168 protein-coding genes, 1 tRNA gene and 2 pseudogenes (1 of these 171 only partly in view) are annotated in these 181,479 nt (G+C 60.5%); 78 read left to right on the top strand and 93 right to left on the bottom strand.

Going from position 1 to position 181,479, the window contains the following annotated elements; all coding sequences use genetic code 11:
- Window positions 1–160 precede the first annotated feature (160 nt).
- The 6 genes and pseudogenes from AQS8620_RS11880 to AQS8620_RS11855 form a co-directional block, all read right to left on the bottom strand.
- Window positions 161–400 (bottom strand): annotated as a pseudogene (locus tag AQS8620_RS11880) (transposase); the annotation flags it as partial.
- Window positions 401–430: 30 nt separating this feature from the next.
- Window positions 431–1,366 (bottom strand): nuclear transport factor 2 family protein, encoded by a 936-nt coding sequence (locus AQS8620_RS11875; protein WP_085837106.1) that lies wholly within the window; start codon window positions 1,364–1,366, stop codon window positions 431–433.
- Window positions 1,366–2,319 carry a TIGR03571 family LLM class oxidoreductase gene (locus AQS8620_RS11870; protein ID WP_200809623.1) on the bottom strand — a complete coding sequence of 318 codons (954 nt, stop codon included), beginning with the start codon at window positions 2,317–2,319 and terminating at the stop codon, window positions 1,366–1,368. The genes AQS8620_RS11875 and AQS8620_RS11870 overlap by 1 nt, the downstream gene beginning before the upstream one ends.
- A gap of 4 nt (window positions 2,320–2,323) precedes the next feature.
- Complete coding sequence (locus AQS8620_RS11865; protein ID WP_085837104.1) at window positions 2,324–2,815, bottom strand: nuclear transport factor 2 family protein; 492 nt, start codon at window positions 2,813–2,815, stop codon at window positions 2,324–2,326.
- Window positions 2,808–3,926 carry an alkene reductase gene (locus AQS8620_RS11860; RefSeq protein ID WP_085837103.1) on the bottom strand — a complete coding sequence of 373 codons (1,119 nt, stop codon included), beginning with the start codon at window positions 3,924–3,926 and terminating at the stop codon, window positions 2,808–2,810. Before AQS8620_RS11860 ends, AQS8620_RS11865 begins: the two co-directional genes overlap by 8 nt.
- A 1-nt stretch (window position 3,927) precedes the next feature.
- Window positions 3,928–4,920, bottom strand: a complete 993-nt coding sequence (locus tag AQS8620_RS11855) for a TIGR03571 family LLM class oxidoreductase (RefSeq protein ID WP_085837102.1) — start codon at window positions 4,918–4,920, stop codon at window positions 3,928–3,930.
- 90 nt (window positions 4,921–5,010) lie between these two features.
- On the opposite strand from AQS8620_RS11855, the gene AQS8620_RS11850 reads away from it, so the two are divergent.
- Window positions 5,011–5,937, top strand: a complete 927-nt coding sequence (locus AQS8620_RS11850; protein ID WP_085837101.1) for a LysR family transcriptional regulator — start codon at window positions 5,011–5,013, stop codon at window positions 5,935–5,937.
- Between the two features lie 67 nt (window positions 5,938–6,004).
- On the opposite strand, the gene AQS8620_RS11845 is transcribed toward AQS8620_RS11850, so the two are convergent.
- From AQS8620_RS11845 to AQS8620_RS11825, 5 genes are all read right to left on the bottom strand, one after another.
- Window positions 6,005–6,991, bottom strand: a complete 987-nt coding sequence (locus AQS8620_RS11845) for an LLM class flavin-dependent oxidoreductase (RefSeq protein WP_085837100.1) — start codon at window positions 6,989–6,991, stop codon at window positions 6,005–6,007.
- 46 nt (window positions 6,992–7,037) lie between these two features.
- Window positions 7,038–7,805: a sulfite exporter TauE/SafE family protein gene (locus AQS8620_RS11840; RefSeq protein ID WP_085837099.1), complete on the bottom strand. Its 768-nt coding sequence runs from the start codon at window positions 7,803–7,805 to the stop codon at window positions 7,038–7,040.
- A gap of 27 nt (window positions 7,806–7,832) precedes the next feature.
- Window positions 7,833–8,510 carry an EthD family reductase gene (locus AQS8620_RS11835; protein WP_085837098.1) on the bottom strand — a complete coding sequence of 226 codons (678 nt, stop codon included), beginning with the start codon at window positions 8,508–8,510 and terminating at the stop codon, window positions 7,833–7,835.
- A 142-nt stretch (window positions 8,511–8,652) separates the two neighbouring features.
- Window positions 8,653–9,654, bottom strand: coding sequence for an ABC transporter permease (locus AQS8620_RS11830; protein WP_085837097.1), 1,002 nt, complete (start codon window positions 9,652–9,654; stop codon window positions 8,653–8,655).
- Entirely contained in the window at window positions 9,651–12,125 is a 2,475-nt protein-coding gene (locus AQS8620_RS11825; protein WP_234990464.1) for an ATP-binding cassette domain-containing protein, read from the bottom strand. The genes AQS8620_RS11830 and AQS8620_RS11825 overlap by 4 nt, the downstream gene beginning before the upstream one ends.
- Before the next feature lie 440 nt (window positions 12,126–12,565).
- On the opposite strand from AQS8620_RS11825, the gene AQS8620_RS11820 reads away from it, so the two are divergent.
- Together AQS8620_RS11820 and AQS8620_RS11815 are read left to right on the top strand one after the other, a co-directional pair.
- Window positions 12,566–13,321, top strand: coding sequence for an SDR family NAD(P)-dependent oxidoreductase (locus tag AQS8620_RS11820; RefSeq protein WP_085837133.1), 756 nt, complete (start codon window positions 12,566–12,568; stop codon window positions 13,319–13,321).
- Window positions 13,322–13,328: 7 nt separating this feature from the next.
- Window positions 13,329–15,050 (top strand): FAD-dependent oxidoreductase, encoded by a 1,722-nt coding sequence (locus AQS8620_RS11815; protein ID WP_268805464.1) that lies wholly within the window; start codon window positions 13,329–13,331, stop codon window positions 15,048–15,050.
- Window positions 15,051–15,186: 136 nt separating this feature from the next.
- Here the strand turns inward: AQS8620_RS11815 and AQS8620_RS11810 are convergent, their stop codons facing one another.
- The 6 genes from AQS8620_RS11810 to hmgA form a co-directional block, all read right to left on the bottom strand.
- Entirely contained in the window at window positions 15,187–15,732 is a 546-nt protein-coding gene (locus tag AQS8620_RS11810; RefSeq protein WP_085837096.1) for a VOC family protein, read from the bottom strand.
- 159 nt (window positions 15,733–15,891) lie between these two features.
- Entirely contained in the window at window positions 15,892–16,521 is a 630-nt protein-coding gene (locus AQS8620_RS11805) for a 3-oxoacid CoA-transferase subunit B (protein ID WP_085837095.1), read from the bottom strand.
- Window positions 16,521–17,225, bottom strand: coding sequence for a CoA transferase subunit A (locus AQS8620_RS11800; RefSeq protein WP_085837094.1), 705 nt, complete (start codon window positions 17,223–17,225; stop codon window positions 16,521–16,523). Before AQS8620_RS11800 ends, AQS8620_RS11805 begins: the two co-directional genes overlap by 1 nt.
- 7 nt (window positions 17,226–17,232) lie before the next feature.
- The gene (locus tag AQS8620_RS11795) at window positions 17,233–18,183 is read right to left on the bottom strand and encodes an MBL fold metallo-hydrolase (RefSeq protein WP_085837093.1); all 951 of its coding nucleotides are present in this window, start codon (window positions 18,181–18,183) and stop codon (window positions 17,233–17,235) included.
- Between the two features lie 2 nt (window positions 18,184–18,185).
- Window positions 18,186–19,454: a fumarylacetoacetase gene (fahA, locus tag AQS8620_RS11790; protein ID WP_085837092.1), complete on the bottom strand. Its 1,269-nt coding sequence runs from the start codon at window positions 19,452–19,454 to the stop codon at window positions 18,186–18,188.
- Between the two features lie 81 nt (window positions 19,455–19,535).
- A complete protein-coding gene (hmgA, locus tag AQS8620_RS11785; protein WP_085837091.1) occupies window positions 19,536–20,918 on the bottom strand; it encodes a homogentisate 1,2-dioxygenase in 1,383 nt (460 codons plus the stop codon).
- A 137-nt stretch (window positions 20,919–21,055) separates the two neighbouring features.
- On the opposite strand from hmgA, the gene maiA reads away from it, so the two are divergent.
- Together maiA and AQS8620_RS11775 are read left to right on the top strand one after the other, a co-directional pair.
- Window positions 21,056–21,676, top strand: a complete 621-nt coding sequence (maiA, locus tag AQS8620_RS11780; RefSeq protein ID WP_085837090.1) for a maleylacetoacetate isomerase — start codon at window positions 21,056–21,058, stop codon at window positions 21,674–21,676.
- Between the two features lie 83 nt (window positions 21,677–21,759).
- The gene (locus AQS8620_RS11775) at window positions 21,760–22,236 is read left to right on the top strand and encodes a MarR family winged helix-turn-helix transcriptional regulator (RefSeq protein ID WP_085837089.1); all 477 of its coding nucleotides are present in this window, start codon (window positions 21,760–21,762) and stop codon (window positions 22,234–22,236) included.
- Between the two features lie 71 nt (window positions 22,237–22,307).
- Here the strand turns inward: AQS8620_RS11775 and AQS8620_RS11770 are convergent, their stop codons facing one another.
- From AQS8620_RS11770 to AQS8620_RS11760, 3 genes are all read right to left on the bottom strand, one after another.
- Window positions 22,308–23,816: an aldehyde dehydrogenase family protein gene (locus tag AQS8620_RS11770; RefSeq protein WP_085837088.1), complete on the bottom strand. Its 1,509-nt coding sequence runs from the start codon at window positions 23,814–23,816 to the stop codon at window positions 22,308–22,310.
- Between the two features lie 72 nt (window positions 23,817–23,888).
- On the bottom strand, window positions 23,889–24,983 hold the full coding sequence (locus tag AQS8620_RS11765; protein WP_085837087.1) for a substrate-binding domain-containing protein: 1,095 nt from the start codon (window positions 24,981–24,983) through the stop codon (window positions 23,889–23,891).
- A gap of 89 nt (window positions 24,984–25,072) precedes the next feature.
- Window positions 25,073–26,659 (bottom strand): GMC family oxidoreductase, encoded by a 1,587-nt coding sequence (locus AQS8620_RS11760; RefSeq protein ID WP_085837131.1) that lies wholly within the window; start codon window positions 26,657–26,659, stop codon window positions 25,073–25,075.
- A gap of 336 nt (window positions 26,660–26,995) precedes the next feature.
- Here AQS8620_RS11760 and AQS8620_RS11755 point away from each other — a divergent pair, with 336 nt between their 5' ends.
- Window positions 26,996–27,805, top strand: a complete 810-nt coding sequence (locus tag AQS8620_RS11755) for an IclR family transcriptional regulator (RefSeq protein ID WP_085837086.1) — start codon at window positions 26,996–26,998, stop codon at window positions 27,803–27,805.
- Window positions 27,806–27,819: 14 nt separating this feature from the next.
- Window positions 27,820–28,638: an IclR family transcriptional regulator gene (locus AQS8620_RS11750; protein ID WP_234990463.1), complete on the top strand. Its 819-nt coding sequence runs from the start codon at window positions 27,820–27,822 to the stop codon at window positions 28,636–28,638.
- Between the two features lie 46 nt (window positions 28,639–28,684).
- On the opposite strand, the gene AQS8620_RS11745 is transcribed toward AQS8620_RS11750, so the two are convergent.
- The 15 genes and pseudogenes from AQS8620_RS11745 to AQS8620_RS11675 form a co-directional block, all read right to left on the bottom strand.
- Entirely contained in the window at window positions 28,685–29,854 is a 1,170-nt protein-coding gene (locus AQS8620_RS11745) for an NADH:flavin oxidoreductase/NADH oxidase (RefSeq protein WP_085837085.1), read from the bottom strand.
- Between the two features lie 28 nt (window positions 29,855–29,882).
- Window positions 29,883–31,220: a TRAP transporter large permease gene (locus tag AQS8620_RS11740; RefSeq protein WP_085837084.1), complete on the bottom strand. Its 1,338-nt coding sequence runs from the start codon at window positions 31,218–31,220 to the stop codon at window positions 29,883–29,885.
- A gap of 2 nt (window positions 31,221–31,222) precedes the next feature.
- Complete coding sequence (locus tag AQS8620_RS11735) at window positions 31,223–31,807, bottom strand: TRAP transporter small permease subunit (protein ID WP_085837083.1); 585 nt, start codon at window positions 31,805–31,807, stop codon at window positions 31,223–31,225.
- A gap of 90 nt (window positions 31,808–31,897) precedes the next feature.
- Window positions 31,898–32,929 carry a TRAP transporter substrate-binding protein gene (locus tag AQS8620_RS11730; RefSeq protein WP_085837082.1) on the bottom strand — a complete coding sequence of 344 codons (1,032 nt, stop codon included), beginning with the start codon at window positions 32,927–32,929 and terminating at the stop codon, window positions 31,898–31,900.
- A gap of 313 nt (window positions 32,930–33,242) precedes the next feature.
- Window positions 33,243–33,701, bottom strand: a complete 459-nt coding sequence (locus AQS8620_RS11725; protein WP_085837081.1) for a nuclear transport factor 2 family protein — start codon at window positions 33,699–33,701, stop codon at window positions 33,243–33,245.
- Window positions 33,702–33,770: 69 nt separating this feature from the next.
- Window positions 33,771–34,898 carry an alkene reductase gene (locus tag AQS8620_RS11720; RefSeq protein WP_085837080.1) on the bottom strand — a complete coding sequence of 376 codons (1,128 nt, stop codon included), beginning with the start codon at window positions 34,896–34,898 and terminating at the stop codon, window positions 33,771–33,773.
- Window positions 34,899–34,968: 70 nt separating this feature from the next.
- Window positions 34,969–35,733 (bottom strand): SDR family NAD(P)-dependent oxidoreductase, encoded by a 765-nt coding sequence (locus tag AQS8620_RS11715; protein ID WP_159453237.1) that lies wholly within the window; start codon window positions 35,731–35,733, stop codon window positions 34,969–34,971.
- Window positions 35,734–35,765: 32 nt separating this feature from the next.
- A complete protein-coding gene (locus tag AQS8620_RS11710) occupies window positions 35,766–38,306 on the bottom strand; it encodes an ATP-binding cassette domain-containing protein (protein WP_200809622.1) in 2,541 nt (846 codons plus the stop codon).
- An 88-nt stretch (window positions 38,307–38,394) separates the two neighbouring features.
- A complete protein-coding gene (locus tag AQS8620_RS11705) occupies window positions 38,395–39,453 on the bottom strand; it encodes a substrate-binding domain-containing protein (protein ID WP_085837078.1) in 1,059 nt (352 codons plus the stop codon).
- 54 nt (window positions 39,454–39,507) lie between these two features.
- Window positions 39,508–40,485 carry an ABC transporter permease gene (locus tag AQS8620_RS11700; protein WP_200809621.1) on the bottom strand — a complete coding sequence of 326 codons (978 nt, stop codon included), beginning with the start codon at window positions 40,483–40,485 and terminating at the stop codon, window positions 39,508–39,510.
- Between the two features lie 682 nt (window positions 40,486–41,167).
- Window positions 41,168–41,863: an EthD domain-containing protein gene (locus tag AQS8620_RS11695; protein WP_085837127.1), complete on the bottom strand. Its 696-nt coding sequence runs from the start codon at window positions 41,861–41,863 to the stop codon at window positions 41,168–41,170.
- Window positions 41,864–42,180: 317 nt separating this feature from the next.
- On the bottom strand, window positions 42,181–43,806 hold the full coding sequence (locus AQS8620_RS11690; protein ID WP_085837077.1) for an IclR family transcriptional regulator: 1,626 nt from the start codon (window positions 43,804–43,806) through the stop codon (window positions 42,181–42,183).
- A gap of 201 nt (window positions 43,807–44,007) precedes the next feature.
- Window positions 44,008–45,096: a substrate-binding domain-containing protein gene (locus AQS8620_RS11685; RefSeq protein ID WP_085837076.1), complete on the bottom strand. Its 1,089-nt coding sequence runs from the start codon at window positions 45,094–45,096 to the stop codon at window positions 44,008–44,010.
- Window positions 45,097–45,208: 112 nt separating this feature from the next.
- Window positions 45,209–45,946, bottom strand: coding sequence for an SDR family oxidoreductase (locus AQS8620_RS11680; RefSeq protein ID WP_085837075.1), 738 nt, complete (start codon window positions 45,944–45,946; stop codon window positions 45,209–45,211).
- Window positions 45,947–46,252: 306 nt separating this feature from the next.
- Window positions 46,253–46,492: pseudogene (locus AQS8620_RS11675) on the bottom strand (ATP-binding protein); the annotation flags it as partial.
- Window positions 46,493–46,631: 139 nt separating this feature from the next.
- Between AQS8620_RS11675 and AQS8620_RS11670 the strand changes: the two are divergent.
- On the top strand, window positions 46,632–47,561 hold the full coding sequence (locus tag AQS8620_RS11670; protein WP_159453236.1) for a hypothetical protein: 930 nt from the start codon (window positions 46,632–46,634) through the stop codon (window positions 47,559–47,561).
- A gap of 230 nt (window positions 47,562–47,791) precedes the next feature.
- Here AQS8620_RS11670 and AQS8620_RS11665 read toward each other — a convergent pair whose 3' ends face one another.
- On the bottom strand, window positions 47,792–50,068 hold the full coding sequence (locus AQS8620_RS11665) for an adenosylcobalamin-dependent ribonucleoside-diphosphate reductase (protein ID WP_085837073.1): 2,277 nt from the start codon (window positions 50,066–50,068) through the stop codon (window positions 47,792–47,794).
- Between the two features lie 111 nt (window positions 50,069–50,179).
- On the opposite strand from AQS8620_RS11665, the gene AQS8620_RS11660 reads away from it, so the two are divergent.
- Window positions 50,180–50,599 carry a DUF1489 family protein gene (locus AQS8620_RS11660; protein ID WP_085837072.1) on the top strand — a complete coding sequence of 140 codons (420 nt, stop codon included), beginning with the start codon at window positions 50,180–50,182 and terminating at the stop codon, window positions 50,597–50,599.
- Window positions 50,600–50,655: 56 nt separating this feature from the next.
- Here AQS8620_RS11660 and hisG read toward each other — a convergent pair whose 3' ends face one another.
- The 3 genes from hisG to hisS are packed head-to-tail and all read right to left on the bottom strand — an operon-like array spanning window position 50,656 to window position 53,966.
- Window positions 50,656–51,348, bottom strand: coding sequence for an ATP phosphoribosyltransferase (hisG, locus tag AQS8620_RS11655; RefSeq protein ID WP_085837071.1), 693 nt, complete (start codon window positions 51,346–51,348; stop codon window positions 50,656–50,658).
- Entirely contained in the window at window positions 51,345–52,448 is a 1,104-nt protein-coding gene (locus AQS8620_RS11650; RefSeq protein ID WP_085837070.1) for an ATP phosphoribosyltransferase regulatory subunit, read from the bottom strand. Before AQS8620_RS11650 ends, hisG begins: the two co-directional genes overlap by 4 nt.
- 3 nt (window positions 52,449–52,451) lie before the next feature.
- On the bottom strand, window positions 52,452–53,966 hold the full coding sequence (gene hisS, locus AQS8620_RS11645) for a histidine--tRNA ligase (protein WP_085837069.1): 1,515 nt from the start codon (window positions 53,964–53,966) through the stop codon (window positions 52,452–52,454).
- A gap of 114 nt (window positions 53,967–54,080) precedes the next feature.
- Here hisS and AQS8620_RS11640 point away from each other — a divergent pair, with 114 nt between their 5' ends.
- Window positions 54,081–54,293 (top strand): SlyX family protein, encoded by a 213-nt coding sequence (locus AQS8620_RS11640; protein ID WP_085837068.1) that lies wholly within the window; start codon window positions 54,081–54,083, stop codon window positions 54,291–54,293.
- A gap of 17 nt (window positions 54,294–54,310) precedes the next feature.
- On the opposite strand, the gene dnaE is transcribed toward AQS8620_RS11640, so the two are convergent.
- Window positions 54,311–57,841, bottom strand: coding sequence for a DNA polymerase III subunit alpha (gene dnaE, locus AQS8620_RS11635; protein ID WP_085837067.1), 3,531 nt, complete (start codon window positions 57,839–57,841; stop codon window positions 54,311–54,313).
- Window positions 57,842–58,071: 230 nt separating this feature from the next.
- On the opposite strand from dnaE, the gene xdhA reads away from it, so the two are divergent.
- The 7 genes from xdhA (at window position 58,072) to AQS8620_RS11600 (ending at window position 67,469) form a co-directional block, all read left to right on the top strand.
- Window positions 58,072–59,439 carry a xanthine dehydrogenase small subunit gene (gene xdhA, locus AQS8620_RS11630; RefSeq protein WP_085837126.1) on the top strand — a complete coding sequence of 456 codons (1,368 nt, stop codon included), beginning with the start codon at window positions 58,072–58,074 and terminating at the stop codon, window positions 59,437–59,439.
- Window positions 59,436–61,823, top strand: a complete 2,388-nt coding sequence (xdhB, locus tag AQS8620_RS11625; RefSeq protein ID WP_085837066.1) for a xanthine dehydrogenase molybdopterin binding subunit — start codon at window positions 59,436–59,438, stop codon at window positions 61,821–61,823. Before xdhA ends, xdhB begins: the two co-directional genes overlap by 4 nt.
- 8 nt (window positions 61,824–61,831) lie before the next feature.
- Window positions 61,832–62,761: a xanthine dehydrogenase accessory protein XdhC gene (gene xdhC / locus AQS8620_RS11620; RefSeq protein ID WP_085837065.1), complete on the top strand. Its 930-nt coding sequence runs from the start codon at window positions 61,832–61,834 to the stop codon at window positions 62,759–62,761.
- Entirely contained in the window at window positions 62,758–64,302 is a 1,545-nt protein-coding gene (locus AQS8620_RS11615; RefSeq protein ID WP_085837064.1) for an ABC transporter ATP-binding protein, read from the top strand. The genes xdhC and AQS8620_RS11615 overlap by 4 nt, the downstream gene beginning before the upstream one ends.
- On the top strand, window positions 64,299–65,384 hold the full coding sequence (locus AQS8620_RS11610; protein WP_085837063.1) for an ABC transporter permease: 1,086 nt from the start codon (window positions 64,299–64,301) through the stop codon (window positions 65,382–65,384). The genes AQS8620_RS11615 and AQS8620_RS11610 overlap by 4 nt, the downstream gene beginning before the upstream one ends.
- Window positions 65,384–66,307: an ABC transporter permease gene (locus AQS8620_RS11605; RefSeq protein WP_200809620.1), complete on the top strand. Its 924-nt coding sequence runs from the start codon at window positions 65,384–65,386 to the stop codon at window positions 66,305–66,307. Before AQS8620_RS11610 ends, AQS8620_RS11605 begins: the two co-directional genes overlap by 1 nt.
- Window positions 66,308–66,395: 88 nt before the next feature.
- On the top strand, window positions 66,396–67,469 hold the full coding sequence (locus AQS8620_RS11600) for a BMP family ABC transporter substrate-binding protein (RefSeq protein WP_085837062.1): 1,074 nt from the start codon (window positions 66,396–66,398) through the stop codon (window positions 67,467–67,469).
- Between the two features lie 98 nt (window positions 67,470–67,567).
- On the opposite strand, the gene AQS8620_RS11595 is transcribed toward AQS8620_RS11600, so the two are convergent.
- On the bottom strand, window positions 67,568–67,984 hold the full coding sequence (locus tag AQS8620_RS11595; RefSeq protein ID WP_085837061.1) for a hypothetical protein: 417 nt from the start codon (window positions 67,982–67,984) through the stop codon (window positions 67,568–67,570).
- Window positions 67,985–68,158: 174 nt separating this feature from the next.
- On the opposite strand from AQS8620_RS11595, the gene panC reads away from it, so the two are divergent.
- Together panC and panB are read left to right on the top strand one after the other, a co-directional pair.
- Complete coding sequence (gene panC, locus AQS8620_RS11590; protein ID WP_085837060.1) at window positions 68,159–69,007, top strand: pantoate--beta-alanine ligase; 849 nt, start codon at window positions 68,159–68,161, stop codon at window positions 69,005–69,007.
- A gap of 22 nt (window positions 69,008–69,029) precedes the next feature.
- Window positions 69,030–69,851: a 3-methyl-2-oxobutanoate hydroxymethyltransferase gene (panB, locus tag AQS8620_RS11585; protein WP_085837059.1), complete on the top strand. Its 822-nt coding sequence runs from the start codon at window positions 69,030–69,032 to the stop codon at window positions 69,849–69,851.
- A 59-nt stretch (window positions 69,852–69,910) separates the two neighbouring features.
- Here panB and AQS8620_RS11580 read toward each other — a convergent pair whose 3' ends face one another.
- On the bottom strand, window positions 69,911–70,423 hold the full coding sequence (locus AQS8620_RS11580; RefSeq protein WP_085837058.1) for a pyridoxamine 5'-phosphate oxidase family protein: 513 nt from the start codon (window positions 70,421–70,423) through the stop codon (window positions 69,911–69,913).
- A gap of 3 nt (window positions 70,424–70,426) precedes the next feature.
- Window positions 70,427–70,624, bottom strand: a complete 198-nt coding sequence (locus tag AQS8620_RS11575) for a CsbD family protein (RefSeq protein WP_085837124.1) — start codon at window positions 70,622–70,624, stop codon at window positions 70,427–70,429.
- A gap of 275 nt (window positions 70,625–70,899) precedes the next feature.
- Between AQS8620_RS11575 and AQS8620_RS11570 the strand changes: the two genes are divergently transcribed.
- Window positions 70,900–71,373 carry a hypothetical protein gene (locus AQS8620_RS11570; RefSeq protein ID WP_085837057.1) on the top strand — a complete coding sequence of 158 codons (474 nt, stop codon included), beginning with the start codon at window positions 70,900–70,902 and terminating at the stop codon, window positions 71,371–71,373.
- 52 nt (window positions 71,374–71,425) lie between these two features.
- Here AQS8620_RS11570 and AQS8620_RS11565 read toward each other — a convergent pair whose 3' ends face one another.
- Complete coding sequence (locus tag AQS8620_RS11565) at window positions 71,426–72,412, bottom strand: 2-hydroxyacid dehydrogenase (protein ID WP_085837056.1); 987 nt, start codon at window positions 72,410–72,412, stop codon at window positions 71,426–71,428.
- A gap of 334 nt (window positions 72,413–72,746) precedes the next feature.
- On the opposite strand from AQS8620_RS11565, the gene AQS8620_RS11560 reads away from it, so the two are divergent.
- The 3 genes from AQS8620_RS11560 to AQS8620_RS11550 all read left to right on the top strand — a co-directional run bounded on the left by AQS8620_RS11560 (window position 72,747) and on the right by AQS8620_RS11550 (window position 75,288).
- Window positions 72,747–73,214 (top strand): SH3 domain-containing protein, encoded by a 468-nt coding sequence (locus AQS8620_RS11560; RefSeq protein WP_234990470.1) that lies wholly within the window; start codon window positions 72,747–72,749, stop codon window positions 73,212–73,214.
- An 88-nt stretch (window positions 73,215–73,302) separates the two neighbouring features.
- Window positions 73,303–74,292 carry a capsular polysaccharide export protein, LipB/KpsS family gene (locus AQS8620_RS11555; RefSeq protein WP_085837054.1) on the top strand — a complete coding sequence of 330 codons (990 nt, stop codon included), beginning with the start codon at window positions 73,303–73,305 and terminating at the stop codon, window positions 74,290–74,292.
- 72 nt (window positions 74,293–74,364) lie between these two features.
- Window positions 74,365–75,288 carry a cation diffusion facilitator family transporter gene (locus AQS8620_RS11550; protein WP_085837053.1) on the top strand — a complete coding sequence of 308 codons (924 nt, stop codon included), beginning with the start codon at window positions 74,365–74,367 and terminating at the stop codon, window positions 75,286–75,288.
- 15 nt (window positions 75,289–75,303) lie between these two features.
- On the opposite strand, the gene AQS8620_RS11545 is transcribed toward AQS8620_RS11550, so the two are convergent.
- The 5 genes from AQS8620_RS11545 to AQS8620_RS11525 all read right to left on the bottom strand — a co-directional run bounded on the left by AQS8620_RS11545 (window position 75,304) and on the right by AQS8620_RS11525 (window position 81,153).
- The gene (locus tag AQS8620_RS11545; RefSeq protein WP_085837052.1) at window positions 75,304–77,328 is read right to left on the bottom strand and encodes a M3 family metallopeptidase; all 2,025 of its coding nucleotides are present in this window, start codon (window positions 77,326–77,328) and stop codon (window positions 75,304–75,306) included.
- Window positions 77,329–77,383: 55 nt separating this feature from the next.
- The gene (locus AQS8620_RS11540; RefSeq protein WP_085837051.1) at window positions 77,384–78,418 is read right to left on the bottom strand and encodes a HesA/MoeB/ThiF family protein; all 1,035 of its coding nucleotides are present in this window, start codon (window positions 78,416–78,418) and stop codon (window positions 77,384–77,386) included.
- Window position 78,419: 1 nt separating this feature from the next.
- Window positions 78,420–78,878 (bottom strand): dUTP diphosphatase, encoded by a 459-nt coding sequence (dut, locus tag AQS8620_RS11535; RefSeq protein ID WP_085837050.1) that lies wholly within the window; start codon window positions 78,876–78,878, stop codon window positions 78,420–78,422.
- 31 nt (window positions 78,879–78,909) lie between these two features.
- On the bottom strand, window positions 78,910–80,133 hold the full coding sequence (gene coaBC / locus AQS8620_RS11530) for a bifunctional phosphopantothenoylcysteine decarboxylase/phosphopantothenate--cysteine ligase CoaBC (protein ID WP_085837049.1): 1,224 nt from the start codon (window positions 80,131–80,133) through the stop codon (window positions 78,910–78,912).
- Window positions 80,134–80,259: 126 nt separating this feature from the next.
- Complete coding sequence (locus AQS8620_RS11525; RefSeq protein WP_085837048.1) at window positions 80,260–81,153, bottom strand: RNA polymerase factor sigma-32; 894 nt, start codon at window positions 81,151–81,153, stop codon at window positions 80,260–80,262.
- Here AQS8620_RS11525 and cobU point away from each other — a divergent pair.
- From cobU to AQS8620_RS11505, 4 genes are all read left to right on the top strand, one after another.
- Window positions 81,058–81,792 (top strand): bifunctional adenosylcobinamide kinase/adenosylcobinamide-phosphate guanylyltransferase, encoded by a 735-nt coding sequence (cobU, locus tag AQS8620_RS11520; protein ID WP_306345909.1) that lies wholly within the window; start codon window positions 81,058–81,060, stop codon window positions 81,790–81,792. The two genes, AQS8620_RS11525 and cobU, sit on opposite strands and share 96 nt — an antisense overlap.
- Window positions 81,789–82,379, top strand: coding sequence for a histidine phosphatase family protein (locus AQS8620_RS11515; protein WP_085837046.1), 591 nt, complete (start codon window positions 81,789–81,791; stop codon window positions 82,377–82,379). The genes cobU and AQS8620_RS11515 overlap by 4 nt, the downstream gene beginning before the upstream one ends.
- A gap of 84 nt (window positions 82,380–82,463) precedes the next feature.
- Window positions 82,464–83,147, top strand: a complete 684-nt coding sequence (locus tag AQS8620_RS11510) for a glutathione S-transferase C-terminal domain-containing protein (RefSeq protein ID WP_085837045.1) — start codon at window positions 82,464–82,466, stop codon at window positions 83,145–83,147.
- Window positions 83,148–83,289: 142 nt separating this feature from the next.
- On the top strand, window positions 83,290–84,801 hold the full coding sequence (locus AQS8620_RS11505) for a YifB family Mg chelatase-like AAA ATPase (RefSeq protein ID WP_085837044.1): 1,512 nt from the start codon (window positions 83,290–83,292) through the stop codon (window positions 84,799–84,801).
- Here AQS8620_RS11505 and AQS8620_RS11500 read toward each other — a convergent pair.
- The 4 genes from AQS8620_RS11500 to rsmI all read right to left on the bottom strand — a co-directional run bounded on the left by AQS8620_RS11500 (window position 84,771) and on the right by rsmI (window position 87,968).
- Window positions 84,771–85,688 (bottom strand): alpha/beta hydrolase, encoded by a 918-nt coding sequence (locus AQS8620_RS11500; RefSeq protein WP_085837043.1) that lies wholly within the window; start codon window positions 85,686–85,688, stop codon window positions 84,771–84,773. The two genes, AQS8620_RS11505 and AQS8620_RS11500, sit on opposite strands and share 31 nt — an antisense overlap.
- Window positions 85,689–85,691: 3 nt before the next feature.
- On the bottom strand, window positions 85,692–86,636 hold the full coding sequence (gene gshB, locus AQS8620_RS11495; RefSeq protein ID WP_085837042.1) for a glutathione synthase: 945 nt from the start codon (window positions 86,634–86,636) through the stop codon (window positions 85,692–85,694).
- A 78-nt stretch (window positions 86,637–86,714) separates the two neighbouring features.
- Window positions 86,715–87,095 carry a YraN family protein gene (locus AQS8620_RS11490; protein ID WP_085837041.1) on the bottom strand — a complete coding sequence of 127 codons (381 nt, stop codon included), beginning with the start codon at window positions 87,093–87,095 and terminating at the stop codon, window positions 86,715–86,717.
- A gap of 6 nt (window positions 87,096–87,101) precedes the next feature.
- Window positions 87,102–87,968 carry a 16S rRNA (cytidine(1402)-2'-O)-methyltransferase gene (gene rsmI / locus AQS8620_RS11485; protein WP_085837040.1) on the bottom strand — a complete coding sequence of 289 codons (867 nt, stop codon included), beginning with the start codon at window positions 87,966–87,968 and terminating at the stop codon, window positions 87,102–87,104.
- A 94-nt stretch (window positions 87,969–88,062) separates the two neighbouring features.
- On the opposite strand from rsmI, the gene AQS8620_RS11480 reads away from it, so the two are divergent.
- Genes AQS8620_RS11480 through murJ form a run of 3 tightly spaced genes read left to right on the top strand, consistent with a single transcriptional unit; the run spans window position 88,063 to window position 93,606 of the window.
- The gene (locus tag AQS8620_RS11480) at window positions 88,063–89,289 is read left to right on the top strand and encodes a penicillin-binding protein activator (protein WP_085837039.1); all 1,227 of its coding nucleotides are present in this window, start codon (window positions 88,063–88,065) and stop codon (window positions 89,287–89,289) included.
- Window positions 89,249–92,068: a [protein-PII] uridylyltransferase gene (locus AQS8620_RS11475; protein WP_085837038.1), complete on the top strand. Its 2,820-nt coding sequence runs from the start codon at window positions 89,249–89,251 to the stop codon at window positions 92,066–92,068. Before AQS8620_RS11480 ends, AQS8620_RS11475 begins: the two co-directional genes overlap by 41 nt.
- Window positions 92,065–93,606, top strand: a complete 1,542-nt coding sequence (murJ, locus tag AQS8620_RS11470; RefSeq protein WP_085837037.1) for a murein biosynthesis integral membrane protein MurJ — start codon at window positions 92,065–92,067, stop codon at window positions 93,604–93,606. Before AQS8620_RS11475 ends, murJ begins: the two co-directional genes overlap by 4 nt.
- A 9-nt stretch (window positions 93,607–93,615) precedes the next feature.
- Here the strand turns inward: murJ and AQS8620_RS11465 are convergent, their stop codons facing one another.
- Complete coding sequence (locus tag AQS8620_RS11465) at window positions 93,616–94,329, bottom strand: rhomboid family intramembrane serine protease (RefSeq protein ID WP_085837123.1); 714 nt, start codon at window positions 94,327–94,329, stop codon at window positions 93,616–93,618.
- 76 nt (window positions 94,330–94,405) lie between these two features.
- On the opposite strand from AQS8620_RS11465, the gene trpS reads away from it, so the two are divergent.
- Window positions 94,406–95,422 (top strand): tryptophan--tRNA ligase, encoded by a 1,017-nt coding sequence (trpS, locus tag AQS8620_RS11460; RefSeq protein ID WP_085837122.1) that lies wholly within the window; start codon window positions 94,406–94,408, stop codon window positions 95,420–95,422.
- Between the two features lie 94 nt (window positions 95,423–95,516).
- On the opposite strand, the gene AQS8620_RS11455 is transcribed toward trpS, so the two are convergent.
- Complete coding sequence (locus tag AQS8620_RS11455) at window positions 95,517–96,113, bottom strand: L,D-transpeptidase (protein WP_085837036.1); 597 nt, start codon at window positions 96,111–96,113, stop codon at window positions 95,517–95,519.
- A gap of 568 nt (window positions 96,114–96,681) precedes the next feature.
- Here AQS8620_RS11455 and AQS8620_RS11445 point away from each other — a divergent pair.
- From AQS8620_RS11445 to AQS8620_RS11400, 10 genes are all read left to right on the top strand, one after another.
- Window positions 96,682–97,137, top strand: coding sequence for a universal stress protein (locus AQS8620_RS11445; RefSeq protein ID WP_085837121.1), 456 nt, complete (start codon window positions 96,682–96,684; stop codon window positions 97,135–97,137).
- Window positions 97,138–97,228: 91 nt separating this feature from the next.
- Window positions 97,229–97,792, top strand: a complete 564-nt coding sequence (locus AQS8620_RS11440) for a NifU family protein (RefSeq protein WP_085837034.1) — start codon at window positions 97,229–97,231, stop codon at window positions 97,790–97,792.
- 11 nt (window positions 97,793–97,803) lie between these two features.
- A complete protein-coding gene (gene tsaB, locus AQS8620_RS11435) occupies window positions 97,804–98,394 on the top strand; it encodes a tRNA (adenosine(37)-N6)-threonylcarbamoyltransferase complex dimerization subunit type 1 TsaB (protein ID WP_234990462.1) in 591 nt (196 codons plus the stop codon).
- A gap of 3 nt (window positions 98,395–98,397) precedes the next feature.
- Window positions 98,398–98,811, top strand: coding sequence for a GNAT family N-acetyltransferase (locus AQS8620_RS11430; protein WP_085837033.1), 414 nt, complete (start codon window positions 98,398–98,400; stop codon window positions 98,809–98,811).
- Window positions 98,812–98,998: 187 nt separating this feature from the next.
- Window positions 98,999–99,988, top strand: a complete 990-nt coding sequence (locus AQS8620_RS11425; RefSeq protein WP_085837032.1) for a BMP family lipoprotein — start codon at window positions 98,999–99,001, stop codon at window positions 99,986–99,988.
- A 12-nt stretch (window positions 99,989–100,000) separates the two neighbouring features.
- The gene (locus AQS8620_RS11420) at window positions 100,001–101,599 is read left to right on the top strand and encodes an ABC transporter ATP-binding protein (RefSeq protein ID WP_085837031.1); all 1,599 of its coding nucleotides are present in this window, start codon (window positions 100,001–100,003) and stop codon (window positions 101,597–101,599) included.
- 1 nt (window position 101,600) lies between these two features.
- Window positions 101,601–102,695 carry an ABC transporter permease gene (locus AQS8620_RS11415; RefSeq protein ID WP_085837030.1) on the top strand — a complete coding sequence of 365 codons (1,095 nt, stop codon included), beginning with the start codon at window positions 101,601–101,603 and terminating at the stop codon, window positions 102,693–102,695.
- A gap of 3 nt (window positions 102,696–102,698) precedes the next feature.
- Window positions 102,699–103,661, top strand: coding sequence for an ABC transporter permease (locus AQS8620_RS11410; RefSeq protein ID WP_085837029.1), 963 nt, complete (start codon window positions 102,699–102,701; stop codon window positions 103,659–103,661).
- Window positions 103,662–103,758: 97 nt separating this feature from the next.
- Entirely contained in the window at window positions 103,759–104,670 is a 912-nt protein-coding gene (locus AQS8620_RS11405) for a sulfite exporter TauE/SafE family protein (RefSeq protein WP_085837028.1), read from the top strand.
- Window positions 104,670–105,419, top strand: coding sequence for a TIGR02186 family protein (locus tag AQS8620_RS11400; protein ID WP_306345907.1), 750 nt, complete (start codon window positions 104,670–104,672; stop codon window positions 105,417–105,419). Before AQS8620_RS11405 ends, AQS8620_RS11400 begins: the two co-directional genes overlap by 1 nt.
- Here the strand turns inward: AQS8620_RS11400 and AQS8620_RS11395 are convergent.
- The 4 genes from AQS8620_RS11395 to ccrA form a co-directional block, all read right to left on the bottom strand.
- Window positions 105,404–106,951 carry an ATP-dependent DNA helicase gene (locus AQS8620_RS11395; protein ID WP_085837026.1) on the bottom strand — a complete coding sequence of 516 codons (1,548 nt, stop codon included), beginning with the start codon at window positions 106,949–106,951 and terminating at the stop codon, window positions 105,404–105,406. The genes AQS8620_RS11400 and AQS8620_RS11395 overlap by 16 nt on opposite strands.
- 45 nt (window positions 106,952–106,996) lie before the next feature.
- The gene (locus tag AQS8620_RS11390; protein ID WP_085837025.1) at window positions 106,997–107,632 is read right to left on the bottom strand and encodes an acyl-homoserine-lactone synthase; all 636 of its coding nucleotides are present in this window, start codon (window positions 107,630–107,632) and stop codon (window positions 106,997–106,999) included.
- Window positions 107,633–107,787: 155 nt separating this feature from the next.
- Window positions 107,788–108,501 (bottom strand): helix-turn-helix transcriptional regulator, encoded by a 714-nt coding sequence (locus AQS8620_RS11385; protein ID WP_085837024.1) that lies wholly within the window; start codon window positions 108,499–108,501, stop codon window positions 107,788–107,790.
- 493 nt (window positions 108,502–108,994) lie between these two features.
- A complete protein-coding gene (ccrA, locus tag AQS8620_RS11375) occupies window positions 108,995–110,269 on the bottom strand; it encodes a crotonyl-CoA carboxylase/reductase (protein ID WP_085837022.1) in 1,275 nt (424 codons plus the stop codon).
- A 339-nt stretch (window positions 110,270–110,608) separates the two neighbouring features.
- Between ccrA and AQS8620_RS11370 the strand changes: the two genes are divergently transcribed.
- Window positions 110,609–112,591, top strand: a complete 1,983-nt coding sequence (locus AQS8620_RS11370) for an ethylmalonyl-CoA mutase (RefSeq protein ID WP_085837021.1) — start codon at window positions 110,609–110,611, stop codon at window positions 112,589–112,591.
- Window positions 112,592–112,690: 99 nt separating this feature from the next.
- A complete protein-coding gene (locus AQS8620_RS11365) occupies window positions 112,691–114,862 on the top strand; it encodes an esterase-like activity of phytase family protein (protein WP_085837020.1) in 2,172 nt (723 codons plus the stop codon).
- A gap of 83 nt (window positions 114,863–114,945) precedes the next feature.
- Here AQS8620_RS11365 and AQS8620_RS11360 read toward each other — a convergent pair whose 3' ends face one another.
- Together AQS8620_RS11360 and AQS8620_RS11355 are read right to left on the bottom strand one after the other, a co-directional pair.
- Entirely contained in the window at window positions 114,946–115,422 is a 477-nt protein-coding gene (locus tag AQS8620_RS11360) for an Hsp20 family protein (RefSeq protein ID WP_085837019.1), read from the bottom strand.
- Window positions 115,423–115,608: 186 nt separating this feature from the next.
- Window positions 115,609–116,430, bottom strand: a complete 822-nt coding sequence (locus tag AQS8620_RS11355) for a trypsin-like serine peptidase (protein ID WP_085837119.1) — start codon at window positions 116,428–116,430, stop codon at window positions 115,609–115,611.
- 379 nt (window positions 116,431–116,809) lie between these two features.
- Here AQS8620_RS11355 and AQS8620_RS11350 point away from each other — a divergent pair, with 379 nt between their 5' ends.
- The gene (locus AQS8620_RS11350; RefSeq protein WP_085837018.1) at window positions 116,810–117,532 is read left to right on the top strand and encodes a DUF599 domain-containing protein; all 723 of its coding nucleotides are present in this window, start codon (window positions 116,810–116,812) and stop codon (window positions 117,530–117,532) included.
- Window positions 117,533–117,537: 5 nt separating this feature from the next.
- Here AQS8620_RS11350 and AQS8620_RS11345 read toward each other — a convergent pair whose 3' ends face one another.
- The 4 genes from AQS8620_RS11345 to AQS8620_RS11330 are packed head-to-tail and all read right to left on the bottom strand — an operon-like array spanning window position 117,538 to window position 124,246.
- Window positions 117,538–119,607: a hypothetical protein gene (locus AQS8620_RS11345; protein WP_085837017.1), complete on the bottom strand. Its 2,070-nt coding sequence runs from the start codon at window positions 119,605–119,607 to the stop codon at window positions 117,538–117,540.
- The gene (locus AQS8620_RS11340; RefSeq protein WP_085837016.1) at window positions 119,604–122,369 is read right to left on the bottom strand and encodes a DUF4159 domain-containing protein; all 2,766 of its coding nucleotides are present in this window, start codon (window positions 122,367–122,369) and stop codon (window positions 119,604–119,606) included. Before AQS8620_RS11340 ends, AQS8620_RS11345 begins: the two co-directional genes overlap by 4 nt.
- Window positions 122,370–123,242 (bottom strand): DUF58 domain-containing protein, encoded by an 873-nt coding sequence (locus AQS8620_RS11335; RefSeq protein WP_085837015.1) that lies wholly within the window; start codon window positions 123,240–123,242, stop codon window positions 122,370–122,372.
- Window positions 123,239–124,246 (bottom strand): AAA family ATPase, encoded by a 1,008-nt coding sequence (locus tag AQS8620_RS11330; protein WP_085837014.1) that lies wholly within the window; start codon window positions 124,244–124,246, stop codon window positions 123,239–123,241. The genes AQS8620_RS11335 and AQS8620_RS11330 overlap by 4 nt, the downstream gene beginning before the upstream one ends.
- 93 nt (window positions 124,247–124,339) lie before the next feature.
- On the opposite strand from AQS8620_RS11330, the gene AQS8620_RS11325 reads away from it, so the two are divergent.
- Both AQS8620_RS11325 and AQS8620_RS11320 read left to right on the top strand, forming a co-directional pair.
- Window positions 124,340–124,945 (top strand): DUF1285 domain-containing protein, encoded by a 606-nt coding sequence (locus AQS8620_RS11325; RefSeq protein WP_085837013.1) that lies wholly within the window; start codon window positions 124,340–124,342, stop codon window positions 124,943–124,945.
- On the top strand, window positions 124,942–125,694 hold the full coding sequence (locus tag AQS8620_RS11320; protein WP_085837012.1) for a hydroxypyruvate isomerase family protein: 753 nt from the start codon (window positions 124,942–124,944) through the stop codon (window positions 125,692–125,694). The genes AQS8620_RS11325 and AQS8620_RS11320 overlap by 4 nt, the downstream gene beginning before the upstream one ends.
- Before the next feature lie 4 nt (window positions 125,695–125,698).
- Here AQS8620_RS11320 and AQS8620_RS11315 read toward each other — a convergent pair whose 3' ends face one another.
- The gene (locus tag AQS8620_RS11315; RefSeq protein WP_085837011.1) at window positions 125,699–126,598 is read right to left on the bottom strand and encodes a cation diffusion facilitator family transporter; all 900 of its coding nucleotides are present in this window, start codon (window positions 126,596–126,598) and stop codon (window positions 125,699–125,701) included.
- A gap of 86 nt (window positions 126,599–126,684) precedes the next feature.
- Between AQS8620_RS11315 and AQS8620_RS11310 the strand changes: the two genes are divergently transcribed.
- The gene (locus AQS8620_RS11310) at window positions 126,685–127,314 is read left to right on the top strand and encodes a TetR/AcrR family transcriptional regulator (RefSeq protein ID WP_085837010.1); all 630 of its coding nucleotides are present in this window, start codon (window positions 126,685–126,687) and stop codon (window positions 127,312–127,314) included.
- Window positions 127,315–127,380: 66 nt separating this feature from the next.
- Here AQS8620_RS11310 and AQS8620_RS11305 read toward each other — a convergent pair whose 3' ends face one another.
- Window positions 127,381–128,199, bottom strand: a complete 819-nt coding sequence (locus AQS8620_RS11305) for a sulfotransferase family protein (protein ID WP_085837009.1) — start codon at window positions 128,197–128,199, stop codon at window positions 127,381–127,383.
- Window positions 128,200–128,345: 146 nt separating this feature from the next.
- Between AQS8620_RS11305 and AQS8620_RS11300 the strand changes: the two genes are divergently transcribed.
- Window positions 128,346–129,923, top strand: a complete 1,578-nt coding sequence (locus AQS8620_RS11300; RefSeq protein ID WP_085837008.1) for a DUF5928 domain-containing protein — start codon at window positions 128,346–128,348, stop codon at window positions 129,921–129,923.
- Between the two features lie 11 nt (window positions 129,924–129,934).
- On the top strand, window positions 129,935–130,312 hold the full coding sequence (locus AQS8620_RS11295; protein ID WP_085837007.1) for an HIT domain-containing protein: 378 nt from the start codon (window positions 129,935–129,937) through the stop codon (window positions 130,310–130,312).
- A gap of 87 nt (window positions 130,313–130,399) precedes the next feature.
- On the opposite strand, the gene AQS8620_RS11290 is transcribed toward AQS8620_RS11295, so the two are convergent.
- Window positions 130,400–131,335, bottom strand: a complete 936-nt coding sequence (locus AQS8620_RS11290) for an ABC transporter ATP-binding protein (protein ID WP_085837006.1) — start codon at window positions 131,333–131,335, stop codon at window positions 130,400–130,402.
- 172 nt (window positions 131,336–131,507) lie between these two features.
- On the opposite strand from AQS8620_RS11290, the gene AQS8620_RS11285 reads away from it, so the two are divergent.
- From AQS8620_RS11285 to polA, 3 genes are all read left to right on the top strand, one after another.
- Window positions 131,508–131,702 carry a zinc-finger domain-containing protein gene (locus AQS8620_RS11285; RefSeq protein ID WP_085837005.1) on the top strand — a complete coding sequence of 65 codons (195 nt, stop codon included), beginning with the start codon at window positions 131,508–131,510 and terminating at the stop codon, window positions 131,700–131,702.
- 68 nt (window positions 131,703–131,770) lie between these two features.
- Window positions 131,771–132,196: a globin domain-containing protein gene (locus tag AQS8620_RS11280; protein WP_159453235.1), complete on the top strand. Its 426-nt coding sequence runs from the start codon at window positions 131,771–131,773 to the stop codon at window positions 132,194–132,196.
- Between the two features lie 66 nt (window positions 132,197–132,262).
- Entirely contained in the window at window positions 132,263–135,082 is a 2,820-nt protein-coding gene (gene polA / locus AQS8620_RS11275) for a DNA polymerase I (RefSeq protein ID WP_085837118.1), read from the top strand.
- A 78-nt stretch (window positions 135,083–135,160) separates the two neighbouring features.
- On the opposite strand, the gene AQS8620_RS11270 is transcribed toward polA, so the two are convergent.
- Window positions 135,161–136,147 carry an adenosine kinase gene (locus AQS8620_RS11270; protein WP_234990460.1) on the bottom strand — a complete coding sequence of 329 codons (987 nt, stop codon included), beginning with the start codon at window positions 136,145–136,147 and terminating at the stop codon, window positions 135,161–135,163.
- Complete coding sequence (gene nth, locus AQS8620_RS11265) at window positions 136,144–136,788, bottom strand: endonuclease III (protein ID WP_085837003.1); 645 nt, start codon at window positions 136,786–136,788, stop codon at window positions 136,144–136,146. Before nth ends, AQS8620_RS11270 begins: the two co-directional genes overlap by 4 nt.
- A 185-nt stretch (window positions 136,789–136,973) precedes the next feature.
- Here nth and AQS8620_RS11260 point away from each other — a divergent pair, with 185 nt between their 5' ends.
- From AQS8620_RS11260 to AQS8620_RS11250, 3 genes are all read left to right on the top strand, one after another.
- Window positions 136,974–137,612: a Hint domain-containing protein gene (locus AQS8620_RS11260; RefSeq protein WP_085837002.1), complete on the top strand. Its 639-nt coding sequence runs from the start codon at window positions 136,974–136,976 to the stop codon at window positions 137,610–137,612.
- A gap of 137 nt (window positions 137,613–137,749) precedes the next feature.
- Entirely contained in the window at window positions 137,750–138,616 is an 867-nt protein-coding gene (locus AQS8620_RS11255) for a methylated-DNA--[protein]-cysteine S-methyltransferase (protein ID WP_085837001.1), read from the top strand.
- Between the two features lie 104 nt (window positions 138,617–138,720).
- Window positions 138,721–139,401, top strand: a complete 681-nt coding sequence (locus tag AQS8620_RS11250; protein ID WP_085837000.1) for a YiaD family glycine zipper/OmpA-like lipoprotein — start codon at window positions 138,721–138,723, stop codon at window positions 139,399–139,401.
- Between the two features lie 182 nt (window positions 139,402–139,583).
- On the opposite strand, the gene AQS8620_RS11245 is transcribed toward AQS8620_RS11250, so the two are convergent.
- From AQS8620_RS11245 to AQS8620_RS11225, 5 genes are all read right to left on the bottom strand, one after another.
- On the bottom strand, window positions 139,584–140,138 hold the full coding sequence (locus tag AQS8620_RS11245) for a F0F1 ATP synthase subunit B (protein ID WP_085836999.1): 555 nt from the start codon (window positions 140,136–140,138) through the stop codon (window positions 139,584–139,586).
- Window positions 140,139–140,141: 3 nt separating this feature from the next.
- Window positions 140,142–140,711 carry a F0F1 ATP synthase subunit B' gene (locus AQS8620_RS11240; RefSeq protein ID WP_085836998.1) on the bottom strand — a complete coding sequence of 190 codons (570 nt, stop codon included), beginning with the start codon at window positions 140,709–140,711 and terminating at the stop codon, window positions 140,142–140,144.
- Between the two features lie 117 nt (window positions 140,712–140,828).
- Window positions 140,829–141,065 carry a F0F1 ATP synthase subunit C gene (locus AQS8620_RS11235; protein WP_085836997.1) on the bottom strand — a complete coding sequence of 79 codons (237 nt, stop codon included), beginning with the start codon at window positions 141,063–141,065 and terminating at the stop codon, window positions 140,829–140,831.
- Window positions 141,066–141,108: 43 nt separating this feature from the next.
- On the bottom strand, window positions 141,109–141,864 hold the full coding sequence (locus tag AQS8620_RS11230; RefSeq protein ID WP_268805454.1) for a F0F1 ATP synthase subunit A: 756 nt from the start codon (window positions 141,862–141,864) through the stop codon (window positions 141,109–141,111).
- Between the two features lie 2 nt (window positions 141,865–141,866).
- Window positions 141,867–142,238 carry an AtpZ/AtpI family protein gene (locus AQS8620_RS11225; RefSeq protein WP_085836996.1) on the bottom strand — a complete coding sequence of 124 codons (372 nt, stop codon included), beginning with the start codon at window positions 142,236–142,238 and terminating at the stop codon, window positions 141,867–141,869.
- A gap of 229 nt (window positions 142,239–142,467) precedes the next feature.
- Here AQS8620_RS11225 and AQS8620_RS11220 point away from each other — a divergent pair, with 229 nt between their 5' ends.
- Window positions 142,468–142,851: an ArsR/SmtB family transcription factor gene (locus AQS8620_RS11220; RefSeq protein WP_085836995.1), complete on the top strand. Its 384-nt coding sequence runs from the start codon at window positions 142,468–142,470 to the stop codon at window positions 142,849–142,851.
- Between the two features lie 14 nt (window positions 142,852–142,865).
- Here the strand turns inward: AQS8620_RS11220 and AQS8620_RS11215 are convergent, their stop codons facing one another.
- On the bottom strand, window positions 142,866–143,753 hold the full coding sequence (locus tag AQS8620_RS11215) for a LysR family transcriptional regulator (protein WP_085837115.1): 888 nt from the start codon (window positions 143,751–143,753) through the stop codon (window positions 142,866–142,868).
- A gap of 76 nt (window positions 143,754–143,829) precedes the next feature.
- The gene (locus AQS8620_RS11210) at window positions 143,830–144,594 is read right to left on the bottom strand and encodes a glycosyltransferase family protein (RefSeq protein WP_085836994.1); all 765 of its coding nucleotides are present in this window, start codon (window positions 144,592–144,594) and stop codon (window positions 143,830–143,832) included.
- Between the two features lie 262 nt (window positions 144,595–144,856).
- On the opposite strand from AQS8620_RS11210, the gene ffh reads away from it, so the two are divergent.
- The 7 genes from ffh (at window position 144,857) to trmD (ending at window position 150,008) form a co-directional block, all read left to right on the top strand.
- On the top strand, window positions 144,857–146,377 hold the full coding sequence (gene ffh / locus AQS8620_RS11205) for a signal recognition particle protein (protein ID WP_085836993.1): 1,521 nt from the start codon (window positions 144,857–144,859) through the stop codon (window positions 146,375–146,377).
- Window positions 146,378–146,938, top strand: a complete 561-nt coding sequence (locus AQS8620_RS11200; protein WP_085836992.1) for a GNAT family N-acetyltransferase — start codon at window positions 146,378–146,380, stop codon at window positions 146,936–146,938. It begins immediately after the preceding gene.
- Window positions 146,939–146,948: 10 nt separating this feature from the next.
- Complete coding sequence (locus tag AQS8620_RS11195; RefSeq protein WP_143267506.1) at window positions 146,949–147,254, top strand: chorismate mutase; 306 nt, start codon at window positions 146,949–146,951, stop codon at window positions 147,252–147,254.
- Between the two features lie 44 nt (window positions 147,255–147,298).
- Entirely contained in the window at window positions 147,299–147,685 is a 387-nt protein-coding gene (rpsP, locus tag AQS8620_RS11190; protein ID WP_085836990.1) for a 30S ribosomal protein S16, read from the top strand.
- A gap of 138 nt (window positions 147,686–147,823) precedes the next feature.
- Window positions 147,824–148,333: a ribosome maturation factor RimM gene (gene rimM / locus AQS8620_RS11185; RefSeq protein ID WP_085836989.1), complete on the top strand. Its 510-nt coding sequence runs from the start codon at window positions 147,824–147,826 to the stop codon at window positions 148,331–148,333.
- The gene (locus AQS8620_RS11180) at window positions 148,330–149,142 is read left to right on the top strand and encodes a hypothetical protein (RefSeq protein WP_085836988.1); all 813 of its coding nucleotides are present in this window, start codon (window positions 148,330–148,332) and stop codon (window positions 149,140–149,142) included. The genes rimM and AQS8620_RS11180 overlap by 4 nt, the downstream gene beginning before the upstream one ends.
- Window positions 149,139–150,008: a tRNA (guanosine(37)-N1)-methyltransferase TrmD gene (gene trmD / locus AQS8620_RS11175; RefSeq protein WP_085836987.1), complete on the top strand. Its 870-nt coding sequence runs from the start codon at window positions 149,139–149,141 to the stop codon at window positions 150,006–150,008. Before AQS8620_RS11180 ends, trmD begins: the two co-directional genes overlap by 4 nt.
- A 6-nt stretch (window positions 150,009–150,014) precedes the next feature.
- On the opposite strand, the gene AQS8620_RS11170 is transcribed toward trmD, so the two are convergent.
- On the bottom strand, window positions 150,015–150,260 hold the full coding sequence (locus AQS8620_RS11170) for a peptidase (protein ID WP_200809619.1): 246 nt from the start codon (window positions 150,258–150,260) through the stop codon (window positions 150,015–150,017).
- Window positions 150,261–150,616: 356 nt separating this feature from the next.
- Here AQS8620_RS11170 and rplS point away from each other — a divergent pair, with 356 nt between their 5' ends.
- A complete protein-coding gene (gene rplS / locus AQS8620_RS11165; protein ID WP_085836986.1) occupies window positions 150,617–151,000 on the top strand; it encodes a 50S ribosomal protein L19 in 384 nt (127 codons plus the stop codon).
- An 11-nt stretch (window positions 151,001–151,011) separates the two neighbouring features.
- The gene (rpmE, locus tag AQS8620_RS11160; protein ID WP_085836985.1) at window positions 151,012–151,233 is read left to right on the top strand and encodes a 50S ribosomal protein L31; all 222 of its coding nucleotides are present in this window, start codon (window positions 151,012–151,014) and stop codon (window positions 151,231–151,233) included.
- Window positions 151,234–151,431: 198 nt separating this feature from the next.
- Here the strand turns inward: rpmE and AQS8620_RS11155 are convergent, their stop codons facing one another.
- Window positions 151,432–153,489 (bottom strand): OmpA family protein, encoded by a 2,058-nt coding sequence (locus AQS8620_RS11155; RefSeq protein WP_085836984.1) that lies wholly within the window; start codon window positions 153,487–153,489, stop codon window positions 151,432–151,434.
- Between the two features lie 235 nt (window positions 153,490–153,724).
- On the opposite strand from AQS8620_RS11155, the gene AQS8620_RS11150 reads away from it, so the two are divergent.
- Complete coding sequence (locus AQS8620_RS11150; RefSeq protein ID WP_085836983.1) at window positions 153,725–154,537, top strand: division plane positioning ATPase MipZ; 813 nt, start codon at window positions 153,725–153,727, stop codon at window positions 154,535–154,537.
- Between the two features lie 167 nt (window positions 154,538–154,704).
- Here AQS8620_RS11150 and AQS8620_RS11145 read toward each other — a convergent pair whose 3' ends face one another.
- The 3 genes from AQS8620_RS11145 to AQS8620_RS11135 all read right to left on the bottom strand — a co-directional run bounded on the left by AQS8620_RS11145 (window position 154,705) and on the right by AQS8620_RS11135 (window position 156,522).
- Window positions 154,705–155,022, bottom strand: coding sequence for a hypothetical protein (locus AQS8620_RS11145; protein ID WP_085836982.1), 318 nt, complete (start codon window positions 155,020–155,022; stop codon window positions 154,705–154,707).
- Window positions 155,023–155,318: 296 nt separating this feature from the next.
- Complete coding sequence (locus AQS8620_RS11140; RefSeq protein ID WP_085836981.1) at window positions 155,319–155,828, bottom strand: DUF1697 domain-containing protein; 510 nt, start codon at window positions 155,826–155,828, stop codon at window positions 155,319–155,321.
- A gap of 313 nt (window positions 155,829–156,141) precedes the next feature.
- Window positions 156,142–156,522, bottom strand: coding sequence for a VOC family protein (locus tag AQS8620_RS11135; protein WP_085836980.1), 381 nt, complete (start codon window positions 156,520–156,522; stop codon window positions 156,142–156,144).
- 39 nt (window positions 156,523–156,561) lie between these two features.
- Between AQS8620_RS11135 and AQS8620_RS11130 the strand changes: the two genes are divergently transcribed.
- Window positions 156,562–157,104: a winged helix-turn-helix transcriptional regulator gene (locus AQS8620_RS11130; RefSeq protein WP_085836979.1), complete on the top strand. Its 543-nt coding sequence runs from the start codon at window positions 156,562–156,564 to the stop codon at window positions 157,102–157,104.
- A gap of 800 nt (window positions 157,105–157,904) precedes the next feature.
- Here the strand turns inward: AQS8620_RS11130 and AQS8620_RS11125 are convergent.
- The 6 genes from AQS8620_RS11125 to AQS8620_RS11100 form a co-directional block, all read right to left on the bottom strand.
- Window positions 157,905–158,489, bottom strand: coding sequence for a hypothetical protein (locus AQS8620_RS11125; protein WP_085836978.1), 585 nt, complete (start codon window positions 158,487–158,489; stop codon window positions 157,905–157,907).
- Window positions 158,490–158,647: 158 nt separating this feature from the next.
- Window positions 158,648–160,723, bottom strand: a complete 2,076-nt coding sequence (locus AQS8620_RS11120) for an AIPR family protein (RefSeq protein ID WP_159453234.1) — start codon at window positions 160,721–160,723, stop codon at window positions 158,648–158,650.
- 4 nt (window positions 160,724–160,727) lie between these two features.
- The gene (locus AQS8620_RS11115; RefSeq protein ID WP_085836976.1) at window positions 160,728–161,747 is read right to left on the bottom strand and encodes a PD-(D/E)XK motif protein; all 1,020 of its coding nucleotides are present in this window, start codon (window positions 161,745–161,747) and stop codon (window positions 160,728–160,730) included.
- The gene (locus AQS8620_RS11110) at window positions 161,710–164,418 is read right to left on the bottom strand and encodes a Z1 domain-containing protein (RefSeq protein WP_085836975.1); all 2,709 of its coding nucleotides are present in this window, start codon (window positions 164,416–164,418) and stop codon (window positions 161,710–161,712) included. Before AQS8620_RS11110 ends, AQS8620_RS11115 begins: the two co-directional genes overlap by 38 nt.
- Window positions 164,415–165,902, bottom strand: a complete 1,488-nt coding sequence (locus AQS8620_RS11105; RefSeq protein WP_085836974.1) for an ATP-binding protein — start codon at window positions 165,900–165,902, stop codon at window positions 164,415–164,417. The genes AQS8620_RS11110 and AQS8620_RS11105 overlap by 4 nt, the downstream gene beginning before the upstream one ends.
- Window positions 165,899–167,515, bottom strand: a complete 1,617-nt coding sequence (locus AQS8620_RS11100) for a DNA cytosine methyltransferase (protein WP_234990459.1) — start codon at window positions 167,513–167,515, stop codon at window positions 165,899–165,901. Before AQS8620_RS11100 ends, AQS8620_RS11105 begins: the two co-directional genes overlap by 4 nt.
- A gap of 33 nt (window positions 167,516–167,548) precedes the next feature.
- Here AQS8620_RS11100 and AQS8620_RS11095 point away from each other — a divergent pair, with 33 nt between their 5' ends.
- Window positions 167,549–168,004: a very short patch repair endonuclease gene (locus tag AQS8620_RS11095; protein ID WP_085836973.1), complete on the top strand. Its 456-nt coding sequence runs from the start codon at window positions 167,549–167,551 to the stop codon at window positions 168,002–168,004.
- Between the two features lie 145 nt (window positions 168,005–168,149).
- Here AQS8620_RS11095 and AQS8620_RS11090 read toward each other — a convergent pair whose 3' ends face one another.
- Window positions 168,150–168,458 carry a hypothetical protein gene (locus AQS8620_RS11090; RefSeq protein ID WP_085836972.1) on the bottom strand — a complete coding sequence of 103 codons (309 nt, stop codon included), beginning with the start codon at window positions 168,456–168,458 and terminating at the stop codon, window positions 168,150–168,152.
- A gap of 111 nt (window positions 168,459–168,569) precedes the next feature.
- Entirely contained in the window at window positions 168,570–168,932 is a 363-nt protein-coding gene (locus AQS8620_RS11085; RefSeq protein ID WP_085836971.1) for a hypothetical protein, read from the bottom strand.
- A gap of 810 nt (window positions 168,933–169,742) precedes the next feature.
- Between AQS8620_RS11085 and AQS8620_RS11080 the strand changes: the two genes are divergently transcribed.
- On the top strand, window positions 169,743–171,275 hold the full coding sequence (locus AQS8620_RS11080) for a recombinase family protein (RefSeq protein WP_085836970.1): 1,533 nt from the start codon (window positions 169,743–169,745) through the stop codon (window positions 171,273–171,275).
- On the opposite strand, the gene AQS8620_RS11075 is transcribed toward AQS8620_RS11080, so the two are convergent.
- Window positions 171,238–171,314 (bottom strand) — tRNA-Arg (locus AQS8620_RS11075). The genes AQS8620_RS11080 and AQS8620_RS11075 overlap by 38 nt on opposite strands.
- 58 nt (window positions 171,315–171,372) lie before the next feature.
- The gene (locus AQS8620_RS11070) at window positions 171,373–172,791 is read right to left on the bottom strand and encodes a sensor histidine kinase (protein ID WP_234990458.1); all 1,419 of its coding nucleotides are present in this window, start codon (window positions 172,789–172,791) and stop codon (window positions 171,373–171,375) included.
- Between the two features lie 392 nt (window positions 172,792–173,183).
- On the opposite strand from AQS8620_RS11070, the gene rpmH reads away from it, so the two are divergent.
- From rpmH to AQS8620_RS11025, 9 genes are all read left to right on the top strand, one after another.
- Window positions 173,184–173,318 carry a 50S ribosomal protein L34 gene (gene rpmH / locus AQS8620_RS11065; protein ID WP_037911188.1) on the top strand — a complete coding sequence of 45 codons (135 nt, stop codon included), beginning with the start codon at window positions 173,184–173,186 and terminating at the stop codon, window positions 173,316–173,318.
- A gap of 36 nt (window positions 173,319–173,354) precedes the next feature.
- On the top strand, window positions 173,355–173,846 hold the full coding sequence (gene rnpA, locus AQS8620_RS11060) for a ribonuclease P protein component (protein WP_085836968.1): 492 nt from the start codon (window positions 173,355–173,357) through the stop codon (window positions 173,844–173,846).
- Window positions 173,843–174,121, top strand: coding sequence for a membrane protein insertion efficiency factor YidD (gene yidD / locus AQS8620_RS11055; protein WP_085836967.1), 279 nt, complete (start codon window positions 173,843–173,845; stop codon window positions 174,119–174,121). Before rnpA ends, yidD begins: the two co-directional genes overlap by 4 nt.
- Before the next feature lie 4 nt (window positions 174,122–174,125).
- A complete protein-coding gene (ttcA, locus tag AQS8620_RS11050) occupies window positions 174,126–175,031 on the top strand; it encodes a tRNA 2-thiocytidine(32) synthetase TtcA (RefSeq protein ID WP_085836966.1) in 906 nt (301 codons plus the stop codon).
- A gap of 130 nt (window positions 175,032–175,161) precedes the next feature.
- The gene (locus tag AQS8620_RS11045) at window positions 175,162–176,634 is read left to right on the top strand and encodes a putative bifunctional diguanylate cyclase/phosphodiesterase (RefSeq protein ID WP_234990457.1); all 1,473 of its coding nucleotides are present in this window, start codon (window positions 175,162–175,164) and stop codon (window positions 176,632–176,634) included.
- Window positions 176,635–176,825: 191 nt separating this feature from the next.
- On the top strand, window positions 176,826–178,625 hold the full coding sequence (gene yidC / locus AQS8620_RS11040) for a membrane protein insertase YidC (protein ID WP_085836965.1): 1,800 nt from the start codon (window positions 176,826–176,828) through the stop codon (window positions 178,623–178,625).
- A gap of 20 nt (window positions 178,626–178,645) precedes the next feature.
- Window positions 178,646–179,293: a ribosome biogenesis GTP-binding protein YihA/YsxC gene (yihA, locus tag AQS8620_RS11035; protein ID WP_085836964.1), complete on the top strand. Its 648-nt coding sequence runs from the start codon at window positions 178,646–178,648 to the stop codon at window positions 179,291–179,293.
- Window positions 179,294–179,384: 91 nt separating this feature from the next.
- Window positions 179,385–180,275: an acetylglutamate kinase gene (argB, locus tag AQS8620_RS11030; RefSeq protein WP_200809618.1), complete on the top strand. Its 891-nt coding sequence runs from the start codon at window positions 179,385–179,387 to the stop codon at window positions 180,273–180,275.
- A gap of 3 nt (window positions 180,276–180,278) precedes the next feature.
- Window positions 180,279–180,773 carry a SixA phosphatase family protein gene (locus AQS8620_RS11025; protein ID WP_234990456.1) on the top strand — a complete coding sequence of 165 codons (495 nt, stop codon included), beginning with the start codon at window positions 180,279–180,281 and terminating at the stop codon, window positions 180,771–180,773.
- A gap of 53 nt (window positions 180,774–180,826) precedes the next feature.
- On the opposite strand, the gene AQS8620_RS11020 is transcribed toward AQS8620_RS11025, so the two are convergent.
- Window positions 180,827–181,479 carry the 3' portion of an amino acid ABC transporter ATP-binding protein gene (locus AQS8620_RS11020; RefSeq protein ID WP_085836962.1) on the bottom strand. It continues 133 nt past the right edge of the window, so 653 of the gene's 786 nt are visible here — the last part of the coding sequence; its start codon lies off the right edge, out of view — the gene reads right to left on this strand; its stop codon occupies window positions 180,827–180,829.

Raw genomic sequence — 181,479 nt, 5'->3', positions numbered from 1 at the left:
CACAACCGCGACGTCACCACTCTCAAGTGCGCATCAGCCCATGTGCCACGTTTTTTAACGGGGTCCAGCCCACCAATAAGCCATCGGCAACTGCCCTTCGGCGTCAGTGTAGCACAGGCTGTTTCTAGCGCGCACAGGCGGGCGTCGGCCCAGAATAGTTTTTTAGGATGTCGCGCGCCTCCTTGAGGATACGGTTCTCGCGCCGCAGCCGTTCGTTCTCCAGCGCAAGCTCGCGTTCCTCGGGGGATACCACATCCGTATCACGGTGCGCGTTCACCCAATTGTTCAGCGTCGAAAGCCCAACACCCAGATCATCCGCAACTTGTCGCCGTGTCAGCCCGCTCGTCAGCGCAATTCGCACTGCATCTTTGCGGAATTCATCCGTTCTTCCCATGCCCATAGTTCGTCTCCTTTGCTGCACAGTATGCTATCAAAGGAGCGGCACCAAACCGCGACAGGTCCAATCTGATGTGAACCATCCGGGGCGATAGTCACTCCAACAGATGCGCCAGCGGCGGCCGTCGCGTCGGACACGCAACTGGCAGTGCGCGCCATAGAGGGGAGCGCCGGTGCGGTCGACCGGCCTTTCTGGGATGATGCGACCGACGATCATCCGGGCATGTTGGCCGTCCTCTTCGTCCTCAATGGCCACCACCTCTGCGAAATGTTGCCAGAACGGGGCCAGATGGCGAAAGCTTTTCAGCTGTCCAATCACAGTGTCTCGCCCTTCGAAATTGCCCAGGGGCGCAAAGCCGCCGGAGACATCCTCGGCATAGGCGCTGACCAGCAGACCGATATCGTTCTGATCAACGGCGAAGGCGTAGCGGGCGTAAAGTTCGGGCAGGGCGTCTTCCAAAGCATCGGGCACTGGCGCATCGGGCAGGATGTGCCAAGGCGCGTGCAATTCACTGACAATCACCGGCGACGGATCGCCCGGTTGCCAGCCACGATCCCCCGGCACTTGCAGCCAGTGCGGCACAAGGCGCGGGCTGCCTTTGCTCCACATGGCCTCCATGCGCAGTTCGGTGATCTGCCAACCCGCAGGACTGCGGCGCAGCCGGAGGATCAATGTCATGCCGAAGAGAAACAGCGGCGCGCCACCATCCTCCATCAGGCCAAAGAGATAGAGACTGGTCGCAGCGTCGTCTCTCTGGATACCGATGTAATGGTTGCTGACCCGATGCGCGAAGCGATCTTGGCGCAGGGCATCGACAATCTCACCGGCCCCGGAGCGCGCGCCATGCTGGGCGCTGATCAATCGGGCATCCGGGGCGAAATCCGGGCGCAATGCACCCCATGCGCCGCAGGCCCAAGCCGTTGTCAGATCGTCGAGCAGACTGCGGATGTGACCGCGATCCGAGATCATCACGCAGCTTCCAGCGCAGGCAGAACATGGCTGCCCATCTCGTCAATCACCGATTGCGCCGCTCGTTGCGAGGGCTTCAGGTTCAGCGCGACGTGACGCACGCCCAGATCGCGGTGGTGCAACAGCCGCTCAATCAATGCCTTCCGACCGATCCGCACTACATTGTAGAACCGCTGGTAGGGCGCGTCCGGGTTCGGATCAAGATCGAAGAACGTCGAATAGCCATAGGCCGGCGGCATCCCCTCTCCTGCCGCATCCTTGAGCGCGGTCAGGATTTCGCGGATTGCAGTGTCGTCATCCACCGCCCAGATCCACGCATCGACGTTTTTCGCCAGCCATTCGATCGGTTGCCGGGCTCGCCCCACGGCCATGATCGGCAAGCGGCCATGCACCGGCTTTGGATGCATGTCGAGATTGCCGGAGAAGGTGCCGAAACGCAGCGTCTCTGCCTTAGGGAAGCGAGTTTCCGACAGGATGCGGATGACCTCCACCGCCTCGCGATACCGCTCTCCCCTGTCCTCGAAATCGATGTTGAAGGCCGGATATTCCACGGGGCGATCACCGGTCGACAGCCCGAGGATGAACCGCCCCTCGGTCAGCCGATCCACGGACAAGGCCTGTTTCGCGACCGACACAGGCTCGCGCAGCGGCAAGACGATGCCGGTGGTGCCGATGGTGATCCGCTCAGTCACCGCAGCGAGGTAACCCGCGTACACGAAAGGATCGAGCATCTGCGCGGCATCGCCGAAGTTCGGATCATAAAACGGCACATCACGGACCCAGATGCTGCCAAAGCCAGCGTCTTCGGCCTGTTTGGAGACCTGTTGATGATCCTTCAGCGTCGGAAACGGGCTGTCGGGATAGGCTTCCAGCGGAGTGATCAGGCCAACAGACAGTCGGCCCTCACAGAACACCCGCGAGAAGCTTTGGGGCATAGCAGTTGTGTCCAGCATGAAATTAGTCTTCCTCTGCGCCGTCATTCGGCCAAAGCACATCAAGTTCTGACCGGGAGATGCGCCATTCTCCGTTCACGCGGACATAGTCGTCCACATAGCGACCGAGCAGCAGGAAAGGGTGCTGTGGGCCGGGGCGATCCGTGACGAAATCCAGCAGATAGCAGCTGCCCGTCGCAGTATCCGGGCCGGTCAGGGTGATCTCATGGTTGGCGATGGCGTGCACAAAGGGGAAGTGCCCCGCCTTGCGACTGTCGAACATCCGATAGGCGCCTCTGAGGCTCGTCTTGATCTCCTCCAACCCCTTCATCGACCCGACGGTTACGACCACTTCGGCGTCATCGGTGAAGACCTCGGCCATGCGGTCGGCTTCGTTGCCGTCCAAAAGGGCGCTGTAATGTTGGCGCAGGGTGCGGATATCCTCGCGATCGAGCATCGTTGTGATGCGGTCCTCACGGGTGGTGTCCATCACGGACAGGGGGGTCATGTCATTCATTGGTTTCGTCTCTCTCTTGGTCCCATGTCGGGAAATCTGTGTAACCGGCGGTCCCTGTGCCACCGTAGAAGGCGTCGCGCGGGGCAATGTTGATCGGCCAGCCGTTCTGCATCCGCTCCACCAGATCGGGATTGGCGATAAAGGGTTTGCCAAAGGCGATGAGGTCGAGAGCGCCGTCCTTCAGTGCCTGTTCGCCGGTTTCTTGCGTAAAGCCGCCTGCCGCGATCAACGTGCCGGTGAAGGTCTTGCAGAACTGCGAAGGAAAGCCTGCGGGCATTGCTTCGCCCCCGATGCTCAACTGATCGCTCAGGTGGACATAGGCCGGTTGGCGATCTTCCAGCGCCTCGGCCACGGCGAGCCACGTCTCTGCCTCGCCCTCAAAGGCCGACATCCCGGACAATCGCCCGAACGGAGAAATGCGAACGCCGGTGCGGTTCATACCGATCTCGGCGGCCACGGCGTCGATGGTCTCTAGCAGAAATCGCATCCGGTTCTCGATGCTGCCGCCGTAACGGTCCTCGCGCTGGTTGGAGCCTGCGTTCAAGAACTGTTCGAACAGGTAGCTGTTGGCGCCGTGAATTTCGACGCCGTCAAAGCCCGCGCGGATTGCGCGTTTGGCGGCGGCCACGAAATCGGCAGTGACACGCGCGACCTCTTCGGTCTCCAGCGCGCGGGGTGTGGAGGCGGGCTGCTGCCCCGGCGCGCCGTCTGGGCCGATGGCAAAGGAGAACGCCCCTTCGCCACGCTGCGCGCTGGCCGATACCGGCGCGGCCGCGCCCGGCTGCAGGGAAACATGCGACACACGGCCGACATGCCAAAGCTGCACAAAGATACGCCCGCCACGATCATGCACCGCCTTGGTGACTTTGGCCCAACCGGCCTCTTGCTCATCCGTGTAGATGCCAGGGGTGTAGAGATAGCCGTTACCTTCTTGGCTGACGGGTGCGCCTTCGGTGATCAATAGCCCGGCACTGGCGCGTTGCGCATAGTAGAGCGCTGTTTGCTCATCCGGCACGCCGGTCATCGCGCGGGAGCGGGTCATCGGCGCCATGACGACGCGGTTCGGCAGGGTCAGCCCCGCGAGATCGTAAGGGGTAAAAAGTTGGGACATCTCAGGTCCTTTCCATCAGGGAGGGGAAGCGTGGCAGCACGTCGCGTTCAAGATCGGCCAGCACGTCGGTCATGGGGCGGGTGGTGAAGCGCGGGTTGAGCGCGATGTGGTTCACACCGGCGTCGCGGGCGCGCTCCATGAAATCAGCGAGACCCTTACTGCCGGTCTTGAACCCGGCACGGACCCGCTCGAAGGGACGGTCCCGATCAGAGGACAGGTGCAGGAACCCCGCGATGCCATAGGGTTTGAACGCATCACCGCTGGCCGCGCGCCAATCGGCGACCGCCTGTGGCAAATCCGGCTCAGAAGGGCTCGGCACGATGAGACCTTCCATCTGGGCGCCGATCCAATCGACGCCCTGCCCGGCGCGGCCAATGGCGAGGGCTGGCGTCCGCCCCAGCGGGGGTTTCGGCAACACGTCGAACCCACCGGGAGAAGCGCCAAAACGCTCTGTCTCATAGGCTGGCGCAGGGGTTTCGGTGAACTGGCGGTACAAATCATAGGCCTCGCGGAACCGCTCTGCCCGCCTGTCAAAGTCGATGTCGAAGAGCGGGTACTCCTTTGGCCGGTCACCGGAGGACAGCCCGGCCAGCATCCGCCCGCCCGACAGCTGATCGAGGCTCGCGACCTGACGCGCCAGCAGATTCGGGTCCCGAAACGGCAGGACGATCCCGGCGGTGCCAAGCGCGATCTTTCGGGTCACGCTGAGCAGCACGGCGATATAGGTCAAGGGCTCGAACACCTGCCCCGCGTCGCCATATTGTGGATCGAAAAAGGGAATGTCGCGCATCCAAAGTGCGGAAATCCCGATGTCTTCCGCATGGCGGGCGAGATCGAGATGCGCCGCCATTGTCGGAACTCCGACGGTCGGATAGGTCTCAAGCGGCATGATCAGGCCGAGCGTCATCTCGCCAGGCGCAAACAGGCGCTGGAACCCGGCGTGGCGGGCCGTCGCGGTGGCAGTGTCTGCGGTGTGCAGGCTGTGGTGTGTCATCGGGCCTTCCTTTCAGACCCGCAATCTATTGATCTCTTCGCGAATGATAATATGCTTTTAATTTCATTCATTCCGTCCTGAGATTCCATAATGCGTGATGCTGATGATCCCTTTGCCGGGGTGCGCGAGTTTGTAGAAGTCGTGCGCAGCGGCTCCTTTACCGCCGCAGGCCTCGTGCTGGGCCTCACCGGGTCGGCCGTGGGCAAAAGCGTCTCGCGGCTGGAGGCGCGGCTCGGCACGCAACTGTTGCATCGCACCACGCGGCGGCTGTCCCTGACGACGGAGGGGCAGCGCTATTTCGATGGCTGGGAGACAATTCTATCCGACGTCGAGGGACTGGAGCATTCGGTCACAGAGGGCAGCGGGCGGATTTCTGGCCGGCTGAACATCCACTTGCCTGCGGCCTTCGGACGGCGGCATGTGATGCCTGTCCTCATGCAACTGGCGCAGGCGCATCCCGCGCTCGACCTCGCGGTCAGCTTTACCGAGCGGCGGATCAATCTGATCGACGCGGGCGTGGACCTCGTGGTGCGGATCGGGGCGCTAAGCGATGACGCCGACCTCGTGGCGCGTCGACTGGGGCGGCAACGGCTGGTGATCTGTGCCAGCCCAGCCTACCTCGCCCGGCACGGAGCGCCGCAAACCGCCGCCGAGCTGACGGAGCGGGATTGCATCATCGGCACCCGGCGCAAAGCCGTGCCCGCGTCGTGGCTGCTGCGTCAGCCCGATGGCACATTGACCGCCCAGCTGATCCGGGCACGTCATGAATTCAGCGATGGTGACGCGATGCTGGAGGCAACGCTGGCGGGTGCAGGCCTGTCGCAACTGCCAACCTGGCTGGTCAGCAGCGCACTCAGCACCGGCGCTCTGGTTCCGGTGCTGGAAACATTTTCAGGGGCGGAAATGCCGATCCACGTCGTCTGGCCAGGCTCACGCTATCTCAAACCCGCTCAGCGTGCTCTGATTGATGCGTTGGTTGCCGATGCCGCGCGGACGGATGCAGGATATTGGTTGTAGCGGACCCTTCACTGATCCTCCATCTACGGGTATCCTATCCCTCTTCATGGACCAGTGTCAGGGGCCATCAAAGCCCGCGCATGACCTCCGCCGCGATCTCGAAAGAGCGGATGCGCGCGGTCTGGTCGTGGATCATCCCCGTCACCATCAGCTCATCGGGCTGATACCGGGCGATCAGTGCCGAGATCTGCGTCGCAAGCGTCTCAGGCCCACCGACGGCGGCACAGCTCAGCATGCGGTCCACCTGCGCGCGCACCGGATAGGGCATCTTGGCCACGGCTTCGAGCGAAGGTTTTGGCAATTTGCCCCGGTTGTTGGTCACGATATTGGCGAAGGCCTGAAGCTGTGAGGTGCGCAGATAGGCCGCCTCCTCATCGCTCTCGGCGGCACAGACGCTGGCGGCCATCACCGCATAGGGTTCGGCCAAACTGTCTGACGGCTGGAAGGCGGTCCGATAGACGTGCAGCGCCTCCTCCAACATATCCGGCGCGAAATGCGACGCAAACGCGTAAGGCAGGCCGAAATGCGCCGCAAGCTGCGCGCCATAAAGGCTCGATCCCAAAATCCACACCGGCACATGGGTGCCCATGCCGGGAATGGCCCGCACCGGCGCGCCCTCGGGCACATCGCCGAGATAGGCGATCAACTCCTGCACATCATGCGGAAACGTGTCGCCCTGTTGCATGTTCCGGCGCAGCGCGCGGGCGGTCGACATATCCGTGCCCGGCGCCCGGCCAAGGCCCAAATCGATCCGACCCTTGTGCATCAAAGACAGCGTGCCGAACTGTTCGGCCACCATCAAGGGCGCGTGGTTGGGCAACATGATGCCGCCTGCGCCGACCCGCATCTCTTTGGTCGCCGCCGCGATCTGGCCGATCAAGACGGCGGTGGCGGAGCTGGCGATGCCGATCATATTGTGATGCTCGGCCACCCAATAACGGTGATACCCGGCCTGTTCCGCCGCCACCGCCAGAGAGACACAATTGGCTAGCGCCTCATCGACACCATGGCCTTCGGCAACGGGGGCAAGATCGAGGAGCGAGTAGCGTTTCATAATGGATGTCCTAAAGTTTGTAGACTCTCTATGCAATCTGCCTGGATCAGGCGACGGCGTCGATATAGGCCTGCCAGATCAGCACAAAACTGACGAAGAACAGGATCAGAGTGATGATCAGATTGAAGGCACGCGGATCGACATAGCGCACCAGCCGCGATCCGGCCCAGCTTGAGACGACGGCCAGCGGGATGAAGAACAGGCTGAGATGCACGGTCTCGCGGTTGTAGAACCCAAGTGCGGCAAAACTCGGCAGTTTCATCAAATTGAGCGCGGCAAAGAACATCACGCTGGTGCCGACATAGATCTCTTTGCGCAGGTGTTTGGGCATGACGTAGATCTGAAACGGCGGCGAACCGACGTGGGCGATGGCGCTGGCAAACCCGCCTGCAGCGCCTGCCGCCACACCCAGCAGAGTGTCGTGACGCGGCTTGGCCGGAATCTCAGGCATTCCCCGCGCCATCAGCACCGCTTGCCAGATCGAGAACAACAGGGAAACCCCGCCCAAGGCCGCCTTGATCACCCATTCCGGCACGCTCGAGGCCAAAAGATAGGCTGCAAAAACCCCGAGGACACCGCCGGGGATCATCTTGATCAGCAGCGATTTGTCGAATTCGAAGCGGTAGAGATAGACCGCCACAACATCCTGCACGATCATGATCGGCAGCATGAGCGCCACCGCCGTCAAAGGATCGCTAAAGGCCGCGACCAAGGGCGTGCTGACCATGCCGATACCGGCAAAACCGCCCTTGGACAGGCCAAGGATGGTGACGGAGATCGTCAGCACGATCAGGAAAGTCAGATCAGGAGTCATGTTTTTAACATCCTCACGCGAACCGCGTCAGGACAGGCCTCTCACACAGTGTGGCTCAACGAGGAAGGTCGAGATTTCCGCAATGAATTCCTTGGCATGCATCATCGTCGTATTGCCGATGTCGGACCCGAAAGCCGCATCAATGGCCGCCCCGTCCTCGAACCACAGTTCCACCATGCCATCGACCATCATCTCGCCTTGCGCGTTGCGCGGACCGTCCAGCACGAGGTTCTGACGATATCCTTTCAGCCCCGGCAGGCGTTTGACCAGAATGGCATGCAACTCGAACCATTGCTCCTGAAAGAACTCCGCAGACACATCCGGGCGTTTGCGCAGGATCGACATGCGCTTGAGGCACGACCCGTCCTTGGGCGGCTCGACGACGGTATTCTGAAGGCAGAGGATGAGATCGACCGCATCCACAACATCGCCGGGCACGCCCATGGTCATATCCAGGACACCTTCGCCCGCGGCCGTCATGCCGGAGGAAATGTCACGGCAGAAAAACTGTCCAATCGCATCGAATTCAATATCGCTGCGCGCGTAGGTGATGCCCTTTTGAGACCGATCCGACACCCGGTTGAACACACGCCCAAGCACGGGGCCGTTCGGGTCGATGGGCTGCGCCATATCCGGCGCGGCTTCGGTCATAATATCATCCGTAAGTTCGGAATTGGTTTTCATCAAGGTCATGATGGAAATCATGGCAAAAAGCTCCTTTTAGGATCGGTCACTGGCGACATGTCTCGCCTGAAACCACGGGAGACACAGCGTTCACGCCTTGCCTCAACCGCATCAAAAATAAAAACCGCGCCCACAGACCAAGTGTCTTCGGGCGCGGAAAATTTTAGCGGCGCAGGGCCTGGAACAGCTCCGGAAGGTAGCGCACGCTAACGGCCACGATGATGGCCAAGGCCTGCACCAGAAGCTGGACAGAGGTGCCTGCTCCAAGCGCCAGAACCATCTGCCCCAGAAGCGTGATGAACAGCGCCGCGACGCCGCTTGCGATCACGCTGCCGCGCCCACCCGAGAAGGGCGTGCCGCCGACAACCACCGCCGCAATCGCGGGCAGGAGATAGTCATTGCCTGCCGTTTGCGAGGCCGAGCCGATGAAGCCGGTGTAGAGCATCCCCGCGACCGCGAAACACATAGTGGCCAGCGCATAGGTCGCGACCTGATAGCGCAGCACCGGGATGCCCGCCGCCGTCGCCGCCGCCGGATTGGCGCCGACCGCGACAAAGCGGCGCCCGGCAATCGTGCGCTTGGTGATCACGCTGATCGCCACGATGAACAGAACGGCCAAAACGAGGGTCATCGGCACGCCCAACAGAGTGCTGTGCGAGAACGCCTCAAGCTCTTTCGGCGCCGACATCGGGCTGCCGCCCGACACGCTGCGCACCGCGCCCAACAGGATCGCATTGGTCGCCAGCGTCACCACGATGGGGGTGATGTTGACCTTTGCCACCAAAAGCCCGTTGACGATGCCGATGCCAATCGCGATGGCCAGCGTCAAAGGCACCGCCAAAAGCGTCGATCCGGTCATGAAACCGATCTTGGCAAACAACAGCCCGGCGATGGTCATGGCGCCCGGAAGCGACATATCGAGACCCCGCATCTGGATCACGATGGTCATCCCGACCGCCGTGATCGCGAGGATCGCGGCGAAGGGCAGCATCGAACTGATCGCCGCCGGACGCACCACGCCTGGCGCGACAATGGCACAAATGATGAAGAGTGCAGTTGTCCCGCCCCAAATCCAGGAGAACTCGTTGAACAGGGTGGATTTCAGCCGCGAACCGGCACGCTCGGAGGTCATGTTCTTTTGTCCCATAAAACTTGTGTCGGTCATGACTGCACCACCTTCATCCGGCTCTTAGAATAGAGCGCCACGGCGGCGAGGATGAGAAAGCCCAGAAGATATTGCTGCCATTCCTGGCTCAGACGCAGGAAGACGGTCACGGAATTCACCTGAACGATAAAGATCGCCCCGAGCAGCGCCCCGATAAAGGAGCCGCGTCCGCCAAAGAGGCTCGCGCCGCCGATGACGATGGCCGCGATGGACCCCAGCGTGTAGCTCAGGCCGGCACGCGGATCGCCAATGCCGATCTGGCCCATCATGGTGATGGCCGCGAGCGCAGCAAAGACGGAGCACCCCATATAGGCCAGAAGCCGCACGCGTTTCGGGTGGATGCCCGCGGTGCGCGCCGCCTCCTGTTGCGAGCCGAGGCCGCGTAAAGAGACGCCAACCCGCCGCCGATAGAGCATGTATTCGAGCACGAAGGCCACGATGACCGCCGCGATGAAGGTGACGGGGAAAATGCCGACCTTGGCCGAAAGCGCCATCATGATGTCGCCGTCGATCATGCCGCCCGGTGTCGGACGCAGGATCAGCGAAATCGCCTGAACCGCCATGAAGGTCGCGAGGGTGGCCACCATCGGGTGCATCCGCAGACCTTCGACCAAGAGCCAGTTCACAAAGCCGACGACCAGCGCGACCGCGATCATCAGGACCCAGCCGGGAAGCTGACTCATTGTCCCGAGGTCGGAAAGCAGGAAGAATGAGGCCACGACCTGTGACAGGCCCATGACCGGGCCGACAGAGAGATCGATCCCCCTGACCAGCATCAATATCTGCTGTCCGTAGCCCACCAGCGCCAATGTGGCGGCGAAGGTCATCATCCCGGTCAAGGACCGCGGTGAGACATAGAACGGGTTCCAAATCCCCGCGACAGTGCCCAGCAACAGGATCGCCGCCGCCACCATGATCAGCGGTGCGGCATTACCCGCCGCCCATTTCCAGAACGCGCCCACAGCTGTGTGGTGTTTGTCCCGCTCTTGCGTAGATTTCAGCACGGCGGAGGTGATGTTGTCCTCGGTCACGCGATCGCCGGAGAGCATATCCACGACACGGCCCCGTGAGAAAATCGCCACGTGATCGCTGAGCCCCGCGACCTCTTGCTGGTCGGAAGACACAAGGATCACGGCCACGCCTGCGGCGGCGGTTTCGCGGATCACCTTATAAATTTCGGCCCGCGCGCCAACGTCGACACCCTGCGTCGGTTCATCGACCAAAAGCACCTTTGGTTTGGCGGCCAGAACACTGGAAAGCACAACCTTTTGCTGGTTGCCGCCCGACAGGGATTGAATCGGCGTCTCACCATCGGGCGTTTTCACCGCGAACTGACGGATCGCCTCGACCGTGCGGCCATGCTCCGCGCGGTTGCTGATCAACCCGCCACGCACGTCTTCATGCGGGCTGCGGATCGAGAAATTCTCGCGCACGGTGAGTTCGGGAAAAATCCCTTCGCGGTGACGATCCCCGGGCACATAAGAGATGCCCAGACGTTTTGCCCCCTTGCTCGACCGAATGGACACGTCTTCGCCGGTCAGCGTCACATGCCCTTCGCTGCGGTAGATGCCCGCCAGGGCCCGCATGAATTCGCGCTGGCCGTTCGCGTCAATCCCGGCGAGGCCGAGAATTTCGCCCGCCCGCACCTGAAGCGAGACCTGAGAGAAGCCTGGACCGGAGAAATCCTGTGTCGCCAGCACGGTCGGCTTGTGGCCCGGGGCGGCCTTTGGCGGGAAGGTGCGATCAAGATCACCACCGACGATCAGGGACACGATCTGGTCTTCGGACAGCTCTCGGGCGTCGAAGGTCCCCTGCCCCTCACCATCGCGCAGCACGGTCAGGCGATCCGCGATCTCCTGCACCTCGCGGATGCGGTGGGAAATATAGACAACGGAGGCTCCGCGTGCAGTGACAGCCCGGACGCGTTCGAACAAACGCGCCACATCTTCGGCGGCGAGGTGTTCAGTCGGCTCGTCGAGCACGAGAACCTTTGGCTTACACTCCAGCGCCTTGACGATCTCAACGATGAACCGTTGTTCGGGGTTGAGCATGGTCACATGATCGCGCGGGTCGATGGAGACATCGTTGCTCCAGTGCTTCAAAAGCTCACGCGCCCAGTCATTCAACCCGGACAGAGACGGCCGCAGTTTTTCGGGCAGGCCGAGGTAGAGGTTTTCCGCCACCGACAGATCCGGCATCAGTGCGGGTTCCTGCCGCACGATGGCAAGACCCAGATCGCGCGCCAGCTCGGGGTCGCCGTCCATGTGCTGACCTGAGAGGGTCACACGACCTTCCGTGGCCTTCAGCGCACCTGAAGCGACGCCCATTAGCGTCGATTTCCCGGCACCGTTCTCGCCCACAAGCCCGTGAACTTCACCGGCCCGGACATCAAAAGTGATGTCGCTCAAAGCACGCACACCGGGGAACAGCTTGGTCACCCCATGCATTTCCAGCAAACGTTCAGTGCTCATGATGATCACCGATCACGCCTGCAGCCTTGATGCTCCGCGCAGCCATAAAGGAAACAGCAAGCCGGAACGGCTCGTTCGAAATGTTCATTATGATCCTCCCAAAACACGGGCGCGGCGCGCCCTGTGATATCTGTGCAGCCAGCGTGGCGCTTTTTTTAGCGCCTACGCGTCCTCCTCCTTAAAATTTCTCAATGACGAACCAATTTGTCAATAATATAGATGCGACATGCATCAGAATAGAGGCGTATCATCTATTTTATAATAAAAATATATACTTAACAAAGTTAATGCCGCAGAAGTCGTTCTCGCGATGCTGCCAAAATTCAATTTCAGCCTTGGCAAGTAAATAAGTTTGCTATAATCAAATCAATTATTCACTGCCAAATATTATGGCAGAAAAGGAACAAAGGAGGCGGCCCGAGGGCCGCAAGGGAGGACGCATGAACGGGATCAAAGGCGCTGTCGCCATCGTGACAGGAGCCGCCCAAGGCAATGGCAAAGCCATCGCTTTCGGCCTTGCCGCGGAAGGTGCAAAAGTCGTCGCATGTGACATTCAAGCCGAAGAAGCACTTAAAGTTGCAGAAGAAATTCGCGCCCAAGGCGGCGAAGCGATTGGCGCGGGCGTGGACGTCACGGACCGCGAAGGATGCGCGAAACTCGCGAGCGAAGCGCAGGCGGCCTTTGGTGGCCCCGCGGCGATTCTCGTGAACAACGCGGGCATCATCCGCCGTACCGCGCCGGATTCGGAAACCTTTGATGGCGACTGGGATGCCGTCATGACGGTGAACGCGACCGGCTCCATGAACATGGTGCGCGCTTTCCTCGGCCAACTCAAAGAGAGCAACGGGCGGATCATCAACCTCGCATCGATCATGTCTGTTGCCACGGGCCCCGGCCTTGTGGCCTATGCCGCCTCGAAAGGTGCCGTGCTTCAGATGACCCGCGCACTGGCCCAGGACCTCGCGGAACATGGCGTCCGCGTCAATGCCATCGCCCCCGGCGTGATCGAAACCCCAATGACCGTCGCGACACGCGAAAACCCCGAGGCCATCGGCCGCTTCATGGCGCACACGCCGATGAAACGCCCCGGCAAACCCGAAGAGCTGGTCGGCCCCGTGCTGTTCCTGGCCTCCGAGGCCTCAAGCTACATGACCGGGGCGCTGCTTCCGGTCGATGGCGGCTATTTGACCGCTTAACCGCAAATTGGAGGACATGATGAAAAGAGAAGAAGTAGACGTTCTAGTCGTCGGCTCCGGTGCGGGCGGCCTGTCGAGCGCAGTCTCCGCCGCGCACCGTGGCCTGAAAGTGATCGTCGCCGAGAAAGAACCGGTCTTTGGCGGCACCACGGCACGTTCCGGCGGTTGGAGTTGGATTCCCAACAACGGCCCGGCGAAACGCGCGGGGGTCGAGGACAGTGTGGAAAAAGCGCGCACCTATCTCAAACACGAGACCGGTGAGCATTACGACGAAGCCCGCGTCGAGGCCTTCCTCGAAGCCGGCCCGAAAGCGGTGGAGTTTTTCGAAACCAAAACCTCCCTGCAATTCGATCTTGGCCCGACGTTTTCGGATTATCACCCGACGGCCCCCGGCGGGCTGGACGGCGGGCGCTCGATCGTCGCACGCCCCTTTGACGGTCGTGAATTGGGCAAAGAAATCAAACGCCTGCGTCCGCCACTTTGGGAAATCACCGTGCTCGGCATGATGATCGGCTCGGGCAAGGAATTGCTGCACTTCTTCAACGCCACCAAATCGCCGATCTCGGCAGCTTATGTGACCGGGCTTGTGGCAAAATTCGCCCGTGACGTGACCTTTCACGGTCGTGCTATGCGTCTGATGAACGGCAACGCGCTTGTTGCGCGTCTGGCGAAATCCTGTTTCGATAAGAACGTGCCGATCTGGACCTCGTCTCCGGTGAAATCCCTGATCAAAACCGAAAACGGTGACATCCTTGGCGCCATCGTCAATCGTCCCGACGGTCCGGTCGAAGTCATCGCCCGCAAAGGCGTCGTTCTGGCCGCTGGCGGTTTCCCACAGGATCCGGTGCGCCGCAAGGAACTGATGCCGCACGCCCCCACGGGCTACGAGCATGTTTCCCCCGCCCCTCCGGGCAACACCGGCGATGGCCTGCGTCTTGGCGAAGCGGTTGGTGCAACGGTGAACACCGAGCTGCCGCATTCCGCCGCTTGGGTGCCGATCTCTCGCCCGCCGCGTGGCGATGGCACGACTGGCACCTTCCCGCATTTCGTCGACCGTTCCAAACCCGGTGTGATTGCCGTGACACGCTCCGGCAAACGCTTTGTCAACGAAGCGCAGAGCTACCACGACTTCTGTCAGGCCATGGTCAAACGCAATCGCGAGGAAAATGGCGAAGACGGCGAGATTGCCGCATGGTTCGTGGCGGATCACCGCACCTTCCGCAAATATGGCCTTGGCTACGCGAAACCCTCGCCGGTGCCCTATAAGGGCCTGATCAAGGCCGGCTACCTTTTGCAGGGCAAGACCGTTCGCGAGCTGGCGCGTGAGATTGGCTGCGATGCAGACCAACTCGAGCGCACCGTGAACGAATTCAACAAACACGCGGTCAAAGGCGAAGATCCTGAGTTCGGCAAAGGCTCCACCGCCTACAATCGCTCTCTCGGCGATCCGAAGCACAAACCGAACCCCTGCGTCGCCCCCGTCAAGAAAGGCCCGTTCTACGCGGTGCGTCTCTATGTCGGCGATCTGGGCACCTTCGCGGGCCTCAAGACCAACGAATATGCCCAGGTACTCAACGAGCAAGGCACCCCGATCAATGGCCTCTATTCCGCAGGCAACGACGCGGCCTCTATCATGGGTGGCAACTACCCCGGCGGCGGCATCACCCTCGGGCCTGCGATCACCTTTGGCTACATCGCGGCGCGACACATGTCCGGCGCCAACACATAAGGCAAGCTGTTCCCAACCACTGCCTTGTGGAAAGCCCCGCGTGCGCTGCGGGGCTTTCTTTTTTCCTGGACGTCCCGGACACGAAAAAGCCGCGCCCTTCTCTCGAAGGACGCGGCTCCATCGAATCCTTTACGGCTCACTCCGCCGTGTCGAATTCCTTCGCGTGCAGCCAATCGGCATGTTTCGGCGCGCGTTTGGTTTTGCTCCATTCCTCAAGCATATCCCATTTCACCGCGTCCAGCCGCTCAAGCGCTTTCTCCTGTTCCGGGTCGGGCGCCGCCAGTTCAACACGGTGGCCATTGGGATCAAAGAAATAGATTGAATGGAAAATCGTGTGATCCGTCACACCCAACACCTCGATGCCATTGGCCTCAAGATGATCGCGGTATTCCAAGAGAGCGTCACGATCCTTCACCTGAAACGCGATATGCTGCACCCAAGGCGGGGTGTTTTCATCCCGGCCCATCTCGGGCTTGGTCGGCAGCTCGAAAAACGCAAGGATATTGCCGCCCCCCGCATCGAGGAACAGGTGCATATACGGGTCCGGCTCATGGGTCGAAGGCACTTGGTCTTCGGCGATGGCCAGCACGAAATCCATGTTCAGCATCTTGGTGTAAAACTCCACCGTCTCCTTCGCGTCTTTGCAGCGATATGCGACGTGGTGAATGCGTTCGATCTTCATGTCGTTCTCCAATTTGGTTACATATGCAACTATATTGAAGGGCTAGATAGCCGCATTTGACATAGATCAAATTTACGAATTCATTCTCAATAAATAAAACGCGGCCCATCTCTGAGCCGCGTTCTGTCTTCATTGCAGTGAAAATACTCAGGCAGGCGCTTAGCCCACAATCGTCGCCTCGGTCGCTTTGCGAAGCTCGTCTTCCGTGACCCCATCGGCCAGTTCGACAATCTTGAGACCGCCCTCGACCACATCCAGCACACCCAGATTGGTGATCACCCGATCCACCACACCCTGACCGGTCAGCGGCAGGGTGCAGGCCTTCAAAAGCTTGCTCTCACCATGTTTGTTGGTGTGATCCATCACCACCACCACACGGCCCACGCCCGCGACCAAATCCATCGCGCCGCCCATGCCTTTCACCAGCTTGCCGGGGATCATCCAGTTCGCCAGATCGCCCTTCTCGTCGACCTCCATCGCGCCGAGGATCGCCATGGCGATTTTGCCACCGCGGATCATGCCGAAGCTGAAAGAACTGTCGAAATAGGCGGTGTTCGGAAGCTCCGTGATGGTTTGCTTGCCCGCGTTGATCAGGTCCGGGTCCTCGTCGCCTTCATAGGGGAACGGCCCCATGCCGAGCATACCGTTCTCTGACTGAAGCGTCACGGAAACGCCCTCCGGGATGAAGTTCGGCACCAAGGTCGGGATGCCGATCCCAAGGTTCACATAGGTGCCGTCTTCCAGCTCCTGCGCCGCGCGCGCGGCCATTTGATTGCGGTCCCACATAATTACGCCTCCGCTTTCTGCCGCGTGGTGCGCTGCTCAATACGTTTTTCATGCTCGCCCTGAATGAGCCGATGCACATAGACGCCGGGCATGTGGATGTGGTCCGGGTCGAGCGAGCCGGTGGGCACAATCTCTTCGACCTCCATGATGCAAATCTTGCCGCACATCGCCGCCGGCGGATTGAAATTGCGCGCGGTCTTGCGAAAAATCGCGTTGCCGGTCTCATCGGCTTTCCACGCCTTCACGATAGAAATATCGGCGAAAATGCCCTCTTCCATGATGTAGGTCTCGCCGCCAAAGTCGCGATGATCCTTGCCCTCGGCGATCACGGTGCCGACGCCGGTTTTGGTGTAAAACCCCGGAATGCCCGCCCCGCCGGCACGCATGCGCTCGGCCAACGTGCCCTGCGGATTGAATTCCAACTCCAGCTCACCCGACAGGTATTGGCGCATGAATTCGGCGTTCTCGCCCACGTAGGAGGACATCATTTTCCGGATCTGGCGGGTCTCCAACAGCTTGCCGAGGCCAAACCCATCGACACCTGCGTTGTTGGAGGCCACGGTCAGATCCTTGACGCCGCTCTCGACAATGGCGTCGATCAGTAGTTCAGGGATGCCGCAGAGGCCGAACCCGCCCGAGGCGATTAGCATATTGTCAAACAGGAGGCCCTCGAGGGCCTCCTGAGCAGAAGAATAAACCTTGTTCATCTGTGGCTTACCCCTGAAGGGCCTCCCACATCTGCTGATCGCGCTCGGCGGTCCAGACGCGCGGCGTATCGATTCCACGGGCTTCGTCATAGGCACGCGCCACGTTAAACGGCAGGCAATGTTCGTAGATCGCGTAATCTGCGAATTTCGGATCGCATTCGGCACGCACCGCATCCCATGCTTCTTTCAAAGACCCACCACGCGCCACGATGCGGGCAACGGGCTTGTAGGTGCTTTCGACAAAATCGGCAGTGTTGGCGATGGCGGCTGCCACCATTTCTTCGCCCACAAGCGCGTCACCGCGACCCGGCGCGATGGATTTCGGTTCGAAGGCGGCGATGTTGGCCAGCGTCTCAGGCCAGTCGCCGAAGTGGCCGTCGCCACAGTAGCAGGCGGAGTGGTATTCCACGATGTCGCCCGTGAACATCACCTCCTGATCCGGCACCCAGATCACCGCATCACCTGCGGTATGCGCACGGCCCAGCGTCATGATGTCAACGCGGCGCTTGCCGAGATAAACCGTCATGCGGTCGGAAAAGGTCGTGGTCGGGCGGGTCAGACCGGGGATTTCTTCATGGCCTTGAAACAGGCGCGGGAAGCGACCGAATTCGCTGTCCCAGTCTTCTTGACCGCGCTCTTCGACCATGGCGGCGGCGGTGTCGGACATGATGATCTCGCGCGCACCGTAAGCGGAGGCTCCGAGCACGCGGACGGCGTGATAGTGGGTCAGAACGACATGGGAAATCGGCTTGTCCGTCACGGAACGCACGCATTCGATCACCTTGCGCGCCAGACGCGGGGTGGCCTGTGCTTCGACGATCATGACGCTCTCGTCGCCGATGATCACGCCTGTGTTCGGATCCCCCTCGGCGGTGAAGGCGTAAAGCCCTTCCCCCACTTCGGTGAAGCTGATGTTCTTTTCTTCCATGTCGCCTTGCGATGCGAATGCTTTTGCCATGATTAGTTCTCCTCCTGTGCCCATGCGGGCAGATCAATTGCGGGCTGGATTTGCCCTGTGCAGTCCCCGAAGCCGATGCGATAGCCATCGCCCTTGGCCGCGCCACGAAGCGTGAGGCGGTCCCCATCTTCGAGGAAACTGCGGGTGCCTCCGGTGTCGAGTGTGAGCGGCTCCTTGCCGCCCCAGCTCAGCTCCAAAAGCGAACCACGGCTGTCTTTCGTCGGGCCAGAAATCGTACCGGAGCCCAACAGATCGCCAGTGCGCATGGAACAGCCGGACGTGGTGTGGTGACAGAGCTGCTGCGCCGCGGAATAATACATTTCCGCGTAATTCGTGCGCGTGATGATGGTCTCGCCCTTGCCCTCAGGCGCCAGCCCAACCTCAAGCGCGATGTCATAAAGCATCGGACCGGGTTCGGTGAGATAGGCCAAGAGCGGACGCTCGCGCTCCGGCGTCGAGGTGCGGAACGGCTCGAGTGCCGCCTTGGCAACGATCCAGGGGCTGATCGTGGTGGCGGTCGCCTTGGCCTGAAACGGGCCAAGCGGCTGATATTCCCAGGCCTGGATGTCGCGCGCGGACCAGTCGTTCAACAGGACATAGCCAAAGATCATATCATCGGCCTCTTGCACCGACACCATGCCTTTGGACGGCGTGCCGACGATGGCGCCGAACTCCAGCTCGAGATCAAAGCGTTTCGACGTATCGAACCGCGGCAACGCGTCATTCGGCCCCTTCAGCTGACCCCATGGCCGCGTCACGGGGGTGCCGGAGACCACCACAGACGACGCGCGCCCGTTGTAGCCGATTGGGATCGACAACCAATTGGCAGGCAAAGCATTTTCCGCGCCGCGGAACATGGTGCCGACGTTGAACGCGTGGTTCTTGCCGGCATAGAAATCGGTGTATTCGGACACCGTGAACGGCATATGCAGCTCGGCATCCGCCATCGGCACCAGATGGCCTGCCAGCGCGGCCTGATCGGCGGCGCCTTCGGCCAAAAGCTCGGTCAGGCGCGCACGCAGCGCGCTCCAGACAGGGGCGCCCGCCTCCATCACCGGGTTCCACACACCGGATTGCAGCAAAGGCCCACCTTCGAGCGTGATCAGCCCGGCCTCTTCGCAGGCGGCGACATCGAGGATCATATCCCCGATGGCCACACCACAGCGCGGCGTCGATGCAGTGAGGGAGAACACGCCGTAAGGCAGGTTGTTCAGCGGAAAGTCGGTCGTCGCGCTGTTCGCGCTCGCGACCCAACTCATCTTCAGGGTCATAGTCATTCCAATCCTGACTGTATGTCTGAGCGCGCCCCTCGGGGCGACGCTCGCTATCTGATCAGCCGAAATGCCGGGAGATCACTTGTCCCATTTGCCTTCAGGCGTGCCGTCGAAATGGCTTTCGAGGCTGTCCCAACAGTCGATGTATTCGTCCTGGATCGGCGCCTCATTGGCGGCGAAGCCAGTCAAATGCTGCGGGAAACGGGTCTCGAACATGAAGGACATGGTGTTATCGAGTTTCTGGGGCGTCAGCTCGGAGAGGGTCGCCTTTTCGAACGCATCATTGTCCGGCCCGTGCGGCAGCATCATGTTGTGAAGACTCATCCCGCCCGGCACGAAGCCCTGCGATTTGGCGTCATACTCGCCGTAAATATTGCCCATCAGTTCGGACATCACGTTCTTGTGGTACCACGGCGGACGGAAGGTATCCTCCATCGTCATCCAGCGCTCGCGGAACAGAACAAAGTCGATGTTCGCGGTGCCCGGCACGCCCGAGGGCGCGGTCAGAACGGTGAAGATCGACGGATCCGGGTGATCGAACAGGACCGCCCCGATCGGACAATAGTTGCGCAGGTCGTATTTCACCGGCGCATAGTTGCCGTGCCAGGCCACTACGTCGAGCGGGCTGTGATCGATAAAGGTCTCATGGAACTGACCCTGCCATTTGATCACGACACGCGAGCGCGCCGTGCGATCTTCAAAGGCGGCGACGGGCGATTTGAAATCGCGGCTGTTCGCCATGCAGTTCGCGCCGATGGGACCACGCCCCGGCAGTTCGAATTTCTGACCGTAGTTCTCGCAGACAAAGCCCCGCGCCGGGCCATCGAGCAATTCGACACGGTAAACGAGACCGCGCGGCAGGATGGCGATCTCTTTCGGCTCAAGCTCGATCACACCGAGTTCGGTCGAAAAGCGCAAACGCCCCTCTTGCGGCACCACCAAAAGCTCACTGTCGGCAGAGTAGAAATACTCGTCTTCCATGGAGGCCGTGACGAGATAGACATGGGCGGCCATCCCAACCTGCGTGTAGACATCGCCCGCCGTGGTCATCGTGCGCATGCCGGTGACCCAGGTCAGCTCCTCCTCGGAATGCGGGATCGGGTCCCAACGATACTGACCCAGCGAGGCCACGTCCGGGTCCACATGCGGTGCGGATTTCCAATAGGGCATGTCGATTCGGGAGAATCGGCCCGTGTGTTTGACCGACGGGCGGATGCGGTAGCACCAGGTGCGTTCGTTCTGATGCGCTGGCGCCGTGAATGCCGTGCCCGACAGCTGTTCGCCATAGAGGCCATAGGCGCATTTCTGCGGGCTGTTCATGCCCTGCGGCAGCGCGCCCGGTAGAGCTTCGGTTTCAAAATCATTGCCAAAACCCGGCATGTAGCCGGCATTCGGGTCATTGTGCAGCCCATGCAGACCGGCAGCACTTTTCAATCCATTCGGATGTTCGAACGTGCTCATTAGGTCGATCCTCCAACAGTGCGTTTTTATTGCGGGCAGCAAAACACGAATTAGTTGCTGGCGCAACGAAAAATGATAATCTGTTCGCAATTATCAAATAACAATACCGCAGAATAGACAAACCGGAAGGGCACACCATGACCACGCTTTACGACTACTGGAGATCTTCAGCGAGCTATCGGGTGAGGATCGCCCTCGGACTAGCGGGGATGCCTTGGGACAGCGTGCCGATCAACCTTGTGGAGGGGCAACAGCGCAGCGCAGCGCATCTCGCGCGCAATCCTCAGGGCCTCGTTCCGGCGCTTGAGCTCGACGGGCTGAACCTCACTCAATCTCTCGCGATCATCGAATATCTCGACGAGACGCGCGATTGCGGCTTTCTTCCAAAAGATCCCGCTGAGCGGGCGCGTGTGCGGGCATTGGCCTATTCCATCGCCATGGAGGTGCATCCGGTGTGCAACCTGCGCGTTGCGAAACAGGCCGTAACAGCCTCTGGCGGCACCATCACAATGGAGGGCTGGATGCAGCATTTCATTGAAGCAGGTCTGAAAGATTTCGAGGCGATGTTGGGTGAAGACACCTATTGCTTTGGCGACACCGTCACGCTCGCCGATCTGTGCCTTGTCCCACAGGTCTACAATGCGCGGCGCTGGGGCGTCGATTTGACACCTTTCCCGCGTCTTTCCGGTATCATGGAACGCCTTGAGGCGCTGCCCGCCGTTCAGGCCGCACACCCGGATGTCACACCCAAGGACTGATCGCACATCAGATCGCGCAGGCGGGATGACAATCGTCGCGCGGCTTGGCATTCTCCGTGAACCTTACAGTCACATCGAGCCCCATGACCCAGACACCTCCCTCCCCGCAGAAAAACAAGACACCCTATGATTTCGATCTGGAGGATTTTCTGCCCTTTCTCCTCAACCAGACAGCGGAGGTGACCGGGAGGGCTTTTCAATCCATCTATCGTGCCCGCTACGGGCTGACCCGCACGCAATGGCGGGTGCTGGCGATCATCGGACGCTATGGCGGGCTCACGGGGCGTGCGATTTGCGACATTGCCCATGAAGAAAAGACCCGCGTGAGCCGCGCGGTGGCCGCATTGGAACAAGAGGGGCTTTTGTCTCGTACGGAAAGCCCCGAGGACAAGCGCGCGGAAATCCTCAGCCTGACCGAAAAGGGGCAGACGGTGTTTGCGGATCTGGGGCGCGAGGCCAACGCATTTGACGCACGTCTGAAAGCGGCGCTCGGCCCCGAAAAAGATCGGCAACTGCGCGCGATCATAGCCACGCTGCGCGAGATCGAACCGGACCGCTGACCAAATTCTGACGACCAAATGAAAAGGGCGCCCCCAACGGAGCGCCCTTTCTTTTTGAGTTGGCGACCGGATCAACCGATCTTCATCGCAACGGTTTTCTGCTCGGTATAGATATCCATCGCAGAACGGCCCATTTCGCGACCCCAACCGGATTGCTTGAAGCCACCCCAGCCCATCGACGGGTCGATCATGTTGTGGGCGTTGAGCCAGATCGTACCCGCGCGCACTTTGGCAGCGAGCTTGTGCGCCAGCGACAGATCCTTGGTCCAGATTGACGCGGCAAGACCGTATTCGGTGTTGTTCCCCTCGCGGGCCAGCTCGTCGATGTTGCGGGTGTTGAGCTTCATCGCGCTGATCACCGGACCAAAGATTTCTTCTTTGTAGACCGTCATCTCCGGCGTCACATCGCGCAGAAGTGTCGGGCGCACAAAGTAGCCTTCCATGCCCGCGTCACCGCCAGCCACCATGCTGGCACCTTGTTTGACGCCGGTTTCCAGAAGTCCGTTCACACGCTCATATTGCTTTTGCGAAATGATCGGCCCCATGTTGGTCGCCGGATCGAGACCGTGACCAAGTTTCAAACCTTCGGAATAGGCTGCAACGCCTTCGATCACGCGGTCGTAGACATCCTCATGGATGTAGAGACGCGAACCTGCGGAACAGGCCTGACCGCTGTTCAGATACACCGCTTCGGCGACCTGCGGGATCAGCCCGTCGATATCCGCATCGGGGAAGACGAAGACCGGGCTCTTGCCGCCAAGCTCAAGGCTGACGCGCTTGAGGTTGCCGGAGGCGGCACGCACGATGGCCTGGCCGGTGGCGGTGGAGCCGGTGAAACCGATCTTGTCGATGTCTTGGTGATCAACCAGAGCCGCACCGATTTTGCCATCGCCAGTCACGATATTCACGACACCTTCCGGCACACCTGCCTCGCGGCAAATGTCAGCAAAGAGCATCGCGGAGAGCGGCGTGTCTTCGGCCGGTTTCACAACGACGGTACAACCCGCCGCGAGAGCCGGGGCAAGCTTCCACGCTATCATCAAGAAAGGCACGTTCCACGGCAGAATTTGACCCACGACACCCACGGGCTCGCGAGTGGTGTAGACATGCCAATCGCCGGGCAGGCTGACCGGAAGTGTGTCGCCCGTGATCTTGTTGGCCCAGCCGGAGAAATAGCGGAAATGCTCGGCGGCGCCTACGATATAGCCGTTCTTCACGACGCCGTAGGGCGAGCCTTCGTCGAGCGTGTCCAACTCGGCCAGTTGCTCGGAGTATTTGTCGATCAGCTCGCCGATGCGCCAAAGGAGTTTCACGCGTTCGAGCGGCTTCGTCTCGGCCCACACCCCGCCATCAAAGGCTTTGCGGGCGGCGGCCACGGCGCGGTTCACGTCCTCGGGGCTGGCGTCGGCGACATTGGCAATCACCTTGCCGGTCGCGGGGTCAACCACATCGCGACGAGCGCCGTCGGCGGCGTCGACGGAGTCACCGCCGATGAACAGTTTGTGCTTTTGACCGAGGAAAGCGCGCGTTTCGGCGCTGACTGAGGCGAGCGGGTCGGAAATTGTGAATGCTTTCGTCATGTGTGCGCTCCAAAGTTTTCTGTGGAAAGACCGCGCCATTCCTCTGGCACGGTCTGTTTTTAGTGATCCAACTTATTGCTGGAACAGGGCGTTCAGCTTGTCCTCGGGCAAAAGCGAGGACAGGTCAGCATCCGGCGGCGCCGTGTCGGAACATTTCGGCACGACGCCGGAGGTGCTGTCGGCATAGGTATAGGGCACCACGCCGAGCGGTTCGTTGAATTCGATGCCGTTATGCGCAGCAACAGCTTGACGCAGAGCAAAGCGAATGTCGGCGGTCGAACCATCGAGGGCGAGGTACGGCCATGCTTCATCGTTCTCGATGGCTTCGAGATACATGCAGTTCATCTCGTTGCTGGTGGCGATGGTTGCCAGCGCCGGCACTTCGACATCGGACTGAAGGAAGGCTTTGAGCGTCGCGAGCGTGCTCACGCCGTAGTCAGACGCAATACCGTCAATGCTATCGCCATATTTGGCGATAAGACCCGCGGCCGCCTTTTGCGCATCCGCCGGGTTCCAGTTGGTGGCGATGAAGTTCTCATCGAGAAGCGTCAGCCCCGGATGATCCGCAAGGCCTTCCTTGAAACCGTTCAGGAAGTTGGTCGACGAGGAAGCGCCCGCAGGCCCGCCCAGCATCAACACATTGCCTTCCCCGTCCAGCGCCTTAGCCATCCATTCGGCGTATTGTTTGCCGATGGCCACGGAATCCTGATAGGGGTTCACCGCATAGTCAAAGCCCACACGACCGGGGATCTGGTTGAAATAGGGCACCATCGTCGTGCCGTCGCCATTGGCCATACGGTAGGTCGGAAGCGCCGCTTCGCCGAAGTCGGTGAAGGCGATGATGACCTCATAGCCCTGCGTCGCATAGCCGTTGATGGCCGCACTGTAGGTCTGTTGATCGCCGCCCGCGTCGGAGTGGTCCTCTGCGGTGATGTTCGGGCATTTCGAGGCTTCGTCCTGAAGCTCGGCAAAGGTGATCTTGCGCCAGGTGTCGCCACCCCAGCCATCGACAAGCGCCACACGGATCGGGTCGGAGCCGCAAAGCTCCGTGATGTCCGCGCCCTGATCGACGCGCACGGTCTCCGCCGTCGCAGCCGTCGCAGCCAAAGTCAGCGCCGCGCAGCTCGTACCGAGCTTTGCAACCGTCTTGAAGTTTAGTCGTGTCATGGTCTCCTCCTCTGACCGATGAGCGGGAGAGGGCCGCGCCCCCTTCCCTACAACGCTTTGATCTTCTTGGGTCTTGTGCCCTGCCGCCCTTAGGCCGCAGCGCGCACCATATCGGCGGCTTTTTCGCCGATCATGATCGTCGGCGCGTTGGTGTTGCCGCTGGTCAGGGTCGGCATCACGGATGCATCCACGACCCGCAGCCCCTCCACACCACGCACGCGCAGCTCGTCATCCACAACAGCCATCGTGTCACTGCCCATCTTGCAAGTGCCGACCGGGTGATAGACGCTGTTACAATCGTCCTTGATGTATTCATCAAGGTCGGCATCCGAAACGACACCCTTACCTGGCAGGTACTCGTCGCCACGGATCGCATCAAAGGCCGGCTGCGCCAGAATTTCGCGCGTCACTTTCAAAGCGTCCCGCAGCACCCGCAGATCGTCCGGCACCGACAGGAAGTTCGGATCGAGCTCGGGCAGTTTGAACGGATCGTTCGAACGTGCCATCACCGTGCCACGGCTTTGCGGGCGGGAAATGTTGAAATAGGGCATGCAGCCTTCAACATTGATGATTTCGCGACCGTGGTCCTTATACATGATGTTGTTGAAGTGCGTCTGCACATCCGGGGCGATCAGGTCGGGACGAGTTTTGATGAAGGACATGACCTCCACCCCGTGACCGGCGACCGGGCCGCTGCCCGAAGTGTAATATTGCAAGAGGGCAAGAGCCGCCGCGTAGGGTTTTGTTTGCCCCAGAAGCGACACGGGTTTCGACAGGCCCTGTTTGACGGAGCTTGCAAGGTGGTCCTGAAGGTTCTGGCCCACGCCCGGCAGATCGTGCACGACATCCACATCGATGCTGCGCAGATGCTCTGGATCACCAATGCCCGAGAGTTGCAGCAAATGCGGCGAATTGAACGTGCCACCGCAGAGCAGCACTTCTTTGTCCGCCCAGACCGTCTTTTTCTGGCGGCCCTGAATGAATTCGACACCCACGGCGCGACCGTTCTTGACGATGATCTTCGAGGCCATCGCCTTGGTGTGCACGGTCAGGTTCTTGCGATGTTTGATCGGCGTGATGTAGCAACGCGAGACGCTAGAACGGATGCCGTCACGCACAGTGCCGTCACAGGGGCCGACGCCGTATTGGTCGCCACCGTTCAGGTCTTCGTTATAAGGAATGCCGGCCTGGATACAGGCGTCGCGATAGGCAACACAGGGCTCCGCCTCGATCGGGTTACGGGTGGTTTTGAGTGGCCCGTCGAAACCGTGGACCTCCTCGTCGCCACCGCCGCCCCAGTTCTCAGCGCGCTTCATGTAGGGCAGGATGCTGTCGTAGTCCCAGCCCTTGTTGCCGAGCTGCGCCCAGTGGTCATAATCCGTGCGGTGACCGCGTGTGTAGATCATGCCGTTCACGGTCGTACAGCCGCCGACGCTTTTCGCGCGCGGCACGAACATGGTGCGGTTGTTCACATGTTTCTGCGGAACGGTGTAATAGCCCCAGTCGAGCTTCAGCGTCTGCATCAGACGGAAATAGCCCATCGGCATGTGAATCCACGGGCTGGTGTCCCAGCCGCCCGCTTCGATCACCTCAACGGTCGCGTTGGGATCTTCACTCAATCTGTTGATAAGAACCGCTCCGCCGGAGCCTGCTCCGACGATTACATAATCAGCCATAATGTCCTCCCTCGGGCCTTCTGTGCGTTCGACCCACTCCTTGGCGTCGGCGCGTTCCTCCACGCCCCTTCGACTATTGTGCATTTGTTTGCCATAAACAAATTAATTGGTCAATGGATAACGTTAAGCCAACTCGTAGCCACCAAAGACACCGGGATACTGTACCCAAGACAGTGTATAAGCGAGGATTAACGCCCTACGGTTCCGCAAAGGACATTCTGCGCCACTTCATTTTGGGGAAGACGGAACGAATCATTCTGTATATAAATAACAGACCCAAGTCAGAGCAGCGGGACAGGCGCTGCACCGGAAGAGTCCGAAGGTTATAAAGGCGAAATGGAACCAAAAAAAACAAAAACTCGCTCCGGCGCCCGCGGCATCCAATCCATCGAAGTGAGCGGTCGCATCCTCAAAACACTGATCAAAGCCGGTGCCCCGATGATGCTCAAAGACCTCGCACATGCCGCCGAATTGGCGCCCGCACAGTGCCACGCTTATCTCACCAGCCTACGCCACGTCGGCCTGGTCCATCAGGAATTCACCTCAGGCCACTACAACATAGGCCCCATGGCCATGAGCCTCGGGTTTGGCTGGCTTAAGACCTCGCCTATCGCCTCGGCGTCTGTCGAGGCCCTTATGAAGTTGACTGAAGAACTGGGTCCCATTTCTGCCCTGATCGCATGGAGCGACTTTGGCCCGACAGTGATCCACGTCAACACCGGCCTGCGCCCTGCGACCGTGAACGTCAAACCGGGCACCTTGTTTTCCGTCACCGGCACCGCAACCGGCAGCGTCTTTGCCGCCTTTGGGGAGCCCGAGGCCATCGAGAAACAAATCGCGATTGAGCTGTCCAGAAAGACGTCCTACGCCTCGCTCGGGCTTGAACCCATCCATGGCGACTACGCCGACAATCTGGACAAAGTGCGTGACGCTGGGTGCGCCGTCGCAGAGGGCGCGCCGATCCCCGGCATCAACGCCATCGCACACCCGATCTTTGACCAAGACGGCAAGCTGGCGCTGGTCGCGACATTGATCGGCCCCTCCGGTGAATTCGATGTCAGCGAAACATCTCACGCCATGAGCCGCCTCAAGGCGGTCGCACAAGATCTGTCAACGGGCGCTCAAGCCTCGGCAGCAGCCGAATAAAGGGAGGGGGTATCATGATGGACATAGCATCGCCCAGCGTCCGCACCAAAGAAACCAAAAGCGAAGGCCGCGGCGTCCAGTCAATTGAACAGGGCGCCAAGCTTTTGGCCGCTCTGGCGGACGAAGCCGAGCCGATGATGCTCAAAGACCTTGCAAAGGTCGCGGGCTTTGCCCCGGCACAGGCCCACGCCTATTTGGTCAGCTACCGCAAAATCGGCATGATCGAGCAGGACGAAGACACGGGGCGCTATCGCCTCGGGCATTTTGCAATTGATCTGGGCATGACGCGAATGCGCGCTTCAGACCCCATCGAGATGGCCTGCGACGCGGCCAAAGAGCTGTCGAAGAGCACCTCGCTAAACGTCGCGCTGGTGGTCTGGGGCTCGTTTGGTCCGACCGTCATTCACGTCTATGAAAGCGGCAGTCAAATCAACATGAACACCCGCCCCGGCACCGTCTATTCGATGACAGGCACGGCCAGCGGGCAAATTTTTTCAGCCTTTCTCCCGGAGACCGCCGTCAAGGAAGCGATCAACAAGGAAAAACGCGAAGGCGCCTTGAGTGGCCGCGTCGGACAGGCGCGTTTTGTGTCCAAGAAGGAAATGGATCACATCCGCGATGTCGGCTTTGCCACGGTCGAAGACCCGCCCGTGCCCGGCATTTCGGCCTATTCCGCACCAATTTTCGACTATTCCGACCAGATCATTTTGGCGATGACGATCATTGGCGAGGACCAATATCTCCAGAGCGCGCTTGAAGACACATTCATCCCTGCGCTTCTTGCGACAACGCAGAAACTCTCTGCGGAGTTGGGATACCGGCCCTCTCGCTAAGAGATCCTGGCCGTGCCTAGCCTGGTTCACCTCAATCGACGTCGCCTCAGTCAGAGGCCGCGTCGCGCTCCGCCGTAAGTTTGCGCAGCACAGGCTCGCGTTTCTCCAACCATGCGCCGTGGCGCTCGTGCCAGCCCTCGAAGGACTGCCCAGCCTCCAGCTCCCGCTGCGCCAGCGCTGGCCAGTAAGGGTTTTCAAGCGCTGCACGCCCGATGGCGACCAAATCCGCCCGACCATTTGCGATGATCTCTTCGGCCTGTTCAGGCTCAACGATCAGGCCGACCGCCTGCGTCTTGACATCGACCTCGCGGCGGACACGTTCGGCAAAAGGCACCTGAAATCCGAAGCCCCGCGGCACATTTGCGCGCCGCGTTTCCTCTGACAGCCCGCCGGACGAACAGTCGATGACATCGACCCCGACGGCTTTCAGACGTTCGGCCAAGACGACCGTCTCATCCATATTCCATCCACCCTCGGCCCCATCGACACAAGAGAGCCGCGCGAAGAGGGGTTTGTCTTCGGGCCAAACCGCCCGCACGGCCTCCGCGATCTCGACAGCGATGCGCATGCGATTCTCAAGGCTCCCGCCGTACGCGTCCTCACGCTTGTTTGCGATAGGGGAGAGGAAACTCGCCACGAGGTAACCGTGACCGTAGTGCAGCTCGACCACATCCATGCCCGCAGCTTCCGCCCGACGCGCCGCCTCGACGTGCTGCGCGACGATCTGGGTGATCTCTTCGGCCTCCAGAGCCTCCGGCGTGCTCCATTCGGTGCTGGCCGGGAGGGCGCTTGGCCCCACCCGACGCCATGGCACATCTGCCGCGTCGATCTCATCCGGCGTCATCGCCTGTCCGCCATGCCAGAGCGGCCGCGAATAGGCTTTACGCCCGGAATGCGCGAGCTGCACGCCCATCAAAGCCCCGTTGTCATGGGCAAAATCTGCCAGACGTTTGAGGCCCGGGATATGATCGTCGGACCAGATGCCGAGATCATCAACCCCCACCCGACTGTCCGAGGCGACCGCCGTGCTTTCGGTCAACACAAGCGCCGCGCCGCCCAAAACGAACTTGCCGTAATGCACCACATGCCAGTCGGTCACATAACCGTCCGAGCCTGCATGCTGACACATCGGAGAAATAGTCACCCGGTTCTTGAAGGTCCGCCCCCGGATGCTCAGGGGCTGAAACAGGGGAGACGATTGACGGTCTTGGGACATAGCGGGACCTTTCTTTTCGACTGGCGCTTTAGCGCAGAGCAAGCGGCAAGGAGAGCACCAGTTGCGGCATGGCAAGAATGAGAATGAGTGCCGAGATTTGAATCAACACAAAGGGCATCACGCCTTTGTAGATCGTGCTGATCGGGATCGAGCGATCTATCCCCCGCAGATAGAACAAGGCATATCCGAAGGGCGGCGTCAGGAACGAGGTCTGGAGATTCACCGCCAAGGCAATCGCGAACCAGAGGATCACGTCGCTGCTCGGCAGGCCGAAATCGAGACCGCCAACGATGGGCGCCACGATCGGGATGACCACGAGCGAAATCTCAACCCAGTCGAGAAAGAACCCCAGAATGAAGATGAGGAACATGATCGCCCCGAGGGTGACATAGGGGCTCACGTCGCCAAAGGAGAAGAGATCCGCCACCATCGCGTCCCCGCCCAAGCGGCGAAAAACAAGGCTAAAGACAGTCGCCCCGATCATCACGAAGGCAATCATCGCCGTAGTTTTCGTAGTCTCGAACACCGCCCGTTTGAGCGTATTGAAAGACAAACCACCTGTAAACAAAGCAAGCAACGTCGCACCGACCGCACCGATTGCGGCAGATTCCGTTGGCGTCGCCACACCTGTGATGATCGTCCCGAGAACAGCGAGGATCAGAACCATCGGCGCCAGAAGATCTTTGATCAGTGCAAACACGGCTTTGCCCAAAGGCACCCCGTCTCGGCGCTCAGGTGCCGGCATGCGATGCGGCGAAAAGATCGCCACGAGCAGGATATAGGCAAAATAAAGCCCGGCGAGGATCAGCCCCGGATAGATCGCCCCCATGAAGAGATCGCCAATCGGCACACGCAGCTGATCGCCCAGAATGATGAGCATGATCGAGGGTGGGATCAGAATGCCGAGCGTCCCGGAGGCGGCGACCACACCCGTGGCAAGCCGCATGTCATAGCCGGCCGATTTCATCGCCGGCAAAGACATCATGCCCATCAACACGACAGATGCGCCAATGATACCCGTCGAGGCGGCCATCACGACGCCGATCACGACGACCGCAACGGCATAGCCGCCGGGCAGCCCGCCCGCGAGCGCGGCCAGCGACCGCATCAGACGCTCGGCGATGCCCGAACTTTCCAGCATCAGCCCCATGAAAACAAAGAGCGGGATCGCGGCAAGCAACCAATTGGTCAAAGTGCCCGAATAGATGCGTTGCACCCCCATCGAGAGAAAGACCATCGGCACATCCGCGACGACAGCAAAAAGGATGCCGACACCCGCCAAGACAAACGCCACGGCAAAGCCGCTGAAGAGCAGAGCCACCAGCGAGCACAGCATCAAAATGGGCCAAAAATACTCAGCGATCATGATCAGTCTCCGGAGGTAGGCGTGGCGTCATGGATGTCGCCATATTGTTTTGTGATGAGCTGGCGCAGGGCCTGCGCGGCCCTGAGCAAAGCGGCCAATCCCAGCAGACCGAAGGATACCGGCAGGGCGCCCTTGATCAGCCAATGCGCCGTCAAGCCGCCCTGAATAGAGCCCTCGCCCGTGGCAAAGGCCGTCATCGCGAATTTCGATCCGAACCACATGACGAGCAGGCACAGGGGCAGCAACAGGAAGAGATTGCCGAACAGCGAGATCAGCGTTCGGGTGCGTGCGGAAAACCCGAGCGCCACGAAATCGACCGTCACATGACGATCTTCAAGATGTGCCCAAATCCCGCCAAATAGGACGATAGCGGAAAAGATATACCATTGCAGATCGACAAGACTGTTGACGGTCAAGGCCTCGCCGAACAGGGGCACGGAACCTTCCCAATCAATCAGCACCGACCAGCCCTGACGTGCCGCAATGACGGACAGGACAATCGACAGGGCCAGCGGGATCACCAGCCACGACACGAGTTTACCAGGGAAACACAGGAATTTTTGCACCACGGATGTCGGCTTGGTCATCGCCCCTCCTTTCGGTGTGATCAGAATGGTCAGACACAAACATGACGACGGCGGCCTTCGTCACCGCGTCACGTTGCGTTCTGTCCGGATTTACTCGGCAGCTGGCAGCATCTGGAGCGACGTCCACTCGCCAACGCCGTCCATATAGACCCGCAGGGAGGCGAGCGCCTCGGCAAAGATCGGGTCTTTTGCGGCTTGCTCGTCCAGCACCACATTTGCGGTCTCGCGCAGATCGGCAAGGACCTCATCCGGGAAGCGACGGATTTCCGTGCCTGCTTCGCGGATTTGAGCGATCGCCGGCCCTTGGGCATTGATCTGATCCGCGAGGTTGAAGGTGACGTTGGCGCGGCAGGCGTCTTCGATGATGCTCTGGTTCTCTTCACCGAGATCTTCCCACACCGCCTTGTTCACGATGATCGAGTCCCAGGACATCGGCTGATGCCAACCCGGAAAATAGTAATACTCGGAAACGCGCTGGAACCCCATGCCCACATCGAGCGAAGGGGCGGAGAATTCGGCGGCATCGAGACGCCCGGTTTCGAGGCTCAGGTAAATCTCGCCCGCCGGAACGGTCTGGGTGTTTGCGCCGAGTTTGGCCAGCGTCAGGCCACCGAGACCCGCGATGCGCATGTTCAGGCCTTGGAAATCCTCGACTGTGTTGATCTCCTTATTGAACCAGCCGCCCGCTTCGGACACCACGAGGTGGCAGGGCACGAATTGGACATTAAAGGGATCATAGGCCTTTTGGATGATCTCCTTGCCGCCGCCGTGGAACATCCACCCCATGGCCACGTCGGGCGAAGGGCCGAAGGGCATTGAGCCGACGAGGTTTGCAACCGGGATTTGCTGGCTCCAGTAGCCAGCCCAGTCGAACCCCATGTCGAGCGCGCCGGAGCTGACGGCGCCGAAGACCTCATAGGGCGGCACGAAATCGCCCGCACCATGCACGTTGATTTTGACTTCGCCGCCGGTCATTTCCGACACCATGCGCGCGAAATTCTTCGGACTTTCGCCCAGCGACGGCACGTTCAGACCGAAAGTGCTCTGAAGCTCATAGGCGTCGGCCGGCGTCGTTGCCGCAAATGCGGCCGTCGCCGCAGCAATCATTGCGAAGTGTTTCATCTCTGGTCTCCTCCTCCTAGAGAATGGGCGGCGGTATCGTGTGCGTTTCTTCCACCAGGTCCGCGACCCCCTGGTTAGTTGTATTATTGCAAATTGATTATCCATAAACCAACGTTTCGTCAAGAATATAGTTTCAACCGCAAGCATAAACGCCGCCCAAACGGCTCCCAAAACGCCAGAGAGAACGCGCAAAAACTTCTCCCCAACAAAGCCCCAACAAAAAGATGCCCGCCGTCGTGGAGGACACGGACGGCGGGCCAAGACAGACCTTCGGAGTTTCGCGGCTAGAAAGTCTGCCTTACCAGGGCCGCTCTTAGCGGAACTGTTGCTTCACCCAGCCCTGATCCCAGTTCGAGACCTGATGGGTGCTGCCACGCAGCTCTTTGAAGAACCACTTGCCATCCTGTTTCACGAACTGGTTGGTGTAGTTCAACGTCAACACCACGGCGTCCTCGCCGATGGTGCAGAAGCACAGCAGATAGGAATGCGAGGTGGCGCTTTTGCCGTCCTCATGCACATCGACACGCGTGTTGGTCACGATGTGGATCGCCCAAGAGATGTGCTTGGACAGTTGACGGAAATGCTCGCGGATTTCCTCGCGACCATTGTTCGAGCCGCCTTCGCCGTCAACGACCCAGACGCCATCCTCCGTGAAACAGCTCGCGATTCCGTCTGGGTTGTAGTTGTCGTCGCAATAGGCGGCGTATTGGAATGTCAGCTTCTCGATGTCCTGAATGTCCTCAAGACGCTGGATGCGCTGTTCGATATCCATGGTGTTCTCCTCCGATTTATATGGAATTCTGTGACGGACGCGCGAGGACCTCGCGCCCGGTTTGGGTGTTTAAGCTTCGGGATAGTCGATGTAGCCCGCGCGGCCCGGGATATAGAGCGTGTCGCGGTTGAGCTGAGCCAGTTCCGTGCCCGCTTTCATCCGCGAAATCAGGTCGGGGTTCGACACGAAGGGCCGCCCGAAGGCCACGATATCCGCACGCCCCGATGCGATCTCCTGTTCGGCGGTTTCGCGCGTGTATTGACCCGCCGCGATGATGACACCGGAATAGAGATCGCGCGCCACACCGATCACGTCGGCATGATCGAAGGCCTCCGCTACATCATTGTCGCCCGTGACTTCGGGACGAATGACATGGACATAGCCCACGCCGGAGGCCTCGGACTGTTTGACCTGTGCCGTAAAGAGCGCGAGCGGGTCCTCCTCATGCACGTCATTGAACGTACCGTAGGGCGAGAAGCGCACGCCGATGTTGCCCTTGTCATAGACGGTGGCCACCGTCTCGATGATCTCACGCAGGAAACGCAGGCGGTTCTCATAGGAGCCTCCATATTCATCCGTGCGCTTGTTGATGTTCGAGGCACAGAACTGGTCAATCAGATAGCCGTTGGCGGCGTGAATCTCGATCCCGTCAAACCCTGCCGCTTTGGCGTTGCGCGCAGTCTCGGCGTACATGTCCACGACGTACTTGATGTCGTCCTTGGTCATTTCACGCGGCGTCGGGATTTCCACCATGCCGTGTTCGTCGGTGATCATCTCAGTGACGGGTTTGATCGGCGACGGCCCCATCGGATGCGGGTTGTCGGTCGGACGGTTGTAAGCGTGCGAAATGCGCCCCGTGTGCCAAAGCTGAACGACCGCCTTGGCGCCACCCGCGTGGATTGCGTCGACGATGCCCTTCCAGACCTCGGTCTGTTCGGCATTGTAGAGCCCCGGCGAGCGCGGGTAGCCGACAGCGTCCGGCGACATCTGGGTCGCTTCGGTGATCAGCATGCCGCAGGTGTTGCGCTGACCGTAGTATTCAGCGGTGTAATCCGCAGGCACCCAGGTTTTTGGATCGGCCCGAAAGCGCGACATCGGCGCCATGGCAACGCGATTGGTCAGGTCCCAGCTGCCCAGTTGGGCGGGTTCGAACAGCGTGTTTGTCTTGGTCTCTTGATTTGCTTCTGCAACAGTCATGGTTTCCTCCTGTTTTGACTGTGATATTTTCGACTGTGGATTTCAAAAGTTGCGAAAGGGGGCGCGGCGCTCAGGCCGGTCGATAGCCCCCGTCCACGGATAGCGTTGTGGCGGTCACGCCGCTGGCCAGATCGGACAGCAAAAACGCAACGCCGTTGGCGATCTCCGCCGGTTCCAAAAGGCGTCCGATTGGAACCTGCGACAGCCAATTGGCCATCATCTCAGGGTCGCTCTCTTGTGCCTTTTTCAGAATTTGCGTGGCGGTGTAGCCGGGGGCCAATGCGTTTACGCGGATGCCGTGCGGTGCCCATTCCACCCCCAAAAGCGAGGCGAGATGCGCCACCGCGGCTTTGCTTGTGCCATAGGCGGCGTGACGCTCCGGCTTGACGACACGAAACCCCGCAATCGACGAAATCATCACGATGCTGCCGGGCCGCCCCGCCGCCTTCATCCGCTTGGCAAAGCTCTGCGCGGTGAAGAATACGCCATCGACATTGACGCCCATGGTGCGCCGCCAAGACTGCGCGTCGTAGTCGAACGCATCGGTCGGCGGCGCGATGCCGGCGTTCGCAACGACACCGTCGATGGGACCGAGACGCTCCTCAGCTTCGGCGGCGGCGCGTTCGACATCGTCTGCGTCGGAGACATCCATCTCGACGAAAATAGCGCGCCCCTTGTCTTGTGGCAGAGCGGCAAGTGCGCCCTCCCCATCGGCCCCCGGCAGATCTGCAAGCACGACATTCGCACCCGACGTCATCAGCCGTTCGGCGATTGCAAACCCAAGCCCGCCCGTGCCGCCGGTGATCACGATGTTCTTTACTTCGAGCGTATCCAAAATTTTTTCTCCTCTTGAAATCTATCGCGCGATCACGCCTGAGGCCGTCCGCGCAGGGTGGTGTAGATCACCGCCGCGAATACGATCAGCGCGCCCTGGAAGACGTATTGATAGGTTTGCGAGAGCCCCAAAAAGGCGATGGCGGTGAAGATTTCCGTCAACAAAACCGCACCCAGTGCCGTGCCGATAAAAGTGCCGCGTCCGCCACGCAGGGACGTGCCGCCCAGAACCACTGCAGTGATACTTGCGAGCGTGTAGCTGGTGCCTTGCTGCGGATCGCCAACACCGATCTGCGCCATGAGCATCAGCGCACCGACGAAGACGAACAGAGCCGTGGCAACATAGCCCATGATGTTGAGACGATTGACGTTAAGCCCGATCCGGCGCGCGGCCTCCTCATCGGAGCCAACGGCCCGGATTTGCCAGCCGATGCGGGTTTTGCGCAGCACATATTCCCCGACGATCACACAGACGATGAGCGCGACGAAGGCCCAGGGCAGCGGCCCGATCTGTGCGCCGAGGATCGCGGTGACATCGTAGCTGATGTAGCCGCCCGGTCCCTCGCGCATCAGAAAGCTGATGCCCTGAAGCCCCATATACATGGCCAGCGTCGCGGCAATCGGGGTGAATTTGGCGTAGCGCACGAGACTGCCGTTGGCGAGGCCGACGACAACCGCCACGGCCAGCATGAGCCCGAAGCCCGTCAGCATCCTCGGCAGAGACGCGCCATCATTGACAAAGAAAGACGCGATCACCACCGACAACCCGGCCAGTGGCCCAACGGAGAGATCCACGCCGCGCAGCATTAAGACGATGGTTTGCCCCATCGAGATAAAGCACAGCGTCGTGGCCAACATCAGAGTGTTGTAGACATTGAAGGACGACAGGAAGTTGGCGTTCTGGCTATAGCCATAGAGCGCCAGAGCAACCATGATCGCCAAAAGAGGAACCGCCGGCGCATTGTCCGATTGCAGGAAATGCCGAAGCGCGCCGCCCCGCGATCTGTCCGCACGACGCTCTGCCCCTGTCTCGGCATGGTGATCCGCACTGACCGCCGCCGCGACGATCTTGGCCTCGACCACATCTTCGCCGGTCAGCGTGGCGACCACTCTGCCCTTCGACAGCACGATCACACGATCACAAAGGCCCTCAAGTTCGGCGGCATCCGACGAATTGACGACCACCGGCGTCCCCGCGCCGCTGATCTCGCGCAGGATGCGATACATTTCGAAACGTGCGCCGACATCGACGCCCTGCGTCGGCTCATCGGCCACAATCAGCCCCGGCTGTTCCAAAAGCGCGCGTGCCAGAACGACCTTTTGCTGGTTGCCACCTGAAAGCGCCGTGATCTTGGCTTCAAGCCCCGGTGTTTTCACCGACAGCTCGCGGAATGTGTCGACGACGGCCTGATGTTCCTTGCGACGGCTCATGAACCCGAAAGAGGCGAATTTCTCCAAGGCGCCCAAAGCCGCGTTTTCCCGCACGGAAAAAGACTTGGCGACGCCTTCGACCAGACGGTCGGCGGGCATGAAGGCCGCTGCGTGGATCAGATCTTTATGGTTGAGACGCTGCCCGGCCAGTTTCACCTCGCCACGCGCCGCATCCAGCCCCGCAAGCGCGCGCATCAGCTCGGTCTGGCCGTTGCCCGCGACGCCTGCGATGCCGACGATCTCACCGGGCCGCGCCTCGAAAGAAACGTCGGAAAACCCGTGCCCGCCCAAGCTTTTGACGGTCAGATTGGCCTGACCCAGCATCGGCTTGGCCTTTGGCGGAAAGGTGGAATCGAGCTTGCGCCCGACGATCATGTCCAAAAGTTCGCTATCGGAGAGATCGCGCACCAGACCCGTGCCCGCCACATGACCATCGCGCAAAACGGTGACGCGATGCCCGATTTGCCGGATTTCGGCCAAACGGTGGGTGATATAGATGACCGCCGTGCCCTGAGCCGCCGCCGCACGCACGCGTTCGAACAGCATGTCCGAGGCGTCTTTGTCGAGAGAGGCCGTCGGTTCGTCGAGGATCAGCACTTTCGGCTTCGTGGCCAATGCCTTGGCGATCTCAAGCAGGAGTTTTTGCCCGATGCTCAGCCCCTCTGCCCGCATCTTGAGCGGCACGTCCAGCCCAACGGCAGACATGACCTCGCGCGCGACATCCGAAACCTTGCGCCCTTCGAACAGTGCGGGCGGCAAGGAGACCTGTAGGTTTTCCAGAATCGACAGATCTTCGACGATGGCAGGGTGCTGATAAGAAATAGAAATCCCCAGGTCCGCAGCCTTCTCCGGCGTTAGCGGAGAGGCGGTACTTCCCTCAAAGGTGATCTCGCCTCGATCCGGCTGAAGCACGCCGGAGATGATGCTCATAAGCGTCGATTTGCCCGCGCCATTCTCCCCCAGAACGGCATGAACCTCTCCGGCACGAAACGCGACCGTCACATCGGTCAGGGCGTAGACGCCGGAAAAGGATTTTGTAATTCCCGCCATCCCGATGGTGATGGGCGCCTCTGCCAAAGAATGCACGTTGGTCTCCATATGCGACCCTGTGTTTGCCGCGTCGATATTGCTTGCGATAGACATGACCTACCCCCTCCTCCAGAGCAGTTGGACAATGCGTTTGCGTCTCCCGGACCCCGGTCGCCGTGACGACCGGGGTCGCGGATGTGTCTTATTGGTTGATCGCCTCGAGCTGTTTCTCCGGGCTCAATTTCGCCGAGAGGTAAATCTCACCCGGCAAATCGCGGCGGCATTGCACCTCGCTGGGCTCGCCCGTGACGGAGTCCTCGAAAATCTCGGAGGTGTAGACGCTGGTCTCTGGCGGCGTGCCGCCGGTCGCCAGTGCGATCGCCCATTGTGCGGCCAAGCGCCCGTTTTCATTGCCACCGCCGCGTGTCAGCAATTTGAAGTCCGGGTTGTTGGCCTGTTTGTCATGCCAGAAGCAGCCCAGAAGATTGACGGATTCCGTTGTGATCGCGGGGATCGACCGCCCGTTGCGCTCAAAGGCGGGCAGACCGCCGATCAGAGACGCGCCGTAGTCGGAGATGATCACATCAATCTGCGGATGTTTGGCGATCTCGGCGGTCAGCACCTGTTGCGTCAGCGCCGGGTCCCAGTTGGTCACATGGAAAGGCGCGGGGTTGAGGTATTCGTAGCGCTCATCGAGGACCGAGTTCAGCCCTTCGAGCATCTCAAGCCCGACGCTGTTGCCCGCCGGTCCGCTGAGGAACAGCATTTTCGCACCATCAGGGAATTCGCGCTTGATGAAGTTGCCGAAATTCACGCCGTCGCTCACGAAGGAGGCCGATACGAATTTGGCGTAGTTCACCCCCTCTTCGCCGCCGACCTGTTGACGATAAGGTACGACCGTCACACCTGCGCGATGCGCAGCGGTGAGCGCCGGAAGCACAGCAGGACCGGCATCGCCAAAGACCACCATGGCGTCCACTCCTCGGGCCGCAAAGCTCTTGATGTCAGAAATGGATTTCTGCGTGTCACCCTGGCCATCGGCGTAGAAGAAGTCGGTGATGCTTGAGCATTTCTCCGCCTCTTCGCGGGCCGAGGCACTGGTGATCTGGCGCCAGCTGTTGCCACCACTGCCATCAAGCAGGGCCAGCGTTGCGTTGTCCGGCCCGCACCAGGACGGGATGTCCTCTGCGAAGGCCGCGGTGGCGGCGAGGCTCAGGGCCGCTGTGGCGGCGAAAGCGATCTTTCTGGATGTAAGTGTCACGGTGTCTCCTCCTCTAAAGTCCGTGTCGGTGAAAATGTCGGCGAAAATCGGGGATCAGCTGCGGCGGAACGAATAGACCGCGATGCCAAGACCCAGCGCGAGCGCCTGGATGATGGTCTGGGCTGAGAACGGTACGCCGATGGTGATCGAGAACTGGCCCAGTTGGGTCAGGAAGAAAGCTGCGAGAGCCGTCGGCACCGGAAAGCCACGTCCGCCCATCAAGGACGTCCCGCCAAGGACGACGATGGCGACGGAGGGCAGCAGGTAGCTGTTGCCGAGAAAGGCGGTCGGCTGACTCGTCAGACCGGCCAGCAGAATGCCGGCGAGGCAGTAGAGCAGCTGTGCGCTGACATAGGCGGACAGCTCGTAGGAACGCACGCGCAGGCCGACCGTGCGCGCCATGGCCGGGTTGGCACCGATGCCTTCGAACCTACGTCCGGCGACGGTCTTTTTCAGGACAACGGCCACGATCAAGAGGATGACAAGCGCGTACCAGACGGTATAACCGAGGCCCAGAAACTCGCCGCCTGCGATGCGCGACAAAAGCGGCGTGGTCGTGCGCGGCACACCGCCGGAAATCGCGATGACACCGCCGTAAAGAAGCGCGTTCGTGCCGATGGTGGCCACGATGGCATTGAGGCGCACGACACCGATCAAGATGCCATTGAACAGACCTGCGCCAAGCGCAAAGGCCAGCGCCAGCAGCACGGCGGGCAAAAGTTCCGCGTCATTGCCCGCAGGGTAATGTGTCGAGATCACCACCGAGAGGCTGATGGCACCGGGGACGGACAGGTCGAAGCCCCCCTGTTGAACCACAAGCATCTGACCAAGGCTGACGATCACTGCCACAGCTGCGAAGGGTAGACTTCCCGCAAGCGCGCCGGAGCTGATGCTTGAGGGCGCGAAGATCATGCAAAGCACGATCAGCGCCAGCGTTGACAGCACGACTGTCCCAAGCTCGAACGACGGTCGACCGCGGCCAAATAGACCGGGCGGCATGGTGCCATAGGTTGCATTGTTTGCAGTGTTCATCACGCGTCCTCCTCAGATACACGCACAGACCGGCGACCCGCCCGCCAGCCGCAAGCCAGCAGAATTCGGGGCACAGCCCGCTCTCGCGGACCACGCCAGGCGGTCTGTCGCCATGATCTGAATTTCCTCCCTTTGAGGGGTGTGCGCCCCTCCTCGTTATGGTTAGCACAATATTTGCAATGCGCAAATGAATTTGCTCTTATCGTATAATTTTTTAATTTTTCAGATTTTCACCCCCCCAGGACACGCCAGAAATACAGCCTTAGAATTTCCAAAAGATGCCTCAGAAAGATGCAAAAGAAGATTTCTCGAAAAGGCAAAAACGTATTTTCAATTTAGTATTGAGATTATATTTTTATTTTAAAATCAACATTATGAAAGAAAATCCACCCTAGAACCACCTCGCCAGTACGATCAAGAAGTCACGCCCCCGACTGGATGCATGAGTGCGCAAGAGGAGACCAGACCACGTGAGCTTACGCGCCATAGATCTGGTCTAGAAAATTGAATATGCGATCAAAAAATTGATGATCTCATGACTAATTTTTTGCCCGCCCCCTCCAACACCACCCCAATACAGAAAAATGGCGACCGAATGCCCGGTCGCCAAACTTATCAATTCTCCAATGTCGAATCATTTTTGTCGCGAATTTCATGCGCCGATTCTGAAATCAACGCAGGATCAAACCAGCCGGCGACTATCCACGAAGTAAGGCGTGATCGTATCGAGAAAGACCTTCGCGTGCTCCTGCGTTTCCGTCACGATGTCTTTGGCATAAAGCTCCGCAGCCGCTTCTTTGTCCCGGAACCAGAACTCGACAATACCATCAACCGGCACCTCATCATGACTGGCCTGCTCTGTGCGCGATCCGCAATACCGGCTCACCACCAAGTTTTGATGATACCCCAACACCCCCGGCCAGCGGCGCACGAAATTTGCGTGCGTCTCAAGCCACTCCTGACGAAAGCGCTCAGGGCTTATCCCCGGCAAGCGCTTCAAAAGCGTCATCCGCTTGATGTAAGGACCATCATCCAGATTCATCTCGACAACCTTGTGCTTTTCACAAGCGACAATCTTAACATCTTGCAAAAAATCAGTTTCATCCGTCAAAGCAGGCGTAAAGGAGTCATCATTTACCGCGCCAAGCATCGCCCCTTCATCATCAAAATGAAGTTCCGAGAACCCGTCCAAATCCCAATCCACGCCCCGAGCATGACTGATACCGAACTGCTCTTTGTCAGTCACCGCATGCTGCCAATACCCGCGCAAGCCCGGAAATCTGGACGCCATAGGTCCGTGAACAGCCTCCCAATGCTGATTGAAATCCTGTGGCGGCATTCCTTGCTTTTTCGTCAGCAAACCAAACCTTGTCATCATGCGTGAACTCCTCCTCGAAAGTTTAAAGACGGGCTCATCACCCAGCCCTCCGCTCAGGCGCCGATCTGCACTCATGTCGAGAAACACACGCATCCAAATGACTCTAATCAGTCACCCCGAGAGTCTTTAGACCCCCCACTTGGCGGCAGGCATTTATGATATTTGCAAAATAGTTTGCTTAAAGCAAATTATTTAAATGATAAAATGCACATCCATGCTGTTCAAAAGTGCTTCAGACAGCCGCAATTCGCAGCTGACGGGTATCAGATGGAAATAAGGAAGAAATTGGAGGATCGCGCAGACGTCCGAGAGCATCCTTACAAGGGCGCGGCATACCCCAAATCGGCAGAGATCGACGCAACACCCAACAAGAGTTGCGCCAGCAAGACCTGCTCCTCAGCGCGCACTCTATCTATGGCGCCGGTCAAGGTCACAGCAAACCACATCTCTCCCACATGATTACGGACCGGCGCCACCAGAGAGCGAAGCCCTACAACAGGGCCGGTCTCGAACGTTGCATACCCCGCCTGCCGGATGTCTTCCAAAATCACCGAGAGATCCTCAGGACTGGGGGCACGCGCTCTCAACTGCGGGTAAACCGCCATTTCGGCTGCCACCGCAGGCGCCAGGACCTGCTGGCTGAGATTGGCCTGAAACAATCGCCCCGTGCCTGTACTGCTCAACGACATACCCCGGCCCAGATAGATATCGGAATGACGCGTCAACTGCCCACGCTCGATATGCACAACGACCGGGCCATAACTCCCCCAAGTCGTCAGAAAACACATCAGATCCGTTTGCCGCGACAACCGCCGCACGAGGGCACGGGCCGCAGCAAAGACATCGTAACCATGCAAACGCACAAGCAACATCTCCGCCGTCAAAGGCCCAAGGCGATATTGCGTCGAACCCGGCGCCTTTTCCACCAGACCGGCGTGTCGCAGACTGACCATGTAGCTGTGCGCCTTGCCGGCGGCGAGCCCCGCCTGATCGCAGATTTCCTTGAGCCGCATAGGCCCCGCTCGGCCCGTCATCGCGCGCAGAATCTGCACCGCGGTCTCCGCCGAACCAACCCCACGACGCTCATCCGCCGCAGCATCGACAGGCTCAAAAAGCTCTTTGCGCACCGGATCAATCCGCGTCACCTCGGGCGCCGAGAGCGTTGATGGATTGGCCGCGATCCGCTCTGCTAGTTCGACTCTAATGCGCTCCGCAAGACGACGTGCAATGTCCTTTGGAAAGACATTCGCGGTCCCGGAGACGACGATCGCACAGACCAGCTCCCCATCTTCATCCATGACCGGAACGGCCATACCATTGTAGCCCGGAAAATAAGCATCGCGAATGAAGCAAAATCCATCCCGACGCACCTCTGCAACCGCCTCCGGGAAATTGTCATCCTCACGCAACTCGCCGACCCCACGCGGACAGGCCGTGCCCGACAACTCTGCCTCGGCACGCACCGCAACGCGTGGATCAGACGAGAACGCCATGAACACCCGGCCCGATGCGGTGCCGGTGACACTGTAAACCGTGCCCGGCATCACATTGTTATCGGAGGCTATGCGCGACGGGATCACACTGGCCACGGTCGGCCCGTTTCCGGCCCAGAACACCACGCCCGCAAACAGATCGCGTTCGCGCGCGATACCACGCGCCGCGTCCAAAAACCCGTAGCGTCGCGCCAACGCCTCGATACGACGCTGACCCAGCAGCGCGGCGAGCGGGCCAAAGGAATATTGCCGCGACACAGGATCGTAGCCCCCCAGGCCCGTTCGCTGGAGACTGTTCAGATAGGGCCGCACTTTCGCGGTCGACAGCCCGGCCGCATCAGCCACGCCGTCGAGTGTCCTGCGTTCCCCTGCATGGATCATCCCCGCAAGAATATCCCCAAACACCTCGACGGATTTGATGCCCCGAACAGCGCCATTTTCCTTTGTCATTTCGTGTCGCCACCCAAGTTCCAGCTCATCATTGATGTCACGCGACCATATCCTGCGCGCAAGGCTCTCCTTGATAACAGCTTTGTCCTCTGTAGGACATTGGCTGAACTTAAAAATCGCGAGATGCGTTCAGACAGAAACAGAAAACCCGGACCGCCCAAAAGGCGATCCGGCGATGTCAGAACAACGAGGCATGTCGCCTCACTGCTCAAAAAGCGACACCATTTTGTCCATCGGCAAAGAAGAGGACAGATCTGCATCCGGCGGCAGCTCGGGATCACAGAGCGGATCAACGCCGGCTGCGCTATCGGCAAACGGGAAGGCAACCAGCGCTCTTGGCTCGGGCGCGTCCAAACCATTGCGCGCCGCCAGCCCCGCGCGCAAAGCAAACCGCACATCGGCGGTGGTCCCGCTCAGCGCGAGTTGCGGCCAGACGTCACCGCTTTCCTTGGCCTCCATCCACTTGCAGCTGTATTCATTATTGGTCGCAATGAACGCCATCGCGGGAACTGGCAGACCTGCCGCCTGATAGGCTTTGACAGCGGCAAGGCTGGTCACACCGTAGTCTGTCGCAATCGCATCAATCTCGGGATATTTTGCAATCAGGCCCGCCACCGCTTTTTGTGCATCGGCGGGATTCCAGTTCGTCACGATGAAATTGTCATCCAAAAGCTCGACTTCAGGATAGGCTTTCAACCCCTCTTTGTAGCCTTCGAGGAACGTCACAGACGAGGCGGACCCAGCCAGACCGCCAAGAAAGACAGTTTTTCCCTCGCCAATGGTTTCTCCGACCCATTCGCCAAAAATCGAGCCTGCGCGAAACGCATCCTCAAACGGATTCGCGGCATAATCGACCCCGATCTGACCGCTCAGATCGGAGAAATACGGCACCATCGTCGTTCCAGCCATCTGGGCCGCCCGATAGGCCGGGATCGCTGCATCTCCGAAGTCGGTGTAGGCTAGGATGATTTCATAGCCTTGGGCGACGAAGCCATTGATCGCGGCACTATAGGCCTGCAAATCCCCGCCGGCTTCGGCGTAGGTCACCTCGACGATATTCTCACATTTCGAAGCCTCGTCTTCGATTTCGGCAATGGCCGTCCGGCGCCATGAATTGCCGCCATAGCCATCGACGAGCGCCACGCGGATCGGTTCCTCACCGCACAATGGCGCGATGTCGATATGTTCGTTGACATATACGAAGCCCTCCGCAAGCGCGCCCTGCGCCCAAACGGCCGCGACTGTGGCAGCCGCAACTCCAAGCCCGGTCGCCCGATACGTTTTCTGCATGTCTCTTTCCTCCCTTAGATGAAAGCCGCAGCGTCGCTCCTCTTTCGACACCTAGCCCATTGATTGAACTTCTTAAGTTCAATATTTGCGAATTAATTCAGCAAAAATTTGCTTAGAATAAATTCGGCATCCCGCTGGTTTCCCCGCCATCCGCAACAAATTCCGCGCCCGTGGAAAACGAACTGTCCTCGCTGGCCAGGAACATCACCAACTTGCTGATTTCGCCCGGCTCTCCGACACGGTTCATCGGCACATGCCGGTAATCTGCGTAGAGCCCGTCAACCATGTCGGTGTTGATATTTCCGGGATGAACCGAATTCACACGAATGCCCTTTGACGCAAGTTCGACAGCCGCTGCTTTCGTCAGGCCGCGAATGCCGAATTTCGATGCGATATAAGCCGGAACGCCGGAAAACCCCTTGAGCCCAGACGTCGAAGAGATGTTGACGATGGACCCGCCGCCTCCGGCCTCCATGAGCGGAACGACGGCACGTATACCTTTGAAAGTACCACTTAGATTGATGCCAATCACCTGTTCCCACTCTTCATCCGAACAGCTGAGAATATCGGAAAACCGCAAAATTCCCGCATTGTTCACAAGCACATCGAGACGTCCAAAACGCGCCTGCGCTGCATCCACAGCCGCCTGCCAATCCGCCGCTTTTGTCACATCGAGACGCACCGCAACCGCTGCATCTGTCCCGATTTCGGCGACCAGAGTCCGCACCTCATCCTCAAGTACGTCTCCCAATACGAGCCTTGCCCCAGCAGCTGCGAAGTCGCGCGCTTCTGTCGCGCCCATCCCACGGGCCGCCCCACTGATCAAGACGACCTTACCTTCAACATTCATGACCACTCCTCCTCAAATATCTTCGCCACACCAACACGCCTCCAAACGCAAGCTGTGACACGAATCTAACCGCCCACATGGAGCCTGTTGTCAGATATGAACGTCTCATAAATTTAACATTAGAAAACATAATAGCAAATGTTTAATATTTATATATGCAGAATTGATTTGCCTATCGCAAACAAGACAGCAACCCCTGACACAGTGCATTTTTCCGCATTCGAGAATTGAACGTGTTGATTGTCACTGAGAACTGACCCGGTATTTTCACTGAGATTTGACCCACCCTCAGTTATGTGCCGCGGTCTATGACGGGGTCAACGTTTTGGTCTCCTTTCGTGTTTTCTTTGCAGACTCGGAGTTGGCCTTGAAGCGGTAGCTGTCGTTGCCAGTTTCGAGGATGTGGCAGCGGTGGGTAAGCCGATCCAAGAGAGCCGTGGTCATCTTTGCGTCTCCGAATAGCTGCGCCCATTCTGAGAAGCTGAGGTTTGTGGTGATGATGACGCTGGTGCGCTCGTAGAGCTTGCTGAGCAGATGGAAGAGCACCTTTGATGCCCTTCAGCGCAAACCGGGATCTCCCCACGACGGCCCCAAAGCCATCTTTCCACAGCCTTACGACCGTTTGGCGCATGATTACCGGGACAACCCTGACTATGCGGCGTTCCGGGACATCCTGCGGGACCATATGCTGGCGACCTGGCCGCTTGGCCCGGGCGATGATCTGCTGGGGGAGCCGGTCCTGTCTCGTCGGCTACATTCCGTCCGGACAGCCGCGCAAGCCTGTGGCGTTGACCAGAGACGGCTGAGGAAGGCGCTGGCTGCCGAACAAATCGTCCCTGAGGCCGATCAAGGCGTGCCGGATGCATGGGAGGTCTTTGATGCCGAAACCGCTGCTCCCATCCTCGAACGATTGACCAACTACGTCACGTCGAAGGACATGGCGGCACTAATCAATGCAACGCGTTCCCAGTTCGATCTGCTCGTCGCCGACGGCGTTCTCGTACCAGCATTGGACGCACCCAACGTCAAAGCCGTCTGGCATCCGGATCAGGGGCGCGCCTTTCTGGACAGCGTCCTGACGGGCGCTCAGCAACTTCGGCAGGCGCAGCATGGGTGGGAACACATCTCGAAGTCCGCACAGCGTCTGAAGGTCGGTCCCGGCGAGATCATTGCCGCCATCCGCGATGGGCGCATCAAGCGTGTCGGAAACGGGATGGAACGCGAAGGATATGCCGCCATCCATGTCTACCATGAGGACGTCGTCGCTGCTCTACAGCCCGACCCGATCAATGCGAAGAGCATCGAAGTCTTCGCGAAGACCGTCGGCATCGGTCAGCCGTCGAACCTGAAGCGCATGATCGACAGCGGGCACGTTCAGACGACGACCTTGAAGAACCCCATCACGAAGGCAGATCAGGTGTACTTCACCTCGGAGGACGAAACCGCCTTCCGATCACGCTACATGACCCCGAAGCTTTTGGCAGAGACCTATGCAGCACCGTGGCAGAAGTTGGTTCGCCAACTGCGCGATGCCGATATTGAGCCGCTGGGCGGCAGCAGCCGTCCGTTCGGAAACGTCTACCTACGGACAGAAACCGACCGGGTCCTTTCTTAACCATCTGAAACGGTGGAACGAAGGAGGCGCAGGACGTGAATCCTGCGCCTCTTCTAGTTCGGGCTTATGGTGCCAGACACCAACGTTTCACGAGCAATACGTCTGTATCAGATCGAAGCGTGGAAATCTGCACGAAGGGTGCCATTTCTACCTTGACACACCGTGCGCAGCCTTTTGGTTTCCTTTGCGCATTCATCTGCTTTCTCTGACTACTGCTCAAGCCGCGCACATTATCCGCACTTCGAGAAGCCGCAGGAGGCGCAGGTCATGCAGCCTTCTACCATGCGCATTTCGTAGCCGCCGCAGGAGGAGCAGGCTTTGCCTTTGGGTTTGCCGCCTGAAGCCCCGAGTTGCGAGACCTCGGCTTGCGGGTCGGTTTTCAGGCCAAGGCCTTCACCCGCGATGAAGCCGGTCTGGATGAGGTGGGTTTCGATCACACCGCCAATCGCCGCAAGGATCGAGGGGATGTATTTGCCCTTGATCCATGCGCCGCCGCGCGGGTCGAACACGGCTTTGAGTTCCTCCACCACGAAGGACACATCCCCACCGCGCCGGAACACGGCCGAGATCATGCGTGTGAGCGCCACGGTCCAGGCGAAATGCTCCATGTTTTTGGAGTTGATAAAGACCTCGAAGGGGCGGCGATGCCCGCCGATCAGAATGTCGTTGATCGTGATGTAGATCGCGTGCTCGGAATCGGGCCATTTGAGCTTGTAGGTATTGCCTTCGAGGGCCTGCGGGCGATCCAGCGGATCGGACAGATACACCACTTCCGCGCCTTCGTCCGTTTCCGGCGTTGCTTCGGAGGTTTGCGAGACCGACAGGACCGAGCCGGTCACATCGTTGGGGCGGTAGGTGGTGCAGCCTTTGCAGCCGCTCTCGTAGGCTTCCATATAGACCTCTTTGAAGTCGTCAAAGGAAATATCCTCGGGGCAGTTGATGGTTTTCGAGATCGAGCTGTCGACCCATTTCTGGGCCGCCGCCTGCATGCGCACATGGGCGAGCGGCGCCAGCGTCTGCGCGTTCACGAAATGGCCCGGCAGTTCGGCATCGGCGCCGAATTTGTCGCGGTAGAGTTTTACGGCGTAGTCCACCACTTCTTCCTCGGTGCGCGAGCCGTCTTTTTGCAGCACTTTTCGGGTGTAGGCATAGGCGAACACCGGCTCGATGCCGCTCGACACGTTGCCGGCGTAAAGCGAAATGGTTCCGGTGGGCGCGATGGAGGTCAGCAGGGCGTTGCGGATGCCATATTCGCCAATCGCGTCACGCACATCCTGATCCATATGGGCCAAGGACCCGGAGGCAAGGTATTTTCCCTTGTCAAACAAGGGGAAAGCGCCTTTTTCCTTCGCAAGTTCCGCCGAGGCCATATAGGAGGCACGGGCAATGGCATGCAGCCATTTTTCGCACATCGCTGCCGCCTGCGGCGTGCCGTATTCCTCCCCCACCATCAGCAAGGCATCGGCAAGGCCGGTGACGCCAAGCCCGATGCGGCGCTTGGCCTCGGCTTCGCGCGCTTGGGCCTCAAGCGGGAAACGCGAGGCATCCACCACGTTGTCCATCATGCGAATGGCCGTGCGCACCAGATCGTCGAGCGCGTCAAGATCAAGGGATGCGCCCTTTTCGAACGGCTCTGCGACAAGCCGCGCAAGGTTGATCGAACCGAGCAGGCAGGCGCCATAGGGCGGCAGGGGTTGCTCGCCGCAGGGGTTGGTCGCCGCGATGTCCTCGCAATAGGACAGGTTGTTCATCTTGTTGATGCGGTCGATGAAAATCACGCCCGGCTCGGCGTATTCATAGGTGCCCTTCATGATCTTGTTCCACAGATCGCGGGCCTGGACGGTGTGATACACCTTGCCGTCGAACTTCAGATCCCACGAACCGTCTGCTTTCACGGCCTCCATGAAGGGATCGGTGACCAACACGGAGAGGTTGAACATGCGCAGGCGGGCTGCATCCTGTTTGGCCTCGATAAACTGTTCGATATCGGGGTGGTCGCAGCGCATCGTTGCCATCATCGCCCCGCGGCGCGAGCCTGCCGACATGATGGTGCGGCACATCGCGTCCCAGACATCCATGAAGGACAGCGGACCCGAGGCATCTGCGGCCACGCCTTTGACATCCGCGCCCTTGGGACGGATGGTCGAGAAATCATAGCCGATGCCCCCGCCCTGCTGCATGGTGAGCGCGGCCTCTTTGAGCATGTCGAAAATGCCGCCCATGGAGTCGGGGATCGTGCCCATGACAAAGCAGTTGAACAGGGTCACGGTACGACCGGTGCCCGCACCCGCCAGAATACGGCCCGCTGGCAGGAATTTGAAATCTTCCAAAGCCGAATAGAATTTCGGCTCCCAATGGGCTGCGTCTTTTTCGACCGAAGCCAAGGCGGTCGCAACGCGGCGCCAGCTGTCTTCGACGCTTTTGTCCTGCACCGTGCCATCCCCGTCTTTCAGACGATATTTCATATCCCAGATCTGTTCGGCGATGGGGGCAGCAAAGCGGGTCATAATGAGTCTCTCTTCGAGGGGATTCTTTTCGGGAAGCTGGGATTTACCGCTCTGACCCTAGCAGATCAACGGGCAAAATCCTATATCAACACCAGCAGTAGGGGTGGCACGATGTCAGATCACATAAATCTTGTGAAATTATGCGTGGGAATCGAGACGGTTGAGCAATTGGCGGCCCGACTCGCGGCGCAAAGCGGCAACACCATTCGCCACGTCACCCGCATGCGTCCCAAGGAGGAGGCCCGGGTGCTCGCCGGAGGGTCGCTTTTCTGGGTCATCAAGGGGGTGATTCAGGCGCGTCAGGAGGTTGTGGGACTTGAGGCTGTCGAGGGCGCGGACGGGATCAAGCGCTGCGCTATTGTTCTGGCGAAACCGCTGATCCGCACACAGCCCGCCCCGCGCCGCGCCTTTCAGGGATGGCGGTATCTCAAGGTGGACGATAGCCCGCCCGATTTGCCAAAGGGGCGCGAAACCGAAGAGCCTTTGCCCGCAGAGCTTGCGGCGGCCTTGGCCGAACTCGGCTTGAGATAGGAAGGCCAGCGCCGCTGGTGAGCCGCGCTGGGTATTTTTATCCGAAAGAAGGCAGATCAGAGCGCGATCTTCAGCCGTTCGGAGAGATCCGCCTTGGCCGCGTCGCAGCCCGCCCAATCCGCCGTTTTCGACGCGAACAGCGTTGCCTGGCTTTTGTGGATCAACCCGTCGCTGAGGATTTTCAGGTGGTTGGCGCGCAGCGTTTCGCCCGAGGAGGTGATGTCGGCGATTGCCTCGGCCGTCAGATTGGCCACGGTGCCTTCGGTTGCGCCCTGGCTATCCACGAGCTGATAGTCCGCCACGCCCTGATCGCGCAGGAACTCGCGCACGAGGCGGTGGTATTTCGTCGCGATCCGCAGGCGAAAGCCGTGTTCTGCGCGAAAGGCGCTGGCGGCCGCGTCGAGGTCTTCGATCGTGTCGACATCAGGCCAGCACATGGGCACGGCAATGATCAGATCGGCATGGCCAAATCCCATCAGCGCCTGTTCGGTCACGCTATTTTGCCAATCGGCCAGTTTGTCGCGCACCAGATCAGAGCCGGTCACGCCCAAATGGATGCGCCCTGCGGCCAGTTCGCGCGGGATTTCTCCCGCCGACAGCAGCACGAGGTTCACGCCCTCGACACCTTCCACAGCGCCCGCATATTCGCGCTCGGAGCCGGTGCGTTTGAGGGTGATGCCTGCTTGCGCGAACCACTCGAAGGTTTTTTCCATCAGTCGCCCTTTGGAGGGCACGCCGAGTTTGATCATGCTTTTGCCTCCAATTGCGCCACGAGGGCGGGGCGGATCACGCCGCCGACCGCCGGAATTTCGCGCCCCTGCCCCAAGACCCGCGTGAGCGCATCGTAGCGCCCGCCGCTGGCGACGGGCGGCAAGCCTGCGTCGGATGCGTCGTAAAACCCGAACACAAAGCCATCGTAATATTCGAGCGTCGTACGCCCGTAGGTGGCTTCGAAATCCAGCCCGCCCAGGTCGATCCCCTTGGCATCAAGCGCGTTGAAGCGCGTTTCAAGCATCGCGACGCGCCCGGCGATGGCGGGCATGGTCAGGGCCAGTTCCTGCAAGGTTTCCAGCGATTTTGGAGCCTTGTCGGCGATTGCGAACAATGTCTCGAGCCCCGCCACATCGTTTGGCGAAAGCGGCGCAGTTGCCGCGTCTTCTTGCAGGGCCGTCAGGCGTTTGGCGATTTCGCTTTGCGAACGCAGGCCGATCATCGGCGCTTGCGTCAGCGGCGCGTCACTGTCCAACGCGGCCAACAAGGCCTGGCGGCTGGCAGGCACAGCGCTGCGCCCCGCAAAGCGGTCCAGCAGGGCGCGAAAGCGTTTGGGATGCCAGATGTGGCGCTTGAGGGCAGCCTTGCGTTTGTCGGTTGTGTCCAGCCCGTCAATCGCCGCCAGCAGCAGGCCGATGTCGCCCACCGCGGCACGCAAGCCGAGCGGCGCAAGCAGGCTGTGAAAAAGGGCAAAGACCTCGGCATCGGCGTCGAGCGTGTTGACGCGGTCGAACACCTCATAGCCCACCTGGAAGAATTCGGCCTCGCGCGGGCCGGCGTGTTCCTGGGCACGAAACACCTCGCCCATGTAGCAATAGCGCGCGGGTTCTGCGCCGCCTGCCATGTGCTCTTGCACAACGGGCACGGTGAAATCGGGGCGCAGCATCATTTCGCCGCGCAGCGGGTCGTGGGTCACGAAAGCGCGCGCGCGGATGTCTTCGCCGTAGAGGTCCAACAGCACCTCGGCGGGTTGCAAGATATCGGCTTCGATGGCCTGCGCGCCCAGTTCGGCAAAAGCGGCCAGAAAGCGCGCTCCGGTCAGGCGAGCGGTGGCTTTGGCGTCAAAGGTCCCGTCCATCCCTTAGCCCTCGTTCTGGCTGGCGATGATGTCGCGCACTTTGGTCACAAGATCGCCGCGCGCGATTTCATACTGCGAAGGGCGATCTTTCCATTCCTCGAGCGTGGCGTTCTGGGCGATTTTCGCACCGAGCACGAGGTCTTTGACCTGCACCACGCCGCGCGCCTGTTCGTCGCCGCCCTGGATCACCGCAACCGGAGAGGCGCGTTTATCGGCGTATTTCAACTGGTTGCCGAAGTTTTTGGGATTGCCCAGATAGACTTCTGCGCGGATGCCCGCTGCGCGTAATTCGGTGACCATCCCCATGTAATCGGCCATGCGGTCGCGGTCCATGACGGTCACGACGACGGGGCCAGCTTCGGCTTGCCCGCCGCGCCCCTTGGCCCGCAGAGCGGCCAAAAGGCGATCAACGCCGATGGACACCCCCGTGGCCGGCACTTCCTGGCCCGTGAAGCGTTTGACCAGGTCGTCGTAGCGCCCGCCCCCCGCCACCGAGCCAAAGTTGCGCGGACGGCCCTTTTCGTCGAGCACCTCAAAGGTGAGTTCGGCCTCATAGACAGGGCCGGTGTAATAGCCAAGGCCACGCACGACCGACGGGTCGATTTCCACGCGATCGGGGCCATAGCCGCCTGCCGCCATGAGGTCGGCGATGGTTTCCAATTCCTTGACGCCCTCGGCGCCCACCGCCGATCCCTGCACCAGCTCATACAGCCGCGCCACCGTTTGGGCCCCCGTGTCGCGTTTGGCAGACATAAAGCCCATGACGATGTCGGCCTGCGCCTCTGTCAGGCCCGCGCCTTTGGTGAAATCACCGCTTTCATCCTTGCGACCTTCCCCGATCAGCGCGCGTACGCCCGCCTCGCCCAGACGGTCAAGTTTATCGATGGCGCGCAAGACGATGCCGCGCTCGGCTTCGAATTTTTCAGGGTCGGCGGGATCGAGAACCCCCGCCACTTCCATCACGCCGTTCAGCACCTTGCGGTTGTTCACCCGCACGATGTAGTCGCCGCGCGGAATGCCAACGGCTTCCAGCGTGTCCGACAGCATCGCACAGATTTCGGCGTCAGCGGCGACGGAAGGCGCCCCGACCGTATCCGCATCGCATTGATAAAACTGGCGAAACCGCCCAGGCCCGGCCTTTTCGTTGCGCCAGACAGGGCCCATCGCGTAGCGGCGGTAGGGCGCGGGCAAATCATTGCGATACTGCGCGGCAACCCGCGCGAGCGGCGCGGTCATATCATAGCGCAGCGCCATCCAATCCCCCAGCTTGCCCGCCTCGGATTCTTCCTGCCAGCTGAACACACCCGCATTCGGGCGATCCACATCGGGCAGGAACTTGCCCAGCGCCTCGACGGTTTCCACCGCAGAGGTTTCCAGTGCCTCAAAGCCGTACAGATGATAGACCTCGGCGATTTTATCGAGCATCGCCTTGCGCTCGGTCACTTCCGTCCCGAAATAATCGCGAAAGCCCTTGGGCGTTTCGGCCTTGGGACGGGGGGTCTTCTTGATCTTGGCCATCTCGATCGGCTCCTTTGAACTTACGCGCGGGATACCGGATGCAGCCCCAAGGAGCAAGCATCTGGCGCGCCCGCCCCCTTGTGCGTATAGGAAACCGGTAACAGAGGGATCAATATGACCGACGCAGACCGCCTGATGGCACTCGAAGAACAAGTGGCCCATTTGACCCGCACCGTCGAGGACCTGTCGGATGTGATCGCGCGCCAGGAACGCAGCCTTGACGCCGCGACCCGCCGCCTGGCGCTGCTTTTGGAGCGCGCAGCATCGGCCGAACTTGACATGGGCGGCTCTGTGCCGCTGGCCGATCAGCGCCCGCCCCACTGGTAGGACGCGACCCTGCCGGGCTAGTAGTCCTCGACCATTACCACGCCGGGCAGGTGTTTTGCCGCTGCCTTGATCTGCGGGTTGATGGCAAAGGGGCGATCCAGTTCCATTTCAACCTCCCCCGGTAAATCCGGCGACATCAAACAGAGGCAAATCGGCCCCTTTTTGGCGTCCTGCGGCGCGGTCCCGTCAAGCAAAGTGACCAGCGATTGCACCGCGTCCGAGGTTTCCACCCAGACTTTCATGCCCGCTGACCCCGCATCCGCAATGATGGTGTCAAGCGCAGCAACCGCGCGGATCATAGGGTCAAACTGGCCCTCGTTGAATTTGGCCTCCAGTGTCACGACGACTTTGTCGGTCTTTTCGAACACATCGCGCGCAGCATTCAGTTCCTTTTCGTCGCGCGAGAACATCGCGATGCCAGACAATTGCCCCGTCGGGTCGGACAGGTTCATGCGAAAATATCGCGTGCCCTTGGAGGATTTCATTTCGCGAAAGCCGCTGACCATCGCGCCCACGCGCACCACCGCAGCGCCCGACATTTCCGCCTTTTCCTGCGCCTCGGCAATCGTGCCGATCCGCTTGCGCTTGAGCGCCACCGCGTAGTCGTCGAGCGGGTGACCGGAGAGGAAAAAACCGATGGCTTTTTGTTCTTCCATCAGGCGTTCGGCCGGCATCCAGTCGTTGACCGGCGCAAGGCGTGGCTCGGGAAGGTCGTCGCCCGCCTCGCCAAACAGCGACACCTGGTTGGAATTCTTCTGCTCGTGGATTGCGGCAGAATAGCCCACCAGCGCATCGAGGCTGTCAAGCACGCGCCGCCGGTTCTGATCAAGCTGATCAAAGCCCCCCGCACGCGCCAGCATTTCCAGCGGGCGTTTGCCCAGCCGTTTCAAATCCACCCGACGCGCGAAATCATAAACTGTGGCAAAAGGTTTTCCCCCTGCCTTGTCGCTGGCCGCCTCACGCGCCGCGACGATCATCTGCATCGCCTCAAGCCCGACATTCTTGAGCGCGCCCAGCGCATAAACCAGTTTCTGATCGACCACATCAAAGGTCGCAAGCGAGCGGTTCACACAGGGCGGCACAATTTCGATTTTAAGTCCCCGTTTGACCTCTTCGGCATAAACAGCAAGCTTTTCAGTGAGGTGAATATCGCAATTCATGACCCCTGCCATGAATTCGACGGGATGGTTCGCTTTGAGCCAGCCGGTTTGATAGGACACAACGGCATAGGCCGCCGCGTGGGATTTGTTGAACCCGTAGTTGGCGAATTTTTCGAGCAGATCGAAAACCTCGGACGCCTTTTTCGCAGGAACACCGTTCTTGGCCGCGCCCGCCTCGAATTTCGGACGTTCGGCGTCCATCGCCTCTTTGATCTTTTTGCCCATCGCACGGCGCAGCAAATCCGCGCCCCCAAGCGAATAGCCCGCCATGACCTGCGCGATCTGCATCACCTGTTCCTGATAGACGATGATGCCTTGGGTTTCCTCGAGAATATGGTCAATCGTGGGATGCACCGAAGTGATCTCGCGCTTGCCGTTTTTCACCTCGCAATAGACGGGGATGTTTTCCATCGGGCCGGGACGATAGAGCGCCACAAGCGCCACGATATCCTCGATACAGGTGGGCTTCATCTGGGTGAGCGCGGACATCATGCCCGAGCTTTCCACCTGAAACACCGCAACCGTTTTGGCGTGGGAATAGAGATCGTAGGTCTTGGGGTCATCCAGCGGAATAAGGTTGATTTGATTTTCCGCCCCCGCAGGCGGGTCATAAAGCGTGTTGCCGGCAGCATCGACATGCAGCGGACGGCCCGATTTGAAAATCAGGTTCATCGCGGATTGGATCACGGTCAGGGTTTTGAGGCCCAGAAAGTCGAACTTCACCAGCCCCGCCTGCTCGACCCATTTCATGTTGAACTGGGTGGCGGGCATGTCGGAACGCGGGTCCTGATAGAGCGGCACCAGCGCATCAAGCGGGCGGTCCCCGATCACCACACCCGCCGCGTGGGTGGAGGCGTTTCTAAGCAGGCCCTCGACCTGCATCCCGTAATCGAGCAGGCGTTTGACCACCGGTTCGTTGCGGCTTTCGGTGCGCAGGCGTTCTTCCTGATCCAGCGCCTCGCGGATCGACACGGGTTTGACGCCCTCAACGGGGATCAATTTGGACAGGCGATCCACCTGCCCGTATGACATCTGCAGCACCCGCCCGATGTCACGCACCGCCGCCTTGGACAAAAGCGCGCCGAAGGTGATGATCTGCCCCACCTTGTCGCGCCCGTATTTCTGCTGCACGTAGCGGATGGTTTCTTCGCGACGATCCATGCAAAAGTCGATATCGAAATCCGGCATCGATACACGTTCGGGGTTCAAAAACCGCTCGAACAGCAGCGAATAGCGCAAGGGATCAAGGTCGGTGATGGTCAGCGCATAGGCCACCAGCGACCCCGCGCCAGAGCCCCGACCGGGGCCGACCGGAATGCCGTTATCCTTGGACCATTTGATAAAGTCGGCCACGATCAGGAAATAGCCCGGAAAGCCCATGCCCTCGATGATGCCAAGTTCGAAATCAAGGCGCGCCTGGTAGTCTTCGACAGAGACGGCATGGGGGATCACGGCGAGGCGCGCCTGCAGGCCCTCATTGGCCTGACGGCGCAGCTCCTCGACCTCGTCATCGGCAAATTTCGGCAGAATCGGGTCGCGTTTATAGGCTTTGAAGGCACAGCGGCGCGCGATTTCGACCGTGTTCTCGACGGCTTCGGGAAGATCGGCAAAAAGAGCCGCCATTTCCGCCGGTGATTTGAAATAATGCTGCGGTGTCAGCCGTCTGCGCGGCTGCGACTGATCGACATAGGCGCCTTCCTTGATGCAGATCAGCGCATCATGGGCCTCGTACATTTCGGCTTTCGGGAAATAGACATCGTTGGTCGCGACCAGCGGCAAGTCCATGGCATAGGCCATTTCGACAAAGGCGCGCTCGGTGGCTTTTTCGCCCGCCATCAGCTCGCCGCCCTCATCGGCGTGGCGCTGCAATTCGACATACAGACGGTCGCCAAAGATGCGCTTGAGCGTGCTCATCAGCTCTTGCGCTTTGGGTCCCTGCCCCTGCTGGATCAGCTTGCCCACAGGGCCCTCCGCCCCGCCGCTCAGACAAATCAGCCCCCCCGAAAACTGTTCAAGCTCGGCCAGTGTCACCTGCGGAATCGCACTGCCCGTGTCGATGTAGAGACACGAGTTGAACTTCATCAGATGCTCATAGCCGGTTTCGTTTTGCGCGAGCAGCACGAGGGGCGCGGGAAACTTGGGCCGCTCCCCCGGGGCGGTGTCCTCAAAGGTCACATCGACCTGCATCCCGATGATCGGCTGCACGCCTGCCCCGCTGGCATATTCGGAAAACTCCAGCGCACAGAACAGATTGCCGCTGTCGGTCACGGCCACGGCAGGCATGCCGTGCGCCTCGGCCATGCCGGCAAGTTTCTTAACCCGAACCGCCCCTTCGAGAAGCGAATATTCGGTATGGAGTCGGAGGTGGATAAAGGAGGGCGTGCTCATGCGCCCAAGCTACGCCAAGCCGCGCGCCAAGACCAGAGCGAGACCGCGCACCGCCGCGCCACCAAGCGCACAGGAATTGACCTTTTGGTGAATTATTGCGCGCGCGTCTTGCGGTGCCTCTTGCAAAACGGGCGCAGCTTGGTTTTTCTAAGGACGCTCCCCTGCTTTCCGCCGCATCGGGCGGGGGACGGTCTTTTTGACAGTTGCACATGAAAGCGGCAGGCGATCCGATGGAGACGAGCTTCCGCCTCAATGGCACCCCTGTCACGATCCACGACGATATCCCCCACACCCGCACCCTGCTGGATTATCTGCGCGAAACCAGAGGCATGACTGGCACCAAAGAGGGGTGCAACGAAGGCGACTGCGGCGCGTGCACAGTGATGGTTCGCGACGAAAACGGGGCCAGACCGCTGAACGCCTGCATCCTGTTTCTGCCGCAGCTGCATGGCAAAGACGTGGTGACGGTCGAAGGGCTGAGCAGCGGCGCGGCCCTGCATCCGGTGCAAGAGGCGATGGTCGATCATCACGCAAGCCAATGCGGTTTCTGCACGCCGGGCATCGCGGTGTCGCTGGCCACGGCCCATCTGAACAAACAGAATAACGCGCGGGACGCGCTGGCGGGCAACCTGTGTCGCTGCACGGGCTACGCCCCGATCCTGACGGCGGCCGACGCGGCCGCAAGCGCCTGCGTGCCCGACCACCTTGCAGCGCCCTTTATCCCCTTTGAAACCGCGCCCCTCACGCTGCGCCCGACCAGCGCCGATGACCTTGCCGCGCTCTACCTTGCACACCCTCAGGCCACGCTGATCGCGGGGGCCACGGATGTGGGGCTCTGGGTCACCAAACAGCTGCGCAGCCTGAAAGATGTGATCTTTCTGAACGGCGTTGCCGACCTGCGCGGCCTGCGCGACACCCAAGAGGCCTTTGTCATTGGCGCGATGACGCCGATTGGCGACCTCTTGCCGCTCTTTGCACAAACCGCGCCGTCCCTGGCCGAACTGTATCGCCGTTTTGCATCGCCGCAGATTCGCGCAGCCGCCACTTTGGGCGGGAATATCGCCAATGGCTCGCCCATCGGGGACAGCCCGCCCCCGCTGATCGCCGCGGGTGCCAGCCTGACCCTGCGCAAAGGCGACAGCCGCCGCACGCTGGCGATGGAGGATTTCTTTCTCGCCTATGGCAAACAGGACCGCGCAGAGGGCGAATTTGTCGAAAGCATTACGATCCCCAAAGCAGGGCTTGCGGATCTGCGGGTCTACAAGCTGTCCAAGCGGTTCGATCAGGATATTTCCGCCGTCTGCGGCGCGTTCAACCTGACGCGCGACGGCGATGTGATCACCCATGCCCGCGTGGCCTTTGGCGGCATGGCGGCCACCCCGAAACGCGCGACAGCCACCGAGGCCGCGCTTACCGGTCAACCGTTTACCCCCGACACGGTCAACGCCGCCTGCGCCGCACTGGCCACGGATTTCTCCCCGCTCAGCGACATGCGCGCCTCCGCCGCATACCGCGAACTTGCCGCGCAAAACATGCTGCGCCGACTGCTGGCCGAAACCACGGGCAGCGCGACATCCGTGCTGGAGGTGCAGCCATGAGCGTGCGTGCCCCCCTGCCCCACGATGCCGCCCGCCTGCATGTGACGGGGCAGGCCCGCTACATCGACGACATTCCCACGCCCGCTGGCACGCTGCATCTGGCGTTCGGCCTGTCCACCGTGGCCCATGGCGACATCACCGCGCTGGACCTCAGCGATGTGCAGGCCGCCGAGGGCGTGGTCGCGGTGCTTTCGGCGGACACGCTGGCCGAGATGCCCGATTGCTCGCCCTCCAACCACGACGAGCCGCTGTTGGCCACGGGCAGGGTTCACTACCGCGGCCAGCCGGTGTTTCTGGTCATTGCCACCTCCCATCTCGCGGCGCGCAAAGCTGCACGTCTGGGAAAGGTGGACTACGCCGAGCGGCCCGCGATCCTGAGCTATGAAGACGCGCTCGCGGCCGACAGCCGTTTTGAAAACGGGCCTGTGGTCTGGGCCAAAGGGGATAGCGCGGCGGCGATAAAGACCGCACCGCATCGCCTTTCGGGCCGCATCGACATGGGCGGGCAGGAGCATTTCTATCTTGAAGGGCAAGCGGCCCTCGCCCTGCCCCAAGAGGGCGGTGACATGCATGTTCACAGCTCCACCCAGCACCCGTCGGAAATCCAGCACAAGGTCGCCCATGCGCTGCATCTTCCCATGCACAGCGTGCGCGTGGAAACCCGGCGGATGGGCGGTGGTTTTGGAGGAAAAGAAAGTCAGGGCAATGCCTTGGCGATTGCTTGCGCCCTCGCGGCCCGGCTCACGGGGCACCCGTGCAAGATGCGCTACGACCGCGATGACGATATGATCATCACCGGCAAACGACATGATTTTCGCATCGACTACACCTGCGGCTTTGACGATCGCGGGCGCATCCTTGGCCTCGATTTCGTGCAAATGACCCGCTGTGGCTGGGCGCAGGACCTCAGCCTTGCGGTAGCGGACCGTGCCATGCTGCATGCCGATAATACCTATCTGCTTGATCATGTGCGCATCGAAAGCCATCGCTTGAAAACCAACACCCAAAGCGCCACGGCCTATCGCGGCTTTGGCGGGCCGCAGGGGATTTTGGGGATCGAGCGGGTGATCGACCACATCGCCCACAGCCTCGGCCTTGATCCGGTCGCGGTGCGCAAAGCCAATTATTACAGCGAAATGGTCGTGCCGCTCGCAGGGGACGGTGTGCCCGAAGATCACGTCAACGCCGTCACAGGCGACCCCCTGACCCGTGGCGCATCCGAGGCAGCACTTGCCGATGACACCCCCGCGCCGACGGGCGAGAACACCACCCCCTACGGCCAATTGGTCGAGGACAGCATTTCCAAGGCGATCACCGCCAGCCTGTGCGAAAGCGCCAACTACAAAGCGCGGCGCGCGGCGGTCGATCGGTGGAACGCTGAAAACCCGATCCTGAAAAAGGGGCTGGGCTTTACGCCGGTGAAATTCGGCATCTCGTTCACGCTGACCCATCTCAATCAGGCGGGCGCGCTGGTGCATGTCTATCAGGACGGCTCGATTCACCTCAATCACGGCGGCACCGAAATGGGTCAGGGCCTGTTCCAAAAGGTCGCGCAGGTCGCCGCATCGCGCTTTGGCGTCTCGGTGGATGCGGTCAAAATCACCGCGACCGACACCGCCAAAGTCCCCAACACCTCGGCCACCGCCGCCTCCTCCGGCTCGGATCTGAACGGCATGGCGGTGCAGATCGCCTGTGATGAAATCCGGCTCAGAATGGAGATGTTTCTTGTCGAACGCTTCGGCTCGAATGACGTGCGCTTTGCGGACGGGACGGTGCAGGTCGCCGGGCAGGAACTGACCTTCGCCCAGGCCGCCCAACTGGCCTATGAAAACCGCGTCTCGCTGTCGGCGACGGGGTTTTACAAAACGCCCAAGATCGAGTGGGACCGCGTCGCCGGCAAGGGGCGTCCGTTCTTCTATTTCGCTTACGGCGCCGCTTTGGTGGAATGCGTCATTGATACGCTCACCGGCGAGAACCGCATGTTGCGCGCCGACATTTTGCACGATTGCGGCGCCTCGCTGAACCCCGCGCTCGATGTCGGGCAGATCGAGGGCGGCTTTATTCAGGGCGCTGGATGGCTTACCACCGAAGACCTTGTGTGGGACGAGACGGGCAACCTGCGCACCCATGCGCCCTCGACCTATAAAATCCCCGTTGCCTCCGACGCGCCGCCCATCTTCAACGTGGCTCTTTGGGACGGGCCGAACCGCGAGGATACAGTCTATCGCTCCAAAGCGGTCGGAGAACCACCTTTTAACCTTGGAATCGCGACATTTCTGGCACTCTCGGACGCGGTCTCTGCCTGCGGTCCGGCCTATCCCGCGCTGAATGCCCCCGCGACGGGCGAAGAAATCCTGCGCGCCATCGCCAGAGCGCAGGCGTGAACAGGGGCGTGAGTTTCGACAAGGCAGAGCTTGCCCGCACCATCGCGAGACACGGGCGCGTGGCGCGCATCGTCGTCGCCAAAGTCGAAGGCTCGACGCCGCGCGAAGTCGGTGCGGCGATGCTGGTGTGGCGCGACGGCGACGGGATCGCGCAATCGGGCACCATCGGCGGCGGCACGCTGGAATTCGAAGCCGCAAAAGCCGCTTTCAGCGCCCCGCGTCTCACCCGCCACGCTCTGGGCCCCGCCTTGGGGCAATGCTGCGGCGGGGCGGTGACGCTGCTGACCGAACGTTTTGACACTGTCGAGGACCTGCCCGACGATGTGTTCGCCCGCGGACCGTCGCCCGAGCCGCTGGGCGTCAGGGCCGCGCTGCGCGAGCGGCGTCGTTCGGGTCAGGTCACCGCACAACTGGTCGGCCAATGGATGGTCGAACCCGTTGCGCCAGCACGCGCGCCGCTGTGGATTTGGGGCGCAGGTCACGTCGGGCGGGCCCTCGTACACACGCTTGCCCCGCTGCCGCATTTTAGCATCACATGGATCGACACAGCCCCCGAGCGCTTTCCACACACGCCCCCCCAAGGGGTCACCCTGCTTCCCGTGCCCCAGCCGCAAAATGCCATGGCGCTCGCCCCGGCAGGTGCCGCGCATTTGATCGTGACCTATTCCCATGCGCTGGATCTGGAACTGTGTCACCAAGCGCTCGCGCATGGGTTTATGAGCTGCGGGGTGATTGGTTCAGCGACGAAATGGGCGCGGTTTCGATCCCGCCTTGCCGCGCTAGGCCACAGTGACGCCTCTATTTCGCGCATCTGCTGTCCAATTGGGCAACCTGCCTTGGGAAAACACCCGCAAGCCATTGCAGTCGGCGTCGCCGCCCAGCTACTCTTGGACCAAGAAGTCAAAGATTCCCGCACGAAAACGCAGGAACAACGATGAGGGACAGGGACGGCGTGACGGCGCTTTTGACAATCGACGGGCTGACCAAAGCCTACCCCGGAGTCGTGGCCAATGACTCCGTGTCGTTTTCGGTGCGCGCAGGCGAGGTCCATGCGCTTTTGGGCGAAAACGGTGCGGGCAAATCCACGCTGGTCAAAATGATCTACGGGTTGGTCAAGCCTGACAGCGGTGCGATGCGTTTGGGCGATGCAGCCTACACGCCCGCCAATCCCCAAGCCGCCCGCAGCGCGGGCGTTGCGATGGTGTTTCAGCATTTTTCCCTGTTCGACGCGCTCAGCGTGGCGGAAAACGTCGCGCTCGGGATGGAAAGCCCCCCCAAAATGCGCGCGCTATCCGCGCAAATCCGCAAGGTGTCCGAAGCCTACGGGCTGCCGCTTGATCCCGCCCGCACCGTGGGCGATTTATCAGCGGGCGAGCGTCAGCGCGTGGAAATCATCCGCTGCCTGCTGCAAGACCCCAAGATCCTGATCATGGATGAACCGACATCGGTGCTGACCCCGCAAGAGGTTGAAATCCTGTTCAAAACCCTGCGAAAATTGCAATCCGAAGGCACAGCGATCCTGTATATTTCGCACAAGCTCGAGGAAATCCGCAGCCTGTGTGACGGGGCGACCATCCTGCGCCTGGGCAAAGTCGTGGGCACCTGCGATCCCAAAACCACCTCGGCGCGCGACATGGCCGAAGCGATGGTGGGCAGCGCCCTGCACGTCCCCCAAGCCAGCCCCTCCCCCAAAGGCGCGATCAAGCTGGAAGTCACCACGCTCGACCTGCCGGCCAAGGCCGAATTCGGAACCTCGCTGCGCGACATTTCCTTTCGCGTCAAAGCCGGCGAAGTGCTGGGCATCGGCGGCGTGGCGGGCAACGGGCAGGACGAACTTCTGGCGGCACTTTCGGGTGAGGCCCTCAGCGCGCCACATGCGGTAAAACTGGGCGGCACGCCGGTCGGCCAGCTTGGCCCGAATGCGCGGCGCAAGATCGGCATTCTTGCCGCCCCCGAAGAACGGCTTGGCCATGCGGCTGCCCCCGATATGAGCCTGACGGAAAACGCCCTTCTCACAGGGGCGATCCGCGAGAAGCTGACCCGCAACGGCTTTCTCAAATGGCGCGACACCGAAGCCTTCGCCCGCCGGATCATCGCCGGTTTCGATGTGCGCACCCCCGGCCCCGACAATGCCGCGCGCGCGCTTTCGGGGGGGAATTTGCAGAAATTCGTCATCGGGCGCGAAGTGCTGCAAAACCCCGAGGTGTTGATCGTCAACCAGCCCACATGGGGGGTGGATGCTTCGGCAGCCGCCGCGATCCGGCAGGCTTTGCTGGATTTGGCGGCGTCAGGCGCGGCGATTGTGTGCATTTCTCAGGACCTGGACGAGCTGATGGAAATTTCCGACCGTTTCGCCGCGCTCAACGAAGGCCGCCTCTCGGTGCCGCGCCCCACCCGGGAGCTGACCATCGACGAAATCGGCCTGATGATGGGCGGTGCCGGTGACATGGATGTGGCCGCGCCGGAGGTCTTGGCATGATCACCCTCGTCAAACGTCCGACCCCGTCCAGACTGTGGATCGTGCTGACGCCGCTGGTGGCTGTTTTGCTGACCATGGTCGCGGGGGCCGCGCTTTTTGCCATGCTGGGAAAAGACCCGATCGAGGCGATCCGCACCATTTTCTGGGATCCCCTGTTCAACCCGCAGTTCGCCGCCTATTCGCGCCCGCAACTGCTGGTTAAAGCCGGTCCGCTCATCCTGATTGCCATCGGCCTGTCATTGGGCTTTCGCGCTGGAATCTGGAACATTGGCGCCGAGGGCCAGTATATCATGGGCGCCATCTGCGGCGCGGCTGTCGGGCTTGCCGCCTATCCCATCGACGCGTGGTGGGTGTTTGCGGCCATGGTTCTGGGCGGGCTTGCGGGCGGCACGGCATGGGCCATGATCCCGGCCGTCTTGCGTGTGGCCTTCAAGACCAACGAAATTCTTGTGTCGCTGATGCTGGTCTATGTCGCGGAAAACCTGCTGGCCTCGATGGCTGTCGGGGCACTGCGCAACCCCGAGGGCGGTGGCTTTCCCGGGTCGCGCAACCTTAGCCAGTATCCGGCCGCCGCGAACCCCGAGCTGATCGCGGGCACGGGGATGCATTGGGGCGTGGTTGCGGCCTTTATCGCCGTGATTTTCGCCTATGTGATCCTGTCGCGCCACATGCTGGGCTTTCAAATCCGCCTCACGGGTCAAAGTCCGCGCGCGGCGCGCTTTGCCGGCGTGAATGCCGCGCGGCTGATCCTGATCTGCCTCGGGATTTCGGGCGGGCTGGCCGGGCTGGCGGGTCTGTTCGAAGTCTCCGGCCCGGCAGGGCAGATTTCCATCGATTTTGGATCGGGCTACGGGTTCACCGCCATCATCGTCGCCTTCCTGGGCCGGTTGAACCCCATCGGCATCCTGCTGGCGGGGCTGTTGATGGCGCTGACCTATATCGGCGGGGAACTGGCGCAATTCATGCTCGGCCTTCCCGCCTCGGCCATTCAGGTGTTCCAAGGCATGCTTTTGATGTTCCTTTTGGCGCTGGATGTGCTGACCAACTACAGCCTGCGCTGGCGCAAACGGGAGACCGCGTGATGGGTTCGATTGATCCGCTTGTCCTTTTGGCCGCCATTATGATGGCCTCGACCCCGATCCTGCTGGCCGCTTTGGGCGAAATGGTGGTCGAGCGGGCGGGCGTGTTGAACCTTGGCGTCGAGGGAATGATGATCACCGGCGCGATTGTCGGCTTTGTGGCGGCCTATGAATCCGGCTCGCCTACCCTCGGCTTTGTGACGGCGGCACTTGGCGGGGCGTTGATTTCGCTTTTGTTTGGCGTGTTGACGCAATTCCTGATGTCCAATCAGGTGGCAACCGGCCTTGCGCTGACCCTGTTCGGGCTGGGCCTGTCCTCGCTGATCGGGCAGAGCTATTCGGGCCTGCGTGCGCCGCTTACCCCCGATCTGCACATCCCGGTGCTGTCGGACCTTCCCGTGGTGGGGCGCGTGCTGTTTCAACATGACGCCATGGTTTACGTGGCACTGGCGCTGGTCGTTGGTGTTTGGGCCTTTCTCAAATTCACCCGCGCAGGGCTGATCCTGCGCGCCGTCGGCGAAAGCCATGACGCCGCTCACGCCCTTGGCTACCGCGTCAAGCTGGTGCGCCTGTGCGCCATTGCATTCGGGGGGGCGCTTGCGGGACTGGGAGGCGCCTACCTGAGCCTTGTGCGCGTCCCGAGCTGGACCGATGGCATGACTGCCGGGGCGGGCTGGATTGCGCTGGCGCTGGTCGTCTTTGCCTCGTGGAAAGCCTTTCGCGTACTGGCGGGCGCATATTTGTTTGGCGGCATTTCGGTCTTGCAATTGAACCTGCAGGCGGCAGGATCGAAAGTCCCTGCGGACCTGCTGTCCATGTCGCCGTTTCTTGCCACGATCCTTGTGCTCGTGATCATCTCGGCCCGCAAGAAAGGTGCCACAGCCGCGCCTGCCATGCTGGGTCGCGTTTTCCACGCCTCGCAATGAGGCGGGACTGCCCCTGCCCCGCACGCAACGCGTGAAGGGCAAAGACCAACGGGCCGCAGAGCCCATTTTCAAACTTCGGGAGACCCCAATGTCGATCAAGACCATCCTTGCCAGCGCCACCGTGGCACTGAGCCTCTCTACCGCCGCTTTCGCGCAAGACCCCACCAAAGTGGGCTTTGTCTACGTTGGCCCCGTCAATGATGGCGGCTGGTCCCAGCACCACCACGAATCCGTGATGGAAATGAAAGAACACTTTGGCGATGCCATCGAACTGGTCGAACAGGCCTCTGTTCCCGAAGGGGCTGACGCCGAGCGTGTGTTCACCCAGATGGCCCTCTCGGGCGCGGATGTGATTTTTGCGACCTCCTTTGGCTACATGGATCCCATCATCAACGTGGCTGCGAAATTCCCGGATGTGAAATTCGAACATGCCACCGGCTATAAAACCGCCGAGAACGTGGGCGTCTATTCTGCGCGTTTCTACGAAGGCCGCGCCGTCGAGGGTCTGCTTGCGGGCGAGATGACCAAATCCAACAAGATCGGCTATATCGGGTCTTTCCCGATCCCCGAAGTGATCCGCGGCATCAACGCGTCCTATCTGGAAGCGAAAAAAGTGAACCCCGACGTGGAAATGTCCGTCGTCTGGCTCAACACCTGGTTTGATCCGGCCAAAGAAGCCGATGCGGCCCAGGCGCTGATCGACAATGGCGTTGACGTGGTGTTGCAACACACCGATTCCACCGCACCGCAAATCACCGCGCAAAAGGCAGGCGATGTGTACACCTTTGGCCAGGCCGCAGACATGGCGGAATTTGCGCCCATGCCACGGATTTCGTCGATCATCGACGTCTGGGCGCCCTACTACATCGAGCGCGTGCAAGCGGTGATCGATGGCACCTGGGAAAGCGACAACACATGGGACGGCATCGGCGCGGGCATGGTCGGAATCGGTGAAATTACGGACGCGGTCCCCGCTGACGTGAAAGCTGACGCCGAGGCACTGCGCGATGCGATTGCGGCGGGCGACTACCACCCGTTCACCGGCCCGATCAACAAGCAGGACGGCTCTGTCTGGCTGGCGGAGGGCGAAGTGGCCGACGATGGCGCGCTGGCGGGTCTGAATTTTTACGTTGAAGGTCTGACGGGCGACATCCCCCAATAAGGGAGGCCTCTGTACGACAGCAAAAAGCCCGGGCGGTTGCTCGGGCTTTTTTGTTGGTATTTTTGGGTATTTTCGTCCGAAAGAAGCCGCAGGTCCGGTTATTCACCCTCGGTGGCGGCGACCTCTTGGCGGGTCACCTTGCAGGTTTTGCCCATTTTCCCTCTCTCGCAGGTCATCGCAAAGGTGACTTCGGGTTCAGGGCTGGCGGGTTCAAGTGTTTGGGGCAGCGGCGCGGGTTGCGAGTTTTGCGCGGCGATCGGCGTCGCTGGCACGGTGGGCGTCGCTGGCACGGTGGACTTTTGTTGATCCTTCGGAACGGTGATGGTTTTGCGATCTGCAGCGGCCATCACCGTGTCGGCTTTGCCGCTTATGACCGCGCGCGCCTCAGCCACGCGGCTTTTGGTGTAATCGGTGAAACTCAGGCCCGGCCGGGCGGCTTCTCGCGCGGTGTAGTCAAAGGCGGCAACCCCCAAACCCACGACAAAGAGAACAAAAACAACAATCGCATATTTCATGAGTAAACCCGTACACTGCTTGGCTCTGTTTCCAAATTCGTGACAGTCGGATGCGGCTGAAATGGGGCAAAGCGGTGGAAAGAACGGGGAATTCGACCTTGGTGGCGCGCCGTTTCCCTTGCCGCAGCCGGTCTGACTGGCTAATCCTTCTGGGACAAGAACGGGGGGCGTTTCGTGGAGATTTTGCGGCTGAAATCCGAGGTGCGCGCGCAGGTTGCGGCGTGGAAAGCTGCGGGTTTGCGCGTGGGCCTTGTGCCGACCATGGGCTTTTTGCACGAGGGGCATTTGACGCTTGTGCGCGCGGCATTGGCAGACTGTGACCGCGTTGTGGTGTCGATTTTCGTGAATCCGACCCAGTTTGGCGAGGCCAGCGATCTGGAAGCCTACCCACGTGATGAAGCGCGCGATGCGGATTTGTTGCGCGGCGAAGGCGTCGATCTTTTGTTTGCGCCCGAGGTCGGGGAAATCTATGCCGAGGGCGCCCAAACCACGGTGGAAACCGAAGATCTGGCGCAGGTTTTGATGGGGGCTTTGCGCCCGGGCCATTACAAGGGTGTTTGCACCATCGTGTGCAAATTGTTCAACATCACCGGCGCGGATGCGGCCTTTTTCGGCGAAAAGGATTACCAGCAATTGCGGGTGATCCGCACGATGGTGCGCGACCTGGATATCCCTGTCGAGGTCGTGGGTGTGGCAACCGTGCGCGCCCCTGACGGTCTGGCACTGTCGAGCCGTAACAGCCGCCTCGCCCCTGAGGATCGCGACGCCGCGCTGGTGTTGAACCGTGCGCTGGCGCTGGCGGAATATCGTCTTGCGGATGGTGTTGATGCGGATGACCTCGCCCATGAGATTACCAATTTCATCGCCGCCCAGCCGCGTGCGCAGGTGGAAAGCGTCGATATCCGCGATGCCGAGACCCTTGCCGAGGTGCATGGCGACATCGTTGCCCCCGTTGTCATTCTGCTGGCGGCGCGGTTTGGCCCTGTCTTGCTGATCGACCAGCGCGTCGCCAGCCCTGATTAAATCCGTTTCGAGGAGAAACCCCATGTCCGTTCAAGCCGAAACCATCCGCCGCATGACTGTCCCGCAACTTGCCGCGCGCAAGGGGGGCGTTCCGATTGTGTCGTTGACCTCCTATCACGCGCATACGGCCGCTTTGGTGGATACGGTCGCGGATTTCATCCTTGTGGGGGATAGTCTCGGGATGGTGATGCACGGGATGGAAAGCACCGTCGGCGTGCCTATGGATCTGATGATCATGCACGGGCGCGCGGTTGTGCGCGGCACCAAACGGGCGCTGATCGTGGTCGACATGCCTTTTGGCAGCTACGAGGAAAGTCCCAATGTTGCGTTTCGCAACGCCGCGACCATCATGAAGGAAACCCAATGCGGGGCGGTCAAACTGGAGGGCGGCAAGCGCATGGCCGAGACCATCAAGTTTCTGGTCGAGCGTGGCATTCCGGTGATGGCCCATATCGGGCTGACGCCGCAATCGACGCATGTGATGGGCGGGTTCAAGACCCAAGGTCGTGACGAGGACGCATGGCCGCTGCTGATCGAGGATGCGCGCGCGGTGGCCAAGGCCGGTGCCTTTGCGGTCGTCGTCGAGGGGGTCGTTGAACCGCTGGCACAAAAGATCACCGAATCTGTCGGCATTCCCACCATCGGGATCGGAGCGTCGGCGCAATGCGACGGGCAGATTCTGGTGCTTGAGGATATGCTGGGTCTCAGCCCTTGGACCCCCAAGTTCGTCAAGAAATACGCCGATATGAGCGGGTTGATGAAAGAGGCGGTCGAGGCCTATGCCGATGAGGTCAAATCCCGCGCCTTCCCCGGCCCCGAGCATGTCTACACCAACAAGAAATAGACCAAAAGAAACGCCGCGCAGGGGCTGCGCGGCGTTTCAGGTTTAACAGCGCTTGAAGGTCACGCGGCCTTGTCAAACTTTACGACAAGGTGCTCGCCCACGTCCGGCGTGTGGGTTTCATCGCGGTTCGCGCGGGCAATCTCGAGGCCGAAAACCAGCGGGTTGCGGGTCGAGGCCCAAAGGGCGGCGTCGATCAGATCCAGTTCCAGCAAGCAGACATCGGGGTCTTGCTTGCCGCCGTCGAACCAGGCGGCAACAACGGAGGACCACAGCTCGTCAAGTTTCGCGGCATCCTTACTGATGCGCAAAGACCCTTTGAGGCATGCGTAGAAATCCTGCTTCGTCGATGTCACACAGTAATGTGCCACATCCCCCTCACCGACCGCTTTCACCAGATCGGTGTCTTTGGAAGTAATGAAGTAGACCTTGCGCGCGCCCCGATCCACGAAATGGGTCATGGGCTGCATGTGCTGGCCGGACCCCATGACCCCGAGCATCCCTGCGCGGGTGTCATCCATCTGTTCGAACAGCTCATGGATCGGGTCAGCGTGGATTTTTTTCAGGTCAGCCATGGCTCACACGTCTTCCATGAATTTATCGACTTCCTGCTTGGCTTCCTCTTTGGTCTTGCCATATTTTTCTTGCAGCACACCTTCGAGGTTCTCACGTTTGCCAGCCGCACGATCCAGATCGTCGTCGGTCAGATCGCCCCATTTTTCCTGGGCTTTGCCCTTGAGTTGCTTCCAATTGCCTTCGATTTGGTCCCAGTTCATGACAGGTCTCCAATGTTGATTGCGTTTCATCCAGACAACCCCGGAGCCGCCGTGCAGGTTCCCAGTCACGGCGCATAGATCGGCAAAGAAATGCTGGAACCAAAGCGCGCTGCGCGGGTTTGCGCCGCAGCTCATTTGCTCACGCAGGCGTCGGTTGTCGCCGCGCGCGACACCGCATAGGCCCGCAAAACGCGCCAGACTGGCGCAGCGATTCTGCGCTTTGGCGCAGCGTCTCACCTATTTTGTCGTCTGACACATTTTTCCGGAGGCCCCACATGCTGCCCGTTGCCCGCATTTCGCACGGCGTTGTCGCACTCGTTCTGGTCGTGACCCTCGCCGCCTGTTCCCCGATCTCGACAGCCGCGACCGTGACCCGCATGGCCCTCAGCCCGGCCTTGGCGCGCAGCATCGCCTTTTCCTCGGTAGAGGTCCGCACGACGGGCAATGCTTTCGTAGCAGGATCGCAAGAGCCGGTAAAATCCGGCCTGACCAGCGCCCTCAAACGCCGCTTGTCGTCGCGGTTTCGCACCGCATCGGCGGCCAGTCTGGTGGTGGATATCGCCCAGACAAGCCTTGTGGGATCGGCGGTGAAACTGGCGGGAACCGCGCGGATTTTTGCGCCCGACGGGAGCGAACTTGGCACCTATCCGGTCGAGGCGCTGGTGCCTGCCGACCAGCCCGATGTCTACGGCCCGCTGGTCGAAGCCTTCGCGGCACAATTTGCCGCCGAACTGGAGAGCGGCGTCTGAGCCAACGCGCCCGCGGTTGCACCCTGCGGCCCGTTCGAACAATCCGGGCCGCTCACACCATGGAGGGCACAACAAGATCCGGCGGGCGGTGGCCATCCGCAAAGGTATGGGCGTTGAGGATCACCTTTTCGCCCATCTCCACCCGTCCCTCGACGGTCGCAGAGCCCATATGCGGCAAAAGCACCACGTTGCTGAGCGCCCGCAGACGCGGGTTGATTTCCGCGCCGCGCTCGAACACATCCAAACCCGCGCCGGCGATTTCGCCCGCCCGCAGCCCCCGCGTGAGGGCAGCTTCGTCAATGACTTCGCCGCGCGAGGTGTTCACGATCACCGCCGTAGGTTTCATCAATTTCAGACGCCGCGCATTCAGCAGATGGAAAGTCGAGGGCGTGTGCGGGCAATTTACCGACAAAATATCGACCCGCGCCACCATCTGGTCCAGACTGTCCCAATAGGTCGCTTCCAGAGGTTCGGCAATTTCGGGGCGCAGCGGCTTGCGGTTGTGGTAATGCACCGACATCCCGAAGGCGCGCGCGCGGCGCGCCAAGGCCTGCCCGATGCGGCCCATGCCCAGAACGCCCAGACGTTTGCCGCCCAACCGCGCCCCCAGCATGGAGGTAGGGGCCCAGCCTTCCCATTCGCCCGCCTGCATCTGGTGCAGGCCTTCGGGGATCCGCCGCGACACCGCCAGAATCAGCGCCATGGCCATATCGGCCGTGTCTTCGGTCATCACGCCGGGCGTATTGGACACCAGAACGCCGCGCTGGCGCGCGGAATGGACATCGATGTGATCCACCCCCGCGCCGTAATTGGCGATCAGTTTCAACCGTTCGCCGGCAGCGGCCAGCATATTGGCGTCGATCTGATCGGTGACGCAAGGCACCAGCACATCGGCCCGTTTCATCGCCTCGACCAACTCGTCGCGGGTGAGCTTGCGGTCATCGCTGCTGAGTTCGGTGTCGAACAATTCCTTCAGCCGCATCTCGACCACATCGGGAAGCCTGCGCGTGACAACGATTTTCAAACGGCCTGTCGGCATGTGGTCTCTCTCCCCTGCTTCCCTTTTCTCCCCCATACTGGCAAACTGCGCGAAAGGGGCAAGCAAGAACGACACCCCGACAGGCATGTCCGACAGGCAAACCGGCCAAAAAGCCGGATCAACGGGCATCGCAATGGTATAATTTCGAGTGTGGCATCTGAACGTGAGCAGGACGACCGGCATGGGACCAAAAAGGCGGGCAGCACGCAGGCTGGCCCAAAGCGCTGTGCTTTGCGTGGTTTTGGGGTGGCTCCCGCAGGGGCTGACCGCCCAAAGCACCTCCAACGAGGAGGCCAGCACCGCCACGCAGGAGACGGCGCAAGAGCCCTCTGTCATGCCCGAACCCAGTTTCGAGCCGATCGAACCGATCCGTGATCGCGGTCCCGTCACCAACCTGCCGCTGCCGCGCTTTGTCTCGCTCAAGGCATCCGAAGCGAATGTGCGGCGCGGGCCGTCGCTGACGCACCGGATCGACTGGGTGTTCCAGCGGCGCAACATGCCGCTCGAAGTCACAGAAGAATACGAAAACTGGCGCCGCGTGCGCGACCGCGATGGCGCGGGAGGCTGGGTCTATCACACGCTGATCTCCGGCGTGCGCTATGCTTTGGTTACCGATGCCCATATCGCCCTGCGCACACGCGCCTCGGAGCAGGCCGCAGCCGTGGCAGATCTGGAACAGAATGTGGTCGCGCGCATCCTCGAATGCTCCGAGGACTGGTGCCGGCTCAATGCCGATGGCTACAAGGGCTGGGTCCCCAAGACCGCCATTTGGGGCGTCAGCGACGCCGAAGTGATCGACTAGTCGTGCGGGTCGCCCCGCGCAAAGAAACAGGTGTTACTCTTGGCAGGCCCGCGCAATCGGGTTGCCCCTGCAAAAAGGACCATCGTTGATGGACGTGCTCAAATCGCCCCTTTCCGCCCGCAATCTTACGCCCGGATACAAATCCTGCGTCTTGCACGCGCAGGATTCCTGGGAAGAGGCCATTGCGCAGGGGCGGCATGATTTCTTCAACAAGCTCGAACATAAATTGCAGTCCGAAGGCATCAAAACCTACCTCGTCGCGGATGGCAGCCGCACCGCCAAGGGTCTGTTGCCGGACCGTCACCTGCACATCATGGTGCGCGACGAGCCGCTGTTTGCGCCCTCGGTGCTTCATGCGATGCCCAGTTACATCTGGGGTTTTTGGTATTTCGACGAGGTTGGCGTGCGCTGGAATTCCTCGCTGCGCTTTGCCCAGTTTTGCGCCCATGACGTGGACGCGCAAGCGGCGGAATATTTCTTTAACGGTGTCAGCGGCTGGATGCTGCGCGAAAACGTGTCCAAAATCAGCCAGGGCGCGCGCAACGATGCACCGCTGACCCCCGCCACGGCGGTGATTTTCCTGCAAGATATCGAAGGCTACCAGCAGCGGTCGTGGTATTTGACCACCGAAGAGATGATCACCACCACGGCGCAGGCAGCCGGGGCGGGGATGGTCTATGTGAAATTCCACCCCCAACAGACCAAAGCCAGCCGCAAGCGCCTGACCGAGCTGTGCGCGCGCCACCCCAACCTGCGCCTGAGTGACGCCTCCCTGCACGATCTGATCGAAGCGAGCCAGATGGTGGTGACCCAGAACTCGGCCGCCGGGTTCGAGGCGCTCATGCAGCGCAAAACCGTGATTACCTGCGCCAAAACCGATTTCTGGCACGCAACCCTCACCCCGCGCTCGACCGAAGACCTCAAGGCGGCAATCGAATTTGGCCCCGAAGCCATGGCCGACTTCCCCTTTGAGAAGTACTTTTACTGGTTTTTGGACCGCATGTGCCTTGAGCCGTCGAAAGACAATTTCGAGGATCGGCTCTGGGCGCGGATTCGCGAAAAATTAATGGTGATTTAGGGCAAACGGGGGTGTCAAATCCCCGCCTGCACGCTACCTACGCGACACACGACATAGCAGAGCAGGTGGCACATGACATCTCCGTCCCCCCTTCATGGCAAACTGAACCTGACGGCGGGGCTTGCCTCGGTCGCGGTCGCCTTCACGCTGGTCATTGCCAAACTCTGGGCGCTCTATGTCACCGGCTCTCTTGCGGTCGGGGCCTCGCTGGCCGATAGCGGGCTGGACCTGATGATCTCCCTCGCCGGTCTGGCCGCGATTTCCTATGCCGCGCGCCCGCCCGATGAAGATCACGCCTACGGGCACACCTCGGCGGAGGATCTTACCGCGCTCGGCCAGTCGTTTTTCATCCTGATTTCCGGCATCGCCATCATTTACACCGCGATTGGCCGCTACGCCGATCCAACCCCGCCCGAACTAAGCGCGGAAGCCGCAGGGATCGCCGTGATGGTCCTCTCTATTGCGCTGACCCTTGTGCTGATCACGTTTCAACGCTCGGTAGCCAAGCGCACCGGCAACAAAGTGGTCGCCGCCGATAGCCTGCACTACGTGGGCGACCTGATCCCCAACATCGGTGCCATCGTGTCACTGATCGCGGCAAAAATGTTCGGATTTGACTTTATCGACAGTTTGGTCGCGATTGGCGCGGCGCTTTTGATGATCTCGGGCGCGCTCAAGATCGGCAAAACCGCGCTTGATGCGCTGATGGATCGGAAAGCGCCCGACGCCGAAATCGAAGGGATCGCGGCGATTACCGCAAATTTCGACGGGGTTTTGGGCTTTCACGACCTCAAAACCCGCACCGCAGGATCGCGCACCTTCGTCACGCTGCATATTGAACTCGACGGGCGGCAATCGCTGTATGAGGCGCATGAAATCGGGGCCGATTTGCGCCGCGCCATCATGGAGGCCTATCCCAACGCGGATGTGATCATTCACAAGGATGTCTGGTTTCCCACGCCCAAACCCGATGAAACGGACGCGCCCTCTGCATAAAGGGCGCGCCTTGCTTTAGGTGGTTTCAACCAAACCACGGCCTTTCAGCAAAGCCTCGACACCGGGCATACGGCCGCGAAACGCCGTATAAAGTGCTTCGGCATCGCGCGAGCCACCGGCAGAAAGAATATTGTCTTCAAGCTTTTGCGCGGTCGCACGGTCGAACGCATCGGTTTCCATGAAGGCCTCGAACGCATCTGCATCCATTACCTCGGACCACATGTAGCTGTAATAGCCCGACGAATAGCCATCGCCCGAAAAAATATGGGCGAAATGCGGTGTGGCATGGCGCATCGGGATCGCATGCGGCAGGCCGATCCGTTCAAGCGTGGCGGCCTGTGCGACCATCGGATCGGCGGGGGCATCCCCGTCGTGGAAATCCAGATCCACCAGGGCCGACGCCACATATTCCACCGTGGCAAAGCCCTGATCGTAGGTCTGCGCAGCAAGAAGCCGCGCCAAAAGCGCTTCCGGCATGGCGTTTCCGGTTTTGGCATGGGTCGCAAATTCGGCCAGAACCTCGGGCACTTCGAGCCAATGCTCATAAAGCTGGCTGGGCAGTTCGACGAAATCGCGCGCCACGGAGGTGCCCGAAATCGACCCGTAGGTCACATTCGACAGCATCTGGTGCAACGCATGGCCAAATTCGTGAAACAAGGTGCGCGCATCATCGTAGGACAGCAACGCGGGGGCACCATCGCTCGGTTTGGCAAAGTTGCACACATTGACCACGATGGGTTTGACGTCGCCACCCAGCTTTTTCTGGCTGCGCATCGCCGAGCACCACGCCCCCGAGCGTTTCGAGCCGCGGGCAAAATAATCGCCCATGAAGATCGCGACCAACTCGCCGCCGCGGATCACTTTCCACGCGCGCACATCCGCGTGGTACATCGGGGCCAACAGCACCTCGAATTCCAAGCCGAACAAGCGGTTGGCGCAGGCAAAAGCCGCTTCGATCATGCGGTCCAGTTGCAGGTAGGGCTTGAGTTCGGCCTCGTCCAGATCGTGCTCTTCCTTGCGCCGGATCGCGGAATAATAGCGCCAGTCCCACGGCTCGAGCGGACCGTTCACGCCCTCGCCGTGCATCATGGCCTCCAGAACCTGCGCATCCGCTTGCGCGGCAGCTTTCGCCGGAGCCCAGACCCGCATCAACAAATCGCGCACCTTGGCCGGTTCCTTGGCCATTTCCGTTTCCAGCTTGTAGGCCGCAAAGGACGGATAGCCCAACAATTTGGCGCGTTCTTCGCGCAGGCGCAGGATCTCGGCGGCAACGGCCCGGTTGTCGGTTTCCCCGCCGTTTGCGCCACGCGCGCCCCAAGCGGCAAAGGCTTTTTCGCGCAGATCACGGCGCGGGGAAAATTGCAAAAACGGCACGATCAGCGAACGCGACAGCGTGATCGCCGGACCGTTTGCACCTTTTTCCGCCCCCGCCGCGCGCGCGCTGTCCTTGACGAAGTCTGGCAGACCCTCAAGATCACCCTCTGACAGGGGCATGAACCAGCTGCGCTCGTCGGCCAGAAGGTTCTGCGTGAACTGCGTGCCCAAGACCGCCAAGCGTTCCTTGATCGCCGCCATACGCGCCTTGTCCGCCCCCGACAGCAGCGCGCCCGAGCGCACAAAGCTGCGCCGCGTGAGCATCAAAACCCGCTGTTGCTCGTCGCTGAGGTCCAAGGTCTCGCGCTGATCCCAAAGCGCCTCGATGCGCGCAAACAGAGCGCTGTTGGCGGTAATCTCGCTGGAATAGGCGGCAAGTTTGGGGGAAAACTCCCGCTGCAAGGCCTCGCGCGCGGGCGTGCTATCAGCGCCCGCGACATTGTAAAACACGCCCAGCACCCGATCCAGCGATACATCCGCCAGTTCAAGCGCGTCGATGGTATTGGCGAATGTCGGCGCCTCCAACTCATCGGCGATGGCGGCAATCGCGGCGCGGCTCTGGGCAAGTGCCGCCTCGAAGGCCGGTTCGAAATCCTTGTCCTCGATCGCGTCGAAGGGCGGCAAGGCGTAGGGCGTGTCCCAGCGGGACAAAAGCGGATTGGTCATGGGGATCTCCTTTAGAGATCAAGCTAGGCTGCGGGCGCAGAAAGGAAAAGAGGTGTCAGGCCGCGCGCGCGCCGCAACAGGCACAATCTGCCCGCCGCGCAATCTTGATCACGCGGTTTTCGGCATAGAGCCCGTCCCAGATCAACAACCGGCCCGCCAAAGTGTCCCCCGCTCCTGTCAGGTGCTTGACCGCTTCCAGCGCCATCATCGTTCCGATCACACCGGGAAGCGGGCCGACAACGCCCCCCTCGGCGCAGCTGGGAGCAAGTCCTGCGGCGGGCGCTTGCGGGAACAGACATTGGTAACACGGCCCCCCGCTGGCGGGGTGAAACAGGCTGACCTGCCCTTCCCATTGGCCAATTGCCCCCGATATCAACGCCACACCACCAGCAACACAGGCAGCATTCACCGCATAGCGCGTTTCGAACGTATCGGTGCCGTCGATCACCAGATCATAGTCCTGCACCAACGCCGCGGTGCTGGCATCAAAACGGCGATTGTAGGGTTTGACCACAACGGACGGGTTCTGCGCGGCCACGGATCTGGTGGCGGAAAATACTTTGGGCAGGTCGATATCGGCCGGTGTATGGATCACCTGGCGTTGCAGGTTCGACCCTTCGACCACATCGTCGTCAATCACCCCGAGCGTGCCAACCCCCGCGGCGGCAAGATACTGGATCACCGGACTGCCAAGTCCCCCTGCCCCCACGACCAGCACCCGCGCCTCTTGCAGACGCTTTTGCCCCATGCCACCGATTTCTCTCAGCAGAATATGGCGTGCGTAGCGCGTCAGATCCGCCGCCTCCAAGGGCGCACGCGCAACCTCGGCGGGCGGGGCAACGCGCGCGCGAATACGGCGCAGCAGGCGACGATACCCCCAGACAAGCGCGGCCAGAACGCCAAGCATCGCCCATTCGGCGAAACTTTCCCCAAGACCGGCGCGCAAATTCGATCCCTGCGGCAAGACCGCCATCGCCAGCAGCACGCCCAGATACAACACCCCGATCAAGGCCCAGCGCAAACGGCGCGGCAGGCGCATCTGTGCCCCCACGGCCCAGATTGCAACGGAAAGGACGATAAAAATCAGCATCCTAGCCCTGCCCTGTCGATCCAAACCCACCGCTGCCGCGCGCGGTCTGACCCAAGTCATCCGTCATGGAAAACAGACCCTGCACCACAGGCGCGATCACAAATTGCGCAATCCGGTCCCCGTGGCTGACGACAAAGGGCGCGGTCCCGTGGTTGATCAAAATCACCCCGACAGGCCCGCGATAATCGGCATCAATCGTGCCCGGTGCATTCACCAAAGTGACCCCGTGCTTGAGCGCAAGCCCAGAACGGGGTCGCACCTGCACCTCATATCCTTGCGGGATTTCCATCGCAAAGCCAAGGGGCACAAGCGCCCGCGCGCCGCTGTCCAGCACCAGCTCACCGCGATCGGGCAAGTTGGCGCGCACATCACATCCCGCGGCTTGAGCGGTTTCATAGGACGGCAAAGCGATGGTGCGATCGACGCCGTCCAGCCACTTCAGCTTGAGTTCTACACGCATCGGGATGCTTTCTGTTCGGGACGCCAAACGGTCATGTCGACAGGGCCTGCGCGATGCGTGCGGCCAGTTTGCGCGCCACCGCGTCCTTGCTCATGCGCGGCCAGCTGTCCGCGCCCTCGGCCGAGAGCACCGTCACCGCGTTTTCATCGCCGCCCATGATGCCGGTTTCGGGGCGCACGTCATTGGCCACGATCCAGTCGCACCCCTTGCGCGCCAGTTTTGCCCGCGCGTGCGCCACGACATCATCCGTTTCAGCGGCAAATCCCACGACCAGCGCGGGACGCCCTGCGCCCATCTGCGCCACCTCCGCCAAAATATCGGGATTCTCGGTAAATTCGAGCACCGGCAGCGTGCCGGCCGCATCCTTCTTGATCTTCGAGGTGACCTCGCGCGCGACCCGCCAATCGGCCACGGCAGCGGCAAAAACAGCCGCATCGGCGGGCAGGGCCTGCGTCACCGCCTCTTGCATCTGGCGCGCGGTTTGCACCCGCACCACCTGCACCCCGTCGGGCGGGGGGACTTGCGCAGGGCCGGTGACAAAAGTGACACGCGCGCCCAGCGCCACAAGGGCGCGCGCAATGGCGCTGCCCTGCGCGCCCGAAGACCGGTTGGCAATGTAGCGCACCGGATCAATCGGCTCATGGGTGGGACCGGAGGTCACCAGAATGTGCTGCCCGCTCAACGGTCCCGCGGCCAGCGCCGCTGCGATGCTGTCCACGATGTCCAGCGCCTCGACCATCCGGCCGAACCCGAATTCACCGCAAGCCATTTTGCCCTCGACCGGTCCGGCAAACAGCACGCCGTCCTTGCGCAGGGTCGCGACATTGCGCCGGGTCGCGGGATGCTCCCACATCCGCACATTCATCGCAGGCGCAATCAGCACGCGCTTGTCGGTGGCCATCAAAAGGGTCGAAGCCAGATCATTGGCCAGCCCTGCCGCCATCTTGGCGATCAGATCAGCCGTTGCCGGTGCGACGACCACCAGATCCGCGTCGCGCGACAGTTCGATGTGGCCCATTTCGGCCTCTTCGGTCAGGTCGAATAAATCGCGGTAAACCTTGTTCCCCGCCAGAACCGAAACGGTGAGCGGCGTGACGAATTCCTCCGCCGCGCGGGTGAGAACGGGCACGACTCTTGCCCCGCGCTCGCGCAGGAACCGGATGACATCATGGGATTTAAAGGCCGCCGCGCCGCCGCCGATCACCAGCAGGATACGTTTGCCCGAAAGGCTCTGTGCCGCAGCATCGGAGGACATTGGGGAAAAGGACATGGGGGGAATTGTGTCAGCCATCTGGACCTTGCGCAACAGTTGAGCAAAGGTGTAAGCGCGCCGCCCGAGAAACTCAAGCGACGCGCTTTGCGATCCATGGCTTGCGCGGGATCAGTGCAGCAATTCGTGAAGCTCGGCCCCGTGGGTTTCAAGCTGTTTGCGCATTTTGTGAAAGGCTGCGGCTTCCAGCTGGCGCACCCGTTCCTTGGACAGCTTCAATTCTTCGCCAAGGCTTTCCAGAGTGCGCGGCTCGTCAATCAGCTTGCGCTCGCGCACGATGAACTGCTCGCGGTCGGACAGGGATGTCATCGCATCGACCAGCCAGACCCGCAGCGTGGTTGCATCGTGATCTGCGGCCACTTTTTCCGCCGAAGTGTCATCGTCATCCGCCAGTGTCTCGATCCACTCGCGGCCTTCATCATCGGTAGCCTGCGTTGCATTGAGCGAGAAATCGGAGCCCGACAGGCGCCCTTCCATCATCTGGACATCGCGCAGCGGCACACCGACCTCAACCGCAATCGCCTCATGCAGCTGGTGACGATCAAGACTGTCACCGCGCCCCTGCGCCTCGCGTTCCAGACGGGCCTGAACGCGGCGCATATTGAAAAACAACGACTTTTGCGACGAGGTAGAGCCTGTGCGAACCAGCGACCAGTTGCGCATCACATAGTCCTGGATCGAGGCCTTGATCCACCACACGGCATATGTCGAAAACCGCACGCCGCGATCGGGGTCGAATTTTTCTGCCGCCTTCATCAGGCCCAGCCCCGCCTCCTGGATCAGGTCGGGCATCGGCGCGCCGTAGCGGCGGAATTTGGAGGCCATGGAAATCGCAAGCCGCATGTAGGCATTCACCAAACGGTGCAGAGCCGCCTCGTCGCGTTCGTCGCGCCAGGCAACTGCCAAAGCGTGCTCGGTATCTGCGTCGAGCATTTCCGCTTTCATTGCGCGGCGGGGCAACGCCTGATCTGCATAGGAAGTTGTTGTGCTTGCGTTCAGCGCCATATCCGATCCCCCGGAGTGTACCGTCACGAGGCTTGCTCGCTCTGGCCGTTAAATCCTGTTATTGGTCATTTAACGCAGTCCGATGACAGAAAGTTTCACGCCGTGTTGACGAAATTCACCCTTGTGCTAGGCGGCTGCGCCTCGGGGAAATCTTATTTCTCTGAAAAACTTATACTTTCCAGCAGTTTATCGCGCATCTACATCGCCACCGCACAAGCCTTTGATGCGGAAATGGATGCCAAAATTTTACGCCACCAGAAGATGCGCGGGCCGCACTGGCGTACTTGTGAAGCGCCTTTTGACATTCCTTCGGCCCTCAAAGGGGTCAAAACCGGCGAGATCGTGCTGATCGACTGCGCGACCATGTGGCTGACCAACCATATTCTTGCCGAACACGACATTGACGCACAGACGGACGCGCTGATTTTGGCGATTCACGCCTGCCCCGCGCCGGTGGTGATCGTGTCCAACGAGGTGGGCGCAGGGATCGTCCCCGAGAATGCGCTGGCCCGCCGGTTTCGCAACGCACAAGGGCGCCTGAACCAGCAACTTGCGGCCGAGGCCGCTTGCGTGATCGGGGTGATGGCGGGGCTGCCTTTTGCCCTCAAGGGCGCGCTCCCTGACGGGGTGACCCCGTGACGCTGTGGCTGGTGCGCCACGGGCCGACCCATGCCCGACAGTTTGTCGGCTGGACGGATGTGCCCGCCGACCTGTCGGACACCGCCGCTCTGGCGCGGCTGGAAGCGGCCCTGCCGCAAGCGCCCGTTGTGTCCTCGGACCTGATGCGCGCCGTGACAACGGCTGACGCGATTGCCGCCCGCCGCCGCCGACTTCCCCATAGCGCCGATTTGCGCGAAACCCATTTCGGGGTTTGGGAAAATAAAACGTGGGCCGAGGTCCAAGCCCTCGATCCCGATCTGCCCCGCGCCTATTTCGAGACCCCCGGCGACATCGCCCCGCCGCAGGGCGAAAGCTGGAACAGGCTGTGCGCGCGCACCTTTGCCGCCGCCGATGCCCTGCTTGCCAGCCACGGCGAGGTGGTGATCGTCGCCCATATGGGGGTGATCATGAGCTTTATCCAGCGCGCACGCGCCTGTTCAGCCTATGAGGCCTTTGCCCAGACCATCGACCCCTTGTCACTGACCGTGATCGACACAAACGGTGCCCAAGGCGCAGGACGCGATCTGGGCAGATGGCAGCTGCGCGCGGTCAATCAGACCCTGTGATTGCCGGCACCACAAAATTGCGATTGTCACATTGCGCGTGACTGTGACAGCCTGTGCCTAAATGCCGAAACGGAGCCTGAAGCGATGAGTTACACCCTTGTGATTGCTGACAAAGCCTTTTCCAGCTGGTCCCTGCGCGCGGGCATGATGTTTGCCCATTTTAACCTGCCCCACCGCGAAGTTCTGGCGCGCCTCTACACGGGTGACAAAAAGGCCGAGCTTGCAGCCTATGCCCCGGCGCATTTCGTGCCGATCATCGTGACGCCGGAGGGCGAATTGCTGGGGGAAACGCTGGCGATTGCCGAAACCCTGGCCGAGCGGCACCCCGAAAAACAGATGTGGCCCAAAGACAGCGCTGCGCGGATGTTTGCGCGCTGGCTGTGCTGCGAAATTTCCACAGGCTTCAAGGCGCTGCGCGACTGCGATGTGCAATTGTTGCGGGTCTGGGAGGGAACGGAAATCACCCCCGCGCTTAGCGCTGATCTGGCGCGCCTTGATGCGATGCTGGGCCGCGCCTGGGACCGTTGGGGCCGCGACGATAGCCCGTGGTTGTTTGGCGAATTCTCGATTGCCGATGCCTTCTATGCGCCCGTTTGCGCGCGGATTGTCGGCTACGACCTGCCGGTGACGCCGCGCGTGCAGGCCTATGTGGCGGCATGGATGCGCGATCCGGCGTTTCGGGCGTGGCGCGCGCAGGCGCTGACCTTCAGCTATGATCCCCTGCCCTATGCCCGTGACTTGCCCGCGCACGACTGGCCTGAAGTTTAATTGGCCTGAAGTCTAACGGGCCGACCTCTAACGGGCCAAAGATATAGCGGTCGAATTTCGACCATTCCCCCGCATGTTAACCATTCGCTAACCCTCCCGGCGCTACACCGTTAACCAAGGTTAAGGAAACGTCGGAGGGCCTATGCTTGCGCGCACCTACACAGTCGCCTTTGAGGGCGTGGACGCGCGCCGCGTCGAGGTGCAATGCGCCGTGTCCCCCGGCATGCCCGCCGTCTCCATCGTCGGCCTCCCCGACAAAGCAGTGTCCGAAGCCAAAGAACGCGTGCGCGCCGCATTTTCGGCCCTTTCGATCGCGCTTCCGGCCAAGAAAGTCACGCTGAACCTCTCGCCTGCGAACCTGCCCAAAGAGGGGTCGCATTACGATCTTCCCATCGCGCTGGCGCTTTTGTCGGCCATTGGCATCTTGCCGCCCGAAACCATTGAAACCGTGTTCTCCCTGGGCGAGCTGTCTTTGGACGGGACGGTTGTTGCGGTCTCGGGCGCGCTGCCGGCGGCCGTTGCTGCGGCCGAGGCCGACTGCGCGCTGCTGTGCCCCACGGCCTGCGGGCCTGAAGCGGCGTGGGTGGGGGCGACCACTGTGACCGGCGTTGCCGATTTGGGGCAAGTGATCAAACATCTCAGCGGCGAGCGGCCATTGCCTCCCGCTGAACCCGGCCTTGCGCCTGAACCGCCGCGCGGCAAGGACATGGCCGATGTGAAGGGTCAGGAACGCGCCAAACGCGCGCTGGAAATTGCCGCGGCTGGCCGACACCACACGTTTCTGGTCGGCACTCCCGGCTCGGGCAAGTCGATGCTGGCCGCGCGCCTGCCCTCGATCCTGCCGCAGATGTCCGCGCAGGAGGCGCTGGAAACCTCGATGATCCATTCCGTGGCAGGCACCCTGCTTGAAGGCGGGATTTCGCGTGTCCGCCCCTACTGCGACCCCCATCACACTGCTTCGATGGCGGCGCTCACCGGCGGTGGGAAAGGGGCAAAACCGGGTCAGATTTCGCTCGCGCATAACGGGGTTTTGTTCATGGACGAGTTCCCCGAATTCAACCGTACCGTGCTTGAAACCCTGCGCCAGCCGATCGAGACCGGCAGTGTGGTGATCGCGCGCGCCAATGCCCATGTGCGCTACCCCTGCCGGTTTCTGCTTTTGGCGGCCGCAAACCCCTGCAAATGCGGCTATCTCAGCGATCCTGCGCGGGCCTGCGCCAAAGTTCCCCACTGTGGAACCGACTATCTGGGGCGCATTTCCGGCCCGCTGATGGATCGCTTCGATTTGCGTGTCGAAGTGCCGCCCGTCGCCTTCAGCGATCTCGACCTGCCCGCACAAGGCGAAAGTTCGGCACAAATTGCCGCGCGGGTCGCGCGCGCACGGGCGCTTCAAAGCGCGCGGTTCGAAGGCACCCCCGCGCGCACCAACGCCGATCTGGAGGGCGATCTGCTGGACGCCGTGGCCAGCCCCGATGCCGAGGGGCGCGCGCTGATCGGCAGGGTCGCGGAAAAATTCGGCCTGTCGGCGCGCGGCTACCACCGTGTGCTCAGGGTCGCGCGCACCATTGCCGATCTTGCGGGCAGCGAGAAGGTGCGCAGCCCCCATGTCGCGGAGGCCGTGAGCTATCGCTTGGCGCTGTCCAAAGAGGTCTGAACAAAGGTGGCAACCGCACAAAGCGCCTCGCGTGCTTCGGGCACGACCCCGTAAAACATCTGCCAGACATGCGGCGCGGCCTCAAAAGTTTGCACGGTGACCTCACCGCCCGCACGGGTCAGTTTCGCGGCCATGCGATAGGTGTCATCGGCCAGAACTTCGCCACCGCCCACCTGCATCAACACCGGCGGCGGGGCGCAAAACTCGGCAAACAGAGGCGAGGCGCGCGCATCATCGGCAGGCGTGTCGCCCAGATAGAGTTTCGCAAGCTCGCCCATCCGCCCGGTCGGGATCAGACAGTCGGTTTTGGCATTCTGCGTGATGCTCTGCCCTGAATAGGTGAGGTCGGTCCAAGGCGAGAAGGCAAACAGGCCCGCAGGGCGCTCGCCGCGCGCAAGCACCTGAGAAAGCAGGGAAAAAGCCAATCCGCCGCCCGCGCTATCGCCTGCCAGCATGATCTGGTGCGCACCATAGCCCAGGGCGCGCAGGTGGTCCCATGCGGCCAAAGCGTCCTCCAGCGGCGCGGGAAACCCCGCTTGCGGCAATTGCCGATAATCCGGCGCGCAGACCTCGAGACCGCAGTGGCGCGACAGGTGGGACAAGAGCGACAAATGCGTGCGCGCCGATCCGCAGATGAAAGCACCGCCGTGCAGGTACAAAATAACGCGGTCCATCGGCACGCGCCCGACATGCACCCAGTTCAGCGGCACGCCCCCTTGGGTTTTGCGCCGCAGCCGGTGAGTGAAGGGTGGCACGCGAAACGCCAGCCGCGCCGAGCGCTCGAAGTCGCGCGTTGCCTGCGCCGGATCGCTGAGCCGCGCAAATTGCCGCTTTGGCCCCAAGGCGAGGAGGCGCGACAAAATCCGCAGGCGCAGCGAGGCAGGCACAGCCTAGACTCCGCGTTTCGCTTCGATGGCTTCCCAGATTTTCGCAGTCACATTCGTCCCGTCGAAGCGCTCCAGTTCCTGAAGCCCCGTCGGCGATGTCACATTGATTTCGGTCAGATAGTCGCCGATCACGTCGATGCCGACGAAAATCTGGCCCTTTTCGCGCAGCACCGGCCCGATGGCGGCGCAGATTTCCAGATCGCGCGCGGTCAGGTCCACTTTTTCGGGCCGCCCGCCAACATGCATGTTCGAACGGGTTTCGCCCTTTTGCGGGACGCGGTTGATCGCGCCGACCGGCACCCCGTCCACAAGGATGACGCGCTTGTCGCCTGCCGCAACCGCGGGAAGGAATTTCTGCACGATCAGCGGTTCGCGCGAATAGCCGGTGAACAGCTCGTGCAGCGAGGCCAGATTGCGGTCGTTGGGATCAAGGCGGAACACACCCGCGCCGCCGTTGCCATAGAGCGGTTTCAGAATGATATCGCCGTGCTTTTCCTTGAAGGCGCGAATGGTGGCGAGGTCGCGCGCAATCGTGGTGGGCGGGATCAGATCGGGGAAACGCAGCACCAGAAGTTTTTCGGGGCTGTTGCGCACCCAGAACGGGTCGTTGACCACCAGCGTTTCGGGCATCAGATGCTCAAGAATATGGGTGGTGGTGATATAGCCCATGTCAAAAGGCGGATCCTGACGCAGCCAGACCACATCGAAGTCGGACAGATCGACAACCGTTTCCGCCCCTGCGGTGTAGTGATCGCCCTTGACGCGCTGCACCGTGACGGGCCAGCCGCGTGCGGTCACGCGCCCCTCGTCAAAGGCCAGCTTGTCGGGCGTGTAGTAGAACAGGGAATGGCTGCGCGCCTGGGCCTCTTCCATGATGCGGAACGTGCTGTCGGCGTCGATGTTGATCGGCCCGATCGGGTCCATCTGAATGGCAATTTTGAGGGACATGTGGTTTTCGCTCCGCTTGTTGTGCCTCATAGATGGACCAGAGGCGGGCGGCGTTCAATGGCCCAGGGCAAATCGCCCCTACATGAAAGCATTCTCGAGGATCTGCACCGCGCCGATGCCATCCACCAGCGCCAGATCGAAACGGCAGTCGGTCAGCAGGCCCTGCGGCCGCGTGCCCAGAAATTCTTCGCCCGCCGCAAAGAGGCGCGCGATCTGGCGCGCGGTGAGATGGGTCGCGGCGCTGTCAAAGCTGCGGCTTTGCTTGACCTCGACAAAGACCACCACGCCGTCCAGCGTCACGATAAGATCGATTTCGCCCCCCTGCCCGCGCCAGCGCCGTTCAAGCACGACACCCCCGCGTGCCGCATAGTCGCGCGCCACGATATCCTCGGCGGCCCATCCGGCCGCATGGGCCATCGCGCCGCGTGCGGCGTTGGGGCTATCTGGACCTTTGACCATCCCGCCTCATGCCTCGCGCGCAGCTTTACCCCGCGCCAGCGCGGATTGGTAAATCTGGCGGCGCGGCAGGTTGAATTTCTCGGCCACAAGAGTTGCGGCATCTTTCACCGACATCTGCAAAAGCGCCGCGTCCAACGCAGCCTCGATGTCTTCCTCGGCGGCTTCGTCGCTGCCGCGATCGACCAGCAACACGATTTCCCCCTTCACCGGATTGGCCGCCAAATCGTCGCACAGCGCGCGCAATGTGCCGCGCCGGACCTCTTCGAATCGTTTGGTGATCTCACGACACAGGGCGGCAGGGCGCGCCTCGCCCAGCACCTCGCACATACTGGCCAAAGTTTTGGCGATCCGCTTGGGGCTTTCGTAAAAACACAGCGTTGCCGGGATGTCGCGCAATTCGCTCAACACTTTTTTCGCAGCGCCCGAGGTGCTGGGCAAAAACCCCGCAAACAAGAAGCGATCCGATGGCAGGCCGGAAATCGACAGCGCCGCGACCACCGCCGAAGGTCCCGGCGCAGAGGTCACCGCGATCCCTTGGGCAATCGCCTCGCGGGCCAGCGCAAATCCCGGGTCCGCGACCAGCGGCGTGCCCGCTTCCGAGGCATAGGCAACCGATTTGCCCTCTTTCATCGCGGCAATCAGATGCGGGCGCACCTGCGCCCCGTTGTGATCGTGATAGGCGTAGACGTGGCGATCCCCCAAAGGCACGCCGTGGATTTCCATCAGATGCTTGAGCGTGCGCGTGTCCTCTGCGGCCAGCACATCGGCGCTCGCCAGCGTGTCGAGCCCGCGCAGGGTGATGTCGCGGGCGGTGCCGATCGGGGTCGCCACAAAATGGAGACCGGCGGGAAGCGGCTTGATCTGGTAACTCATGGCATTTCCTCGGCTTGGCGGCGTTTACTCTCGCGCACCTGTGACCTATCTTGAAGCTCAACTGCTGTCAGCCCCGTTGCCAAGAGGTTTTATCATGTTCGCCCTTCTCAGCCGCGCCCGCATGTCGCTTGCCCGACTTGCGTCCTCCCGCTCCGTATCGGCCCGCATGGGACGCCGCGCCGCACTTGTCCTGGCCCTGCCGCTTCTGGCCGCGTGCGATCCGTCGATGATGCCGGCAAGTGGCGGCGCGTCGGGCACTGTCGATACCACCAAACCCGTTCAGGTCGCCCTGCTGGTGCCCTATGGCTCTGCACAGGCCGCCGATGAGGCGCTGGCGAAATCCATTGAAAACGCAGCCCGTCTGGCGATTCGCGACCTGGCGGGCGTGCAGATCGACTTGCGCGTCTACAACACCGGCGGCCAGCCCGAGCGCGCCAATGCCGTGACCGTTCAGGCGGCCAACGAAGGGGCGCAGATCATCCTCGGACCGGTCTACGGCGGCTCGGCCAAACTGGCCGGCATCGCTGCGGCCAATGCGGGGCTGAACGTGCTGTCGCTGTCCAACAACCCCAGCGTGGCCGGGGGGAACGTCTTTATCCTTGGACCGACCTTTGAAAACACCGCCAACCGGCTGGTGCGCTTTGGCGTGTCCAAGGGCAAGCGCAACGTGATGGTCGTCAGCGGGCAAGGCCCCGCCGAAGCCGCGGGCCGCACGGCGATCATCCAGGCCATCGGCGGCAATGGCGCCACGTTGGCGGGCGATCAGACGTTCGAATTGTCGCAAAACGGGGTCACCGCCGCCATCCCGCGCATCGCGGCGGCCGCGAAATCGGCCGGTGCCGATGCGGTGTTTTTCACCTCCGGCACCGATGGCGCGCTGCCCTTCCTCGCCGATGGCTTGCCCCAGAACGGCATTTCTTCGCCCGCACAGCAATTCATGGGGCTGACGCGCTGGGACATTCCGGCGACCGCAACCGCAGAGCCCGGCCTACAGAACGGCTGGTTTGCCTTGCCCGATCAACGCCTCGCCAATAATTTCGCCGGTCGCTATTCCGCCGCCTATGGCAGCGCCCCGCACCCGCTGGCAGGTCTGGCCTATGACGGGATCGCGGCCATCGGTGCGCTGGTGAAAACCGGCAACCCGAATGCCTTCTCCGCGCAGGCGCTGACCCGCTCTTCCGGCTTTGTCGGCGTTAACGGTATCTTCCGGCTTATGGCGGATGGTACGAACCAACGCGGCCTTGCCATCGCAACAATTCAGAACAATCAGGTAATCGAGATTGACCCTGCCCCACGCTCCTTCGGTGGCGCTGGCTTCTGAGCCAGCCCTCACCACCACCATCCTGCCTCCTCCCGAGGATCTGATCTGTGACGCCGCTGCGATTTTTGACATCGCGGCGGCGTCCGCCGACTTGGAGACCGCGATCGACGCGGCGCAAACACCCGCCGATGTGCGCAAAGTCACCGTTCAGATCCTGAGCGAGGCGAATACGCGCGGGCGCGCCGCCATTGCCGCCGGTATCGCCAAGCGACCGCTTGATGCGCGCCCTGCGGTTCTGGCCTATGCCTGGCTCACGGATTGCCTTGTGGGAGCCGTGCTCTGGGTGGCCAGCGTCAAATTGCACCCGATTGTCGAACCCTCCGACAAGGACAATATCGCGGTGCTGGCGGTGGGTGGCTACGGGCGGCGCGAAATGTCGCCCTTTTCCGATGTGGACCTGTTGTTTCTATCGCCCGCGAAAATCACGGGGCGGATGGAAAACCTGATCGAGAGCATGCTCTACATGTTCTGGGATCTGCATCTCAAAGTGGGACATGCCAGCCGCACCGTCAAAGAATGCCTGACGCTGGGCCGCGAGGATTTCACCATCCGCACCGCGATGCTGGAACTGCGGTTTCTTGCCGGCGACCTCGCGCTGAAAGAAAAATTGCTGACGCGGCTGCGCACCGAATTGTTCCGCAGCACAGGCCCCGAGTTTGTCACAGCCAAACTGGAAGAACGCACCGAGCGGCTGAAAAAACAGGGCAACCAGCGCTACGTTGTCGAGCCGAATGTCAAAGAGGGCAAAGGCGGCCTGCGCGACCTGCAATCGCTGTACTGGATTGCAAAATACGTGAATGACGTGCGTGTCGCGGCGGATCTGGTGGATTTGGGCGTCTTTACCCGCGAGGAATATGCCCAATTCCGCCAAGCCGAGAATTTCTTGATGGCCACGCGCAACGCCCTGCATCTTGCGGCCAATCGCGGTATGGACCAGCTGACATTCGACATGCAGCCCGAGGTCGCCGAACGGTTGGGCTATGTCGACATTCGCGGGCGGCGCGCCGTCGAAGTGTTCATGCAGGACTACTTTCGCCACGCCACCCGCGTAGGCGAGCTGACCCGCATTCTGCTGGCCGCCCTCGAAGCACAGCACCTCAAACCGGCCCCCTCGCTTCAACGGATGCTGAGCCGCACGAAAAAGGTCGGCACCCTTTACAAGATCGTGCACAACCGCCTTGCGCTGGTCGATCCGCAGGCTTTCCTTGCCGACAAGTTGAATATGATCCGCATTTTCAACGAAACCCTGCGCACGGGGTATCTGATCCATCCCGACGCGATGCGCCTGATCGCCGCGAACCTGCGTCTGATCGATGACGATATGCGGCGCAATCCCGAAGCCAACCGCATCTTTTTCGACATCATGCTCAAGCATGGCAACCCCGAACGCGGCCTGCGCCGGATGAACGAAATCGGCGTGCTCGGGGCCTTCATTCCCGAATTCCAGAACATTGTCGCGATGATGCAATTCAACATGTATCACAGCTACACCGTTGACGAGCACACGATCCAATGCATCAAAACCCTTGCCGAGATCGAAAAGGCCGAACTGGTCGAGGAGCTGCCGATTGCCTCGGGAATCCTCAAGGATGGGGTCAATCGCAAGGTGATTTATGTCGCCCTGCTGCTTCATGACATCGGCAAGGGGCGGCCCGAGGATCATTCGATCATCGGCGCGCAAATCGCCCGGCGCATTTGCCCGCGTCTGGGCCTGAAACCGGCGGAATGCGAGACGGTCGAATGGCTGGTGCGCTATCACCTGTTGATGTCGGACATCGCGCAGAAACGCGATATTTCCGATCCGCGCACCGTGCGCGATTTCGCCAAAGCGGTGCGGTCGCGCTCGCGGCTCGATTTGCTGACGGTTCTGACCGTCTGTGACATTCGCGGCGTCGGGCCCAACACCTGGAACAACTGGAAGGCGCAGCTTTTGCGCAACCTGCACCGCCAGACCGCGCTTGCGCTGGAAGGCGGCATGGAGGCGCTGAACCGCGAGGCCCGCGAAGGCGAGGCCAAGCGCCATCTGCGCGAAGCACTCACCGATTGGGAACCGGCCGCAATCAAGCGCGAGACCCAGCGCCACTACGGCCCCTACTGGCAGGGCTTGCCGACCTCGGCGCATGTCATTTTCGCAAATCTTCTCAAGGACATGCGCGACGATGAAATCCATGTCGACCTGATGCCCGACGAGGACCGCGATGCGACCCGCGCCTGTTTTGCGCTGGTCGACCATCCGGGGATTTTCTCGCGTTTGGCGGGTGCGATTGCACTGGTGGGCGCCAATGTCGTCGATGCGCGGACCTTTACGTCCAAGGACGGCTATGCCACCGCGATTTTCTGGATTCAGGACGGCGATGAATCCCCCTATGACACCGCCCGCCTGCCCCGCCTCAAGCAGATGATTTCCAAAACCCTGCGCGGCGAAGTAGTGGCGCGCGACGCGCTGAAAGATCGCGACAAGATCAAAAAGCGCGAAAGCAAATTTAACGTGCCGACCTCGATCAGTTTCGATAATGAGGGCTCCGAGATCTTCACCATCGTCGAAGTCGATACCCGTGATCGGCCCGGCTTGTTGTATGATCTCACGCGGGCCCTTGCGGCCAATAACATCACAATTTCCACCGCCCAGATCGCCACATATGGCGCGCAAGTCGTGGATAGTTTCTACGTCAAGGACATGTTCGGCATGAAGCTTCATTCGGAAACGCGCCTCAAGGCGCTTGAAAAGAAACTGCGCGAGGCGATCACGCGCGGCGCAGAGCGTGCGCGCGCGAAATGAAGCCGGTGCGCTTGATGCGCGGGTTCTTGACGGTCGGGGGATGGACATTGGGCAGCCGCGTGCTGGGCTTTGTCCGTGACGCGCTGATCGCCGCTTACCTTGGTGCAGGTCCCGCCGCCGAAGCCTTTGTTGTGGCCTTTTCTCTGCCCAATATGTTTCGCCGTTTCTTTGCCGAAGGCACGTTGAACGTCGCTTTTGTGCCGCTGTTTTCCAAAAAGGTCGAAGCGGGCGAGGATGCGCGCGGCTTTGCACAGGACGCCGCCAATGCGCTCGCCTCCTTGCTGATCGTTTTGACGGTTTTGGGGACGGTTTTCATGCCCTTCCTCGTCTCGGCGATGGCGGCCGGATTCATCGGGGACGCCCGCTTTGATCTCGCGACCGACTATGGCCGCGTGATTTTTCCCTATATTCTGTTCATCTCGCTCGCGGCCCTATGCTCGGGCGTTTTGAACGCCACGGGGCGTTTTGCCGCCGCCGCCGCCGCGCCGGTGTTTTTGAACATCATCCTCTCGCTGGCGATGTGGGGAGCGCATAAGCTGGGCTTTGACGTGGCGCAGGCGCTTGTCTGGGGCGTGCCGGTTGCGGGCCTCGTACAGCTTGCCATCGTCTGGGAAGCCGCGCGGCGGGCGGGCTACAGGCTTGTGCCGCGCCTTCCAAAGTTCACCCCCGAAATCAAACGCTTGCTGGTTCTGGCGGGCCCTGCGGCCCTGGCGGGCGGTGTTGTGCAGATCAACCTGCTGGTCGGGCGTCAGGTCGCCTCCTTCAGTCAGGACGGCGCGCTGCAATATCTCAACCTTGCGGATCGTTTGTACCAACTGCCCCTTGGGGTGGTCGCCATTGCCATCGGCGTGGTGCTTTTGCCGGATCTGTCGCGCCGCCTCTCTGCAGGCGATAGCCTTGGCGGGCGTGACGCATTCAACCGCGCCACGGAATTTGCCCTGCTGCTGACCGTGCCAGCGGCCGTTGCCTTGATGGTCATCCCTTACGAGTTGATCGCGACCCTGTTCCAGCGGGGGCGGTTCAGCGTGGAGGATGCCCATACAACGGCGCTTGCGGTGGCGATCTATGGTCTCGGCCTGCCCGCTTTCGTGCTCCAAAAAGTGCTGCAACCGCTCTATTTCGCGCGCGAGGACACCAAAACCCCGTTTCGCTTTGCCGTGGTGGCCATGGTAGTGAACGCGGCTTTGGCGGTCGGGCTGTCCTTTGTCATCGGCTTTTATGCGGCCGCCGTCGCCACGACCCTGGCGGCCTGGGTGATGGTGGGCCAGCTTTGGTCGGGGAGCCGCAGGTTCGGCGATGCCGCGCTATTTGACGCGCGGCTCACCAAACGGGCACCGCGTATTCTCGTGGCGGCGGTGATCATGGGCGGTGCGCTTTGGGCGGTGAACGGCGCGCTTGCGCCGCTCTTTGCCTTCTCGCGGCCCCTGTGCGTTCTGGTGCTGGTCGCGGTGTCGGCTGTGGTCTATTTCGGCATAGGCCATGTGATCGGTGCGACCAATTTGGGGCAGTTGAAACGCAGTCTCAAGCGGGGCGGGTGACGCCCTGCCTTAGCGTTTGCGGATGCGTTCCAGAATGCGCCGGAACGCTCCGGGCACCATCAGGGTCGCGGTGATCAAACCGGCGGTAAATCCGGCAAGATCCGCGACCCAATCGGCTGTGCCCCCGAAAATCACCCCGAACAAAAGCTGGATGCCCATCAGCATCCCGATCAGGGAAAATGCGCGCATCTGGTTTTGGTGCAGCTGCCCAAGCCCCACGTACAGCATGAACGTATAGCCCCCGATCAACCCGTACACCCCGGGGTAGCCCCCGATCAGCGGGTACTCGGAATTGACAAGGAACCCGTAGGCCAGCGAACCGGCAACGGTCGAAATCGCGAAAATCGCCACGACAGCGATCTGGCCGAAATGCCGCCCCACCATATTGCCCAGTGCCAGCAGAAAGACGATGACAAACACCGTCTGGGTCATCGCGCCACCGACGAACGCATAGGTGAAAAAGCGCATCACATGAGACAGCGGCCACTGCCCTTGCAGGCGCATCGCCTCGAACACCGTGTCGAAAAAGCCGAAATCCTGAATGGCATTGACCCGCGCACCGATGCCGTTTTGGCCCAAAAGCCCGTAAGACCCCGCCTGAAAATACAGCTCGATCCCCGCCAGCAGCAACGCCAGCGCCACGACCACCGGCGGCAAGGGGTTTACGGGGCCGCCGTGACCCGAAGGATCGGAGGGCGGAATAAAGGGGCTGCGGTTGCTCATATCGGGGCTTTCCTTGACGCTTGTGCCTCGCATGGGTAAGCGAATGACAAGCATAATTCCAGTGACGGAGAGCATGATGGCCCAGCCTGTCTTTACCCCACGCGTTTTCTCGGGGATCAAACCCTCGGGCGGCCTCACCCTTGGTAACTATCTGGGCGCGATCAAGCGCTTTGTCGATATGCAAGGCAGTGATTTCGAAACCATTTACTGCGTGGTGGACATGCATGCCGTCACCGTCTGGCAGGACCCGGCGGATCTGCGCCATGCGACACGCGAAGTGGCCGCAGGCTATCTGGCCGCAGGCATCGATCCCGAAAAGAGCATTCTGTTCAATCAGGCGCGCGTCTCGGCCCATGCCGAACTTGGCTGGTTGTTCAACTGCGTGGCCCGTGTGGGCTGGATGAACCGCATGACCCAGTTCAAGGACAAAGCGGGCGAGAATGCCGAAGGCGTATCGCTGGGGCTTTATGCCTACCCCTCGCTGATGGCCGCCGATATTTTGCTCTATCACGCCACCCATGTGCCGGTGGGCGAGGATCAGAAACAACATGTGGAATTGACCCGCGACATCGCCAACAAATTCAACCACGACTACAAAACCGATTTCTTCCCCCAGACCGAGCCGGTCATCGAGGGTCCGGCCATGCGGGTGATGAACCTGCGTGACGGCACGAAAAAGATGTCCAAGTCCGGCGAAAGCGACATGGAACGCATCAACATGACCGATGATGCCGACACCATCGCCAAGAAGTTCAAAAAGGCAAAGTCGGATGCCGAACCGCTGCCTGAAACGCTTGAGGGTCTGACGGATCGCCCCGAGGCGCGCAACCTCGTCAACATCTACGCCGCCCTGTCGGACATGACGAACGCGCAGGTGATCGCGGAGTATGCGGGCGCCGGTTGGGGCCGCTTCAAACCCGCGCTGGCCGATCTGGCGGTGGAAAAACTTGCGCCCGTCTCGGGTGAGATGGCCCGTTTGATGGCCGATCCGGCGGAAATCGACCGGCTGATGGCACGCGGTGCCGAGCGGGCCAATGAAATCGCCCAGCCGATCCTTGCCAAAACCTTCGACATTATGGGCTTCGTGCGCTAGGGCGCAGGTGCACACCAAAGACACAAAAGGGGCCTCACCCATCGGGAGGCCCCTTTTTGCTGTTTGTCCGTAAGGGAGGCGCGAACGCCGTGCCCTAGACCAGTTTCACCTGCGCGCCGACCGACACACGGCTGTAAAGATCCGCGATCTGTTCGTTGTACAGGCCGATGCAGCCATCCGAAGACCTCCGCCCGATCTTACGCGTGTCATGCGTGCCGTGGATGCGGTAATACTGCCAGCTCAGGTAAAGCGCATGGGTGCCCAGCGGGTTTTGCGGCCCGGCGGGCACGACAGCAGGCAGGCTGGGATCGCGTTCGCGCATCGAAGGCGTCGGCGTCCAGGTCGGACCGTCGACCTTTTTGACCACTTCGGTGTAGCCGCGCCGCGTCAACTCGTCGGTGACAGGCACCGAGGTCGGGTACAGTTTATAGGTGCCGCCATCGCCGCTCCAGAAATGCAGCGCGCGGCTGACCGTATCCGCGACAATCGTGCCATTGGCATTCAGACTGTCGAAATGGTCACGCCAGTCAATGCGGCGAAACCCCGACACGTTGTTGCGCACGCCATCGGGGTTGGCGAGGTCATCGGGCAGAGTCAGCCCGATTTCTTGCGCCTGCGCCATGCCAGCAAGGGAAAGAAACGGTGTGCTCAACGCCATGCGCAGGGCGGTGCGTCTGGAAATAATGCTCATTTTATGCCTGTTTTTTGGACCCGATGCTGTCATTCGCGGCGACGGCGGGGGTCATGTTGGTCAAAGTCGGGCAAAGCCCGAGGCGGCGCGGCGGGGCACGATGCAAGCGATGCGGAAAAAACCATCGCGCGCGCCCCCTGTATTTTAGCGCAATCTCCCCCAGATCGCCCGCTCTGCGCAATTCACAATAATTTGCAGCCCCCGACCGGTATCATTCCCGCATCTGCGCCCTTTCAAGAACGCTTGTTGTCGTATTTTGGAAACAATGCTGCGCTAGAGAGAACTGGACCGAAGAGCCTCGGTGTGTCCCGTCCGAGATGTCTTCCCAAGAGATGGCTTTTCGCGTCCATTGCAGCGCTGCGGTTCGTCCCCGACCCCGCTGCTTGCCGTCTCCGGTCTTTTCCTGCCGGAGGCGGCACTCCGACCACTTGCACCGCGCCGACGCAATCGCCGCCCCGTGCCGGGTCAGGCCGTGCCCCCCGCGCAACCAAGGTTGCACGGCGCGGCGCGCTGTATCATGATCCCCGAAAGCGGCGGGCCAACGGGCACGCCCGACGGGAGAGACCTCATGCGCAAATTCCTTGTTGTGCTCGACGATAGTCGCGAATGCCTGAATGCCATGCGATTTGCAGCGATGCGCGCGGCCCATACCGGAGCCGGCGTTACGATTCTGTCGGTCATTCCACCGGATGAATTCAATCACTGGATCGGCGTTGCCGACATTATGCGCGCGGAAAGCCGCGAAAGGATCGAGGTCCATTTCGAAGTGTTCGCCAAATGGATGCGTGACCGCCAAGGGGTCGATCCGGTGCTGGTGATCCGCGAAGGCGAACCGGTGGTCGAAATTCTGGCGCAGATTACCGAAGACCCCGAAATCGGCGTGCTTGTTTTGGGCGCATCCAGTGAAAAAGGCGGTCCCGGCCCGCTGATCACCGCCATGACCAAACAGGCCGGAAGCCTGCCGATCCCCATGACCATCGTTCCGGGTGAGATGTCCAAAGAGCGGCTTGAAGCGACGACGTAAACGCGGCGCACCCACAATTTAGAACGGTTCTAAATCTTGACTCTGGCGCTGCAAAGGCGCATATCGCACGCAAGCAGTAGGAAAGCATGCCATGTTCATCCAGACCGAATCCACGCCGAACCCCGCAACGCTGAAGTTTTTGCCCGGCCAGACCGTGCTTGACGCCGGAACCGCGGATTTCACAACGCCAGAAGCGGCCGAGAAATCGCCCCTCGCCAAACGCGTCTTCGCGGTTGGGGGTGTGACGGCTGTGTTCTTTGGCGGGGATTTTGTCACGGTGACAAAGGACGACGCGACCGATTGGGATCACATCAAACCCGCGATCCTGGGCGCAATCATGGAACACTTCCAATCCGGCGCGGCCGTGATGGAAGGGGAAGCGAACACGCAGGCCGGTCACGCGGCGCACGATGGTCCGGACGGCGATATAGTGGACCAGATCAAGGAACTGCTCGATACGCGCGTGCGCCCTGCAGTTGCCCAGGATGGCGGCGACATCACGTTTTACGGCTTCGACAAGGGCGTGGTTTATCTCCACATGCAGGGCGCTTGCGCGGGCTGCCCCTCCTCGACGCTGACCCTGAAAATGGGGATCGAGAACCTGCTGCGCCACTATATTCCCGAAGTGCTGGAAGTCCGGCCTGTCGCCGCCTGAGCGATCAGACGGTGAGCGTTCCAACCATTCTCGCATTCGACACATCGGCCGCGCATTGCGCGGCCGCTTTGCTGCGCGCGGGCACGATCGTCGCCTCTGCGCGCGAAGAAATGGCCAAGGGCCAAGCCGAGCGGCTGATGCCGCTGCTCGAAGAAATCCTTGCCGCTGGCGGCGTGGCGTGGCGCGACCTTGACGCGCTCGCGGTCGGCATCGGCCCGGGAAATTTTACCGGCATCCGTATTTCGGTTGCCTGTGCAAGAGGGCTGGCACTTGGCCTTGGGAAACCCGCGATTGGCGTTTCGACGCTTGAGGCGCAGGCCTTTGGCCGGATCGGGGACACCCTGAGCTTGGTCGATGCGCGGCGCGATCAGGCCTATGCGCAGCGCTTTCACGACGGCAGCGCGCAGTCCGCGCCCGTGGTGGGGGATCGTGCCAGCTTCGCAAACGGGATCGAGAGTTGCATCGCGCCACTGGCCGATACGCTTGCACGGATCGCCGCCACGCGGCTTGGCACTGCGCAACCGCGCCCTGCCCCGCTCTATATCCGCGCCGCCGATGCCGCCCCGCCGCGCGACCCTGCCCCAGTGATCCTTGAGGAATAGAGGATGCAACCAGCCGCCCTCGCCGCTTTGCATGCCGTTTGTTTCACCACGCCGCGCCCGTGGTCCGAGACGGAATTCAGCGGGATGCTGGCGCTCAAGGGCGTGTTCTTGCACTGCGCAGCGCAGGGGTTTGTGATGGGGCGGGTGATCGGGGATGAGGCCGAACTGCTGACCATCGCGGTCCACCCCGAGGCGCGCCTGCGCGGACAGGGGCGCGCGCTGCTGGGTGCCTTCGAGGACCAGGCCCGCACTCAGGCGGCAAGCAAAGCCTTTCTTGAAGTGGCCGATGACAACACCCCCGCACGGGCGCTCTACGAGACAAACGGATGGAGCGAATCCGGCAAACGGCGCCGCTACTACCGTCATCTCGACGGGCGGTTTAGCGACGCTTTGCTTCTGACTAAGCCTTTGAAATAGGCGTGACTTCACGTCACCCTGCCCTCATGAGGGCAAAGGTCGGGCAATTTACGACCATTCGGTAAAATTTGTATTGACCCTGCCAAGGCGCTCCGGCCTAAAATATGCGTGAACCATGATCAAATGCCTGACTTTCAGGCAAGACCATTGCATAGTTCCAACATAGAAATCGAACCGGGAGACATCCATGACCCTGATGCAGAAATTCCTCGGCACCGCCGGTGCCCTCGTCCTGTCCGCAGGCGCTGCCCTTGCCGAGCCTGCCGTGATTTACGACCTTGGCGGAAAATTCGACAAATCCTTCAACGAGTCGTCCTACATGGGTGCCCAGCGGTGGGCCGATGAGACCGGCGAAGAGTTTGCCGAAGTCGAGTTGCAATCCGACGCCCAGCGCGAGCAGTTCCTGCGCTCCTTTGCAGATAAGGGCATGAACCCCATCGTCATGGCCGGCTTTTCCTTTGCCACCGCACTCGACATTGTCGCGCCCGATTTCCCCGACACGAAATTCGTCATCATCGACGGCGTTGTGGACCAGCCCAACGTGAAATCGGTGATCTTTTCCGAACAGGAAGGGTCCTACCTTGTGGGTGTGATGGCCGCGATGGCCGCGACCGGCGACACCGTGTCCTTTGTGGGCGGGATGGACATCCCCTCGATCCACAAATTCGCCTGCGGTTACGCCGAGGGCTTTAAATCCGTCAAACCCGACGGCAAGGTCATCGTCAACATGACCGGCACCACGCCGACCGCCTGGAACGATCCCGTCAAAGGCGGCGAGCTGACCAAGGCGCAAAAAGCCGACGGTTCAGAGGTGGTCTTTGCTGCCGCTGGTGGCACCGGCATCGGCGTGCTGCAAACGGCCGCCGATGAAGGCATGCTGGCCATCGGTGTGGACAGCAACCAGAACTACATGCAGCCCGGCACGATGCTGACGTCCATGGTCAAACGCGTCGACAACGTGGTCTATGATGCCTTTACTGCGGGCACCGATGTCGAGCCCGGCCTGATCGTTCTGGGTCTTGGCGAGGATGGCGTGTCGGCGGCGATGGATGACTATAACGCCGATCTCGTCACCCCTGAAATGATGGCCGCTGTCGAAGATGCAAAAGCCAAAATCATTGCCGGTGAGATCGTGGTTCACGACTACACCACCGACGTTTCCTGCCCCGCTTACTAAGGCAACATGAGAATGGTCACTCGGACCGCAGAGGGGCGGCAGGAAACTGCCGCCTCTTTCGCACCCGCCCCCACCGTCCCTTATGCGATTGAACTGAAAGGCATTTCCAAGTCCTTCGGCCCTGTTCAGGCGAACAAGAATATCGCGATCAAGGTCGCCAAAGGCACGATTCACGGCATTATCGGGGAAAACGGTGCAGGGAAATCGACCCTGATGTCGATCCTTTACGGCTTTTACAAAGCCGATAGCGGCGTGATCGAAATTGACGGTAAGCGGGTCAATATCACCGATAGCTCTTCGGCAATCGCCGCAGGCATCGGCATGGTGTTCCAGCACTTTAAACTGGTGGAAAATTTCACCGTTCTGGAAAATATCATTCTTGGCGCGGAAGACGGCCCCTTGTTGCGGCCCTCCCTGTCAAAAGCGCGCAAACTGCTGCGCGAGCTCTCGGATGAATACGAATTGTCGGTCGATCCCGATGCGCTGGTCGAAAACCTGTCTGTGGGCCACCAGCAACGGGTCGAGATCCTCAAGGCGCTCTATCGTCAGGCTGACATTCTGATCCTCGACGAGCCGACCGGTGTGCTGACACCAGCCGAAGCCGACCACCTGTTTCGCATTCTTGAGGGGTTGAAGACGCAGGGCAAGACCATCATCCTGATCACTCACAAGCTGCGCGAAATCATGGAGGTGACCGACAATGTCTCTGTCATGCGGCGCGGCGAAATGGTCGCAACCGTCAAAACCGCCGATAGCTCTGCCGAGGAACTGGCCGAACTGATGGTCGGGCGCAAAGTCTTGCTCCAAGTTGAAAAAACACCCGCTGTTCCTCAGGACGTTGTTCTGGATATCAAAGGGTTGCGGGTCGTGGACGGGCATGGCGTCGAACGCCTGCGCGGCATTGACCTGCATCTGCGCGCCGGTGAAATCCTTGGCATTGCGGGGGTTGCGGGCAACGGGCAGACCGAATTGCTTGAAGTTCTGGGCGGCTATATGGCCGCGAGCGGCGAAATTCTGATGCAGGGGGCGCCGCTCGATCTGTCGGGCGATGCTTCCGACGGGCAGACACGGCGCGCGCGTGGCATCGCCCATGTTCCCGAAGACCGCCACGACGAGGGGCTCATCCTTGACTTTCCGGCTTGGGAAAACGTCTGTTTCGGCTATCACGGCGACCCGAAATATCAAAAAAACGCACTTTTCATGGATCACAAGGCGATCCGCGACGATGCCAAGGGCAAGATCGAGCGCTTCGATATCCGCCCCGCCAATTGCGACACGCCCGCCAAAAGCTTTTCGGGGGGCAACCAGCAAAAGATCGTGCTGGCGCGCGAAATCGAACGCGAACCGGCGCTGTTGCTGATTGGCCAGCCGACACGCGGCGTTGATATCGGCGCAATCGAATTCATCCATCAACAAATTGTCGCCCTGCGCGATCGCGGCGCGGCCATCCTGCTTGTGTCGGTCGAGCTGGACGAAATCATGTCGCTCTCGGACCGCATTGCGGTGATGTTTGACGGGCGGATCATGGGCGAGAAGCTTCCCCAAGAGACCAACGAGCGCGAACTCGGGCTGATGATGGCCGGAATGAGCACCCCGCAGAAAGACGCCTGATATGTCGAAAATGCCGAAATGGGCGGATACGATCCTGATCCCCCTCTTCTCGATCCTCCTTGCCTTTTTCTTTTCGGGGCTGGTGATTTTTGCCATCGGGAAAGACCCGTTCAACGCCATCATGGTGATGATCGACGGGGCCTTCGGATCAACCGGCGGTTTGGGCTACACGCTCTACTACGCGACGAATTTCATCTTTACGGGCCTGTCGGTTGCGGTCGCCTATCACGCGGGCCTGTTCAACATCGGCTCGGAAGGGCAGGCAATGCTGGGAGGCTTGGGCGTGGCACTTGTGTGCCTGTTCATCCCCTTTGGCCACTGGACGATTGCCCTGCCTGTGGCGGTCATCGGCGCGGCGCTGTTTGGCGGCTTGTGGGCGCTGATCCCTGCCTATCTACAGGCAAAACGCGGCTCGCATATCGTCATCACCACGATCATGTTCAACTTCATCGCCTCGGCGCTGATCGGCTATCTGCTGACACGGGTGTTGAAGGTGCCCGGGGCCATGTCGTCGGAAACCGCGCGCTTTCCCGAAAGCACCCACCTGCCGACCTTTCACGAAATGCTTGCGCCCTTGGGCATCATGTTCAACAAGAACGCGCCCGCCAACCTTGCCTTCGTGGTCGCGCTCGTGGCCTGCGTCTTTTTCTGGTGGCTGATCTGGCGCACCCGCTTGGGCTACCAGATCCGTGCCTATGGCCAGTCGGAATCGGCGGCCAAATACGCAGGTATTTCCCCCAGTCGCATCATCATCATCACCATGATGATTTCCGGCGCGCTCGCGGGTCTGATGGCGATCAACAACGTCATGGGCGAAGCCGAACGGCTGATCGACAACGCCGTTGAAGGCGCAGGATTCATCGGCATCGCCGTGGCGCTGATGGGGCGCAACCACCCCGTGGGCATCATCCTTGCCTCGATCCTGTTCGGATTTCTCTATCAGGGCGGCGCGGAACTGGCGCTTTGGGAAGGCATCCCGCGCGAATTGGTCGTGGTGATCCAGGCCCTTGTGATCCTGTTCACCGGCGCGCTCGACAATATGGTGCGTATGCCACTGGAGCGGCTGTTCGTCGCCCTCAAACGCAAGGAAGGATAAGTCATGGATTATCTCACCATCCTGCAAATCCTTGATTCCACGGTCAGATTGGCAACGCCCTTGCTTTTGACCTGCCTCGCGGGGCTGTTTTCCGAACGTGCGGGCATTGTCGATATCGGCCTTGAAGGCAAGCTGTTGGGCGCTGCCTTTCTTGCGGGGGCCGTGGCCTATGTGACGGGCAATATCTGGCTTGGGACGCTGGCGGGGATTGGCGCATCTGTCCTGCTCTCTCTGCTGCACGGTGTCGCCTCGATCACCTTTCGCGGCGACCAGTTGATTTCCGGCGTCGCGATCAACTTTCTCGCCGCCGGGCTGACAGTGGTCATCGGCCAGGCCTGGTTCAAACTGGGCGGGCGCACGCCCTCCCTGCCGCGCGAGGCGCGGTTTGGCGATATTACCCTGCCCTTTGCCGATCAGATCGCGGATGTGCCCCTCATCGGCCCGCTCTATGCCGAACTTTTGTCGGGGCACACGGCGCTGACCTATGTGGCGCTGGCCGCTGTTCCCCTGTCGTGGTGGGTGCTCTATCGCACCCGCTTTGGCCTGCGTCTGCGGGCCGTGGGCGAGAACCCCGGTGCGGTGGATACGGCCGGGATTTCGGTGGTCAAACTGCGCTACCAAGCCATCCTGATTGCGGGTGTGCTTTGCGGTTTGGGCGGCTCTTTCCTTGCCTCTCTGGCGGCCGGCTTTGTCAAAGACATGAGCGCCGGACGCGGCTATATCGCGCTGGCCGCCCTGATTTTCGCCAAATGGAAACCCTATCCCGCCCTCGGCGCGACGTTATTGTTCGGCCTGCTGGAGGCGATCGGAAACCGGTACCAGTCGATCAAACTGGGCGATATCACCATCCCTGTGCAGCTTATGCAGGCGCTCCCCTATATTTTGACGGTCGTCATTCTGGCGGGCTTCATCGGCAAAGCCATTCCGCCGCGCGCGGGCGGGCAAGCCTATGTGAAAGAGCGCTAAACTTATGTTAGATTTTGCCTGCTAGCTTGCCAGTTGCGCCGATCCGCAAAACCATGCAGACAGGAGTAGCCCCGCCAGCCAGAAAGCGGAAATAGAGATGCAAGTTTACCTGCCCATCGCCGAGATTTCAGTGAATGCCTTTCTCTTGCTGGGGCTTGGCGGTCTTGTTGGCATCTTGTCCGGTATGTTTGGCGTAGGTGGCGGTTTTCTGATCACGCCGCTGCTGTTTTTTGTGGGTATTCCCCCCGCGGTGGCCGTTGCAACCTCGGTCAACCAGATCGTTGCCTCCTCTGTATCCGCCGTTCTGGCGCACCTCAAACGCAAGACAGTCGACCTCAAGATGGGGCTGGTTTTGCTGATCGGCGGAATGATCGGTGCGGGGATCGGCGTGCAGGTTTTCAACGCTTTGCGCGAAATCGGGCAGGTCGACCTGCTCGTCACGCTCTCTTATGTCATCTTTCTCGGCCTGATCGGCGCGCTGATGTTTGTCGAAAGCCTTGGCGCAATCCGGCGCGCGCGCGGGGCGACTCCCAAACGGCGCGAGCGCAAAAAGCACAATTGGGTGCACAACCTTCCGTTCAAAGTCAAATTCCGCACATCCGGCCTGTATATTTCAGCGATCCCGCCGCTTCTCGTCGGCGTATTCGTCGGTATTTTATCAGCCATTATGGGGGTTGGTGGCGGCTTTATCATGGTCCCTGCCATGATCTATCTGCTGGGAATGCCGACCAAGGTGGTGATCGGAACCTCGCTGTTCCAGATCATTTTTACCTCCGGTTTCACCACGATGATGCATGCCTATACCTCGCAAACGGTCGACATCGTCCTGGCGGTGCTGTTGCTGATCGGTGGCGTGATTGGCGCGCAAATCGGGGCGCAGATCGGCCTGAAACTCAAGGCAGAACAGTTGCGCATCCTGCTGGCGCTTCTGGTGCTCGCCGTCTGCCTGAAGCTGGCACTTGATCTGCTGATCCAGCCGTCGGAACTCTTTTCGATCGGGGAAGCATGATGCGCGCGCTTGTAGCAGTTGCGCTTTGGCTTTTGGCTTTGGTTGCCCCCGCTCTGGGCGAAGAAAAAGTTGTCGCCTCCCTAAGCCAGAACCGTGTGCAGATCACATCGGATTTCGCCGGCTCGGAAATCCTGATTTTTGGCGCGATTAAGCGGGATCGGCCCGTTACCTCGGATGAAAACCTGGCCGTGATCGTGACCGTTAGCGGCCCGCTGCGCCATGAGGTCATCCGGCGCAAGGAACGGCGGCTTGGCATTTGGATCAACGTCGACGCCACGCCGCTGCCGCGCACGCCGTCGTTTTATGTCATGACCAGCACGGCCCCGCTTGCGGATATTCTGCCGCCCGAACTGGACGAGGAATGGGGCATTTCGATTGACCGCGCCATCGCACCGACCGCTGCGGGGACCAAAGAACGCGCGGCCTTGCTGCGCCTTCGCGAACAAGCGGACCTGTACCGCGCCCGCGAAGGGGCCATTCAACTGGTCGATGACACGCTGTTTCGGGTCTCGGTTGAACTGCCGGCAAATTTGATCGAAGGCGGGTATCAGACTCGCATCTTTTTGCTGCGCGACGGGGCGTTGATCGACGAGCAAACCGCCAATATCAACGTGCAAAAAGTGGGTTTGGAGCGGCTGCTGTACAATATGGCCCAGCAACAAGCGCTGCTTTACGGGGCTCTGTCACTGTTCATTGCTATCGCTGCAGGCTGGGGCGCCTCTGCCCTTTTTCGCTACATAAGATCCTGATTTTCTTGCACTTCGAGGGTCAGGGTCGCTTTGGGGGCCTTCAAGTCCGAGGCCGATAGCGGCGCTGTCGGCTTGCCAAGGCGCGCGCGCGTCACCCAAAGAAGCCGCTTTTCCGCCCGCGTGATCGCAACATAGGCCAGACGTTTCCACAAGGGTATCCCTGCCTCCATCCGACCCGCCTGCGCGGCGGCGAAAATATCAGGGGCAAAGACCTGCACATTCGCCCATTGCGAGCCCTGCGCCTTGTGGATCGTCACAGCCGCCCCGTGCAAAAATGTCGCCCCCATGCGCGCGGCATAGGGGATAAAGGGTTCTTCCTCGCCCGGCATTTCGATTTTTACAATCGACGCGGCCGCGAATTGCGGATCGGGCGCGCCCACGACGTGAAGCCGCGAGAAACCGGGACGGGTGCCAGGCCCGAGGTAGATCACCTGCGCCCCCTTGATCAACCCGCGCGCCTCGAGGTCGATGCGTTTCTTGCGATGCTTGAGCGGCAATTCAATCCCGTCGCAAATCAACGGCTCCCCGGGCAAGAGCGCATCGGCAGGCGCATCGAAAGCCCCGCGAAAGGCCTGGATCAACCGGATGCGGGTGGCATTGCGCCAGACCAGAACCGGCGAGCGCGCCATCAGATCCGCTTCGACCCGCTGGGCCATCACCACGCGCTCGTCGCGCGCGGCCGCTTCTTCAATCATGCGCTCGAAGCTGGAAAAGGACAGCTGCGGATCGGCCAGCGCATGGGCAAGATCAAGGATCGGGCTATCATCCGCTTGGCGGTGAATGCGGCTGAGAATCTGCTGTTTGTCTTCGGGAAGCGTTTCAAACACCATTGCGCCGGACTGGTTGACCGGCGCGAGCTGGGCGGGATCGCCAAACAGCACAAGGGTGGAAAAAATTTCCTTCAAATCGTCGAACTGTTTGGCGTCCAGCATCGAGGATTCATCGACAAATCCGATGTCGAGCGGCTCGTCGCGCCGCTTCCAGCCGGTGATAAAATCCGAGCCACGCAACCCCGCCGCAGCCAGCGCTCCGGGCAGGCTTTTGTGGAGTTGGAAGAACGCATAGGCGCGATCCAGCGCCTCATCGGTCATGGCCTCGATGTCGGGGCGTTCGCCATTTCCGGCCAGCCATTCGCCCAGCCCCTCGAACTCGGGGGCATAGACCGGCGTGTAGATAATGCGGTGGATCGTGGTGGCTGGCACACCGCGGTTGCGCAGGACAGAGGCGGCTTTGTTGGTCGGCGCAAGGATCGCCAGCGTGCGGCGGTCCTTGTTTTTGCGGCTTTCCCAATCGCCGGACACAATGTCGACGCCCGCCGCCTCCAGCGCCTTGTAAAGTTCCGCCAGAAGCAGCGTTTTGCCCGAGCCCGCCTTGCCGATCACGGCCATGACGCTGGATTTTCCGTTGCCCATCGGCTGCAGCAATTCGGTATCAAGATTGACACCCGCCGCGCGCAACGCCTGCGTGACGGCATCATAGGCCTCGGCCTGATCATCGGAAAACGTGACGGGTTTTGCAGCGGGGACAGTCATGGCGCGACCCTACAGCCGCACCGTGACCGGCACCAGAGCACAAAGTCAGGCGATGGCGCGGATCAGGTCGCGGACCGGTGAAAACGAGTTGTGATACCAGCGTTTCGAGGTCGCGCGGTCAATGCCAACCTTGGCAAGCACCGGCGCAAAGGCCGCCTCTTTCATTTCCCAAAGACCGACGCCGATTTCCGCCGCCCCCGTCCCGTGCCGCCCGATAACATCCGGCGACAGGCCCATCAGGCGATAGATGCGTTCCATACGCGGATCAAAAACACCAACGAAATGTTCCAGATGGTTTTGGGCCATCAATTCGCCCGCCCCCAAAGTCAGCGCCGCCGACACGCGGCGATCCGCGCGCGGCGACAGGCACCAGCGCGTGCATTCCCAGATCAGGGGGCTTTCGATCCGCACGCCGTCCGTCAGATGCGAAAAATGGTCGTTTACCATGGTGTCGCCGGTCGTCGGCAAAAACCGCATCGAGCCGCCGTGGCTGCCATCTTCCAGTTCCCAGATCACGTAAAGCGGGTTGAGGTCGTCGTATTCGTCGCGCTCCTCGCCTCTGTCGGTGACCCGCACCTCCCAGCCGAGGCGGGTCTTGAACTGCTCGGCGCGGTCACGAAACATCGTGTCGCGCAGCTTGGGGAATTGGGGAAGGTCGGTGGCGTAGATGTAGCGCAGCATGGTGAGGGTCCTTATCCGTCTGACGCTTGCGACGGTAGAACCCGCTGATTACCAACCGCTATTGGCACCGTGACGGGGGGATTATCGCCGCCTTGCCCTGCCGTTCGTTGCTACGGCCTGCTGCGCAACGCCTTCGCTCCCGCCTGCGTGCACGATCAAACGATGATCAGACCGCTTGAAAGCGCGCGCGCAACGGCATGTGTCGTGTTCAAGGCGCCTAATTTGTGTCGTGCCGCCTCGATATAGACGCGCAACGTATGCTCGGAAATCCCCAGATCGGCCGCCGCTTGCGCGCGGCTGTACCCTTTGGCCATCGCCGTCATGGCCGCCTGTTCGCGCGGCGACAGGGTCGGTGCGGCCACGGTTTCCTTCCCCTGCTCGAATTCAAGCGCCTTACGGTTGAATTCATGCCCAAGCAGCACCAATTCGCGCCCGTGCTTGTCGATAAAGGCATCCCATTTGTCGTCATCCATATCCGCGTTCAAGGTGAAAAGCGCGAATTGCCCGTTGGGGCCGCGAATGGGAATCGTGTAGCCCTGATTGCCAAGCCCGTAGTCGAGCGCATCGAGGAACATTGCCTTTGCTCCCTTGGACGACCAGTCGAGCTGCTTCCAGTTTACGGGGGTAAACCGTTGGAAACAGCCAAAAATAACCGGATCAAGGCGCAGGTAGTCCTTTTCAAGATAGCGGTCCACCCAGTCGGATGAATAGGTACCCGCGCCGAAGCGCTCGCCGATGCTGTTTACCCAGTGGTAAACCACATGTTTGACCGCCAGCGCATCGCGCAGGTCCTCGGTCGCCGTCTGGAACGCTTCAAGCGTTTCCGCAGCCTGAATGGAGTCGAGTAAGCTCTCGGTTTGGAGCGTCATTCCTATTTGCCCGTTGCGACAGATCCGCAGCGACATTTGCAAGTTCGGTGGCAACGATCAGACGGGCGTCGTCCAGTTGGTCGGCGGTGGCCGGCAGTCCGTTTTTCTCGGCAAATGCTCTGAGATCGGTCAGTACATCAATGATCCATTCGTTCGGCATTTGAACCTCATTTTGTCAGGCGTTTCAGTGAATAGAACAACCCTAACATGTGCCGACATAAGCGGATATTCGCAGATATACCCTCCCCAAAAATAGCGAGGCTGGCAACTGTAAACTCCTGAATTGACGTAAACTGATCCAGAATCGTGCTCAGTTGATCCTATTTGACGTCACCCGACGCAGGCACGACCCATCCTCCCTGCCACAGAGATTCGCAACATAAGATCAACCTAAGGGCGATTTACGACACCCCTGCCCTGCACCAAGCTGTCCCAACCACAAAAAAAGCCCGCACAAGCGGCGGGCTTTTGAGCAGTACAGCGATCAGGTGGATCAGGCGTGCAGCACATCCTCAAGAGTGCGCAAGCCCGTCGCGGGGGACTGGACAAGCACCGCCATATTTCCCGGCTTATGCTCGTTGTTCATCATTTTCACATGCGCATCGGGGATCTCGTCCCAGCCGAAGACTTCCGACATACAGGGATCAATGCGCCGCTCGATCATCAGCCGGTTGGCCGACGCCGCCTGTTTGAGATGGGCAAAGTGGCTGCCCTGCACGCGCTTTTGGTGCATCCACAGGTAGCGCACGTCAAAGGTGCAATTGAACCCGCTGGTCCCCGCACAAATCACCACCATGCCCCCTTTTTTGCACACAAGGGTGGAGACGGGGAAAGTCGCCTCGCCGGGGTGCTCGAACACGATATCGACGTTATTGCCCTTGCCCGTGATGTCCCAGATCGCCTTGCCGAACTTGCGCGCCTCTGTGAACCATTCCTTATATTCCGGTGTGTTGACCGTGGGCAGCTGCCCCCAGCAGTTGAATTCCTTGCGGTTGATGACGCCTTTTGCGCCCAGCCCCATGACAAAGTCGCGCTTGTCCTCGCCGGAAATCACGCCGATGGCATTGCCCCCTGCCGCGTTGATCAACTGGATTGCAAAGGACCCAAGCCCCCCCGACGCCCCCCAGACCAGAACGTTCTGGCCGGGCTTCAATTCATGCGGATGGTGGCCGAACAACATGCGATAGGCCGTGGCCAGCGTCAGCGTGTAGCAGGCACTTTCTTCCCATGTCAGATGCTTGGGGCGGGGCAAAAGCTGCTGCGCCTGGACGCGGGTGAACTGCGCAAAGGAACCATCGGGGGTCTCGTAGCCCCAGATCCGCTGCGTGGGCGAAAACATCGGATCGCCGCCGTTACATTCCTCGTCGTCCCCGTCGTCCTGATTGCAGTGGATGACCACCTCATCCCCGACTTTCCAGCTTTTGACCTTATCGCCCACGGCCCAAACGATACCCGAGGCATCCGAGCCCGCGATATGGTAGTCGGCGCCATGGCTGTCAAAGGGCGAAATCGGCACGCCGAGCCCCGCCCAGACGCCATTATAATTCACGCCAGCGGCCATCACGAGCACCAGCACCTCATGCGAACCGATCTCGGGGGTATCTACCACCTCGACCTGAAAGCTTTTGTCCGGTTCGCCGTGGCGCTCGCGCCGGATCGCCCATGCGTACATCTTTGCGGGCACATAGCCCATCGGCGGGATTTCCCCGATTTCATAGAGATCTTTTTGTGCCGCCGTGTAGGACGGTTGGTTCGTATCAAGCGCCATGACAAGTCTCCTCTCTCGTCGTCACCTTGCGGTGCTGCATCCCCTTCAGGATCAAAATGTGCCGCAACGCAGAATCGCAGCGTTCCACCCTTAATTACGGATCAGTGCGCAACATTTCAACTACTACGTTAGTCTTTTTGAAATTTTATAACCGAGCGGATGCAGAAAATTTGGAAAATGCCCTGAGAATACGCCAAGGGCATCAGAAGAAAGCGGGGGAGGTGCGGCGAAAGTGCTGTCCCCCGCCGCAGTGCGGCGAATTGACAAAGCCACTTTATTTCCTATAACTGCGTTTAACTGAAATTATATTTCTTATCGCCGCGAGGTTCTATGACACAGATGAACGCGACCACCGCTGCCCCCGAACCCGCCACAAAGGACCGGCCCTGGCTGTTTCGCACCTATGCGGGCCATTCCACCGCCGCCGCCTCCAATGCGCTCTATCGGGGCAACCTTGCCAAGGGGCAAACCGGCCTGTCCGTCGCTTTCGACCTGCCGACCCAGACCGGCTATGACAGCGACCACGAACTCGCGCGCGGCGAAGTGGGCAAGGTGGGTGTCCCCGTGGCGCATCTTGGGGACATGCGGGCGCTGTTTGCCGATATCCCGCTTGAACAGATGAACACCTCGATGACGATCAATGCGACCGCCCCCTGGTTGCTCGCCCTCTATATCGCGGTGGCAGAGGAACAGGGCGCGGATATCAGCGCCCTGCAAGGCACGGTGCAAAACGACATCATCAAGGAATATCTGAGCCGCGGCACCTATGTCTGCCCGCCCGAGCCGTCTTTGCGCATGATCACCGATGTCGCGGCCTACACCCGCGCACATCTGCCCAAATGGAACCCGATGAACGTCTGTTCCTACCACCTGCAAGAGGCGGGGGCGACGCCGCAGCAGGAACTGGCCTATGCGCTGGCCACCGCCATCGCCGTGCTCGACGATCTGAAAAACAAGGTGCCGCCCGAGGCTTTCCCCGCGATGGTGGGCCGCATCAGCTTTTTCGTGAATGCCGGTATCCGCTTTGTCACCGAGCTGTGCAAAATGCGCGCCTTTGTCGAATTATGGGATGAAATCACCCGTGAACGCTACGGCATCACCGACGCCAAATTCCGCCGGTTCCGCTACGGGGTGCAGGTCAACTCGCTGGGGCTGACCGAACAACAGCCCGAAAACAACGTCTACCGCATCCTGATCGAAATGCTCGCGGTGACGTTGTCGAAAAACGCCCGCGCGCGCGCGGTGCAACTGCCCGCATGGAACGAAGCCCTCGGCCTGCCGCGTCCCTTTGACCAGCAATGGTCGCTTCGGATGCAGCAAATCCTCGCCTATGAGACCGATCTGCTGGAATATGGCGATCTGTTCGACGGCAACCCCGCCATCGAGGCCAAGGTCGAGGCCCTCAAACAGGGCGCGCGCGACGAACTGGCCACGCTCGACAGCATGGGCGGCGCGATTGCCTGCATCGAGTACATGAAATCGCGCCTCGTCGAGGCCAACGCCGAGCGCATCACCAAGATTGAGGATGGCGAAACCACGGTCGTGGGCGTGAACCGCTGGACCGAAGCCGAACCCTCGCCGCTGACCACCGGCGATGGCGCCATCATGAAAGCCGACCCGCAGGCCGAGGCCGATCAAATCGCCCGCCTTGCGCAGTGGCGCGCCACACGCAATGAACCTGCCGTTCAGGCTGCGCTGGAAGAATTGCGCGCAGCTGCCCAATCGGGCGCCAACATCATGCCGCCCTCCATCAAAGCCGCCAAGGCGGGCGCAACGACAGGTGAATGGGGCAATATGGTCCGTGCCGCTTTCGGACAGTATCGTGGCCCGACGGGCGTTGCGGCCAATCCCTCCAACCGCACCGAGGGCTTGGATGATATCCGCGAAGAGGTCGCGCGGGTGTCCTCCAAACTGGGGCGCAAACTGAAATTTGTTGTTGGCAAGCCGGGGCTTGATGGTCACTCGAACGGGGCCGAACAGATCGCGGCGCGCGCGCGCGATGCGGGAATGGATATCACTTATGAGGGCATCCGCCTCACGCCCGCCGAAATCGTCCAAGCCGCAAGGCGCGATGATGCCCATGTCGTCGGCCTGTCCATCCTGTCCGGCTCGCACCTGCCGCTGATCGAGGATCTGATCGGCCAAATGAAAGCGGCTGATCTGGGCCATATCCCCGTCATCGTCGGCGGCATCATTCCAGAAGCCGATGCGCTGGCCCTGCGCGCACTGGGGGTCGCGCGGGTCTATACCCCCAAGGATTTCGAGTTGAACCGCATCATGTTCGACATCGCCGCCCTTGTTGATCCTGATCCGCTGACCTGACCAAATCGACAGGCGTGTTTCACATTTCTGAAACACGCCTGTCACATGGCGGTTAACCAACAGGTCCATGTCCGTCGGAAACAAAACCGAGGGACCCCCATGCTCAAGCATCTTCTTCTTGCAACCTGCGCGACAGCGCTGCTTAGCGGCGCAGCGCAGGCCGAAATGAATTTCAACCGCCTGTCCAGCTTTGCCGTGCCGTCCAATATGGCCCAGGGCGAGGATCAGTCGCGCGAGACCTCCGCAGAAATCATCGCCGCCTCCGAGGATGGCATGACGCTGATCTACACCGACAGCCCCTTGGGCGTCGTGGGCCTGATCGACATCACCGATGCCGCCAATCCCAAGCCGCTAGGCAATATCGAGATGCCCGGAGAACCCACATCGGTCGCCGTGATCGGTCAGCGCGCCTATGTTGCGGTGAATACCTCAAAGGATTACGTCAACACCTCCGGCCAGCTGGTCGAGGTGAACCTCGAAACCCGCGAGATCGTCGAAAGCTGCGCCATCGGGGGTCAGCCCGACTCCATTGCGCTGTCCAAGGACGGTTCTTTCCTTGTGATCGCCGTTGAAAACGAGCGCGACGAAGACCTTGGCGATGGCCGCACCGGCCAGATGCCCGCAGGCTTTGTGTCGATGTTCAACGTCACCGATGGCGTTGTCGATTGCGCGACGCTCAAAGACGTGGACGTCACCGGACTGGCCGAGGTCAGCCCCGAAGATCCCGAGCCCGAATTCGTGAAAGTGAACGATCTGGGCGAAACCGTCGTCACGATGCAGGAAAACAACCACATCGTTATCATCGACAAAGACGGCAATGTGACCGCCAGTTTCTCCGCCGGGTCGGTTGATCTGGAAGGCATCGATGCCGACGACAACGGCGCGCTCAGCTTCACCGACAGCCAAATGGGCCGCAAGCGCGAACCCGATGCTGTGGGCTGGATCGACGACACGCATTTCGCCACCGCCAACGAGGGCGACATGGACGGCGGCGCGCGCGGTTGGACGATTTTTGCCAAGGATGGCACCGTTGTCTATGAATCCGGCGCCTCCTTTGAGCATGAATTGATCAAGATCGGCCATTACCCCGACAAACGCTCGGATGCCAAAGGCGTTGAGCCGGAGTCCATTGAAGTGGCCCGTTTCGACGGCACGCCGATGGTCTTTGTCGGCTCCGAACGCGGCTCGGCGGTGGGCGTTTACGATGTCACCGATCCCAGCGCCCCCGTGCTGAAACAGATCCTGCCCTCGGGCGTCGGTCCCGAAGGCTATGTCGCGATCCCGTCGCGCAACCTGCTGATCTCGGCCAACGAAAGCGACCTGATCGAGGACGGCGGCGCGCGCGCCCATGTCATGATCTTTGAATATGGCGAAGGCGAAGCGCAATATCCCACGATCACCACCGAGGGCATGGACGAGCTGACCGGTTTTGGCGCGCTCTCGGGTCTTGTCGCAGATGCCCAGACCCCCGGCCTGCTCTATGCGGTCAACGACAGCTTCTACAAAAACCAACCCACGATCTTTACCATCGATGCAACGGCGAAGCCGGCGAAAATCACCAAGGCGATGCGCGTCACCCGTGATGGCGCAACGGCGACGGGCCTCGATATGGAGGGCATCACGCTTGACGGTCAGGGCGGGTTTTGGGTCGCCTCCGAAGGCAACACCGAAAAGGACATCCCCCACGCCCTCTACCACCTCGACGCCACCGGCGCGATCACCCAAGAGGTGACGCTGCCCGAGGCATTGCTGGCCAATGAAGTCCGCTTCGGGTTCGAAGGCGTCACGATGATTGGCGACACCCTGTGGATGGCGGTTCAGCGCGAGTGGAAAGACGACGCACAAAACCACGTCAAACTGGTCGCCTATACGCCTTCGTCGGGTGAATGGGGCGCAGTGGCCTATGAAAAAGCGGCGGTAGACACCGGCTGGACCGGACTGTCGGAAATCACGGCACATGGCGACTGGGTTTACATCGTCGAGCGCGACAACCAGATCGGTGACGCGGCAGCGATCAAGAAACTCTACCGCCTCAAAGCCGCCGACATGGTGCCTGCCCCCCTCGGGTCCGAGTTGCCGGTCATTGCCAAGGAAGAGGTCCGCGACCTGATCCCCGACCTCAAAGCCTTCGGCGGCTATGTGGTGGATAAGGTCGAAGGCTTTGCCATCGATGTCGACGGCGAAATGTTCGCGGTCACCGACAACGACGGTGTGGATGACAGCTCGGGCGAGACCTTCTTTCTCGACCTTGGCCAAGCCGGCACCATGTAACGCTGCGCAGATCAGAACCTGACAAAAACGAACGCCCGGGGAGTGATCCCCGGGCGTTTTATCATGTCAGCTTCGCCGCTGTCTCAGGCGTCCTGCGTCTCTTGAGTAGCTTTCGCCTCGATCTCGTGAGTGGGCGCATTGCGCTCGATTTCGATGCGGCGCGGTTTGAGCGCCTCAGGCACCTCACGCACCAGATCGATGTCGAGCAACCCGTTGGCATGGCGCGCGCCGGTCACCCGTACATGATCGGCAAGGTGAAAGCGGCGCTCGAAAGCGCGGTTCGCGATGCCGCGGTGCAGGTAGCTGCGCTTTGGCTCCTCTTGTGCTTTGCGCGCGGAGACAAAAAGAGCGTTCTCACGCTGCTCCAGCGTGATGTCCTCGGGGGCGAACCCCGCGACGGCAATCGAGATGCGCCAGCTATCTTCGGCGGTTTTTTCGATGTTGTAGGGGGGGTAGCTCGGCTGTGCGACCTCATTGGTCATCACGCGGTCCATCAGATCGGCAACCTGATCAAAACCGACAGTGGCACGGTACAGCGGAGCAAGGTCAAACGTACGCATAGGGGTATCCTCTCTTGAGCGATTCCGTTGCGGCTTTCCACACGGGACAAGCCAAAAGCCGAACCCGTTGTGGCGTCCGGCTTTAGTCAGGTAGGCATCGCAATTTCGGGGTTCAAGAGGCTGCGCAGCGACTGGAGATGATGATCGGCTTGGCCAGATCGGTTCGACCAGATCGGTTCGACCAGATCAGTTCGGCAAAACGGCTTGAAGAAAGCGGGTGTTGGAGAATTCCGCCAGCACATCTGACGCATCCGCTTTTTTAAAGGTTTTCCGCCCAGAGGCTGCATAGGCAAGGAGATCATCGAGGGAGCCGTCAACCGCCGTGCCCACAGACACTTTTTGCCCTTTGAATTCCGCCATTGCCGAGACAATCGAAACAATTTGGGCTCGCCCCCCCCGCATCGAAAAGATCGGCGCCCCCGACGAGCCGTAATCGACTTCGCAGCTTGTGACGAGAACACCGCCCTGACGTGCCAGGATGTGGCAGGATTCCTGCAACGACGGGGCGTTCGCGCGGTCATGGGCGTAGGACACAACGCCGACGGTGTCGCCTTTTTCGGGGCGCAGGCTGGTAGGAAAAGGAACAACCGAGCGGTCCGTCACGGCGGTATCCAGTTCGATCAGGGCAATGTCGTTGGTCAGGCGGTCCGATTTCGAGCCACCTGTGTGGCGGTATCCGGGATGTGCGACAAGGCGGCGGACACTGCGGAGCGCTTGGGAATGGCCATCGCGCAATCCGGCGCGAAAGGTAACGTCCTGAGGTCTATGTGCGCGCCCGCTGTCGATGTCGTAAAGGCAATGGGCGGCGGTCAGAACCAGCGTCGGGGTGATCATCGCGCCGGTGCAAAAACTGCGCCCCGCAAAGTCCAGGCGCCCGACCGCTTCCCAGCCTGCGCTGTCCACTCCGGTGCGGAATTGTTTCAGCGCGGTGTCTGCCTGAGCAGGAGTAGAGATCCCCTGAGCACCCGTAAGTCCGATAAGAAAGAGTGCTGTTAGTAAGCGTCGCATCATGTCCTGCCATTAACCTTTTCGACATCTAAATCGTTAATTTCTGCTTTGGGCAGGAATGTGGCCTGCTCGAGAACAATTGCGGCGCTTTCGGGTCATTTGCGCCGATGTCGCCCCCAAATATCCATCTGCGATACGATTTTGCGACGAATCGTCCGCGATACCCCAAGAGTAACGGGAATCGGCTGAAGGAGTCGTGAAAATGCGCATCAAAATGGGTTCCGGTTCTGCAATGTTGAATTCTCAATATGCAAATTAACGTGAACCCGATCACGGTCAGTTGAAAATTGAACGCATGTTTCAAACATGCGTGTTTGTAAAAATGTCGGGTTGATTAACAGCCGCTGGTTTGCCGCCCCGTTGCGCGGTATCAGGGGCTATGGAACTCATCGAACGCCTCGGCCTGTTTTCAGGCCTCGATCTCTTTGCCGTCGCATTGTTTCTGATCTCTTGGGTCGGGATCAGTTGGCATATCGAAAATCCCCCCAGGTCCCGCCCCTCTGTTTCGCGAATTATGTCGCAATATCGCAGGGATTGGATGATTCAGATGATTACACGCACACCGCGAATCTTTGATGCAAACATCCTCTCGACGTTGCGTGATTCAACCACGTTTTTTGCCTCTGCCTGCCTCATTGCCATCGGCGGCGCGGTGGCCATGATCGGCAACGCAGAGCGAATCTCCGGCGTTGCAGAAGAGTTCACCATCGACATGCCCGTGGTGATTTGGGAGATCAAAACACTGCTGATTGTGTTGCTGATTACCAACGCTTTGCTCAAATTTATCTGGTCCACGCGGCTCTTTGGCTACTGCGCGGTCGTCATGGCCTCGACTCCGAACGAACCGGATCACCCCGAATCGCTCTGGCGGGCGCGCCAGGCGGCGGATTTGAACATCACGGCAGCGCGCGCCTTCAACCGCGGTTTGCGCTCGATCTATTTCGGTCTTGGGGCGCTTACGTGGTTTTTGGGACCCGAGGCCCTGATTCTCGGCACGCTGTTTACGCTTTGGGTTTTGTGGCGGCGCGAATTTGCCTCCGGCTCGCGCAAAGCCCTTCTGGATCGCCCCGCCCCGATTCCCGACGACAGCCGCAAGCTCTAGGCCGGTCAGTGGCGGCCTTCGCGCAGCCATCCGGCGACAAACAGCCCCGCGCCCAAAAGCAACCACAGCCATGCAGGCAGCAATGCGCCTGAACGCACATCCGTGGCGACGAACGCGTTGCGCGGCGTGATGCCGATCCAACCGCGCCCTGCTGCGACCCGCCCCTGCGAAACACGCCGGATGTCGGGAAGCCCCGCCGCAACCGACAACACCCCCCCACGCGTCTCTTCGACGCGCGGCGCCAGCTTGTCGCCCGTGGCAATCGTTTCCTCAAATTCGACCGGAACATCGGGGCCAAGCACAACGACCGCCTCAAGGTCGTCCTGTTGCAAACGATACAGCCCCATTTCCGGCCCCTCAAACTCCGCTTCGAACCGGCCGGGGGCCACTTCGACCATCGGCAAGGTCACCAATGACCCGTCCGGCGCTTCGATCACCACATCCCGCGCGCCCTCCTGCAAGCTGCGCCGCGTGACGGTCATCCGCGTGCCGCTCGCGGTCGCGCTCAACGCTTCTTCTTCAAGTTCGGGTTCTTTCATCATCCAATGGGCAAGCCGACGCAGCAGTTCCAGTTGCGGGCCGCCCCCGTCGTAGCCGCGCGACCAAAGCCACGCCTGATCCGAGGCCAGCACAGCAACGCGCCCCTCCCCCACGCGGTCCAGAACCAACAGCGGCTTGTCCTGCGCGCCGCTCATCACCACCTCACCGCCCTGTGTCGTGAGATCGATCTGGCGCAGCCACCGGCCCCATTCGGGCAAACCGGCCTCGGTGGTGCCAAAGGCCTGCGCAAGCCCCTGCGTCACCGGATGGCGATCCCCCAGATCGGTGATCTGCGGCGTGAAGGCTTCGCTCACCACCTGCCCCGTGGGACGTGCGTCGATCACCGCGCCCAAGGGGCTGCGATAGATACTGTCGGCAGTGGCGTAGTCAGGCCCTGTGGCAAAGAGGACCGCACCGCCCTCCTCGACGTAGCGGGCGATATTGGCAAAGTAATCGGCCGGCAAAATGCCGCGCCGTTTGTAGCGGTCGAAAATGATCAGATCGAAATCATCGACTTTTTCCATGAACAATTCGCGCGTGGGAAAGGCGATCAACGCCAGTTCCGTCACCGGCACCCCGTCCTGTTTTTCGGGCGGGCGCAGAATGGTGAAATGAACCAGATCCACAGAGCTGTCGGATTTCAACAGGTTGCGCCAGGTGCGCTCGCCCGCATGGGGTTCGCCCGACACCAAAAGCACCCGCAGGCGGTCACGCACCGCGTTGATCTGCACCACGGCGCTATTGTTGCGGTCGGTCAATTCACCCGCGCCCGTCGGCACCGTGATCTGCAGCACATTCATCCCCCCGTGCGGTAGCACAAACGGCAGATCAAGGTCCTCCCCCACGGGCACGGTAAAGCGTTGCGGCGCGCCGCCATCGACGGAAATATCGACCGTTGTGCGCGCGCCATCGGCAAAAGGTGTCGCCCCTTGATCCTCGATGCGCAGCACCATCGACACTTCTTCCTCGACGATCCCGAAGGCAGGAGCGTTTTTCACGATCAGACGCCGATCCCAATCGGTGTCATGTCCCGTCAGCAGAACATGCAGCGGTGCGGGCAAATCGGGCGCGGCCGCAACGTCGTGCAATTGCCCATCCGTCAACAAGATCGCGCCCGCCAGCCGCGCGCGCGGCTCTTGGGCCACCGCCTGCGCGAGGCGGGTCATCAACTGTGTGCCGGTGTTCTCCTCGCCATCGCCCAGGGTGACGACGCGCAATTGGGTGTTGGGCATCGCCGCGATTTCCGCCTCGACAGCCGCGCGCGCCTGCGCAATCTGCGCCGCACGATCCGATAGCGCCTGAGAGGCGCTTTGATCCACCACCAGCACGACAATGTCGCTTAGCGGTGTGCGATCCTCCCGCTGCACGCCCGGCCCTGCCAAAGCGGCCAGCACCGCCAAAGCGCCCAGACCCCGCAGCCACCAGCCCCGCAAGCCCCGCCACAGCCCCAGCGCCACGACGCCCGCCATGACCAAAGCGGCAACGGCCAAAAGGCTCCACGGAACCAGCGGCGCAAAGACCAGATCCGCTGTCATTGCCCGATCCTTTGCAAAAGCGCAGGTACATGGACCTGATCCGATTTGTAATTTCCCGTCAGCACATACATCACCAGATTCACGCCAAAGCGTGCGGCCAGTTCGCGCTGCTGTTCCCCGGCATAGCCGCGCCCCACCGGCAAGAGCGGCAGGCCCGCTGCGGTCATCGCCCAGGCGCCGGCCCAGTCGTTGCCGCCGATTACCACGGGCGTCACATTGTCATTGAGGTTGCGAAACGGCATGCCTTCGACCTGCGTGGCCCCCGCTGGCGCGGCCTCGACCCAGACATCGAGACTGTCAAAACGGCCCGGAAACCGTTGCAGCAGGTAAAAAGCCCGCGTCAAAACATGATCTTGCGGAATGGTTTCGAGAGCAGGAATATCAAGCGGCGCTGCAATTTCGCGCAGCTTCAGCGCCTCGGGGCTGGTGCCGGCCAACCCCGCAATGCCGCCATCGCGTGTGTCGAAAACGATCATCCCGCCGCCGCGCAGATAGCGGTTCAATTTGGCATAGGCCGCTGGCGACGGCAGTGGCTGCGCCGTTGAAATCGGCCAGTAGAGCATTGGAAAAAAGGACAGCTCGTCGGTTTCCAGATCGACCGACATCGCCTCTGCGGGCTCGACCGAGGTACGTTGATACAGCGTCACCCCAAGCCCGCGCATCCCTGCCAAGGCGACCTCGTCCACCCGCGCATCGCCCGTGATCACATGGGCAAAAACCACATCCTGCGTGGCCTCCAGGGCAAAGGCATCCGCGGCGGCGCTGTCTTGCGCGTGCAGCGGGGCGCTTGGCACAAGGATCATGATCCCCAAAATCGCCACCAGCGCGCGCAGGCCGCGCAAGCGCCCCGTCAACGCGAGCGAGGCAAGGGCATCGCAGGCCATCAGCGCCAAAGCCAGCAGCAACAGCGGCGGCATCAAAGACCGCTCGACCCGCGCCTGCAGCCCCTCGACGGGCACAGAGGCGGGCCAGTCGGCCGCCCCCAAGGATCTCTCTGCGTCGAACACATTCATCGCCACCCGCCGTTCCAGCCCTGCATAAAGCCCCGGCGGTACAGCGCGCGACGCCCCTGCCAGCAGGTCTTCTCCCGCCACAGCCGCCATCGCGCCCGCATCGCGCAACCGGCCTTGGGCGTCGAGCACCTGATCGGGCGTAAACATCCGCCCCTCGAAGACGGCTGCATCCGGCGTGCCACTGGCCGAGGTCACGGTCAGGCGCTCCAGCATCTGCACGAACAGACCCGAGAGCGGCAAGCTGGACCATTCGGCGCTGGCCGTGACGTGGAACAACACAACCTGCCCCTCGCCCAGCGCCTTGCGGGTCACCAAAGGCGTCCCGTCGCTCAGCGCCGCAATCGTGCGCTGGGGCAGATCGGGGTCGGGTTGCGCCAGAACTTGTGCGTTGATGCTGACATCCACCGGCACCGGCAGCCCAAAGAAGGGCGAGGCAGAGGCGAAAGGCGCAAGCTGCTTGGGCTCGCCCCAGCTCATCGCGCCGCCCACAGATCGCCCGCCCGCACGCAGGCGCACGGGCATCAGGCTATCTTCGCTGTCGCGGCTGACATCCGAAGCGGCAAGCTGGGCACCGGCAAAGCGCAACAGCGTGCCCCCCGCGCTCACCCAATCGGTGATCTCGTCGCGCTCGGCCCCCGAAAGCTGCGCAATATCGGCCAGAACCAGCACATCGGGATGGGCAGCGACCACGTCTTCCAGCGGGCCTTCCACCAGATCGGCGGTCCCCTCGAACGCCGCGCGCAGGTAGTGATATTGCGACAAAAGTTCCAGCCCTTCGCGCCCCTCGCGCGCGGTGACAAGCCCCACTTCGCGCCGCTTGAGACTGTCGTCCGCAAGGGTCACCGCCGCCGCAGAGCGCGCGCCCTGCACCTCGAACCGCGTGATCCGGTTGCGCAATTCGGCCGGAAGTTCCAATTGCAACAATGCCTCTGCACTCCCTACCTCGAAGGTCACCTCCCCTGCGGCCAGATCACGCTCGATCCCCGCCGGATCAGGGCCTTTGGCCAACACCGTGACGCTCTGGGCCTCACCCGCGCGCAGTCGCACCACGGGCACCTCAAGGCGCCCTTCACTGACACGTGCGGGCCGCAGCGCCGACAGCCTGCGACCGGTTTCAAACACCCGCACCGTGCCGCGCGCGCCAAGCGCCGCAAGCAAGGGGGCGCGCGCCTCCCGCGCCACACCGTCAGAGAGCCAGAAGGTGTCAAACGCGCCCGACAGCGCAGCGACCCAATCGTCGACCTCCTCCCGCGAGGGTTCGAAAGCGGCAGGGGCAAGCCCGGCCAAGCGCAAACGCCAATCCGAGGGCGCAAGGAACTGCGGACCACCCGCGGGCAAATCCGTCGTAAGCGCAACCGCCACCACGCGCCCGTCCAGATCCGCCTCATCCAAAGCGGCGTCCACCCGTGACATCCGTGCTTCCCAATCGGGCGCATCGGCCCAAGTCCCATCGAGCAAAACCAGCAAAGGCCCGCTGCCGCCGGTGCGCGGCTGGGGGTTCAAAATCGGCCCCGCAAATCCGATGATCAGCGCACCAATCGCCAGCATCCGCAGCAGCAAAAGCCACCACGGCGTGCGATCACTTTCGGAATCGCGGTCCGTAAGGCCCAGCAAAAGCACCACCCCCGGAAAGCGGCGGCGCAGCGGCGCCGGTGGCACCGCGCGCAGCACGACCCAGAGCAGCGGCAGGCCCAAAAGCCCAAGCAAAAGCCAGGGGGCTGTGAACCCGAGAAGGCCGAATACCACCATTCAGCGGCCTCCCTGCAGGGCTTCGAACAACCACAAAAGCGCCGATTGCGCGGGGGTGTCGGTGTGATGCGTGGTGAATTGCCATCCCCCCGCACGGGCGAGGCGCGACAGGTGATCGCGCCGCTCGGCGAGCCGCTCGAGATAGCGCTGGCGCAAATCGCCCGCGCGCAGGGTTTCGTGTCGCAGGCTACCGCCGAGGCTTTCGAACACCGTGCGCCCCGTGAAAGGAAAGGCCTCTTCGAGCGGATCAAGCACCTGCATCAGCGCGCCTTTCACGCCGCGATCCGCCGCTTTGGCCATTTCGTGTTCGATGGCGGCGAGGTCACCCATAAAATCCGAAATGAACACAGCGCGCGAATGGGGCAACAGGCCCTTGATTTCGGGACGTGCGTAATCGGCCTCATCCGGGTCGAGCAGTCCCTCAGCGATACGGGTGAGCTGCAACGAGCCGATGCGCGGCGGCGTCCCGAGCGAGGCCAGCGCCACACGCTCGCCCCCCTTCATCAACAAAATCGCCAGCGCCAGCGACAGGTTGGCCGCACGGCGGGCCTTTTGAGGCAGGGTTTTGTCAGAGGCAAACCGCATCGAGGCCGAACGATCGACCCACATCATCACCGACTGCGCGCCCTGCCATTCCTTTTCCCGCACGTAATGGGCGTCCGACCGTCCCGAGCGACGCCAATCGATCGTCTTGGCCTCATCGCCCGCTTGGGCGGTGCGATATTGCCAGAACTCGTCGCCCATGCCCGACTGCCGCCGCCCGTGCGCGCCCAAAAGCATGGTGCGCGCAAGCTGTTCGGCCTCTGCCATCAGAGGCGGAAGCGGCGCGGCAAGCGCCTCGGCGCGCGAGCGGAGGGCGGCAGGCGTGGTCACGCAGCGCGCACCGTGCGGGTGACATCCGCCACGACACTGTCGATCACATCGGTCAGTTTTTCGCCCCGCGCCCGCGCGGCAAAGGTCAGCGCCATGCGGTGGCTCAGCACCGGGCGCGCCATGGCAACCACGTCTTCGCGCGAGGGGGCGAGGCGCCCGTCAAGCAAAGCGCGCGCCCGCACGGTCAACATCAATGCCTGCGCGGCGCGCGGTCCCGGCCCCCAAGCCACGGAGGCGTTCACCGGATCGGTGGCTTCGGCTTCCTCGGGGCGGCAGGCGCGCACAAGATCAAGGATCAGATCGACGACCCCCTCGCCCACAGGCATCCGACGCAGCAATTTTTGCGCAGCAATCAATTCGGCGGCGGTGAACACTTCATGCACCTCGCCGTCCTCGGCACCGGTGGTGGCAAGCAAGATGTCGCGTTCGGTCGCGCGGTCGGGATAGTCGACATCGACCTGCACGATAAAGCGGTCGAGCTGCGCCTCGGGCAAGGGATAGGTGCCCTCCTGCTCCAGCGGGTTCTGGGTGGCGAGCACGTGGAACGGCGCCTCCAGGTCATGGGCCTTGCCTGCGATTGTCACGGATTTTTCCTGCATCGCCTGCAAGAGCGCGGATTGGGTGCGCGGGCTGGCACGGTTGATTTCATCAGCCATCAACATCTGGCAAAAGATCGGCCCCTCGATAAAGCGAAACGCCCGACTGCCGTCCGGCGCTGTTTCCAGAACCTCCGATCCCAGAATGTCGGCGGGCATGAGGTCGGGGGTGAATTGCACCCGCGCGCCCTTCAACCCCATCACCGTGGACAGCGTGTCGACCAGCCGCGTTTTGCCCAGGCCCGGCAAGCCGATCAAAAGCGCATGACCGCCGCACAGCATCGAGGACAGCACAAGGTCGACGACCCTTTCCTGCCCGATGAAGCGTTTGGTGATCGAGGCCTTCGCCGCCGCCAGCTTTTCGCCCAGGGCTTCGATCTCGACGACGAGGTCTTCGGGTCCGCTCATCACGCGCTCTCCTGCTCACACTATTCGCGCCCCATTAAATGAGGTTATGCTGCAGATGCCAAACAGCAAACGCATCTTGGGGATGAAAACATCGTGACAGTTTCGCCAAGCGACATCGCCGACAGCCTGCGCGCCGCAAAAACCCAAAGCGACGCCGGTCGCGGCCTGCCCCCCGTTCACCTGTGGAACCCGCCGTTTTGCGGGGATCTGGACATGGAAATCGCGCGCGACGGCACTTGGCGCTATCTTGGCAGCCCCTTTACCCGCCCCGAACTGGTGCGGCTGTTTTCCACGATCTTGAAACGCGAAGGGGACGCCTACTTTCTGGTCACGCCCGCCGAAAAGGTCGGGATTCGCGTGGTCGATGTCCCGTTTCTGGCCATCGACATCGAGGCAAGCGGTCAGGGCCGCGACCAGACACTGCGCTTCCTCACCTCCGTGGGGGATCACGCGCTTGCGGGGCCAAAGCACCCGATCCGCGTCACACTGGCCGAAGACGGGACCCCCGCGCCCTATGTCGAAATCCGCGCAGGGCTTGAGGCCCGCATTGATCGCAAAAGCTTTTATCGCATGGTCGATCTGGGTGTCGTGCAACCGCATCGGGGCGCCGACTGGTTCGGTGTCTGGTCGGGTGGCGCATTCTTTCCCATCGCCCCCGATCCGACATCGCCCGAACAGGCGCAAGGCAACAGCGAATGAAAATTGCCGCCAACCTGTCGTTCCTGTTCCGGGAGCTTCCCTTTATCGAACGCTTTGCTGACGCCAAAGCCGCAGGTTTCGACGCTGTCGAGGTGCTGTTCCCCTATGCTCAAAACGCGGCCGATATTGCCCGCCAGCTGCACGACCTGAGTTTGGAAATGGTGATGCTCAACAGCCCGCCGCCCAATTACGCCGGCGGCATGCGCGGCTTTGCCGCCCTTCCCGAAGCCGAAGCACGATTCGCCCAGGATATCCGCCGCGTGCTGCGCTACGCCCGCGTACTTGGCGCTCACCACATTCATATCATGGCCGGAAACGCGCGCGGCGCGCAGGCACGGGACTGTTTTGTGCGCAACCTCGTACTGGCCTGCGCCAGCGCGCCGCAGCAAAGCTTTGTCATCGAGCCGGTGACCCCGATCGAACAACCGGACTATTTCCTCGACAGTCTCGATCTGGCGGCCGACATCATCGCCGAGGTCGCGGCCCCCAACCTTGGCCTGCTGTTTGACACCTATCACATTCACCACCTCACCGGCGATGTGCCCGCAGCCTGGACCAAACACAGCGCGATCATCCGCCACGTCCAGATCGCGAGCGCCGCGCGCAGTGAGCCCGACACAGGTGCCTTCGACGCCGCCGGCTTTTGCGCCATGGTGGCAAGCAGCGGCTACACCGGCTGGATCAGCGCCGAATACACCCCCCGAACGCGCACCATCGACGGATTGAGCTGGCTGAAAGCGCGAGGCTAACACCTTATGCCTGTGCGCAGCCCTGCCCCGGCGCTTCGACTTCGAAGGTCGAATGGGTGATGTTAAACTCCGCGCGCAGAACGGTTTTCAAGGCGCGCAATACCGGCGCAGCATCGCCCGCGACGACCACATGCGCCTCGACAGAACTGCGCCGCTCGTCAATTTGCCACAGATGGACATGATGAAGGTCCGACACCCCGTCAATTTGCGCAAGACGCGCGGTGACAGCCGTTGCGTCCTGCCCTGCGGGCGCGCCGAGCATGAGGATGGAAATCACCGGTTTTACCTCGCCAAAGGCATGCCACAAAATATACAGCGCGATGCCGATGGTGACGATCGGATCTACCAGCCGCCAATCGTAGAGCAGGATCAAAATCCCCGCGACGATCACCGCCACAGAGGAGAGCGCGTCGGCAAGGTTGTGCAGGAAAGCGGCCCGAATATTCACGCTGTCTTTCGCCATTTTCCACGTCAAAAGCGCCGTCGCCGCATCAATTACCAAGGCCACTGCCGCCAGCCAGACCACGGGCCAGCCGTCGACACCGGGCGGATCGATCAACCGCGCAACGCCCTCATAGAGCAGGTAAATCGAGACCGTCACAAGGGTGGTGTAGTTGATCAGCGCCGCGATCACCTCGGCGCGCGCATAGCCAAAGGTCATCTGCCCGTCACGCGGCTTGCGCGCGATCTTGCGCGCCCAAAAGGCGATCACGAGGGACACGGCATCGCTTAGATTGTGGATCGCATCGGCAATCAGCGCCATCGATCCGGACACAATGCCGCCGATGATCTGGGCAACCGTCAGCAACAGGTTCACACCAATGGCCGCAGCCACACGCAAATCTCCCGCATTCGGGTCGATATGGGCGTGGCTATGCCCCGCGTGGGAATGGTCGTGTGGCATGGGACCTCCTTTTCAACTCTGGTCACAACAGCAAGTCCCGCTATAATGTGAGCAATTCCTCACATTTGAAACTCGCATATCCCTCCATGCCCAGCGCCCCTATCAGCCCCCGCAAAACCCCGCGCCAAGCCCGCGCCCGCGCCACCGTTGCCGCCATCGAAGAGGCCGCGGCTCACATTTTGACCCATGGGGGTGTCGATGCGCTGACCACCAACCTCGTCGCTGCGCGCGCAGGCGTCTCCATCGGTTCGCTTTATCAATATTTTCCGACCAAAGAGGCCATTCTGGCAGAACTGCTGCGCAAGTTGCGCCGCGAGCATCTGCACGATCTGGAACGGGCCGCGCAACAGGGCGGTGACGATTTGCGCAGTACGACAACGCGCATGATCCGCGCCTCGATTGCCCATCACACCGAAGCGCCCGAGCTTGCGCGTGCGCTCGAAGCCGCCGAAAGCCACCTGCCGCTAGATGCCGAAAGCGAGGCCTTGAAAACCCAAATCAGCGCCATCTGGACCGCGACCTTAAGCACCCATGCGCTTCCCGATCCGTCCCAAGCCGCCTTTGATCTGGCGGCCCTGACCCATGGGATGGTGACGCGGGCGGTGCAGGCCGGTGAACGCGATTGGGATAATCTCGCCGCGCGCGTCACCCGTGCGGCCCTGGGCTATCTGCATCTGTGCACCCAGGACGACCACCAGCCCACGCAACAGCCCTGAAATGGAAAAAAGGGCGCAGTCTTGCCCTGCGCCCCGTTCCAAAACCGGTCGTTTTCCGACCGACCCCTATTCGCCTAGCTTGGCGTGCACCTCATCCAGATCGACTTCGCTGAGCGGCATTTTGTTGCCGGGATTGTCGAAGTCGTATTTGAACAGCTGGAAGTCCTTTTTGTAGATTTCCCAAACCAGATGTTTGGACAAATCATCAAAATAGTCCTCGACCGGATGCAACCGCTTGGGCCCATGCCCTTCGCTTTCGTTAAAGCGCGGGATGGCGGCAAGATCGACCGCATGTTTGGTCTCGATGTTGTCGAGCACGGATTGCATGCCCTCGTTGAACTTCTCGGTGAAAAAGATGTTGTCGTAGCGCCCGCCGTTGACGATGAACGTACTGACATGACCGGCCATTGCCGACCAGTGGATATCGGGCTCCATCGGGCGACGCCAGCGCATGGTGTCACGCGCGAACAGCAAAAAGCGGCGGAAGGAGGCGATCTGGTCGAACTCCTGTTTGCCATCTTCGCCACCGACTTCGATGCCGTATTTCTGGATCAACAGCGGCACAAGATTGCCGCGATAGCGACGACCATTGCGCTGGATGCCGCAAATCTTGTCAAAGAAGGACGACAAAATGCGCGTGTAGGGATTGCGCACGCAAGTGAAGGCGTAAGAGGCATGCGCTTTGACATTTGCCTCGATCAAAGGCTGGCTGTCCTCTTGCGCCCATTTGTGCAGCCCTGCGGTGCTATCATGGATGTCGCCGTCGAAAAACGCGCCGTGATCCGAATAATACATGATCTGCCCGATGGTCGAGCAGGCACATTTAGGGACGACACGGTAAACGACACTTTCGCTCTCCGTCATCCAGGTTCCAGGAAAACCCATGTTCGACTTTACTCCTTGGCCTCGACGCATCACGTTTATCCACGGTGCGCTTTAGACCCTAAAGACCAAATTGCCCCCGTGTATTCAATGGTTGGTTAGGCTATCTATGCGAACAATGCGGCAAAAATTGGGTTAAGGTTTCCAAAATGGCACGAATTGCGTTCATCCTTCTCTGTCACAAGGACCCGGACGCAATTATTGAACAAGCCCAGCGCCTCACCGCGGTGGGCGACTACATCGCCATCCATTTTGACGCGCGCGCCCCCAAAGCGGCCTATTCCCGGATGACAAAGGCCCTGGACGACAACCCCAATGTCACTTTTGCCAAAAAGCGAATCAAATGCGGCTGGGGCGCGTGGTCGCTGGTCCAGGCAACGCTCTACGCCGTTGAGGCCGCAGAAGCCGCCTTTCCGCGCGCGACGCATTTCTACATGCTATCGGGCGACTGCATGTCGATCAAATCGGCCAAATACATGCATGATTTCCTCGACGAAACCGACATCGACTATGTCGAAAGCTTCGATTTCTTTGAAAGCGACTGGATCAAAACCGGCATCAAGGAAGACCGGTTGATTTACCGGCATTTTTTCAACGAACGCACGCAAAAATGGCTGTTCTATGCCTCGCTCAACCTGCAACGCCGCTTTGGGCTGACCCGCGCGATCCCTGCCGATCTACAGATCCAGATCGGGTCGCAATGGTGGTGTCTGCGCCGCCGCACCATCGAGGCGATTCTGGAGTTTTGCCGCACGCGGCGCGATGTGATGAAATTTTTTGCGACCACGTGGATTCCGGATGAAACCTTTTTCCAGACCTTGGTGCGACACCTGATTCCCGAAAAGGAAATCCAGACCCGCACGCTGACCTTCCTGATGTTTTCCGACTACGGGATGCCCGTCAGTTTTTACAACGACAGCTACGATTTGCTGCTGAGTCAGGATTTCCTGTTCGCCCGCAAAATCAGCCCCGAAGCCAAGGCGCTTAAATCGCGCCTGGGCGAGCTTTACGCCGATGATGCGGCGCAATTCTCGATCTCGGGCGAAGGGGCGTCGCTGTTCAAGTTCATCACCAACCGTGGCCGTGTGGGACGGCGATTCGCGCCCCGGTTCTGGGAAACCGAAAGTTCGCTGGGGCGCGAGCGCGAACTGCTGATCGTTGTCTGCAAGAAATGGCACGTTGCCAAACGCTTGCTCGCGCAGATCAAGCATCACACGGATATCCCCTGTGTCGAATATCTGTTCGACGAGGAAAGCACGCCGCTGCCTCCTTTGGGGGGGATCGAAAAGGGCTTGGGCAAGCGCACCCGCCACCGCCGTGCGCTGGTACGGATGTTGTTTGACTACAACAACACCGACCGGATGCTCATCTGCCTCGACAGTGCCAATATCGACTTGGTGCGCGATTTCCACTCGGATCGCTCGCGCACACAAATCCTTGAAATCGAATGTGATTTTACTGACGAATATCTGATCGGACACGCCAAACGCGTCGGCCTTGCGGGGGATCATACCACGCCCGACACGATGGCGCGCCTCTTGCCGACCATTCGCGGCGATGTCACCTTTGAAAGCGACCGCCTGCGTGACGAGGGGCTGGAAAACCTGCACCGCATTCGCCAAAGCGCCAGCGTTGACGAGAACACGGGGCCGCTGGCGCGTTTTCTGGACATCGACGACGACACCGCGCGGCGCATCGCCCAAACCGATTACCTGTTTTCCGATTAAGGATACCTACCGTGAGCTACACCTACGACGAGCAGAATATTTTTGCCAAAATCCTACGCGGCGAGATTCCGTCCAAGCCGGTTTTCGACGATCGGTTCGCCTATGCGTTTCCCGATATCACGCCCCAACGCCCCACGCATATTCTCGTGATCCCCAAAGGCCCTTACCGCTGCTACGACCATTTTATGACAGCCGCATCCGACGCGGAGATCGTCGGCTTTTTCAAAGCGGTGGCCGAGGTGGCCAAGCAGCAGGGCTTGTCGGAGGCCCATGATGGCAAAGGCTATCGCCTGATCACCAATTCGGGGGCGCACAGTCACCAGGAAGTGCCACATTTTCACGTGCATCTCCTGGGGGGGGCGCCTGTGGGGCCGTTGGTGAGCGCCTGATCCCGCACAGCCTGTGTCTGGCGTGGTCGGGTATTTTTATCCGAAAGAAACAGCATCGGTGTGCGGGGGCCTGCGCGCCGATGTCTTTTATTTACCCGATGTCAGGGCGACAAAGACGTCTTCGAGATCGGGCTCCACGCTGGCGACATCGCCAATCGTCACACCGGCAGCACGCACTGCATCAAGCACGACACCTGCGTTCGTCTGACCGCGCGCATAGGAAAATGCCAGTGCGCCATCGGTGCGGCGGTCCAGCGTCACCCCTGCAGGCAGGTCGAATGTGTCGGGCGTGGCGCCTTCGGGGGTTACCACAAGCGTTTTGGCGTCCATGCGCCCGATCAGCGCCTGCGTGCGATCACGCACCACCACTTCGCCATGGTTGATAATGGCGATTTCATCGCACATTTCCTGCGCTTCTTCGAGGTAGTGCGTGGTTAGGATGATCGTCATGCCGCGCTCTTTGTTGAGGCGGCGCACGTTATGCCACAGCATTTGGCGCAATTCGATATCCACGCCAGCGGTGGGTTCATCGAGCACGAGGATTTGGGGTTGGTGAACCAGCGCCTTGCCCAGCAGAAGGCGGCGTCGCATGCCCCCCGACAGCGTCCGCGCATAGGCTTCGCCTTTGTCGGTGAGGCCGATCAAGTCGAGAATTTCGGAGGTTTTCCGGTCGCGTTTGGGCACGCCGTAGAGGCCAGCCTGCACTTCCAGCGCAGCGCGGGGGGTGAAAAACGGATCCAGGTTCAATTCCTGGGGCATGACGCCGATGGCCGCGCGGCTTTGACGCGGGTTTACGTCCTGATCAAAGCCCCAGATCGACACATTGCCTGCCGATTTGATCACCAGCCCGGCCAGAATGTTGATCAGGGTGGATTTTCCGGCGCCGTTGGGGCCGAGAAGGCCAAAGATCGACCCCGCCGGAATCGTCAAATCAATCCCCTTCAACGCCTCTTTGGGCGGTTGCCCTGCACGTCCTGCATAGGTTTTGCGCAGGCCTTTGATCTCGATTGCGTGTTGTGTCATCCGCTTCCCCTGCGACCTGCAAAACGCGCCCCCTTGTCGCGCCCTTGCAGATCGTTATCATATGGCCCTGACTTACGCCGCGATTTGACCAAAAGCAAATGCGCGACGCCAAACGATCCGGTCGCTTGCTGCAATTGCGCCTGCACCGCCCAATGACGAGAGAGAACATTCCATGACGATGGATGCGCCCGAAACCGAAGTGGTTAACAGCTGGAAAGTCGCCTGCGATGGCGGTGAGGGCGCGTTGGGGCACCCGCGGGTGTGGCTGGTGATTCCCCATGCCAGCGGCTTTGTCGAATGTGGCTATTGCGACAAGAAATACATCCACGCCTCCTCGACGCTGGATTCGGCAAAACCCGCAAGCTAAGCACGGTTTCAGAGGTTCTTAAGGGTTTGGCGATAGGCATGTCTCAGGACGCCAATCGGGAGCTGCCCATGTTGACCGCTGACAAAACCGCGCTTGTGCGGACCAGTTTTCAGGCCGTGTTTTCGACCTGCCCCGAGCTTCTTGAGGAATTCTACACGCGCCTGTTCGTGGTCGAACCCAGTGTGCGCCAGTTGTTTCCCAAAGACATTTCCACCCAAGCCCTCAAGCTTGAGGCGACGATGCAGCTTGCACTTTCAGCGCTGGAAGCGCCCGAAAGCCTTATCGAGCCGCTGCGGCAAATGGGGGCGGACCATCGCGCCTATGGCGTCTCGGACGGACAGTATCACATCGTTTGCGAGGTGCTGATGGACACGCTGGCGGCACATGCGGGCGATACCTGGACCCGTGACACCTCTGCCGCTTGGGGCGAAGTGCTCTCCTTTATTTCGAACACGATGATCGAGGGCGCGCGGATTGCCCCGCCAAGCGCCTGACCTACTGGAAGACACCGTCGGAACGTGGCACAAGATGCCAAACGCATTTCCGAGGGAGACGAGGCCATGTCCGAGGGCAAAACCGACAGCTTTGGCAAAGGCTGCCATCTGCATCTGATCGACGGCTCCGCGTTTATTTTTCGGGCCTTTCACGCCCTGCCCCCCCTCACGCGCAAATCCGACGGTCTGCCCGTGGGCGCCGTTTCGGGGTTTTGCAACATGCTGTTCAAATACATCGAGGACAGCGCAGGGCCTGACGCCCCCACGCACGCTGCCGTCGTGTTCGACAAGGGCAGCCACACGTTTCGCAACGACATGTACGACCTCTACAAGGCCAACCGCGATGCCATGCCCGAGGACTTGCGTCCCCAGATGCCGCTCACGCGCGCGGCGACCCGCGCCTTCAACATCGCCTGCCTTGAACAAGAGGGCTTTGAAGCCGACGACATCATCGCGACACTGGCCTGCCGTGCGCGCGAGGCGGGGGGGCGGGTAACGATCATTTCGTCGGACAAGGATTTGATGCAGCTCGTGGGCGATGGCGTCGAGATGCTTGATGCCATGAAGAACAAGCGCATCGACCGCGATGGTGTTTTCGAGAAATTCGGCGTCTTTCCCGAACGTGTGGTGGATGTGCAGGCCCTTGCGGGCGATTCTGTCGATAACGTGCCCGGCGCACCGGGGATCGGGATCAAAACCGCTGCTTTGCTGATCAACGAATACGGCGACCTCGACGCTTTGCTGGCGCGCGCGGGCGAGATTAAACAACCCAAACGCCGCGAGACCTTGCAAAACAACGTCGACCAGATCCGCCTCTCGCGCGATCTGGTCAAACTCGATTGCGACATGGTCCTCGACTACACACTCGACAGCCTTGAGGTGAAAGACCCCGATCTGGACGCGCTCTTGAAATTCCTGTCGGAAATGGAATTTCGCACCATCGTCAAACGGGCAGCCGAGCGGTTTGGCGTCGAGGCACCTGCCCTGCCCGAGGCGGGCAACGCCGCGCAGCCCGATGCCCCCGCCGCGCCACAGGCCCTGCCCTTTGATCACGACACCTATGAATGGGTCCGCGATCTGGGCGCGCTGGAACGCTGGGTCGATCTGATCCGCGCGCGCGGCCATGTGGCGCTGGATACCGAGACCACAGGTCTGGACGAAATGCAGGTCGATCTGGTCGGCATTTCGCTCTGTGTCGAGGCGGGCGTGGCCTGCTATATCCCGCTGGCCCATACTGCGGGGGACGACGATCTCTTCGGCGCGGGTGCAAAGGTCGAGGGGCAGTTGCCGCTCGAGATGGTGCTCGACACCTTGCGTCCCGTTTTGCAGGACGCAGCCGTGATGAAAATCGGCCAGAACATGAAATACGATGCCAAAATTCTGGCGCGCTACGGGGTGCAAGTCGCCCCCTATGATGACACGATGCTCATGTCCTATGCGCTGCACGCGGGTCTGCACGGCCACGGCATGGACGCGCTCAGCGAACGCTACCTGTCACATAATCCCATTGCGATCAAAGAGTTGATCGGATCAGGCAAAAGCCAGATCACCTTTGACAAGGTCGATATCGCCACCGCCGTCAAATATGCTGCCGAAGACGCCGACATCACGCTGCGCCTCTGGCAGGTCTTCAAACCCAAACTGCATGCCACCCGCGTGACCACGGTCTACGAAACGCTCGAACGTCCCCTCTCGCCGGTTCTGGCGCGCATGGAAATGCACGGCGTTCTGGTGAACAAAGACACGCTATCGCGCATGTCCAACGCGTTTGCGCAGAAAATGGCAGGGCTTGAGGCGGAAATCCACACGCTGGCGGGCGAAAGCTTCAACGTCGGCTCACCCAAGCAACTGGGCGAAATCCTGTTTGACAAAATGGGACTACAGGGCGGCAAAAAGGGCAAAACCGGTGCCTATGCGACCGGCGCGGATATCCTTGAGGACCTCGCCGCCGAAGGGCACGACCTGCCGGCGCGGGTGATGGATTGGCGGCAATTGTCCAAGCTGAAATCGACCTATACCGATGCGCTGCAAACCTTCATCAATCCCGAAACGGGCCGCGTCCACACCTCCTATCTGCAAACGGGGGCTGTGACCGGGCGCCTCTCCTCATCGGACCCGAACCTGCAAAACATCCCGATCCGCTCGGAAGAAGGCCGCCGCATCCGCGAAGCCTTCATCGCGCCGCAAGGACGCAAACTGGTCTCGCTCGATTATTCTCAGATCGAATTGCGGATTCTGGCCCATGTCGCGGGCATCGACTCGCTGAAACAGGCCTTTCGCGATGGTCTGGACATTCACGCGCTCACCGCGTCGGAAATGTTCAACGTGCCGCTCGAAAACATGGACCCGATGGTGCGCCGTCAGGCCAAAGCGATCAACTTTGGCGTCATTTACGGCATCTCCGGCTTTGGCCTTGCGCGCAACCTGCGCATCCCTCGCGCCGAAGCCCAAGGCTTCATCGACCGCTATTTCGAACGTTTTCCCGGCATCAAAGCCTATATGGACACCACGATTGCCTTTGCAAAAGAACACGAGCGGGTGGAAACCCTGTTCGGACGCAAAATCCATACGCCCGAAATCAATGCCAAAGGGCCCACGGCCGGCTTTGCCAAACGGGCCGCCATCAACGCCCCGATCCAAGGCACCGCCGCCGACATCATCCGCCGCGCCATGGTGCGCATGGACAGCGCGATCGCCCAGCTGGACGCCAAAATGCTGCTGCAAGTCCACGATGAACTGATTTTCGAAGTGGCCGAGGACCAATGCGACGCGCTGATCAAGATCGCACGCGAGGTCATGGAAACCGCCGCCAGCCCCGCCGTCCATCTCGATGTCCCCATCGAAGTAGACGGTGGCATTGGCGACAGCTGGGCGCAGGCCCACTGATCACCTTTGCAACGAAAAGCGGCGCAAGGACCTAACCTGCGCCGCTTCTTTCGGATTTAAATACCCAAATCCGACGGGTCAGATCAGCCCTGCCGCCTGGAACAGCGCCTTGATATCGGCCTCGGGACGCGGACCGACGTGGCCAATAACTTCCGCCGCCGCAACGCAGCCCATGCGCCCGCTTACCTCCAGGGATTGCCCCGTCGCATAGCCATAGAGGAAACCGGCGGCGAATTGATCGCCCGCGCCCGTTGCATCAACCGGCACAACTTTGGTCACCGGCACATGCACCACCTCGTCGCCGCGCAACAGGATCACTTCCTCGCCCGAACGGGTGCAGACCACCAAACCAACCTCGCGCGCGGCCTGTTCCAGCGCGCTTGACAGGTCGGTCTCATACAGGCTTTCCCATTCGTGCTGGTTCCCGATCACGAAATCCAACTCTTTGACAAGTTTTCGAAAATCGTCGCGGTGACGGTTCACGCAGAACGGATCGGACAGGGCGATGCCCGCTTTCCCACCCGCAGCACGACAGACCTGAGCGGCGCGGTCAAACGCCTCCTTGCCCTTGGGCTTGTCGTACAGATACCCCTCAAGGAACAAAATCTCGGCCTGCCCCGCAACGTCATCACTGACATCGTCAGGACCGATTTCCGAAGAAATCCCGAGGTAGGTATTCATCGAACGCTCCCCGTCAGGCGAAACGAAAATCATCGAGCGCGACGTGGGCAACTCCCCCCCCGACACCGGCGCATTCACAAACCGCGAGCCCTCGGCCTCGAAACTTTGAGCATAGAATTTACCCAAAGCATCGTCGCGCACGCGCCCGATAAATCCGGCCCTTAGCCCCAGCGATCCAAGCCCTGCAACCGTATTGGCCACCGAACCGCCCGCCGCCTGCACGCGGTCTTCCATCGCGCTGTACAGCACCTCGCCGCGCTCGCGCTCAACAAGCTGCATAATGCCTTTTTCGATCCCCATGAGGTCGAGAAAACTGTCGTCGGATTGGGTGATCACATCCACGATGGCGTTGCCGATACCGACAATCTGATAGGTCTTGCTCACAGGTTTTTCTCCTCGAAGTCACAGAGATCGCGGATCAAACAGGCCGCGCATTTGGGTTTTCGGGCAACGCAGGTATAGCGCCCGTGCAAAATCATCCAGTGGTGTGCATGGCGCTGGAATTCCGCCGGAATATTGTCCTCTATGGCACGCTCTACCGCGACCACATCCTTGCCCACAGCGACACCGGAACGATTCCCGAACCGGAAAATATGGGTATCCACAGCTTGCGCGGGCATCCCCCACCACATGTTCAACACCACATTGGCGGTCTTGCGCCCCACCCCGGGCAGGCTTTCCAGCGCCGCGCGCGATGACGGCACAACGCCGCCGTACTCCTCGACCAGAATGCGGCTCATCTTGATCACATTCTTGGCCTTGTTGCGAAACAAGCCGATGGTTTTGATATGCTCGATCAACGCCTCTTCGCCCAGATCCAGCATCTTTTGCGGCGTGTCCGCGATGGGAAACAACGCAGCGGTCGCTTTGTTGACGCCTGCGTCCGTGGCCTGCGCCGACAGCGCAACCGCCACGACCAAAGTGTAGGCATTGACATGATCAAGCTCTCCCTTGGGTTCGGCCTCGGCCGCCTCAAAGCGCGTGAAAATCTCGTGTATCTTGTGGTAATCGAGCTGGCGTATCATGGCGCTATCCTATGCCCTCTCCTCACGCTTTCGTCCAGAACGCAGGCAGCCTTTGCAGGGCGCGCCCCGCCAATCACGACATATTTTCCTAAAACCTTCGACAAATCCGGCACAAATAAGCAGGTGCGATTAATCCTGTGGTCAGACTGTCACGCCACAGTCAGGGCGTGACTAGAGATGGTGTGATGATGGATATGGATTGGGCGCCCCCCTGTGGCAGCACCTCTATAACGCCGGGCTTCGGACCGGGCGTGATGGTTGAAACCACCGAAGGGCCGCTCCCGGCGGAATGGCTGCGGGCGGGCGACCGCGTGCTGACGCGCGACCACGGATACCGCCCGCTGGCCTGGGTCGGGCGCACGCCCGTCGGACCGGACGATCTGCCTGTGTGCATTCCCGCAGGCACGCTGGGCAAAGGCCTTCCCGAACATGATCTCATTCTTTCCCCGGGACACCATCTGCTGCTGCGCTCCCCGCTTGTCGAACTGTATTTCGCCACGCCGGAGGCCCTTGCGCGCGTGACCGACATCGCTTCCGAGGCCGAACATAGCGCCCCGACGGACCCGCTTCCTGACGGGTTCGCCTATACCCAGCTTGCCTTGAGCGACCATGAGGTCCTGCTGGCCGAGGGGGTCTGGCTCGAAAGCTACCTGCCCCTCGACAGTGCACTGGCCCGGCTCGACAGCGCTCAGGTTGCCGCGCTCGGGCGCGCCCTCGGGCCAGGCCTTGAGCAGATGCAATCTGCACGCCTGTGTCTGCGCTCCGAGGAAACCCCGCTCCTGCGCCCGCGCTCCGCAGTCGCCGCACGCCGCATGGCCGCCTGACCAAGCCCCGCCCGACCAAGCCCCGCCCGACCAAGCCCCGCCCGACCAAGCCCCGCGCGAAACCCGCATGTTTCGGGTCGCCACCGCGCAGAGGCCCCGCTAGCCTAAGGGACGTTCCCAACCAGCAGGCCAGCGCAATGCCCATCCCTTCTCCTTGGTCCCAGCCCGCCCCCCAAATCGAACAACCGCAGGGCTATCATTTCGACATCGTGCGCCGCGCCATCACACTGATTTGCGACGCGGATAGGCCGCTTTCCCTGGCGCAACTGGCCCAGCAGGTCGGCCTCAGTCCCGCGCATTTTCAACGTGTCTTTTCCGATTGGGCAGGCATTTCTCCCAAACGCCTCCAGCAATTTCTGGCGCTTGATCACGCAAAGCATCTGCTCGCCACCGCCCACTCCACGCTGGACACAAGCCTGCAAAGCGGCCTCTCGGGCAGCGGACGGCTCCACGACCTCTTCATCACTTGGGAAGGGCTAAGCCCGGGCGAATATGCCCGCGCAGCACGCGGAACGACCCTGCGCCATGCGCTGGTCCAAACCCCCCTCGGCCCGATGCAGGCCATCGCCAGCGACAAAGGCCTGTGCGGTCTGGCCTTCGCCGCCGATACCCCGCAAGCCGCGCTCACCGATCTGATGCAACGCTGGCCAAAAGCAGATTTCACCCCGAACATCGAAGCCGTTGCACCGCTCGTGGCGCGCGCCTTTGCGGGGCAAGGCAGGCTGCACATCCGTGGCGCCCCGTTCCAGATCAAAGTCTGGGAAGCCCTGCTCCACATCCCCGAAGGCGCGGTCGCAACCTACGCTGACATCGCACGCGCCATCGACCACCCCAACGCCCATCGCGCGGTCGGAACTGCGGTCGGTCGCAACCCGATCGCCTACCTCATCCCCTGCCACCGCGTTCTGCGCGCGGGCGGCGCGCTGGGCGGCTACCACTGGGGCTTGCCAACCAAACGCACGCTTCTGGCGCTGGAAGCCGCAAAATCAGCGCCAAAGACCTAGGCCAACTCCGGCGCATTTCCGCCGTCTCACAGAAACTTTTCTCGCGCAGGGAACACATCCGCGTTACGCAAGTTTATTGAGCAAGAAGACCACAAGAGGACAGTATGATCGCTCGTAAAACAACACTGCTCGCCGCAGGGGCCGCGCTCGCGCTTGCCGCCTGTACCACGCCCTACGCCTATGAAACCGGCGCAAATGCTGGTGTTTCAGGCGCGACCAACACCCAAAAAGGCGCCGTTGCCGGCGCATTGCTGGGCGGTTTGGCCGGCATCACCTCCGGTGGCGACACCAAGGACAAAGTTTTGAAAACAGCCGTGGGCGCCGCAATCGGTGGCGCTGTGGGCGGGGCCATCGGCCAGCAACTCGACAAACAGGCCGCCGACCTGCGCGCGTCGATGGGCAACAACAACGTCTCGATCGTGAACACCGGTTCCGAACTCGTCGTGACCCTGCCCCAGGATATCACCTTTGCAACCGATAGCGCCGTTGTGCGCTCCGATCTGCAAGGCGATCTGCGCTCGCTCGCCTACAACCTGCAAGATTACAGCAACACAACCGTCGACATCATCGGCCACACCGACAACACCGGCTCGGCGTCCTACAATCAGGACCTCTCGGCGCGCCGCGCGGCTGCCGTGTCGACGATCCTGACCGCCAACGGCGTGACGCCCAACCGTATCCGCTCCTATGGCCGCGGCGAGGACCAGCCTGTCGCGACAAACCTGACCGAAGAAGGCAAAGCCCAAAACCGCCGCGTCGAGATCGTCATCACCCCGATCCAGTAACCACCGCGTGCGAAAACCACAAAAGGCCGGACCCGAGCGTCCGGCCTTTTTCATACGCCGCCATCGGTTTCTTTCGGACAAAAATACCCAACCAACGCCGACAACACGCGCACCGTTGAACAGAAAAACCCCCGTGCCTTCCAGCACGGGGGTGTCATATCACTGTCGCAAATCAGCGTCGATCAGTGGAGCTTTGCGCTCACTTCTGTGATGGACGCGTCGATCATTTTATTCGCATCTGCCGCACTCAGCTGCTTGGACAGCACCTCTTTAGCGGCCTCCACAGCGACATTCACCGCAGCATTGCGCACGTCGCGCACCGCAGCGGTCTGGGCAGCGGTGATCTGTTCTTCCGCAGCAGCCAGACGGCGCGCAATCGAGGTCTTCAGATCCGCTTTCGCTTGAACAGCCGCAGCTTCGGCATCGGCTTTCGCCTGTTTGACGATCCCGTCTGCCTGTTCTTGAACTTCGCGCTGCTTGCGCTCGTAGGAGGCCAGAATGGTCTGGGCTTCCTCGCGCAGCGCACGGGCTTCGTCGAGTTCCGAACGGATCGAGGACGCACGTTCATCAAGCAAGTTGCCCAGCATCGCAGGCACTTTGTAGTAAACGAGAATGCCGATGAATACGAGAAAGCCGAGCAGCACGATGAAATTCGTGTTGGTCAGGCTAAAGAACGGACCCGATGCGGCAAAGGCCGGAACCGGCGCGAGCGCGGCGAGGGTTGCGAGCTTTTTCATGTCTTACCCTTTCACGCGCTGGCTGACGGCAGCATCGATGGTGGCGGCATCGGCGGTTCCACCGAAAGCTGCGACCAGCTCGGCGGCTGTGTCTTTGGCAACGGCGGTGACGTTTTCCAACGCACCGGCGCGGATCTCGGCGATGGCCGCTTCGGACTCTGCCGTTTTGGCGGCAATTTCCGCGTCCGCCTTGGCGATAGCGGCGTCGAGGTCAGCCTGAATACCGGCGCGGGTTTGAGCAACGATGCGGCCTGCTTCGGCACGGGCATCATTGAGCGCCTGGTTGTATGCGGCTTGCGCGTCACGCGCTTTGAGCTTGAGCTCTTCGGCGGCGGCAAGGTCATTCATAATGGTGCCCGAACGATCGGCCAGAACCGCAGAAATGCGGGGCAGCGCGAGCTTCGAGAGCACGAAATAGATCACGACAAGCGTGACAAGGAGCCAGAAAATCTGGTTCGGGAAAGTAGACAGATCGAGCTGCGGCATGCCCGTGGCACCTTCGGTGCCATGTGCGGCTGCGGCGCCGTGAGCTGCGTCGAGTGCAGCCTCTGCCCCATGTGTTTGCGTCGCCATCTTTGTCTCCTGGCTCTAATCGTTTGAACCTATCAAGGCCCCGAACGGGTCGCGGCCTTCATGCGGCACAGGGTGGATCGAAAACGACCCACCCTGCCGTAAGGACGGTTCGTCGGATTAGACGGCGAACATCAGCAGAAGAGCGACGAGGAACGAGAAGATCCCCAGAGCTTCTGCGAAAGCCATGCCGATGAACAGGGTCGCGGTTTGCGAAGCAGCCGCGGAGGGGTTGCGCAGGGCGCCTGCGAGGTAGTTACCAGCAACGTTGCCCACTGCGATGGCCGAACCTGCCATGCCGAATGCTGTGAGACCGACGCCGATGTATTTACCGAGTTCTGCGATATCGCCTTCCATGAGTATTCTCCTTACGTTGGAATTGGCTAGAAAGTGTTCTGACTTAGTGGTGCGGGTGAAGCGCGTCCTTGAGGTACACGCAGGTCAGAATGGTGAAAACGTAGGCCTGCACGAAGGCCACCAGCAGCTCCAGACCATACATCGCGGTGATCGCGAGGACGGAGACAGGAGACACGAGGGCAATCGCGGCAAAGCCTGCGAAAACTTTGATCACGGCGTGGCCGGCCATCACGTTACCGGCAAGCCGGATCGAGTGGGACACAGGGCGCACGAAGTAGGAAATCAGTTCGATCACCGCCAGCACGGGGCGCAGCGGCAGCGGCGCGGAGGTGATCCAGAAAAGGTGCAGGAAGCCTGCGCCGTTCTTGACGAACCCAAGCACGGTGACGCCCACAAAGACCAGCATCGCCAGCACGCCGGTCACGGCGATGTGGGTGGTGGGGGTGAAGGACATCGGGACGAGGCCCAGCATGTTGGCAAAAACGATGAAGCTGAAGAGCGTCATGATGTAGGGGAAATATTTCAGGCCTTCCTTGCCGGAAATATCTTCGACCATTTTGTAGACGAAACCATACATCAGCTCGCCGACAGACTGCGCCTTGGAGGGCACAATCGCGCGGCCGCGGGTACCAAACACCAGCAACGCGATGATCGCCAGAACAGCAAGCGCCATCCACAGGGTTGCGTTGGTGATCGTGTACCAATGCACAGCGCCGTCGCCAAAGAGCGGCGTTACCATGAACTGATCCATCGGGTGGAACGTCAGGCTGCTTTCCGAACCGGTTGCTTCAGTCGCCACGGTCAATCCCTCTCGTCTGCGGCGGTCTTGTCCGCCTTGGTCGCATCATTGTCAGCCTCTGGCGCGTGTGCCGTGGCCGTATTTTCTTTCTGGATCTCCTCGGCGGATCGCATCATCGTCTTGATGCCCGCTACGAAACCCAGACCTGTAAAAATCACCAGGAAGAGTGGCATTGTGCCAAAAAGCTTATCCAGCCCCAACCCGATGAACAGACCGATCCCCAGACCGGCCACCAATTCGATTACCATCCGCCATGCCATATTGGCCTGACTGAAATGTTCGTCTGCGCGAGGCTTGGGCGCTTGCGCGGCCTTGGCCCTCTCAATCCGCTCTTCCAAGGCGCGGATGCGCTCCGGATCAAGCGGGTTGGTCATGGTACAAGCCCCTCTCAGACATTGCGGGCAACCTATGGATCACCCCCTTGTGAGTCAAGCGGATGTTAACCGAAGAAAATCCAACCTAACGCGTTGATATTGCACAACCTTAATGCTCACCCCCTTCTCACTGCCAGTGCCGCGAGCGGCCTCAACCCGCTGATTTCGCTGCATTGCAATATTCAACCATCTGGTTGACCAAGCCCGAAACCGGCGGTACGCCAGACGGATGAGCCAAGCCCCTGACCCCGCTTCCCGCCTCGATGCGACCTTCTCGGCGCTGGCCGATCCGACGCGGCGCGCGATCCTTGTCATGCTGCTGGAAGACGATATGGCGGTCACCGATGTGGCCGAGCCTTTTGAAATGTCCCTTGCCGCGATTTCCAAGCACCTGACGGTACTCACGGGTGCCGGGCTGATTGCGCAGGAAAAGCGCGGGCGGGTGAAGTGGTGCAAACTGGAACCGGACGCGCTGCGCGCGGCGTCCATCTGGATGCAGGGATTTGGTCAATTCGAAGCGCTGGATTTCGATGCGTTCGAGCGCTTTTTGGCAGCGGAACTGCCAAAGCCAGGCGTGGCGCCCCAGGGGGAGCCGGACGACAGGGGTATTTAGATCCGAAAGAAGCCCTAACGCGCGACGCAGGCCCAGCCTTTGGAGCGGTCTTTGAGGTAGGTCAGAAAGCTTTGTACCTTGGGCGTGCGGTGCAGGTCGACATGGGTCACAAGCCAGCTCGGGCTGGTCCATTCCGCGCGCGCCGGCATCACTTCGATCAGGTCGCTGCGCTCTTTGGCAAACCAGACCGGCAAAAAGCCTGCCCCTGCCCCCGTCAGCACGGCCATCATTGTCGCATCGTTGTCGGATGTACGAAAGACGATGTTGTGCGCGGCGATATTGGCATTCATCCAGACCTGGAACGGCGCGCGGTTGGCCGGATCGTCGTGTCCCACGAAGCGCAACTCGTCCAGCAGCCTGTCCTCGGCGGGCAGCCCGTAGCGGTCGGCGTAGCTCTGGTGGACGTAGAGCGCGATGTCCTGTTCGTAGAACGGCTGCACCACGTTGTCGGGTTCGACCGGCGGCTTGCCCGCGCGGATGGCGACATGGGCCTCGCCGTATTCGAGGCGAAAGACCCGCTCGCCGGTCAGATACCGCACTATCAGCCCATCGTGTTCGGCCTGGAATTCAGCCAGCACAGGGGCCAGCAAAGCGGCCATCCCCGGCAATGAGGTCACAACAAGCTCGCCGGTGACGCCTTCGCCGCGACCTTTGATCCGACTCACGAGGTGATTGAACTGGTCATCGGTGGTTTGCGCGACTTTCAGCAGGTCATGTCCGGCTTCGGTCGGCGTGTAGCCGCGCGCGTGGCGTTGGAACAGCTTTACGCCGAGGCGCGCCTCCAGCGAGTCGATGTGGCGGATCACCGTGGCGTGGTGCACCCCAAGTTCGCCTGCCGCCCCCGACACCGTGCCAAGCTTGGCGACTTGAAACGCGGTGCGGATTTCGTCCCAGTTATCAATGACCATCTGCGGCTCTCATGTGCGAAATTGAACAGTTGGGCGCATTGGTTCCAGAAATCTGCACGGATGACAAGGATTACTCGCGCCGCAATCGGTGCCATCCTCGGGCTTGGGGGGGCACATCCCCTGACCATTCGCGGCGCAGGGCCTCACGTTCGAGCGGCAGCAGCTGTTCAACCGTGTCGACCTGTGCGCCCTGCCCGCGCATATGGTCCATGAAGCGGTGCGAATGCACGATTGTGGGCACGGCATCGAGGGGTTCCCATGCATCCAGCATCGTGACGCGGCGCAGATTGAATTCCGGGGGCAAAACATAAAAGCGCAGATCGCTTTCCCACAGCATATCCTTGAGAATGATCTGGTCGCGCGCCACGCCCCGCGCCTTGAACCTTGCGCGCCAGTCCTCAAGGAAGGCCAGCACCCGCGCGTCCCGTCGGTAGAGCAGCACGCCGGAGTTGAGTTGCGGAAAGGCATAGGGGGTTTTGTGGTCCAGCCCTTCGCGCACCAGATCGCTCAGGCGGCGCACATCATGCGCCAGCGCCATTTCAAAGCGGTCAAGCAGGTCAAAGAGGTCGCCCAGCGGCGCGAGCACCCGCGTGTCACTGTCGAGAAAGAGCGTCCGCTCGAAACGCGTTTGCGGCATACAATCCAGTTTGGCGCGAAAATGCACATCGGCTACCGGATGGATCTGGTCGAACAATCCGGCAGGCACCAAACCCGCAAGATCGGTAAACAGGTCCACCTGCAGATCAGGCTCCACCCGGCGCAGCGTGCGCGCCGAATCCACCGCCAAGGCCAGATAGTCGGCGCCTGTGGCCACGTAAATTACCCCGTTTGTCATCGCTTTTCCCTGTTTGTGCGGCTGTGATATGGCGCATTTGCTTGACAGCAACCAGTGCGGGCGCGTATCAGCGGCCCAAATCCCGGAAGAAGCGAGTCTTCCGGTCCCTACCCTTTTGGGGGGATCGCCACCAGTCAGCGCGTTGCGCCCACTGGTGCCAAACCCCTTTGCGTCACGGAATTCAGGCCGTATCGCTTTGAAATGTCACCGCCCCGTCCCCAGATGAGGCACATCCCCATTCGGTCCAAGGAGACCCGCAGGCATGTTTGAAAATCTATCCGAACGCCTTTCCGGCGTCTTTGACAAGCTTACCTCGCAAGGCGCGCTGTCCGAGGATGACGTTAAAACCGCTTTGCGCGAAGTGCGCGTGGCCCTGCTTGAGGCCGATGTCTCGCTGGGTGTCGCGCGGGATTTCGTCAAAGCGGTCACCGACAAGGCCACGGGACAAGCGGTCACCAAATCCGTCACCCCCGGCCAACAGGTGGTCAAGATCGTCCATGACGAGCTGATCGCGGTTCTGGCGGGCGACGGCGCGGATGCCGGAGCGTTGAAAATCGACAACGCCCCCGCGCCGATCCTGATGGTCGGTCTGCAAGGCTCCGGCAAAACCACCACCACTGCCAAACTCGCGCGCCGCCTCAAGGAGCGCGAGAAAAAGCGCGTGTTGATGGCCTCGCTCGACGTGTATCGCCCCGCCGCCATGCAGCAGCTTGCGGTGCTGGGCACCCAGATCGGCGTCGACACCCTGCCGATCGTGGCCGGACAAAAGCCCGCAGAAATCGCCAAGCGCGCCAAACAGGCCGCGACGATGGGCGGCTATGACGTTTACATGCTCGACACCGCAGGCCGCCTGCACATCGACGATGTGCTCATGGATGAGGTCCAGCAGGTCCGCGACATTGCCAACCCGCGCGAAACGCTCCTGGTTGTCGATGGTCTGACGGGGCAGGATGCGGTCAACGTCGCTACCGAGTTCGAGGACAAGGTCGGCATTTCCGGCGTGGTTCTCACACGGATGGATGGCGACGGACGTGGCGGCGCGGCGCTGTCGATGCGCGCAGTCACCGGCAAGCCGATCAAATTCGTCGGCCTTGGCGAAAAGATGGACGCGCTTGAGGAATTCCACCCCGAGCGGATCGCGGGCCGGATTTTGGGCATGGGCGACATCGTTGCCCTTGTCGAGAAAGCCCAGGAAACCATCGAGGCCGAGCAAGCCGAGCGCATGATGCGCCGCTTTACCAAGGGCCAGTTCAACATGAACGACATGCGCCTACAGCTTGAGCAGATGCTCAAGATGGGTGGCATGGAGGGCATCATGGGCATGATGCCGGGCATGGGCAAGATGGCCGGTCAGGCCAAAGAAGCGGGATTTGATGACAAGGTTCTGACCCGTCAGATCGCGCTGATCCAGTCGATGACCAAGAAAGAGCGCGCCAATCCTGCGTTGCTGCAAGCCAGCCGCAAGAAACGCATCGCCGCTGGTTCCGGCCTTGAGGTGTCCGAGCTGAACAAGCTGCTCAAGATGCACCGCCAGATGGCGGACATGATGAAAAAGATGGGCAAAATGGGCAAAGGCGGCATGTTGAAACAGGCCGTCAAAGGCATGTTCGGCAAGGGCGGACCGCAGGGCCTTGAGGATATGGACCCCGCGAAAATGGCCCAAGCCACCAAGGCGCTCAAAGGCTCGCTTCCCCCCGGCATGGCCGGGCTTGGCGGCATGGGTGGCATGGGCGGCGGCATGGGCCTGCCCTCCAACCTCTCGGGCTTCGGGAAGAAGAAATAAATGACCCGCGCCCCCGTCATAACCACGGATCGCCTGATCCTGCGCGAACCACGTGCGAGCGATGTAGAGCCCTATGTGGCCTATTTTACCTCCCAGCGTGCGCAGTATACGGGCGGCCCGATGACACGCGCCAGCGCCTGGGCCTATTACGGGTTGGAAATGGCGCATTGGGATTTGCGCGGCTATGGCATGTGGGCCGTCACGCAAAAGGCTGACGTCGACACGATGCTCGGAATTGTCGGTTGCTGGTATCCCGAGGGCTGGACCGAGCGCGAATTGGGCTGGATTCTGTTCCCCGGTGCCGAGGGCAAGGGCTATGCGCTTGAGGCTGCACTGGCCGCGCGCAGCCACGCCTACAGCCAGTTCGGCTGGGATGGGGCGGTGTCCTACATCCAGGAGGGCAACGCGCGTTCTGTCGCTCTGGCCCGTCGCATGGGCTGCACTTTGGACGAAACCGCCGCCAATCCGCACGGGGCCACCCATGCGGTCTGGCGTCACCCGACCGCCGCCGATCTTGCGCTGCTTGCAGATGCAGACGGCAGCATCGAAGCCTATGTTTGAGGAGCCAGAAATGACCCCGACCCCCGATCAGGTGACCCGCGCCCAAGAGGTGCTTAAAGGTCACCGCGAAAGCATCGACCGCCTCGATGCGATCCTCGTCTACACGCTGGGCGAGCGCTTCAAACACACGCAGGCCGTGGGCAAACTCAAAGCCGAACACGACCTGCCGCCGTCCGACCCCGCACGGGAGGCTCTTCAGATTGCCCGCCTCGAACGTCTTGCCAAAGAGGCAGACCTCGATGCGGACTTTGCCAAGGAATTCCTGAAATTCATCATTCAGGAAGTCATCAAACACCACGAAAAACACAAAGAATAGCAGAGCCCAGGCCCTGCAAATAGCTAACCTTAGGAGATTCCATCATGGCTATGAAAATTCGTCTCGCCCGCGGCGGTTCCAAAAAACGCCCCCACTACGCAATCGTTGCATCCGACTCGCGCATGCCGCGTGATGGCCGTTTCATCGAGAAACTGGGCACCTACAACCCCCTTCTCGCCAAAGACGACGAGCGTCGCGTGATCATGAATGTCGAGCGCGTCCAGTACTGGCTCGGTGAAGGCGCACAGGCCACCGACCGCGTTGCACGTTTCCTTGAAGCGGCTGGCGTGAAAGAAAAAGCGACCCGCAACAACCCCAACAAAGCAAAGCCCGGCAAGAAAGCCACCGAGCGCGCAGAAGAAAAGGCCGCGAAAGCCGCTGAAGCTGCCGAAGCTGCTGCTGCACCCGCAGAGGCTGCTGCCGAGGAATAAGACGCCCCGCGCGTTTGATCCGACGGGTCCGGATGCCGCTGGCGTCCGGACCTTTTCTTTTGCGCCACGCCGCCGCCCTCTGGATTCTCGGCCGCGTTTGCCGCAAAACAGGGCGATATTGCAATTCGGAGCGACCCCATGACTGAACCCCGTGTCTGCGTCGGAGCCATCGGCGGCGCCTTTGGCGTCATGGGCGAAGTGCGCCTCAAAAGCTTTTGCGCCGACCCGCAGGCCATTGCCGACTACGCCCCGCTGACCACCGAAGACGGCGCGACGCGGTTTGATCTGCGCATCACCCGCGCGATTGCCCAGGGCTTTGCCGCGCGCCTGAGCGGTGTCACCACGAAGGAACAGGCCGATGCGCTCAAAGGCGTGTCGCTGTTTGCCGAGCGTGACCAGCTTCCTTCCTTGCCCGATGACGAATTCTACCACGCCGATCTGATCGGATTGGCCGTGCTCGATACCGGCGGGGCGTCCTTGGGTGCGGTGAAAGCGGTGCATGATCACGGCGCGGGCGACCTGCTCGAAGTGCTAGGGCCCAACATGCGGGCCTCGGTGCTGATCCCCTTTACCAAAGCCTGCGTGCCCACGGTCGATCTGGCGACAGGGCGTGTGATCGTCGACCCGCCAGAGGGCCTGTTTGAATGACACGGATCATCGTGCACGCCGGTTTTCACAAGACAGGCACCACGAGTTTGCAGGATTTCATCAAGGCCAATTCGCGTGCATTGGCCCCCTATCTCACGGCCTATGGGAAATCCGATTTTCGCGGCGCAGGGGCACATGCCCGCCGCTACGGACAAGCGCCTTTTGCACTGCGCCGCCTTGCCTTTCGCCGCAGCTTTGCGCGGTTTCTGGCTGCGCTTCCGTCTGACGGGGGCACCGTTTTACTGTCACGCGAAACCTTTGCCGGCTGTATGCCGGGGCATCGCGACTGGCGTGGACGGGTGGTGCAGCGCTACAGCGACACGGGGCCGCGCCTTTTGGGCGAAGTTGTGCGCGGTTTACGCCGCCGGTTTGGGCCGCAGGCCCGCATCGACGTGTTGCTGACCACGCGCCCCTTCGAGCCTTGGCTGGCGTCGGTGTACGGGCATTTGCTGCGCTCTATTCATCTGCAAGAGGACCTTTCGGCCTTTCGCGCGCAGCTGCCGCGCTGCCAGCCCTTGGCGGATGAGGCGGCGGTGTTTGCGCGCAGCCTCGCACCGCTCGGTGTCGAGGTGCATATCGCCGATCTGGCCGATTGCGCCGATGATCCCGCCGGTCCCGCCAAGGCCGTGTTGGACCTGCTGGATCTTCCGACGGATCTGCGGGCGACACTGGCACCTGCCCGTCGCGCAAATCGCCGCCAAACGCCCGAAATCGAAGAACAGTTCATCGCGATCAACCGTCAGAACCTGACGAAGTCGCAAAAGAAATCCCTAAAGGACGCGCTGCTTGCCAGTGCGACAGCGCCATGACCGACGACCGTGACCCTGCTCCGAATGCTCCCGCGAATACCCCTGTCACAGAGCCGCTGAAATCGCACGGGCGTCTGGCGGTTTCAGCCACATTGCGCCCGCGCGAATTGATGTCGGAAACCCCCGACCTGGCGGGCGTGTGGAAGGCCAAGGTGATCACCTTGCTGCCCGCCGCCTTTCCCGGCATTTTGGGCGAAAGCCTGACGGGCAAAGCGTTGAAAGACGGGCTTTGGCAGGTCGAGCCGATTGACCTGCGCATCTTTGGCGAAGGCAAACACCGCAACGTCGATGACACGCCGGCAGGCGGCGGCGCGGGCATGGTGCTGCGCCCCGACATCATGGGCAAGGCGATCGATTTTGCCCAAAACGGCGCGCCGGTGAACCGCGAGGAATGGCCGCTGGTTTATCTGTCGCCACGCGGCAAACGCTTTGATCAAAAAATGGCCCAAAAATGGGCCGGTGCACGCGGCGTGACCCTGATTTGCGGACGCTTTGAGGGGCTGGACGAGCGGGTGATCACCCATTTCGGCATCGAGGAAGTCAGCCTTGGGGATTTCGTCCTCACGGGGGGCGAATTGGCCGCACAAGCCATGCTCGATGCCACCGTCCGCCTGATCCCGGGTGTGTTGGGCAATGCCGACAGCATCGAGGACGAAAGCCATTCCGCCGGGCTTTTGGAGCATCCGCAATACACGAAACCGGCGGAGTGGCGCGGCCACGCCATCCCCGAGGTGCTGCAATCGGGCCACCACGGCAAGATCGCGGACTGGCGCGATGCGCAGTCGCGCGCGATCACCAAGGCGCGCCGCCCCGACATGTGGGAGGCCTTCGAGGCGGCCAATCCGCCGACCTCCAAGAAACGCTAGCCTCCCTCACCCCAAGAGCAGGTACCGCCCGATCCCGTACACGTAAAGCAGGGCAAACAGGATGTTGATGTATTTCAATTGCGGCTCTGATCGCAGCCAGCCGCAGTAAATCCAGATCAGGCAAAACGGCAGGCTCGTCAGCATCGCGGCCAGTTGCAGGCCCTGCACCACACAAAGGGTGCTGACGATCCCAAGGACAAAGGCGCACCATTTGAGCGGCTGCTCGAAACGGGCAAACATCATCAATGTCATAGTTCGGTCTTTCGGGGTGACCAGCGCCGTGGACCCGGCGTTCTGGTGGCGTGCTTTTAGCGCAAATTTTATCCCGACAAAAGCCGCCTTGCGCCCTCTGTGCAAAACCCCTTGATTGACAAGGCGGATGGCCTTATGCACCGCCCATTCGGGACCGGAATCGGTCCACGAATCCGTCATCTATGTGCGTCTGATGCTTCGCAGACATCCAGCGCGTGGTGACAGGATAAAAAGCAAAGACGACCTGAACCCTCTCGCGGGCGCTCCGTTTCGGTGCGGACCCGACAGAAGACGCAGAGCTCTGGGGCCGGATGAAACCTTCGCAGACATAACTGCGAGCAAAATGGAGAACAGCGATGAACCTGATCGCACAACTGGAAGCCGAGCAAATCGCTACGCTTGGCAAAGAAATTCCGGATTTCAAAGCGGGTGACACCATCCGCGTTGGCTACAAAGTGACCGAGGGCACCCGCTCGCGCGTCCAGAACTACGAAGGCGTGTGCATCTCGCGCAAGAACGGCAAAGGCATTGCCGGCTCCTTCACCGTTCGCAAGATTTCCTTCGGCGAAGGCGTGGAACGTGTGTTCCCGCTGCATTCGACCAACATCGACAGCATCACCGTTGTGCGTCGTGGCCGTGTGCGTCGCGCGAAACTGTACTACCTGCGCGCCCGTCGCGGTAAATCCGCACGTATCGCAGAAGTCACCAACTACAAGCCCGTCGACGGCGGCAAAGCGTAAGGATCGGTCTGATGAAAAAAGATATCCATCCCGAATACCACCTGATCGACGTCAAAATGACCGATGGCACCATCGTTCAAATGAAATCGACCTGGGGCAAAGAGGGCGAAACCCTCGTTCTCGACATTGACCCCACCGTGCACCCCGCATGGACCGGTGGCTCCTCGCGTCTTATGGATGCTGGTGGCCGCGTGTCGAAGTTCAAAAACAAATACTCCGGTCTGGGCTTCTAAGCTTTTCGACCTGTCGAGTTTGGAAAACGCCGCCCTTTTCGGGGCGGCGTTTTTCGTTTGGCCCGATTTGTTTGGCCCGATTTCGACCCGCGACGGCATGCAAAGACTGCCATTACAAAGACCGGCCATTACAAAGACTGGCCACGAAAAAGGGGCGCACCAGCATGGCACGCCCCCCGTCTCATTCGTCACACGGTCTTACTGGCTCGATGCGACCGCTTCGCCCAGCAGCGGCGTGATCACCCGCACGCCCGTGCGGCGATTCTCGCGCTCGGCAGCGGCGGTGCGGACCTTGAGGTATTGCTCGCCGTAGCCTTGAACCACCATGTTTTCGGGCGGAACATCGAAATATTCCGTCAACGCCAGCGCAAGGCTTTCCGCGCGACGGTCAGACAGCGCCAGGTTGTAGGTCGCATTGCCCACGGCATCGGTGTGCCCCTCGATCAGGAAGACCTCCTGCGGGTTTTCAGCGATGCGCGCGGCCATCGCGCGACCAAGGGAGGACAGCTCTTCCGCCTCGCTGGGCGAAATCGCAGCCGAACCGGAGGCAAAGGTCACATTCTCCAGCGCCACTTCCGGTGCAAGGTCACGCACGGCACGGATGTTGCGGATCTGGCTTAGCGAGTAGGCGCGATCAAACTGGGTTTCCTCGGCCTGCGCCAAAGCGGCGCGCAGAGCCTCTTCCGAGGTGTCATAGGTCACCGCAGGCGCGCGGGTCACCACGGGAAGCGTAGACACATCAACGGGTTCGTAGGTTTGCGTGTCATCGAACAACACAACCTCGCGCCCGTCCGCAAGCACGCGGGTGCGGCGCAGCACCTGCCCGTCCGCCGTGCGGATCGTGATCACCTGGCTGCCATCGTCACGCGCCACGATGGTGCGCGAGGAGCCATCCGAAAAGGTTTCGGTGCGCACTTCGTTACCCGGCTGTGCGATGAGCGTGTCATCGTTTTTCAGGACAACAAGACGGCCATCGCGGTCGACAACCATGCGGTCACCCGAGTTCGACACAACCTTATCGCCATTGTTCAGGATCGTCCCCACGGCGATCACACCAGCAGCCCCGAGCAGAAGTTTTTCGGTGCTGGACAGGTTGCCAAAGAAGCCCTTGTTCTTGGACTCGCTCGCCGCCTCACCCTGCGCTTGCGCCGATACATCGCCCGAAGCCGATGTTGTGAAATCCTCGTCCGATGTGCGCACATCCTCGGCGTTGACCACAGTGTCGGTCACATTTGTTTCGCCTTCGGCCTCACCGTTCGCTGCTGCTGCGGCGGCGGGCTGCTCTTGGCTTGCGGCCTGCGCGTCGGCTTCCGCTTGCGCTTGGGCTGCGAGTTCCTCTTCGGTAAGGGCCTGCGCATCGGCGGGGGTTTCAGCCGCCATCTCGGCTTGGGTCTTTTCGCCGGCTGCAGTGTCGTTGGCCGCAGCGTCGTTTGCTGGAGCTTGGTCAGCAGGCGTTTCAGCGGCTGCTTGCGGTGCAGCGTCTTGCGGTGCAGCATCGGCTTGGGGCGCCGCCTCGGCCTCGGCGGGCTGTTCGGGCGTCGTCATCTCGGATTGCGCTGCGGTGTCGGCCTCGGCCTCAGCGGCCAAAGCGTCTTCCAAAGCCTGTGTATCCGCCTCGGACTGTGCAGGCTGCTCTTGCGGCTCGGTCATCTCTTCGGGCGTGACAACGTCGCTTTTGGCCGCGCCGCCCACGTCAACCATGGGCTCGGCCGCCTCGGCGGGGGATTGTTCTGCGGGGGCAGGCTCGGCTGCGGTCTCGGCTGTGCCTTGTGCATCCACCGCATCGGAAGCCATAGCGTCGTCAAGCGTCTGGGCAGCCTGCGCCTCGGGTGTCGCGTCCGGCTGCGCCTCTGGTGCTACCTCGGGCTGCGCCTCGGGTACCGGGTCAGCGGCGGCCTCAGCGGCCGGCGCGGCCTCTGGTGCGGGCGCGGCCTGACCTGCGGCCTGTCCTTCAGCCTGTCCTTCGGCTTCTGCCGCGCCGTCCGTCCCCTCTGCTTGCGTCAACGCCGCAGCGGGATCAAGCGCCACGCCAAGCGCATCCAGCGCCTCGGCGGGGGTTGCGGTGGTGCCGTCCAGCAGCATGACCATGCCATCTTCGGTCAGGCAGGGCGGCTCGACCTCGGCGCAAGTTTGAAGTTCCTGCTCGATCGCAGCGGCAGAGGCCGCGTCGATGTTCTGGGCAAGAAGCGGTGCGGGGACGGCCATAGACAAAATCAAAAGCGTGCTCGTCGTCGAGCGCAAACGGGTGCGTGTCATGTGTCTTCCTCAAATTCCATAAGCTGGCAGGAGGCACGCAGTCATTTGCAGCGCCTCCCTCGCCAGCAAGTTGGAAGTACAACGCAAGCCGAGGCAAAAAAGTTGCCTGCCTTGACGCGAATCTCCCCAAGCTGCACGCAGCAAGAACCTTGCGCAGGGCGGTCAAAAAAGGCCATACCGTTAAAAAAACCTCGACCGGAAACGAGGTTGCACTTTGACAGACGGGACAAGAAGCGTGGCGCACATCATCATCGTAGGGAACGAAAAAGGCGGCGCGGGCAAATCCACCGTTTCGATGCACACCGCAACGGCGCTGGCGCGCATGGGCCATAAAGTCGGCGCCCTCGACCTTGACCTGCGGCAGAAAAGTTTCGGGCGCTATCTCGAAAACCGCGCCGCGTTTTGTGCGCGCAACGATCTGGAACTTCCCACACCGATTTATCGCGACCTGCCAGCGGTCGAGCAGGCCGACCTGAGCGAGGGCGAGAATATTTTCGACCGCCGCCTGTCCCTTGCCGTTGCCAGCCTTGAAAACGAATGCGATTTTCTGGTGATCGACTGCCCCGGATCGCACACCCGTCTCAGTCAGGTGGCGCATTCCTTGGCGGACACTTTGGTAACGCCGCTCAACGACAGCTACATCGACTTTGATCTGCTGGCGCGCACCGATCCTGAAACCAACAAAATCCTCGGCCCCTCGGTCTACTCCGAAATGGTGTGGAACGCGCGGCAATTGCGCGCTCAGGCGGGCCTCAAGCCCATCGACTGGATTGTGTTGCGTAACCGTTTGGGCGCGCAACAGATGCACAACAAGAAAAAGGTCGGGCAAGCGCTCGACGACCTGTCAAAACGCATCGGTTTTCGCGTTGCGCCCGGTTTTTCCGAACGGGTTATCTTTCGCGAATTGTTCCCGCGCGGGCTGACATTGCTTGATCTGCGCGATGTGGGCGTCAAAGGGCAGATGAACATCTCCAACGTCGCCGCCCGTCAAGAATTGCGTGATTTGCTCAAGGAATTGCGCCTGCCCGCTGTGGACGTCGATTTCTAGACCCCGTTTTCAGGCCACCCCGGCGCCCCTCGAACGGGCAGAGACAGCGGTCCCGAAGGGGGCCGTTTTCGTCGTTTGAAAGGCGCTCTTGTTTTGAAAGGCGCTCCACAATGTCAACCGGCTGTCGCGGGCCGCGCTCAAGTGCAGGCGCAGGCGTCGCGGGGCCATTACGCCGCGAGTTTGCGCATTTCCGATACGCGACGCACGAAGGGGTCGTCCTCGTCGCTGCGCCGCGCAAGGAAGCCGCGCGAACTGGGCTGCGCGCGTTTGGGCAGGGCCACACCGGGAATATTGCAGGGCTTTTCCTTGACAGCTTTTACCGCGCTGTGCGGTGCTTTGCCTGCGCGCATTTTCTGGAACAACAGCAAGGCGACCGAGAGAGCAATCAGCCCGAGTCCCAGCGCAAAGATTTGCATATTTTGCTCCGGCGAGAGCGACATCATCTTCGTGTCAAAGGCCAACAGGGCCTGCGTCAGCGTTTCCATCGGTCGATCCTCCAAGATGAACACAGGATCAACTCTTGCCGCGCAACACGGCCAAAAAGCGGCGCAGGCGGGGGGAAAGCGTGGAAAATCTGGGCGCAAGGGCGCATCTACTGCCGCAATGCGACGTAAAACGACATAGGCATAGCTGCAAAAATCGTGCATCGCGCTGAGAAGACCCCGCCCAAGGAGCGCCTGAGGATCAGGGCGTCGAGATAGACGGCTCGCTGCCGTATGTCACCCGCAAGCCCCACGTTGCCGACGTGATGCATTGTCGCAACGGGCGGTTCTTTGGCGGTTTATGTATCGGTCGCCATTTTCACGAGCGTCCCGATGGTGTTGACGTTTCGCACGGTGCCTTCAGACATGACGGGCAAACGCAGTTTTGTTCGGCCCATGCCGGAGGGGAAATGAATGTAGACTTCGCGCGCTCCCAACACGATTTCTTCGTCAGCCCGACCTTTTGCAATCAGCACAGTGTCGCGCGGCGGAGCGTCGTTCAAAAAGAGGACCCCGATCTTGCTCGGGTTGGCCTCTTGGAAAGGATTGGCATTCAGGACATCCTGCATCTCTTGGGCAGATCGAAGCATGACGCCCACGGCCTTCCCTGCATAGTCTTCGAGGCTCTTTTCGAGAGCCATCTTTGCACCGGATGGATCTTCAGACGAGAAGACAAGATTACCGGATTGGATATAGGTCCGCACATCTGACATTCCGGCCTCTTCGGCCATCAACCGAAGGTCGGCCATCGCCAACTTGCCGGTTCCGCCGACATTTACCGCTCGAAGTAGTGCAATGTGCGTGGTCATCCAAGAATTATACAGCCATATCGCCAGCCGCGTAAGGCGCCATTCGATGTGCCCAGATCAACGGTAGCAATGTCCGCGCTGCTACGTGTCGCGCAGACCGTCACCGAGCGTTGCGCATCATGCGCGACTTTCTTCACAAACACGGTCGCGTTTGCGGGAATAAGCCGCTCGGCGATCGCACGGACCGGCTTTGGAACGATGCCGTGTAGCGGGAGCTGGCCAAAGCCAGACACGTCAATACCGGGGCGCGGACCCCGAAAAGGCCTGTCGGGCATTGGCAACGGTATCGCAAAGGCCGCTCGAAATCGGCGTGCTAGTCAATGCCACTGGTCAAATCCTGCGCAAGCATCAGCGCATTGCCGTCGGGGTCGTAGAAAGTTGCGGTCTTGACCATGCCCTCGACGACATCCGTCTCACCATCAAATGCCACTTTGGCCTGCTCCAGTTTCTGCCGCGCCATATCCAGATCGGCGATCCCGAAGACTGGCACACAGTTTCCAGGTGCTGGCTTGGTATGCTCGCCAAGGCCGATGACGACCCCGGGCGTGTTCGTCTCGAGCTCGGACCAACCTGCGTCATCGGCATGATAAAGCAGCTCAAAGCCCAGCATGTTTTTGTACCATTTGGCGCTTGCGTGGCGATCGCTGACGGACATCGCGATGGTGATGGTCTGATCGACGGAAATAAGTGACATGGGCTTTCCTTACGAAATAAAATATACTAACTATACTTTATGGACATAATTTTGCTTGTCAACATCACTTCAAGAGCCTGGGCGATGCCCATCCTATCTGCCCTCCAGTCAGGCACCCCCGGACGCCAAGCTCCACTCCTGGCCGCGACGGGCGCAAGCAGAACAGCCTTCGCGCAAAGCATGGATCATTTAATCGAACAGGGCTTGCTTGAACGAAACCCCGGTTTCGGCCATCCGCTGCGCCCGGAATTCAGGCTCACGGACCTGGGAAGACAGGTCGCGGCCATCGCTGACAAAATTAACGGTGTTTCAACAGAGGAAGATTGGCCCTTGCTGCGCCGGTCATGGACTTTGCCGGTTCTGACGACGCTCCACAAGCCAAGCCATTTCATCGACATCAAGCGACGCCTGCCGGCGATTACAGATCGGGCGCTGTCTCAGTCACTGAAATCGATGGAAGCAAGGGACTGGGTATGCCGTCGCGTGGAGGAGGCCGCCCGCCCGCCCAGATCCATCTATACTGCTGTGAACAGTGGTGGAACGATCAGTCAGATCATTTCGTCCGAAGTCACTTTCAGCTAACCGGAACGGACCTCACTGAATGATGGAAGTCGGGAAATCCAGGAAAAGCAACCACTTGATCGAGCGAAACGACGGACAGCTCCGTTCGCATCGCCGATCTTCAGTCCAAATGTTGCGGCGCGCGGCAATCAACTGCCGCTGACCTGCTCCCGATTGAGTCCGCCAATTTAGTTGGCTCTGTTCAGGTCTTGGTCCTCTTCTGATCGGCTTGCATATTCGACTGGCGTGAGGCCAGCGAGGTCTAATCGTTGGCAGAAAACACTGCAAAAACCAGAGGAAAGAAAAAGCGAAAACGCCGAGTTAACGCCTTAAAAGCAATGGCAGAATAAATTTTTGAGATTGAGTTTATGGTGCACCTAAAAGGAGAAAGTTCGAACAAGTTTTTCGATGAGTTGATGGCGGTTCGCGGGCTTCTTCAGTCGATGGCTACAACGGCGAACACGACGTCGCAAACTTGGGACGAAAAAACCGGTGACTGAGGGTTGGTGACAAGATCTGGGTTGGCGTTGCACGCATTGCGTCCAGCGCCAACCCAGAAAATTTCGGGTCTCGCGCTCGTTTAGACTTCGTTGTCAACTCATGTCGATCTTGCCTGTTGAGATAGAAATTTCCAACTTAGCCGGTTCAAACAACTCGGAAAAGTTAAGGGCGTCTGCTGCGTTTTCTGGGGTGGCCCGCGAAACTAAGACCACAACAAATTTTACCACCGACTATCCCCCCCCAAAAAAACCGCGTGATTGGTAAACGCACGGTCAGCGGCCACGAGTGCAAGGCGAAAGTGGCGCTACAGGCCCGGCGTTCTACTGGACCGCCGAGATCACCCATTTCGGCAGGACGATCTCGTTGTTGATCTGCATCGCAAGGCTCGTATCGCCGAGCAAACGCCCGGTGAATGCCGTCGTGATCGGTGCGCCTGACCCGTAGTGTCGCATCGCGCGATACATCTCGCGCATCAGCGCTATTGGGTTCTGCCCGCCCTCACGACCCCAGATGAACTGACACCCGATCATGCGGACCTCCGGCTCGGTCAGGGTAAAAAGACCTTCCGAATCGTCTGCCAGCACTACCCGATCGAAACTTTCATCCGCCAGTCGCCCAAGCTGCATGACCATGCGGGGCGCGACCACGGCACTCGTGGTTCCCGGAAAGGCGGTGATATCGATCCAGAGGTCGCGGCCTTTCAGCTTCGAGCTGAGCTTGACCCCATCCGAATGCGGCGAATCGCTCAAGTGCGGGCCGATATTGCCAGCCTTCACCGAGAGTGGCGCCAGCGCCGGCTCGCTGGCGCTAAACCGCGGCCAAGCGGAACAATCCGTAGCCAAGGCCGGCGCACCGGCCAGGAACAGAACGGTCGCAAAGACCGTCAAAGTCTTGTCTCGGCTCACGTGATCCACTCTCCATCATTTCCTGGACTTCAAAGCCAAGTTTCATTGTCATCTTCGCCTCCGCTTTCTGATGGGAGAAAGCGGAAGAATGCCGAAAGCCACATCATCGCATCGAACAGGTCTGCCTCTTTTGGCACGGCGCACGGTGGACTTCGATCTCAGCGCACATTTGGCGGTCGAAAGCCCTCGCCCCGCGCCCGCTCCAGCACAGCCATCGCCTTTATCGATTGGGCTTCAGAAAGTGGACGAAGGCGGATATGCGTTGCTGCCTCCAGAACTCCATCTTCGGAATGCGACAATCGCATGCCGGAATCTCGCACCCAGTCACGCAGGCGGGCCCACTCGCCGGACCCCATCTCGGCAACGGCAGCCTGCGCTTGGATCCCACTTACGACCCTTTGATCGCGACGCCCTTCGGTTACCCGCTCGCGCCGCTCGGCAGAGCCAATCAGTATTTGGGACAGGTCACTGCGTAACTCCAGCTCCATTACCCTAGCAGCTTCTACACAGGCTTTCTTCTTTGCCCATTCCGTTGGGTTGCTCCCTCCAGCTTGCGGAGATAGTAAGTGCAAATGCATAGCCTCGCCATATTGATCGAGGACATCCACGAGTTGCTCGGGCAAAGCTTGATTGTTCCAGATTAGCCGCAGATCAATCGATTGACCTTTCTCCGAAATGTCATGCACCAGCTTCGAGATAGCGTAGCATACGGTATTTGCGCGCAAGCCTCCTGTATACCAAGATGAGGCTGCGTCGGAGACTATCTTCTCCGTCCTTCTGAAAATAATTAGCTTTGAAATTGCGTTTCTGAACCATTCCTCGGAGAAGCCTTCTTCTCGCTTATCCCATTCCTTGCCGATGACGTGCGCGAAATTCGCGAAGTTCTTCTGGGCTCCGAGGCTCACGATTTCGGGTCGGCCCCGCCACGTCATCTCAGCTTTGGCCAGGTCTGTCTTTGTGAAAAGTTGCGTTCGCGGGTGTTCAAGGTCGAACTTCCGGCGCTGTGCAGCCGTCAAGTTGGACCGACGGTCCGCGAACTGACCGCGTGCTCGCTCATAGAACCAGCGGCTCTGCGTAAAGTTCCCATCTTTGGCTGGAGCGTATAGCCTCCGCGAAATCTCCTCCATCCTGACGTGGAATGGATGGTTAGAGAAGAAGTCCGCGGCAGCAATTCGGTTCTGGCTGTTCGCATACCGGGAAATATCCGGCACTATCTTCTCAGCCTTTTCAGCATCGACAATGGATAATTTCATCTGGATGAATGTCTTCGACAAGTCCTTGCCGTCACGCAGTGCTGAATGGATCGAGGCACTCGTCTGTCCACCGTTCACGATCTGAAGGTTCGTAAGACGTGTCATCATCGGCACGCCATCCCGGTTCTCGATTTCGACGGCCTCGGCGGTGGCCGTGATTCCGTTGTTGTAGGCGAAGAACATCGATGGATCTTCTTCAATAGTCTTCTTGATGCCCTTATTCACATTGCCCCTCGCTTGGAGGAAAACGCGGACGTTCTGTTCCAAGAGGCGCGCCTCCCAACGGTCGTAGATCGACGCCAGGACTGGTCCGGGAAGAGCTGCAAGATATGCTTCGTAGGGTGAGTCCGGCATGTGTGCGGGAAGAACGGGAATGGCTCCTCCATGCTGTTCAAAGTTGACGATGATATCCTCTCGTCCAAGCGCAGAGCTTTCGATACGTTCGAGACGCGTGACATCCCAAACGCTGTAGCTGACCGCGCGCTCCATAAACTCGGTCATGTCCCGCCCATCAACACGACTGCTAAGCCGGCGATCCGTGAGCAGTAGAAGTCGTATTTTCTTCACTGAAGACCAACGCGCGGCGATCATGTCGGCGAGCTCAAATCCAGGAGATGTTTCCTCGAGCCTGTTTCGCCAATCCTCATCGAGCGCAGCCTTCAAGAATCTGAGCGGACGTTTGAACTGGCTATTCAACTCTGTGCCAGTCAGTGTCGGAGCCTGCGGATCGTCCGCGTGGTCTATGACGAGCAATGTGAGCTGCTTGGACTTCCGCGGATCGCCGCCCCAGCCATCCACCCTTATTCCGGACTGAGGCGTGCCCCGATGGTGAAAATACTCCAAGGCTTCAATCTCACCAGAACCAGTGATCGTGTCCGAGGCACGGGCAAAGAAGGCTTCTTCCATGGAAGTGCCATTAGCTTCGGACAGCAGTTTGATATCTTCCCGGAGGATGTCCGCAAACTGATTGTCTTCTGTCATTTCGTCAGGCCTTACCCGAAAGCAAGTCATCGAAGTCGCGTTCGCTCAGGCGAAATGGACTAAGGTCAGCGAGAGGAAGATCATAGGCCACTTCGATCGGGCCATCCGGGAAAGCACCGGGAACGATCCTGGGAAAGCCTTTTTCAACTCGGTAGGCGTCGAAAGCCCTGTGCTGAACGACCACGTCATATTCGTGAGTATCGTCATAGCCCGTCTCTTCGAGCGACGCTTCAAACACCTCCGACGCTTGCGGTGCGTCTGTTTCAATTGCAGAGCGTAACTGCCCAACTATCTCGAATAAATCGAGAGCGCCGACATCTTCCTTACTGACGGATGCAAACGTGTGGACGAGTAGCGCCAATTTATGACCGGACACATCGTCAAGCTGGTGTTCTGACGTGATCCGGACCTTGTTGCGCGAGGCCGCGCCACGCGCTTTGCATTCTATGCACAGGTCTGACAGCTCGAAATCCTTCGGCGCACGTTGGGAGCCACGCCATCCCGAGACCGCCGTGACGAGTCCCTTTGAGGGCGCAATGACATTTAAGAGTGTCCACAACTCGCCAATCAAGCCCAACTGCACTTCTCGGCTCAATGTCGGTTTTCTGGCGCCCTTGAGCAAAGCGTGCCATTTCCAAGTCCGACCAAGAAAGGACTGGACCGCGGCCTGCTCATCGTGAGCTGCGGCAACCGTTTCGATGATGTCATCCGTGAAACGGGTGAAGATGTCCGCGTCGTCGGCATTCTCCAATGTTACAGATAAGATGCCCTTGTCGTCCTCGCCTCTCACCCGCGCCTCAACCTCAAGGCCTGCAATTTTGGGTAGTGCGATCCTGGAGAATGAGGCACGTGTATGGATGAGAAACAAGATGCGTCGGCCGAGATGGTCAAGCGCGCGAAAAACTTCCCAAGGTCTGCTTTCTGCGACCAGACGCCCGTTCAAGCGCGGACCGGGAGGCGATGCCGGGATACCCGACCACGGATCGTTACTCTTCCCGGTCAAGGGCCTCACCCACTTCTTCATCGATCTCGCCACGGTTCTGTTGCCACCAGATCGTATTTACTTGGTAGCTGACGGTCTTTCCCTTCTTCTCAGACGTCGGGAAGCCGATTGTCCATGCCGTAACTGGCGGCCCCTCAGCCAATTCTTGTGTTACTCGGTCAATCAGCGCCATTACGTGAATGGCCAGAATAGGCCGACGCCGTTTGGCCAAGTATGCACTGTCCGCGATGTTCTTCGTGCCTTCCGCTGCGGCTTCCTCTCTGACTTGCTCCAAGGCCGCGTCCTCCATGCCGAACCGGACCACCCCGCGCGATGAAAACCTCCGGCTGGTCGCGATCACCTTACCATCCTCGCGAGAAGCTGGCGTCCGGGTCTGGATGCGGAAGGGGAATCCGAAGCCTTCCCAGTTGGCAGCGTCCGCCTTTTCACTACCGACAAACACAACGTCCCATGAATCGAGGTTTTCGTCCTCGCGTTCTTCGATGTATCGGATGACGGGGTCGGTTTGCGTTCGTTCGGCATCCCTATGGTTTCGGAAATCCTGAAGATAGTCCTTCACGATCTCCGTAGACACACCCGTGAAGACCATGCTTTCGCCATCCATGTCGAAGGGGCGGCCTGCCAGGCGGCCATACAGACGGATCGCCGCCTGCCGATTTTCCTCGGCTTCAGTGCCAGGATGGTTGTCATGGATCACGGTCGTCTCGATGCGGCTGCGAGAGAGACTTACCTCGACTATCACTTCCTGACCGGTTCCGGCCTTGTTCCGCGCGGTCACCTCCAATGCTGACGGATGACGCTGGACACGCAAGCCGAAGTCTCGCGGACTCGCTCCGGTCCCGGCCATGTAGCGCAAATCTTGCCGCAATTCCTCGGACGCCTCGGCGATATGGGCATACCAGCGGCGAGCCTCGTCCTTGATCCATACCCGGCAGAGGTCTTCGTAGTCCGGGCGATAACCAAACCAACGGGCCATTTGCAAAAGCGTGTCGTAGGCCTTCGAATTTCTCAGGAAATAGCTGATGGTCAGTCCCTCGAGCGTCAGCCCCCGAGACAATGAATACCCTCCGACCGCTATCGCCGTGACTTGATCGTTATCGGGATCCTTAACTTTCGGATACTCAAGCTTCTCGCCTGACTTGCTGTTTACCTCATATATGGCAGCGCGTCCCGCCACGCGGCTGAGCACCGGCAAAACTTCCTGCCAAAGCACCTCCGAATCGGAATATTCGTCGTCGAATACCTTCCTCATCGCAGCCACTTCTGCGTTGCTCTCGGCCTCATCCGGAGGGAGGAAACAATGAAGGTTCAAAGCCGGAAGTATGAAATCGTTCATACGATGCCGTATAAGGTTCGCCACATCGGTCTGAACCGACGTGAGATGCGAGACGTTCACCAGCATTGAGTGATGCTTGTCATCTTGACCGCGAAGATCGCGGATAGCACCCGAAATAATGAAGGCACGTATTGCGGTCATCAGGGACTCAGGAAGATCGCGGACCTGATGCCCCTTCGGCATCTTCAACGGCAAATGGGGCTCATTGTCCACGATATCCCGCGTGGGGCGCTCCGCTTGCTCATCAGGCTCGCCCAAGAAGACCTTCTCGGCACCGTAATAATTTCCAGGCCGATCCAAAGCTATAAGGAAATGTTCAGGGAAGAGGTCGCGCCCCGCCTCCTCATGCTGAAGATCTGGGTCAATGAAAATATTGGCGAAAGGTGTAGCCGTGAATGCGACGTAGGAGCTCTTGCTGAAGAGGTTCAGAAGTGAACGTATCTGACCATTGATACGAGAAACCGCCTCAGGCCCCTTGGCCACGTTGATCGAGGCATTATCGGCTTCGTCGTCGATCAGGATCATGGGTTGATCGATCGTCCCGCCACCACGAGACAGATTGGAGGCCTTCAGCCATGTAAGGAAATTCTTCAGGACGCTCGCGTTCTTCTTGATGACGAATACGATAGGTTCCTTTTCCATGTTCACGAGCGGAATGCGCTGATCAGCCTGCCCCTTCCGGAAATCCGCCTGTCGTGTAGTCAAGGCACTTGGTTCACGCGATTGATCAATCAGGCCGACACCAACCCAGCCGTCGTTCCGCGCATTCTCCAACCGTGAGATGTCACTGTTCCGCCCGATTAGCCCTTCGTCTATCCGGGTCTGCGTCTGACTTCGCAGGTTTTCATGAATGCCTGCAATTATTATGATGACCCTATAGCCGACGTCCGCGGCCTTGCTCACAAGGGCAGTATAGTTGCCCGTCTTGCCCGCTTGGACATCTCCCATCACCATGCCGCGGCGATCGAAGGGGCTGTCGGCTCGCGGATCGCCGCAGAGTTCAATGACTTGGTTGGTTTTCTTATTCATCGCCTCCAACACAGGTCCGGGGAAGCCTGAGTTGGCAAGCTGCGTCCGATAGCGGTCCCAATAGAACCAATCGGTTTCCTGCCGACGTCTCGCATCGAACCAAGGCTCGAAGCCAGGTGCAACAAGTGCGGCTCCGGTTTCGATTAGAACGCCGTGACGGATGCGCATGTCGTCATAAAGCTCGGAGAGTTGGTCGCTGGTTACCTCCGCACGGGCCAATGGTCTGTATTTGTCGATCTCAGCCCTCAGTTCCTTTTCGGTTCTGTGGGTCTCGATCATGAAATCCCGGATCAAGCCACGAATGTTCTCCAGAGTGAGGATATTCATTTACCCGCCTTTTGCTGATCCAACAGTTCGCTAATTATTCGTTCATTGCCGGCGTATGGGGGAACAACCTTCAACATCGCCATGATATCTCTGTCATCGTGTCCCATTTTCCGAAGTTGGTCGATCAATTTGAGACCACTCACCCGAATCTCTGCCTCATCGAGACATTCTTGCCTGATGTCCGTGTAATTTTCGGCCATGTCATGATACAGCGCTTCGATCGGCAGGCCCGCCGCAATCAGACGCAAAATCCCACCCAATGCGTTTTCCTGATCTTCCGTCAGGGTCGCCGCAAATGCCGCGACCATGGGGTGATCTTCATTTAATGTGTAGCTGATACGGTTGTCTGTTTTAGTTCGTTGCCAAAGCGGAAGTGGGTTCTCATCAGTTAGCTTCGCGCCGCGCTTGCGATATACCTGCTTCGATTTCCCCCCGAGCCCCTCGATCAGTTTTCTTAGATAATCTCGAATGGCAGGCGGTGGCGACGCCGAAGCCTTGAGCACGTCAATCTTCCAATCTGCGTCGCTTTCGTTGCCGATATCGATCCGCACGCGGGCGAGCTGGGTCAAACGATGCTGAGGCGCCATCCGGAACCACGTCGCGTGACGAATAAGACGTCTATTCCGATATAGATAGAAGCCCTGCGACTTCATGTGGCCGTCCCAAAGGCCCATCTTTTTCCATTCAACTTCAGAATCCACTTTGTTTCGGTGCGGCAGGACGAAGGGCTGGATCGTAACCGTGCTACCATTCACGACGCGGCGGTCTTCCGCCTGCCTGATAGTTGCGTCATGCCATTCCGCGAAGGGATCGACCGGCACGAGATTCCGTCCGTTGAGCTCGAACGAGACTGCTTTCCGACCTTTCTCCGATTTCATGAAACGATGGAACACCAACTCGAGATGCCTTGAGGCCTCGTCCATGACCCTCAGGAAGTTCTGGCTTCCGAGTTCCAAGCCAACTCTATCGAGCTTTTCCCATAGAATGAGTGTGCCTTCATGCCCCACGAGATCGGCGAACCGGATGCCATCCGCCGACGGGCGTATTTCGACAACCCAGGCGTTCTTGGCGACCACCACGTCCAAATCCCAAATCGCCACGGAGACGACATTTTCGCGACGGGTGACTACAGTCAGACGTCTGCACTGTGAGAAAGACGCCGTCTTCAGCCCGAGGCCGAACCTACCAAGATCCTCTGCTTCCCGCGCTTCAGTCGGAGAGCGCGAACCAGGGCGCATGGCTTCGAGCAATTCGGGCGCCGACATCCCGACGCCGTTGTCGATGATACCAATTGCTGCGTCGTCGGGGTCTGACGCAACTTTGATCGCGATCTTCGTTGCGTCGGCTGACAAAGAATTGTCGACGATGTCGGCCAAGGCGCTCGACATCGTGTAGCCGATGTCGCGGAGGCTTTCGATGAGCGCGCCAGCGTTCGGGCGCACCTCTTGATATGTGACTTCCGATTCAACGAAGTGATCTGTCACGCAATAACCTCAACCTGATCACCGATGCGCAAGGGCGCGCGCCCATCAACCAATTGCGCCAGAACCGGATGCAGGGCTTTCGCTATCTTTGCGGAGAGGAATGGCGGAACCGCATTTCCGACTTGGATATACTGTTCGCCGCGGTTCCCCCTGAAATAATAGTTGTCGGGAAACGTCTGCAACCGCGCAGCTTCACGCACCGTCATGCTGCGGCACTGTGCAGGATCAGGGTGAATGAAGTAGTGGCCGTCTTTCGACAGGTGACAGGTCACGGTCGAAGACGGGGTGTCCCACGGCTGGACCCGGAAGCGATCATTGAACTTACCTGATTTCCAGTTGCCGTGCTTGGGCGCAAGACCATCCGGAAAATCACTTGCCTTTGGGGATCGTCCCGTAGCGGAGGCCCAACATGACGCGAAAAGATACCTCTCGAGATCACCTCCCATGTGGCCGCGGGTTTCATGGAGCGTTAGCCGCGTCAAGCGGCCGTCTTCCAGCCATCGACGGAGTTCATCCGGGCAGGTATCCGGCAACTTCGTGCCACCGACCGTGTCCTTGCGTTTCACAGCATCGATCTTGTGGGCTCGATTGACGGCACCGAGGGCATCGACGAATTTTTCTTCGACCTTCCCTGCCAGACCGTGCGGCATCGCCGCGATCTTTGTGGCACCGGCGGCTACTATATTTCTCCAGTCAGCCAAGTCGTCCACATGACCCCCCCGAGCACTGATGCCACTACGAAGCTTCGGCATTGAGCGCAGCACATCTTGAACGGTGGCTCTACGCTCCACGGTGGCGAGCCGAGGTGGCGAGAACGCCTCAGACTCTTGCATCAAGTCGCGACGAATACCGACTATAATCACGCGGTGACGCGCTTGGGGAACTCCGTAGTCATCCGCAGCAACTACAAAATCACTCGGCTTGATGTCTTGGACGACATCATTACCGCCGGCGAGTGGAAATAGAACATATTCCGCCGAACCACCGCCTGACTTCAGGTCTTCGGTAACCAATTCAAAGACCTTGCGGTTCTCGATGCTGGAGGACAGCATCCCCTTGACGTTTTCCATGACGAAAGCGGCAGGACGCAACTTCCTGAGGACGCTGATGTATTCCTGATACAGTAGATGGCGGTTCTCTTCGTGTGCCACATATCCGAGATCACTCGGTTTTCGGCCGCGACCAGCAAGCGAGTAGGCTTGGCAAGGCGGACCTCCTATCAGGATTATTCGATCACCACGCCGTCGCCGAATATCGGCAATGCGTTCGTCCAATATCCTTGTGGTTTCAGGCTCGCCCAGCGTGAGATTGAGCGCCTCTCGCTCGGCGAGGGTCCATTGTCTCGGATAGAGCTCCGACCAATTCGGTTCCGGACCACCACTGTTCAAGAAGTCTATGTATTCTGGCGGAAATTGAGTCCCAAAGCGGCGGAGAAATGCACGCAACCTGAGCGTTCCATGCGCCACCGGATCCTTCTCAACCGATACTTCTATCTCGAAACCACCGCCCGGTCCATCGTATGCACAAAAACCCTCCCCAAGGCCGCCCGGCCCGGAGAACAGGTCAACAATTCCGAAAGCTTCTTTCATTCGTCGCACATTGAACCATTTCATCAGAGGAGCAAAGGGGGCCCGTGAGGCAATTTCATGGTCGATACAGTATCACCTGAGGTAAGGTCCAGGATGATGGCAGCAAACCGGCGTAGGGACACCCGACCGGAACTGATGGTCAGACGGTATCTCCACGCACAAGGACTACGATATCGCCTCGATGTCCGAAAGCTCCCAGGAAGTCCGGACATCGTCCTTGCCCGCTACAGGGCCGTCATTTTTGTTCATGGGTGCTTCTGGCACCGTCACGAAGGATGCCGCTTTGCAGCTGAACCGAAGTCGAACCAAGACTTCTGGGCTGCAAAGTTCGCGGCGAACATTGAGCGTGATCGGAATGCGACAACCGCACTGAACAACGCGAACTGGCGTGTCGGCATTGTATGGGAGTGCGCACTCCGAGGAGATAGTCGAGAACAGGCGCTGGCTGAACTGCTGCTCTGGATCCAAGGAAAGAAGGATTTCGCGGTCCTTCCCTCCCACGGACCGACTTGACTGGCACAGCTTCGATGGCGATCCCCAAGGGGAATTGATTTTCGAGTTCCGCTGAGCGGCAGTCGACGCGATGATTGAAGTGCCTGCCTGAGACCGATGACCGAGGGGCCAACTGCCCCGACCACCTTGGTCGGGGCAGTGACGATCAGCGGCTCAACAAAGCGCCGAGGTCGTGGATACGGGTTCCGTGCCAGCGCAAGGACGCTTCTAACTCGCCATCTTGGCACCGGGCTGCAACGAGCAGGGCTTCGATGGCTCGCAGGAGCTGGACGACCTCCAAACGGTTCGGCTCGCTTTTCGCCAAGACGACGAGGAGATCGTTCAGAAGGTCGAGACCCACGAGACCAGAAGCGCGATCGAGGATATCGGCGAGCCCCACGTCATTGCGCTCGAGGAAGCCTCGAACGGTCGTCGCGTCGTTTTCCGACAGCGAGAAAAGTGGCATATGGTTCATGCCAGTCTCCCGGTGCGAGTGTCGGCCGACAGGCCGATCTGGAACCCCGCACCTTCAAGGACTACCGACCAAGGAGGGTCGGCAGCCTGACGTCATAGATTGCGCCACAATCTACTTCGCCGCGTCCAAGACAACCTGACGAAGTCCGTCAGTCAGGAGGCAGATCTCTTCGACAGTCGGGCTCATCGGATCGATATCGTAGAACGAGAGCTCCCCATCCCACGCATCATCGTCGCAGAAGTTGAGCGACAGAAGATCGAGCAATGTCTGTAGGTTCCTTGCGCACTTAACGGAAAGATCTCGGCTGGCGCGAAGATCTTGAATGATAGCCTGCACCAGGCGGACACCTCTTTTGCCGCCGAGTAGGGCAGCTGCACTAAGCAAGCCATCTCGGTGCCTCTCGACAAAAATGCGGAGCGGATCTCGCGCCGGAAGGGCAACAAAGACGGGGTTAGTCTGGTAATGGTCGAACATGTGCTTCTCCTGTTCGAAAGTCCGGCACCGCGCCGGGTCAAGATCACGACCATCCCTTCAGCTCATCTCTCGAAGTCCCTGTCGCGTCGGCTCTCACCCAAAAGAGCCGAACCGATAGGCGACTCGAGACCGCACTCCCTCCATTTCCCTTGCAGCCACCTATGCCGATCACGGTCTCAGCGGGAGTGAATTAAAAAATTTCACAAATCGTTTCGTGTCGCCGGCGACTGGCTAATATTACATGCGACTGAAAGATAAGGGGCTTCCTGACCGCCCACCTTGACGGCCATAGAACGCCGCCTACATCAAGCCAAAATATGCTCTGAATCCGTCGAGGCTGTCAGGGCAACAATCGAAGGATCCAAAGCGGCAAACAACGTTGCCCAACAAATAAATAATATCATCCCTCGCTCGCGAAATACCTTGAAGTAGTCATTCCGGCTACGTCCGGGCGCGATTGCTCGATCTGAAAACGGCTCATAGCCGATGCAATCGAAGGTGGATGATCAAAGACAAAGATCCATTCCGACCGCAAACAGTTTGCGATCGACATGAAGGCGATGAAAGCGAATGTTCGGATGAGCAGTTGCAGAAATACGCCGAACTTATCAGGACCCCGGGTCTAAATCATGAGCAGAGACTCGAAACTGCAAAAGCACTTCGAGATATTCTGAAATGCATGTGGGGACCCGAGGAAACTGGCACATCTTGGTTGCCCTGATTTAATAAAGGCAGCGCCCCCTCATCACCTTTTTTGGGGTGGGGGCGCCGCCGCAAAGATAATCCAATGTCTTCAATGGAAAGTGAAACATGCCAAATATCGCCGCAATATACGCGCGAGTCTCGAGCCTGAAACAGGTTAGTGAGGGCAATGGCCTTCATTCGCAAATCAGGATTTGCAACGATCATTGCGAAATGAACGACTTTGAGGTCGTGGAAGTCTTCACTGACGATACTTCCGGGGGCAGCGCCGACCGACAGGGTCTGAAAGACCTGAGGAAGTGGCTGTCGAGGAATAAGGGCAAAAGCGTCGTCGTGGTTTTCGACGCGTTGTCCCGCGTCAGTCGTGACGTAAAAATATACCATGAAATCAAAGACGCCGCATTGGTAGCGGGCGCCCGCTTCTCGTGCCCGACCTTCCGGTTCGACTATACGCCAGAGGGCGAGTTGAACGAGAACATCCAAGTCTCGGTCGATCAGTATCACCGGAAGCAGAATGCGGCCCAGACCAGGCGCAGAACGCATGCACGACTTTCGGAAGGCTACTGGTGCTTCAAGGCGCCTTTCGGCTACAGGCCCGACGGCAAGGGGAAGATGATGGTTCCCGACGAGGTGCTGGCGCCGGTCGCCAAAGCGGCTCTTGAGGGATACGCGTCGGGTCATTTCCAGACCCATGCGGAAATTCAGCATTTCATCGAAACCAACCCTGATTTCCTCGCAGTCCGCAAGGCCCCCATCGGCAACAGCTTCGTTTCCGAAATGCTGAAGAGAAGTATTTACGCAGGCTACTTCGACTACGAGCCTTGGGGAATTCCACGAACGCACGGCAAACATCAGCCGCTGATCTCCATGGACACCCACCAGAAAATCCTGAAACGGCTCGCCCAATCAGCAAATGCCCCCTTCCGAAAGGACATCGCGCTGGATTTTCCGCTGCGCGGCTTCATCGTGTGTGCCGACTGCGGTGTCCCACTCACGGCATATTGGGCGACCAACGGTAGAGGAAACAAGTATCCCTACTACACCTGTCGAGGCAATGGCTGCGAAAGCCGACACAAGGCAATTCCCAGAGACAAGCTCGAGATGGAGTTTCTGAGGCTACTCGATGAGCTTCAGCCCAGCACCGAGGTCAGGGATGCAGCGCATGCTATCCTCGCGGACATGTGGTCACAGCGCGAGGCGCACCGTTCTGAGCGTCGGAAAAGTGCCCAGATGCTCGCCCGGAAGGCTGAGGCCGAGGTCGGAAAATTTCTGGATCGGATCGTGAGCACCACGAACCCGGACGTCATTGCGGCTTACGAGAAAAAGATCTCCGACCTGCAACGCGATGCGCTGGTTTTGAAGGAGGAGGCTCAGAATCTCGGCAAGAAACAGCCCCAGTTCGAGGAGTTGTTCGAACAATCCATGGAGGTATTGTCGGACCCTTGTAAAATATGGAGAAATCGGGACTTCGGGTGGAAGCGGATGGTGCTGAAAGTCGTCTTTTCGGAGCGTCTGCCATACTGCCGGAAAAATGGACTTCGAACAGCAAAAACCACCTTTGCTTTCAAAGCCTTATCGGGCGCAAACACCGGTGATGGAATTTTGGTGCACCCGAGAGGATTCGAACCTCTGACCCCCTGATTCGTAGTCAGGTACTCTATCCAGCTGAGCTACGGGTGCGCTCATGTGGGGCGATGTAACGGGAGTGACTGGGGTTGGCAAGAGACAAATTTAAAATTTATTCAACAACCGCCTCCAGAGCCGCCACCGCCTTGGGGAGATGGATGCAAAAGGTTGTGCCGCCCGCCCCCGTGTCCTGCAAATCCAGTTGGCCGCCGTGGCCTTTGATCAACTCGAAGGCAATCGCAAGCCCGAGACCAAAGCCGCCTTTGCGCGTTCCCCCTTGAAAGGGCTGGAACAGATGTTCGCGCGCCTTGGGCGGCAGGCCGGGGCCGGTGTCACTGACGGAAATGGTCCACTCGTCGCTGGTCTCCAAGGCAACGACGGCAATCTCGCCCGACTTACCGGTGGCCATGATCGCCTGACGCGCATTGCGCACCAGATTGGACACGACGCGGTACAGCTGTTCGGGATCGGCGCGCGCCACAAGGGTCGCGGGCACATCTTCGGCAAAGCTCAGATCGTAGTCGTCTATGGCAAGACGTTCGCTTTCGATCACATCTGCCACCAGGTCGCTCAGACGCACCCCCGTCAACGCGGGAGGCGGCTCTTGGGCCTTGCCAAAGGCCAGCGTGGTTTCGCACAAGGACACCGCGCGGTGGATCGAGTTCACCAGTTTGGGCGCGGCGCGCGCCACGGCGGGATCTTCCGACGCATCCAACCGGTCGGCAAACAGCTGCGCGGTGGTCAGGATATTGCGCAAATCGTGGCTGATTTTCGCGACAGCCCCGCCCAGCTGCGCAAGCCTGTCCTTCTGACGCAGGGCCGATGTCAGCTCGGTCTGCATCGTGCGCAGCGCCAATTCCGCCTCATAGAGTTCACGCACCCCTGCGGTCGGCTCGATAATCCTGCGCGCATCCTCGGGCGCTTGTGTGTACGATGTCATCGCATCCACCACGCGGCGCACCGGTTTGACCACAAAGCTGCGCACGGCGAGGAACAAAAGCACCGCCGTCAACCCCGACAAAACCGCCGAAAGCGCCAGAATACGCAAGCCGTAGTCGATCATCGCGACCCGCAAGCCCTGGGTTTCCATCGTGACCTCGATCAAGAGGCCCGCCTTTTTCACCGGATCGCCGATCACCCGAATGACGCGGTTTGTGGGGTCGAAAAGCACGCGCATCGCATCGCCCATCAAGGTAAAGGCCCCCGCATCGCGCAGATCATAGGTCGCATAGATCGGTCCCGGCACGGGGGAGGACAGCACAAGCTGGCGCAGCTCGTCGCGCCGCAATACCACGTTGAAGACCTCGGCATTGGCCAGCAATTCATCCTCCAGCCCGATGTCGATCATATCGTTGGCCAGCAAGGCGAGCGAAGCGATCTGCGCCCGCTCAAGGCGCGACAGCAGAAAGTCCTCACGATATCGCGCCACCGAAGGCACGAAAATCAGGACCTCGGCGATCAGCACGAAGACGGTTGTCAGGATCAGGAATCGCCCCGACAGGGTATTTAAAAAGGACGCCACCCGCGGCACGGTGCTTATCTCCGATAGGGCCAAGCCTGTGGGACTTTGGCGAATTCATGTGGCAACCTGTGCTACCTTGCGGTCAATGTAGTGCTGTGGCACGATTTTGTTAACTGCCGCGCCTGCATTCTACGGAATCTTGCTCATTTTCCGGCATTTACATAGAAAACAATGCCCGCCATACGATGACAGCGCCCCGATGCGCCCCTGCGGCGCGGGATCACAGCGCCCGTTGATGCGCGCAAACGAGCGGCCGCGCAGGATTTATTTTCCCTGACCGGGATCGTTGAATTGACAAGAGCGCCCTTGCCCCTTAGAGAGCGGGCTTCATAGAGTTACCCCCGCCTTCGAATCCTTTCGAGGATTTGGGCTAGACCGTTCAAACCGATGGAGATGGCGCGATGAAACGCACCTACCAACCGAGCAACCTCGTTCGTAAACGTCGCCACGGCTTCCGTGCGCGCATGGCGACCAAAGCTGGCCGCAAAATCATCAACGCACGTCGTGCGCAGGGCCGCAAGTCGCTCAGCGCATAAGGCATTGCCGCAAGGCAATTTCTGCGAGGCACCACGATGACACCGCCGGAAGCAACCGAGGCACGCGTTACCGCCGCCGAGGACACAGCGCCGGCGGTTTTGTCGTGTGCAACGCCTTCGTCCCACGCGCCGGTGATGCCCCCGCAGGCTTTAACGATCCTGTCCAAACGCGCCGACTTCCTGAAAGCGGCGCGGGCAAAACGACAGGGCACTTCGGGATTCTTGCTGCAGGCGCGCAAGCGAACCGAGGACGAGTCCGCTGTTGGCGTCCGCGTGGGATTTACCTGTTCCAAGAAGGTCGGCAATGCCGTCGCCCGCAACCGCGCCAAACGGCGCTTGCGCGAAATCGCGCGTCTGACGCTCGCGGATCTGGGCGAAACCGGCTGGGACTATGTGCTGATCGGCAAGGCCCGCGACACGGCAGAGCGCCCTTTCGAGCTGATGCTCAAGGATTTGCGCTACGCCCTTCGCAGGGTGCACGACGAGACCCCGCGCCCCGCCCGCACCCCAGACCCGTCCCGCCCGTGAGCCCGCTCGCCCGTCTTTTTGCGCTTCCTGTGCGCGCCTACCGGCTGGTGTTTTCACCCTGGATCGGCTTTAATTGCCGGTATCAGCCGACTTGCTCGGCCTATGCTCTTGAAGCGCTCGAAGCCCATGGTGCCCTGCGCGGCGGTTGGTTGACGCTGCGCCGCATCGGCCGCTGTCACCCGCTGGGTGGCACAGGCTATGACCCTGTTCCTGCGGCAAAACGCGCTCCCTCTACGCCCTCCTCTTCCTCCCCGTCTCCGCCCTCCGAGGACTAAAGCCATGCTCGACGATCTCGACGACATCCATCCGCTGTTTCACGGCGCGCCCTCCACCACCGAGTTCAAGAAGCTGCGCAAACGGATTGTGCGCAACGTGCGCGAAGCGGTGGAACACTACGGGATGATCGAACGCGGCGCGAAATGGCTGGTGTGCCTGTCGGGCGGCAAGGATAGCTACACGATGCTTGCCATCCTGCATGAACTGCAATGGCGCGGCATGTTGCCCGTCGAACTGGTGGCCTGCAATCTGGATCAGGGCCAGCCCGGGTTTCCCGCCACCGTTCTGCCGGAATTTCTGGAAAAAATGAAGGTGCCGCACCGCATCGAATATCAGGACACCTATTCCATCGTGATGGACAAGGTTCCCGCAGGTCGCACCTTTTGCGCGCTGTGTTCACGGCTGCGGCGCGGGAACCTGTATCGCATCGCACGCGAGGAAGGCTGCTCTGCCGTCGTTCTGGGCCACCACCGCGACGATATTCTCGAAACCTTTTTCATGAACCTGTTCCATGGCGGACGCCTTGCGACCATGCCCCCCAAGCTGGTGAACGAGGAGGGCGATTTATTCGTCTATCGCCCCATGGCCCATGTGGCAGAGGTGGATTGCGAAAAATTTGCCGCCGCGATGAATTACCCGATCATTCCCTGCGACCTTTGCGGCTCGCAGGATGGGTTGCAACGCCAGCAGGTAAAGCAAATTCTGGACGGTTGGGAAAAAAACAGCCCTGGTCGGCGGCAGGTAATGTTCAAGGCGCTGACCAATATCCGCCCCTCGCATATGCTTGATACCGGCCTCTTCGACTTTGCGGGACTGATGCGCACAGTGAGCGAGGGCGCAGAGGGCACGGGGGGCCAAGGCACTCTTCCTGAAGGTGAAAATTTGACCGAGATTCCGCTCTTGCGTTAATAACTCGGTAGATTTCTCCCCCTAAAGTCAACGCAGACCGGTTTGGAACTGCGAAGGATTTTTCGGGATGACTCAGGACGCGACGACCCTCACAACCGTGATGAGATCTCTCACGAAAGGGTCAAACCTTGTGTCGCTGCTCCCGATTCTAACGCTTTTGGCCTATTGGCTGGGCGGGGAGACCGGATTGATCGTGGCCGTTGCCACCATTCCGGCGGTGGTCACGGGGCTGCGCACCTTCGAGAAGACCCCCGTCACAGCGGAACGCGCCCGCGACGGGCTGACGAATTTGCCGCTGCGCGGCGCGGCCGTTCAGATGCTTGAACAAATCATCGAGGCCGAGGCGAAAACCGGCCGCGTGACCGCCTGCCTTGTGATCGAATTGGACGGCTTCAAACACATCTGCGACATGCACGGTCCTCAGGCGGGTGAGAAAATCATCGCCGCCGCTGCGCGCCGCCTTGAGGATGCCATGCGCGATCACGACCTTGTGGCGCGTCTGGACGGGCCGTGTTTTGCCATCGCGCTGGCACCGCTGCGCACGGCCGACCTCGAAACGCTGATCCAGATTTCCTCGCGTATTCAGGCCGCCATCGCCGAACCCTATTCGATTGATGCGACCAAAATCTATGTCAGTGCCAGTGTCGGGTTCTGCCTGCCCTCGCGTGCCCCTGCCCGCTCGGGCGCTGCATTTCTGGACGCCGCAGAACGGGCCCTTCTGGACGCGCAGGCCAATGGCGCCGGCGCCATCCGCAGCTTTACCAATGGTTCCAAAGCCCGCGATACCGAGACTTCGGAACTGGCGATGATCGTCGGAGATGCGCTGGAAAACGGCGAAATTCGCCCGTGGTTCCAGCCGCAACTATCCACAGATACCGGCAAGATTTCCGGCTTTGAAGCGCTCGCGCGCTGGGAACATCCCGAAAAGGGCCTTTTGATGCCGGGTGACTTTTTGGGGGCGATCTCGGAGGCGGGGTTGATGGAACGTCTGGGCGAGGTGATGCTCTATCATTCGCTCTGCGCCATTCAGACCTGGGATAAGGCGGGCCTTGATGTGCCCACCGTCTCGGTGAACTTCTCGAACGAGGAATTGGCCAACCCCAAATTGGTCACCAAAATCCGCTGGGAACTGGATCGCTTTGAAATCGACCCCAAACGCCTCACCATCGAGGTTCTGGAAAATGTCGTCGCAAATTCCGGCGAGGACACGATCACGCGCAATATTTGCCAATTGTCCGAACTCGGCTGCGGGATCGACCTGGACGATTTCGGCACCGGTCATGCCTCGATCGCCAATATCCGCCGCTTTGCAGTCAAGCGGATCAAGATCGACCGCTCCTATGTCACCAAATGCGATGTCGATCGCGGACAGCAGGATATGCTGGCGGCCATCTTGACCATGGCCGAACGTATTGACCTAGATACTTTGGCCGAGGGTGTTGAAACAGTCGGAGAACATTCGATGCTGTCGCAACTTGGCTGCCGCCATGTGCAAGGCTTCTCGGTATCGCGCGCCATCTGCTTTGCCGATACGTTGGAATGGATGCAAAACCATCACGAAAAACTTGCCAAAGCCCCCCGGTTGCAGCGCAAGACCGGATAGCGCAGAATCACGCTGGGCCAATTCGGGGTCGCGCCCCTTTGGCCCAGCTGCCGCACAAACCGGCACAAAAGATCACGCCCGCCGTCGCTCACGTTTCGTCATTTCCCAAGTGAAAAAGGCGAATATGCTTGACCTTTGCGGCTTTGGGCGATTGAACCTGCCCACAACAGAATGCGACTTCGGGCGGTGAAATGGACAACCAAAACAAAAATCTGATTTTGGCCGTGGTGCTCAGCGGCATCGTGCTATTGGCGTGGACCTATTTCTTTCCACCAGCCGAGCAACCCGCGATCACAGCTCCCAGCGAAGTCACGACGCAGGCGGGTGATCTGCCCACACCCAGCGCGTCGGACGCAACCACAAGCACCACAGCGCCCGAAACCCCGACGACAGCCGCCGCAGACGCCGGTCGCGTGGAGATCGATTCCGCACGGTTGATCGGGTCGATTTCCCTGCAAGGTGGCCGCGTCGATGATGTGTCCCTCAAGGATTACACCGTCTCGCTTGATAGCGACGAATTGGTGACCCTCTTGTCCCCCGTTGGCAGCGCAAATGCCTATTACACGGTCTATGGCTGGACCCCTGGCGGCGATTTGCAGGCCGCGGACGTCCCCAACAGCAACACCATCTGGTCCGTTGAAAGCGGCGAGACGCTCAGCACAGACACCCCGGTCGGCCTGGTTTGGGACAATGGCAACGGCCTTGTGTTCCACCGCGAATTCTCGATTGACGACGAATATCTTCTTACCGTCAGCCAATCGGTCGAAAACAACACCGGCGCGGCTGTCCGCCTTGCGCCCTACGGCATTATCGCCCGCCACGGCCTGCCCGACACCAAAAGCTACGCCGTCTTGCACGAGGGTCTTGTGCGTCTCGATGACGAAGAGCTTGAAGAAGTCAAATATAAGAAAATGGACAACTTTCCGGAGGCCAACGGCGTCTATACGGAAGAATATGCTGTCACGCAAAACGGTTGGACGGGCTTTACCGACAAGAACTGGATGACGACCCTGATCCCGATGCCGGGCCAGGCGTTCAAATCCATCGCGACCTTCGCCCCTGCGGCTGACCTCTATACCGCTCAAACGATTTTGCCGACGATGGACGTGGCTGCGGGCGAAACTGCCGGCGTCACGACCATGCTCTTCGCCGGTGCGAAAGAATGGGAAGCGATCAAGCATTACCAGAACGATGTCGGCATCTCGCGCTTCGTGGATTCCATCGACTGGGGCATGTTCTTCTTCTTTACCAAACCGATTTTCCGCCTGCTCCACGCGCTGAACGCGCTGATTGGCAACATGGGCTGGTCGATCATCGTGCTGACGCTGATCATCAAAGGCATCATGTTCCCGCTGGCTTATAAATCCTACGTCTCCATGGCACGGATGAAAGAGCTTCAGCCGGAAATGGAAAAGCTGAAAGAAGCCGCAGGCGACGACAAGCAAAAGATGCAACAGGGCATGATGGAGCTCTATCGCAAGAACAAGGTGAACCCCGCATCGGGCTGTTTGCCGCTGATCCTGCAGATCCCCGTGTTCTTCTCGCTCTACAAGGTGATTTTCGTCACCATCGAGCTGCGCCAAGCGCCGTGGCTTGGTTGGATTCGCGACCTGTCGGCACCCGATCCGACCTCGATCCTGAACCTCTTTGGCCTGCTGCCCTTCGCAGCGCCCGGCCCGGAGTCCATGCTGGCAATCATCTCCATCGGCATCTTGCCCATCCTCTTGGGTCTGTCGATGTGGCTGCAACAGCGCCTCAACCCCGCCCCTGCCGATCCCGCGCAACAGATGATTTTCATGTGGATGCCTTGGGTCTTTATGTTCATGCTCGGCAGCTTTGCCTCGGGTCTGGTTCTTTACTGGATCACCAACAACACCATCACCTTCACGCAGCAGTACCTGATCATGCGCAGCCACGGCCACAAACCGGACGTTCTGGGCAACATCCTGCGCACCCTGCGTCTCAAGAAAAAGGAAGCGGCGGCGAAATAATCGCCCCGCTCGCATCTGCCATGCAACTCAGCTTTCCCATCGCACAGCCCGAACCCCAAGACATCGAGACCGGTCGTCTGTTGTTTGCCGGTGAAACCGACTTCGTCAAAGGCGTGGTCGCGATGGATGGCATGCCACCGGATGACCGTCTGGAAGTCTGTTTTGCAGGGCGCTCGAATGTCGGAAAATCGACGTTGATCAACGCGCTGACAGGCCGAAAGGCCTTGGCGCGGGCGTCAAACACGCCGGGTCGTACGCAGGAAATCAACTTTTTCACCTGCGGCGAAAGTCACTACCTCGTCGATCTTCCGGGCTACGGCTATGCCAATGCGCCGGTGAAAACCGTGGAAAAATGGCAGCGCCTGCTCAAAGCCTACCTGTCGGGGCGCGCCTCTTTGCGCCGCGCTTTCGTGTTGATCGACACGCGTCACGGCGTCAAAGCGGTAGACGAAGAAATCATGTCCCTGCTCGACCGCTCTGCGGTGACCTTTCAAGTCGTGATGACCAAGGCCGATAAGGTCAAGGAATCCGAACGCGAGGCCATCCTCACGCAGGTGCGCGGCGCCATTGCCAAACATCCCGCCGCCTACCCCGAAATGATCCTGACCTCTTCTGAAAAGGGTCTGGGAATCGACGTGTTGCGCGCCGTGATCGCGACTCTCGTCTAGCCCCTTCCTGACGCGGCACGCCGTTTCGCTTGCGCCTTCAGCGTCAGCGGTGATACTTGCAGGGGAAATTCGCCCGCTGGATATCGCCGACATGAAGAAGCAAGACATGAACAGAGACTGGATCGCTACCGCCCGCACCCTCAGCCAAGCCCTGCCCTACTTGCAGCGATACGAGGGCGCGACGGTGGTGATCAAGCTGGGCGGACACGCCATGGGCTCGGATGAAGCCATGGAAAGCTTCGCGCGCGATGTCGTGCTTATGCAGCAAGTCGGCGTCAAGCCCGTGGTCGTTCACGGCGGCGGCCCGATGATCAACGATCTGCTGAAACGTCTCGACATCAAATCCGACTTCGTCAACGGCAAGCGCGTCACCGATAAGGCGACGGTCGAAGTGGTGGAAATGGTGTTGTCGGGCCTTGTGAACAAGCGCATCGTGCAGGCGATCAACGGCCAAGGCGGGCGCGCGGTCGGTATTTCCGGCAAGGACGCAAACCTCATGATCTGCGAGCAGACCGATCCCAACCTGGGGTTCGTCGGCACCCCTGTCGAAATGAACCCCGGTATCGTGCATGAACTGGGTGACGAGAACCTGATACCCGTCATTGCGCCTGTCGGCGCGGGGCGCGATGGCGAAACCTTTAACGTCAACGGTGACACGGCTGCGGGGGCGATTGCGGCCTCGCTTAAGGCGGACCGCCTGCTGTTGCTCACCGATGTGGCGGGGGTGAAAGGCGCCGAGGGCGAAGTTCTGACCTCGCTGTCGTCTGCGCAAATCCGCAAGCTCACCGAGGATGGGATCATCGCCGGCGGCATGATTCCCAAGACGGAAACGGCGCTGGATGCGATCGCCGGTGGCGTGCGGGCCGTGGTCATTCTGGACGGGCGCGCGCCCAATGCCTGCCTGCTGGAACTCTACACAGAACACGGCGCAGGCTCGTTGATCCGCGACAGCGCGCCGCGCGTTACCCCCCGCGAGGACTAACCTGTGGCGCTGCGTTTGATCCTCATGCGCCACGCCAAGTCCGCGTGGGATGATCCGCTGACCGAAGATTTCGACCGCCCGCTGAATGGGCGCGGGCGCGCCTCAAGCACCGTGATCGGGGCCTGGCTTGTGCGCCATGGCTACCTGCCCGATCAAGTGCTGTCCTCGTCGTCCAAACGCACCCGCGAAACCTGGGAGGGTCTTGGCCTGACCTGCCCGCGCGCACGCTTTACCGAGCGGCTGTATCGCGCCAGTGCCGAGGCAATCCTGGAGGAGCTGCGCGCCGCCAATGGCACAAGCGTGCTGTTGCTCGCCCATAACCCCGGAATTGCCGAATTTGCCGCGCGCTTTGCCAATCATCCGCGCGACGACACCGATTTCCGGCGCTACCCGACCACGGCGACGGCTGTGTTTGACATCGCCGCTGACAGGTGGAGCGATGTCCGCTTTGGCGTCAATAAGCTGCGGGATTTCGTCTGTCCCCAAGACCTTCTGTAACGCAAAAGGACGCCCCGTGAGGCGTCCTTTTCTTTGTCTTTTCCCGCTTGGGGTCAGTGGCCCAAAATCTGGCTCAGGAACAATTTCGTGCGCTCGGACCTGGGGTTGTTAAAGAACTCTTCGGGTTCGTTTTGCTCGACGATCTGGCCCTGATCCATGAAAATCACGCGGTCGGCGACCTGACGGGCAAAGCCCATCTCGTGGGTCACGCAGAGCATGGTCATGCCCTCTTCGGCCAGTTCCACCATCGTATCCAGCACCTCTTTGATCATCTCGGGATCAAGCGCAGAGGTCGGCTCGTCAAACAGCATGATACGGGGCCGCATGCACAGCGAGCGCGCGATGGCCACACGTTGCTGCTGGCCACCAGACAACATGCCCGGATATTTCAGTGCCTGATCGGGAATTTTCACCTTTTCAAGGAAATGCATCGCCGTGGCTTCGGCTTCCTTCTTGGGGATGCCGCGCACATGCATCGGCGCAAGCGTGCAGTTTTCCAGAATGGTGAGATGCGGGAACAGGTTGAAGTGCTGGAAACACATGCCCACTTCCGAGCGGATCTTGTCGATGTTCTTGAGATCGGAGGTCAATTCGGTGCCATCGACGATGATCTTGCCCGACTGGTGTTCTTCCAGCCGGTTGATGCAGCGGATCATGGTGGATTTGCCCGACCCCGAGGGACCGGCGATCACGATCCGCTCGCCGC

This window comes from Aquimixticola soesokkakensis, from assembly GCF_900172375.1.
Lineage (GTDB): Bacteria > Pseudomonadota > Alphaproteobacteria > Rhodobacterales > Rhodobacteraceae > Aquimixticola > Aquimixticola soesokkakensis.
Note: the sequence above shows the minus strand (reverse complement) of the source record. Positions and strands in the feature narration are given on the sequence as shown.

What these genes read in the sequence shown, in the direction of transcription:
- AQS8620_RS11095 (WP_085836973.1), top strand. Translation starts at nt 167,549, where the DNA reads ATGGTCGATACAGTATCACCTGAGGTAAGGTCCAGGATGATGGCAGCA.
- AQS8620_RS11725 (WP_085837081.1), bottom strand. Translation starts at nt 33,701, where the DNA reads ATGGATATCGAACAGCGCATCCAGCGTCTTGAGGACATTCAGGACATC.
- AQS8620_RS11210 (WP_085836994.1), bottom strand. Translation starts at nt 144,594, where the DNA reads ATGACAAACGGGGTAATTTACGTGGCCACAGGCGCCGACTATCTGGCC.
- AQS8620_RS11800 (WP_085837094.1), bottom strand. Translation starts at nt 17,225, where the DNA reads ATGAACAAGGTTTATTCTTCTGCTCAGGAGGCCCTCGAGGGCCTCCTG.
- AQS8620_RS11490 (WP_085837041.1), bottom strand. Translation starts at nt 87,095, where the DNA reads ATGGTCAAAGGTCCAGATAGCCCCAACGCCGCACGCGGCGCGATGGCC.
- hisS (WP_085837069.1), bottom strand. Translation starts at nt 53,966, where the DNA reads ATGGCCAAGATCAAGAAGACCCCCCGTCCCAAGGCCGAAACGCCCAAG.
- AQS8620_RS11720 (WP_085837080.1), bottom strand. Translation starts at nt 34,898, where the DNA reads ATGACTGTTGCAGAAGCAAATCAAGAGACCAAGACAAACACGCTGTTC.
- AQS8620_RS11735 (WP_085837083.1), bottom strand. Translation starts at nt 31,807, where the DNA reads ATGACCAAGCCGACATCCGTGGTGCAAAAATTCCTGTGTTTCCCTGGT.
- AQS8620_RS11225 (WP_085836996.1), bottom strand. Translation starts at nt 142,238, where the DNA reads ATGACCAACCCGCTTGATCCGGAGCGCATCCGCGCCTTGGAAGAGCGG.
- AQS8620_RS11820 (WP_085837133.1), top strand. Translation starts at nt 12,566, where the DNA reads ATGAACGGGATCAAAGGCGCTGTCGCCATCGTGACAGGAGCCGCCCAA.
- AQS8620_RS11350 (WP_085837018.1), top strand. Translation starts at nt 116,810, where the DNA reads ATGGAACTCATCGAACGCCTCGGCCTGTTTTCAGGCCTCGATCTCTTT.
- AQS8620_RS11845 (WP_085837100.1), bottom strand. Translation starts at nt 6,991, where the DNA reads ATGAAACGCTACTCGCTCCTCGATCTTGCCCCCGTTGCCGAAGGCCAT.
- ccrA (WP_085837022.1), bottom strand. Translation starts at nt 110,269, where the DNA reads ATGGCGCTTGATACGAACCAACCGTCCTACACGGCGGCACAAAAAGAT.
- AQS8620_RS11600 (WP_085837062.1), top strand. Translation starts at nt 66,396, where the DNA reads ATGTCGATCAAGACCATCCTTGCCAGCGCCACCGTGGCACTGAGCCTC.
- AQS8620_RS11410 (WP_085837029.1), top strand. Translation starts at nt 102,699, where the DNA reads ATGGATTATCTCACCATCCTGCAAATCCTTGATTCCACGGTCAGATTG.
- AQS8620_RS11140 (WP_085836981.1), bottom strand. Translation starts at nt 155,828, where the DNA reads ATGACCACGCACATTGCACTACTTCGAGCGGTAAATGTCGGCGGAACC.
- AQS8620_RS11260 (WP_085837002.1), top strand. Translation starts at nt 136,974, where the DNA reads ATGATGGATATGGATTGGGCGCCCCCCTGTGGCAGCACCTCTATAACG.
- AQS8620_RS11700 (WP_200809621.1), bottom strand. Translation starts at nt 40,485, where the DNA reads ATGAACACTGCAAACAATGCAACCTATGGCACCATGCCGCCCGGTCTA.
- AQS8620_RS11840 (WP_085837099.1), bottom strand. Translation starts at nt 7,805, where the DNA reads ATGACTCCTGATCTGACTTTCCTGATCGTGCTGACGATCTCCGTCACC.
- AQS8620_RS11830 (WP_085837097.1), bottom strand. Translation starts at nt 9,654, where the DNA reads ATGACCGACACAAGTTTTATGGGACAAAAGAACATGACCTCCGAGCGT.
- AQS8620_RS11300 (WP_085837008.1), top strand. Translation starts at nt 128,346, where the DNA reads ATGGCACGAATTGCGTTCATCCTTCTCTGTCACAAGGACCCGGACGCA.
- AQS8620_RS11315 (WP_085837011.1), bottom strand. Translation starts at nt 126,598, where the DNA reads ATGCCACACGACCATTCCCACGCGGGGCATAGCCACGCCCATATCGAC.
- AQS8620_RS11425 (WP_085837032.1), top strand. Translation starts at nt 98,999, where the DNA reads ATGACCCTGATGCAGAAATTCCTCGGCACCGCCGGTGCCCTCGTCCTG.
- AQS8620_RS11770 (WP_085837088.1), bottom strand. Translation starts at nt 23,816, where the DNA reads ATGACGAAAGCATTCACAATTTCCGACCCGCTCGCCTCAGTCAGCGCC.
- AQS8620_RS11555 (WP_085837054.1), top strand. Translation starts at nt 73,303, where the DNA reads ATGGACGTGCTCAAATCGCCCCTTTCCGCCCGCAATCTTACGCCCGGA.
- AQS8620_RS11170 (WP_200809619.1), bottom strand. Translation starts at nt 150,260, where the DNA reads ATGACATTGATGATGTTTGCCCGTTTCGAGCAGCCGCTCAAATGGTGC.
- AQS8620_RS11575 (WP_085837124.1), bottom strand. Translation starts at nt 70,624, where the DNA reads ATGAACTGGGACCAAATCGAAGGCAATTGGAAGCAACTCAAGGGCAAA.
- nth (WP_085837003.1), bottom strand. Translation starts at nt 136,788, where the DNA reads ATGATACGCCAGCTCGATTACCACAAGATACACGAGATTTTCACGCGC.
- AQS8620_RS11385 (WP_085837024.1), bottom strand. Translation starts at nt 108,501, where the DNA reads ATGACGCTCCAAACCGAGAGCTTACTCGACTCCATTCAGGCTGCGGAA.
- AQS8620_RS11745 (WP_085837085.1), bottom strand. Translation starts at nt 29,854, where the DNA reads ATGTCCCAAGACCGTCAATCGTCTCCCCTGTTTCAGCCCCTGAGCATC.
- AQS8620_RS11370 (WP_085837021.1), top strand. Translation starts at nt 110,609, where the DNA reads ATGAACGCGACCACCGCTGCCCCCGAACCCGCCACAAAGGACCGGCCC.
- AQS8620_RS11400 (WP_306345907.1), top strand. Translation starts at nt 104,670, where the DNA reads ATGCGCGCGCTTGTAGCAGTTGCGCTTTGGCTTTTGGCTTTGGTTGCC.
- AQS8620_RS11155 (WP_085836984.1), bottom strand. Translation starts at nt 153,489, where the DNA reads ATGACACGCACCCGTTTGCGCTCGACGACGAGCACGCTTTTGATTTTG.
- AQS8620_RS11100 (WP_234990459.1), bottom strand. Translation starts at nt 167,515, where the DNA reads ATGAAATGGTTCAATGTGCGACGAATGAAAGAAGCTTTCGGAATTGTT.
- AQS8620_RS11560 (WP_234990470.1), top strand. Translation starts at nt 72,747, where the DNA reads ATGCCCGAACCCAGTTTCGAGCCGATCGAACCGATCCGTGATCGCGGT.
- AQS8620_RS11595 (WP_085837061.1), bottom strand. Translation starts at nt 67,984, where the DNA reads ATGAAATATGCGATTGTTGTTTTTGTTCTCTTTGTCGTGGGTTTGGGG.
- dnaE (WP_085837067.1), bottom strand. Translation starts at nt 57,841, where the DNA reads ATGAGCACGCCCTCCTTTATCCACCTCCGACTCCATACCGAATATTCG.
- AQS8620_RS11615 (WP_085837064.1), top strand. Translation starts at nt 62,758, where the DNA reads ATGAGGGACAGGGACGGCGTGACGGCGCTTTTGACAATCGACGGGCTG.
- AQS8620_RS11795 (WP_085837093.1), bottom strand. Translation starts at nt 18,183, where the DNA reads ATGGCAAAAGCATTCGCATCGCAAGGCGACATGGAAGAAAAGAACATC.
- AQS8620_RS11680 (WP_085837075.1), bottom strand. Translation starts at nt 45,946, where the DNA reads ATGAATGTTGAAGGTAAGGTCGTCTTGATCAGTGGGGCGGCCCGTGGG.
- AQS8620_RS11455 (WP_085837036.1), bottom strand. Translation starts at nt 96,113, where the DNA reads ATGAGCATTATTTCCAGACGCACCGCCCTGCGCATGGCGTTGAGCACA.
- hmgA (WP_085837091.1), bottom strand. Translation starts at nt 20,918, where the DNA reads ATGAGCACGTTCGAACATCCGAATGGATTGAAAAGTGCTGCCGGTCTG.
- AQS8620_RS11195 (WP_143267506.1), top strand. Translation starts at nt 146,949, where the DNA reads ATGACCCCGACCCCCGATCAGGTGACCCGCGCCCAAGAGGTGCTTAAA.
- AQS8620_RS11115 (WP_085836976.1), bottom strand. Translation starts at nt 161,747, where the DNA reads ATGAAGAAGTGGGTGAGGCCCTTGACCGGGAAGAGTAACGATCCGTGG.
- AQS8620_RS11505 (WP_085837044.1), top strand. Translation starts at nt 83,290, where the DNA reads ATGCTTGCGCGCACCTACACAGTCGCCTTTGAGGGCGTGGACGCGCGC.
- AQS8620_RS11740 (WP_085837084.1), bottom strand. Translation starts at nt 31,220, where the DNA reads ATGATCGCTGAGTATTTTTGGCCCATTTTGATGCTGTGCTCGCTGGTG.
- panB (WP_085837059.1), top strand. Translation starts at nt 69,030, where the DNA reads ATGTCCGTTCAAGCCGAAACCATCCGCCGCATGACTGTCCCGCAACTT.
- AQS8620_RS11290 (WP_085837006.1), bottom strand. Translation starts at nt 131,335, where the DNA reads ATGACACAACACGCAATCGAGATCAAAGGCCTGCGCAAAACCTATGCA.
- AQS8620_RS11775 (WP_085837089.1), top strand. Translation starts at nt 21,760, where the DNA reads ATGACCCAGACACCTCCCTCCCCGCAGAAAAACAAGACACCCTATGAT.
- maiA (WP_085837090.1), top strand. Translation starts at nt 21,056, where the DNA reads ATGACCACGCTTTACGACTACTGGAGATCTTCAGCGAGCTATCGGGTG.
- AQS8620_RS11420 (WP_085837031.1), top strand. Translation starts at nt 100,001, where the DNA reads ATGGTCACTCGGACCGCAGAGGGGCGGCAGGAAACTGCCGCCTCTTTC.
- ffh (WP_085836993.1), top strand. Translation starts at nt 144,857, where the DNA reads ATGTTTGAAAATCTATCCGAACGCCTTTCCGGCGTCTTTGACAAGCTT.
- xdhB (WP_085837066.1), top strand. Translation starts at nt 59,436, where the DNA reads ATGAGCGTGCGTGCCCCCCTGCCCCACGATGCCGCCCGCCTGCATGTG.
- ttcA (WP_085836966.1), top strand. Translation starts at nt 174,126, where the DNA reads ATGCTCGACGATCTCGACGACATCCATCCGCTGTTTCACGGCGCGCCC.
- AQS8620_RS11120 (WP_159453234.1), bottom strand. Translation starts at nt 160,723, where the DNA reads ATGACAGAAGACAATCAGTTTGCGGACATCCTCCGGGAAGATATCAAA.
- gshB (WP_085837042.1), bottom strand. Translation starts at nt 86,636, where the DNA reads ATGTCCCTCAAAATTGCCATTCAGATGGACCCGATCGGGCCGATCAAC.
- AQS8620_RS11835 (WP_085837098.1), bottom strand. Translation starts at nt 8,510, where the DNA reads ATGATTTCCATCATGACCTTGATGAAAACCAATTCCGAACTTACGGAT.
- AQS8620_RS11860 (WP_085837103.1), bottom strand. Translation starts at nt 3,926, where the DNA reads ATGTCCCAACTTTTTACCCCTTACGATCTCGCGGGGCTGACCCTGCCG.
- AQS8620_RS11135 (WP_085836980.1), bottom strand. Translation starts at nt 156,522, where the DNA reads ATGTCACTTATTTCCGTCGATCAGACCATCACCATCGCGATGTCCGTC.
- polA (WP_085837118.1), top strand. Translation starts at nt 132,263, where the DNA reads ATGTCCGAGGGCAAAACCGACAGCTTTGGCAAAGGCTGCCATCTGCAT.
- AQS8620_RS11550 (WP_085837053.1), top strand. Translation starts at nt 74,365, where the DNA reads ATGACATCTCCGTCCCCCCTTCATGGCAAACTGAACCTGACGGCGGGG.
- AQS8620_RS11390 (WP_085837025.1), bottom strand. Translation starts at nt 107,632, where the DNA reads ATGCTGCGCTACATCTACGCCACCGACCTTCCCCAATTCCCCAAGCTG.
- AQS8620_RS11395 (WP_085837026.1), bottom strand. Translation starts at nt 106,951, where the DNA reads ATGACTGTCCCCGCTGCAAAACCCGTCACGTTTTCCGATGATCAGGCC.
- AQS8620_RS11340 (WP_085837016.1), bottom strand. Translation starts at nt 122,369, where the DNA reads ATGGTGGTATTCGGCCTTCTCGGGTTCACAGCCCCCTGGCTTTTGCTT.
- AQS8620_RS11565 (WP_085837056.1), bottom strand. Translation starts at nt 72,412, where the DNA reads ATGCCGACAGGCCGTTTGAAAATCGTTGTCACGCGCAGGCTTCCCGAT.
- AQS8620_RS11405 (WP_085837028.1), top strand. Translation starts at nt 103,759, where the DNA reads ATGCAAGTTTACCTGCCCATCGCCGAGATTTCAGTGAATGCCTTTCTC.
- yihA (WP_085836964.1), top strand. Translation starts at nt 178,646, where the DNA reads ATGCAACTCAGCTTTCCCATCGCACAGCCCGAACCCCAAGACATCGAG.
- AQS8620_RS11865 (WP_085837104.1), bottom strand. Translation starts at nt 2,815, where the DNA reads ATGAATGACATGACCCCCCTGTCCGTGATGGACACCACCCGTGAGGAC.
- AQS8620_RS11685 (WP_085837076.1), bottom strand. Translation starts at nt 45,096, where the DNA reads ATGCAGAAAACGTATCGGGCGACCGGGCTTGGAGTTGCGGCTGCCACA.
- rsmI (WP_085837040.1), bottom strand. Translation starts at nt 87,968, where the DNA reads ATGAGTTACCAGATCAAGCCGCTTCCCGCCGGTCTCCATTTTGTGGCG.
- trmD (WP_085836987.1), top strand. Translation starts at nt 149,139, where the DNA reads ATGACCGACGACCGTGACCCTGCTCCGAATGCTCCCGCGAATACCCCT.
- AQS8620_RS11080 (WP_085836970.1), top strand. Translation starts at nt 169,743, where the DNA reads ATGCCAAATATCGCCGCAATATACGCGCGAGTCTCGAGCCTGAAACAG.
- AQS8620_RS11365 (WP_085837020.1), top strand. Translation starts at nt 112,691, where the DNA reads ATGCTCAAGCATCTTCTTCTTGCAACCTGCGCGACAGCGCTGCTTAGC.
- AQS8620_RS11245 (WP_085836999.1), bottom strand. Translation starts at nt 140,138, where the DNA reads ATGAAAAAGCTCGCAACCCTCGCCGCGCTCGCGCCGGTTCCGGCCTTT.
- AQS8620_RS11750 (WP_234990463.1), top strand. Translation starts at nt 27,820, where the DNA reads ATGATGGACATAGCATCGCCCAGCGTCCGCACCAAAGAAACCAAAAGC.
- AQS8620_RS11200 (WP_085836992.1), top strand. Translation starts at nt 146,378, where the DNA reads ATGACCCGCGCCCCCGTCATAACCACGGATCGCCTGATCCTGCGCGAA.
- AQS8620_RS11285 (WP_085837005.1), top strand. Translation starts at nt 131,508, where the DNA reads ATGACGATGGATGCGCCCGAAACCGAAGTGGTTAACAGCTGGAAAGTC.
- yidC (WP_085836965.1), top strand. Translation starts at nt 176,826, where the DNA reads ATGGACAACCAAAACAAAAATCTGATTTTGGCCGTGGTGCTCAGCGGC.
- rnpA (WP_085836968.1), top strand. Translation starts at nt 173,355, where the DNA reads ATGACACCGCCGGAAGCAACCGAGGCACGCGTTACCGCCGCCGAGGAC.
- hisG (WP_085837071.1), bottom strand. Translation starts at nt 51,348, where the DNA reads ATGATCAAACTCGGCGTGCCCTCCAAAGGGCGACTGATGGAAAAAACC.
- AQS8620_RS11855 (WP_085837102.1), bottom strand. Translation starts at nt 4,920, where the DNA reads ATGACACACCACAGCCTGCACACCGCAGACACTGCCACCGCGACGGCC.
- murJ (WP_085837037.1), top strand. Translation starts at nt 92,065, where the DNA reads ATGAAGCCGGTGCGCTTGATGCGCGGGTTCTTGACGGTCGGGGGATGG.
- rpmH (WP_037911188.1), top strand. Translation starts at nt 173,184, where the DNA reads ATGAAACGCACCTACCAACCGAGCAACCTCGTTCGTAAACGTCGCCAC.
- AQS8620_RS11445 (WP_085837121.1), top strand. Translation starts at nt 96,682, where the DNA reads ATGCGCAAATTCCTTGTTGTGCTCGACGATAGTCGCGAATGCCTGAAT.
- AQS8620_RS11810 (WP_085837096.1), bottom strand. Translation starts at nt 15,732, where the DNA reads ATGAAGATCGAACGCATTCACCACGTCGCATATCGCTGCAAAGACGCG.
- AQS8620_RS11510 (WP_085837045.1), top strand. Translation starts at nt 82,464, where the DNA reads ATGAGTTACACCCTTGTGATTGCTGACAAAGCCTTTTCCAGCTGGTCC.
- AQS8620_RS11330 (WP_085837014.1), bottom strand. Translation starts at nt 124,246, where the DNA reads ATGAGCGGACCCGAAGACCTCGTCGTCGAGATCGAAGCCCTGGGCGAA.
- argB (WP_200809618.1), top strand. Translation starts at nt 179,385, where the DNA reads ATGAAGAAGCAAGACATGAACAGAGACTGGATCGCTACCGCCCGCACC.
- AQS8620_RS11650 (WP_085837070.1), bottom strand. Translation starts at nt 52,448, where the DNA reads ATGGACGGGACCTTTGACGCCAAAGCCACCGCTCGCCTGACCGGAGCG.
- rpsP (WP_085836990.1), top strand. Translation starts at nt 147,299, where the DNA reads ATGGCTATGAAAATTCGTCTCGCCCGCGGCGGTTCCAAAAAACGCCCC.
- trpS (WP_085837122.1), top strand. Translation starts at nt 94,406, where the DNA reads ATGGCCCAGCCTGTCTTTACCCCACGCGTTTTCTCGGGGATCAAACCC.
- AQS8620_RS11870 (WP_200809623.1), bottom strand. Translation starts at nt 2,319, where the DNA reads ATGCTGGACACAACTGCTATGCCCCAAAGCTTCTCGCGGGTGTTCTGT.
- dut (WP_085837050.1), bottom strand. Translation starts at nt 78,878, where the DNA reads ATGCGTGTAGAACTCAAGCTGAAGTGGCTGGACGGCGTCGATCGCACC.
- AQS8620_RS11605 (WP_200809620.1), top strand. Translation starts at nt 65,384, where the DNA reads ATGGGTTCGATTGATCCGCTTGTCCTTTTGGCCGCCATTATGATGGCC.
- AQS8620_RS11695 (WP_085837127.1), bottom strand. Translation starts at nt 41,863, where the DNA reads ATGATGACAAGGTTTGGTTTGCTGACGAAAAAGCAAGGAATGCCGCCA.
- rpmE (WP_085836985.1), top strand. Translation starts at nt 151,012, where the DNA reads ATGAAAAAAGATATCCATCCCGAATACCACCTGATCGACGTCAAAATG.
- AQS8620_RS11085 (WP_085836971.1), bottom strand. Translation starts at nt 168,932, where the DNA reads ATGTTCGACCATTACCAGACTAACCCCGTCTTTGTTGCCCTTCCGGCG.
- AQS8620_RS11180 (WP_085836988.1), top strand. Translation starts at nt 148,330, where the DNA reads ATGACACGGATCATCGTGCACGCCGGTTTTCACAAGACAGGCACCACG.
- AQS8620_RS11240 (WP_085836998.1), bottom strand. Translation starts at nt 140,711, where the DNA reads ATGGCGACGCAAACACATGGGGCAGAGGCTGCACTCGACGCAGCTCAC.
- AQS8620_RS11765 (WP_085837087.1), bottom strand. Translation starts at nt 24,983, where the DNA reads ATGACACGACTAAACTTCAAGACGGTTGCAAAGCTCGGTACGAGCTGC.
- AQS8620_RS11640 (WP_085837068.1), top strand. Translation starts at nt 54,081, where the DNA reads ATGACCGACGCAGACCGCCTGATGGCACTCGAAGAACAAGTGGCCCAT.
- AQS8620_RS11690 (WP_085837077.1), bottom strand. Translation starts at nt 43,806, where the DNA reads ATGACAAAGGAAAATGGCGCTGTTCGGGGCATCAAATCCGTCGAGGTG.
- xdhA (WP_085837126.1), top strand. Translation starts at nt 58,072, where the DNA reads ATGGAGACGAGCTTCCGCCTCAATGGCACCCCTGTCACGATCCACGAC.
- AQS8620_RS11360 (WP_085837019.1), bottom strand. Translation starts at nt 115,422, where the DNA reads ATGCGTACGTTTGACCTTGCTCCGCTGTACCGTGCCACTGTCGGTTTT.
- AQS8620_RS11610 (WP_085837063.1), top strand. Translation starts at nt 64,299, where the DNA reads ATGATCACCCTCGTCAAACGTCCGACCCCGTCCAGACTGTGGATCGTG.
- AQS8620_RS11430 (WP_085837033.1), top strand. Translation starts at nt 98,398, where the DNA reads ATGCAACCAGCCGCCCTCGCCGCTTTGCATGCCGTTTGTTTCACCACG.
- AQS8620_RS11760 (WP_085837131.1), bottom strand. Translation starts at nt 26,659, where the DNA reads ATGGCTGATTATGTAATCGTCGGAGCAGGCTCCGGCGGAGCGGTTCTT.
- AQS8620_RS11220 (WP_085836995.1), top strand. Translation starts at nt 142,468, where the DNA reads ATGAGCCAAGCCCCTGACCCCGCTTCCCGCCTCGATGCGACCTTCTCG.
- AQS8620_RS11755 (WP_085837086.1), top strand. Translation starts at nt 26,996, where the DNA reads ATGGAACCAAAAAAAACAAAAACTCGCTCCGGCGCCCGCGGCATCCAA.
- AQS8620_RS11875 (WP_085837106.1), bottom strand. Translation starts at nt 1,366, where the DNA reads ATGATCTCGGATCGCGGTCACATCCGCAGTCTGCTCGACGATCTGACA.
- rplS (WP_085836986.1), top strand. Translation starts at nt 150,617, where the DNA reads ATGAACCTGATCGCACAACTGGAAGCCGAGCAAATCGCTACGCTTGGC.
- coaBC (WP_085837049.1), bottom strand. Translation starts at nt 80,133, where the DNA reads ATGTCCTCCGATGCTGCGGCACAGAGCCTTTCGGGCAAACGTATCCTG.
- AQS8620_RS11320 (WP_085837012.1), top strand. Translation starts at nt 124,942, where the DNA reads ATGAAAATTGCCGCCAACCTGTCGTTCCTGTTCCGGGAGCTTCCCTTT.
- AQS8620_RS11540 (WP_085837051.1), bottom strand. Translation starts at nt 78,418, where the DNA reads ATGCTGATTTTTATCGTCCTTTCCGTTGCAATCTGGGCCGTGGGGGCA.
- AQS8620_RS11525 (WP_085837048.1), bottom strand. Translation starts at nt 81,153, where the DNA reads ATGGCGCTGAACGCAAGCACAACAACTTCCTATGCAGATCAGGCGTTG.
- AQS8620_RS11480 (WP_085837039.1), top strand. Translation starts at nt 88,063, where the DNA reads ATGTTCGCCCTTCTCAGCCGCGCCCGCATGTCGCTTGCCCGACTTGCG.
- AQS8620_RS11345 (WP_085837017.1), bottom strand. Translation starts at nt 119,607, where the DNA reads ATGACAGCGGATCTGGTCTTTGCGCCGCTGGTTCCGTGGAGCCTTTTG.
- AQS8620_RS11145 (WP_085836982.1), bottom strand. Translation starts at nt 155,022, where the DNA reads ATGGAAACGCTGACGCAGGCCCTGTTGGCCTTTGACACGAAGATGATG.
- AQS8620_RS11305 (WP_085837009.1), bottom strand. Translation starts at nt 128,199, where the DNA reads ATGGGTTTTCCTGGAACCTGGATGACGGAGAGCGAAAGTGTCGTTTAC.
- AQS8620_RS11415 (WP_085837030.1), top strand. Translation starts at nt 101,601, where the DNA reads ATGTCGAAAATGCCGAAATGGGCGGATACGATCCTGATCCCCCTCTTC.
- AQS8620_RS11850 (WP_085837101.1), top strand. Translation starts at nt 5,011, where the DNA reads ATGCGTGATGCTGATGATCCCTTTGCCGGGGTGCGCGAGTTTGTAGAA.
- AQS8620_RS11310 (WP_085837010.1), top strand. Translation starts at nt 126,685, where the DNA reads ATGCCCAGCGCCCCTATCAGCCCCCGCAAAACCCCGCGCCAAGCCCGC.
- AQS8620_RS11280 (WP_159453235.1), top strand. Translation starts at nt 131,771, where the DNA reads ATGTTGACCGCTGACAAAACCGCGCTTGTGCGGACCAGTTTTCAGGCC.
- AQS8620_RS11710 (WP_200809622.1), bottom strand. Translation starts at nt 38,306, where the DNA reads ATGTCTATCGCAAGCAATATCGACGCGGCAAACACAGGGTCGCATATG.
- AQS8620_RS11250 (WP_085837000.1), top strand. Translation starts at nt 138,721, where the DNA reads ATGATCGCTCGTAAAACAACACTGCTCGCCGCAGGGGCCGCGCTCGCG.
- AQS8620_RS11580 (WP_085837058.1), bottom strand. Translation starts at nt 70,423, where the DNA reads ATGGCTGACCTGAAAAAAATCCACGCTGACCCGATCCATGAGCTGTTC.
- AQS8620_RS11440 (WP_085837034.1), top strand. Translation starts at nt 97,229, where the DNA reads ATGTTCATCCAGACCGAATCCACGCCGAACCCCGCAACGCTGAAGTTT.
- AQS8620_RS11090 (WP_085836972.1), bottom strand. Translation starts at nt 168,458, where the DNA reads ATGAACCATATGCCACTTTTCTCGCTGTCGGAAAACGACGCGACGACC.
- AQS8620_RS11570 (WP_085837057.1), top strand. Translation starts at nt 70,900, where the DNA reads ATGCTGCCCGTTGCCCGCATTTCGCACGGCGTTGTCGCACTCGTTCTG.
- AQS8620_RS11825 (WP_234990464.1), bottom strand. Translation starts at nt 12,125, where the DNA reads ATGAGCACTGAACGTTTGCTGGAAATGCATGGGGTGACCAAGCTGTTC.
- AQS8620_RS11110 (WP_085836975.1), bottom strand. Translation starts at nt 164,418, where the DNA reads ATGAATATCCTCACTCTGGAGAACATTCGTGGCTTGATCCGGGATTTC.
- AQS8620_RS11660 (WP_085837072.1), top strand. Translation starts at nt 50,180, where the DNA reads ATGTCAGATCACATAAATCTTGTGAAATTATGCGTGGGAATCGAGACG.
- AQS8620_RS11670 (WP_159453236.1), top strand. Translation starts at nt 46,632, where the DNA reads ATGCTGGCGACCTGGCCGCTTGGCCCGGGCGATGATCTGCTGGGGGAG.
- fahA (WP_085837092.1), bottom strand. Translation starts at nt 19,454, where the DNA reads ATGACCCTGAAGATGAGTTGGGTCGCGAGCGCGAACAGCGCGACGACC.
- AQS8620_RS11665 (WP_085837073.1), bottom strand. Translation starts at nt 50,068, where the DNA reads ATGACCCGCTTTGCTGCCCCCATCGCCGAACAGATCTGGGATATGAAA.
- AQS8620_RS11355 (WP_085837119.1), bottom strand. Translation starts at nt 116,430, where the DNA reads ATGCGACGCTTACTAACAGCACTCTTTCTTATCGGACTTACGGGTGCT.
- AQS8620_RS11255 (WP_085837001.1), top strand. Translation starts at nt 137,750, where the DNA reads ATGCCCATCCCTTCTCCTTGGTCCCAGCCCGCCCCCCAAATCGAACAA.
- AQS8620_RS11730 (WP_085837082.1), bottom strand. Translation starts at nt 32,929, where the DNA reads ATGAAACACTTCGCAATGATTGCTGCGGCGACGGCCGCATTTGCGGCA.
- rimM (WP_085836989.1), top strand. Translation starts at nt 147,824, where the DNA reads ATGACTGAACCCCGTGTCTGCGTCGGAGCCATCGGCGGCGCCTTTGGC.
- AQS8620_RS11465 (WP_085837123.1), bottom strand. Translation starts at nt 94,329, where the DNA reads ATGAGCAACCGCAGCCCCTTTATTCCGCCCTCCGATCCTTCGGGTCAC.
- AQS8620_RS11235 (WP_085836997.1), bottom strand. Translation starts at nt 141,065, where the DNA reads ATGGAAGGCGATATCGCAGAACTCGGTAAATACATCGGCGTCGGTCTC.
- AQS8620_RS11545 (WP_085837052.1), bottom strand. Translation starts at nt 77,328, where the DNA reads ATGACCAATCCGCTTTTGTCCCGCTGGGACACGCCCTACGCCTTGCCG.
- AQS8620_RS11130 (WP_085836979.1), top strand. Translation starts at nt 156,562, where the DNA reads ATGGACATAATTTTGCTTGTCAACATCACTTCAAGAGCCTGGGCGATG.